Source organism: Actinospongiicola halichondriae (assembly GCF_049103745.1).
In the GTDB taxonomy this organism is placed as follows: Bacteria; Actinomycetota; Acidimicrobiia; order Acidimicrobiales; family Salinilacustritrichaceae; genus Salinilacustrithrix; species Salinilacustrithrix halichondriae.
On sequence record NZ_CP171622.1, the window covers coordinates 164,761 to 388,928 of the forward strand.

227 protein-coding genes, 1 tRNA gene and 7 pseudogenes (2 of these 235 only partly in view) are annotated in these 224,168 nt (G+C 67.9%); 142 read left to right on the forward strand and 93 right to left on the reverse strand.

The features are described 5' to 3' along the window. Positions 1-962, forward strand: partial view of an amidase gene (locus AB8619_RS00940; protein ID WP_436794591.1) — the 3' portion only. The gene continues 469 nt to the left of window position 1, outside the view; 962 of the gene's 1,431 nt are visible here — the last part of the coding sequence; its start codon lies beyond the left edge, outside the window; it ends in the stop codon at positions 960-962. Positions 963-1,034: 72 nt separating this feature from the next. Here AB8619_RS00940 and AB8619_RS00945 read toward each other — a convergent pair whose 3' ends face one another. Beyond that, positions 1,035-1,268 carry a hypothetical protein gene (locus AB8619_RS00945; protein WP_436794592.1) on the reverse strand — a complete coding sequence of 78 codons (234 nt, stop codon included), beginning with the start codon at positions 1,266-1,268 and terminating at the stop codon, positions 1,035-1,037. Positions 1,269-1,569: 301 nt separating this feature from the next. Here AB8619_RS00945 and AB8619_RS00950 point away from each other — a divergent pair, with 301 nt between their 5' ends. From AB8619_RS00950 to AB8619_RS00965, 4 genes are read left to right on the forward strand one after another with little or no spacing between them, the layout of a single operon-like run. Continuing rightward, entirely contained in the window at positions 1,570-2,241 is a 672-nt protein-coding gene (locus tag AB8619_RS00950) for an alpha/beta hydrolase family protein (RefSeq protein ID WP_436794593.1), read from the forward strand. 49 nt (positions 2,242-2,290) lie between these two features. Then, the gene (locus AB8619_RS00955; RefSeq protein ID WP_436794594.1) at positions 2,291-3,793 is read left to right on the forward strand and encodes an ABC transporter substrate-binding protein; all 1,503 of its coding nucleotides are present in this window, start codon (positions 2,291-2,293) and stop codon (positions 3,791-3,793) included. Next, positions 3,793-6,057, forward strand: coding sequence for an ATP-binding protein (locus AB8619_RS00960; RefSeq protein WP_436794595.1), 2,265 nt, complete (start codon positions 3,793-3,795; stop codon positions 6,055-6,057). The genes AB8619_RS00955 and AB8619_RS00960 overlap by 1 nt, the downstream gene beginning before the upstream one ends. Before the next feature lie 7 nt (positions 6,058-6,064). Continuing rightward, a complete protein-coding gene (locus AB8619_RS00965; RefSeq protein ID WP_436794596.1) occupies positions 6,065-8,914 on the forward strand; it encodes an ABC transporter permease subunit in 2,850 nt (949 codons plus the stop codon). A 335-nt stretch (positions 8,915-9,249) separates the two neighbouring features. Here AB8619_RS00965 and AB8619_RS00970 read toward each other — a convergent pair whose 3' ends face one another. The 3 genes from AB8619_RS00970 to AB8619_RS00980 form a co-directional block, all read right to left on the reverse strand. Next, a complete protein-coding gene (locus tag AB8619_RS00970) occupies positions 9,250-10,587 on the reverse strand; it encodes a diguanylate cyclase domain-containing protein (protein WP_436794597.1) in 1,338 nt (445 codons plus the stop codon). 230 nt (positions 10,588-10,817) lie between these two features. Continuing rightward, positions 10,818-12,305 (reverse strand): CoA-acylating methylmalonate-semialdehyde dehydrogenase, encoded by a 1,488-nt coding sequence (locus AB8619_RS00975; RefSeq protein WP_436794598.1) that lies wholly within the window; start codon positions 12,303-12,305, stop codon positions 10,818-10,820. A 40-nt stretch (positions 12,306-12,345) separates the two neighbouring features. Beyond that, positions 12,346-13,791 (reverse strand): NAD-dependent succinate-semialdehyde dehydrogenase, encoded by a 1,446-nt coding sequence (locus AB8619_RS00980; RefSeq protein ID WP_436794599.1) that lies wholly within the window; start codon positions 13,789-13,791, stop codon positions 12,346-12,348. Positions 13,792-14,076: 285 nt separating this feature from the next. On the opposite strand from AB8619_RS00980, the gene AB8619_RS00985 reads away from it, so the two are divergent. Genes AB8619_RS00985 through AB8619_RS01005 form a run of 5 tightly spaced genes read left to right on the forward strand, consistent with a single transcriptional unit; the run spans position 14,077 to position 21,323 of the window. Beyond that, positions 14,077-14,829 carry an SDR family NAD(P)-dependent oxidoreductase gene (locus AB8619_RS00985; protein ID WP_436794600.1) on the forward strand — a complete coding sequence of 251 codons (753 nt, stop codon included), beginning with the start codon at positions 14,077-14,079 and terminating at the stop codon, positions 14,827-14,829. Positions 14,830-14,870: 41 nt separating this feature from the next. Beyond that, a complete protein-coding gene (locus AB8619_RS00990; RefSeq protein ID WP_436796327.1) occupies positions 14,871-16,091 on the forward strand; it encodes an aminotransferase class V-fold PLP-dependent enzyme in 1,221 nt (406 codons plus the stop codon). A gap of 2 nt (positions 16,092-16,093) precedes the next feature. Beyond that, positions 16,094-18,181: a hydantoinase/oxoprolinase family protein gene (locus tag AB8619_RS00995; RefSeq protein WP_436794601.1), complete on the forward strand. Its 2,088-nt coding sequence runs from the start codon at positions 16,094-16,096 to the stop codon at positions 18,179-18,181. Then, complete coding sequence (locus AB8619_RS01000) at positions 18,178-19,956, forward strand: hydantoinase B/oxoprolinase family protein (protein WP_436794602.1); 1,779 nt, start codon at positions 18,178-18,180, stop codon at positions 19,954-19,956. The genes AB8619_RS00995 and AB8619_RS01000 overlap by 4 nt, the downstream gene beginning before the upstream one ends. Then, positions 19,953-21,323: a transaminase gene (locus AB8619_RS01005; protein WP_436794603.1), complete on the forward strand. Its 1,371-nt coding sequence runs from the start codon at positions 19,953-19,955 to the stop codon at positions 21,321-21,323. Before AB8619_RS01000 ends, AB8619_RS01005 begins: the two co-directional genes overlap by 4 nt. Positions 21,324-21,338: 15 nt before the next feature. Here AB8619_RS01005 and AB8619_RS01010 read toward each other — a convergent pair whose 3' ends face one another. Next, positions 21,339-22,574, reverse strand: a complete 1,236-nt coding sequence (locus tag AB8619_RS01010; protein ID WP_436794604.1) for an aspartate aminotransferase family protein — start codon at positions 22,572-22,574, stop codon at positions 21,339-21,341. 266 nt (positions 22,575-22,840) lie between these two features. On the opposite strand from AB8619_RS01010, the gene AB8619_RS01015 reads away from it, so the two are divergent. From AB8619_RS01015 to AB8619_RS01030, 4 genes are all read left to right on the forward strand, one after another. Further along, positions 22,841-23,299 (forward strand): Lrp/AsnC family transcriptional regulator, encoded by a 459-nt coding sequence (locus tag AB8619_RS01015; protein WP_436794605.1) that lies wholly within the window; start codon positions 22,841-22,843, stop codon positions 23,297-23,299. 419 nt (positions 23,300-23,718) lie between these two features. Continuing rightward, a complete protein-coding gene (locus AB8619_RS01020; protein ID WP_436796328.1) occupies positions 23,719-24,774 on the forward strand; it encodes an LLM class F420-dependent oxidoreductase in 1,056 nt (351 codons plus the stop codon). A 47-nt stretch (positions 24,775-24,821) separates the two neighbouring features. Beyond that, on the forward strand, positions 24,822-26,369 hold the full coding sequence (locus AB8619_RS01025; protein WP_436794606.1) for an acyl-CoA synthetase: 1,548 nt from the start codon (positions 24,822-24,824) through the stop codon (positions 26,367-26,369). Then, positions 26,369-27,244: an acyl-CoA thioesterase gene (locus tag AB8619_RS01030; protein WP_436794607.1), complete on the forward strand. Its 876-nt coding sequence runs from the start codon at positions 26,369-26,371 to the stop codon at positions 27,242-27,244. The genes AB8619_RS01025 and AB8619_RS01030 overlap by 1 nt, the downstream gene beginning before the upstream one ends. A 54-nt stretch (positions 27,245-27,298) precedes the next feature. Here the strand turns inward: AB8619_RS01030 and AB8619_RS01035 are convergent, their stop codons facing one another. Continuing rightward, entirely contained in the window at positions 27,299-28,735 is a 1,437-nt protein-coding gene (locus AB8619_RS01035; RefSeq protein WP_436794608.1) for an aminobutyraldehyde dehydrogenase, read from the reverse strand. 171 nt (positions 28,736-28,906) lie between these two features. Here AB8619_RS01035 and AB8619_RS01040 point away from each other — a divergent pair, with 171 nt between their 5' ends. Continuing rightward, positions 28,907-30,274, forward strand: a complete 1,368-nt coding sequence (locus AB8619_RS01040) for an aspartate aminotransferase family protein (protein ID WP_436794609.1) — start codon at positions 28,907-28,909, stop codon at positions 30,272-30,274. A gap of 175 nt (positions 30,275-30,449) precedes the next feature. On the opposite strand, the gene ald is transcribed toward AB8619_RS01040, so the two are convergent. Next, positions 30,450-31,574 (reverse strand): alanine dehydrogenase, encoded by a 1,125-nt coding sequence (ald, locus tag AB8619_RS01045; RefSeq protein WP_436794610.1) that lies wholly within the window; start codon positions 31,572-31,574, stop codon positions 30,450-30,452. Between the two features lie 127 nt (positions 31,575-31,701). Between ald and AB8619_RS01050 the strand changes: the two genes are divergently transcribed. The 6 genes from AB8619_RS01050 (at position 31,702) to AB8619_RS01075 (ending at position 36,716) form a co-directional block, all read left to right on the forward strand. Next, entirely contained in the window at positions 31,702-32,169 is a 468-nt protein-coding gene (locus tag AB8619_RS01050; protein WP_436794611.1) for an Lrp/AsnC family transcriptional regulator, read from the forward strand. 1,288 nt (positions 32,170-33,457) lie between these two features. Further along, complete coding sequence (locus tag AB8619_RS01055; RefSeq protein WP_436794612.1) at positions 33,458-34,252, forward strand: class I SAM-dependent methyltransferase; 795 nt, start codon at positions 33,458-33,460, stop codon at positions 34,250-34,252. Positions 34,253-34,317: 65 nt separating this feature from the next. Then, complete coding sequence (locus tag AB8619_RS01060; protein ID WP_436794613.1) at positions 34,318-34,941, forward strand: N-acetyltransferase family protein; 624 nt, start codon at positions 34,318-34,320, stop codon at positions 34,939-34,941. Between the two features lie 220 nt (positions 34,942-35,161). Then, complete coding sequence (locus tag AB8619_RS01065) at positions 35,162-35,932, forward strand: metallophosphoesterase family protein (RefSeq protein WP_436794614.1); 771 nt, start codon at positions 35,162-35,164, stop codon at positions 35,930-35,932. Between the two features lie 161 nt (positions 35,933-36,093). Beyond that, positions 36,094-36,312, forward strand: a complete 219-nt coding sequence (gene vapB, locus AB8619_RS01070; protein ID WP_436794615.1) for a type II toxin-antitoxin system VapB family antitoxin — start codon at positions 36,094-36,096, stop codon at positions 36,310-36,312. Beyond that, positions 36,309-36,716: a PIN domain nuclease gene (locus tag AB8619_RS01075; RefSeq protein WP_436794616.1), complete on the forward strand. Its 408-nt coding sequence runs from the start codon at positions 36,309-36,311 to the stop codon at positions 36,714-36,716. The genes vapB and AB8619_RS01075 overlap by 4 nt, the downstream gene beginning before the upstream one ends. Here AB8619_RS01075 and AB8619_RS01080 read toward each other — a convergent pair. Continuing rightward, positions 36,667-37,083: pseudogene (locus tag AB8619_RS01080) on the reverse strand (HAD family hydrolase); the annotation flags it as partial. The gene AB8619_RS01075 and the pseudogene AB8619_RS01080 sit on opposite strands and share 50 nt — an antisense overlap. Positions 37,084-37,412: 329 nt before the next feature. On the opposite strand from AB8619_RS01080, the gene AB8619_RS01085 reads away from it, so the two are divergent. Continuing rightward, positions 37,413-37,664, forward strand: coding sequence for a type II toxin-antitoxin system ParD family antitoxin (locus tag AB8619_RS01085; protein WP_436794617.1), 252 nt, complete (start codon positions 37,413-37,415; stop codon positions 37,662-37,664). A 20-nt stretch (positions 37,665-37,684) separates the two neighbouring features. Next, complete coding sequence (locus AB8619_RS01090) at positions 37,685-37,978, forward strand: type II toxin-antitoxin system RelE/ParE family toxin (protein ID WP_436794618.1); 294 nt, start codon at positions 37,685-37,687, stop codon at positions 37,976-37,978. Between the two features lie 261 nt (positions 37,979-38,239). Here AB8619_RS01090 and AB8619_RS01095 read toward each other — a convergent pair whose 3' ends face one another. Next, positions 38,240-38,782 carry a winged helix-turn-helix transcriptional regulator gene (locus tag AB8619_RS01095; protein ID WP_436794619.1) on the reverse strand — a complete coding sequence of 181 codons (543 nt, stop codon included), beginning with the start codon at positions 38,780-38,782 and terminating at the stop codon, positions 38,240-38,242. A 61-nt stretch (positions 38,783-38,843) separates the two neighbouring features. Between AB8619_RS01095 and AB8619_RS01100 the strand changes: the two genes are divergently transcribed. The 3 genes and pseudogenes from AB8619_RS01100 to AB8619_RS01110 form a co-directional block, all read left to right on the forward strand. Continuing rightward, positions 38,844-39,509, forward strand: a complete 666-nt coding sequence (locus tag AB8619_RS01100; protein ID WP_436794620.1) for a DUF899 family protein — start codon at positions 38,844-38,846, stop codon at positions 39,507-39,509. A gap of 58 nt (positions 39,510-39,567) precedes the next feature. After that, complete coding sequence (locus AB8619_RS01105) at positions 39,568-39,855, forward strand: putative quinol monooxygenase (protein WP_436794621.1); 288 nt, start codon at positions 39,568-39,570, stop codon at positions 39,853-39,855. Then, a pseudogene (locus AB8619_RS01110) lies at positions 39,852-40,037 on the forward strand (pyridoxamine 5'-phosphate oxidase family protein); the annotation flags it as partial. The gene AB8619_RS01105 and the pseudogene AB8619_RS01110, both read left to right, overlap by 4 nt. Positions 40,038-40,474: 437 nt before the next feature. Here AB8619_RS01110 and AB8619_RS01115 read toward each other — a convergent pair. Continuing rightward, entirely contained in the window at positions 40,475-41,962 is a 1,488-nt protein-coding gene (locus AB8619_RS01115) for an amidase (protein ID WP_436794622.1), read from the reverse strand. Between the two features lie 215 nt (positions 41,963-42,177). Between AB8619_RS01115 and AB8619_RS01120 the strand changes: the two genes are divergently transcribed. Beyond that, positions 42,178-43,575, forward strand: a complete 1,398-nt coding sequence (locus AB8619_RS01120; RefSeq protein WP_436794623.1) for a pyridoxal phosphate-dependent decarboxylase family protein — start codon at positions 42,178-42,180, stop codon at positions 43,573-43,575. A 6-nt stretch (positions 43,576-43,581) separates the two neighbouring features. Here the strand turns inward: AB8619_RS01120 and AB8619_RS01125 are convergent, their stop codons facing one another. Together AB8619_RS01125 and AB8619_RS01130 are read right to left on the reverse strand one after the other, a co-directional pair. After that, complete coding sequence (locus tag AB8619_RS01125; RefSeq protein WP_436794624.1) at positions 43,582-45,105, reverse strand: N,N-dimethylformamidase beta subunit family domain-containing protein; 1,524 nt, start codon at positions 45,103-45,105, stop codon at positions 43,582-43,584. Positions 45,106-45,192: 87 nt separating this feature from the next. After that, complete coding sequence (locus tag AB8619_RS01130) at positions 45,193-45,792, reverse strand: TetR/AcrR family transcriptional regulator (protein ID WP_436794625.1); 600 nt, start codon at positions 45,790-45,792, stop codon at positions 45,193-45,195. Positions 45,793-45,958: 166 nt separating this feature from the next. Between AB8619_RS01130 and AB8619_RS01135 the strand changes: the two genes are divergently transcribed. Further along, positions 45,959-46,138 (forward strand): hypothetical protein, encoded by a 180-nt coding sequence (locus AB8619_RS01135; RefSeq protein ID WP_436794626.1) that lies wholly within the window; start codon positions 45,959-45,961, stop codon positions 46,136-46,138. 678 nt (positions 46,139-46,816) lie between these two features. On the opposite strand, the gene AB8619_RS01140 is transcribed toward AB8619_RS01135, so the two are convergent. Next, entirely contained in the window at positions 46,817-47,584 is a 768-nt protein-coding gene (locus AB8619_RS01140; protein ID WP_436794627.1) for a DUF427 domain-containing protein, read from the reverse strand. An 18-nt stretch (positions 47,585-47,602) separates the two neighbouring features. Next, positions 47,603-48,349: a hypothetical protein gene (locus AB8619_RS01145; RefSeq protein ID WP_436794628.1), complete on the reverse strand. Its 747-nt coding sequence runs from the start codon at positions 48,347-48,349 to the stop codon at positions 47,603-47,605. 90 nt (positions 48,350-48,439) lie between these two features. Between AB8619_RS01145 and AB8619_RS01150 the strand changes: the two genes are divergently transcribed. From AB8619_RS01150 to AB8619_RS01165, 4 genes are all read left to right on the forward strand, one after another. Further along, positions 48,440-49,315 (forward strand): AraC family transcriptional regulator, encoded by an 876-nt coding sequence (locus AB8619_RS01150; RefSeq protein ID WP_436794629.1) that lies wholly within the window; start codon positions 48,440-48,442, stop codon positions 49,313-49,315. A gap of 156 nt (positions 49,316-49,471) precedes the next feature. Further along, on the forward strand, positions 49,472-50,371 hold the full coding sequence (locus AB8619_RS01155) for a hypothetical protein (RefSeq protein WP_436794630.1): 900 nt from the start codon (positions 49,472-49,474) through the stop codon (positions 50,369-50,371). Then, the gene (locus tag AB8619_RS01160) at positions 50,358-51,098 is read left to right on the forward strand and encodes a siderophore-interacting protein (protein WP_436794631.1); all 741 of its coding nucleotides are present in this window, start codon (positions 50,358-50,360) and stop codon (positions 51,096-51,098) included. Before AB8619_RS01155 ends, AB8619_RS01160 begins: the two co-directional genes overlap by 14 nt. 66 nt (positions 51,099-51,164) lie before the next feature. Next, positions 51,165-52,775, forward strand: a complete 1,611-nt coding sequence (locus AB8619_RS01165; RefSeq protein WP_436794632.1) for a glutamate synthase-related protein — start codon at positions 51,165-51,167, stop codon at positions 52,773-52,775. A 542-nt stretch (positions 52,776-53,317) separates the two neighbouring features. Here AB8619_RS01165 and AB8619_RS01170 read toward each other — a convergent pair. Beyond that, the gene (locus tag AB8619_RS01170) at positions 53,318-53,620 is read right to left on the reverse strand and encodes a hypothetical protein (RefSeq protein ID WP_436794633.1); all 303 of its coding nucleotides are present in this window, start codon (positions 53,618-53,620) and stop codon (positions 53,318-53,320) included. Next, a complete protein-coding gene (locus tag AB8619_RS01175; RefSeq protein ID WP_436794634.1) occupies positions 53,610-53,804 on the reverse strand; it encodes a hypothetical protein in 195 nt (64 codons plus the stop codon). Before AB8619_RS01175 ends, AB8619_RS01170 begins: the two co-directional genes overlap by 11 nt. A gap of 674 nt (positions 53,805-54,478) precedes the next feature. Here AB8619_RS01175 and AB8619_RS01180 point away from each other — a divergent pair. After that, on the forward strand, positions 54,479-55,063 hold the full coding sequence (locus tag AB8619_RS01180; protein ID WP_436794635.1) for a TetR/AcrR family transcriptional regulator: 585 nt from the start codon (positions 54,479-54,481) through the stop codon (positions 55,061-55,063). Between the two features lie 185 nt (positions 55,064-55,248). Here the strand turns inward: AB8619_RS01180 and AB8619_RS01185 are convergent, their stop codons facing one another. Together AB8619_RS01185 and AB8619_RS01190 are read right to left on the reverse strand one after the other, a co-directional pair. Then, the gene (locus AB8619_RS01185; protein WP_436794636.1) at positions 55,249-56,292 is read right to left on the reverse strand and encodes a zinc-dependent alcohol dehydrogenase; all 1,044 of its coding nucleotides are present in this window, start codon (positions 56,290-56,292) and stop codon (positions 55,249-55,251) included. 476 nt (positions 56,293-56,768) lie between these two features. Further along, positions 56,769-57,119, reverse strand: coding sequence for a VOC family protein (locus tag AB8619_RS01190; RefSeq protein WP_436794637.1), 351 nt, complete (start codon positions 57,117-57,119; stop codon positions 56,769-56,771). Between the two features lie 91 nt (positions 57,120-57,210). On the opposite strand from AB8619_RS01190, the gene AB8619_RS01195 reads away from it, so the two are divergent. Together AB8619_RS01195 and AB8619_RS01200 are read left to right on the forward strand one after the other, a co-directional pair. Then, a complete protein-coding gene (locus AB8619_RS01195) occupies positions 57,211-58,053 on the forward strand; it encodes a sigma-70 family RNA polymerase sigma factor (protein ID WP_436796329.1) in 843 nt (280 codons plus the stop codon). A gap of 1 nt (position 58,054) precedes the next feature. Next, positions 58,055-58,501: a YdeI/OmpD-associated family protein gene (locus AB8619_RS01200; RefSeq protein WP_436794638.1), complete on the forward strand. Its 447-nt coding sequence runs from the start codon at positions 58,055-58,057 to the stop codon at positions 58,499-58,501. A 285-nt stretch (positions 58,502-58,786) separates the two neighbouring features. On the opposite strand, the gene AB8619_RS01205 is transcribed toward AB8619_RS01200, so the two are convergent. Together AB8619_RS01205 and AB8619_RS01210 are read right to left on the reverse strand one after the other, a co-directional pair. Continuing rightward, entirely contained in the window at positions 58,787-59,413 is a 627-nt protein-coding gene (locus AB8619_RS01205; protein ID WP_436794639.1) for a glyoxalase, read from the reverse strand. A gap of 263 nt (positions 59,414-59,676) precedes the next feature. Further along, positions 59,677-60,612 carry an RNA polymerase sigma-70 factor gene (locus AB8619_RS01210; protein WP_436794640.1) on the reverse strand — a complete coding sequence of 312 codons (936 nt, stop codon included), beginning with the start codon at positions 60,610-60,612 and terminating at the stop codon, positions 59,677-59,679. Positions 60,613-60,740: 128 nt separating this feature from the next. Between AB8619_RS01210 and AB8619_RS01215 the strand changes: the two genes are divergently transcribed. Next, positions 60,741-61,172 carry a DoxX family protein gene (locus AB8619_RS01215; RefSeq protein ID WP_436794641.1) on the forward strand — a complete coding sequence of 144 codons (432 nt, stop codon included), beginning with the start codon at positions 60,741-60,743 and terminating at the stop codon, positions 61,170-61,172. Between the two features lie 43 nt (positions 61,173-61,215). Here the strand turns inward: AB8619_RS01215 and AB8619_RS01220 are convergent, their stop codons facing one another. Both AB8619_RS01220 and AB8619_RS01225 read right to left on the reverse strand, forming a co-directional pair. Continuing rightward, entirely contained in the window at positions 61,216-61,500 is a 285-nt protein-coding gene (locus AB8619_RS01220; protein ID WP_436794642.1) for a putative quinol monooxygenase, read from the reverse strand. A gap of 48 nt (positions 61,501-61,548) precedes the next feature. Beyond that, entirely contained in the window at positions 61,549-62,115 is a 567-nt protein-coding gene (locus tag AB8619_RS01225) for a dihydrofolate reductase family protein (RefSeq protein ID WP_436794643.1), read from the reverse strand. Between the two features lie 52 nt (positions 62,116-62,167). On the opposite strand from AB8619_RS01225, the gene AB8619_RS01230 reads away from it, so the two are divergent. The 7 genes from AB8619_RS01230 (at position 62,168) to AB8619_RS01260 (ending at position 66,138) form a co-directional block, all read left to right on the forward strand. Further along, complete coding sequence (locus AB8619_RS01230) at positions 62,168-62,668, forward strand: winged helix-turn-helix transcriptional regulator (RefSeq protein WP_436794644.1); 501 nt, start codon at positions 62,168-62,170, stop codon at positions 62,666-62,668. A gap of 125 nt (positions 62,669-62,793) precedes the next feature. Next, entirely contained in the window at positions 62,794-63,462 is a 669-nt protein-coding gene (locus AB8619_RS01235) for an alpha/beta fold hydrolase (RefSeq protein ID WP_436794645.1), read from the forward strand. A gap of 188 nt (positions 63,463-63,650) precedes the next feature. Further along, positions 63,651-64,115: an SRPBCC domain-containing protein gene (locus AB8619_RS01240; protein ID WP_436794646.1), complete on the forward strand. Its 465-nt coding sequence runs from the start codon at positions 63,651-63,653 to the stop codon at positions 64,113-64,115. Next, positions 64,112-64,498: an ArsR/SmtB family transcription factor gene (locus AB8619_RS01245; protein ID WP_436794647.1), complete on the forward strand. Its 387-nt coding sequence runs from the start codon at positions 64,112-64,114 to the stop codon at positions 64,496-64,498. The genes AB8619_RS01240 and AB8619_RS01245 overlap by 4 nt, the downstream gene beginning before the upstream one ends. Then, entirely contained in the window at positions 64,495-64,938 is a 444-nt protein-coding gene (locus AB8619_RS01250; protein ID WP_436794648.1) for an SRPBCC family protein, read from the forward strand. Before AB8619_RS01245 ends, AB8619_RS01250 begins: the two co-directional genes overlap by 4 nt. 90 nt (positions 64,939-65,028) lie before the next feature. Next, on the forward strand, positions 65,029-65,511 hold the full coding sequence (locus AB8619_RS01255) for a hypothetical protein (RefSeq protein WP_436794649.1): 483 nt from the start codon (positions 65,029-65,031) through the stop codon (positions 65,509-65,511). A 42-nt stretch (positions 65,512-65,553) separates the two neighbouring features. Next, positions 65,554-66,138, forward strand: a complete 585-nt coding sequence (locus AB8619_RS01260; protein WP_436794650.1) for a putative immunity protein — start codon at positions 65,554-65,556, stop codon at positions 66,136-66,138. Here AB8619_RS01260 and AB8619_RS01265 read toward each other — a convergent pair. The 4 genes from AB8619_RS01265 to AB8619_RS01280 form a co-directional block, all read right to left on the reverse strand. Beyond that, on the reverse strand, positions 66,111-67,121 hold the full coding sequence (locus tag AB8619_RS01265; protein ID WP_436794651.1) for a class I SAM-dependent methyltransferase: 1,011 nt from the start codon (positions 67,119-67,121) through the stop codon (positions 66,111-66,113). The genes AB8619_RS01260 and AB8619_RS01265 overlap by 28 nt on opposite strands. A 64-nt stretch (positions 67,122-67,185) precedes the next feature. Further along, a complete protein-coding gene (locus AB8619_RS01270; protein ID WP_436794652.1) occupies positions 67,186-67,629 on the reverse strand; it encodes a VOC family protein in 444 nt (147 codons plus the stop codon). Positions 67,630-67,639: 10 nt separating this feature from the next. Beyond that, positions 67,640-68,083: a helix-turn-helix transcriptional regulator gene (locus AB8619_RS01275; RefSeq protein WP_436794653.1), complete on the reverse strand. Its 444-nt coding sequence runs from the start codon at positions 68,081-68,083 to the stop codon at positions 67,640-67,642. Between the two features lie 28 nt (positions 68,084-68,111). After that, on the reverse strand, positions 68,112-68,912 hold the full coding sequence (locus AB8619_RS01280) for a helix-turn-helix transcriptional regulator (protein ID WP_436794654.1): 801 nt from the start codon (positions 68,910-68,912) through the stop codon (positions 68,112-68,114). Between the two features lie 101 nt (positions 68,913-69,013). Between AB8619_RS01280 and ilvD the strand changes: the two genes are divergently transcribed. Then, positions 69,014-70,915 (forward strand): dihydroxy-acid dehydratase, encoded by a 1,902-nt coding sequence (ilvD, locus tag AB8619_RS01285; RefSeq protein ID WP_436794655.1) that lies wholly within the window; start codon positions 69,014-69,016, stop codon positions 70,913-70,915. Positions 70,916-71,806: 891 nt separating this feature from the next. Here ilvD and AB8619_RS01290 read toward each other — a convergent pair. The 3 genes from AB8619_RS01290 to AB8619_RS01300 all read right to left on the reverse strand — a co-directional run bounded on the left by AB8619_RS01290 (position 71,807) and on the right by AB8619_RS01300 (position 73,172). Then, positions 71,807-72,109, reverse strand: a complete 303-nt coding sequence (locus AB8619_RS01290) for a hypothetical protein (protein ID WP_436794656.1) — start codon at positions 72,107-72,109, stop codon at positions 71,807-71,809. Beyond that, positions 72,099-72,293 (reverse strand): hypothetical protein, encoded by a 195-nt coding sequence (locus tag AB8619_RS01295; protein ID WP_436794634.1) that lies wholly within the window; start codon positions 72,291-72,293, stop codon positions 72,099-72,101. Before AB8619_RS01295 ends, AB8619_RS01290 begins: the two co-directional genes overlap by 11 nt. A 210-nt stretch (positions 72,294-72,503) precedes the next feature. Next, positions 72,504-73,172, reverse strand: a complete 669-nt coding sequence (locus tag AB8619_RS01300; RefSeq protein ID WP_436794657.1) for an SgcJ/EcaC family oxidoreductase — start codon at positions 73,170-73,172, stop codon at positions 72,504-72,506. On the opposite strand from AB8619_RS01300, the gene AB8619_RS01305 reads away from it, so the two are divergent. The 5 genes from AB8619_RS01305 (at position 73,089) to AB8619_RS01325 (ending at position 76,736) form a co-directional block, all read left to right on the forward strand. Next, positions 73,089-73,664: a TetR/AcrR family transcriptional regulator gene (locus AB8619_RS01305; RefSeq protein WP_436794658.1), complete on the forward strand. Its 576-nt coding sequence runs from the start codon at positions 73,089-73,091 to the stop codon at positions 73,662-73,664. The genes AB8619_RS01300 and AB8619_RS01305 overlap by 84 nt on opposite strands. A 422-nt stretch (positions 73,665-74,086) precedes the next feature. Then, positions 74,087-75,142: an ice-binding family protein gene (locus tag AB8619_RS01310; RefSeq protein WP_436794659.1), complete on the forward strand. Its 1,056-nt coding sequence runs from the start codon at positions 74,087-74,089 to the stop codon at positions 75,140-75,142. Positions 75,143-75,212: 70 nt separating this feature from the next. Continuing rightward, complete coding sequence (locus AB8619_RS01315) at positions 75,213-75,737, forward strand: helix-turn-helix transcriptional regulator (protein ID WP_436794660.1); 525 nt, start codon at positions 75,213-75,215, stop codon at positions 75,735-75,737. Then, entirely contained in the window at positions 75,734-76,372 is a 639-nt protein-coding gene (locus AB8619_RS01320) for a nucleotidyl transferase AbiEii/AbiGii toxin family protein (RefSeq protein WP_436794661.1), read from the forward strand. Before AB8619_RS01315 ends, AB8619_RS01320 begins: the two co-directional genes overlap by 4 nt. Before the next feature lie 82 nt (positions 76,373-76,454). Then, positions 76,455-76,736: a VOC family protein gene (locus AB8619_RS01325; protein WP_436794662.1), complete on the forward strand. Its 282-nt coding sequence runs from the start codon at positions 76,455-76,457 to the stop codon at positions 76,734-76,736. A gap of 73 nt (positions 76,737-76,809) precedes the next feature. Here AB8619_RS01325 and AB8619_RS01330 read toward each other — a convergent pair whose 3' ends face one another. Continuing rightward, positions 76,810-78,978, reverse strand: a complete 2,169-nt coding sequence (locus AB8619_RS01330) for a LuxR C-terminal-related transcriptional regulator (protein ID WP_436794663.1) — start codon at positions 78,976-78,978, stop codon at positions 76,810-76,812. Between the two features lie 117 nt (positions 78,979-79,095). Between AB8619_RS01330 and AB8619_RS01335 the strand changes: the two genes are divergently transcribed. Together AB8619_RS01335 and AB8619_RS01340 are read left to right on the forward strand one after the other, a co-directional pair. Beyond that, positions 79,096-79,371, forward strand: a complete 276-nt coding sequence (locus AB8619_RS01335; protein WP_436794664.1) for a hypothetical protein — start codon at positions 79,096-79,098, stop codon at positions 79,369-79,371. Beyond that, positions 79,368-80,072, forward strand: a complete 705-nt coding sequence (locus tag AB8619_RS01340; protein WP_436794665.1) for a DUF4386 family protein — start codon at positions 79,368-79,370, stop codon at positions 80,070-80,072. Before AB8619_RS01335 ends, AB8619_RS01340 begins: the two co-directional genes overlap by 4 nt. A gap of 162 nt (positions 80,073-80,234) precedes the next feature. Here the strand turns inward: AB8619_RS01340 and AB8619_RS01345 are convergent, their stop codons facing one another. Continuing rightward, the gene (locus AB8619_RS01345) at positions 80,235-80,882 is read right to left on the reverse strand and encodes a dihydrofolate reductase family protein (RefSeq protein ID WP_436794666.1); all 648 of its coding nucleotides are present in this window, start codon (positions 80,880-80,882) and stop codon (positions 80,235-80,237) included. Positions 80,883-81,004: 122 nt separating this feature from the next. Then, positions 81,005-83,407, reverse strand: a complete 2,403-nt coding sequence (locus AB8619_RS01350) for an MMPL family transporter (RefSeq protein WP_436794667.1) — start codon at positions 83,405-83,407, stop codon at positions 81,005-81,007. A 133-nt stretch (positions 83,408-83,540) separates the two neighbouring features. Between AB8619_RS01350 and AB8619_RS01355 the strand changes: the two genes are divergently transcribed. Genes AB8619_RS01355 through AB8619_RS01365 form a run of 3 tightly spaced genes read left to right on the forward strand, consistent with a single transcriptional unit; the run spans position 83,541 to position 86,437 of the window. Then, a complete protein-coding gene (locus tag AB8619_RS01355) occupies positions 83,541-84,701 on the forward strand; it encodes a sensor histidine kinase (protein ID WP_436796330.1) in 1,161 nt (386 codons plus the stop codon). Then, a complete protein-coding gene (locus AB8619_RS01360) occupies positions 84,698-85,354 on the forward strand; it encodes a response regulator (RefSeq protein ID WP_436794668.1) in 657 nt (218 codons plus the stop codon). Before AB8619_RS01355 ends, AB8619_RS01360 begins: the two co-directional genes overlap by 4 nt. Before the next feature lie 48 nt (positions 85,355-85,402). After that, on the forward strand, positions 85,403-86,437 hold the full coding sequence (locus AB8619_RS01365) for a DUF2804 domain-containing protein (RefSeq protein ID WP_436794669.1): 1,035 nt from the start codon (positions 85,403-85,405) through the stop codon (positions 86,435-86,437). Position 86,438: 1 nt separating this feature from the next. Here AB8619_RS01365 and AB8619_RS01370 read toward each other — a convergent pair whose 3' ends face one another. Beyond that, complete coding sequence (locus AB8619_RS01370; protein ID WP_436794670.1) at positions 86,439-88,046, reverse strand: carbohydrate-binding domain-containing protein; 1,608 nt, start codon at positions 88,044-88,046, stop codon at positions 86,439-86,441. A 220-nt stretch (positions 88,047-88,266) separates the two neighbouring features. Here AB8619_RS01370 and AB8619_RS01375 point away from each other — a divergent pair, with 220 nt between their 5' ends. Both AB8619_RS01375 and AB8619_RS01380 read left to right on the forward strand, forming a co-directional pair. Then, positions 88,267-88,863: a DUF4956 domain-containing protein gene (locus AB8619_RS01375; RefSeq protein ID WP_436794671.1), complete on the forward strand. Its 597-nt coding sequence runs from the start codon at positions 88,267-88,269 to the stop codon at positions 88,861-88,863. Continuing rightward, positions 88,860-89,795, forward strand: a complete 936-nt coding sequence (locus AB8619_RS01380; protein WP_436794672.1) for a polyphosphate polymerase domain-containing protein — start codon at positions 88,860-88,862, stop codon at positions 89,793-89,795. Before AB8619_RS01375 ends, AB8619_RS01380 begins: the two co-directional genes overlap by 4 nt. Here the strand turns inward: AB8619_RS01380 and AB8619_RS01385 are convergent. Then, positions 89,707-89,946, reverse strand: a pseudogene (locus AB8619_RS01385) (cyclic nucleotide-binding domain-containing protein); the annotation flags it as partial. The gene AB8619_RS01380 and the pseudogene AB8619_RS01385 sit on opposite strands and share 89 nt — an antisense overlap. A gap of 249 nt (positions 89,947-90,195) precedes the next feature. On the opposite strand from AB8619_RS01385, the gene AB8619_RS01390 reads away from it, so the two are divergent. The 4 genes and pseudogenes from AB8619_RS01390 to AB8619_RS01405 form a co-directional block, all read left to right on the forward strand. Then, a complete protein-coding gene (locus AB8619_RS01390; protein WP_436794673.1) occupies positions 90,196-92,862 on the forward strand; it encodes a LuxR C-terminal-related transcriptional regulator in 2,667 nt (888 codons plus the stop codon). Between the two features lie 67 nt (positions 92,863-92,929). Next, positions 92,930-93,187, forward strand: coding sequence for a hypothetical protein (locus AB8619_RS01395; protein WP_436794674.1), 258 nt, complete (start codon positions 92,930-92,932; stop codon positions 93,185-93,187). A 7-nt stretch (positions 93,188-93,194) separates the two neighbouring features. Then, on the forward strand, positions 93,195-93,917 hold the full coding sequence (locus AB8619_RS01400; protein ID WP_436794675.1) for a DUF4386 domain-containing protein: 723 nt from the start codon (positions 93,195-93,197) through the stop codon (positions 93,915-93,917). Between the two features lie 4 nt (positions 93,918-93,921). Further along, positions 93,922-95,142: pseudogene (locus AB8619_RS01405) on the forward strand (MFS transporter); the annotation flags it as partial. A 14-nt stretch (positions 95,143-95,156) separates the two neighbouring features. Here the strand turns inward: AB8619_RS01405 and AB8619_RS01410 are convergent. The 4 genes from AB8619_RS01410 to AB8619_RS01425 all read right to left on the reverse strand — a co-directional run bounded on the left by AB8619_RS01410 (position 95,157) and on the right by AB8619_RS01425 (position 97,508). Next, complete coding sequence (locus AB8619_RS01410) at positions 95,157-95,933, reverse strand: DUF4386 domain-containing protein (protein WP_436794676.1); 777 nt, start codon at positions 95,931-95,933, stop codon at positions 95,157-95,159. 25 nt (positions 95,934-95,958) lie between these two features. Then, positions 95,959-96,132 (reverse strand): hypothetical protein, encoded by a 174-nt coding sequence (locus AB8619_RS01415; RefSeq protein WP_436794677.1) that lies wholly within the window; start codon positions 96,130-96,132, stop codon positions 95,959-95,961. After that, positions 96,129-96,683, reverse strand: coding sequence for a luciferase domain-containing protein (locus AB8619_RS01420; protein WP_436794678.1), 555 nt, complete (start codon positions 96,681-96,683; stop codon positions 96,129-96,131). The genes AB8619_RS01415 and AB8619_RS01420 overlap by 4 nt, the downstream gene beginning before the upstream one ends. 129 nt (positions 96,684-96,812) lie before the next feature. Continuing rightward, positions 96,813-97,508: a Coq4 family protein gene (locus AB8619_RS01425; RefSeq protein WP_436794679.1), complete on the reverse strand. Its 696-nt coding sequence runs from the start codon at positions 97,506-97,508 to the stop codon at positions 96,813-96,815. Between the two features lie 102 nt (positions 97,509-97,610). On the opposite strand from AB8619_RS01425, the gene AB8619_RS01430 reads away from it, so the two are divergent. From AB8619_RS01430 to AB8619_RS01485, 12 genes are all read left to right on the forward strand, one after another. Then, the gene (locus tag AB8619_RS01430) at positions 97,611-98,201 is read left to right on the forward strand and encodes a TetR/AcrR family transcriptional regulator (protein ID WP_436794680.1); all 591 of its coding nucleotides are present in this window, start codon (positions 97,611-97,613) and stop codon (positions 98,199-98,201) included. A gap of 61 nt (positions 98,202-98,262) precedes the next feature. Continuing rightward, entirely contained in the window at positions 98,263-98,709 is a 447-nt protein-coding gene (locus AB8619_RS01435) for a nitroreductase family deazaflavin-dependent oxidoreductase (RefSeq protein ID WP_436794681.1), read from the forward strand. A 180-nt stretch (positions 98,710-98,889) separates the two neighbouring features. Next, positions 98,890-99,543: an urease subunit gamma gene (locus AB8619_RS01440; protein WP_436794682.1), complete on the forward strand. Its 654-nt coding sequence runs from the start codon at positions 98,890-98,892 to the stop codon at positions 99,541-99,543. Then, positions 99,540-101,267, forward strand: a complete 1,728-nt coding sequence (locus AB8619_RS01445; RefSeq protein ID WP_436794683.1) for an urease subunit alpha — start codon at positions 99,540-99,542, stop codon at positions 101,265-101,267. The genes AB8619_RS01440 and AB8619_RS01445 overlap by 4 nt, the downstream gene beginning before the upstream one ends. Before the next feature lie 12 nt (positions 101,268-101,279). After that, positions 101,280-101,927, forward strand: a complete 648-nt coding sequence (locus tag AB8619_RS01450; RefSeq protein WP_436794684.1) for an urease accessory protein UreF — start codon at positions 101,280-101,282, stop codon at positions 101,925-101,927. A gap of 31 nt (positions 101,928-101,958) precedes the next feature. Beyond that, entirely contained in the window at positions 101,959-102,654 is a 696-nt protein-coding gene (ureG, locus tag AB8619_RS01455) for an urease accessory protein UreG (protein ID WP_436794685.1), read from the forward strand. 10 nt (positions 102,655-102,664) lie between these two features. Next, positions 102,665-103,432, forward strand: coding sequence for an urease accessory protein UreD (locus AB8619_RS01460; protein ID WP_436794686.1), 768 nt, complete (start codon positions 102,665-102,667; stop codon positions 103,430-103,432). Between the two features lie 154 nt (positions 103,433-103,586). Beyond that, positions 103,587-104,846 carry an urea ABC transporter substrate-binding protein gene (gene urtA, locus AB8619_RS01465; RefSeq protein ID WP_436794687.1) on the forward strand — a complete coding sequence of 420 codons (1,260 nt, stop codon included), beginning with the start codon at positions 103,587-103,589 and terminating at the stop codon, positions 104,844-104,846. A 120-nt stretch (positions 104,847-104,966) separates the two neighbouring features. Further along, positions 104,967-105,851 (forward strand): urea ABC transporter permease subunit UrtB, encoded by an 885-nt coding sequence (gene urtB, locus AB8619_RS01470; RefSeq protein ID WP_436794688.1) that lies wholly within the window; start codon positions 104,967-104,969, stop codon positions 105,849-105,851. Continuing rightward, positions 105,848-107,014, forward strand: a complete 1,167-nt coding sequence (gene urtC / locus AB8619_RS01475; RefSeq protein WP_436794689.1) for an urea ABC transporter permease subunit UrtC — start codon at positions 105,848-105,850, stop codon at positions 107,012-107,014. The genes urtB and urtC overlap by 4 nt, the downstream gene beginning before the upstream one ends. After that, positions 107,011-107,778 carry an urea ABC transporter ATP-binding protein UrtD gene (gene urtD, locus AB8619_RS01480; RefSeq protein ID WP_436794690.1) on the forward strand — a complete coding sequence of 256 codons (768 nt, stop codon included), beginning with the start codon at positions 107,011-107,013 and terminating at the stop codon, positions 107,776-107,778. Before urtC ends, urtD begins: the two co-directional genes overlap by 4 nt. Positions 107,779-107,782: 4 nt before the next feature. Next, positions 107,783-108,463, forward strand: a complete 681-nt coding sequence (locus tag AB8619_RS01485; RefSeq protein WP_436796331.1) for an ATP-binding cassette domain-containing protein — start codon at positions 107,783-107,785, stop codon at positions 108,461-108,463. Positions 108,464-108,485: 22 nt separating this feature from the next. Here AB8619_RS01485 and AB8619_RS01490 read toward each other — a convergent pair whose 3' ends face one another. From AB8619_RS01490 to AB8619_RS01510, 5 genes are all read right to left on the reverse strand, one after another. Further along, entirely contained in the window at positions 108,486-111,743 is a 3,258-nt protein-coding gene (locus AB8619_RS01490; protein ID WP_436794691.1) for a BTAD domain-containing putative transcriptional regulator, read from the reverse strand. A gap of 109 nt (positions 111,744-111,852) precedes the next feature. After that, positions 111,853-112,494 carry a helix-turn-helix transcriptional regulator gene (locus AB8619_RS01495; RefSeq protein WP_436794692.1) on the reverse strand — a complete coding sequence of 214 codons (642 nt, stop codon included), beginning with the start codon at positions 112,492-112,494 and terminating at the stop codon, positions 111,853-111,855. Positions 112,495-112,557: 63 nt separating this feature from the next. Continuing rightward, positions 112,558-113,001 (reverse strand): group III truncated hemoglobin, encoded by a 444-nt coding sequence (locus tag AB8619_RS01500; RefSeq protein WP_436794693.1) that lies wholly within the window; start codon positions 112,999-113,001, stop codon positions 112,558-112,560. Positions 113,002-113,003: 2 nt separating this feature from the next. Further along, a complete protein-coding gene (locus AB8619_RS01505) occupies positions 113,004-113,441 on the reverse strand; it encodes a DUF4149 domain-containing protein (protein WP_436794694.1) in 438 nt (145 codons plus the stop codon). A gap of 52 nt (positions 113,442-113,493) precedes the next feature. Continuing rightward, positions 113,494-113,985 (reverse strand): MarR family winged helix-turn-helix transcriptional regulator, encoded by a 492-nt coding sequence (locus AB8619_RS01510; protein WP_436794695.1) that lies wholly within the window; start codon positions 113,983-113,985, stop codon positions 113,494-113,496. A 131-nt stretch (positions 113,986-114,116) separates the two neighbouring features. Here AB8619_RS01510 and AB8619_RS01515 point away from each other — a divergent pair. Further along, positions 114,117-114,914: pseudogene (locus tag AB8619_RS01515) on the forward strand (EamA family transporter); the annotation flags it as partial. 84 nt (positions 114,915-114,998) lie between these two features. On the opposite strand, the gene AB8619_RS01520 reads toward AB8619_RS01515, so the two are convergent. The 3 genes from AB8619_RS01520 to AB8619_RS01530 are packed head-to-tail and all read right to left on the reverse strand — an operon-like array spanning position 114,999 to position 117,190. Beyond that, a complete protein-coding gene (locus AB8619_RS01520) occupies positions 114,999-115,421 on the reverse strand; it encodes a VOC family protein (protein WP_436796332.1) in 423 nt (140 codons plus the stop codon). Between the two features lie 22 nt (positions 115,422-115,443). Further along, the gene (locus AB8619_RS01525; RefSeq protein ID WP_436794696.1) at positions 115,444-115,887 is read right to left on the reverse strand and encodes a pyridoxamine 5'-phosphate oxidase family protein; all 444 of its coding nucleotides are present in this window, start codon (positions 115,885-115,887) and stop codon (positions 115,444-115,446) included. 55 nt (positions 115,888-115,942) lie between these two features. Next, positions 115,943-117,190, reverse strand: coding sequence for a cytochrome P450 (locus tag AB8619_RS01530; RefSeq protein WP_436794697.1), 1,248 nt, complete (start codon positions 117,188-117,190; stop codon positions 115,943-115,945). Between the two features lie 59 nt (positions 117,191-117,249). Between AB8619_RS01530 and AB8619_RS01535 the strand changes: the two genes are divergently transcribed. Beyond that, complete coding sequence (locus tag AB8619_RS01535) at positions 117,250-117,903, forward strand: TetR/AcrR family transcriptional regulator (protein ID WP_436794698.1); 654 nt, start codon at positions 117,250-117,252, stop codon at positions 117,901-117,903. A gap of 17 nt (positions 117,904-117,920) precedes the next feature. Here the strand turns inward: AB8619_RS01535 and AB8619_RS01540 are convergent, their stop codons facing one another. The 6 genes from AB8619_RS01540 to AB8619_RS01565 all read right to left on the reverse strand — a co-directional run bounded on the left by AB8619_RS01540 (position 117,921) and on the right by AB8619_RS01565 (position 124,845). Next, the gene (locus tag AB8619_RS01540) at positions 117,921-119,483 is read right to left on the reverse strand and encodes an acyl-CoA synthetase (RefSeq protein WP_436794699.1); all 1,563 of its coding nucleotides are present in this window, start codon (positions 119,481-119,483) and stop codon (positions 117,921-117,923) included. A gap of 17 nt (positions 119,484-119,500) precedes the next feature. Next, entirely contained in the window at positions 119,501-120,697 is a 1,197-nt protein-coding gene (locus AB8619_RS01545) for an amidohydrolase family protein (protein ID WP_436794700.1), read from the reverse strand. Positions 120,698-120,776: 79 nt separating this feature from the next. Further along, on the reverse strand, positions 120,777-121,778 hold the full coding sequence (locus AB8619_RS01550; RefSeq protein WP_436794701.1) for an enoyl-CoA hydratase-related protein: 1,002 nt from the start codon (positions 121,776-121,778) through the stop codon (positions 120,777-120,779). A 25-nt stretch (positions 121,779-121,803) separates the two neighbouring features. After that, entirely contained in the window at positions 121,804-122,823 is a 1,020-nt protein-coding gene (locus tag AB8619_RS01555) for a TIGR03617 family F420-dependent LLM class oxidoreductase (protein ID WP_436794702.1), read from the reverse strand. Beyond that, entirely contained in the window at positions 122,820-123,587 is a 768-nt protein-coding gene (locus AB8619_RS01560) for an enoyl-CoA hydratase/isomerase family protein (protein ID WP_436794703.1), read from the reverse strand. The genes AB8619_RS01555 and AB8619_RS01560 overlap by 4 nt, the downstream gene beginning before the upstream one ends. A gap of 1 nt (position 123,588) precedes the next feature. Continuing rightward, positions 123,589-124,845 carry a cytochrome P450 gene (locus tag AB8619_RS01565; RefSeq protein WP_436794704.1) on the reverse strand — a complete coding sequence of 419 codons (1,257 nt, stop codon included), beginning with the start codon at positions 124,843-124,845 and terminating at the stop codon, positions 123,589-123,591. An 84-nt stretch (positions 124,846-124,929) separates the two neighbouring features. On the opposite strand from AB8619_RS01565, the gene AB8619_RS01570 reads away from it, so the two are divergent. The 16 genes from AB8619_RS01570 to AB8619_RS01645 all read left to right on the forward strand — a co-directional run bounded on the left by AB8619_RS01570 (position 124,930) and on the right by AB8619_RS01645 (position 140,501). After that, a complete protein-coding gene (locus AB8619_RS01570; RefSeq protein ID WP_436794705.1) occupies positions 124,930-126,099 on the forward strand; it encodes an acyl-CoA dehydrogenase family protein in 1,170 nt (389 codons plus the stop codon). 16 nt (positions 126,100-126,115) lie between these two features. Then, positions 126,116-127,330 (forward strand): DUF445 domain-containing protein, encoded by a 1,215-nt coding sequence (locus AB8619_RS01575; protein ID WP_436794706.1) that lies wholly within the window; start codon positions 126,116-126,118, stop codon positions 127,328-127,330. A 152-nt stretch (positions 127,331-127,482) separates the two neighbouring features. Next, the gene (locus AB8619_RS01580) at positions 127,483-128,211 is read left to right on the forward strand and encodes an MlaE family ABC transporter permease (protein WP_436796333.1); all 729 of its coding nucleotides are present in this window, start codon (positions 127,483-127,485) and stop codon (positions 128,209-128,211) included. Then, positions 128,211-129,086, forward strand: coding sequence for an MlaE family ABC transporter permease (locus AB8619_RS01585; RefSeq protein WP_436794707.1), 876 nt, complete (start codon positions 128,211-128,213; stop codon positions 129,084-129,086). Before AB8619_RS01580 ends, AB8619_RS01585 begins: the two co-directional genes overlap by 1 nt. Before the next feature lie 4 nt (positions 129,087-129,090). Beyond that, entirely contained in the window at positions 129,091-130,119 is a 1,029-nt protein-coding gene (locus AB8619_RS01590; RefSeq protein ID WP_436794708.1) for an MlaD family protein, read from the forward strand. Continuing rightward, the gene (locus AB8619_RS01595; RefSeq protein ID WP_436794709.1) at positions 130,119-131,141 is read left to right on the forward strand and encodes an MCE family protein; all 1,023 of its coding nucleotides are present in this window, start codon (positions 130,119-130,121) and stop codon (positions 131,139-131,141) included. Before AB8619_RS01590 ends, AB8619_RS01595 begins: the two co-directional genes overlap by 1 nt. After that, a complete protein-coding gene (locus tag AB8619_RS01600; protein ID WP_436794710.1) occupies positions 131,138-132,154 on the forward strand; it encodes an MCE family protein in 1,017 nt (338 codons plus the stop codon). Before AB8619_RS01595 ends, AB8619_RS01600 begins: the two co-directional genes overlap by 4 nt. After that, a complete protein-coding gene (locus tag AB8619_RS01605) occupies positions 132,151-133,155 on the forward strand; it encodes an MCE family protein (RefSeq protein WP_436794711.1) in 1,005 nt (334 codons plus the stop codon). Before AB8619_RS01600 ends, AB8619_RS01605 begins: the two co-directional genes overlap by 4 nt. Beyond that, positions 133,152-134,159, forward strand: coding sequence for an MCE family protein (locus tag AB8619_RS01610; RefSeq protein WP_436794712.1), 1,008 nt, complete (start codon positions 133,152-133,154; stop codon positions 134,157-134,159). The genes AB8619_RS01605 and AB8619_RS01610 overlap by 4 nt, the downstream gene beginning before the upstream one ends. Beyond that, a complete protein-coding gene (locus AB8619_RS01615; protein ID WP_436794713.1) occupies positions 134,156-135,460 on the forward strand; it encodes an MCE family protein in 1,305 nt (434 codons plus the stop codon). The genes AB8619_RS01610 and AB8619_RS01615 overlap by 4 nt, the downstream gene beginning before the upstream one ends. Beyond that, positions 135,457-136,059: a hypothetical protein gene (locus tag AB8619_RS01620; protein WP_436794714.1), complete on the forward strand. Its 603-nt coding sequence runs from the start codon at positions 135,457-135,459 to the stop codon at positions 136,057-136,059. The genes AB8619_RS01615 and AB8619_RS01620 overlap by 4 nt, the downstream gene beginning before the upstream one ends. Then, positions 136,052-136,735: a TetR/AcrR family transcriptional regulator gene (locus tag AB8619_RS01625; RefSeq protein ID WP_436794715.1), complete on the forward strand. Its 684-nt coding sequence runs from the start codon at positions 136,052-136,054 to the stop codon at positions 136,733-136,735. Before AB8619_RS01620 ends, AB8619_RS01625 begins: the two co-directional genes overlap by 8 nt. Positions 136,736-136,772: 37 nt before the next feature. Then, positions 136,773-138,170, forward strand: coding sequence for an MBL fold metallo-hydrolase (locus tag AB8619_RS01630; protein ID WP_436794716.1), 1,398 nt, complete (start codon positions 136,773-136,775; stop codon positions 138,168-138,170). A gap of 53 nt (positions 138,171-138,223) precedes the next feature. Then, positions 138,224-139,159 carry a GNAT family N-acetyltransferase gene (locus AB8619_RS01635; RefSeq protein ID WP_436794717.1) on the forward strand — a complete coding sequence of 312 codons (936 nt, stop codon included), beginning with the start codon at positions 138,224-138,226 and terminating at the stop codon, positions 139,157-139,159. A gap of 26 nt (positions 139,160-139,185) precedes the next feature. Further along, positions 139,186-139,584 carry a hypothetical protein gene (locus tag AB8619_RS01640; RefSeq protein WP_436794718.1) on the forward strand — a complete coding sequence of 133 codons (399 nt, stop codon included), beginning with the start codon at positions 139,186-139,188 and terminating at the stop codon, positions 139,582-139,584. 41 nt (positions 139,585-139,625) lie between these two features. After that, the gene (locus AB8619_RS01645; protein WP_436794719.1) at positions 139,626-140,501 is read left to right on the forward strand and encodes an RDD family protein; all 876 of its coding nucleotides are present in this window, start codon (positions 139,626-139,628) and stop codon (positions 140,499-140,501) included. A 17-nt stretch (positions 140,502-140,518) separates the two neighbouring features. Here AB8619_RS01645 and AB8619_RS01650 read toward each other — a convergent pair whose 3' ends face one another. After that, the gene (locus AB8619_RS01650) at positions 140,519-143,692 is read right to left on the reverse strand and encodes a thrombospondin type 3 repeat-containing protein (protein ID WP_436794720.1); all 3,174 of its coding nucleotides are present in this window, start codon (positions 143,690-143,692) and stop codon (positions 140,519-140,521) included. Positions 143,693-143,979: 287 nt separating this feature from the next. Between AB8619_RS01650 and AB8619_RS01655 the strand changes: the two genes are divergently transcribed. Beyond that, complete coding sequence (locus tag AB8619_RS01655; protein WP_436794721.1) at positions 143,980-145,053, forward strand: lysylphosphatidylglycerol synthase transmembrane domain-containing protein; 1,074 nt, start codon at positions 143,980-143,982, stop codon at positions 145,051-145,053. 19 nt (positions 145,054-145,072) lie between these two features. On the opposite strand, the gene AB8619_RS01660 is transcribed toward AB8619_RS01655, so the two are convergent. Further along, positions 145,073-147,202, reverse strand: coding sequence for a beta-glucosidase family protein (locus AB8619_RS01660; protein WP_436794722.1), 2,130 nt, complete (start codon positions 147,200-147,202; stop codon positions 145,073-145,075). 188 nt (positions 147,203-147,390) lie between these two features. Here AB8619_RS01660 and AB8619_RS01665 point away from each other — a divergent pair, with 188 nt between their 5' ends. Next, positions 147,391-149,577 carry a glutamine synthetase III family protein gene (locus AB8619_RS01665; RefSeq protein WP_436794723.1) on the forward strand — a complete coding sequence of 729 codons (2,187 nt, stop codon included), beginning with the start codon at positions 147,391-147,393 and terminating at the stop codon, positions 149,575-149,577. 27 nt (positions 149,578-149,604) lie between these two features. On the opposite strand, the gene AB8619_RS01670 is transcribed toward AB8619_RS01665, so the two are convergent. Beyond that, the gene (locus AB8619_RS01670) at positions 149,605-150,249 is read right to left on the reverse strand and encodes a Crp/Fnr family transcriptional regulator (protein ID WP_436794724.1); all 645 of its coding nucleotides are present in this window, start codon (positions 150,247-150,249) and stop codon (positions 149,605-149,607) included. A gap of 115 nt (positions 150,250-150,364) precedes the next feature. Here AB8619_RS01670 and AB8619_RS01675 point away from each other — a divergent pair, with 115 nt between their 5' ends. Then, positions 150,365-151,624 carry a cytochrome P450 gene (locus AB8619_RS01675; RefSeq protein WP_436794725.1) on the forward strand — a complete coding sequence of 420 codons (1,260 nt, stop codon included), beginning with the start codon at positions 150,365-150,367 and terminating at the stop codon, positions 151,622-151,624. Here AB8619_RS01675 and AB8619_RS01680 read toward each other — a convergent pair. After that, entirely contained in the window at positions 151,621-152,082 is a 462-nt protein-coding gene (locus AB8619_RS01680) for an SRPBCC family protein (RefSeq protein WP_436794726.1), read from the reverse strand. The two genes, AB8619_RS01675 and AB8619_RS01680, sit on opposite strands and share 4 nt — an antisense overlap. Positions 152,083-152,169: 87 nt before the next feature. Here AB8619_RS01680 and AB8619_RS01685 point away from each other — a divergent pair, with 87 nt between their 5' ends. Beyond that, the gene (locus AB8619_RS01685) at positions 152,170-152,991 is read left to right on the forward strand and encodes a hypothetical protein (RefSeq protein WP_436794727.1); all 822 of its coding nucleotides are present in this window, start codon (positions 152,170-152,172) and stop codon (positions 152,989-152,991) included. Between the two features lie 7 nt (positions 152,992-152,998). Here AB8619_RS01685 and AB8619_RS01690 read toward each other — a convergent pair whose 3' ends face one another. Further along, positions 152,999-153,751 carry a metal ABC transporter ATP-binding protein gene (locus AB8619_RS01690; RefSeq protein WP_436794728.1) on the reverse strand — a complete coding sequence of 251 codons (753 nt, stop codon included), beginning with the start codon at positions 153,749-153,751 and terminating at the stop codon, positions 152,999-153,001. Continuing rightward, positions 153,748-154,188 carry a Fur family transcriptional regulator gene (locus AB8619_RS01695; RefSeq protein WP_436794729.1) on the reverse strand — a complete coding sequence of 147 codons (441 nt, stop codon included), beginning with the start codon at positions 154,186-154,188 and terminating at the stop codon, positions 153,748-153,750. The genes AB8619_RS01690 and AB8619_RS01695 overlap by 4 nt, the downstream gene beginning before the upstream one ends. A gap of 107 nt (positions 154,189-154,295) precedes the next feature. On the opposite strand from AB8619_RS01695, the gene AB8619_RS01700 reads away from it, so the two are divergent. The 3 genes and pseudogenes from AB8619_RS01700 (at position 154,296) to AB8619_RS01710 (ending at position 156,059) form a co-directional block, all read left to right on the forward strand. Continuing rightward, positions 154,296-155,216 carry a metal ABC transporter solute-binding protein, Zn/Mn family gene (locus tag AB8619_RS01700; protein ID WP_436794730.1) on the forward strand — a complete coding sequence of 307 codons (921 nt, stop codon included), beginning with the start codon at positions 154,296-154,298 and terminating at the stop codon, positions 155,214-155,216. Positions 155,217-155,251: 35 nt separating this feature from the next. Next, positions 155,252-155,404 (forward strand): annotated as a pseudogene (locus AB8619_RS01705) (metal ABC transporter permease); the annotation flags it as partial. A gap of 100 nt (positions 155,405-155,504) precedes the next feature. After that, on the forward strand, positions 155,505-156,059 hold the full coding sequence (locus AB8619_RS01710) for a metal ABC transporter permease (protein WP_436794731.1): 555 nt from the start codon (positions 155,505-155,507) through the stop codon (positions 156,057-156,059). Between the two features lie 13 nt (positions 156,060-156,072). Here AB8619_RS01710 and AB8619_RS01715 read toward each other — a convergent pair whose 3' ends face one another. Further along, on the reverse strand, positions 156,073-156,963 hold the full coding sequence (locus AB8619_RS01715) for a pirin family protein (protein WP_436794732.1): 891 nt from the start codon (positions 156,961-156,963) through the stop codon (positions 156,073-156,075). A gap of 65 nt (positions 156,964-157,028) precedes the next feature. Here AB8619_RS01715 and AB8619_RS01720 point away from each other — a divergent pair, with 65 nt between their 5' ends. The 3 genes from AB8619_RS01720 to AB8619_RS01730 are packed head-to-tail and all read left to right on the forward strand — an operon-like array spanning position 157,029 to position 158,772. Continuing rightward, the gene (locus AB8619_RS01720; RefSeq protein WP_436794733.1) at positions 157,029-157,331 is read left to right on the forward strand and encodes an ArsR/SmtB family transcription factor; all 303 of its coding nucleotides are present in this window, start codon (positions 157,029-157,031) and stop codon (positions 157,329-157,331) included. Further along, a complete protein-coding gene (locus tag AB8619_RS01725) occupies positions 157,331-158,266 on the forward strand; it encodes a cation diffusion facilitator family transporter (RefSeq protein WP_436794734.1) in 936 nt (311 codons plus the stop codon). Before AB8619_RS01720 ends, AB8619_RS01725 begins: the two co-directional genes overlap by 1 nt. A gap of 14 nt (positions 158,267-158,280) precedes the next feature. Next, the gene (locus AB8619_RS01730) at positions 158,281-158,772 is read left to right on the forward strand and encodes a beta-class carbonic anhydrase (protein ID WP_436794735.1); all 492 of its coding nucleotides are present in this window, start codon (positions 158,281-158,283) and stop codon (positions 158,770-158,772) included. Here AB8619_RS01730 and AB8619_RS01735 read toward each other — a convergent pair. Next, entirely contained in the window at positions 158,762-160,063 is a 1,302-nt protein-coding gene (locus AB8619_RS01735; RefSeq protein WP_436794736.1) for a cation:proton antiporter, read from the reverse strand. The two genes, AB8619_RS01730 and AB8619_RS01735, sit on opposite strands and share 11 nt — an antisense overlap. Before the next feature lie 50 nt (positions 160,064-160,113). On the opposite strand from AB8619_RS01735, the gene AB8619_RS01740 reads away from it, so the two are divergent. Then, positions 160,114-160,530 (forward strand): PPOX class F420-dependent oxidoreductase, encoded by a 417-nt coding sequence (locus AB8619_RS01740; protein WP_436794737.1) that lies wholly within the window; start codon positions 160,114-160,116, stop codon positions 160,528-160,530. On the opposite strand, the gene AB8619_RS01745 is transcribed toward AB8619_RS01740, so the two are convergent. Next, positions 160,515-161,348, reverse strand: a complete 834-nt coding sequence (locus tag AB8619_RS01745; protein ID WP_436794738.1) for a hypothetical protein — start codon at positions 161,346-161,348, stop codon at positions 160,515-160,517. The two genes, AB8619_RS01740 and AB8619_RS01745, sit on opposite strands and share 16 nt — an antisense overlap. A gap of 45 nt (positions 161,349-161,393) precedes the next feature. Here AB8619_RS01745 and AB8619_RS01750 point away from each other — a divergent pair, with 45 nt between their 5' ends. Then, complete coding sequence (locus AB8619_RS01750; RefSeq protein WP_436794739.1) at positions 161,394-161,672, forward strand: MazG nucleotide pyrophosphohydrolase domain-containing protein; 279 nt, start codon at positions 161,394-161,396, stop codon at positions 161,670-161,672. A 9-nt stretch (positions 161,673-161,681) separates the two neighbouring features. Here AB8619_RS01750 and AB8619_RS01755 read toward each other — a convergent pair whose 3' ends face one another. The 3 genes from AB8619_RS01755 to AB8619_RS01765 are packed head-to-tail and all read right to left on the reverse strand — an operon-like array spanning position 161,682 to position 164,470. Further along, on the reverse strand, positions 161,682-162,707 hold the full coding sequence (locus tag AB8619_RS01755) for an aspartate-semialdehyde dehydrogenase (protein WP_436794740.1): 1,026 nt from the start codon (positions 162,705-162,707) through the stop codon (positions 161,682-161,684). Between the two features lie 46 nt (positions 162,708-162,753). Continuing rightward, complete coding sequence (locus AB8619_RS01760) at positions 162,754-163,959, reverse strand: aspartate kinase (protein ID WP_436796334.1); 1,206 nt, start codon at positions 163,957-163,959, stop codon at positions 162,754-162,756. Positions 163,960-163,981: 22 nt separating this feature from the next. Next, positions 163,982-164,470 (reverse strand): transcriptional regulator, encoded by a 489-nt coding sequence (locus tag AB8619_RS01765; protein ID WP_436794741.1) that lies wholly within the window; start codon positions 164,468-164,470, stop codon positions 163,982-163,984. Positions 164,471-164,664: 194 nt separating this feature from the next. Here AB8619_RS01765 and AB8619_RS01770 point away from each other — a divergent pair, with 194 nt between their 5' ends. Further along, positions 164,665-165,501: a peptidylprolyl isomerase gene (locus AB8619_RS01770; protein WP_436794742.1), complete on the forward strand. Its 837-nt coding sequence runs from the start codon at positions 164,665-164,667 to the stop codon at positions 165,499-165,501. Between the two features lie 37 nt (positions 165,502-165,538). Here the strand turns inward: AB8619_RS01770 and AB8619_RS01775 are convergent, their stop codons facing one another. Then, positions 165,539-167,182, reverse strand: a complete 1,644-nt coding sequence (locus AB8619_RS01775; protein ID WP_436794743.1) for an ATP-binding protein — start codon at positions 167,180-167,182, stop codon at positions 165,539-165,541. A gap of 92 nt (positions 167,183-167,274) precedes the next feature. Further along, on the reverse strand, positions 167,275-167,754 hold the full coding sequence (locus AB8619_RS01780; RefSeq protein ID WP_436794744.1) for a hypothetical protein: 480 nt from the start codon (positions 167,752-167,754) through the stop codon (positions 167,275-167,277). A gap of 142 nt (positions 167,755-167,896) precedes the next feature. Here AB8619_RS01780 and AB8619_RS01785 point away from each other — a divergent pair, with 142 nt between their 5' ends. Both AB8619_RS01785 and aat read left to right on the forward strand, forming a co-directional pair. Beyond that, on the forward strand, positions 167,897-168,745 hold the full coding sequence (locus AB8619_RS01785) for a 3-hydroxyacyl-CoA dehydrogenase family protein (RefSeq protein WP_436794745.1): 849 nt from the start codon (positions 167,897-167,899) through the stop codon (positions 168,743-168,745). A gap of 302 nt (positions 168,746-169,047) precedes the next feature. Further along, entirely contained in the window at positions 169,048-169,713 is a 666-nt protein-coding gene (gene aat, locus AB8619_RS01790; RefSeq protein ID WP_436794746.1) for a leucyl/phenylalanyl-tRNA--protein transferase, read from the forward strand. On the opposite strand, the gene AB8619_RS01795 is transcribed toward aat, so the two are convergent. Further along, complete coding sequence (locus tag AB8619_RS01795; RefSeq protein ID WP_436794747.1) at positions 169,656-169,820, reverse strand: hypothetical protein; 165 nt, start codon at positions 169,818-169,820, stop codon at positions 169,656-169,658. The genes aat and AB8619_RS01795 overlap by 58 nt on opposite strands. Before the next feature lie 56 nt (positions 169,821-169,876). Beyond that, on the reverse strand, positions 169,877-170,542 hold the full coding sequence (locus tag AB8619_RS01800) for a hypothetical protein (RefSeq protein ID WP_436794748.1): 666 nt from the start codon (positions 170,540-170,542) through the stop codon (positions 169,877-169,879). Positions 170,543-170,660: 118 nt separating this feature from the next. Here AB8619_RS01800 and AB8619_RS01805 point away from each other — a divergent pair, with 118 nt between their 5' ends. The 3 genes from AB8619_RS01805 (at position 170,661) to AB8619_RS01815 (ending at position 174,457) form a co-directional block, all read left to right on the forward strand. Continuing rightward, positions 170,661-171,632: an NADPH:quinone oxidoreductase family protein gene (locus tag AB8619_RS01805; RefSeq protein ID WP_436794749.1), complete on the forward strand. Its 972-nt coding sequence runs from the start codon at positions 170,661-170,663 to the stop codon at positions 171,630-171,632. Between the two features lie 147 nt (positions 171,633-171,779). Continuing rightward, positions 171,780-173,738 (forward strand): protein meaA, encoded by a 1,959-nt coding sequence (locus AB8619_RS01810; RefSeq protein WP_436794750.1) that lies wholly within the window; start codon positions 171,780-171,782, stop codon positions 173,736-173,738. 5 nt (positions 173,739-173,743) lie between these two features. Beyond that, on the forward strand, positions 173,744-174,457 hold the full coding sequence (locus AB8619_RS01815) for a hypothetical protein (protein ID WP_436794751.1): 714 nt from the start codon (positions 173,744-173,746) through the stop codon (positions 174,455-174,457). Between the two features lie 215 nt (positions 174,458-174,672). Here AB8619_RS01815 and AB8619_RS01820 read toward each other — a convergent pair whose 3' ends face one another. The 5 genes from AB8619_RS01820 to AB8619_RS01840 are packed head-to-tail and all read right to left on the reverse strand — an operon-like array spanning position 174,673 to position 179,037. After that, the gene (locus AB8619_RS01820) at positions 174,673-175,803 is read right to left on the reverse strand and encodes a CaiB/BaiF CoA transferase family protein (RefSeq protein WP_436794752.1); all 1,131 of its coding nucleotides are present in this window, start codon (positions 175,801-175,803) and stop codon (positions 174,673-174,675) included. Next, positions 175,800-176,834: a metallophosphoesterase family protein gene (locus AB8619_RS01825; protein ID WP_436794753.1), complete on the reverse strand. Its 1,035-nt coding sequence runs from the start codon at positions 176,832-176,834 to the stop codon at positions 175,800-175,802. The genes AB8619_RS01820 and AB8619_RS01825 overlap by 4 nt, the downstream gene beginning before the upstream one ends. A 10-nt stretch (positions 176,835-176,844) precedes the next feature. Continuing rightward, positions 176,845-177,018, reverse strand: coding sequence for a hypothetical protein (locus AB8619_RS01830; protein ID WP_436794754.1), 174 nt, complete (start codon positions 177,016-177,018; stop codon positions 176,845-176,847). 16 nt (positions 177,019-177,034) lie between these two features. Next, the gene (locus tag AB8619_RS01835; protein WP_436794755.1) at positions 177,035-178,588 is read right to left on the reverse strand and encodes an acyl-CoA carboxylase subunit beta; all 1,554 of its coding nucleotides are present in this window, start codon (positions 178,586-178,588) and stop codon (positions 177,035-177,037) included. A 59-nt stretch (positions 178,589-178,647) separates the two neighbouring features. Next, complete coding sequence (locus AB8619_RS01840; RefSeq protein WP_436794756.1) at positions 178,648-179,037, reverse strand: DUF4870 domain-containing protein; 390 nt, start codon at positions 179,035-179,037, stop codon at positions 178,648-178,650. 21 nt (positions 179,038-179,058) lie between these two features. On the opposite strand from AB8619_RS01840, the gene AB8619_RS01845 reads away from it, so the two are divergent. Together AB8619_RS01845 and AB8619_RS01850 are read left to right on the forward strand one after the other, a co-directional pair. After that, positions 179,059-179,502, forward strand: a complete 444-nt coding sequence (locus AB8619_RS01845; protein ID WP_436794757.1) for a gamma-glutamylcyclotransferase family protein — start codon at positions 179,059-179,061, stop codon at positions 179,500-179,502. A 10-nt stretch (positions 179,503-179,512) separates the two neighbouring features. After that, the gene (locus AB8619_RS01850; RefSeq protein ID WP_436794758.1) at positions 179,513-180,595 is read left to right on the forward strand and encodes an ATP-dependent DNA ligase; all 1,083 of its coding nucleotides are present in this window, start codon (positions 179,513-179,515) and stop codon (positions 180,593-180,595) included. A 299-nt stretch (positions 180,596-180,894) separates the two neighbouring features. On the opposite strand, the gene AB8619_RS01855 is transcribed toward AB8619_RS01850, so the two are convergent. Continuing rightward, complete coding sequence (locus tag AB8619_RS01855) at positions 180,895-181,752, reverse strand: 5'-3' exonuclease (RefSeq protein ID WP_436794759.1); 858 nt, start codon at positions 181,750-181,752, stop codon at positions 180,895-180,897. Positions 181,753-181,847: 95 nt separating this feature from the next. Between AB8619_RS01855 and AB8619_RS01860 the strand changes: the two genes are divergently transcribed. Genes AB8619_RS01860 through AB8619_RS01870 form a run of 3 tightly spaced genes read left to right on the forward strand, consistent with a single transcriptional unit; the run spans position 181,848 to position 183,873 of the window. Then, positions 181,848-182,528 carry a helix-turn-helix domain-containing protein gene (locus tag AB8619_RS01860; protein ID WP_436794760.1) on the forward strand — a complete coding sequence of 227 codons (681 nt, stop codon included), beginning with the start codon at positions 181,848-181,850 and terminating at the stop codon, positions 182,526-182,528. Further along, positions 182,525-183,154, forward strand: a complete 630-nt coding sequence (locus AB8619_RS01865; RefSeq protein ID WP_436794761.1) for an arsenate reductase ArsC — start codon at positions 182,525-182,527, stop codon at positions 183,152-183,154. Before AB8619_RS01860 ends, AB8619_RS01865 begins: the two co-directional genes overlap by 4 nt. Then, positions 183,151-183,873 (forward strand): aquaporin, encoded by a 723-nt coding sequence (locus AB8619_RS01870; protein ID WP_436794762.1) that lies wholly within the window; start codon positions 183,151-183,153, stop codon positions 183,871-183,873. The genes AB8619_RS01865 and AB8619_RS01870 overlap by 4 nt, the downstream gene beginning before the upstream one ends. On the opposite strand, the gene AB8619_RS01875 is transcribed toward AB8619_RS01870, so the two are convergent. Together AB8619_RS01875 and AB8619_RS01880 are read right to left on the reverse strand one after the other, a co-directional pair. Next, positions 183,855-183,995 carry a hypothetical protein gene (locus tag AB8619_RS01875; RefSeq protein WP_436794763.1) on the reverse strand — a complete coding sequence of 47 codons (141 nt, stop codon included), beginning with the start codon at positions 183,993-183,995 and terminating at the stop codon, positions 183,855-183,857. The two genes, AB8619_RS01870 and AB8619_RS01875, sit on opposite strands and share 19 nt — an antisense overlap. Before the next feature lie 9 nt (positions 183,996-184,004). Then, positions 184,005-184,883: a PhzF family phenazine biosynthesis protein gene (locus tag AB8619_RS01880; protein ID WP_436794764.1), complete on the reverse strand. Its 879-nt coding sequence runs from the start codon at positions 184,881-184,883 to the stop codon at positions 184,005-184,007. 114 nt (positions 184,884-184,997) lie between these two features. Here AB8619_RS01880 and AB8619_RS01885 point away from each other — a divergent pair, with 114 nt between their 5' ends. Continuing rightward, positions 184,998-186,443, forward strand: a complete 1,446-nt coding sequence (locus AB8619_RS01885) for an aldehyde dehydrogenase (RefSeq protein WP_436794765.1) — start codon at positions 184,998-185,000, stop codon at positions 186,441-186,443. Here AB8619_RS01885 and AB8619_RS01890 read toward each other — a convergent pair. Continuing rightward, positions 186,427-186,684: a hypothetical protein gene (locus tag AB8619_RS01890; protein WP_436794766.1), complete on the reverse strand. Its 258-nt coding sequence runs from the start codon at positions 186,682-186,684 to the stop codon at positions 186,427-186,429. The genes AB8619_RS01885 and AB8619_RS01890 overlap by 17 nt on opposite strands. A 314-nt stretch (positions 186,685-186,998) precedes the next feature. On the opposite strand from AB8619_RS01890, the gene AB8619_RS01895 reads away from it, so the two are divergent. The 3 genes from AB8619_RS01895 (at position 186,999) to AB8619_RS01905 (ending at position 190,019) form a co-directional block, all read left to right on the forward strand. After that, on the forward strand, positions 186,999-188,165 hold the full coding sequence (locus AB8619_RS01895; RefSeq protein ID WP_436794767.1) for an alcohol dehydrogenase catalytic domain-containing protein: 1,167 nt from the start codon (positions 186,999-187,001) through the stop codon (positions 188,163-188,165). Between the two features lie 52 nt (positions 188,166-188,217). Continuing rightward, positions 188,218-188,751, forward strand: a complete 534-nt coding sequence (locus AB8619_RS01900) for a hypothetical protein (RefSeq protein ID WP_436794768.1) — start codon at positions 188,218-188,220, stop codon at positions 188,749-188,751. Between the two features lie 86 nt (positions 188,752-188,837). Further along, positions 188,838-190,019: an acetyl-CoA C-acetyltransferase gene (locus AB8619_RS01905; RefSeq protein WP_436794769.1), complete on the forward strand. Its 1,182-nt coding sequence runs from the start codon at positions 188,838-188,840 to the stop codon at positions 190,017-190,019. A gap of 115 nt (positions 190,020-190,134) precedes the next feature. Here AB8619_RS01905 and AB8619_RS01910 read toward each other — a convergent pair whose 3' ends face one another. After that, complete coding sequence (locus AB8619_RS01910) at positions 190,135-190,413, reverse strand: hypothetical protein (RefSeq protein ID WP_436794770.1); 279 nt, start codon at positions 190,411-190,413, stop codon at positions 190,135-190,137. Positions 190,414-190,493: 80 nt separating this feature from the next. On the opposite strand from AB8619_RS01910, the gene topA reads away from it, so the two are divergent. The 5 genes from topA (at position 190,494) to AB8619_RS01935 (ending at position 196,585) form a co-directional block, all read left to right on the forward strand. After that, positions 190,494-193,187: a type I DNA topoisomerase gene (gene topA, locus AB8619_RS01915; RefSeq protein WP_436794771.1), complete on the forward strand. Its 2,694-nt coding sequence runs from the start codon at positions 190,494-190,496 to the stop codon at positions 193,185-193,187. 62 nt (positions 193,188-193,249) lie between these two features. After that, positions 193,250-194,716 (forward strand): MFS transporter, encoded by a 1,467-nt coding sequence (locus tag AB8619_RS01920; RefSeq protein WP_436794772.1) that lies wholly within the window; start codon positions 193,250-193,252, stop codon positions 194,714-194,716. Beyond that, positions 194,713-195,336 (forward strand): dTMP kinase, encoded by a 624-nt coding sequence (tmk, locus tag AB8619_RS01925; protein ID WP_436794773.1) that lies wholly within the window; start codon positions 194,713-194,715, stop codon positions 195,334-195,336. Before AB8619_RS01920 ends, tmk begins: the two co-directional genes overlap by 4 nt. 31 nt (positions 195,337-195,367) lie before the next feature. Beyond that, entirely contained in the window at positions 195,368-196,456 is a 1,089-nt protein-coding gene (locus AB8619_RS01930) for a hypothetical protein (RefSeq protein WP_436794774.1), read from the forward strand. Positions 196,457-196,509: 53 nt separating this feature from the next. Then, positions 196,510-196,585: transfer RNA gene (locus AB8619_RS01935), tRNA-Thr, on the forward strand. 25 nt (positions 196,586-196,610) lie between these two features. Here the strand turns inward: AB8619_RS01935 and AB8619_RS01940 are convergent. Together AB8619_RS01940 and AB8619_RS01945 are read right to left on the reverse strand one after the other, a co-directional pair. After that, the gene (locus AB8619_RS01940; RefSeq protein ID WP_436794775.1) at positions 196,611-197,783 is read right to left on the reverse strand and encodes a GAF domain-containing sensor histidine kinase; all 1,173 of its coding nucleotides are present in this window, start codon (positions 197,781-197,783) and stop codon (positions 196,611-196,613) included. Between the two features lie 10 nt (positions 197,784-197,793). Continuing rightward, a complete protein-coding gene (locus tag AB8619_RS01945; protein ID WP_436794776.1) occupies positions 197,794-198,183 on the reverse strand; it encodes a response regulator transcription factor in 390 nt (129 codons plus the stop codon). Positions 198,184-198,308: 125 nt separating this feature from the next. On the opposite strand from AB8619_RS01945, the gene AB8619_RS01950 reads away from it, so the two are divergent. From AB8619_RS01950 to folE, 12 genes are all read left to right on the forward strand, one after another. After that, a complete protein-coding gene (locus tag AB8619_RS01950) occupies positions 198,309-200,459 on the forward strand; it encodes a beta-propeller domain-containing protein (protein WP_436794777.1) in 2,151 nt (716 codons plus the stop codon). 72 nt (positions 200,460-200,531) lie between these two features. Next, positions 200,532-201,365, forward strand: a complete 834-nt coding sequence (locus AB8619_RS01955; protein ID WP_436794778.1) for a DUF4397 domain-containing protein — start codon at positions 200,532-200,534, stop codon at positions 201,363-201,365. A 1-nt stretch (position 201,366) separates the two neighbouring features. After that, positions 201,367-202,029 (forward strand): class F sortase, encoded by a 663-nt coding sequence (locus tag AB8619_RS01960; RefSeq protein ID WP_436794779.1) that lies wholly within the window; start codon positions 201,367-201,369, stop codon positions 202,027-202,029. An 11-nt stretch (positions 202,030-202,040) separates the two neighbouring features. After that, positions 202,041-202,628, forward strand: coding sequence for a sigma-70 family RNA polymerase sigma factor (locus AB8619_RS01965; protein WP_436794780.1), 588 nt, complete (start codon positions 202,041-202,043; stop codon positions 202,626-202,628). A 5-nt stretch (positions 202,629-202,633) separates the two neighbouring features. Further along, entirely contained in the window at positions 202,634-202,879 is a 246-nt protein-coding gene (rsrA, locus tag AB8619_RS01970; protein ID WP_436794781.1) for a mycothiol system anti-sigma-R factor, read from the forward strand. A gap of 9 nt (positions 202,880-202,888) precedes the next feature. Continuing rightward, positions 202,889-203,035, forward strand: coding sequence for a hypothetical protein (locus AB8619_RS01975; RefSeq protein ID WP_436794782.1), 147 nt, complete (start codon positions 202,889-202,891; stop codon positions 203,033-203,035). Then, on the forward strand, positions 203,028-204,110 hold the full coding sequence (locus tag AB8619_RS01980) for a zinc-dependent metalloprotease (RefSeq protein ID WP_436794783.1): 1,083 nt from the start codon (positions 203,028-203,030) through the stop codon (positions 204,108-204,110). Before AB8619_RS01975 ends, AB8619_RS01980 begins: the two co-directional genes overlap by 8 nt. After that, positions 204,110-204,862 (forward strand): response regulator transcription factor, encoded by a 753-nt coding sequence (locus AB8619_RS01985; protein ID WP_436794784.1) that lies wholly within the window; start codon positions 204,110-204,112, stop codon positions 204,860-204,862. The genes AB8619_RS01980 and AB8619_RS01985 overlap by 1 nt, the downstream gene beginning before the upstream one ends. Positions 204,863-204,879: 17 nt before the next feature. Beyond that, positions 204,880-205,773 (forward strand): tRNA lysidine(34) synthetase TilS, encoded by an 894-nt coding sequence (gene tilS / locus AB8619_RS01990; RefSeq protein WP_436794785.1) that lies wholly within the window; start codon positions 204,880-204,882, stop codon positions 205,771-205,773. Positions 205,774-205,784: 11 nt separating this feature from the next. Further along, positions 205,785-206,327, forward strand: a complete 543-nt coding sequence (gene hpt, locus AB8619_RS01995; protein WP_436794786.1) for a hypoxanthine phosphoribosyltransferase — start codon at positions 205,785-205,787, stop codon at positions 206,325-206,327. 67 nt (positions 206,328-206,394) lie between these two features. Further along, positions 206,395-208,395 (forward strand): ATP-dependent zinc metalloprotease FtsH, encoded by a 2,001-nt coding sequence (ftsH, locus tag AB8619_RS02000; RefSeq protein ID WP_436794787.1) that lies wholly within the window; start codon positions 206,395-206,397, stop codon positions 208,393-208,395. After that, positions 208,392-208,997, forward strand: a complete 606-nt coding sequence (folE, locus tag AB8619_RS02005) for a GTP cyclohydrolase I FolE (RefSeq protein ID WP_436794788.1) — start codon at positions 208,392-208,394, stop codon at positions 208,995-208,997. Before ftsH ends, folE begins: the two co-directional genes overlap by 4 nt. Here folE and AB8619_RS02010 read toward each other — a convergent pair. The 12 genes and pseudogenes from AB8619_RS02010 to AB8619_RS02065 all read right to left on the reverse strand — a co-directional run bounded on the left by AB8619_RS02010 (position 208,994) and on the right by AB8619_RS02065 (position 218,821). After that, positions 208,994-209,395 carry a nicotinate-nucleotide--dimethylbenzimidazole phosphoribosyltransferase gene (locus AB8619_RS02010; protein WP_436794789.1) on the reverse strand — a complete coding sequence of 134 codons (402 nt, stop codon included), beginning with the start codon at positions 209,393-209,395 and terminating at the stop codon, positions 208,994-208,996. The genes folE and AB8619_RS02010 overlap by 4 nt on opposite strands. A gap of 100 nt (positions 209,396-209,495) precedes the next feature. After that, a pseudogene (locus AB8619_RS02015) lies at positions 209,496-210,068 on the reverse strand (nicotinate-nucleotide--dimethylbenzimidazole phosphoribosyltransferase); the annotation flags it as partial. A gap of 9 nt (positions 210,069-210,077) precedes the next feature. Further along, entirely contained in the window at positions 210,078-210,998 is a 921-nt protein-coding gene (locus AB8619_RS02020; RefSeq protein ID WP_436794790.1) for an aminotransferase class I/II-fold pyridoxal phosphate-dependent enzyme, read from the reverse strand. After that, complete coding sequence (locus AB8619_RS02025) at positions 210,995-211,903, reverse strand: CobD/CbiB family cobalamin biosynthesis protein (protein WP_436794791.1); 909 nt, start codon at positions 211,901-211,903, stop codon at positions 210,995-210,997. Before AB8619_RS02025 ends, AB8619_RS02020 begins: the two co-directional genes overlap by 4 nt. Continuing rightward, positions 211,900-212,595 (reverse strand): adenosylcobinamide-GDP ribazoletransferase, encoded by a 696-nt coding sequence (locus AB8619_RS02030; protein ID WP_436794792.1) that lies wholly within the window; start codon positions 212,593-212,595, stop codon positions 211,900-211,902. Before AB8619_RS02030 ends, AB8619_RS02025 begins: the two co-directional genes overlap by 4 nt. Next, a complete protein-coding gene (locus AB8619_RS02035; RefSeq protein WP_436794793.1) occupies positions 212,589-213,095 on the reverse strand; it encodes a bifunctional adenosylcobinamide kinase/adenosylcobinamide-phosphate guanylyltransferase in 507 nt (168 codons plus the stop codon). The genes AB8619_RS02030 and AB8619_RS02035 overlap by 7 nt, the downstream gene beginning before the upstream one ends. Beyond that, the gene (locus tag AB8619_RS02040; RefSeq protein WP_436794794.1) at positions 213,092-213,760 is read right to left on the reverse strand and encodes an adenosylcobinamide amidohydrolase; all 669 of its coding nucleotides are present in this window, start codon (positions 213,758-213,760) and stop codon (positions 213,092-213,094) included. The genes AB8619_RS02035 and AB8619_RS02040 overlap by 4 nt, the downstream gene beginning before the upstream one ends. Further along, on the reverse strand, positions 213,754-215,247 hold the full coding sequence (locus tag AB8619_RS02045) for a cobyric acid synthase (protein WP_436796335.1): 1,494 nt from the start codon (positions 215,245-215,247) through the stop codon (positions 213,754-213,756). The genes AB8619_RS02040 and AB8619_RS02045 overlap by 7 nt, the downstream gene beginning before the upstream one ends. After that, a complete protein-coding gene (gene cobO, locus AB8619_RS02050) occupies positions 215,244-215,846 on the reverse strand; it encodes a cob(I)yrinic acid a,c-diamide adenosyltransferase (RefSeq protein WP_436794795.1) in 603 nt (200 codons plus the stop codon). Before cobO ends, AB8619_RS02045 begins: the two co-directional genes overlap by 4 nt. Beyond that, positions 215,843-216,679: an ABC transporter ATP-binding protein gene (locus AB8619_RS02055; protein ID WP_436794796.1), complete on the reverse strand. Its 837-nt coding sequence runs from the start codon at positions 216,677-216,679 to the stop codon at positions 215,843-215,845. Before AB8619_RS02055 ends, cobO begins: the two co-directional genes overlap by 4 nt. Continuing rightward, positions 216,676-217,710 carry a FecCD family ABC transporter permease gene (locus tag AB8619_RS02060; RefSeq protein WP_436796336.1) on the reverse strand — a complete coding sequence of 345 codons (1,035 nt, stop codon included), beginning with the start codon at positions 217,708-217,710 and terminating at the stop codon, positions 216,676-216,678. Before AB8619_RS02060 ends, AB8619_RS02055 begins: the two co-directional genes overlap by 4 nt. Before the next feature lie 118 nt (positions 217,711-217,828). Further along, positions 217,829-218,821, reverse strand: a complete 993-nt coding sequence (locus AB8619_RS02065) for an ABC transporter substrate-binding protein (RefSeq protein WP_436794797.1) — start codon at positions 218,819-218,821, stop codon at positions 217,829-217,831. 310 nt (positions 218,822-219,131) lie between these two features. Between AB8619_RS02065 and folP the strand changes: the two genes are divergently transcribed. The 7 genes from folP to panD are packed head-to-tail and all read left to right on the forward strand — an operon-like array spanning position 219,132 to position 223,453. Next, positions 219,132-219,947 carry a dihydropteroate synthase gene (gene folP / locus AB8619_RS02070; RefSeq protein WP_436794798.1) on the forward strand — a complete coding sequence of 272 codons (816 nt, stop codon included), beginning with the start codon at positions 219,132-219,134 and terminating at the stop codon, positions 219,945-219,947. Between the two features lie 5 nt (positions 219,948-219,952). Beyond that, the gene (locus AB8619_RS02075; RefSeq protein ID WP_436794799.1) at positions 219,953-220,543 is read left to right on the forward strand and encodes a hypothetical protein; all 591 of its coding nucleotides are present in this window, start codon (positions 219,953-219,955) and stop codon (positions 220,541-220,543) included. Then, positions 220,540-220,905 carry a dihydroneopterin aldolase gene (folB, locus tag AB8619_RS02080; RefSeq protein WP_436794800.1) on the forward strand — a complete coding sequence of 122 codons (366 nt, stop codon included), beginning with the start codon at positions 220,540-220,542 and terminating at the stop codon, positions 220,903-220,905. Before AB8619_RS02075 ends, folB begins: the two co-directional genes overlap by 4 nt. Beyond that, positions 220,902-221,354, forward strand: coding sequence for a 2-amino-4-hydroxy-6-hydroxymethyldihydropteridine diphosphokinase (folK, locus tag AB8619_RS02085; protein ID WP_436794801.1), 453 nt, complete (start codon positions 220,902-220,904; stop codon positions 221,352-221,354). The genes folB and folK overlap by 4 nt, the downstream gene beginning before the upstream one ends. Before the next feature lie 46 nt (positions 221,355-221,400). Continuing rightward, positions 221,401-222,123, forward strand: coding sequence for a DUF2520 domain-containing protein (locus AB8619_RS02090; protein WP_436794802.1), 723 nt, complete (start codon positions 221,401-221,403; stop codon positions 222,121-222,123). Continuing rightward, positions 222,120-223,007 (forward strand): pantoate--beta-alanine ligase, encoded by an 888-nt coding sequence (panC, locus tag AB8619_RS02095; RefSeq protein WP_436794803.1) that lies wholly within the window; start codon positions 222,120-222,122, stop codon positions 223,005-223,007. Before AB8619_RS02090 ends, panC begins: the two co-directional genes overlap by 4 nt. Before the next feature lie 5 nt (positions 223,008-223,012). Continuing rightward, on the forward strand, positions 223,013-223,453 hold the full coding sequence (panD, locus tag AB8619_RS02100) for an aspartate 1-decarboxylase (RefSeq protein ID WP_436794804.1): 441 nt from the start codon (positions 223,013-223,015) through the stop codon (positions 223,451-223,453). Here panD and AB8619_RS02105 read toward each other — a convergent pair. Beyond that, entirely contained in the window at positions 223,414-224,001 is a 588-nt protein-coding gene (locus AB8619_RS02105; RefSeq protein ID WP_436794805.1) for a class I SAM-dependent DNA methyltransferase, read from the reverse strand. The two genes, panD and AB8619_RS02105, sit on opposite strands and share 40 nt — an antisense overlap. A gap of 63 nt (positions 224,002-224,064) precedes the next feature. Here AB8619_RS02105 and AB8619_RS02110 point away from each other — a divergent pair, with 63 nt between their 5' ends. Then, positions 224,065-224,168 carry the start of a diguanylate cyclase domain-containing protein gene (locus tag AB8619_RS02110; RefSeq protein ID WP_436796337.1) on the forward strand. 847 nt of this gene lie beyond the right edge of the window, so 104 of the gene's 951 nt are visible here — the first part of the coding sequence; it begins with the start codon at positions 224,065-224,067; its stop codon lies beyond the right edge, outside the window.

Consider the following 224,168-nt stretch of genomic DNA (forward strand, 5'->3'; position numbering starts at 1 on the left):
TTCCGATGGCGAACGGTAGCGATGTCGGTGGGTCGATCAGGGTGCCTGCAGCATGTTGCGGCGTCTTCGGCCTCAAGCCCACCCGGATGCGGATCTCCTCACCCCGGCGCGACTTGGGCGTTTCCCTGCGAATGGCGATGCTCAGCGAACACGCGCTGACCGTCAGCGTGCGGGATTCGGCTGCGCTGCTCGACGCGACCGCAGGACCTGAGCAGGGAGACCCGTTCGTCGCTCCGGCACCATCTCGGCCGTACCTGGACGAGGTGGGCGCCGACCCCGGCCGTCTCCGCATTGCGTTCAGCACCGTCACGCCCTCAGGCTCTCCTCTTCATCCGGACTGCGTCGCAGCCGTCGAGGACGCCGCGGCTCTGTGCGAGGAGCTTGGCCATCATGTCGAGCAGGACTCGCCCCGCCTCGACATTGGATCGCTAGCCGAGTCTTTCGGCCTGATTGCGACCGTCGGAACGGCCTGGGACATCCGCAACTGGGAGCGAAAGCTGGGCAAAGTCGCTCGGCCAGAGGATTTTGAGCCAGCGACCTGGGCGACCATCGAGCGCGGCCGCTCGGCGGGAGCGACCGCCGAGGATCTGATGGACGCAGAGATGGCACTCCAAGGGCTGTGCGATCAGCTGGCTGCGTGGTCAGCCCCATTCGACGTGTGGCTCACTCCGACGACGGGCTCGCCAGCGCTTCCACTCGGATCGTTCTCTCCGACCGACGATGAGCCGATGCGATCGATGCGGACGAGCATGCAGTTCCTTCCGTTCACCATGCTGCAGAACCTCTCGGGCCAACCTGCAATGTCCGTACCCCTCTACTGGAACGACGATGGCCTCCCCGTCGGAGTCCAGTTCGCTGGCGGGTACGGAAACGAAGGACTGCTGTTTCGCCTGGCGGCACAGCTCGAGGCCGCACGCCCCTGGACCGACCGCGTGCCTCCCATCAGCGCCGTCGGGCTGTAGCGCCTTGTTCCGTCGAGTCACCACCCGAAAGAAGGACAACTAGCGATGTCAGTGCCGAGTGATGCGATCGCACTACCAGACACCGACACCTGGACGGCGATCACCTTCATCGATGATCCCGCCATGGATGATCAGTTCAAGCACGCCCTCGCCCAGATGTACTTCGGGATGGCTGACCTTGGCGAGTGCCTCGAGGTCGTACGGCACATCAAGCCGGGCGACGAAGAGAGTTGGATCCAGGCGTGGACACCGATGGCCGAGAAGCTTGAGCAACGCGCCGTTGATGCTGACGCGCGCGGCAAGCACGCTTCGGCAGCGTCGGCGTACCTCCGAGCAGCTACGTACTGGCGAACGTCGCTGATGCACTTCGGCCCCCCGGATGATCCGCGGGAGGAGTCGCATGCTCGGGCCAGCTACCGGTGCTACGACCGCTACCTGGAGCTGTCAGGCTACCCAGGGGAGTACCTGACGATCCCCTACGAGGGCAGACGCGCTACCTGCCTACCTCTACCGGTCTCCGAACGCTTCCGCAAAGGCGCCCCTCCTGATCCTGCACCAGGGCCGCGATGCCTGGCCAGACGATACGCGGTGGGTCTACGACGGCGCGATGCAACGAGGGATCCACTGCCTCGGCGTGCACGGCCCCGGCCAGGGACTGGCAATCCGGCTGAACGGGCTGACGTTCCGTCATGACTGGGAGAAGGTCATCACGCCCACGGTCGATCGCGTGCTCGATATCGATGGCGTCGACCCAGACCGCATCGCACTAATGGGGCTCAGCTTCGGGGGCTACCTCGCGCCGCGCGCTGTCGCGTTTGAGAAGCGCATCAAGATCTGCGTCGCCAACCCTGGAGTCCTCAACTGGGGTGCCTCGATCAAGTCAGCCTTCCCGTCCGAGATGATCGATGCGCTCGATGCTGGTCCTGAGCCGTTCAACGCTGCCATGGACATCGCGATGGCGGCTGACCCTACGACGAGTTGGTTTGTGCGCGATTCGTTGTGGAAGCACGGAGTCGCCACGCCATACGAGCTCTTGCGGGAGCTTGAGGCGTGCGACCTCACCCCGCACGCCGCCAGCATTGAGTGCGAGACCCTCGTGATGGACGGCACGCAGGAGGCGTTCTCGGTCGGGCAGGCGCAGGAGCTCTACGACGCGCTGACGTGCCCAAAGGAACTCATGCTCTTCGACGAGTCCACGACGGCACAGCTGCACTGCCAAAACGGCGCCACCGCGACGGCCGCCGAGTTCATGTTCGACTGGCTCGACGACCGCCTCTGAGCGGGCGCCCCGCCACTACGCAACTCATCCATCGACAGGGGAGCACCACGTGCGAAACGGAAGCAGAAGTGCGAAGAAGCTACGACTCCTGGCCATCCTGGCCGTCGGAGCGTCGCTCGTCGCAGCATGCGCTGCCGGCGACGAGGAGGAGGGCGCGCCGAACCCTACTGAGTCACCGGGCGACGCACTCCCGACGATCACCGACAGCCGCTTCACCAGCACCGAACAGTTCTGCACTCCCGCAGTGGAGGACCCCGAGGGGACGCCCGAGGCGTCGGCGCCCGGAATCACCGAGGACGCCGTTGTGATCACCAACCTCCGCCTCATGACCGAGCAACTCGAGGAGATCGGGTACGCCTACGACAGTGGCGACACAATCGATCAGATCGAGACCTTCGTCCGAATCGTCAACGAAGAGTGCGGCGGCATCAACGGGCGCCAGCTCCAGCTAGAGAACCTCGAGCAGTCGGTGCCAGGGTTTGGAGATGTCGATCCTGCCCTGGAAGCTCAGGCGGGGTGCACGACGGTCGCTGAAGACCATCAGTCAGCGATCGCCTTCTCCCACACTGGCGTTGCCCTGCCGCTCGCGGCATGCCTCACGGAGCAGCACGATGTCGTCTACCTCTCGGTCTACGACCTGGCCGCGAGTGACTTCGCCTCTGCGGACGGGCGCCTCTTCTCCGTGGTTCACTCCCCGGCCGATGTCCTTTCGTTCGCTGCACACGAGTTCGCGGACGAGATCGAGGGGAAGCGCGTTGGCGTGGTCCATGGTGACGACGTACCGGTGCCGGAGACCGTCCAAGTGGGGCTTCTCGACACCCTTGCCGACCTCGGGATCGAGGTGACGCGCCACGACGTACTGAGCTGCGGCGATGATCCGTTCTGCAGCGACGGTGTGATCGACTCGGCCCGTGCGATGGTGAACGACGACATCGAGGTGATCTTCCCGCTCATCAATCCGGGCGCAATGCCTGGCTACATCTCAGAACTGGTCACCCAGGGAGCAGAACCGGGAGACATCGAGTTCTTCACCTCGAGCTTCCAGACTGGCGACAGCGAGCTGTCCGCCGGGTACATCGTGTCCATGGGAAGCGAGGATGCTGGCCGACTCTACGACGGCGCGCAGATCATCTCGCACAGCCGGGCCGGTGAGCATCGTCTCGAAGACTTCGAGGTGAGGCCTTTCGTGGAGATGTGCCACCAGCAGTACATCGAGCACAGCTCGGTCGTCACGGAGCCGTACGACATCCTCGACGACGAGCAGAACAGAATCTTGAGCAACGTGTCCTACGCATGCATGATGGTTCGACTGGTGGCTCGCACGGTCGAGGCCGCAGGAGTCAACCCGACCCGGGCTGACCTCGCAGCTGCGATGGGCAATCTGGGTGAGATCGATCACCCCGAGGGTCCCGCGAGCTTCACCCCAGGGAAGTTCACCGCTCCTGATGCGATCGTTCGCAGTTCCTTCCGCTACCCGTGTCCGGTTGACGTGAACAATGAGGTCGGGCACTGCATCCTGCCCGACTCAGACTTCCTGCCGCTCCCTGGGTGATGGGCGGTCGCGGAGAAGCAGAACCACTGCACCAAGTAGCCGCCACGAACTCGAGCGAGCCGAGCACTCCAACGACCGCCTCCCTCACCGCTGCGGTGCTTTCGGAGGAGGCGAAGCGCCAAGCAGTGCAGGCTGAGCGTGCGGCCGAGGTAGTTCTCCCGGACGATCTGCTCCCGGGCGTGGGCCTGGAACCGCAACCGCTCCGCGAGACCATTCGTCAAGGGGGTTGGGCGACTGTCGCCGTGGTCGTGTTCGCGACCATCATCGAGCAGTTCGGTCGCCAGGGTCTCGGCGTCCTCGCCCCCAACCTGCAGGAGACCTTCGGCGTCTCGGACACCCAGCTCATCGGAATCGCCTCGTTCGGCGGCGTTGCCCTCGTCCTTGGGGCCGTGCCCGTAGCCTGGCTGGCCGATCGGATGTCACGTCGAAAGATCGTGAGCGTCTCCGCTATCGCTGGGGCTGTGGCCCTCGCCGCCACCGGTCTTGCCGCCAACCCGTTCCAGCTCTTCTGCGCATTCACCCTCATCGGGTTCGCGACCGCGTACTCAAACCCTGTGTTCGGATCGCTGATCTCCGATCAGTACCCGATCGAGGGCCGTTCAAGGATCTTCGCCCTCTACGCGACAGCGACCCCCCTCGGGTTGGCCATCGGGCCCTTCCTCGCCGGCGGGTTGGCCGACCTCGCAGGAGGAACCGAGGGATGGCGATGGGTCTACCTCGCCACAGCCGTACCTGCAGCGTTGATCGGGGTAGTTGCATGGTTCGCTCTCCCGGACCCGCCGCGGGGCCAGCACGAGCGAGCGCTCGTCCTCGGCGAGCACGTTCGAGGAGATCAGGGCAAGGACGAGCTGCCGATCACGATCTCGACGGCATACCAGCGCCTGAAGAAGGTGAAGACCTTTTACTACGTCTGTCTAGGTATCGGTGTGCTTGGCCTGGCTCTGGTCGCCGTGCCGATTCAGCTGTCGCTGCTACTCGAGGAGGAGTACGGCTACGGAGCATTCACGCGGGGGTGGGTGCTCTCCGCTGCGCAGCTTCCCGCGATCCTCGCAATGGTCATCGCCGGCTACGTCTACGACCGGACCTTTCGCCGGAATCCCGAAGGTGTTGTGCGGTTGTCGGGATGGTTGCTCGTTGCCTTCGGTGCCTTCGTCCTCGTGGCGATGCGATTCCACAGCATCGTCGCGATGATGACCTTCTATGCCCTTGCTGCTGCGTGCACCGGGGCAGCGTTGGTGGGGATCAACCCGATCGTGGCGTCTGTGGCCCCGTTCCGCTTGCGATCGCAGGCCTTCGCCATCATCCCCTTCTTCACGTTCCTGATAGGTGGCTTTCTCGGGGGACTGGTGGCCGGTGCACTGTCCGATGCCCACGGCGAGCGAACTGCGCTGACGGTGGCCGTCCCCGTCTCGGCTGTCGTCGGAGGAGGTCTGTTCGTGTCAGGGTCTCGCCACCTCAAGCGGGACATCTCCGTCTCGGTCGAGGAGCTCCTTGAGGAGCAGCGGCAGGAAGAGCGAATGGCCGCAGCTGGCGGTCAAGCGTCGGTGCTGCAGGTTCGGAACCTGGACTTCAGCTATGGCTCGGTTCAGGTCCTCTTCGATGTCAACCTCGACCTCGAGCGTGGTGAGACGCTGGCCGTGCTCGGCACCAACGGTGCGGGCAAGTCCACCCTGCTGCGCGCTGTGAGCGGTCTTGGGATTCCCGACCGCGGTGTCGTTCGCCTCAACGGACAGACGATCACGTACGTGGAGGCGGAGGCCCGCTTCCTCCTGGGCATCGTGCAGCTTCGCGGCGGCGCAGGCGTGTTCCCGAACATGACTGTCGCCGACAACCTTCGGACAGCCCTACTTGCGAGACACGTCGCGACCGCCGACGAATCCCGGAGCCTTGATCGTGTCTTGCCCCTCTTTCCCAGTCTGGGTGCCGCCATGGACACCGCCGCAGGGGACCTGTCCGGGGGACAGCAGCAGATGTTGGCGCTTGCGATGGTCCTGGTCCACGAACCGGAGCTGCTGATCATCGACGAGCTCTCGCTCGGTCTGGCCCCCGTCGTCGTCGAGCAGCTGCTCGCGGTCATTGGGCACCTGAAGGCCAACGGGACCAGCATGATCATCGTTGAACAGTCGCTGAACGTCGCGATCGAGATCGCTGACCGGGCTGTTTTCATGGAGAAGGGGCGGGTTCAGTTCACGGGGCCACCTCGGGATCTGCTCGAGCGGGGCGACCTAGCCAAGGCTGTGTTCCTCGGCGGACAGAGGGACTGACGGGACCATGGTTTTCGGCATCGAGCTGACAATGCAGGCTGCCTTCTCCGGTCTGGTGACGGGCCTGATCTACGCGGTGTTCGCGGCAGGCTTCGTTCTGGTCTACCGATCGACAGGAGTGCTCAACTTCGCCCAAGGAGAGACGGGAGCGTTCGGCGTGGCGATCTTCACGCTGCTCGCCGCCGGCTACGGGGTGCCGTATTGGCTGGCCTTCGGTGCTGGCGTATTGGTGGCGGCGCTCGTCGGCATGACGATCGACCTCACGGTCATCAGACGCCTCTCGAACTCGTCCCGACTCGTTGTGCTGATCGCCACAGTGGGGATCTCCCAGATCCTCTTCTTCGCGCGCCTCAACCTGCCCAATACGGCTGCCTCGGCGACCTTTCCACTTCCGTTCGACCTTCGTTGGCGGCCGACCGACTCGATTCTCGTGGTGTCCCGCGAGATTCTCGTCCTGGTCGTCGCTCCGCTCACCGTGGGAGCTCTTGCGTTCTTCATGACGAGAACCAGGTTCGGGCTCATGGTGCGGGCGTCGGCATCGAACCCCGACACCGCAAGGATCTTCGGCATCAGCGTGAAGCGAACCTCCACCATCGTGTGGACCATCGCTGGAGCGTTTGCCGCACTGACTGCCATCATGCTTGCGCCCATGCGCGGCATCACGCCCGGAAACATTGTCAGCGCAGGGGCCGTCGCGCTCGGGCCCGGTCTTCTCGTGCGAGCGCTCGTGGTGGGGCTCATTGCCCGCATGCACTCCCTCCCCATGACGCTTGTCGGCGGCATCGGACTCGGCCTCGCTGAGTCAGTGACCCGACTCAATGTCGGTGCGGACAACCAGGCAATCGTGGAGGTGTGGATCTTTCTGGCCGCGCTCGTGTTGGTGCTGCGCTGGAAGCCGGATGGGGAGAGCGCCTCCACCTGGTCGCTCGGCGCGCGTGTTCCGCCGATTCCTGAGCGGCTACGCCACCTCTGGTACGTGCGACACCTGTCCACGCTGGCGTTTGGTCTGCTCTTCGGACTGCTTGCAGTCGTCCCGCTGTTCCTCGATCAGCGCTCGCAAGAGCTCCTATGGACCGATGTGTTGATCTTCGCAATGATGGCGCTTCCGCTCTCGATGTTGATCGGCTGGGCGGGTCAGTTCTCGCTCGGTCAGGCGACCTTTGCCGGTATCGGAGCTGGGACCATGGTGATCCTCACCCATGGGCTCGACATCCCCGTTCCCTTCGACCTCTTCGATGTCAGCGTCACCCTGCCCTGGGGTGTGTCACTGGCAGTTGCCAGCGCTGTGGGAGCGGCCACATCGCTCGTCATCGGAATCCCGGCTCTACGCGCACGCGGACTCTTCCTTGCCGTGGTGACCTTGGCGATGGCCGTAGCTGCATCGGAGTGGCTCTTCCGGCAGGCCACCTTCACCGGCTCGCCGTTCGAGCGCACAACTCCGTTCATGTCGCCGCCGAAGTTCGCGGGCATCGACTTCGCCAACCGCCGAGCCTTCTACTACCTCTGCCTGTTGTGCCTGATCGCGATGACCGTGATCATGATCAGAGTCCGCCGGACCGGCCTCGGAAGGGCTATGCAGGCAGTCAACAACAACGAGGACACGGCGGCCGCCGCAACGATCTCGCCGAAACGCATCAAGCTCGTCGCATTCGTCTTGGCAGGCGCCATGGCGGCGTTCACAGGTGCTCTGTTCGTCACGCTCCGCGTCCAGGTGGATCCCGCAGCGGCCTTCACGCCTGCCGCGTCCATCGAGCTGGTGGCGACAGCGATCATCGGTGGTATCGGTTCAGTGGCCGGGCCCATCCTGGGCGCGCTCCTCATGCGCGGGCTCCCGGCGATCGTGGGTGACGTGGAGGAGGTGCGGCTGGTCACGAGCGGGGTAGGCGTCCTGATCCTCCTCATGTACTTCCCCGGTGGAATCATGCAGCTGGTGGTGGGGGTCAGAAACGGATTGGTGTCGTGGGCCGATAGCCGCCACGTCGTGTCGTCGGCTGTGCCGCCGGGGATCGCGCGGTCGGTTCAAACTCGTCGGCGAAGCGTGGTCGAGCACCACGGTGGACCGTCTCTGAGGTTGAGCGGTGTCACCGTGCGCTTCGGGGGGAACGCAGCTGTGAACGATGTGAGCATCGAGGTGAGACCAGAGGAGGTTGTCGGCCTCATCGGCACCAATGGTGCGGGCAAGTCGACCCTGATGAACGCTGTCGGCGGCTTCGTGCCGTCAACCGGACGCATCGAGATACTGGGCCACGACGTGGCCGACTTCCCGCCAAACCGACGGCACCTGCTCGGGATGGGCCGCGGATTTCAGGCTGCGAGACTGTTTCCAGATCTCACCGTGCGCGAGACGCTCATGGTTGCGCTGGAAGCGCGTGAGAGGACGCTGGTCCTACCGTCGCTGGTCGGCGTCCCTCCGTCCCCCGCGTCGGAACGGCGAAAGCGATGCGAGTCACTCGAGCTCATCGACCTGCTCGGTCTAGGCGCCTATGCAGACCAGTTCATCGCGAACCTCTCGACCGGCACGAGACGAATCGTCGAGCTCGGCTGTCTGCTCGCCGCAGATGCCAAGCTGCTGATGCTCGACGAGCCCACGGGTGGAGTCGCACAACGCGAAGCGGAGGCGTTCGGACCGCTCATTACCCGTATCCGGCGGGACCTCGGGGCCGCCATGGTCGTGATCGAGCACGACATGCCCCTCATCATGAGCATCTCCGATCGCGTGTACTGCCTCGAGTCCGGCAAGGTCATCGCTGACGGAGCGCCAGAGGCGGTGAGGAACGACCCGCTCGTCGTCGCGTCCTACCTCGGCACCGACGATCGGGCCATTCAGCGGTCAGGGAGCACGCAAGCTGCGCGGTAGGTAGGGCGTCGGCCACGATCCCCCGGTCGACGCCCTACCTACCGCGCAGCACGTGTGGATGCCCAAACGCTGCGGCCTGGCCACTTCAACCTTCGATCCCGGCACCCCGACTCGGGGATCCTCGTCCAAGCTGGTGTTGGCCAACGTTCCCCAGACATTCCGCTTAGCCGACCCGGTACGAAGTCCCCAACGACAGCAGTCCTGCCTGACGACTCACCACCCAACGTGGAAACCAGGACGTAGGGCAGGTCAAGGATGTCAACTTGAACCCTGCAGTCCCTGCCGTCACCCACAGGCTTGACGGCCGGACCCGCACGACCCCCACCCGCCGAGATCTAAGCTGACCTCGGTGCGCTGGCCCTCTGAACGCGCCTGTCCGATTCGACATCTGATGATGCTATTGATGGGGTAAATACCTCGATGCGGCTCTTGCCGTGGCCCTTTGCGAGGTACATGGCGGCGTCGGCGTTGCGGATGACCTCGTCAGCTGCGGCCGCCACATCCATCGCACCGACGCCGGTTGTCCCGGCTGCCCCGATGCTGCACCCCATGTTGATTGTCTTGTCTCCGAGGAGAACGGGCTCGTGGATCGCCACCAGCGTGCGTTCGGCGATGGACGGGAGAGTGCCTGCGTCGTACACCTGTGGTATCGCGATGGCGAACTCGTCGCCCCCGATCCGCGCCACGAGTTCATCGTGACGCGTGGCAGCTCGTAGGCGACGCCCGAGGACTTGGATTAACTCGTCGCCTGCCGCATGACCGAGGGTGTCGTTGATGACCTTGAAATCGTCCAAGTCGACGAGTAGTACGCCGATCGGACCTTCACGGTCCCGCACCAGCATGCAATGGAGCGCTTCAACGAAGGCTCTTCGGTTGGGAAGACCCGAGAGCGCATCGGTCCTCGCTTCCTGGTGGAGCCGGTGGTGGCTGGAGCGCAGGGCAATGGAGGTCTCATTGAGCGAGTTCGCTAGATCCCGGATCTCAGCACTCGCTTCGGGTACCTGGATGTAGAGCTCGATGTCAGATGCCCGCATGGCGACGGCTGCTGCACGCAGTTCGACCAGGGGCCGTATGACCCGGCGCTGCATTCGACGACTCACGAACCATCCAAGCGCGATCGCGCCGACGGTGGCGCCGGCGATGAGCGGCCCCAGTAGCAGTTGCATCCGTTTGGCTTCGGCAACCTGATGGTCGAGTACCTCGACGGACTCCGCCCCGAGGTCAGTGAGTGAAGCGGTCAGAGCGAACACTTGCGGCCAGAGGTCGGCGAAGGGGTCGTTGCCTGCCTGTTGGGTGGCCATCGCCGTGCCCTCGGTCCATCTGGCTGCTGAGTTTTCTACCTCGACATTCACCGCCCGCCAAAGGTCTTGAGTCTGACGGAGCTGGGGCATCATTGCCGTGTCTGCGAACTCCTGCTCGGCAACACCGAGCGCTGAGATTATCTCGTCTCGGACCACCAAGTATTCGCTCATTCCCGCAGCACGCACTTCAGGCGTTGCACCGTAGAGGGGACTCATCACCCGCTGGTTGAGCCGCACCAGGGCGCGTTCCAGTTCGTCGACGGCCGCCGTGCGTTGGCGAAGATCTGAGGTAGTCCGGTCGAAAACGGTGCGTTGGTATTGAGTCGATGCGAAGGAGACCACCCCGAAGCCGACGACAATGACGATAAGCATGGCGACGGTGCCGATCCAGAGGCGCCGCAGACTGACCCCCCTCGTTTGGTCACGGCAAGACATGTACGCACCATCGGCATCCATCCTGTGGCTGTTCCGTAGTGTGGAGACAAGTCCCTATGTTGTTCAACGAAGTCCGCGACGATGAGTCTCGCGGTCCGGCGGCGCTCGGGACCGCTTGCCAAGTCGGGACCGGGCCGGCAAGTGGTAGGGGGCGACGTCGGGGCGCTCTACCGGGTCTGCGGGAACCCAAGGTCGATCTGGCTGGCTGAGGGTTCCGGCCACCGAGAGGTGACCACCTTGGACCGGGTGTAGAAGTGGATCCCCTCAGGCCCGTACATGTGTGTGTCGCCGAACAGGGAGGCCTTCCACCCGCCGAACGAGTAATACGACACCGGCACTGGCACGGGAACGTTGATGCCGACCATTCCGGCCTCGACCTCGACCTGGAACAAACGTGCCGATCCCCCGTCACGGGTGAAGATCGCCACGCCATTCCCATACGGGTTCTCGTTGACTAGTGACAGCGCGTCGTCCAACGAGTCGGCGCGTACGACGGCCAGTACCGGACCGAAGACCTCCTCGCGGTAGATCGCCATGTCCGGAGTCACGTGGTCGACGAGGCTGAGACCGAGGAAGAAGCCACTGCCGTCGAACGTCTGGTTCCGGCCGTCGACGACGAGCGATGCGCCCTCCAGCGCTGCGTTCGCGACGTGGGCGGCGACCGAGTCGCGATGGGTCGAAGTGATGAGCGGACCGACGTCCGATCGCGGGTCGTCGCCGGCACCAACGACGATGCCCGGGATGCGGGCCGCGATTGCGTCGACGAGCGGGTCGGCCGCGGCGCCGACAGCGACCACGACGGAGATGGCCATGCAGCGTTCGCCGGCGGACCCGTAGGCAGCGGAGACGGCTGCGTCCGCTGCAGTGTCGATGTCCGCATCTGGCAGAACGACCATGTGGTTCTTCGCCCCGCCGAGAGCCTGCACGCGCTTGCCCGAGTTGGTGCCCTCCCTGTAGACGTGCCGAGCGACTGGCGTGGATCCTACAAAGCTCACTGCGGCAATTTCAGGGTGCGTCAGGATCCGGTCCACCGCCTCGGCGTCGCCGTGAACGACGTTGCACACCCCGTCGGGCAGCCCCGCCTCTGTGAGCAGTTGCGCCAACATGACCGACGCTGACGGATCGCGCTCCGATGGCTTGAGCACGAACGTATTGCCGCAGGCGATTGCCGTCGCCAGCATCCACAACGGCACCATGACGGGGAAGTTGAAGGGTGTGATGCCGGCGACCACCCCAAGCGGCTGCAACGCAGAATGAACATCGATGCCCCGAGACGCCTGCTCAGAGAAGCTCCCCTTCAGCAGGTGAGGGATGCCGCAGGCGAACTCGACGTTCTCGAGCCCGCGGGCGACCTCGCCCATTGCATCCGAGCGCACTTTGCCGTGCTCACGTGTGACGATCGCCGCGAGATCTTCGCGGTGGTCATCGATGAGGGCACGGAACCGGAACAGGATCTCACTGCGCTGGCTCAGAGACGAGCGACGCCACGTCGTGAAGGCCGTCGACGCGCTTGCCACCGCCTCGTCGACCTGGGCCGCCGTGGCGAGGTCCACTGCGGCGATCACTGCGCCGGTTGCCGGTTCGAAGACCGGTGCAGTGCGGCTCGAGGTTCTCGGGACCTGGGTTCCGTCGATGAAGTGGCTGATGCTGCTCACAACTATCTCCTTGGGGTTGGTGGGGTCCGCCCAGTGGCTCTCACCAGTCGACGGAGATGTACTTCGTCTCGCAGTAGGCGAGCAGCCCCTCGTGGCCGCCCTCGCGGCCGAGGCCCGACTGTTTGGCACCTCCGAAGGGCGCGGCAGGATCCGAGACGGTGCCCCTGTTGATCCCGACCATGCCGACCTCGGAGCGAGAGGCGAAGTCCATGGCCCGACCGAGGTCCGCCGTGTAGACGTAGGAGACGAGTCCCTGATCGACGTCGTTAGCCCAGCCGATGACATCGTCCTCGGGGTCGAACGAGATCACCGGTGCGATCGGACCGAAGATCTCGGACGAGCCAAGCACATCTCCATGCCGGACGCCGGTCACGACCGTGGGCTCGAAGAAGTACCCGGTGTCGAGGTGAGGCGGTCGCCGGCCCCCTGTGAGCACGCTTGCTCCCGCATCCACCGCGATCTGCGTGAGGCGCTCTGATCGATCGCGCGCCTCTGCGTCAATCAACGGCCCCAGTGTGGTGGTCGGGTCCAAACCCCTTCCGAGGGCGAGCCCTGCCATCGCCAGGGACAGCCGCCGGGCGAACTCCTTGGCCACTGGGGATTCGACGTAGAACCGGTTGGCGGCCGTGCAAGCCTGGGCATTGTGTCGCATCTTGGCCACCATCGCTCCAGCAACGGCAGCGTCGAGGTCCGCATCAGCGAACACGACAAATGGAGCGTTGCCGCCTAGCTCCATCGAGCAATCGAGCACCCGATCGGCTGCCTGCTGCAGGAGCATTCGACCGACTTCCGTCGATCCGGTGAAGCTGAGCTTCCTGACTCGAGAGTCCGCGAGGACCTGTCCTACCGCAGAGCCGGGATCGTCGGTGACGATGAGCTCGACCACGCCCTCAGGCAGGCCCACGTCACGCAGTACCTCGACAAGACGTAGCGCAGTGAGCGGTGTGGCCTCCGCTGGCTTGGCCACCACCGTGCACCCAGCGGCCAGTGCGGGCGCGATCTTGCGGGCCAGCATCGCGAGCGGAAAGTTCCACGGCGTGATGAGCAGGGCGACACCAATCGGCTCCGGGAGTGTGAGGATGCGCCCCGACCCCGACGGAGCCCGCAAGTTCCCGCCCTCCATGCGAACTGCCTCCTCGGCGAACCACCGCAGGAACTCCGCGGCGTAGTCGACCTCGCCTCGGGCTTCCGCGATCGGCTTGCCGTTCTCTCGGACGATGGTCTCGGCGAGATCGTCGCGCCGGCTCCGCACCGCTTGGAACGCCCGATGAAGGAGCTCGGCCCGTGCGCGGGGGGCCGTCGTCGACCATGAGCTGAAGGCGGCCGCCGCTCGATCCACCGAGGTAGCGATCTCGTGGGGAGTCGCCGCCTCGACGGTGGCCACTACCGTCTCGGTCGCTGGGTCGACGACATCGTATGCATTCATGGAATGTTGGTTCTCCCCTTTGCGAGGGCCGCAACAGGCAACCGAAATGGTATTCGACACCGGCTAGTGCGATTGATTATGTTGTACTATGTCACATTGTCGACCGGATCACTCGCATGAGGGACGTGAGCATGCATAGTCTGGGCTACACAGGTGAGCACTCGTGAACGGGTCGGTCGAGCGTTCTGCTGCGTGGTCGCCACCGCATGCTCCGACGCCAGCTCCTCAGAGTTGGCGTCGGACAGCGACGGCGAGGCCGACGATGGCCGGTGCTGCGCTTCGAAGTCCAGCACCGAGCCCGCAACGTCATGATCAGCCATCGACGAGGAACGAGGTCTAGGCCACATGGGCAAAGGACACAGGGTCGACGGCAAGGTCGCCGTCGTGACGGGTGCGAGCTCAGGAATCGGCGCGGAGATCGCGCGGGCGCTCGGTGCCGCCGGGGCGAACGTCGCGCTTGTCGGCCGTTCGGCCGATCGGTTGGAGGTGGCAGCGGCTGCTGTCACCGACTCGGGGGCTGAGGCTCTGCCTGTGTCGGTGGACCTGGTCGCCGATGACGCCCCGACCACGATCGTCGACGAGGTCATCGAGCGCTTCGGTCGTCTCGACATCGTGGTGCACTCAGCCGGCGTGTATGAGATGGCATCTCTCGCCGATACCACCGATGAGATGCTCGACGCGCACTGGGCGGTCAACGTTCGAGCTCCCTTTCGGCTTTCGCGAGCAGCTCTGCCGCACCTCGCCCCGGGCAGCGCGATCGTCTTCATCTCCTCGATGTCCGGTCACGTCGGCTCGCCCGACGACTCCGCCTACTGCCTCTCCAAGGGCGCGATCGAGATGCTCGTGAAGGCATTGGCCTCGGAGCTTGCGCCCCAAGGAGTTCGAGTGAACGCCGTGGCGCCCGGATGGGTGCGCACGCCCATGAACGAGCATCTGCTGACGCCCGAGGACGGGCCGGAGATTCTTGCGACGATCCCTGCGAGGCGCGTTGGCGAAGTGGGCGACATCAGCCCCGCCGTCGTGTATCTCGCTTCCGACGCTGCGGACTACGTCCACGGCATGAGCCTTCGTATCGACGGTGGATTCGCCGCGCAATAGCGGCAGAGGAGCAGAGCTTGATGGACTACTTCCCCAGCGGCATGGACCGGTACGACTTCCTTGACGAGCTCTCGCGCTTGGAGCGAGCTTCTCGGTTCCCCGAAACGCAGAAGAACCTCTTCGACGAGGGCCCGCACCTCATCTCGAGTCCCGAGCTGCCGTGGGGGGACGAGGTGCGCCACCTATCGGTCGAGGCCTACCAGCGGTTCATCCACGGTGAGACCTGGATCACCGGCGGTGGCGCACGCGAGATGGAGGCCGACATCGTCGCCTTCATGGGGAACATGCTCGGAGCACCGAACGCAGCTGGTTTCGTGACCTCTGGTGGCTCCGAATCGAACATGTGCGCCGTCCTCGCCGCCAAGCAACGCGCCGGTCGCGGAGGGAGCGTCGTGTACCCAGCGAACGGGCACTACTCGATCCCGAAGCTCTGTCGGATGTTCGACCTCGAGCCGATCGTGGTCCCAGCAAGGGAGGGCTCGCTGTACGCCCCCGATCCAGCTGCCATCGAGGACGCGATTCGTCCCGACACGATCGCCATCATCGCCACGGCAGGCACATGGGCATACGGGAGCATCGATCCGATCGAGGAGATCGGAGCGATCGCAACCGCCCGAGATCTGTACCTGCACGTCGACGGTGCGTTCGGCGGGTACATCCTGCCGTTCCTCGAGTCGAGCGGGTACGACGCCGCGATGCCGCCGTGGGACTTTCGCGTCGACGGCGTGTGCTCGATCAGCGCCGACCTTCACAAGAACGGGATGGCGCCACCGCCGGCAAGCACGCTGTTCTTTCGCGACGAGGGCCTCCTCGACCATGCCAAGGAGATCTGTCCACCCAACGGGACCATCTCGGGCACACGGGGAACGGGGCCGATCGCGGGTGCCTGGGCCATGGTCCGGCTGCTCGGTCAGGCTGGGTTCGAGGCGGTCTCAAGAAAGTCGATGGCGCTTCGCGACGAGCTCATTGCCGGCGTTGAGTCGATCGACGGGCTCGCTGTCCACGAGGGCTCCCGGATCAACATGGCTCTCATCCACGCGAGCGAGCTTGACTTCCGCCCAGTGGTTGCCGCCCTACGTGACCGCGGCTGGATGTTCTCCGCCCGCCCGGTCCCTCAGCCGATCGGCGTCGTCGCCGTGACGATGCCTCACAACGATGGGCAGATCGAGCAGCTGCTGGACCAGCTTTCCGGACTGATGAAGCTGGCCGTGCCGCTTGATCCCGCCACCATCGACGAGCCCATGTCCACCTACGGGTTCTGACCGTGCGGATCTCGGTCGACATCGGTGGCACGTTCACTGACATGGTGGTCGAGTACGACGGTCGGCTGGCGCTGTACAAGAGCCCGACCGTCCCGGAGGACCCTGCCCGGGGGATCCTCGATGTTCTCGACCTGGCCGCAGCGGATCTCGACATGCCGTCGCACGAGCTACTGGATGGCACCGATCTCTTCATGCACGCGACCACCCGGGGTCTCAATGCGGTCCTGACCGGGACTGCGGCGCGCACCGCCTTCTTGACGACAGCAGGGCATCCCGACGTACTTCTTCTCCGTGAGGGCGGTCGCACTGACCCCTTCGACCACACTGTTGAGTACCCAAGCCCCTATGTCCCTCGGTCGCTCACCTTCGAGGTCGTCGGCCGCCTTTCTTCGAGCGGCGAGGAACTGGTGCCGGTCGACCCAACGGGCCTTCGCTCCACCTGCCGTGAGATCGCAACGGCGGGCGTCGAAGCCATCGGCGTATGCCTACTGTGGTCAACCGTCAACCCGAGCCACGAACTGGCCGTCGGTGACGTACTCGCTCAAGAGCTGCCGGGTCTTCCTGTGACGCTCTCCCACCAGCTCAACCCCTCGCTGCGGGAGTTCCGCCGGGCGTCATCCGCTTGCATTGACGCCTCGCTCAAGCCACTCATGACTGAGTACATCGACGGCCTCTCGCGACGCCTCACTGATGGGGGGTTCGCTGGACGATTCCTCATGGTGACGTCGATCGGGGGAGTCCTAGATGCCGAGGAGGTGGCTGCGGCGCCCATCCACTCGATCAACTCGGGGCCATCCATGGCCCCCGTCGCGGGGCGACGATATGCGCAAGCAGAAGCGCCCGCCGAGGCAGTGATCGTCGCCGATGCGGGAGGAACAACCTACGACGTGACGTTGGTCCGCCGAGGCCACATTCCTTGGACGCGCTCCGCCTGGATCGGGGGAAAGCAGAAGGGGCACATGTCTGGACTTCCGTCGATCGACGTCAAGAGCGTGGGCGCCGGCGGCGGCAGCATCGCATGGATCGACGATGGGGGTCTCCTGCACGTCGGGCCACAGAGCGCCGGTGCCAACCCCGGCCCAGCCTGCTACGGCAATGGTGGGACGGAGGCCACGGTCACAGACGCCGCACTCGTGCTCGGATACCTGGACCCCGAGGCCTTCTCGGCCGGGCACCTACGGTTGGACCCCGGGGCCGCCGCGGCAGCGATCGAGCGGTCAGTGGCCGGCCCCCTCGCGCTCGATCTGTTCGCGGGTGCCGAAGCCATCATGGCCCTGACCACGGAGCAGATGGTCCGTGCAATTGAGGAGATTGCGCTGGAGCAGGGCATCGACCCCCGCTCCGCCGTCCTGGTCGGCGGCGGGGGAGCTGCTGGTCTCAACGCTGTCTCGGTGGCCCAACGCTTGGGGAGTCCCCAACTGCTGATACCCGAGGTGGGCGCAGCGCTGTCGGCCGCCGGGGCGCTCATGTCGGACCTTCTCGGCTCCTACTCGTTGACGCTCCCGGCGACCTCCGATCGGTTCGACTTCGAAGCTGTCAACGATGCTCTGGCTGGGCTCGACAAGCAGGCCCGCGAGTTCGCCGCGCGAGCTCGTACACCAACAGAGGAAGTCCACATCGAGTTCTACGCCGAGGCCCACTATCCACAGCAGATCTGGGAGCTCGAGGTGGTCCTGCCCAAGCCACAGTTCGCGAGTCCTGCCGACGTCGATGGACTGGTGCAAGCATTTCACCGTATCCACGACGAGGTCCTCGGCATCACCGACCCCGACAGTGGAGTCGAGATCGTCGGGTGGGGAGTGCGTGTCCGCTGTCCGCTTCGGAACGATGCCGACCGCGCCTTCACCGGATCGGGCGTCACCAGCGCGCTGCGCTCCCAGCGTGAGGTCCACTTTCCAGGCCTCGGAGTAGTCGACACTCCGGTTCTCCCCCTCGGCTCCATCGGCGCCGGCGAATCGATCGAGGGGCCAGTCTTGGTGGAGTCCCCGTGTACGACCGTCGTCATCCCCTCCGGGGCGTCGTGCGGCCGGGGACCATCGGGCAGCTTGGTGGTCGTTCCTGAGGTCTCCGTGAAGGTCTCGGGTCGATGAGCGCCGAAGTGAGCCTCGACGGCGCTCAGCTGGCGGTCCTGAGCCACCGGCTCGACGCCATCGTGCGAACCATGCAGAACACCCTGGCCCGCTCGGGTCGGTCCGGGGTGCTCAATACCGCTCGTGACTTCTCCTGCTGTCTCGTCACCGCCGGCAACGAGATCCTCCTCACGGGCGAGAGCTTGCCCATCCATGTGATGGGGGGACCAGACCTGCAGTGCCAGTCACTTGGAGAACTGGCTCCAGGTCTGGAACGTGGAGACGCGTACCTGCACAACTCGCCGTACCACGGCAACACCCATGCGGCTGATCACACGATTCTCGTTCCCGTCTTCGACGATGATCGACGTCACCGCTTCACCGTCGTGGCCAAAGCCCATCAGGCTGACTGCGGGAACTCCGTGCCGACGACCTACATGGTGAGCGCTCGCGACGTCTATGAGGAGGGCGCCCTCATCTTCCCGGTGGTGAAGGTGCAGGAGCAGTTCCAGGACCGCGCTGATGTCCTTCGCATGTGCGAGATGCGGATCCGAGTCCCGAGCCAGTGGCGTGGCGACTACCTCGCGATGATCGGCTCAGCCCGCATTGGTGAGCGCGCGCTGACCCGACTGGCAGACGAGATCGGATGGGACGCTCTCGATGCCTTCGCCAGCCACTGGCTTGCCTACAGCGAGAACCGGATGACAACGGCTATTCGGTTGCTGCCGTCGGGGCGAGCCAGTGCCTCGACGAAGCACGACCCGTTCCCGGGCGTGCCCGATGGCATTCACATTCGTGTCTCTGTCGATGTCGACGCCGAAGCCGGATTCATCGAGATCGACCTGCGCGACAACCCGGACTGCGTCGCCTCCGGTCTCAACCTCTCGGAAGCGACGTCGCGCAGCGCTGCGCTCATCGGCGTCTTCAACAGCATCGATGCGTCGGTGCCGCCCAACCAGGGCAGCTTCCGCCGCGTCCGAGTCTTGCTCCGGGAGAACTGCGTCGTCGGGATCGCTCGTCACCCAGCGAGCTGCTCTGCTGCCACGACGAACCTCGCCAATCGGGTCGGCAACATCGTGCAGCGAGCGATGGCGGAGATTGGCGACGGAATCGGGTTGGCCGAGGTGGGAAGCGGCATGTCGCCGTCTGAGGCTGTGGTTTCCGGGTTCGACCCTCGCCACGGAAATGCTGCGTTCGTGAACCAGATCTTCACCGGCACGAATGGCGGAGCGGGAGGACCTCAAGCTGATGGCTGGCTCACGATGTCGGACCTGGGGAGCGGAGGTTCTCTGTTCCTCGACAGTGTCGAGATCGATGAGCTCAAGCAACCGATCGTGATCCATCGGAGAGCACTCTCCCCAGACACCGAAGGTGCCGGGCGCCAGCGGGGTGCTCCCGGCCTCGAGGTGGAGTACGGCCCGCACCACTGCGAGATTGAGGCGATCTACGCCAACGACGGGGCCATCAACCCGATGGCTGGTGCACGAGGTGGCGGGGCCGGAGCACCCTCGGCTCAGCAACTGCGCCGCGAGGACGGGGAGCTCGTCGAGGTCGACGCCTGTGGGCCCGTGCGGGTACAGCCTGGCGAACGGCTCGTTGCCCGCACCAGCGGCGGGGGCGGGTACGGTTCGCCGCTCGAGCGAACACCCGCTGATGTTGTTCGCGATGTGGTCGAGGGGTGGATCTCGGTCGAGCGCGCCGCCAGCACCTACGGCGTTGTCGTGCGCAACGGCGTCGTGGACGAGAAGGAGACGACCCGTCGACGGACGTCGGTTCCCGAGCGCGAGACGTCATGAGTGAGGCCGTCGACGCTTTTGGCCGAGGCCGGCTCGCTGAGCTGATCAACGCCGAGCGAGTCCGCTATAGAGACCGCAACCCGTCGTCACATGCCGCGAGCATTCGCTCGAGGCACCTCTTCGGTCGAGTGCCGATGACGTGGATGGGCAAGACGGCTGGTGGCTTCCCGCTGTACCTCGATCGTGCCCGCGGTGCGCGGGTGACGGATGTCGACGGTCACGAGCTCGTCGACTTCTGCCTTGGGGACACCGGAGCAATGGCCGGGCACTCGCCCGCCGCCACAGTCGAAGCCGTGCAGAACCGGTTCGCTCGATCCGGAGGGGCAACGGCGATGCTGCCGACGGAGGATGCCGCCGTGGTGGGGGCCGAGCTTGCTGCCCGCTTCGGGGTGAGCGAATGGAGCTTCTCGCTCACCGCCACTGACGCCAATCGGTGGGCGATCCGGCTCGCGCGCGCAGTCACGGGTCGGCCAAAGATCCTGGTGAACAGCTACTGCTATCACGGCACAGTCGATGAATCGTTGATCGTGGCGGGGGGCGTACACGGTCGCCCGAGGCCAGGAAACGTAGGCGCCCCCTGCGACGTCACGCTCACCTCGCGCGTGGCTGAGTTCAACGACCTTGGAGCCCTCGAGGTCCAGCTGGCCCACGGCGATGTGGCAGCGGTCCTCATGGAGCCTGCCTTGACGAACATGGGCATTGTGCTGCCCGAGCACGGCTACCTGGATGCGGTGCGGAGGCTCACCCGTGCGGCAGGCACCCTCTTGATCAACGACGAGACGCACACCATCTCAGCCGGACCGGGCGGATGCACGCTTGCGTGGAGCCTCGAACCCGACGTCGTCACCGTGGGCAAAGCCATCGGCGGTGGGATACCGGCCGGGGCCTACGGCCTGAGCACCGAGCTCGTTGACCGCTTGGCATCACACAACGAGCTCGACCTCGTGGACACCGGAGGCGTAGGAGGGACGCTGGCTGGCAACGCTCTGTCGCTGGCCGCCGTTCGGGCGACGCTCTGCGAGGTGCTGACGGAGGACGCGTTCGTCGGCATGATCGATTTGGCGACGCGCTACACCGAGGGCGTCGACCGCATGATCGACCGCTATCGACTCCCGTGGACGGTGACGCAACTGGGCGCTCGAGCTGAGTATCGGTTCATGCGACCTGGTCCCCGAAACGGCACTGAATCGCAGGCTGCGACCGACGTGGAGCTGGAGGATTACTTGCACCTTCACCTCATGAACCGGGGCATCTTGCTCACGCCGTTTCACAACATGGCGCTGATGTGCCCGGACACCACGAGGGCGGACGTTGACCTACACCTCGAGCTGCTCGACGATGCCGTGAAAACGCTGCTCGACGGCTGAACGCGATCGGCGGGACTAGGCCGATAGCGCCTCGGCGAATGCCTTCAGTCCTCGGTCGACCTCGTCCGCTGTCACCACGAGCGGCGGCATCCACCGAACGACCGTCCCGTCGGTGCCCGCAGTCATCAGCAGAACCCGCCCGTCCTCTCGACACCGAGCAACCACTTCCGCCGCGACGGTGCCATCGGTGAACTCGACGCCGACCATCAGGCCTGGGCCACGGACGTCTCGAACTCGGTCGTCGCGTTCGGCCAGCGTGCGAAGCCCGGATCGCAGCTGGTCACCGCGCATCCGGACTGCGTCGAGGAAGCCAGGCTCGGTGAGGATGTCGATTGTGGCCAATGCAGCTGCGCAACCCATCGGATTACCGCCGTAGGTCCCTCCGTGGGAACCGACCGGCCAGCGGGCCATGAGGTCGCGACGGGCCCCGATCGCTGCGAGCGGAAAGCCGGACGCAATGCCCTTGGCCATGACGATGACGTCGGGACTCAGATCGAACGGATCGATCGCAAACATGGTCCCCGTGCGGCCGAACCCCGACTGAACCTCGTCGACCACGAAGAGCATTCCGTGGTCCCGGCAACGCTTCTGAAGCCCGTGAAGGAACTCGGTAGGTGCGGGAAGGTACCCGCCCTCGCCGAGGACCGGTTCGATGACCACAGCGGCGATCTCCTCAGGCGAGGTCTGAGTCCGCAGCAGGCGATCGAAGTCCTCCAGCGCGCGTTCGACCGCCTCATCGGTGGAGCACGACCAGCGGAGTGCGGCCGGGAACGATGACACGAAGACTCCCGATGGGAGAGGGGCATGACCCGCCCGGTACACCTGCTTGGAGGTTGTCATGGCCATGGTCTGCGCCGTTCGCCCGTGAAACGAACCCTCGAAGACGACGACGTTGGGTCGACCAGTGGTCTGCCGCGCAAGCTTTACCGCTGCCTCGGTGGCCTCTGCGCCCGAGTTTGTGAAGAAGAACGTGTCGATACCAGGGGGGGTCACGGAGTCCAGGCGCTGGGCGAGGGGCTCGAGCAGTGGGTGCCGGTAGCAGTTCACCTGCGCGTGGATGAACCGGCCGGCCTGCTCGGAGATGGCGGCGACGACGGCTGGATGGCAGTGCCCGGTGGATGCGACCGCAATCCCGGCGGTGAAGTCGAGGTACTCCTTGCCGTCGGTCGCAACCACCGTGGAGCCGAAGCCGGAGACGACATCGAGGTGAGTGGCGCGGAACCAGACGTCCGCAAGGTGGTGATCTGACACTGCACTCCGTTCGACGATGATCTTGTGAGATAGGGCTCAGTATGGCAGGCCGATCAGTTGCAAATGCTAGCCTTGACAAGTGGAACGGTTGTCACCTTCCGGAACGCCGGCGACAGGAGGATCATGACGGGAAGCACGACGGACACGACGGTCGAGGACCCGGTGACGTCGCCGCACGCTCTACCGCTGGAGCAGCGGGCTCAGTCAGATCTGTGAGATCATCGGGCCGCGTTCGACGAGGCGTGGAAGGAGGTCGCGTGACCGAGATGAGTTCAGTCGACGAGCTCGACGAGATCGACAAGGCGATCATTGAGGTGCTCCAGATCGACGGTCGGGTGTCGTATGCCGACCTCGGGCCACAGGTGGGCCTGTCGCAGGCGGCGGCCCGACAACGGGTTCGCCGTCTCCTCGACGACAGAGTCATCCAGGTGGTGGCGGTCACCGACCCTGCGCAGGTGGGGTTCGGGCTCCAGGTGATGGTCGGTCTGTCGGTCGAAGGCGACATTCGCAAGATCGCGTCAGCCTTGGCAGAGATCGATGAGGTCCCCTACGTCATCGTGACGACCGGCCGCTTCGACTTGATCATCGAGGTCGTCTGTGAGGACACGGACGCGCTGCTCGAGCTCATGAACCACCGGGTTCGAGGTGTCGACGGTGTTCGCTCGACGGAGATCTTCACCTATCTCGACCTGGTGAAGCAGACCTACGCCTGGGGCACCCGCTGATCAGGTGAAGGCGTTCGGTAGAGCCGGGCCGCGTTCGAGAACGCACCCCTGCGTGTCCGCACGACCGTCAAAGCTTGCCAACTGGTACTCGTCGTCTAGGTCCGCCGAGATGTTCTTGTGCGGTCCGTCGCCGCTTGGGGCGAACGCGCGTGGCACTGCAGTGGACCGGTCCCTGGACTGGTAGCGCGGAGGCCAGCGTTCCGAAGCGACGACGATCAATTCTTCCTTCCGAGCACCCTTGACAAGCAAAACGGTTTTCATGCACGATGCTGACGACGGAATCCATCGCATGGAGAACCAATGACAAACGTGAACGCCCTCGACTGCCGCATCAGAGTGAACGCGCACCGCTGCAGCGTGGGCACTGGATGTCGGCGTCAACCAGTCGTTGGTCAGCGCGCCGACGGGCGGCGCCACCGATGAAGCTCTCGATGACGCTCAACTACGGGGGAGCGTTCCGCGATTCGGCTGAGAGGGTGGTGGCGCTGGAGGCTGCCGGCATCGACCAGGTGTGGGTGGCAGAGCTCTACAGCTTCGATGCGATCAGTCAGGTGGGATACCTGGCCGCGAAGACGAAGACGATCGAGATCGGCACAAGCATCCTCAACGTCTACTCGCGCTCTGCGGCGTTGATGGCCATGACAGCTGCCGGCTGTGACCATGTGAGCGACGGCCGCTTCGCACTGGGCCTCGGTGCCAGCGGCCCGCAGGTCATCGAGGGGTTCCATGGCATCCCCTTCGAGAAGCCGATGCAACGGATCAAGGAGTACATCGAGGCTTGCCGAATCGTGTGGCGGCGCGAGACGGGGTTCACCTATCGAGGGGAGACCGTCCAGGTCCCCTTGCCCGACGGGTTGGGGACCGGTCTGGGGAAGCCGCTGAAGATCATCAACCACCCACAGAGGGCAGACATCCCGATCTGGTGGGCAAGCCTCAAGCCGCGCAGCGTGGCGGCAACGGCAGAGATGGCGGATGGGTGGCTGCCGATCATGTTCGTCCCCGAGCGATACGAGCAGGTGTGGGGGAAGGACCTGAAGGCTGGCCTGGCTAGGCGCGACCCCGGCCTCGGAGCGCTCGAAATCGCCGCAGGCGGGATGGTGGCGATCGGCGAGGACCTCGTAGGCGACGTGCGCGACGCAGTGCTCGACCAAGGCCGGGCCACCGCTGCGCTCTACATCGGCGGCATGGGTGCGCGCGGCAAGAACTTCTACAACGACGTCGCTCGTGCCTACGGATACGAGCAGGAAGCCATCGCCATCCAGGATCTCTATCTCGACGGCAGGAAGACCGAGGCCGCCGCCGCGGTCCCTTCTGAGCTGCTGGCGCTCTCGCACCTCGTAGGCCCGATCGGCCACATCAAGGACCGCGTCGCCGCGTACAAGGAGGCCGGAGTCACCGTGCTCTCGGTCAACCCCGTTGGCCCCGACGCGGTGCGGACGGTCGAAGCACTGCGCGGCATCGTCGACGACGCCTGATTTCGCAGCGCTCACGTTCGATCGACACCCCAACAAGGAGTCTCCCCGTGCACCCAGGCACGCATGCTCGCAAGCACCCTCGAAAACCCGCGCAGATCATGGCCGCCACTGGAGAGGTGCTCACCTACGGGGAGCTCGACGGACGGTCGAACAGGTTTGCGCAGCTCCTCTGGAATGCCGGACTGCGGCGCGGCGATGGCCTTGCGGTGTTCATGGAGAACCACCCGAGGTTCCTCGAGCTCTACTGGGCCGCAATGCGTTCGGGGCTGTACTTCACCCCGATCAATCGATTCCTGACGGCCGAAGAGGCTGCGTACATCGTCAACGACAGCGCCGCCAAGGTCCTCGTCTCCTCGGCCCACCTCGGCGACGTGACGGACGAGCTCGCCGGGCTGACATCAGGCACCCGCCTCCAGCTGATGGTGGACGGGATCCGGGACGGCTACGAGTCCTACGAGGCTGCCGTCGCCGACCAATCTCCAGAGCCGCTGGACCTCCAGCCGATGGGGGGGCTACTGCTCTACAGCTCGGGGACCACCGGCCGACCGAAGGGAGTTTGGCGGCCTCTTCCGGAGAAGACCATCGATGAGAACCCGCAACGCCTTCCCCCAAGTGGGCCCCTGGCGATCGACGACTCAGCGGTGTACCTCTCCTCTGCGCCGCTCTACCACACCGCCCCGCTTGGCTTCGCGGCGGGCGTCCAGCGGTCGGGTGCGACGGTCGTCGTCATGGAGAAGTTCGAACCGCTACAGGCGCTGAGGGCCATCGAGGCTCACCGAGTGACCCACAGCCAGTGGGTACCCACCATGTTCGTCCGCATGCTCCGGTTGCCGGAGGAAGATCGGACGGGTCATGACCTCTCCAGCCACGCTGTAGCCATCCACGGCGCGGGGCCGTGCGCTCCGGCCGTCAAGCGCCAGATGATCGAGTGGTGGGGTCCGATCCTCGTAGAGCACTACGGCTCTACGGAGGGGACCGGTCTCACGGTCATCGACTCGCACGAGTGGTTGGAGCACGAGGGCTCCGTGGGTCGTCCGGTCCTCGGGACAGTGCACATCTGCGATCGTTCCGGTCGCGAGCTCGGCCACGGGGAAGATGGGCTCGTCTACTTCGAGCACGACAAGTTGCCGTTCAAGTACCTCAACGACGATGCCAAGACGGATGCGGCACGCCATCCGTTGCACCGGAACTGGACGACGCTCGGAGACATCGGCCACGTCGACGGAGACGGGTACCTGTACCTAACGGACCGAGAGGACTTCGTCATCATCTCGGGCGGGGTGAACATCTACCCAGCCGAATCCGAGAACGTGCTGCTCGCCCACCCATCCGTCATGGACGTTGCCGTCGTCGGCGTTCCGAACGAGGAGTTCGGCGAGGAGGTCAAGGCCTTCGTGCAGCCCACTGATCCCATCGGCGACCCCGCAGCCCTTGAAGGCGAGCTCATTGCGTTCTGCCGTGATCGGCTTGCCCACTACAAGTGTCCTCGGACGGTCGAGTTCGTCGCCGCCCTCCCTCGACTCCCTACGGGCAAGCTCTCCAAGAATCGCCTAGGCCTGCCGCAGCCGGGGGGTAGGGGCGAAGAGTCCCCGTGATGGGGCCCGAACCTTGGCCTGGGCTGCAACGTGATCCTGACGGCTCATTCGTGCTGGTCGTTGACGAGTCGCTCGTCCGAGGGGATGGTCGACTCTTCGGCGGGGCTGGGGCCGCCGCTTCCGTCGTAGCTGTGGAAGCGGCGACCGACGGCAGGCTCGTGTGGCTGACCGTCCAGTTCATCAGCAGTGCGGAGGTTGGGGACCAGATCAACCTTCGGGTGGACCCGCTCGCGTCAGGAAGGCGGACCAATCAGGTCCGCTTGACTGCGCTCGCAGGAGACCAGGTCGTTCTCTCAGCAGTGGGAGCAACTGTGCGATCGGGTTCTCCCTCGCGAGCGACCACTGTGGGTGCAGCGATGCCATTGGTAGCGCGCCCCGAAGAAGGTCGGCCTTGGAAACCTCGCTTTCGGCTCGGCTCGCGCAGCAGCAATCTTGGGCCGTTCGCCTCTGCGGACTTCCGAGAGGCTCACGGTCCCGGCGGTCGCGTCGGCGTGTGGGCGAGAATGCGGCACGCGGCGCCCTCCGCCGCGACTGCCGCCTATCTCGCCGATGTTCTCCCTGGTGTCATCATCGATGGCGCGGGGCGAGTGGTGGCCGGGAGCAGCCTGGACAACACCATCCGGTGCGGAATCGCATTGGGGACCGAATGGGTCCTTCTGGAGCCCGACCCGCCCCTCATCGAGGGGGGCTACCTGCACTGCTCCGCCCGACTGTGGTCGTCCTCAGGAGCACTGTTCGCCCTCGTGCAACAGACGGCTGCGCTGCATGCCCCCAGTGAGAGGCGAACTTCTGGGCCGACCGGAAGGCGCATCGAGCAGTCGGCTGGGCTCCTCTCGGGCGAGTTGGTGTGGGGGAGCGACGTCAGCCCGCGGTGACGACGGTCAGCAGGACTGCTGCGAGTGTGGGGAGGTGGACCACCCGGGAGGCACTCAGTGCTTGATCATGACGTGCTTGACCTCGGTGTAGTGCTCCACGGCGTACATCGACATGTCCTTGCCGTAGCCGGACTGTTTGAAGCCGCCGTGGGGCATCTCCGACATGATCGGAATGTGGTCGTTAACCCAAACGGTGCCGAAGCGAAGCGCCTTGCTCATCCGCATGGCGCGACCTACGTCTGAGGTCCAGACGCTGGCCGCTAGCCCGTAGTCGATGTCGTTCGCCCACTGCAACGCCATGACCTCGTCGGCTGCCGACTGCACCGTGATCACCGGACCGAAGATCTCCTGCTGCACGATCTCCGAGGCTTGATCGACACCGACGACCACCGAAGGCTCGTAGAAGAACCCAGAGCCCGACCGCACCTCGCCGCCCACCGCAACCTCAGCGCCGGCCTCGCGCGCTCGGTCTACGAAACCCGCCACGCGATCGCGCTGGGCGGCGGACACCAGGGGCCCCATCTCGGTGGCGGTGTCGGCGGGATCACCCACGGTGATCGAACCGACGGCGGCGGCCAGATCCGTGACGAGGTCGTCATGGATTCGAGAGCCGGCGATGATCCGGCAAGGCGCAGTGCAATCTTGACCCGAGTTGTAGAACGCACCCTCCGTAAGGTTGGCCACCACCGCTGCGACGTCGGCGTCGTCGAACACGATCACCGGGGCCTTGCCGCCCAGCTCAAGATGGACACGCTTGAGCGTCTGGCTGGCGGCGGCTGCGACAGCTCGACCCGCAGTCACGCTCCCCGTGAGTGACACCATGGCCACATCGGCGTGCTCCACCAGGGCAACACCCGCCGTACCGCCCTGGCCGCACACCACGTTCAGCACGCCAGCGGGCAGGATGTCGGCGGTGATCTCGGCCAGCCGCAAGGCGGTGAGCGGGGTGAGCTCCGAGGGCTTCAGCACGACGGTGTTGCCGGCCGCCAGAGCTGGCCCCAACTTCCAGGTGGCCATGTTGAGCGGGTAGTTCCACGGAGCAATGCCGGCGACGACGCCAAGAGGCTCGCGTCGCACCATCGACGTGTAGCCCTGCATGTACTCGCCAGCAGCTTTGCCTTCGAGAAACCGCCCAGCAGAGGCGAAGAAGCGCCAATTGTCGAGGGTGAGGTCCATCTCGAACTCCACGATCGACACGGGCTTGCCTACGTTCTCGCTCTCAAGCCGCGACAGCTCGGGCATGTCGGACTCAACTGCATCGGCGACGGCGTGGAGCACCTCGCTGCGCTCCCGGGGAGTCTTGCCCGACCACTCGTCGAAGGCGCCGGCGGCGGCCCGCACGGCTGCGTCGACGTCGACGGCGTCGCTGGACGGGACCGAGGTGATGGCCTCGCCAGTTGCCGGGTTCAGGACCACGTCGACTTCACCCCCGATGGCACTCTGCCAGCGTCCACCGATGAAGTTCTGCTGCGTCATGGTCTCCCCGTTCATCCTCGACTCCTGCACATTCCACGCTCCGTTGCCGACTGGACCATCGCGCGCCCCACCGCAACGATTTCTATCGACTATTGGGTCGGTACGCCAAGGATATCTTGCGTGGAGCGCGTTTGTAAGATTGAATCGGTTGCAATCCTTCCCTCAGCAGATGTTGGAGCCCGGAGCATGAACGAGGACCTGTCAGCGCTAGCGGAGCGCCACCTGTGGGGCCACTTCACCACCATGCAGTCGGGTTTGGATGAGACGCGGATCATCGAGCGTGGCGAGGGTTGCTACGTGTGGGACCACCACGGGAAGCGCTACCTCGACGGCCTGGCCGGGCTGTTCGTTAGTCAGGTGGGCCACGGTCGGATGGAGCTGGTCAACGCGGCTGCTGAGCAGGCGGCCAAGCTCGCCTACTTCCCGATCTGGACCTACGCGCACCCCACTGCAGCCCGCCTTGCGGCGCGCCTGGCCGCGCTGGCACCTGGCGACATCAACCGGGTGTTCTTCACGACGGGTGGGTCCGAGGCCGTGGAGTCAGCGTGGAAATTGGCCCGGCAGTACTTCCGGGCCACCGGCGAGCCAGGTCGCCACAAGGTGATCAGCCGGCACCTGTCGTACCACGGGACGTCCATGGGTGCCCTCTCCATCACTGGCCTGCCCGAGATCCGCATGCCCTTCGAACCGCTTGTGCCCGGCGCCCGCAAGGTGGCGAACACCAATCGCTACCGTTGCTCGTTGTGCGCCCATGCCGATGCGTGCACCTTGGGCTGCGCCGCCGACATCGAGGCGATGATCATCCGGGAGGGCCCAGAGTCGGTGGCAGCGGTGTTCCTGGAGCCGGTGCAGAACTCCGGCGGCTGCTTCGTCCCGCCGGAGGGCTACTTCGCTGAGGTGCGGGCCATCTGCGATCGCTATGGGGTGCTGCTCGTGTCCGACGAGGTGATCTGCGCCTACGGACGGCTGGGGTATTGGTTCGCATCGGAGCGCTACGACTATCAGCCAGACATCATCACCACGGCCAAGGGCATCACTTCGGGCTACGCGCCGCTCGGTGCCATGCTCGTGAGCGATCGCCTGGCCGAGCCCTTCATCGGCACGGGCAACTCGTTTCTGCACGGGTTCACCTTCGCCGGCCATCCGGTGAGCTGCGCCGTGGCCTTGGCCAACCTCGACGTGTTCGAAGCCGAGGGCTTGCTCGAGCACGTTCGTGCCAACGAACCGCTGTTTCGCGCAGCGCTCGACGACCTTGCCGACTTGCCCATCGTGGGCGAGGTGCGGGGTGCGGGCTTCTTCTACGGCATCGAGCTCGTCAAGGATCGCGACGGGCGCGAGACCTTCAGTTCCGATGAGAGCGATCACCTCCTGCGCAACTTTCTGTCGAACCGGTTGCTCGAGCTCGGTCTCATCTGCCGGGCCGACGATCGCGGCGAGCCCGTGGTGCAGCTATCACCTCCGCTGATCGCAGGTCCCGCACAGTTCGAGGAGATCAATGGCATCCTGCGTCAGGTGCTCACTGAGGCGATGGCCGAGATGACGGTGGCGAGGTGATGGCTGACTGCGTTTGCGACGGCGGTCGCACATGACATCTACCTGAACGCAGGTCCTGCGATTGGCTGCCACAACAGTTGTCGGGGACGGGTTCCGGCCCCTCGGCTCCCGCCGCAAGCAACTCAGGCGTAGCGGTCCATCGATGTGGTCCGTTCTACGTCATCGATGTCAACCCTCAGGCAGCAACCTTCAGCACCTCTTCGGCGGGCGTGTGGTTGCGACCCAACGCCTCGGCGACCACAGCATCGGTGATGTGTCCACTGCACACGTTAAGGCCGCGGCGCAGGTGGGGGTCGACGGCCAGCGCCCCCTCCAACCCGCGTTCCGCCAGGGCGAGTACGAAGGGGAGGGTGGCGTTGCTGAGAGCGTAGGTGGCGGTTCGGGCCACTGCGCCGGGCATGTTGGCCACGCAGTAGTGCACGACCCCATCGACGACGAAGGTTGGCTCGTCGTGGGTGGTGGCGTGCGCAGTCTCGATGCAACCACCCTGATCGATGGCCACATCGACCACGACGGAGCCGACCCGCATGCGCCGGATCATCTCGGCCGTCACCAGGTGGGGGGCTCGGGCGCCGCGAACGAGCACTGCCCCGATCACTAGGTCGGCGGCGGTCACCAGCTCGTCCACGACCGAACGAGTGGAGTACGCCGTGCGCAGACCCGGTCCGAAGCGGGCAGACAACCGGTCGAGTACATGCACGTCGCGGTCGACGACGGTGACCGCAGCGGCCAGCCCCAGCGCCATCTGGATGGCGTTCTCGCCCACGACCCCCCCACCCAGCACGACTACTTCCGCCGGCGACACTCCAGGAACGCCGCCGAGAAGCAGGCCCGCCCCGCCCTGCGGACTCTCGAGGCAGTGGGCGCCGGCCTGGATCGACATGCGTCCTGCCACCTTCGACATGGGCGCCAGTAGGGGGAGGTGACCAGCGTCGTCGGTCACGGTCTCGTAGGCGATGCAGCTCGCCCCCGATGCCACGAGGTCCTCGGCCTGCGCGGGATCGGGCGCCAAGTGTAGATAGGTGAACAGCACGTGGCGAGGCTCGAGCAGAGCCCGCTCAGCCGCCTGTGGCTCCTTGACCTTGACGATCAGCTCCGCCGCCTCGAACACCGCCTGAGCTGTTTGGACCAGACGGGCACCGGCACTCTCGTAGTCGTCGTCGGACGCTCCGATGCCTATGCCCGCGCCGGCCTGCACCACCACCTCGTGCCCGTGTGCGACTAGCTCGCGGGCTCCTGCTGGCGTCAGCCCCACGCGCCTCTCCGCAGCCTTCACCTCGATGACGGTCCCGACTCGCATATCAGCCTCCTACTAGGTGTGCCTGACGATACGACGGGCCGTGCGGCAGGTGTGTGCGTAATGCTGTGTCGAAATGCAATATCACGCAAGATTTCGTGGTCTATGGGCAGTAGAGTGCATGATCAGCATGTCGGCCTCCCTTGACGCAACCGATCGTGCAATCCTCAACCTTCTACAGGTGGACGGTCGCATCACCAACGCGGCCCTGGCCGAGGCAGTTCACCTGTCGGCGTCGGCCTGTCTACGCCGGGTGCGTCGGCTGGAGGTGGCGGGCGTGATCGACCGGTATGTCGCCGTGCTCGATCCGGCGGTGATTGGGCGAGGCACCCATGTGTTCGTGGAGCTGTCGCTGCAGAGTCAGGCGGAGCAGTTGCTTGACGCCTTCGAGGCAGTGGTGGCTCACGCTCCGGAGGTGATGAGCTGCCACCTCATGGCCGGCGACGCCGACTACCTGCTGCACGTGGTCGTGGCGGACGTAGCCGACTACGAGCGCCTACACCGCACTCACCTAGCGCTGCTCCCCGGCGTGGCCAAGATCCATTCCAGCTTCGCCATCCGGGCGGTCCACTCCGGCACCGCACACCGACTGCTCTGACCGCGGGCTCCAGACGCGAGCGGAAATCTCGACGCGCCAAGCGGGTTGTCGGCGCGCGGCTATGCGCGGGGGCGCCAGAGGTGCCCGCGATCCAGCGTGTCCGGGCACCCGCTCCGGTGGGAGATGCGGGTCGGGGGCTGCGACGGAGGGCATGAGCGCCCTCGTCTCGCTAACCGAGTCGTGCGAACTCATCGCGGAGTTTGTGGGTGTCCAACAAAGGCCGTGACCTCGCGGCCCGCGGCCTCCCGTAACACTCGAGCCCTCTGCAGTTCGATGACATTGCCATGATTCGGGAGGAGTGCCGCCGCGGCTTCGAGCGTGCTGGCGACGACTTTCGATGGACGATGCCAGAGCTGAACGTGGTCGTCGAGGGCGACCTCGCGGTGACCTGGGGACTCAATCGGGTGGCGGACCGGCTACCCGACGGGTCGGAGGACGTCACGTGGTCACGAGGCACGCCCCGACCACCTCGATGTGGTCCGGCTCCTGGCCGACAAGCAGGAGCTCGATGATCTCCTGGGCGGCGAGGCCTGATCGGGTTCAGGACCTCGGGCCGTGCCGGCCCGTTTCTCGGCGTTTCGTCCTGTCCCACCACGCGACGAGTTCGCGCTCTCCGTCCCATTCCGTACAGACCACAAATAGACCACATTCAGACCACGCGAGGATGGGATCTGAAAGTACGGGTTGTCACGGCGAGCCGGCCCAAAACCGCCGCTGACCTGCGAAAGTGCAGGTCACGGCACATGTGGAAAACTCCGGCGCGCGTGGTTCGGGACGCAGAGGTCGGGAGTTCAAATCTCCCCCACCCGACCAAGGTAAAAGTCCAGTTCAGCGACGGTTTTCTGGTCGTATCCACAGACCCGGTCTGAGGGTGCCAGACCACAGAAAGACCACATTCGCCAGAGTTCGAGATGCGATCTCGTCGGTCCTGTCGGCTGCCCGAGCACATCACCATTCGACCGCAGAGGCGCTGACCAGCGGAAACGCGACGAGGTTGAGTTGCCGAGCGGCTGATCGTCCCCGCAGAAATTCGTGACGTCTGCGTACCCGTACTAGTGGTCATCGGGTGATCCAGGCACAGCGTCGTCCGTAGCGGAAGACGTCCGCGCGAACGCCGGTTAGGAGAGACCCGCGCGTGTCGTGCGTGCCGTCGTTATGTGCGCCGCTCGGCCGTGCCAGATTGCCGATTCGGTACCTCCGTTCCGACGGTGGGAGACGGGTAGGTCCGCTGCCGAGCGGTCGGTGCCGACGTCTCATACGCTTGGTCATCCCGGCTATGGAGGTCCCAGTGGACGAGGTTCACGGTGCGCGCACATTCGCTGTCGAAGGTAAGACCTACGACTCGTTCATGGGGCGCTATTCGCTCGGCCTGGCCCCAGAGTTCTGTGATGCAGCTGGTGTGGCTGCGGGCGACACGGCGCTGGATGTCGGCTGTGGGCCTGGTGCGCTCACCGGTGTCTTGGTCGCGCGGCTCGGAGCGAACTCCGTCTACGCCTGCGACCCGTCGCCGTCGTTCCGCGACGATTGTTCCGCGCGGCACCCCGGTGTCGATGTGAGGCCGGGCTCTGCCGAGGCGATTCCTTTCGAGACCGGCACTGTTGATCACGTGATGGCGCAGTTGGTGCTTCACTTCGTCACAGAGCCTGAACAAGCTGCGCGAGAGATGGCGCGAGTCGTTCGACCTGGGGGAAGCGTCTCGGCCTGCGTGTGGGACTTCGACGACGGGATGGAGATGCTGCGCGCCTTCTGGGATGCCGCGTTGAGCATCGATCCTGACGCTCCCGATGAGGCTCGGACTCTGAGGTTCGGAAGGCCGGGAGAGATCCGAGAGGTCTTCGCGTCCGCTGGAATCGAGCACATCGAGGAGTCCACGCTGGCCACGTCGTCGACCTATTCGTCGTTCGACGACCTGTGGGGTGGCCTCCTCGCAGGCGTTGGCCCCGCCGGGGCGTACTGCGTCTCGTTGAGCGACGCCGATCGCGATCGTCTACGCAAGGCTCTCTTCGCCAGGGTCGGTTCACCCGTTGGCGGGTTCACACTCGGTGCCGTTGCACGCTGCGCTGTCGGCCGTGTTCCCCAGTGAGTTGAGGCTCGTCGCATTTGATCTCGTTGCCCATCCTCCGGAAGACCCCCTATGAGCCTTGTCCTGTGAGCGATCATCTCGGCGAGCTCATCGATGCGGCGTGCGCGGGTCGGTTCCCCGCTGCCAATGGCGGCATGACCGTGGTGGCGCGGTCGCACCCAACACTCGAGACCGTCGTCGCGTTCACTGGCCACGCAGTGATCGCCACTGCCCTGTCCTTCGACGTCGTTGCCGCACAGCAACCCGACGGCTTCGGCGGTGCAGTCACTCCCCGGTTCCTGCTCTGGCTGGCGGGAGAGCGCGGCGAGGTCGGGAGCCACGACGTCCTGCTCGCGGCCAAGGGCCTCGGCGAGCCAGTGCTTCCAGCCCGCGACGATCTGGAAGATCACCCCCGAGTGGAACATGCTCGGACCCTGCGGCGAGGCGTGCGTGTCTTCGGCGATGATCGCGGCCTCGTGACCCGCGGGATCGGCATCGGCGGACATATCGAAGTCAGCGTCGAGGTGGCACCGGAGAGGCGAAACCAAGGCATTGGTCGCCAACTCGTGCGAAGTGCCCTTGGTCTGGTCGCCGAGGGCCAGATTGTTGTCGCCGAGGTAGCGCCCGGCAACGCACAGTCGCTACGGGCGTTCCTCGCTGCCGGGTTCAAACCGATCGGTTCAGCCGTCCACGTGCGACCCTGCCGGTGACCCGCTCGGGCGACTCTTGAGGCGACCTCGCCACCTGCCCTCACGTCACGCTCCGCCGCTGAGCGGTCGCCCAGAATGACGACTCTGGCGCCCGACCAAAACGCACAGAACGCGCGCATCAGAACGCGCCGGTCCTCACACCGCGAGCGCGCCGATCGGCGCTTCGCGGGTGCCCTTGGCCCGGCGGTAGGAGAAGCAGCTAGGTCAGTACGGTGTCGTCGTGCGACTCGGAGTCATCTCGGACATTCACGGCGTTGGCAATGCGCTGCGAGCCGTCCTCGACGACGGTGCGCGTCTTGGCGTCGACCGTTGGTGGGCGCTTGGGGACCTGGTCTTGTTCGGGCCTCATCCCGTCGAGGTGCTCGAGATGCTTGCTGCTCTCGAGGATGTCTCGTTCGTCGCTGGCAACACCGACAGATACGTCTTGAACGACGATCAACCCCATCCACACGCGACGCCTGAGGCTGCGTCTGGCGATACCGACCTCGTTCGGAGATACGGCCTCATGGCGGCCGGGGCTGCATGGACCCGCGGCGTACTCGACCAGGCGGGTGTGCTCCGCCTCCTCGATGAGCTTCCGGACCACCAGCGAACGGTGCTTCTCGACGGTACGAGACTGTTAGGGGTCCACGCGTCGCCTGGCTCAGATGACGGTCCCGGATTCGACATGTCCTCCTCCGATGAGGAGATCGCTCGTCTCCTGCTCGGCGTTGACACCGACTGGGTGGTGGGCGGTCATACGCACGATCCCACCGACCGGGAAGTCGTAGGAGTGCGGGTGTTGAACCCCGGAAGCGTGGGGCTGCCGCGAAGGCTCGGCTCGGCCAGCTGGATGCTCATCGATGGCAAGGCTGATGACGTGCAGGTCGAACATCGCTCCGTTGAATTCGACGTTGCAGATGTCATCGAGGCACTCAACCGGCGCCGTCACCCGAATCGCGAGTTCATCGCCGCCGTGCTTTCACGGGGCACGTTCGTCGAAGCCGGGTAACCATCCTCGAAGTGCGGCCTGGGACACCAGATATTGCGTCGACCGATCACCACATCGCGAGCGGCAAGCACCACGAGCTATCGGCGCGTATTGAGCCACCGTCCACCGGCAGAGCGGTTCGGAACGTGAGTGATAGCATCTGATATCAGATCGGAGGCAACATGACCGACATCCTCATCAGAGACGTGCCAGAGGAGTTGCTGAAGGTGATCGATGCGAAGGCGAAGCGGGTCGGGCTCTCACGAACGGAGTACCTCCGTCGCGCCCTCGAGCGTGAACGAGTCCCTACCGCCGCGCTCTCGGTCGAAGACCTCGCCCAGGCCGCGTCGCTCGCGCAGGACCTCGACGACCCGGACGTGATGTCGGGTGCTTGGTCGTGACTGACTGGCTCATCGACAAGTCCGCAATCTCGAGACTCCACCGAGCGCCTGATGCCGTGGAGTGGGCGAGCCGAATCGAGCGAGGGCTCGTCCGCATCTCGACGGTGACGCGTCTCGAGGTCGGGTACTCAGCCCGCTCCGCGGCCGATCACCACACGTTGCTCTCTGACCCGCCCATCGCGTCGATGCCAGTCGAGTACCTCACACCCCGGATCGAAGACCGAGCAGTCGAGCTCCAGACGATGCTCGCCGCGCGCGGGCAACACCGAGCCCCGTCAGTCCCGGACCTGTTGATCGCCGCAACCGCGGAATTGTCCGAGCTCACCGTCCTCCACGTGGACAAGGACTTCGACCTCATCGCCGAGGTTGCCGGCGTGGCCCTCGAACGCCTCGCGATCGAGTGACTCGGCCGCACAGATCAATCGAACCGATCGTCCAATCTCGAAGTCGCTGGGGTGCTGGAGATCGGCGCGTCGTGCGTGCATACACGAGGTTCAGCAGGCCAGTCAGATCCGTCACGAAGTTCACGCCGGCAGGGATGTCCTCCTCAGCGCGTGCCACGACGACCCCGGGGTAGCCGAGGTCGAGCGCTGCCTCTACGAGGTCGGTCCGGTCGTCGGCGAACAGGCACTGCTCCGGTTCGAGGCCCAGTGACTCGGACGCGTGGCGGTACATGCGTGGGTCGGGCTTGGTGCAGCCGAGCACGGCCGAAATCGCATACGCCTGGAAGTAGCCACCAAGCCCGACACCGTCGTGGAGCGTGGGAAGTTCGGCGAGGCGTCGGAGACCACGCCGAGTTGTAGGCCCTTGGCTCGCAGCTCGTCCAAGACCCTCAGCACTTCGGGGTACGGCTCGACCACTGTGGTCGGGTCGAGTGGTTGGTTGAGCTCGGCCAGAAGAGCGTCGTTCGGGGTGACGCTGAGTTCTTTGAGCATGACGCGGTGGTAGTCATCACGCGGAGCGTCGTCGCTGCTGCTGCGCCGTCCGCCGGGCCGGGGCCACGTGCCCGCCGAAGATCGGCGCCTCGGTGTCGGTCCGGCTCCCGTGGGGCCCACATTCGCCTGTTGACAACAGTTGATAGTTGAGTCAAGGTGGCGGGCGTGAGTAGGAACACGATGAGCTTCGCCATCCCGGAGGAACTGCGCGGCTATGTCGATGAGCGTGTGCAGTCGGGGGAGTACGGGAACACGAGCGAGTACTTGCGTGATCTGATCCGCCAAGATCGCCGCGAGCAGGCTTCACTCCGTCTCAGATCTCTGATCGCAGACGGGCTCGAGTCTGGTGAGGGCCGGCCGTTCGACGACCAGCGTGTCGGCGAACTGCGAGATCTCGCCGTCGGTCCGGGGGAGTGAAGCCGGCCAGGACCCGGCCGTTGGCCGAACAAGATCTTGTCGAGCGGGCCCGCTACTACGCCGCCGCCGAGGGCGTTGGCCTCGCGGAGCGGTTCTTCACCGCGACGATCGAAGCAGTCCGCTCAGTCGAAGACATGCCGGGCATCGGGTCGCCGCTCGTCGGCGAACGCATCGGCATCCCGGGGCTGCGCCGCGTGGGGGTCGAGGGCTTCCCGTGCGGATGGTTCTTCTTCGAGCGATCCGACCATCTCGATGTGGTCCGGCTCCTTGCCGACAAGCAGGACCTCGACGACCTGCTGGGCAGCGAGATCTGACCACGGCCCGGGCCGCGCCGCTGTGCCGGCACGTACCTCGATGCTGGCTCATGGATGACTTGTGTGCGCCTGGTTCGGGACGCAGAGGTCGGGAGTTCAAATCTCCCCCACCCGACTAAGGGACATGTCCTGGTTCCGCCGCCACGACCAGTACGAGGACGAGTCGTGACGATAGCCCACGTCGCTGGCCTACCGATGAGGAGCTTCTCCCTGCGCTTCTCGCGGTGGGCGCAGGCGTGTCCACCGTGGTCCATCATCGGCTCAGCCGGTGGTGGCCTCGCCGCCAGAATCGCTGGTGACGGAAGCGAAGGCGGCGTCGAGTTCGTCGAGGACGCCGTCGACCGGCCGTGGTCGCTGTTCGAGGTGGATGGTCCGGAGCTCGTCCATGAAGCGCTCGCGAATGTCGTCGCCACCTTCGGCGAGCAGGTGCGCTCGCACCGCCAGCTCGGTTGTGGTGGGTAGCCAAGCGGCTCCCCAGGCTCCGAGCTCGACGATGACCGGGACGAGGGAGATGGCGGCTTCGGTGAGTCGGTAGTCAATCCGCTGGCGGTGATCGGGGTTCGGGTGGCGGGTGAGGAGGCCGGCGGCGACGAGCTTGGAGAGCCGGGCGGCCAGGACGTTGCTGGCGATGCCTTCCAGCGAGTGGTGCAGCAGATCGCGGAACCCGGTGCGGTCGCTGAACATGAGATCGCGCAGGACGACCAGGCTCCAACGATCGCCCAACAGCTCCATCGTCATGTTGATGGGGCACCCCGACCGACCGCCGTCGACCGGAAGCATGGCCTGATCTACCGGTTGCGACATGCAAGCAGTCTAGCTACCATCAAACCGATTGCGTATTGCAACCGGTATGGAGTAGAGGATCATGGCGAAGCCGATACAGACGGCACCGGCACCACCCACCGTTGACCGTGACGAGTACGAACGATTGCTGGCCCAGCAGTTGGAGGTGGAGAAGGAGCTCACCTGGTTAGGTGATAGCGTGTCCGCGCGGCGTCGGCAGCTGCCGATGACGCCGATCGAGGATTACGTGTTCGTCGGCCGGGACGGCCCGGTCCGGCTGAGTGAGCTGTTCGACGATCAGCCACAGCTGGTCGTGCAGAGCTTCATGTTCCACCCGGACTGGGACGATGGCTGTCCGAGCTGCACGTGGGCGGTCGACAACCTCCCGACGAAACTCGTCGACCTGCTGGCTCCGAAGGGCGTCGCGTTCGCGGTCGTGTCCCGCGCTCCCTTCGACAAGCTGCAGCGCTGGCAGGAGCGGCTGGGCTGGGACCACATCACCTGGGTGTCATCGTCGGACAACACCTTCAACACCGACTGGGGTTGGACCGTCGACGGCCAGGACCAGCCCGGCTACTCGTATCTCCTCCGCACCGACGACGGCATCTTCCTCACCTACCGCACCGAGCGACGCGGTACGGAGGCGATCCTGCCGGTCCCGGCCATCTGGGACCGCACCGTCTACGGACGCCAGCAGGACTACGAGGACAGCCCCGACGGGTGGCCTCAGCAGCCCACGTACGGGTGAGCGAACAACCAACGCGCAACGCGCCCGTACCCGTCATCTACACAGAAGGCTCCCCGCCATGATCATCGTCGCCGGTCACCTCACCGTCGAACCCGACAACCGCCACGCCCTACTCGAGAGCCATTGGGAAGTGATGGTCGCTGCGCGCTCGGCTCCGGGCTGTCTCGCGTTTCACCTCTCGGCCGACGCCATCGAGATGGATCGCGTCAACATCTTCGAGCAGTGGGAAAGCGTCAAGGCGGTCGAGCGATTCCGAGGGTCCGGGCCAAGCGACGAGCAACGCGGTGGCATCGTCGACGCCGACGTGCGGCAATACGACGTCACGAACACGACTGCGCTCACATGACGGCCCCAACCGTCGAACAGGACCTCAGGTTCAGCGAACCCGGCGCGGGCCCGACACCGTGGGCGGAGGCCCTTCGTGTCATAGAGACGGCGGAGCTCTTCTGGATCTCCTCCGTACGTTCCGACGGTCGCCCGCACGTGACGCCTCTGCCGGCCGTATGGCACGAGAACCGGCTCCATTTCTGCACCGGCCCGACCGAGCAGAAAGCGGTGAACATCGATCGGAACCCGCGCATCGCGCTCGACGACGGGATGCAACAAGTGGAACAAAGGTCTCGACCTGGTCGTCGAGGGAACCGCCGCACGTATCGAGTCCGACACGGAACTAGGCATCCTTGCCGACCTCTGGCGATCGAAGTACCACGGCGACTGGGATTTCACCGTCGCCGACGGAATGTTCCACGACCGTGCCGGCTCGGCGATCGTCTTCGAAGTCGTCCCCGTGAAGGTGCTGGCGTTCGCCAAGGGGCCATTCGCCCAGACGCGGTACCGGTTCTGACGAGGCTCGAGGAATCAGGTCCCGCAGCGATTCTCGATCGTCTCGAGCACGAAGCGCGCCGTCACGTGCGCCGTGACGGTGGGTTGAGCCAGCAGGTGGTCGTGGCCGAAAGCATTCGTCGTCAGGTCGTGTCGTTCGAGCGAGGCGCGTGAGGTCCTGCGCGCACGTCGCGCCTGGGTGATCCGACGCTCCGAAATGGGCTGGCCTCTTCGAGTTGGAGGCCCAGTTCGAGCAGCGTGCGCTCCTGACCCCAACGGGCGGAGAAGTGCATGCCGATTGGCGTGTTGGTGGGCTCGTCATGGCCGAGCGGTAGCGAGATCGAGGGATGGCCCGAGGCGTTGTAGAGGGCGGTGAAGGTCGCCCACGTGAGCATCCGCGGCATGACCGTGTCGAAGTCGAGACCGGTGTGGATCCAACCGAGCTCGGGCGTCACGGAGCCCACGGTCGGATGGAGGATGACGTCGTGGTTGCCGAGCGCGGCGTCGACCTGTTGCGTGCTGGCCTTCAGTCGGCGAATCGCGCCCGGCATCTTGTGAAGGTTCCGGCGAGCGTGGCGGGCGAGGGTGCGGGTGAACGGGGTGAGTAGTTCCCGGTCGAAGTCGAGTTCGAGGAGGCGTTGGCCGAAGCGCTCCACGGTGAGGGCGGCCAGCGCCCAGTAGAGGACGAAGTCGTCGGCGAAGTCGGGGCCGACCGAAGGCTCGACCTCGGTGACCTCGTGACCGAGGGATGCGAGGAGTTGGGCCGTCTTCGTCGCCGCATCAGACACGGCGGCGTCGACAGGACTCACGGGGGAGTCGCGGTGGAACGCGATGCGGAGTGGGCGGTCCAACGGTCGGTCGACGAGCCCGATCGGCGGGAGTGGCGGGTGGTGGTACTCGCGTTCTGCGGCCTCGAAGAAGGCGCACTGATCGCGGACCGATCGGGTGAGGACGCCCTCGTAGCCGATGTCGACCGGCATCCGATCCTGCACCTTGGCGTTGGACTGGACAACGCGCTTCCGGGTGCCCATCATCCCGACGAGGCCGTTGGCCGCGGCCGGGATGCGGATCGATCCGCCGCCGTCGTTGGCGTGTGCCATCGGCAGGACGCCGGCGGCGACCAGCGCCCCCGCGCCACCGGACGACGCGCCGGCGCTGCGCCCGGTGTTCCACGGGTTGCGCACGGGCGGAGCGTCGGGGAACTCGGTGGAACAGATCAGCCCGAACTCGGGGAGCCTTGTGGTCCCCATCACGATCGTGCCCAGCTTGCGGAACAGCTCGGTCGGCGCCCCGTCGGCGGTGGAAGGAGCGGCAGCGGCGACGGTCTCGCTGCCGTGGCCGGTGCGGAGGCCGGCGACGGCGGTGTTGTCCTTGATGAACGTCGGCACACCACCGAACGCTCCGATGGGTCGGCGTTCGGCGATGGCGCGGGCCCGTTCGTAGTCGGTGACCGAGATCGCGTCGAGGCAAGCGGCAGCCTCCGCCCGGGCGATCATGGCATCGACGAGCTCGACCGGTGCCGCGTCGCCCGAGCGAACCAGTTCGGCAAGGGCAACGGCGTCGTGGTCGGCGAGGACGTCGTTCGCAAACGAACTGACCGTCGGCGGGAGTTCTTCGTCGATTCTCGGCATGAGGGCTCCTGCGATGGCGGCGGGCGATTGACCAACAATCAAGTGCTTGTTACTTTAGACGGGTCGACGATAGGAGTACCGAATCGTGGGACGATGCCCCGGCATCACGGCCGACCAGACACGCCAAGAACTCGTCGACGCCGCCGCCCGCGTATCAGCCGCCGTTCGCCCAACATCGGACGACAACTCGCCGACCCCGTGACCAGGAGCCCCCAATGGCTGACCGCAACTTTCCCTACGCCGAGACCTTCGAGGTCAATCGGACCTTCCCGGAGAAGGGACGCTCGACCGACGACGTGCTCGCCGAGATCCGGCACATGGCCGACGCGGAGCGCGTGAACTGGAACACCGGCCAGGCGTCGGGGACCCTGTATTCGGGCGACGAGGAGCACTACGACTTCATGGCCGAAGCGTTCGGCATGTTCGGCCACATGAACTCGTTGCAGCGAGACCTGTGCCCGAGCGCGACGAAGTTCGAGGGCGAGATCATCGCCATGACTCTCGACATGTTGGGCGCCGGCACAGTGACCGACGCCGAGCCGGCGGGCCTCGTGACCACCGGCGGCACCGGCAGCATCTGCCACGCCATGCTCGCCTACCGCATCGCGGGCGCGGAGCGTGGAGTCACCCAGCCGAACGTGGTCAAGGCCGCGACCGGACACCCCGCGTTCGACAAGGCGTGCTTTCTGTTCGGAATCGAGATGCGCGTCGCACCGATCGATCCGGACACGACCCAGGTCGACGTCGCGGCGATGGCCGACATGGTCGACGATCAGACGATCGCCATCATCGGCTCGGCCGGCAACTACCCCTACGGCACCATCGACGACATCGAGGCCATGTCGGATCTCGCACTCGAGCGGGGCATCGGTCTCCACGTCGACGGGTGCCTCGGCGGGTTCATCCTGCCCTGGGGGCGCGACCTCGGCTACGACATCCCGCCGTTCGACTTCAGCCTCCCCGGCGTCACGACGATCTCGGCCGACACCCACAAGTACGGGTACGGGTTCAAAGGCACCTCGGTTGCCGCGTTTCGGGACAAGGAGATGCGCAACAGCGTCTTCTACTGCCTGCCCGAGTGGACCGGTGGCAAGTACAACTCGCCCGGCATCGACGGTTCACGCTCGGGCGGCCTGCTAGCGGCGACGTGGGCGGCACTCGTCGGCCTGGGCAAGGAGGGCTATCGCGAGTACGCCGATCAGATCTTCAAGACGTCGTACGCGATGCAGGACGCGGTCACGTCGCATCCGGAGCTGCGCCTGATGGGTTCGCCGACGTTCTGCTTCTCGTTCACCAGCGACGACCTCGACATCTATCACGTCAACGATCACCTCCAGTCGCTTGGCTGGCGCCTCAACGGTCAGCAGTACCCCGACGCCGTCCACATGTCGGTGACCCGACCGCAGACGGCGCCCGGCGTCCTCGATCGTTGGGAGACGGACCTCGCTGCGGCCATCGCCTACGCCAAGGAACAGCCCGCCGACGCCAAGCCGCTGACCGGCGCGATCTACGGCGGCGTGGAGGGCGGCCTCACCGACGAGGCCGACGACTTCATCCGCGAGCAGCTGACCAAGTACATCGAACGCACGCTGGCACTGCCCCGGGTGGGCTGACGCGCTTCAGCGTCTCGAGCCGCCGAGGCGGTCGAGCAGGTTGCGGGTGATCTGTTCGATCTGTGGATCGCGCTCGGCGAGGCCGTGCGCCCATTCGGTCGATCCTGACGTCACGACAGTGCCTCCACCCGGCGACGTGTAGGTGCCGAACACGGCATGGCCGTTCGCAATCCGCGCCGTCGCAGCGTCGTCCCGCTCGGCGAAGAGGCGAGAGGCGATGAACTCGAGCTCGGACGGCTGGTCGGTGGGTACCCCCGCCATCGAGGTGGTGCGGGTGAAGTGTGCGGCGGGCGCGGTGGCGAGGATGGTGAAGTCCGAAGGTGTGCCGTCGCTGCCGGTGGGATGAGGAAGTCCGTCGACGTAGGTGAAGTCGCAGCCGTCGCACTCGTAGCCGACCACGGTCGCCTCGGCGCCCAGCACGTCGCCGTAGCCGATCTCGGTGCCGTCGAAGAGCCAGTGGTCGGCACGATGGACGGTGTAGGCGCCGGCCCCGTTGGTGACCCGCTTTCCGATCCGGTGATAGCCGCCGCGAGAGAAGCTGACACCCGTCATGTGGTTCTCGGGGCGCTCGACGAGATGGTCGGACCACATACTCGTGAGCTCGGCCTGGCGTTCAGTGCCGTACACCGGGTCTTTCTTCAGTTGCGACTTGTATCCGACCATGGTTGTGGCCGGACCCTGGTCGTCGACTCGATCCTCGAGTCGGACCTGCCAGAACGCAGTGTTGCCGGAGAGGAAGGCCACGTTGCCCCCGCGGGCGATGAAGTCCTCGACCGTATCGCGCATCGGCGCCGACCAGTACTCGTCGTGGCCGACGCTCAACAGCAGGTCGTACCGTTCGACGATGTCGGCGTGGTCTTCGAGGTCGGTGTTGCAGACCACGTCGATCCCGTACCCCTCACGCTCCGCCCAGCAGAGGAACGGCAGTTCCCAGTTCGGCCAACCGGCGAAACCGACCCAGAACGACAGCCGGTTCATCAGGAGGTAGCCGTTGTAGGTGGCCATGTCGGGGTCGGGCTCTGTAGTGGACACGACCCGCCGTCCGGCGCCCGGTGGTTTCTCGAGCAGTCCCCGGGTCATCGGCCGAAGCAGTGACGCCTGGGTGGCTCCGAGATAGAGATTGGTGCCGCCGACGTCGTTGTACGCGTGCCAGGTGTTGGTGGCGAGCTGGAGCAGGATGCGGTTCGCTGATCGCCCGGTCGGCCGCACCACGAAGAACGCGTGGTCTCGGCGCGTCCTGCCGTCGACCTCGATCGTCATCGTCATCTCGTAGTAGCCCGATGCCCAGTTTTCGCCGACCGGGATCGTCTTCGCTGCCGGCCAATCGCAGCCGTTGGTCGCCGCGTCGGCGGGGAGGTCGTGGAACTCGGCGGCGACCTCGCCACGCCAGACCAGCGCGCGTTCCGCGCCGACGCGGGCGATCTCGACATCGACGACGCGGTCGCCGGCGGAGGACAGATGGAGCGCGACCGACTGGCCCGGGTCCACCGACTGCGGCCAGCAGTACCCCGTCACGGTCTCGTACGGCATCGCTCTATGCGCCCGCGAGGGCATCGTCGGACACGGTGGAGTAGCTGGTCATGCAGTTCTCGTCTCGCGGTAGGAGGTTGCGTCGGACTATCGGGGTGTGCGAAGTGCGCCGATCAGCTGCTCGACGAGGCTCGACCACTCGTCTTGGTCCGGTTGGTCGAGTCCGAGCGCATTGGTCATGTGCGCACCCAACGAGATGATCGTCGCCATGCGGGTCATGGTCGCGGGGTCGATCTCACCGAGGAGTTCGCCGGCGGCCTGTGCGGTCTCGATCTCCGCGGCGAGCTGTTGCTCGTCACGTTCGAGCCAGGACCGGACGACCGAGCCGATCGACTCGTCCCGGCCGCTCATGGCGATGGCCTCGATGACGAGCTTGGACAATTCGGTGGGCTGGCGCTCGATCGAGCGGCCGGCGGATTCGATCACGTCGGCGATGCTCGGTTGCGAGTCGTCGTCCGACGACATCACCCGACGGAACTCGTCCTGGCCGTAGTGGGCGAGCACGGCGTTGAACAGACCGTGCTTCGACTCGAAGTGCCGGTACACGGGGCCCGTGCTCATCTTCGCCTCGGCGCAGATGTCGGCGACCGACGCCGCCTCGAACCCGCTCCGGGCGAAGACGCGCGCCGCAGCGATGAGGAGGTCGTCCTTCATGTCGTCGGAGGTGACCCCTGCCCGACGGCCCATCTGTGCTCCTCGGTTGCCTGCGGACAGGCTACTGGGCCTTCATGATTTCAAACAAGGGATCGTTAGTTTCACGTCGGAGCCGGGCCCGGCTGCTCCCGTCGACGTGTCGGCATCGCGGAACGATTTCTTCACCGCGGCGACCGAAGCTGTCCGGTCTGTCGAGGACATGCCGGGCATCGGCTCGCCGCTCGTCGGCGAACGCATCGGCCTCCCGGAGCTGCGCCGCGTCGGCGTCGAGGGCTACCCGTGCGGATGGTTCTACTTCGAGCGCTCCGACCATCTCGATGTGGTCCGGCTCTTGGCCGACAAGCAGGACCTCGACGACCTCTTGGGCAGCGAGATCTGACCTCGGCCCGGGCCGTTCCGCTGTGCCGGCACGTACCTCGGTGGTGGCAGTGGTCCATGCCAGGCCGAGTTCACACGCCCCGTCCCGTCCCGCCCCGCCCCGTACAGACCACAAACAGACCACATCTGGACCACCATTGGGCAGGATCTGGAGGTACGGGCTGTCACGATTCCCGTTGGGGAAATGACCGATGACCTGCAAAGACGCAGGTCAGGCGGCATGTGGACAACTCGTGGGCGCATGGTTCGGGACGCAGAGGTCGGGAGTTCAAATCTCCCCCACCCGACCAAGGTAAACATGCAGGTCAGAGGCAGTTTTATGGGCGTGTCCACAGATGCCGTCTGAGGGCGACAGACCACACACAGACCACATTCGTCGGCGCCCGAGTGGGTCTCTACGGCCGACCCGCTGGCCCCCGCACTGCGTTGACCTGCGAGTTCGCGTCCGTCGAGGTGCGCCGTGACGCTGAGAAACTGGTGACCGCTGCGTACGCACGCTTTCGTCATCTTCGGGGTGACCGCAGGTCGTGGACCCAGATCGGACGTCGCGGCTGCGGTCGCGTTCCTCGAGGGCGAAGTCCTGTGCGCAGCGGATCGCTTGGGACCCCAGGTCATCTGTCACCGAAGCCTGCGGCAGCCCCGTCTGCTCACGCTGGTTGGCTGCCGCCAGTCGGGCTTGTCAGTGGAAGTGCGTGCGTGGTCGTTGCTGGCGCTCGCCGTCGATGTCGATGTCGACCTTCTCGTCGTAGAAGCAGATGTGCCCGGCGATCGGGGTGACCTCCGGGCGCGGAAGCGTGTAGGTCCAGGCGATGTCCTCGATGCGCGAGTCGTTGACGTGCCCGACGAAGAACGTGGCGTCGCCCTTGTAGGGGCAGGAGCTGCGGCGGTCGTTCTCGGCGAGGAGTCGCAGGTTCACATCGGTCTTGGGGAGGTAGTACCGAGCGGGGACACCGGTCTCGAACAGCACGGTGGGCTTGTCGGAGTCGGCCAACACGACACCATGGAGTGAGACGACGACGTGGCGGGAGGACGCGAGCGCATCGACCCGCGTGTAGGGGCTCCGGGGGTGGACGAAGACCTCGATGTCCTCCTCGAACCAGTGGTCGAGGGCATCGAAGTCGACCGTCACCAGACCTGCGAGGTCGGGGTGGTCGGGATAGCCGCGGGCGGCGCCTTCGAGCGCCTTGCCGGCACATCGGAGGTCGTAGCGGACGGCGCCATCGGGGAGCTGGCTCGGCGCGTGTTGGTCGGCTGATGCGACGAGGTCTCCGTTGATGTGGTCGCGGGGGAAGAACCACCACGGCCAATACGGGACCTCCCACACGAACTGGTAGCTGCGGGAGTCGACGACGGTCTCGCCGTCGAGGAGCCCGCGGATCCATTTGTCGCCGGGGACCATCTGCGGGTCACCGCCGAGCGGAGTGGTCGAGGTCTCGTCGAGTTCCATGATCGCTCGATCCTCGCGCTACTCGAACAGTTCGGCTGGGGGAGCGACGTCGTCGTAGATCCGTACGGCCTCGAGGAGGCCTGCGGGCGATCGCACGTACACCGCCGAGCCGGCTTGCGGAGTGAGGTCGGCCGGGCCCCAGCGGTCGCAGACGTACTCGAAGGCCAACGCGGCACCGTCATCGACGATGGTGCACAACCGCAGACGGACCGGACCGCCCGAGAACGCCGGACGGTAGAAGGCCATCCTGGCGGCGCCCTGGTGTCTGAACGACGGGCCGGCGGGCTCGCGGACGTAGCCGTCGGACTCGAACAAGGCGTCGAGGGCTGCCGGGTCGCCGGCTCGCATCGCTGCCTCGTACGCGTCGACCGGTGGGGCTGGTTCGAGACCTGCGTCGGGCGTGAGCACGGGCGGGCGGATCAGGTGCGCGCCAGTGAGCGGGTAGGTGGAGTGGTACGCCCGAAGCGCAGCGATCCGGTCGCCGTCGAGATCCGCCACCAGGTGGACAGGCAGGTCGATGCGAGTCCCTTCATGGGTGATGGCCAGGTTGTACTCGGAGGAGACCTGGGTGTCGGTCACGATGTGATTGATCACCTGTACGGCGGCCTGATGGTCGGCCAGCCATGCCATCTCGTCTCCTGCCCAATCGGTCGAGGACTGGCTGCCCCGCAGCGGAGTGTCGGTGGCCGCGCCGGTGGTGAACCGGGGCGCGACATCGGTGCGGGCCAACAGGTCCTCGTACAGTCCGGCGACTGGGTTTCGCATCAGATCGGTTCCTTGCCGTTGGGCGCGTGTCGTTCGCTGTCCAGCGTGGACGACGAGTCGACGCTCGTCGTGGTCTTAGGGTGACAGGCGATGGTCGAATCGCGACACCTCGCGGATCGAGACCCGGTCGCAATCGAGTACTCCCCGCATCGCAGGCACCCCAAGCTGCCCGTCGAGGTCGTCGACCGGTCGTCGATCCTCGAACGAACTCGTGACCGCGAACTCGGCTATCGCCAGCGCGTCGGCTTTCACCTGCTCATCGTGTGCACCGCCGGCCAGGGCAGCCACGTCGTCGACTTCGAGCCGGTGCAGGTCTCGGAAGGAACGTGCCTCCGCGTGCGCCCAGGACAGGTGCAGCGCTTCGTTCCCGACCCGGCCTTCGACGCACGCATGGTGGTCTGGCCGACCGATTCGCACCCGACGGACCCGGAGGCTCCCGTGTGGTTCCCGGGCTGCGACGCCACATCGAAGTGGCAACTCGAGGGCGAATCGCTCGACAAGGCGCTGCACTCGGTTCGTGAACTCGAATACGAACAGGACCGATTCGACGGCTCGCCACGCAACATCGCACTCATGAGCGCCCTCCTCTCGGCACTGTTGCTCCGCCTCGCCCTCGAGATCCCCGAGTCGGTCCCCGAAAGCAGCCGCCTGCCCCAGCCGTACCTGGACTTCCGGGCGGTCGTCGAGCGACGTCTGTACGAGCGGCCGACGGTCGTCGACCTCGCCCGAGAGCTCGGGTACAGCACACGCACCCTCGACCGAGCGTGCCGTCAGGCCGCTGGCCAGACCGCCAAGGAGGTGTTCGACGACCGAGTCGCCCTCGAGATCCGCAGACTGCTGACCCACACCGATCGTTCCATTGCGAGCGTGGGCGCCGAGTTCGGATTCCACGACCCATCGAACTTCTCGAAGTTCGTCAAGCGCCACCTCGGCGGGCTCCCCGGCGACATCCGCGACCGCCGATAGCTCTCCTCGCGCCGTTCGGGAGCTGGTAGCCCACGGTCCGAACACGACAGATGTCGCATGCTGACCATGATCTGTCCAGCGCGCACCGTGTGCCCGCGGAATCGTTCGGCGACGATCGTCCAGAACCGATCTCCACCGTTCGAAAGAGGATCTCTCATGTTGCGACTCCGCCCGTTGGCTGTGTCATTCGCCGTCGTCCTGATCGCCGTTCTGATCCCGTCCGCCGCCGGCGCCGCGGGCGGACAAGGCGGTTCTCGAACCTCCGAAGTCGATTTCGGGGCGTGTACCGAGCTCTCGACCGGCACCACCGTCGCGCTGTCGGAACTCCAAGCTCGGGTTCCCGAGACCGTGCCGGTCCTCAGCCTCACCGACCAGGGCTTCGTCTTCCCCGGCTCCGATGCGCTCGGCATCCTCATCACCCGCACCCTCGAGTGCGACTCGATCACCGTGACCAGCAACGGGAACACCCGGACACAGGTCGACCGTCACATCGCACACGTCGGCACCCCCGTCGACGCCTCGGTCCTACCGGCGACGCCGTTCAACAACGACGGAGTCAACGGAGCCGACTTCAACAACTACGTCTTCGCCTACTACTCCGACTCGCCGATCTACCGCAACGCCATGCGCCAGGCCGGTGTCCAAAACGTCGCCCCCGCACGGATCGACATGCACGATGAGACCGTCGACGAGTGTGTCCTCGACCGAACCGTCACGGTCCAGCCCGACAACGGACAGGACAACTACGGCTTCACCGCCACCGGCATCGTCCCCGACGCCGCGTGCGAACCAGCGGTCGTACCGTTCATCGCCAACTGGTGGAGCGTCGATGACGGCGACGCGGCGGTGCTCTCCAACAACATCCCCGGCCAGTCCGCCCTCTTCGTCGACACAAGCGAGACGATCATCACACTCGACGCCACCGGCCGCTCCCAGCTCGCCGACGTCTTCGGTGCCGACACCGCAACCGCCGACGCCTTCGGCCTGACCGGACACATCCCGGCAACCGACGGCCTCGACATGGTCATCCTGAGCGCCGGCAATGTCCACTCCTGAGCGTAAGGGCCGCACGCCCCATCACCTGAGCGTGACCCGGATCCACCGGCCGGCTCCCCGCGTGGTGGCGGTCACCCTCCGAGGGGACTCGCTCGCCGAGTTCACGCCACCGAGCCCGGGAGGTCACATCAAGATCGCCTTCGACACAGGCGGCGACCGGCCCACGATGCGCACCTACACCCCGCGGCGGTTCGATCCCGACACGCTCGAGCTCGACATCGAGTTCGTCCTCCACGGCGACGGGGTGGCGGCGACGTGGGCAGCATCGGCCGACACCGGTGACCAACTGACGGTCTTGGGTCCCGGCGGCCGCTACCGGCCAGCAGCCCCGTCCGGCGTGTTCGTGATCGCAGTCGACGACACTGCCATCCCCGCAGCGGGAACCGTCATCGAAGCCCTACCTCACGGCACCGAGATCATCGCCCTGTGCGAAGTCAACGACGGCAGCGACGAGCGGTCCCTCAGCACGATCGGCGACCTCGATGTCAGATGGCTCCACCGATCGGCCACCCAGGACCCGCCCGGCGCGCTCCTCCGAGCGGCCGTCGAAGACCTGCCCGCCGGCCTCGACGCGGACTGGTTCGTGGCCTGTGAAGCGGCAGCGATGCGCGGCATCCGAAACCACCTCCGCACCACACGCGGCGTCGACCCGAAACGCCTCCAGACCCGCGGCTACTGGCGGCAAGGTGAGACCGACTACCCCGACCACGACTACGGCGAAGACTGAGCCCATGCCCCGTCCAAGTGGCCCGGGCCTACCGTGTGGTCCCGCCCGACCGAAGGGGACCGACCGATGAACCCGTACCCGATCGCAACCTGGAGCGAGATCCCCGACCGCGAGCCCGTCGGCGCGCTCGTCGGGAACATCGACCTCGTGATCGTCCGCTACGACGACAACCACTCGGTCCTCTACGGGCGGTGCCTGCATCGGGGGGCGTTGATGGCGGACGGTCATGTGTCCGGCAACAACCTGATCTGCGGTGTGCACGGCTGGGACTATGTGTTCCACACCGGCGTCTCCAGCTACGACAACAACGAGCGGCTCGCCAAGTTCTCGTCGTGGATCGATGGTGACGAGCTCGTCATCGACCTGGACGAGTTGCAGGCGTGGGAGAAGGAGCACCCGCAACCCTTCGACCGCGATGCATATCAGGGAGCGTTCCAGGATCCGCACGGCGTCGTCGAGGAACCCCACGTCGGCTTGATTCGCCGGTTGGCCAACGAGGGTCTCGAGTATCTCGGGCATCACGGTCCGGTGACGTCTATGGGCGTCTCTCGCGAGGAACTCCCGAAGTGGGACGACATCCAGTTCGTCACCGCGCAACTCGCGCGCACGCCTCAGCTCGACGACGTCCCCGTCGACACCGCCGTCGTGATCGGCGCCAACGCCGACAAGCCGCTCCGCCTCGACATTCCGGTGATGGTGAGCGACATGAGCTTCGGTGCGCTCTCCGAGGAGGCCAAGGTCGCGCTTGCTCGCGGCGCCGAGCTCGCCGGTACGGGGATCTGCTCGGGAGAGGGCGGGATGCTGCCCGAGGAGCACGCCGAGAACTCGAAGTACTTCTACGAGCTGGCCTCGGGTCGGTTCGGTTGGTCGCTCGACAAGGTCGCCGATGTCCAGGCCTTTCACTTCAAGCTCGGACAAGGCGCCAAGACGGGCACCGGCGGCCACCTCCCGGGGATCAAGGTTCGAGGAAAGATCGCCGAGGTGCGCGGCCTCGAGCCGGGGACCGACGCCATCTCCCCGTCGACCTTCACCGACCTGAACAGTGACGACGACTTCCGCCGTCTCGCCGACGAGGTGCGCGAAGCCAGCGGCGGCATCCCGATCGGGGTCAAGCTGTCCGCCCAACACATCGAGGACGACATCGACGCCGCCCTGCGCATCGGCGTCGACTACATCATCCTCGACGGCCGGGGCGGCGGCACCGGCGCTGCGCCGGTCGTGTTCCGAGACCACATCTCGGTCCCCACGATCCCGGCGTTGGCGCGGGCACGACGTCACCTCGGCGCACGCGGCCGAGGCGACGTGACCTTGGTGATCACCGGTGGGCTCCGAACACACACCGACTTCGCGAAGGCGCTTGCCCTGGGTGCCGATGCCGTTGCCGTGTCGAACTCGGCGATGCAGGCAATCGGCTGTCTCGGTATGCGGGCCTGCTCCTCGAACAACTGCCCAGTCGGGATCGCAACCCAAAAGCCCGAGCTCCGGGCCCGACTCCCCGTCGACGAGGCCGCCCACCGGCTACACAACTTCCTGTGCGCCTCGGTCGAGCTCATGTCGGTGCTCGCCCGAGCGTGCGGCCATACGCACCTCAACCAGTTCCGACCCGACGACCTCACCACGTTCGACCGAGACATGGCCCACCTCACCGGCATCGCCTACGGAGGGATCACTGCCTGAGCCCCATCCCGCGTGTATCCCGCGGCCGCTCACGTTCGCCGGTGTCCGCAGAGGTCCGGAACCCGGGTGATTCCGGCCGTGGGCGTCCGCTGGCGTCCGTCGAGATCCGGCCGAAAAGAGTTCGGGACGCAGAGGTCGGGAGTTCAAATCTCCCCCACCCGACCAAGGTAAACATGCAGGTCAGAGGTGGTTTTCCGCTTCCGGTCCCGGGTGTGGTCTGAGGCCGTCAGACCACAGATAGACCACATTCGGTGGCGGCGTGAGGCCGAGTCCGCTCGCTGCGTCGTTCCCGGGCCTCGAAGAATCGCTATGGCGCGGTCGGCCTGTTGGCGGACACGACAGAGATGAGCCACTCGACGTTCGAGGGCAGGCACGTTCTCAGTCACGCCTCGAGGGTGGACCGCAGTCTGGTTGGGTCGCTCGGTGGTGCTCGGGTCGGGAGCGTCGAGTTCATCTCCTGGCAGCGACCGCGGGAGACGTGCTGTTACTCAGCACTGGCGGGTGCTGCAGATCAACCGTTCGCGAGCGGTCGATCTGAGCTGTCATCGGTCGATGCTGATGCCGACGACCTCGATCGTGTCGTCATCCAGGAGCACGCCGTATACGACAGAGGCGCGGACCAGAAGGCCCGGAGCGATCAGCATCCGACCTCCGGATGTCCCTTCGATGATCTCGGGCAGATGATCGAAGCCCGAAGCGAAGCGTTCGACGACAGCCGGAAGTTCGAGAACGATGAAGTCGCCAACGGACGCCTCGCCGAGCGGACCTCGGTCTTGCGGAAGGTGCGTGTCGAGTTGGTCGAAGGCCGCTGGGGAGACTCGGACGGTGCGGCGTTCAGCCGCCATCTGAGGCTCGGGAGGTGGTGCCGCGGTGCTCCATGAGGGTGCGGCCCTCCCGGCGGATTCTGTCGACGAACTCGTCGGGGAGCGTCGACAGGTCAGTGACGACCCGCTCGTCGAGTAGGCGCTGACGCTCGGCGGGCGTCAGCTTCTCGAGTTCCTCGGCGCTCCAAATGCGATCATCGCTCACATCCCCAGACTACAGGTCGGGTCCGACAGGCTTGCCGGAGTCCGCCCCCTATCGCACACGCCGATCATCCGATCTCCGGAGACTCGGCGTGCGGCAGATCGGCGCATCTTCGGAGACGTCCACCGGCGAGGTTCGGGGGCACCTGGTCCGCCGGGAGCCCGTCGCGAATCCGGCGGTCGGTGGGCGCCGAGTGTCGCGTCGACTTCGGGTCGACTGGTGTCGTGCGCGAGTGCGGTGGTGACGCCTTGAGAAGGGTCGACAGTGAAATGCAGTCGCACCTTCGGTAGATCCTGGTGCGCATGATCGACGAGACGGCGCGTCCCGCCGGTCACCTCGCGTTCCTCCGGGACTGCGTCGGGCAACGAGCCTCCCCATGACCTTCGGTGCAACCCGATCGCCAGTCCTGTCCGCTGAAGCGTCTCTCGCTGCTGCGGGAGTCGGCTGGATGAATGCGTGCGTGCGGCTGCGCCCCGTGGCGCTCCAACCACGCGCAGACGCTCCGCCAGCTCCGCCCGAGGATCTGAACGAGCTCGGACCCGCAAGCGCAAACAGACCTTCCCGTCAGATGGTCGTCCTTCGAGCGTCCGGACGCCGATGCTCCGGCTCGAAGAGCGACTGTGTACGCGTCCCATACGGGTAGTACGGTCGTACTGGCAGCGACAGCAGGGGCGATCATGGCCACCGAGACCAGAGAACGGATGATCGAGGTGGCGATGTCGCTCTTCCAGCGGCATGGCTACCGCGCAACGTCGTGGCGGGTGCTGACGCAGGAGGGCGCGACGCCGTGGGGTTCTGTGCAACACCACTTTCCCGGCGGTAAGGAGGAGCTCGGCGTTGCCGCAGTCAAGCTGGCCGAGCAGTCGGTGAACGCGTTGATCGTCGAGTGTTTCGCACAGGCAGAACAGCCATCCGACGGAATCCGCCGATGGTTCAGCGCGAGCGCAGATCTGTTGTCGGCCAGTTCGTTCGACGGAGGCTGCCCTGTTGCTCCCGTGGTGCTGGAGATGTCGGCCGAGTCCGCCGTGCTGCGCGCGGCCTGTTCCGAGGCGTTCTTGGCGTGGACCGAGACGGTCGCCCGGGCCTTGCGCGACCAACTCGGTGAGATTCGGGCCGAACAGCTTGCGTCAACGGTGGTTGCCTGTTTCGAAGGAGCCTTGATCCTCGCACGCTCCCACGCAGAGACGGCTCCGCTGGTTCGTGCCGCGGACACCGTGGCCACGATGATCGACGCTGAAATCGCACGGCGACTCCACCCGTGAGGCGGGGGGTGCCGGGTGATGCGAATACCTCCCGACGGCAAGCAGCACCCGCCAGGCGTAGATCAGCCAGAGCAGGCCAACGGACCCGGCGATGAATGAAACCGCGGCGAGTAGCCGACGTGGCGTGAACGCGCCGATTCGAGCGATCCGGTCCGTCGTGATCCGGCGCCGAATTCGGGGCGTGGTCATCGGAGAACCCCGCCACGATTCGGTGCCCTGGCGACGATCCGCTTTCCCTTCCCGGCGCTGAACGCTCGAGGAGCGTGCTCCCAGTCGACGACCTCGGTCACGAGCGGCATCGGCGAGTAGGTGCGCGAGGCGATCAGATCCAAGACGGGCTCGATCGCCGCTCGAGCGTGGGGCTGGCCAGTGTGGAGCGTGAGGCATCGTTCGAACATCGTCATCAAGGGCAGCGGCGTCGTCGCCTCGACGTACATCGTGCTGACCGTGCACTCGCCACCGGCCTCCGTCGCCGCGAGCGCTCGGTGGAGCAGGTCCTCGTTCATGCTCGCGTCGACCGTGATCGGGTAGGCGCCGGCTTCGATGTCGTCGACATCGTCGATCAGGGTCGCCCCCATCCGTGCCGCGCGGGCGGCGATCTCGGCATCCGGGTCGAAGAAGTCCACGCGGCTCGCGCCGAGTGCGAGGGCGAGCCCGGTTGCGTAAAGCGCGATGTTTGCGAACGCGCCGCTCACGATCAGCACGGGACTCGCCGGGCGACCTTCGAGCTGCGGGGCGACACAGCGATACGCATCGACAATGTTGCACCCGACGGGCGCTGCGACCTCCGGTGCGATGCCGTCGGGGAGCGGCACCAGCATGGCGTCGGCGTAGGGGATGGCCACAAGGTCTGCGACCGCCCCGCCCCACGACCCGGAGAGGTCACCCAGCCCGAAGCACGACAGCCACGGCACCGCGCGGCAGCTGCTCGTCTTCCCCAGCCGGCAGAGATCGCACGTCCCGCAGCTGATCTGGAACGACGACAAGACGAGGTCGCCGACGGCGACGGAAGCGACGTCGTCGCCGACCTGCACCACCTCGCCGACGAACTCGTGGCCGAGTGGGCACGGGGCGCTCGTGGGAACCAATCCAGCGACGATCAGGTGATCGAAGTCGCAGGTGGCGACCGCGACCGGTCGGACCAAGGCGCTCATTCCGGTTGCCGGCGACGGGTCGGGAGCGGTGCACCATTCGGCGACGCCCGGCGCTCGGTAGACGAGGGTCCTCATCGCTCGGTCCTCTGGCAAGGCAAATATGACGGTCGTACTATCATGCCGACAGCTTGCACTAGTACGACTGTCTTAGTCAATGGTTGCAATCGTCCGGATGATCGAGGTGTGTTCCACGGAACCCGCGCGGCGCCCTACCGCCCGGCCATAACCCCTGGGGCATGGCCGCAAGGTGCCGGTGGCGGCGAGCGCCTCAAATTGTCCTAGAACTTGATCCCCGACCGGAGTGATATCCGCTCGCTGAGTTCGCTCTCCCGCTCGTCGACGAAGGGGCCGAGAGCGTCACGGATCGTCGAGCCTCCTCGGGTTCGGCGGCCCCTGATGGCCGCGCTCACCCTGTCCACGAGCGGAATCCCTCCGATCGACAGAAGATCTCGAGAGATTCCGGGGCTGGCGGCATCGAGGTTTTCGGGCCCGTTCGCGAGCGGGGGCCGACCACCGGCCGCGGCTGTCGCGACGACCGGTGATCGGATCGATCAGGAACCGTCGTTGGTGCGCTCGATGAGCCCGAGGGTGATGCCGTCGGGGTCGGTGACCGTGGCGATGTGGGCGCCGGGGGCAACCTCCGTGGGTTCGCTGGCGAGCGTTGCACCCGCATTCAGAACCTCGGCGAGCGCCGTTTCGAGGTTGTCGACCCGGACGTGCGCGACGCCACCGATGGGCCGTTCCGGTGACTTCGGTGTGAGGCCGATCTCGACGCCGCCGACGTTGAACCCCACGTAGTAGGGCTGGTCGGTGTGGGGTTCAGCACCGAGGAGTGCAGTGTGGATCGCCTTCGCAGCGCTGATGTCGTTGACGGTGTACACGATGTTCTCGAGGTTGTTCATACTCTGTAGACGTGCGCCGGTCGACAGATGTGACGCGCGAGCCTGGATGTCACGATTCGGGCGTGGCGGACGTCATCAGGGTGTGACCACGATGGATGTATCCCAGCTCGAGGCCGAACGTCCCCGCCTGATGGCCATCGCCGCCCGGATCCTGGGTTCGAACGCGGAGGCGGACGATGTCGTCCAGGAGGCGTGGCTACGCCTCTCCTTCGCCGAAGGGGTCGACGACCCGCCGGCGTGGCTGACCACGGTCGTCACCCGACTGTGCCTGGACCTGCTGCGCAAGGCAGGAACCCGTTCGACGGCCGAGGCTGAGGCGCCGCTGGCCCGCGAACCAGTTGACCCGGAGGCGGACGCGCTGGTCGCTGACCGTGTGGGGACGGCGATGCAGGTCGTGCTGGACACGCTGGTGCCGGCCGAGCGGGCGGCGTTTGTCCTCCACGACGTCTTCGGCTATCCCTTCGACGAGATCAGCGCCGTGCTGGGCCGCTCGGGCACTGCCGTGCGGCAGCTAGCGAGCCGGGCGCGACGCAAGGTGCAGGGTGCCCCGGAACCCGCTGCCGAGCGGGCGGCGCGCGCCGAGAGCCAGCGGGTGGTCGATGCGTTCCTCACCGCTGCCCGTGGCGGCGAGCTGACGACGTTGTTGTCGCTGCTCGCGCCCGACGCGGTGATGCACGCCGATCGGGTCGGACAGCGATTGGGTGCCCCTCCGGTGTTTGAAGGAGCGGCAGCAGTCGCCGCGCGTTTCGATGGTGCCCAGGGTGCGGCTCCGGTCGCTGTCGACGGCGAGCTCGGCGCGGCATGGGTGGTCGGCGGCGCGGTCAAGGTCGTCTTCGTGTTTCACGTCGAGGACGGTTCGGTGCGCGAGATCGAGCTGATCGCCGACCCTGACGTGCTTGCGACCATGAATGTCGTCGACGGCGGAGCTCCCTGAGGTGAGGTTCCGTAGCGAGGTCGAGCCACCGGAGCCGATGAAGGGGCTGCTCGTTCCCGTGGATGTTGTCGAGGCGCTCGGCGGCGGCAAGCGACCGCGGGTGACGGTCACGCTCAACGGGCACTCCTGGCGCACGAGGATCGCGATCCTGCGCGGCCGCCATCTGATCGGCCTCAGCAAGGCCCACCGTTCTGCTGCCGGTGTCTCCGTCGGCGACCAGGTGGACGTGGAGGTCGAGATCGACACAGAACCCGTGACTGTCGCCGAGCCCGAGGACGTCGTCCGCGCGCTGGACACCGACCCCGTGGTCCGTGCCGCCTACGACCGGCTGACCCTGAGCCAGCGCAAGCAACACATCCGAGTGATCGAGAGTGCAAAGCGACCGGACACACGCCTTCGGCGGATCGACAAGCTGCTCGCAACACTGCGGGGCGACGAAGCGGACTGACAGTCGAAGCTCGAGTGGCGGTCGCCGTCGGCTCAGCGCGTCTCGACAATGCGCACCACGGTTCCGGCAGGATCCAAGAACATGCAATCCCGCATACCGAGCGATCGTTCGATCGGCTCTTGGAGAACCTCGGCCCCCCTGCCCCGACGGCGAGCCAATGCATCGAGCCGACCTCGCCGTGGTCGAGCACGTCGAAGCCGAGGCCGTCGCGATAGAACGCCAACGAATCGTCCGGATCAAGGCACGGCAGGAACACGCGAAGGATCTCGATGGACATGGCCGTCCTCAGTCCTCATGCACGAAGGTCCGTTCCCACGTGAAGCCGTCGGGGTCGGTGAATGGTTGGGCGTCGCATCCGATCGCGAGGCGGCGCGCACCGGTCCCGTCGGGCGAGACTCCGAACTCCTTCGCCAGACCGCGGCGCCTGTACAGCCCGAGCGTCACTGGTCCCGACCCTGGATTGAACTCGACGTACTTGCTGCCGAAGCTCTTGGCCACTGCGAGACCACGGTCCGTATAGAACTTCTTGCTCAGCGCAACGTCGGCGACGCCAAGCAGCAGAACGATTCGCTCGATCGCCGGGGTGGCCGGTCCGCCGCCCTTCTTGATGTTCGTGCCGACTTTCCAGATCGAGCCGTCCGGGACCTGGATCACTCCCGAGTAGCCACCCCAGATCTGCTTCTTGGGCGGCTTCACCGGCACGGCACCTGCATGCAGGGCCGTCCCGATGAACGCGTCGACGCTGGCCGGGCCGGAGACGTCCGCGCTCAGGGTGAAGCCGCGGAAGCCCGTCGTCGGAGCGTCCGAGCCACGCACGTGCAGTTCGCGCCCGAACCCGAACACCGAGGTGTAGAACTCGTTCGCTTCCCTGGCGTCGGATGCTTCGAGCGTCACATGGCGGATGGCGGTCATCGGTGATCCCTTCGGTCGAATCGGTGCTCGCTCTGTTGACGTGTGAGGCCTCGCCTTTGTGACTGATGCCGTGTCGACTGCGATCTCACCAGCGGGGGAGCGCTGGCAGGTGCCGGGTTCGACCTTTCTCCTCTTGCTCCTCGAGAGCGAGATCGGTGGCGTGCGTGCACGCCTCTGACGGTCGGTCTTGGATCCGGTCAGGCGCTCGGATGGCAGGAGGAGTCGCGGCGCGCAACGGGCGCTCTGTTGCGTGGGCGCGTCGATCAGCTCGGTGGCGGTCCTGCTGCGCCGCGCTGGCGCATGGTTGCGCGAAGGTCGCCGACCGGTCCGAGATGCCGGAGCTTGTCTGGGCTGGTGACGGAGTGGATGGTCTGGATCTTTCCGTCGAGGATTTCCAGTGTCCAGGTACCGATGACGTGGCCGTCTCGGTCACGCAGGACGGCTCCGGGATTGCCGTTGAGTTCGCGGCGCTCGATGACCGCGCCGGCGGCGAGCAGCGGGGGCACTGTGGCGACCAGGATCCGTGCCGCCTTGGCGGCGCCGAACGTGCCGCCTTGTCCGCCGGCCGTGCCGCCACCGTCGTTGACGGCGACGACGTCGGCAATCAGCAGCTCTCGGAGTCGGTCGAGGTCTCCGTCGCAGAGGGCGTCGAAGAACCGGTCGGCGATCTCCATGCGCTTTTGCCGGTCGACCTCGAAGCGCGGTCGCCCCTGTTGCATGTGTCGGCGGGCCCGGTTGGCGAGCTGGCGGCAAGCGGACTCGGACCGCCCCACGGCTCCGGCGATCTCGTCGTAGCCGAATCCGAACACCTCGCGGAGCACGAAGACTGCACGTTCGAGCGGGCTGAGCCGTTCCAACAAGAGCAATGCCGCCATCGACATGGAGTCGGCCAGCTCGTTGGCGCGCTCGGGATCCTCGTACGGGTCGGTGGGAAGGGTGTCGGTGGGCAGCGGCTCGGGGAACCACGGTCCAACGTAGGTCTCTCGACGGACCCGGGCCGAGCGCAGCACGTCGATCGCGATCCGGGTGACCACGGTGGACAGGTAGGACTTCGGCGACTCGGGTTGGACCGTGCCGGACATGTAGCGCAGCCAAGTCTCCTGCACTGCGTCCTCCGCTTCGGTCACGCTGCCCAAGATCCGGTAGGCGATCGAGAAGAGCAGCGGGCGAAGCGCCTCGAACTCGCCGGTTCGCGTCATGTCTCGAGTCTCCTGCTGCCGGGGGTCTGTGTGAAGTGCTCGTACACGAGACGACACGAGCAGCCGGTTTGTGACATGCGCCGGCCGTCCCCTGGTTGATGTCACACGCCGAACCGTTGCCTCGTCTCATGGGCACACGCCACCACCAGGGTGGCTTTGCCAAGGGAGATGCGATGAACGTTGCCTTGTGGATCGTGGCCGGTTTGTTGGCCGTCGGCTTCGGGGCTGGCGGTGTCGCCATGCTGGCGATGTCCAAGGAGCGGTTCCGTGCCATCAGCTCGGCCCAGCACTATGTCGATGACTTCGATCCCCGGTTCATCAAGGCACTCGGGGCCCTCAAGGTGCTGGCCGCGGCGGGCCTGATCCTGCCTGCGATCTTCGACATCGCAACGGTCCTGGTGCCATTGGCTGCGCTCGGCCTCGTGCTGGTCATGACCGGGGCATCCACAGTCCGGATCGTGCGGCGCGAGTGGGGCAGTCTGCTGGGCGACCTCGGCTGGTTCGCTCTGGCCGCGTTCGTCGCGTGGGGACGGTTCGGGCCGGAGTCCTTCGTGGGCTGAGGTGGTTGCCCGGCCACCTTGCGGGCCGGGGCTCAATCGAGGATCAGGGGTCTTCGACGGAGGCGATGATGTAGCGATGAACGGCGGCATCGATGATCGCGGTCTGCTGGTCGTCGCTCGGTCCCGAGCCTCGGAACGCGAGCAACTGTTCCTCGCTCTCCCATCGCTCATACACGCGGACGCGACTCGCGTCGATGGTGTCGGCGGTGATCGAGAAGTCGAGGCATCCCTCGGTTGCCAGCGCGGCCCGGACGACCGGGGCACACGCCGCGACGTACGAGTCGCGTTCGGTGGGGTCGACGGTGAGGTGTCCGGCGATGATGAGCATGTGGTGTCGACGGCCTCCGGCCGTTGGGTCATCGGTGGCTGGCGGCGTTCACGTGGTCGTTGAGCGGGGCTGGTAGCGGACGTCGAGTTCGACGAAGGCGCCGTCGTCAGCTTGTTCGAGCAGGAGCGGCTCGCCACCGGGATGGTCGTAGAGGCGGATGCCGTCGCCGAGGAGGACCGGCGCGATGTGCAGGTCGAGTTCGTCGACGAGGCCGAGTTGGAGCAGTTGGCCACCGATGGTGGGGGAGAGCACTTCGACGTTCTTGCCGCCGGCGGCGTCGAGCGCGATCGCCACGGCCTCGGCGACGTCGCAGTCGAGGAAGGTGACGCCGTCGGCGGGGGTGGCGTCGTCTGGGTGGTGGGTGAGCACGAAGATCGGGCCACTCCACGCTCCGCCGTACACGGCGGTCGGATCGGGGAAGGCGTCCCAACCGCGACGGCCACCGAGCACCGCACCGGTCGTGGCCACGTACTCCTCGATCACTCCCGGGCGTCCGGTGAAGCCCGCACCCAACCAGTTCATGTCGTGGTCGGGCCCGGCGACGAACCCGTCGAGCGACATCGAGAAGTGCAGGAGGACCTTGCCGCCCGTGGTTTGTGGGGTCGGGCTGTTCATGCGGTCACCGTAGGACGACCACTTGTGAGGTGCAAGTGGTATGTTCCTGGTCGTGTCTCGCCGTCTCGAACGCTCCGGTTGCCCGATCAACCTGACCACCGAACTCCTCGGTGACTCGTGGAGCCTCGTGGTGCTGCGTGACGTGATGTTCGGCGGCCCCCGGCATTTCAGTGGGCTCCATCGCGACTCGCTCGAGGGCATTGCCACCAACATCCTCGCCAGCCGTTTGGAGCACCTCCTCGACGCCGGGCTGCTGTCCAAGCACCCGGACCCGGGTCATCGTCAGCGCTCCATCTACCGCCTCACCGAGTCGGCAATCGACCTGGTCCCGGTGATGGCGACACTGGGCGCATGGGGGAGTCGATGGCTTCCCGTCACCGACGAGCTCGCGGCCCGGGCCTTGGTCCTCGCCGAAGGCGGACCCGCGATGTGGAGTCAGTTCATGGACGAGCTCCGCACCGTCCACCTCGGGGCGCCGGCCCACGATCCTGGCGGGGCCTCCGTTCACGAACGCCTCGCCGAAGCGTTCGAGCGTGCGCGAGCCGAGACATAGTCCCCCGGCAACGACCCGGACGCATTCGCCGCCACGCTCCGCGAGGTGCTCCGCGAGCGCCGAAGATCTCTCCAAGATCTCGAGCGTCACCGATGAGTCGGCGCCATCGCTACCGTCCAACCTGTATGGCCACCTTTGTCCTCGTTCCAGGTGCGGGCGGAGAAGCTTGGTATTGGCACCTGGTCGCGCCGTTGCTCGAGGCGGCCGGGCACCGTGCTGTCCCGGTCGAACTGCCTGCGAGCGACCCCGAGGCTGGGCTCGACGCCTACGTTGAAGTAGCGCTCGATGCCGTCGACTCGCCCGAGGGGCATGTGGTCGTCGTCGGGCAGTCCCTCGGGGGATTCACCGCGCCCGTGGTCGCCGAGCGCCTCGGCGCCGCCATGCTCGTCTTCGTCGCAGCCATGATCCCGAAGCCAGGTGAGACCGCCGGCGAGTGGTGGACCGACAGCGGCTTTGTCGAACTGTGGGGGGACCAGGAGATCGACGACATGGAGCACTTTCTCCACGACCTTCCACCGGACGTGCTTCAGAAAGCCTTGCAGCGAGGCGAGGTCGATCAGACGAGCCGCGTCATGACGGACCCGTTCCCGCTGTCATCTCTGCCGGCGATCCCGATTCGGGGGATTGCAGCGACGAACGATCGCTTCTTCCCGGTCGCCTTCATGGACCGTCTCATTCGTGACCGCCTCGGCGTGGAGCCGGAGCACATTGCCGCCGGCCACCTTCCGGCGCTGGCCAACCCGACGGGGCTCGTCGAGATGCTCTTGGCCGAACACCCATCCTCGAGCCGGTAGTCATTCCCCGTCTCGCAGCAGATCGCGAGATCTCGCTCACCCGTCAAGCGGTCGACGGCCAGGACGTCGCCGCTGCGCATCAGCAGGCCCGCCCGGTTCATCGCCACCCCACTGCGCAACCATTGGTTGCATCTCTGCTGCTCCTGTGCCACGATGACGCAACCAACGGTTGCACATAGGAGCGCAGGATGGAACACGAGACGATCGAGCGGTTCGTCGAGATCGACGCCACACCGGAGACGGTGTTCGAGGTCATCACCAAACCCGAGCATGTTCGCCAGTGGTGGCCCGACGACGCGGACTTCGATCCGACGCCGGGCGCCACCGGCCACCTCGTGTTCGGCGACCCGTCGTCGCCGGACGCCCAGGTGCCGCAGATCACGATCGTCGCCGCCGAAGCGCCGCGGTTGTTCTCGTTCCGCTGGGTGTATCCCGAGGGCGAGGTGGCGGGTCCCGACAACTCGCTGCTCGTCACATTCGAGCTGACGCCCCGGGGGTCGGGCACGGTCCTGCGCATGTACGAGACCGGTTTCGCGGACAAGGGCTGGGAGCAGGACGTGGTCGAGGCCGAGTACCGCGACCACTGCTCGGGCTGGGACCACTTCCTCCCGCAGCTCGTGGACTACGCCCCCACGGTCGGGGCGAGCGCATGACCACGGACATCGACGACGACCTGTGGTCGGCCGTGGGCGAACCGACGCGTCGGCGGATGCTCGATCTCCTCCTCGCCGACGGATCTGCGACGGCGACGAGTCTCGCCGAACGACTCCCGGTCACCCGCCAAGCGGTCGCCAAGCACCTGGGCGTGCTCGACCGTGCCGGCATCGTGCGCAGCACGACCGAAGGTCGGGAGCGCCGGTTCCGCATCGACGACCGCGAGCTCGCGCGAGCAGTCGAGCAACTCACGACGGTCGGACATGCCTGGGATGGACGACTCCGACGCATCGCCCGGATCGCCGAAGAGATCGAGCGTGAACAGCGGCACCGCAACGACCAGACCGATCACGAACAGACCAACCAAGGAGACACCCCATGACCACCATCCATCACCGCGTCGGTGCACGCACCGAGAGCACCGCCCCGGTCTACGAGGCCTTGACCACCATCGACGGTCTCGCGGCCTGGTGGACCGTCGACACCACCGGAGACGCCTCGATGGGTGGGAAGATCGAGTTCCGGTTCCCGCCCGGCGGCTTCGACATGGAGGTGGTCGAGCTCGAACCGGGTGCCTTCGTCCGGTGGCGGGTGGTCGACGGACCGCCGGAGTGGATCGGCACCCACATCGAGTTCCGACTGTCCCGCAGCGACGGATACACCATCGTGAACTTCGCCCACACCGGGTGGGCCGAGCCCGTGGAGTTCCTCTCCCACTGCAGCACGAAGTGGGCGACGTACCTGCTCAGCCTCAAGCAGTACGTCGAGACCGGCACCGGCTCACCCTCGCCGGACGACATCCAGATCAGCGACTGGCACTGAGTGCTCGACGTTCGGGGCCTCGTCGTCGAACTCGAGGTGCGACGTCGAGCTGTCCGGGAACCCAGGACCGACGCGCATCGTCGAACCAGCATGCGTGTGATCCGGCTTCTGCTCCTCGTCACGGCTCTGGTCCTGGTCGCTGCCTGCAGCGACGATGCGGGCGAGGTCGCGTCCGGACCGGCGAGCGAGGTCCCGAACCGAACGGCCGAGTTCGTGGGCGAGGTCACGTCGGTGACGCCCTTCGAGCCGATCATCGAGGACTGCATCGACCCCGCCGACGCCGACCCCGACGGCACCGTCTCCGACGCGGACCCGCTGTTCTGCACTGACGCCGACAACACCTCGCTCGGACATGTCCTCGTCGAGGAGGTGCCCGGGGTGCAGGAGGGCGACAAGATCTCGCTCCACGTGGACGGCTCAACTGCGATCTTCCTCGAAGGCGACGATGGCCCCACCCCAGCGACGTTCGCCGACCTCACCGAGCGTGCCGTCGTCGAGGCCTGGGTCGACGGACCCGTGGCCGAGTCCTACCCGATGCAGGCCAAGGCGTCTGTGCTACTCGTGAAGGCATGAGGACACCGCGATGATCGAACGCCCCCGGAAACGCCCGTCACGATGAGTCGCTCGCCGCAGACACTCAGCGTCGAGGATCGGCGAGTGCTCGCCGCCTGGGCGGCCGACTGTGCCGAGCACGTCCTGCCGATCTTCGAGCGCACCGCACCGGATGACCCGAGGGTCCGATCCGCGATCGACCAGGCACGTCGCTTCGCCGAGGGAGACCTGGATCCGGCCGAGGCGGTGCGTCGTCGGGGCGGCGATGCCGGTGCATCGGCCCGGGACGCGTCGACGCCGGCGGCCAAGGCTGCTGCCTACGCCGCCGAACAGGCCGCCGCCGTCGCGCACATGGGTGCGCACGCCCTCGGAGCGGCCGGCTACGCCGCGAAGGCGGTGGTGCTCGAGAGCGACAGCGACACCGACGACAACTTGGTCGTGCGGTCGACCGCACGACATCTCGTGGCCGTAGCGCCCGTGAGCGCGATCCGCGCCCTGTCCTCGCTTCCGGCGCTGGGGGTGAACGGCAGCGGTCCCCTCGGTCCCGGTCGTCTGGCCATGGGACACGTCGGTGACACCATCCGAGAGATCCAGCGACTCGTGGACAGCGACGCTGCTCGTCAGGATCGCGGCGAGCTGTCCGGATGAGGTGGCTCGGGATCAACGACGACGTCGAGACCCGACTCGAAGACGACCTCGCCGTGATCGCCGAACCGTTGCATAGCACGGTGCAACTGTTCGCCAGCGACTTCCGTCTCCTCCAACTCGCCGCGCACTGACGGCGCATCGCTGGCGCCGTGGATGAGCACTGCGTTTGCCCACCAGTACGTCGCCACGTGAGTTGTGGTCACGGACGTGAACCCGGCTCGGCGGAGTTCGTCGACCCATGCCCGTGCTGGGCGTTCATGGGTGTGGCGTTGCCGTTCGGGGGCGAACTGCCCGACCAGCACGGGAAGAAGGAAGCCGTCGATCACGAGCTGGTCGTGTTCGTACTCGGCCACCCCGGCCTCATACGCCGCAGCGGCGTAGTCGGCATGACCGGGCGAACGATCGTTGAAGGCGGGGACGTCGAACTCGACGACCGCCAACGAGCGAGTGCGTCGCGCCAGCTTCCGCAGCGAATCGATGCACTCCTGTGGCGGCAGTGTGTGGAGCGCGAACGTCGACTGGACGGCGTCCCAGACATCGTGCGGACGATCGGTGAACAGGTCCTCGAAGCCCGCGCGGGTGGTTCGAACGTCGTCGACGACGCGAGCGACGCGGGCGACCGCCTTCTCCAGCATCGCAGTCGACGGTTCGAGGAGGTGGATCCGCTCGCATGAGGTCGGGAGCACCGCGGCGGTGATCCGACCGTCCCCGCAGCCGATGTCCAACAGCGAGGCCGGACGACGACGTTCGTTCAACTCGGCCAACACCTGGATCGTCTGCGCGTACAGGTCGACATTGGATCCGCCGGAGATGAATCGCTCGAATGCGGCAGGGTCGACGTAGACCGCAGTGCTGGCCGGTCCGACGAGATGGCGAGCGAGATGTGCGGCCAGCGGCGACGACCGCTCCACACGGCCGCATTCCACGACCGCGGCGTTGGTGTCACCCGCAGCGAGGTGGAGGAGCGCGTCAGCGACGCTCACGAACCGGTGCCTCTTCCAGGTGTCGGTCTTGGCTTTCGTCGTTGGGTGACATCGTCGGCGTCGATCAGTTGGGGTCGAAGCCGACGAAATCGGACTCAGAGAATGACTTCGCTTCGACGAGCACGATCCAGTTGCCGGAGTTGTCGCGGATGAGTGCCTCGACGCCGTACGGTCGATCCTCGGGCTCTTGGATGAACTCGACGCCCTTTGCGACGAGCTCTTTGTGCGTCTTGTGGCAGTCGTCGACGTTGAGGCCGACGCCGGGCATGTTGCCCTCGGCTTGCGCCCGTTGCATCGCAGCGATGAGGTCGTCGGACAGTGGCTTGCTCGGCGTCGTCAAGTGCAGGTCGAGTTCGGGTTGGGATGGATGCCCGACGGTCACCCATCGAAAGTCCTCGCCGAGTGTGATGTCGTCGCGGGCCTCGAAGTCCAAGATGTCGGTGTAGAAGGCGAGCGATTCGTCGAGGTCGGTGACCCAGACAGTGGCAAGGGAAACGTTGGTGATCATGAAGCGCACGCTAGGTGTCGTCGTCGGGGGCCTGCTTCTCCTCAGTTGCGGACTTTCGCTCCACCAGACCCCACATGAGCACGTAGCAACCTGGGATCCTGGGAGCATTGCCGCCGTAGCGCCGCTGGAACTCGCTCGGTGACTCACCGACGATCTGTGTGAAGCGGCTGCTGAACGATCCGAGGCTCGCGAACCCGACAGCGAAGCAGACCTCGGTCACACTCAGGTTGGTCGACCGCAGCAGATCTTGCGCCCGCTCGATCCGCCGTTCAGAGAGATACGCAGCCGGCGTCACTCCGTACGTGTCAGCGAAGAGCCGATGAAAATGCCACTTGCTGAGCGTCGCGATCGACGCGAGCTGCTCGACATCGAGGTGTCCGGCGAAGCGGCGGTCTGCGTGATCGCGCGCTCGACGCAACTGCACCAAGACCTCTGTACTCGGACGGGCCGCCACCGAAACGAGGGTAGACAACACGAACTGGTCAGAGTCGCAGCCGGTTCTCGAGGTCCGCTTGGTCGGCGGCGGTGTAGACGACGAGTTGCATCCCTGGTTGGTCGAGGACTGCGAGCCGGTGGTGGTCGAGTTCGAGGCGTCCGGCCACGGGATGGTCGAAGAGTCGGCGTGTGGTGGTGAATGACGCGACGTCGCCGGCCGTCCACAGCTGAGTGAACCGGCTGGAGGTCTCGGTGAGCCTGTCGACGACGGCTTCGATGGCCGGGTCGTTCGGCCAGGCGGCGCGATGGAGTCGGAACTGGGCGACGAGGCGGACGAGTTCTTCGTCGTGGTCGGCCATGAGCTGGGCGAGGTCGTCGTCGCAGAACACCAGGTCGAGCAGGTGCGGCGGCTCGTCCCTGTGGCGGTGCAGGCTCGGGAACAGGGCGGCTTCTGCTTCGTTCCAGGCGACCATGTTCCAGGCGCGGTCGAGAAGATAGGCCGGGCTCGGATGCAGCCGCTCGACGAGTGCTCGCAGTTCTGCGGTGACGGCGACCGGGCCGGCGTCGACGTCAGCGGGCTGGAATCCGGCGAGGCCGAAGAGGTGGCCCCGCTCCGTGTCGTCGAGGCGGAGTGCCCGACCGATGGCGTCGAGGACATCGGCGGAGACGGCCTGCGCGCGGCCTTGCTCGAGTTTGGCGAGCCAGGAGACGGTCACGCCCGCAAGCGAGGCGAGTTCCTCGCGTCGTAGGCCGACGCCTCGCCGTCGCCCGGTGGGGAAACCGAAGTCGGTCGGCTCGAGCCGGGCCCGCCTCGAGCGCAGGAACGCCCCCAATTCGCCTGTGCGCACGGGCCCGAGGGTAGTACTCGCAGTGCCACCTCCAGCCGGGGCTTCCTGCACGGCGGGCGGGCTGCGATGGTCGACGTCGGAACCCCGACCCGGAGGCAACCTTGCCCGAGCTCCGCTCACGCACATCGACCGCTGGACGCAACATGGCTGGCGCACGCGCCTTGTGGCGTGCGACCGGTATGACCGACGACGACTTCCACAAGCCGATCGTCGCCATTGCGAATTCCTTCACCCAGTTCGTGCCTGGGCATGTGCACCTCCGTGATGTGGGCCGGATCGTGGCCGAGTCGATCGAGTCCGGTGGCGGTGTGGCGAAGGAGTTCAACACCATCGCCGTCGACGACGGCATCGCGATGGGGCACGACGGAATGCTCTACAGCCTTCCGAGCCGGGATCTCATCGCCGACTCCATCGAGTACGTCGTCAACGCGCACTGTGCCGATGCGCTGGTGTGCATCTCGAACTGCGACAAGATCACGCCCGGGATGCTCATGGCGGCCATGCGGCTCGACATCCCCACGGTCTTCGTGTCCGGCGGTCCCATGGAGGCGGGCCGGACCAGCCTCGGGGGGAGCGAGGTCCGGGTGGATCTGATCTCGGCCATGGCGATCGCCGCGCAGCCCGACGCCACCGATGAGGACGTGGACGCGGTCGAGCGATCGGCGTGCCCCACGTGCGGGTCGTGCTCCGGCATGTTCACGGCGAACTCGATGAACTGCCTGACCGAGGCGCTCGGACTGGCGCTACCCGGAAACGGCACGGTCCTGGCGACCCACGCCGATCGTCAACAGCTCTTCGTCGACGCGGGGCGGGCAGTGATCGAACTCGCGCATCGGTGGTACCGGGACGGTGACGACACTGCGCTTCCGCACCGGATTGCCGGACGCGCGTCGTTCATGAACGCCATGGCGATGGACATCGCCATGGGCGGGAGCACGAACACCGTGCTTCATCTCCTCGCCGCAGCGCGGGAAGGTGCAGTGGACTTCGACCTCGACGACATCGACGACCTGAGCCGACGCGTGCCCCAACTGTGCAAGGTGGCACCGGCGACAGATCGCTACTACGTCGAGGACGTGCACCGCGCCGGCGGGGTGATCGCACTTCTGGCCGAACTGCGACGCGCCGGGCTGCTGGATCCGACGACCCCCACCGTTCACGCTCCGACCCTCGGCCACGCGATCGACCGGTGGGACGTGACCGCCGATCACTGCAGCGAAGACGTCGAGCGCTTCTACCGTGCGGGCCCTGCTGGGCGGCGCACCCAAGAACCGTTCAGTCAGGACTGTCGGTGGGACGAACTGGACACCGACCGCGAGTCCGGCTGCGTCCGTGACGTCGAACACGCGTACAGCGACGACGGCGGTCTCGCCGTGTTGCACGGAAACCTGGCCCCGGATGGCTGCATCGTGAAGACCGCCAGCGTCGATCCTGGGATGCTCGTCTTCAGCGGGCCCGCTCGGGTCTACGAGAGCCAGGACGATGCCGTCGAAGGCATCCTCGGCGGGAGCGTCGAACCTGGCGACGTGGTCGTGGTCCGCTACGAGGGACCTCGGGGAGGGCCAGGTATGCAGGAGATGCTGTATCCGACCACCTACCTCAAGAGCCTCGACCTGGCGACGTCGTGCGCACTCATCACCGACGGCCGCTTCTCCGGAGGATCCTCAGGACTGTCGATCGGACACGTCTCCCCGGAAGCCGCCGGTCGCGGCCCCATCGGCCTGGTGCGCGATGGCGACCGGATCGACATCGACATACCCGAACGTTCGATACACCTCGCTGTCGACCAGCGCGTGCTCGACCGGCGCGTGCTCGAAGAGGCCGAACGCGGCGGTGACGCGTGGACGCCGAAAGCTCGTCGCCGCAGCGTCAGCACCGCCCTACGTGCCTACGGGGCGCTCGCGAGCTCAGCATCGACGGGGGCAGCACGCGATCTGTCGGTCCTCACCCGCACGCCCTCCACGGGAGCAGACATCACGAGCGCCGAACGCTCACGCCGTTGACCCGTCCGAGAGTGACCTGACGGCGCGGATTCGGCGCCTCCGTCTGCCTTGGGGGCGAACACGATCTCGTCGAGCGGACCCGTGACGACGCCGACGCGGAGGGCGCCGACCTCGCCGGGCGATTCTTCATCGCGGCGATCGAAGCAGTCCGGTCCGTCGAGGAGATGCCGGGCATCGGGTGGCCGATCGTCGGTGAGCGCATCGGCGGTCCGGCTCCTCGCTGACAAGCAAGACCTGGACGAACTCTTGGGCGGCGAGATCTGACCGGGTCCGAGCGCGTTCGGCCGTGCCGACCCGTCCCTTGACGCTTTCTCCCGTCCCATCCCGTACAGACCACAAACAGACCACATTCAGGCCACGTGTGGACGGGATCCGGGGGTACGGGCTGTCACGGCCAGTGGACCGAAAACCTGCGCTGACCTGCAAAGATGCAGGTCAGGCGGCATGTGGAAAACTCCGGCGCGCGTGGTTCGGGACGCAGAGGTCGGGAGTTCAAATCTCCCCCACCCGACCAAGGTAAACATGCAGGTCAGAGGTGGTTTTCCGCTTCCGGTCCCGAGTGTGGTCTGAGGCCGTCAGACCACAGATAGACCACATTCGGTGGCGGCGTGAGGCCGAGTCCGCTCGCTGCGTCGTTCCCGGGCCTCGAAGAATCGCTATGGCGCGGTCGGCCTGTTGGCGGACACGACAGAGATGAGCCACTCGACGTTCGAGGGCAGGCACGTTCTCAGTCACGCCTCGAGGGTGGACCGCAGTCTGGTTGGGTCGCTCGGTGGTGCTCGGGTCGGGAGCGTCGAGTTCATCTCCTGGCAGCGACCGCGGGAGACGTGCTGTTACTCAGCACTGGCGGGTGCTGCAGATCAACCGTTCGCGAGCGGTCGATCTGAGCTGTCATCGGTCGATGCTGATGCCGACGACCTCGATCGTGTCGTCATCCAGGAGCACGCCGTATACGACAGAGGCGCGGACCAGAAGGCCCGGAGCGATCAGCATCCGACCTCCGGATGTCCCTTCGATGATCTCGGGCAGATGATCGAAGCCCGAAGCGAGGCGTTCGACGACAGCCGGAAGTTCGAGAACGATGAAGTCGCCAACGGACGCCTCGCCGAGCGGACCTCGGTCTTGCGGAAGGTGCGTGTCGAGTTGGTCGAAGGCCGCTGGGGAGACTCGGACGGTGCGGCGTTCAGCCGCCATCTGAGGCTCGGGAGGTGGTGCCGCGGTGCTCCATGAGGGTGCGGCCCTCCCGGCGGATTCTGTCGACGAACTCGTCGGGGAGCGTCGACAGGTCAGTGACGACCCGCTCGTCGAGTAGGCGCTGACGCTCGGCGGGCGTCAGCTTCTCGAGTTCCTCGGCGCTCCAAATGCGATCATCGCTCACATCCCCAGACTACAGGTCGGGTCCGACAGGCTTGCCGGAGTCCGCCCCCTATCGCACACGCCGATCATCCGATCTCCGGAGACTCGGCGTGCGGCAGATCGGCGCATCTTCGGAGACGTCCACCGGCGAGGTTCGGGGGCACCTGGTCCGCCGGGAGCCCGTCGCGAATCCGGCGTTCGTGGGCGATGCGGATGGCGTCATTGGAGTGGGTTATCCGGTGGCGACCGGCGTGGTCTGGGCCAGGGCGATCCGCCACCTGCGGTCATCACGAACGGCGACGTAACTCAGGGCGCCCCGAGAGGCGAGGTCACCACCATCGGATCGAGCATCGTTCACGTGCTTGCTGCAGCTGATCAGAGCGACGTCGGGGCGCAGGTAGCGGATGTCGTGGACCTCGACCGATGTTGTGACGTCGGCGAGCGGGGACGCTAGGGCCGCCTCCATCGCGGAGCGGAGCTCCCGGATCCCGAGTACGCGCCTGCCGCCGAAGTTGACGATCACCGTTTCGCTCGTGTGCAGCGCCAGGAACGGCTCGACATCGGACTGGCTCGCCTGAGCCAAGTTGACGAGCTCTACGAGCTCTTGATCGGTGTCGTTCATGTCGATGCCCTCCAGTATTGCGGAGCGATCTGCTCCGCGATACTGAGAATAATGCGGAGTGGATCGCTCCGCAATACCCTGGTCGGGGTGGGTCAACGACATCGGCAGGCGCGACGAAGCGAAGTCGAACGCAACGACGAGGCGCTCTTGAGCGCCGCTCGCGCCGTATTCGCCGAGGCCGGCGTGCGTGCGACGGTGGCGTCGATCGCAGCCCGTGCGGGTGTCGGGGTCGGCAGCCTGTACCGCCGGTACCCCACCAAACAGGCGCTGCTCCAGCATCTGTGCCTGCTCTCATTGAAGGAGTACCTCGCAGCGGCGGAGTCTGGGCTTGCCGCATCGGACCCATGGGACGGTTTGGCGCAGTACGTCACGGCTGCCGTGCGCATTGGCACCGGCTCGCTCGGTCCGATCGCCGGGACGATCGAGGTCACCACGGAGATGTCGACAATCAGCGCCCAAGGTGACGCCGCTGCAAGCGAGGTGATCCAACGGGCGCGAACGGCGCAGGTGCTGAGACCGGACGTCAACGACGTCGACATCGCACTCCTCATCGAACAGTTGGGCCGCTCACCACTCGTCGAACAGATCGCGAGGCAAGGTCGAACGGACTTGCTCGATGCTGCCGAGGGCGCACGTGAGCGCCTCATCCGGCTCGCGCTCGACGGCCTACGAGCGGCCCCAGCCGACCCGCTGCCCGGCCCCGCCCCCCAATGGGAGCTCTTCACGGAACGGTGGGCACGGCCGGACCACGCCGGCCGCTCCGCGACCTGACGGAACCGGGCCGACCACGATCTTGGAACCTCGTGCCCCGAATGTGCCGGTGGTGGGCGCTCCTATCAGCTGTCCCCTAATCGCGTCTCCGAACGCGTCGAGGGCACGACAGATCGGCGCTTCTGGGAGGGGTCGCTTGTGGAGTTCAGCCTCTGAGATATCTCGAGGCCTCAGATGCACCTACAGGTCTGGTCGTGACATGCCGATGATCCACGTAGCCCTGAGGGGCACGCCTGGTCGGGACGAACGGCGCCACAAGCGCCGTGCCCCGGAAGGCTCGACGCGACCTCTCCCCCAAAGCAACAGAAGAGAGAACCGTCATGTCCCCCCGAATCGCCCCACCGTCCCTGTCGCGCCCGCACCCACGACGTCGACGTGCGCTCGGCACCACTCTGGCCCTGCTACTGACAGCCGCCTCGGCGATGGCCGTGTCGCCCGCCGGGGCGGCCACACCATCGGTCGATCTCGGGGCAGCGGACAACTTCGCCGTTCTCGCCGGATCGGGCATCACGAACGCCGGCCCCACCACCATCTCCGGCGACGTCGGGACCTTCCCCACCCCGACCGAGACCGGTTTCGGGTCATTGACCCTGACCGGCACCGACCACGCGGGAGACGCCGTCACCCAACAGGCGAAGGACGACCTCGTCACCGCATACGACGACGTCGCCGGCCGCGGACCCACGACCGAGATCGCCACTGATCTCGCCGGACAGACCCTCGTCCCCGGCATCTACGACGCGGCCGACGGCACGTTCGGGAACACCGGGGTGCTCACCCTCGACGGCCAAGGTGAGACCGACCCCGTCTTCGTGTTCCAGACGGCCACCACGCTGATCACCGGGTCGGGCAGCTCGGTCGTCCTCGTCAACGGCGCAGATGCGTGCAACGTCTACTGGAAGGTCGGGAGCTCGGCCACGCTGGGCACCGCGTCCGAACTCACCGGCAACGTGCTCCCCCTGGCATCGATCACCCTCACCACCGCAGCCACGCTCGAAGGACGCGCACTCGCCCGCAACGGTGCCGTCACGATGGACACCAACACCATCACCCGCTCCGCCTGTGCAGCGCCCACGGACACCACCTCGACCGTGGAGTCGAGCGACACCACCACGGCCTCGGAAAGTCCGGTGACGTTCACTGCGACAGTCGAGGGCGGCGACGGCTCGACACCCACGGGCATCGTGGAGTTCTTCGACGACGCCACCTCGATCGGTACCGCTCCCCTCGGCGCTGACGGGACGGCCGAATTCACGACGACCGCCCTCAGCGAAGGCAGCCACACGATCACGGTCGTCTACCTCGGCGCCCCCGGATACGGATCCAGCACGTCCACCGACCTCACCCAGATCGTGCAGACACCGTCCAGCCCACCGGGGCCGGCCGTGCCAGGAATCCCGACGACATCGTCCGCACCGGCCACGCCGACGGCAACACGAGCACCCGCCACCCCCGCCACCCCCGCCTTCACCGGCTGACCTCCAACCGGTCTTTTGCTCTCGATCCGGGATGTATCGTTTGCGATACACTTCGCGATATGGTGATGCGATGGAGTTCGCCGTGTTGCTGCGCCGGTCGCGGTCGGCTGCTGGTCTGACCCAGACAGATCTGGCCGATCGGTCGGGGATCGCTCGCCCGAACGTGGCCGCGTACGAGGCGGGGCGGCGTGAGCCGAAGTGGTCGACGGCGCAGCGGTTGCTCGCCGCAGCCGGTCGGCCACTCGTCGTCGACGAGCCGGTGGAGTGGCGGTGGACGGCGACGAGGCGTCCCTATGCCGTCGCTTCGAGGTTGTGGCGTCTGGATCCGAGCGAAGCGCTGCGACGGGTCGATCTCCCCGCGCACCTGTGGTGGAGCAGCTCGGGCAGGACGGTCGATCTCGCCGTTCGAGCGGATCGGCTGCGCGCCTACGAGATCGTGCTGCGTGAGGGGACGCCGGCTGACATCGTCGGCGTGGTCGACGGAGTCCTGCTCTGTGAGGCGTGGCCCGAGTTGGTGCTGCCGGCGGCGGCACGAGACGCGTGGGAACGCTCGATCGACGACCTCGGGCACCCGGCTGGCGCGATCGCCTCGTGACCGCCCTCGATCCGAACCAACTCGCAGTCGCTCGCTTGATCTTCTCCCTGCCCTCGGCACGTGGCTACGCGCTCGCGGGAGGAGCAGCGTTGTTGGCGGTCGGCGTGATCGATCGCCCGACCCGCGACGTCGACGCCTTCGTCGCCGCTCGACCCGGTGCATCGCCCGGAGACGTGCGACCACTCGTCAGCGAGGCAGCGCCCGCGCTCGAAGCGACGGGATGGACTGTCGAGACGATGCGTCTGCACCAGACGTTCGCTCGGTTGGGCGCGAAGCGCGAGTCCGGTGTCGTCGAGATCGACCTCGCGGTGGACTCGCCGCCGCTGTTTCCCGTCGGCGATGTCGACGGGATCCCGGTCCTGGCCTTGGAGGACCTTGCGGCGCGCAAGATCCTCGCCATCCTCGACCGCGCCGAGGGGCGAGACTTCACCGACCTGCTCGTGCTCGCGGAGCGCTTCTCGCCAGCGGAGTGCATCGAGTGGGCGCGACGCCTCGACGAAGGGATCACTCCAGCGACGATCGCCGCATCCTTCGAGAAGCTCGACCGGCTCGGAGATCACGAACTCCCCACGGATGACCCGGACCGACTCCGGGCATCGTTTGTCGCATGGAGCCACGACCTTCGCCCGACCTGAGGTGCGACGCGCTCCATCGCTCAGGTCGCGCGCGGCGTGGTCGTCCGGTGCTGTCCGTCCACGTCCGGCAGTCCGCTCCTCCTTGCCGTGTTCGGTCGCCAGCGTCCCCTCGCCGATCTTCGGGCGGGGTCGCCTCGACCACTTCGCCTTCCGCGCCGCCTCGCTCGACGACTTCGACCAGCTACGTGACCGACTCGTCGAGCGGGGGTGCAGCGATGGATTCGTGACGGATTTCGGTCACGTCCTCAGCGTGTTCTTCCGAGACCCCGAAGGACTCGAGGCCGAGGTGTGCGTTGCGAACCCCGACGGCGTGCCCGGTCAGGTGAACCCGCCTGGCACGCCCGCCGCCCGCTATCACGGCTGAACGCTGAGCCAGCCAGTTGCCCGAGCACGCGGGAGCGGGTGAAGTCGGTGGACTCGCGTCGGCAGTCGGTTGCCTACAGCAGGTCGTGGTCCCGCGCCGCTTGCACTGCGGGTTTGCGCCCGTCGACGCCGAGCTTGCGGTAGATGGCTCTGCAGTGGGTCTTGACGGTGTTGAGCGACACGTAGAGCTCGCCGGCGATCTCTCGCTGCGTCAGCTTCGACGGGAGGTAGCGCAGCACCGCCAGCTCGCGGTCGGTGAGTTGTTCGACGAGTCCGTCGGCTGGTGCTCGGTCGGCGTGCCCGTGGCGGGCCTCGACCCTCGCGAGGTATTGGCCGGCGATGCCGGGGTCGACGCACCGGTTGACGATCGAGCGGGCCTCGTCCAGGAGCGAGTCGGCGTTGCTGTGGTCGTGTTCGAGGGCCACGTCGGCGGCACTGGCCAGTGCGTACACGAGCATGACGTTCTCGGGGGATCGGCGTGCGAGTTGCACGCCGCGGAGAGCCGATCGAATCGCGGGTTCGGGTTCGGTCGTCGTCTTGGCGACGACGCTGTGTGCGAGCGCCATCTGGGGGGCTTCGCCGATCCGGTGTCCGTCGGCGAACGCGATCGACGCCTCGGCCAGATGGCGAGCGGCGTCGGGATGCCCGTCCTCGAGTTCGGCGACGGCCTCGAAGGTCGGTGTGACGGCGGCGACGAAGTAGTCGGGATGGCTCGCGGCCATCTCGTTCGCTTGGGCGAGGTAGGGGCGGGCCTCGTCGAATCTGCCGCCCATCACCCGAACGCCTCCCAGAACCATCGGATGGGTGGGTTCGGTGATCGGTGCCTGCACTTCGACCGCCGCGAGTCCGGATGCGACGTCGCCCCGTGCGAGGTGGATCATGGCGGCCAGCGCCTGGATGAGCCCGGCGTCGACACCGTCGGTGTCGAGTCGGCTCGCAATGGTGAGCGCTCGTTCGGCCTCAGCGAATCGACCCGTGACGAAGGAGACCCAGCCGTGGACGATCGCCAGTCCCTCATGCTCGTCGACGAGGTCGGAGAGCCGTTCGATGTAGCGGGTGACCGTGTAGGTGCGGCCGACGTTGAGGAGCGTGGTGGCGTTCTCGGCGACGAGGTCGGCAGCCTCCACGTGTCGCTCGCCCTGCAGGTAGTGGTCGATGGCCGCCATGAGGTCGCCTGACTCGGCGTGCCAGCGGCCGGCGGCGGCGTGGAGCTCCACACCGCGCTCCGGGGCGGTCCGCTCGAGTTCGGCACGCAGCAGATCCTGGAGGAGATGGTGGAAGCGGAACCACGTCCCGGTTCGATCGAGCGCGATCACCAACTGGTTCGACGAGGCCAGGTCGCTGAGCCACGCAGCGCCGTCATCGACGCCGCAGACCTGCTCGATCTGTGGTCCCGACACCCGGTCGAGGATCGACACCTCGAGGAGGCGGCGGCGTTCTTCCTCGTCGATCGAGTCGAGGAACTCATCGGTCAGGTAGTCCGCCACGAGTTGGTCGTCGCCCTGGAACGAGTCGACGAAGCCGTCGATGTCGTCCTCGCCACGCAGTGAGAGCCCGGCGAGCACGAGACCGGCGGCCCAGCCCTCGGTCCGTCGGTGAAGGCGATCGACGGCCTCCGGTCGCATCCCGGTGGACGCGGCGTCGAGCAGCCAGCTCGCCTCGTCGGTGTCGAACCGGAGGTCGTCGGCGCGGATCTCGGTGAGCTGGTCGCGGACTCGGAGTCGGCCGAGACGGAACGGCGGATCGACACGCGTGGACACCACGAGGAGCAGGTTCGGCGGTCGGAGTGTGATGAGTCGTTCGACGCTGTGGTGGACGTCGGGGTTGGTGATGAGGTGGTAGTCGTCGATCACGAGCACGACCTCGTCTCCGGCTGCACTGGCCTCGTTCACGACCGCGCCGACCACGGTGTCGAACCCGTCACCCTGAGCAGAGCGCACCGCGTCGGGAAGCGCCGGCACCGACTCGTGCAGCGCTGCAGCGACGTAGGTCCAGAAGCCGGCCGGGTCGTTGTCGCTCTCGTCGATCTGCAACCAGCCGGCCCGTGTCGAGCGTGCGTCGAGCCACCCGTCGATCAACGTCGACTTTCCTGACCCTGCCGGTGCGCTCACCAACACGACACCCCGGCCTGCGTCGACGGAGCTGTCGAGGAGATCGATCAGCCGGGCGCGCCGGAGGTACCGGCCTGGCGGCCGAGGCGGGGTGATCTTGGTGGCGGTGACGCCCGCATCCGGACCGGCCATGAACGCAGGCTAGGGCAGCCCGAACACGGCCTGGTCCCGCGCGCTCGGGCGGGTCACCCGGGTGAGATCACCCGCGGGATGATGTCTGCTCACCCCGGCCGGGTGGAGCATCGAGTCATGCCCCGACCGGCCCGCTACGAGATAGAGATCCGTGGCCGAGCGACCCAGCGGATCCTCCACCCCGTCATCGACGACTTCGAGATCTCACCGACCGAGCACGGCACCCGCCTCGTCGGTGAGGTCCGCGACCCATCTCACCTCAACGGCCTGCTCGCACACTTCACCTCGATGAACGTCGACGTCGTCGCACTCCGAAGCCTCGACCACCCCGGTCCCACCCCGCCCGAATCTCCACACCGATCCAACACACCGACGAAAGGCATCACGTCATGACCATCACCGAATCCACCGCACCACCGACCGCCGACTCGGGGCGATTGCAGCGCATCGGCGGCGCCGCCGCCCTGCTTGCCGCCGGCACGTTCGGCTACGGCATCGTCATGTTCGCGACCACCTTCGCCGACTACACCGATCCCGACGCCACCCCGGCCGACTCGGTGGAGTTCCTCGTCGACCACCAAGGAGCGCTCCTCGCCTGGTACATCGGCATCTTCATCGTCTTCGGCGCGGCGCTCGTCCCTCTCGGTCTGGCCCTGCGCGAACGCTTTGCTGACCGAACATCCACATTGGCGAACACGGCGATGGTGTTCGCAGCCATCTGGGCTGCGCTGATGTTCGCCACCGGCATGATCTCCAACATCGGGATCGAGTCGGTCGCCGACCTCGCCGAATCGGACCCCGACGGCGCCGTGACGGTCTGGTCGACGATCGACGCCGTCACGAACGGCCTCGGTGGCGGCAACGAGCTCGTCGGCGGCATTTGGATCCTGCTCGTGTCCATCGCCGGACTGATCACCGCTGGTCTGCCGCGCTGGCTCAACTGGGTCGGTGTCGTCACCGCCGTCGCCGGAGTCGTCACCGTGGTTCCCGACTTCGAGGCCGTGGAAATGGTCTTCGGTCTCGGCTCGATCATCTGGTTCGTCGGCGTGGGCATCATGCTGCGCCACACTGCGAGCTCGCCGGTGGCGTCATGACCGCCGCGGGTCGCATCCAGGGGACCGAGCCCGCCGCCGGCATCTGCGTTCGGTCCGTTGACGGGTGAGGGCGCCGTGGGCCGACGGGTTGGCCCACAACCGACCCGTACCTGGCCGACCTTGTCGAACGTGTGGGTGAGATCGGGGGCCGGCGTGGGCGAGTCAGCGCCGCCAGAAGAGGTGATGGGTGATCCCGCTTGGGCTCGGGATCGTCTCGTGATGGAAGCGATCGCGTAGCTCGTCGGGTGAGTCCCAGAGCTTGCCACCGCGACCGATCTCGACGGGGGCGACGGCGACGTGCATGGTGTCGACGAGGTCTGCGTCGAGGAACGAACGAACGGTGGACACGCCGCCGCCGAGGCGAACGTCTTTGCCGTCGGCGGCGGTCTTCGCCAACTGCAGCGCTTCAGCTGGTGGGGCGTCGACGAAGTGGAAGGTCGTGTCCGACAGCGAGAAGGTCGGCCGGGTGTGGTGGGTCAGCACGAAGACCGGTGTGTGGAACGGTGGCGTGTCGCCCCACCAGCCGTTCCACTCGAGGTCCTCCCACGGCCCCTTCTGTGGCCCGAACTTGCCGCGTCCCATGATCTCCGCACCGATGTTGTTGGTGAAGTCGCGGGTGAAGTAGTCGTCGAGGCCGCGTGTGCCACCCGGGTCGGTGCGGTTGGGCCAATGGGCCGTCGCCCCGGCCCACGAGGACAGGGCCGCCGGATCCGCGTGGCCAAAGGGTCGCTCGATGCTCTGGCCCTCGCCGGTGCCGTATCCATCGGTGGAGAGCATGAAGTTCTGCACTCGGAGTAGTTGTTCGGTCATCGGGATCGCTCCTTCGGGGACGCTGTCGCCCTGTCTCTACGGCTTGGCCGTCACGGCACACTCTGCACGTTGATGGTTGGACGAGGAAGGAACCCGGAATTCATCGCGGCTCGGCTCCACGGTCAGGCCTTCGAGGCGACGGGCTGTAGCGGACGGTGTGTCGGCTGCTCGTCCCCTGTGGCGACGGTCGGCTGAGTGGGCTCGACCTCCAGGTGCGGCAGGAGCCGGTCGAGCCACTTCGGGATCCACCAGTTGCGGTCGCCGAGGAGCTCCATCGTGGCGGGGACGACCACCATGCGGACGAGGGTCGCATCGAGGAAGACAGCGACGGCGAGACCGAGACCGAAGATCTTGAGCTCTCGCATGTCCTCGAGCGTGAACGACGCGAAGACGACGACCATGATGGCGGCAGCTGCGGTGATCACCCGGGCGGTCGAGGCGACGCCGTCGGCGACGGACGTATTGGCGTCGCCGGTCCGCAGGTACTCCTCGCGGATGCGCGAGAGCAGCAGGACCTCGTAGTCCATCGAGAGTCCGAAGACGATCGCGAAGAGCATCATCGGGATGAACGGGTTGATCGGCCCGCCCTCGATGCCGATGAGCCCACTGGCCCAGCCCCACTGGAAGACGGCGACGACGATGCCGTAGGCGGCGCCGATGGTGAGGACGTTCATGAGGACGGCCTTCAGCGGAACCAGCAGCGACCGGAAGACGATCAGCAGCAGCACGAACGACAGGGCCAGGACAGCGCCGAAGAAGACGAGCATCCGCTTGGCGAGGTAGTCGGTGATGTCGATGGCGATCGCGGCGCCTCCGGTGACCTCGACGTCGAGGCCGGTGCCGGCCGTCGCGGAGGGGATGACGTCGGCGCGGAGATGACGGACGAGCGCGGTGGTGGCCTCGTCCTGGGGAGCGGACGTGGCGACCAGGCTCATGAGGTAGGCGCCTGGCTGGGCCGGGTCGTCTGCGATCGGAGCGGTGACGGCGGCGACGCCGTCGGTGCGCACCAGGGCGGCGTGGAGGGCGGCGACCGAGTCGGCGGACTCGCCGATGATGGTGATGAGGAACGGGCCGTTGAACCCGTCGCCGAACCCCTCGGCGAGGAGGTCGTAGGCCTGTCGGGTGTCGGTGCCCTCGGGGAAGTTCCCTTCGTCGGCCCAGCCGAGGCGAAGGCTGGCGATCGGTGCAGCGAGGAGGAACAGCACGGCGCTCGCGCCGATCAGCCAGCGGAGCGGGTTGCGTTGGATGGTGCGGCTCCACCGGTAGGCGAGGGTGGCCTCGGTCGGCTTCGCGGCCCGTCGAGGAACGGCGCGCCGCAGCGGCCGGACCGCCAGGCTGGCGAGCAGAGTGACGACGGCCAAGGCGCCACCGAAGGCGGCGAGCGGCGCCGACCCGATGCCGAGCCCGAACAGGGCGACGGACGTGAAGCCGGCGGCGATGAGGCCGCGCCAACGGGTGAGCTCGACCCGCTCGCGGGCGAAGCCGAGCAGCGCCGGGAGCAGCGTGGTGGACGTGAACATGGTGGCGAGCACCGTGGCGGAGACGCCGATGCCCATGCCGCCGACCGATCCGACGCCGACGAGGAGCAGGCCGAGCATCGAGATCATCACGGTGGTGCCGGCGAGGATCACGGCTCGCCCGGCGGACTCCATGGCGATCACGGTCGACGTACGGGCCGAGTGTCCGGCGTGGAGGCCGTCCCGGTAGCGGGACACGATGAAGAGGGCGTAGTCGATGCCGACGCCGAGGCCGATCATGATGCCGAGGACGGTGGCGTCGGTGGGGATGGTGAAGACGTTGCTCAGGAGCAGGGTCAACCCCATGCCGGCGGCGACGCCGCCGAGCGCGACGGCGATCGGGAGGCCCATGGCGAGCACCGACCCGAACGCCAGGATCAGGACGATCATGGCGAAGGCGAGGCCGAGGAGCTCGGTCTGCGGGGGCTCGATCACCGCCAGGTACTGGCCGCCCGCGAAGACCTCGAGGCCGTCGATCTCCGGAGCGTGTTCGCTGATCGCCTTGCCGAGCAGGCCGGACTCGGAGTCGTCGACGTCAGCGGCCAGGTTGACCTGGGCGAAGGCCACCCGGCCGGCCAGGGGACCATCGCGGGCGATCTGGCTCTGGCCGCGCTCGGCATAGGGCGACACCACCGTCGCGCCCGGGTGCTGCGGTTCACCGGCGTCGTCGGGGAACCCGGCGTCGACGGTTGCGAACAGTGCTTCCATGGCGGCCCGGACCTCGGGGTCGTCGACGCCCTGGGTCGCCTGGAACACGATCGTGCCGGTCTGCCCGCCGGTGCCGAGCTCGGGGAAGTGCTCCGCCAGTACGTCGAACCCGGCGGCGCTGCCGGAGCCGGGCACCTGGGCGTTGGCGCTGAACTGTGAGCCGAGCGCGCCAGCGGTGCCGAAGATGACGACGAAGGCGACGAGCCAGAGCCCGATGGCCTTGCGCCGGTGGTCGAAGCACCAGCCGCCGACGCGGCCGAGGAGTGACGTTTGACGTTGGGTTGCTGCTGTCGTTGGCATGCACCCATGGTCGTGATGTCCGACGCACGCCACATCGGGTCTCCGGCCATTCGACACCCGTCGATGGGACGGTCGTGATCTCGTCCTTTCGGCCGATCCGCTGGCGCGTGCACTTCCGTAGGGTGGAACCGTGATCCGGGAAGCGGCTCGTTCGTTGTGGGCCGAGCCCCGTGTCCCCGATGCGCCACGGCGGGTCTGGCGGGACTGGGTCCTCGTCGCGGCTCTTGCACCGATCGCGGTGCTGGAGGCACTGCTGCGGGAGGACCTGGTGTGGCCGGTCGTTTCCGTCGCCCTCGCGCTGGTCCTGCTCCCGACGTTGCTGTGGCGACGGACGCACCCGCTCCAGTCCGTTGCCGCCGCCTTCGGCCTCGTCGCCATCGTGCAGGCCGTCTCGCTCATCGTCGGCGACGAGTGGGAGGGGCTGGGTGCCATGGTCTTCGTGATCTTGCTGGTGTACGCGCTGTTCCGATGGGGCTCGGGTCGCGACGCCGTGCTCGGGCTCGCGATCGTGTCGATCCCGGTAGTCCTCGACGCCTCCGATGCCATGATGCACCCGGACGTGACCCCGCCAGGCGAGGTGGCACAAGGGGCCTTGTTCGTGCTGCTCGTCGCGGCCGTCGGTGCCTCGGTCCGCTATTCGGACAACGCTCGCCGCCGGGGAATGGATCAGGTGAAGCTCCTCGAGCGAGAGCAGTTGGCGCGCGAACTCCACGACACCGTCGCCCACCATGTCTCGGCCATCGCCATCCGGGCGCAGGCCGGCCGCGTCGTGGCCTCCACGGATCCGGCCGCCGCGATGGAGGCGCTGGCCGTCATCGAGCAGGAGGCCTCTCGGACGCTCGCGGAGATGCGCACGATGGTCGGCGCCCTCCGGCAGGGCGAGGAACCGGACCTCGCACCGCAACGCGGCATCGCCCAGGTCGAAGACCTCGCCACCAGCGCCGGCGAAGGGCCGCGGGTCGACGTCGAGCTGTCCGGGGACCTCGACGGGCTACCGCCTTCTGTCGGTGCCGCCGTCTTCCGACTCGCTCAGGAGTCGATCACCAATGCCGTGCGCCACGCCCGCCACGCCACACGCGTCGAGGTGGTGGTGCGGGGCGAGTCCGACTGTGTCCGGATGACGGTGCACGACGACGGCGACCCGGGACCGTTCGATCCCAGGACGGCGACCGGGTTCGGGCTGGTGGGGATGGCCGAACGAGCGAAGCTGCTGGGCGGCACCCTCGAAGCGGGCCCGACCCGGAACAAGGGATGGGCCGTCACCGCCGTGCTCCCGCGAGGCACTCGCTCATGAGCATCCGCGTCCTGCTCGCCGATGACCAGGAGATCATCCGGACCGGGCTCCGGATGATCTTGAACGCCCAGCCGGACATCGTGGTCGTCGGCGAGGCCGCCGACGGCGGCGAAGCCGTCACGCTGGCCCAGCAACTCCGCCCCGACGTCTGCCTGTTCGACATCCGGATGCCCGGCCTCGACGGAATCGAGGCAACCCGTCAGCTGGCCGGACCCGACGTCGCCGAGCCGCTGGCCGTGGTCGTCATCACCACCTTCGATCTCGACGAGTACGTCCATGGCGCCCTCAAGGCGGGAGCGCGGGGGTTCCTGTTGAAGGACGCCGGTCCCGAGTTGCTCGTACAGGCCATCGAGGCCGCGGCCAACGGCGACGCGCTCATCGCACCGAGCGTCACCGCGCGCTTGCTCGCCACGTTCGCCCACCGTGACGAGGACATACCGCCGGCGCAGCCCGTCGCTCCACTGACCGACCGGGAGGAAGAGGTGCTGCTGTCGGTTGCACGGGGCCGCACCAACGCCGAGATCGCCACCGACCTGTTCATCAGCGTCAGCACGGTCAAGACCCACCTCAGCAGCTTGATGAACAAGCTCGGCGCCCGGAACCGGGTCGAGATCGCCATGTGGGCGTACGAGACCGGCCGCCTCGGTGCCTGACAGCCAACCCGATCACACGGACAGGACGTTGGAGGAACATCGGTGGACATGACACACGAACACGAGATCACCGAACCGGTCGACCTCTGCACGCCCGACGGGCGCCGCCTCTCGCCGACAGCGAGAGGGTGGTCACGCACGCCGTTGCACACGGGGAACCTCCGGGGGTCCTGGGGTCGCAACAAACGGTGGGACTACTGGGCCGTGCTGGCCGGCGACCTCGTCCTCGCCGTCACCTATGCCGACGTCGACTACCTGGGGATGGCCACCATCTGGTGGCACGACCTCTCGACGGGCGCAACCGGCGGCAAGCCGATCGATCTCCCGCTGGCACGCGGTGTCGCGCTGCCCGACCGTCCGGCGTCCGCTCCGCTGACGTACCGGGGGAAGGGTGCGCGCGTCGACATCGTCGACGATCCCGGCGGGACCACGCTCGACGCTGCGTGGACCGAAAAGGACGGTCGCCCCGGCCGACTCCACGTCCGAGTCGAACTGCCGGCCGGGCACGAGTCGGTCAACGTCGTCATCCCGTGGTCCGATCGCCGCTTCCAGTACACGTCCAAGCACCAGGCGCGCCCTGCGCATGGCTCGCTCGAGGTGGGAGGCGACCGGTGGGGGATCGGCGTCGACGAGGGCGGCAGCGAGGCGTGGGGCGTGCTCGACGTCGGCCGCGGACGTTGGCCGTACGCGACGCGATGGAACTGGGGCGGGGGCGCCGGCCACAGCACCGCCGGCGCGGTGATCGGCGTGCAGTTCGGTGCGAAGTGGACCGAGGGAACCGGGTTCACGGAGAACGGTGTCATCGTCGATGGCCGGGTCACCAAGATCGGTCAGGAACTCCTCTGGGACTACGACTGGGACCGGCCGCTCGAGCCGTGGCGGGTCCACCACCCCGACGGCAGCCTCGACCTCACGCTCACCGGACGTCACGACCGGCACTCCAAGGTCAACGCAGTGGTCCTGGCCACCGAGGTCCACCAGGTGTTCGGCACCTGGGCGGGCCACGTCACCGACGAGAGCGGCACGGTCCACGAGGTCGAGGCGCTGCAGGGCTTTGGCGAGGAGTCGCGGTCGCGCTGGTGAGTCACGCCGCGGTGATCGTGCCGGCCGAGGTGCCGGGGGTGTAGGTGTCGTAGAGCCCGGACACCGAGAGGTCGCCGCCGGTACCTCCCACGTAGACCTCGTACTCCTCGCCTGCGACGAGGTCGGGCGAGGTGAAGACCAGGACGTCGAACTCGTTCGTCGGTGCGAACGTGACGAGCGACTCGCCATCGACCGACTGGAGGTTGACCAGGGTGCCGGCTTCGATGGTCGACCCGAACGTCACGTAGACCGACGCCTGGCTCGAGCCGATGCCGACACCTTCGGAGTTCCGTCCGTCGATGTTGGTGCCGACGAGGGTTCCGCCGCTGACCTCGAACGAACCGCCGCTGTAGTCGATCGCGCTGTTGCGCGTGTCGGTGGGTCCGCTCACGACCACGAGACCGCCGGTCATCTCGACGTGACCGTTGGCGTCGATGCCGTCACCTTGCTCCGCCAGTTCGTCGGTGACGATGATCGTCGTCGTCCCGCCGTTGATGAAGATGTAGTGGTCGCCGACGCCCTCGTCGCCACCGGGACCTCCGGGCCCGCCGCCTCCCGGGCCGGGGGCCGCGAAGGTGGTCTCGGTCGTGGCTTCGGCGCTGGCGACGTTGAGGCCGTCGTCGTTCGAGGTGATGTCGATCGAGCCGTCGTTGATGGTGATGACCTCGGCTTCGATCCCTTCGAACGATTCGGTGATCGCGATCGATCCGCCATCGACGGTGACGGAGAGGTCGGCGTGGATCCCGTCGTCGGTGGCGGCGACGGTGAGATCGCCGTCGCTGACGAGCGCGTCGGTCGTGGCCTGGATGCCGTCGTCGCCGGCGACCACGCCGATCGTCCCGCCGGTGATGCGGACGAAGCCACGATCCGCGTCCTCGTCGTTGTCGGCCTTGATGCCGTCGCCGCCGGCGGTGATCGCGAGGTCCCCGCCGTCGACGGCGACGTAGTCACGGCCGCGTATGCCGTCGTCGACGGCGTCGATGGTGATCGTGCCGTCCTCGATGACGAGTCCGTCCTTGCTGGCGATGCCGTCGTTCGCGTTTGCGACGACCGCGAGTGTTCCGGTTCCGGCCAGCGTGAGGTCGGTCTTGCTGAACAGCGTGGCGTTGGGTTCGTCCTCCCCGTCGGGCAGGTCGTAGACCGCTCCGTCCGCGAGGGTGTTCGAACTGCCGTCGGCCAGGATCACCACGGCGGTGTCCGCGGTCATCACCGCGATGGCGGCACCGTCGTCGTTGGTGATGTCGGCGTCGTCCAGGATCAGTCGGACGACGGCGTCGTCGCCGGCGTCCACCACGACCTGGCCGTCGGAGACGGTGCCGGTGATCTCGTAGACGCCCGCCGACTCGATGGTCGCGGTCGTGCCGTCGACCGACACGCCGTCGGAGGTCGTCTCGATCGTGGAACCGAGTGAGATGCGCTCGACCTCGCTCTCGGCGAAGTCGAACGGGTCGATGGTGTGCGGTTCGACGTTGTCGTCCGTGACTGCGGCGAGGTCGCCCTCGGCCGTCTCGGCAACCGCTGATGCGGTGTCGCCCTCCGTGCCGCATGCGGTGACCAGCATGGTCAGGGCGGTGAGTGCGGCGGCCGCCTGCATCCTGCGCTTGTTCATCGGTGTGCCTCGTTCGTCGTGTCGGGGACCCGGGGTACCGGGACACGTCGGAAGGTAGGAAGCGAGTCCGTGAGTCCTCCCGGTACTGGCTGGGAAGTGGCTGTGAACCCGGGATCGCCCGAATCCGGCGAGAAGCAGGGGAGTTCGGAGGCGACTCCCGGCGGGCTCCCAGGTTCCGTCCGTAGAACCGCTCTCACACCACGAGTTCAGGAGAACCACCATGTCGAGCGCCGCGCTCTTCGCCATCGATCTCATCGCCGTCTCGGTGATGGTCTTCGGCCTCTATTTCCCCCGCCACCGCCGCAAGGACCTCGTCGTCGCGTATCTGGGGGTGAACGTCGGCGTCCTCGCCGTGGCCAATGCGTTGAACCAGACCGGGATCGAGGCCGGTCTCGGCCTCGGGCTCTTCGGTGTGTTGTCGATCATCCGGCTGCGATCGACCGAGCTGGACCAGGACGAGGTCGCCTACTACTTCGCCGCCCTCGCCCTCGGACTCCTCGGCGGTCTGAGCGTCAGTCCCGAGTGGCTCACCCCCACGCTGATGGTCGTCATCCTGGTCGTGCTCTTCGTGGGAGACCACCCCCGCCTGTTCTCGAACTACCGCACCCAGACGATGAACCTCGACCGGGCCTTCACCGACGAGACGGTGCTGCGTGCCCACCTCGAACGGTTGCTCGGTGCACGGGTGCATCGCTTGACCGTCCGGAAGGTCGATCTGGTCAACGATTCGACCAACGTCGAGGTCCGCTATGAACTGCCTCGGGCCACGTCGTCGGACAGCCCGTCACTCCGCGAGACGGCAGCGGTCGCCCGATGACGGCGACCGTCGACGCAGCGGTTCGCCGGTTCTCCGCGATCGACCTCGCCGAACTCGATCAGTGCGCGCAGCTGCTGACGCGCAAGGACCGGAAGTACATCGTCGATGCGGGCATCCTCGCCGCGCTGTTGGAGGCACTGCCCACCGATGTGCGAGCGCTGGAGACCGAACACGGGCGGTGGTCGCGGTACGAGTCGGTCTACTTCGACACCCCGAGATTCGACTCGTTCCGTCTCGCTGCGACACGACGCCGGAACCGGTTCAAGGTGCGTACGCGTCGCTACGTCGATCCCGGGACATCCATGATCGAGGTGAAGACGAAGGACCGTCGCGGCCGCACCGTCAAGCGCCGCGACCCCCTCGACGACGGGACGGCGGACGTCCTCGGGACCGTCCGCCGTTTCGCCGAGGACTTTTCGCAGGTTCGGGCCCATTCCGACGATCTCGCCCCGACCGTGACCACCAGCTACCGGCGCGCGACGTTGGTCCTGCCGCAACCGCACGCACGGGTCACGCTCGACGCCGACTTCCGAGCGGTCGACGTCGAAGGCGCCACCGTGACGTTGGGAGACGAACTCGTCGTCGAGACCAAGACCAACGGGGCTCCCTGCCTCGTGGACCATCTCCTGTGGCGCGCAGGCCACCGGCCGATCACATTCTCGAAGTACGCGACGGCGCTCGCCGCCCTGCACCCGGACCTGCCGCACAATCGCTGGAATCGTGTCCTCATCCGGCACTTCGAGGCGATGACGCCTACGTCGTCGCCGCCTGCGCTCGACCGCGATCGCGGAACTCCTGCACGCTCATCGACGTCAGGGTGGTCGGACCGACGGCCCTCGCCGTCGCCGTGCGGGGCTGGGCCATCATCGGCGCGAGCTCACCGAAGTACGCGCCCGTCGAGACGAGGTGGACTCGCTGGCCGTCTCGGATGATCTCGATGGCGCCGGACTCGACGACGTACACGAGTGACCCGCGTTCACCCTGCTCCCCCGGACCGACGATCCGGGCGTTGCTCACGGCCGACATCGATGACCAGCGAGTCGCGACGGGCGACGACCGTCGCCGAGCGGGTCTCGGCCTCATCCACGTCGTCCTGCGCGGGGCTCGGGGTGGCGCGGAGCGGGGTGCGTCGCTGTGCCCGTGTCGCGCGTTCGCTGCTCGAACGTCGCGTGCTCTTCGATGGCCGTGTCGGCCCGGTTCTCGCCGTTGCCCATACGCCGGAAAACTCCCGATTCCCACCAAGTGTCGAGATGTGTTCGATACTACGCACGAACGACATCGGGCCGCCGTGGCTGTTGCCGTCGCTGCCAGCCGAGGAGTTAGCTGGACACGGTGGCTGGTGACGGTCTGCTCCTCCTGACCAAGGTGACCGCACCCCGACGGCGGCGTGGTGTCGTATCTCGATCGCGCCTCGACGACCTGATCCGGCGTGACGAACTGCCCGCCGTCGTGCTCGTGTCGGCGCCCGCAGGCTTCGGGAAGACGACGCTGCTGGTCGAGTGGACGGCAGCGGTGGCCGATGCCGGCCTGCCGACGGCGTGGGTCTCGCTCGAGGGACGCGACAGCGACCCGGCAGTGTTCTGGTCGTATGTGACCCGTGCGTTCCGCAGCGTCGCGCCCACGGTCGGCGCTGGCGTCGACGTTGCACCGCAGTCATCGCCGGCCGCGCTGGAGACGGTGGTCGGGGCGCTGGTCAACGACCTGGCATCGCTCGACGAGCACGTGGTCCTCGTGCTCGACGACTACCACGTGATCGACTCGCTCGAGGTCCACGAGTCCATGCAGTTCCTGATCGAGCACCTCCCGGAACGCACCCATCTCGTCGTGGCCAGCCGGGTTGATCCGCCCTGGCCGCTGGCCGGCCTGCGCGCCCGGCGAGAGCTCCTCGAGGTACGGGCATCAGACCTCCGATTCACATCAGAAGAAGTGACGGAGTACCTCAACGGTCTCTCGGGACTCGACCTCACGGCCGCGGACGTCGACGCCCTCGGCGCTCGGACGGAGGGGTGGGCGGCGGCGCTCCAGCTGGCGGCGCTCTCGCTCCAGGGGCGAGATGACCCGTCGGACTTCGTCGCCCAGTTCGCCGGCGACGACCGGTTCGTCGTGGACTACCTCGTCGACGAGGTCCTCGACCGGCAGAGCGAGGACGTTCGATCGTTCCTCCTCGAGACGTCGATCCTGAGCCGGCTGACGGGTTCGCTCTGTGCCGCGGTGACGGGGCGCAGCGACGCCAGGGCGATGCTGGAACTGGTCGACCGGTCGAACTTGTTCCTCGTCGCCCTCGACGACCGTCGTGGATGGTTCCGGTATCACCACCTCTTCGCCGACGTGCTCCGCGCCCGGCTGGCGGACGAGCAGCCCGAGCGCGAAGCGCAGCTCCACCGACGAGCGTGCGAGTGGCTCGAGGCGTCTGGTGATCGAACCGAGGCCATCCGCCATGCGTTCGCCGCGGAGGACTTCGCCCGAGCGGCGGAACTGGTCGAACGCTCGGTCCCGTCGCTGCGCCGGTTCCGTCAAGAGGCGACGTTGCGGGCGTGGTTCGACGAGATCCCCGACGAGATCTTCGTCCACCGGCCGGTGCTCGCCCTCGGGCGCGTCGGCGCTCGCATGTCCACCGGTGACACCGACGGCGTCGAGGCCCAGCTCGACGACATCCGGTCGTGGATCGACCCCGGGTACATCGGCGGCGAGGTGATCGTCCACGACGTCGACGAGTTCCGCCGTGCCCGCGCGCAGGTGGCCATGTACCGGGCGGGCCTCGCGCTCTTGCGCGGTGATCTCTCTGCCGTCGTCCTCCACGGCGAACATGCCGCCGAACGGTGTGCTGTCGACGACCACCTCGGCCGTGGTGCGGCGGCGGCGCTGGTGGGACTCGCTCGATGGACAGAAGGCGATCTCGAGCAGGCTGCTGCGCAGTACGCCGCAGCGATCGGCGAGTTCGAGATCGCGGGACACGTCTCCGATGTCCTGGGTTGTCGTCTCGGCCTGTCCGACATCCAGGTCGGTCATGGCCGCCTCGCCGATGCGGAGCAGACCTTGCGTGCGGGGCTCGAGATCGCTGTCGTCCACGGCCCGCTCCGCGGTGTTGCCGACATGCACGTCGGTCTCGCCGAGATCCACCTGGAACGGAACGAGCTGGCGTCGGCGGCCGACCATCTCCGGCAGAGCATGGAGGTCGGCGAACGGTTCGCCCTCGGCCAGCACCCCCATCGATGGCGGGTGGTCGACGCCCGTCTCTGCTCGGTCCGGGGTGATCACGAGGCTGCGCTCGACCTGCTCACCGAGGCCGAGCGTCGCTACGACCCCGACTACTCACCGAAGGTCAGACCAGTGGGGGCCACGCGTGCCAGAGCGCGGTTGCTCGCCGGCGACGTCGCGGCAGCGCAGCGTTGGGCCGTGAGCGCAGGCATCGCTGCCGACGACGAGTTGACCTACCTTCGGGAGTACGAGCACCTCACGCTTGCTCGCGTGCTGTTGGCGGGCGGCGACATCGCCGGGGCGATCTCGCTGGCGGAGCGGCTGCGCGTTGCGGCCGAGTCCGGCGGTCGAACGTCGGCCGAGGTCGAAGCCGGATCGCTGCTCGCGCTCGCGCACGAGGCCGGCGGCGACACGGCGAAGGCGGTCGCGACCATCGAGAAGGCGCTCGTCCGCGCCGAGGCCGAGCGACTCGTCCGGGTCTTCCTCGACGCCGGCGAGACGATGACGGCGCTCCTCAGGACTGCAGTGCGTCACGGGAGGGCCGTCGACCAGTGCAACGCCATCCTCGGTCTCACGGACGTTCCTCCCTCGCCGCGTGTGCCGGAGCTGGTCGATCCGCTCAGCAACCGGGAGCTCGACGTCCTGCGTCTGCTGCGAAGTGAGCTGACCGGACCGGAGATCGCGACGGAACTGATCGTGTCGCTGAACACCGTCCGCACCCACACCAAGAACATCTTCTGCAAGCTCGGGGTGAGCAACCGGCGAGCGGCGGTCCGCCGCGCCGACGAGCTCGGCCTGTAGCGATCACCACGTCGGTTCACCACATGTGGTGAGGACCACTCACCACATCGGTTCGTACGGTCGACGGGTGCAGTACGAGATCAGGGTCGAAGGACACCTCGGAGATCGTTGGGCAGCCTGGTTCGACGGGTTGACCATCTCCAGTGAGGACGGCGGTATCACCGTCCTCCGCGGGGCCGTCGTCGACCAGGCCGCACTGCACGGCCTCCTCCAACGGCTGCGCGACATCGGCATCCCGCTGATCTCGATCACGCCGGCGGAGGGTTCGACCACCGCGGGCACCTGCCCGGAAACGAAGGGAACTGACCATGACCCCAACCTCTAGGCCACCGATGGACGCCGACCGGAAGGCCACCTTGGCCGCCGGCCTCTTCTACCTCGGCACGTTCGTCTTCTCGATCCCCGCCCTGGGCCTCTACGACGGCTCTGTCAACGTCCCCGACTACGTGCTCGGTGCCGGTACCGACCACGGCGTCCAATGGGGCGGACTCATCGAGATCCTCACTGGGCTCACGGGCATCGGCACCGCCGTCGCCCTGTATCCGGTCCTGAAGCGCCACGCCCCGGGACGGGCGGTCGGGTTCGTCGCCAGCCGCACCCTCGAAGCCGCGATGATCTTCACCGGTGTGATCGCCGTGCTCTCGGTCTTCACGCTGCGGGAGAACGTCGGCGGCACCGACCCGGCGACCCTCACTGCGACCGCCGACGCACTGACGGCGGTGAAGGACTGGACCTTCCTGCTCGGCCCGGGTCTCATGGCGTCGGTCAACGCCGTGTGCTTCGCCACGATCGTGCGTCAGGCGCGGCTGCTTCCGCGCTGGATCCCCACGCTCGGGATCATCGGCGCTCCGCTCCTGCTCGCCTCCTCGACGGCGACGTTGTTCGGTGCATGGGACCAGGTGTCGACGATCGGCATGCTCAGCGCTCTTCCCATCGCCACCTGGGAACTCTCGGCCGGCCTGTACATGACCGTCAAGGGCTTCAAGAACCCGATGCTCGGCCATCGCGGTGTCGTCACCACGCCCCGCACCGACCGGGTCCTGACGGAAGCCTGATCCGATGGCCCGACTCACCGGTCGGCCCGCGAGGCGGTCGGACGCATCTGCTGCGTCCGGCCGCTTCTCGGCGTTCGGCAATGACAACTTCCGTCGCTACTTCGTCGGCCAGACCATCTCGAACATCGGGTCGTGGACCCAGAGCCTCGCCGTGACATGGCTGGTCCTCGAGATCGCCGATCGCAGCGACCAACTCGGCGTGGCAATGGCGTTGCAGTTCCTGCCGATGCTGCTGTTGGGCGCTCCCGCCGGCGTCCTGGCCGACAAAGTCGACAACCGGCGCCTCCTCGTCATCACGTCGGCGACCTCGGGAACGCTCGCGCTGGCGTTCGCGCTCGCCGTGGCGATGGACCAGGTCTCCATCTGGTCCATCTATGCACTGACGACCGCGTTGGGCATCGTCCTCGCGTTCGAGCGGCCGACGATGCAGGCGATCGTCTACCAACTCGTCGGTCCGGAGCTCCTCCCCAGCGCGGTGGCCGCCAACAGCAACATCAACGCCGCCTCACGACTGATCGGCCCGGCACTGGCCGGCGCGCTGATCGCAACCGTCGGAGTCGAGATGTGCTTCGTACTCAACGGTGCGTCGTACCTCGTCGTGATCGCAGCGCTCGTGACGTTGCGGTCTCGCGAGTTCGCTCCACGGCCCCTCCAGACGCAGGCAAAGGGCCGGCTTCGCGAAGGGTTCGCCTACGTCCGCAGGAGCCCCGAGGTCGGCCGACCGCTCCTGGTCATGGCCGTCGTCGGCACGGTCGCCCTCAACTTCCCGACCACGTTCCCGTCGATGGTCCACTTCGGCTTCGACCTCGGCGCTGGCGCCGTCGGCACAGCGATGAGTGTCAGCGCCATCGGATCGATCCTCGGGGGCATCTACATCGCCGGGGTGAAACTGCATCCTCGACGGAGTCTTGCGATCGCGCTGGTCGGCTTCGGCCTGGCGTGCACTGCGCTCGCTCTTGCACCGAACTTCTGGACCTTCGTCGCCACGAGCATCCCGCTCGGCTTCGCGTCGGCGTCGTTCCAGTCGGTGAACACGGTGGTCCTGCAACAAGCCACCGACCCGTCGATGCAGGGACGGGTGATGGCCCTCCACCAGATGGCGTTGTTCGGCAGCACGCCGATCGGTGCGGTGCTCATGGGTTGGATCATCCAGCTCTCGTCTCCGCGCGTGCCGTTCGTCCTCGCGGGGCTGTCGGCGGCTGGTTCCGCGGCGGTCGTCGCTGCGGCCCATGTGCGTGATCACCGTCGGGCCGTGGCGTCCCACCGCTCGACGTCGATCCCGCGAACGAGGAGCCACAGGATCAGCGAGAGCTCGGCGACGATGGCCGGGGCGAGCACGACCGGCGAGAACGCCCCGTCGTAGCTGGGCGACACGAAGAACCAGGCGCTGTCGAGCAGATAGCCGGCGGCCGCCGCTCCGAGGAACCAGCCGAGCCAACGGGGCAGGTAGCCGGACCGGTGCACGAGCCAGGCGAGCAGGGCGAGGTGCACGGCGAAGAACACCAGCGCGATGAAGTAGCCGTATCGGTGGGTCTCGAGTTGCTGGAGCACGAGGCTGTCGCGCTGCTCGGTGGTGCGACCACCGAGCAGGCCGTCACCCTCGAGCAACTGGATGGCCATCAGGTGGTTGACCAGGTTGGCGCCGAGGATCGCCGACTGGACGATCCGGAACGCTGCGGCGGTGAGCGCGACGGCTCTGCTCACCGGTGCCAGGAGCAGGTAGATGAGGACGCCCGTGGCGACGTCGGCGGCCACCATGCCCAGATCGGTCAGGAAGCCGAATCGGAACAGGCCGGGGGCGTCGAGCAGGTTCTGCACCGTGGCGGCGGCGTCTCCTCGCTCGATGAAGCTCGATCGCACGACGACCTCGCTGAAGATCCCCAGAACGAAGATGGCGAGATAGAGCGCCCCTGCCGTCCTGGCGAGTCTGTGGGCGGTCGGGGCGTCGGGATGCGTGGTCGACGTGGCCACGGCCGATGGGACGTGGGTGACGGCGGGATGCGCGGCGGTGGTCATGGTGGTCTCCGATCAGTCAGGTCGTTCAGGTGTTCGCCCGGATGCGGGCGGTGGCGAGCGTCAGCGAGGGCGTGCGCACCGGGCACGTCACGAGTCGGTGTGTGGCCGTGGCGCCGTGCGTACGGGTTGCCGGCATGGCGCTGGTGTGTGCGGGCGCGAGTCGCGCGGCGATGCCCCGGACAAGTCGTCGGGCCGTCATGTCGAGGCGTCCTCGACCTCGACCTCGGCCCCGGGGTCGACCGCATCGGCCACGTACCCGATGGCGTAGCGGTAGCTGGTGACGACGAGTTGCCACACGATCTCGAGCTCGCGCTGGTCGCGAGGCCCGAACACGAGCATGGTCCCGCTGATCGGGTGGGGCTCACCCCAGCCCTTCGCGATCACGTCGTCGTACACGAGCGGGGGGAGGGTCATGTGGAGGCTCCCGTCGCCCGCGGGATGCACGTGCGCGAACTCGGTCCGGCACTGGAACGCTTCCTGTGGCCCGGCGGCGAGGTCGGCGGCGACGTGGAACGCTCGAGCACCGGGCACCGAGACGCAGCTGTCGTGGACCTCGACTCCGGGGAGCAGCGAGCCCCGTGCGACGAGCACGTCGCCGAACTCGGTGGGGCCGGTCTGGGTCAGCTGCTGATGGGGGAACGCCAGCGCCGGGCTCGGCCGGGTGGTCAACGGCGCCGGACCGGACCGGGCGGCGAGCTGTGGGTTCGTGACGTCGATGTAGACGGGTGGGCGGTCGGTGGTCGTGTCCACGACAGATCATCTCCTTGGAATCGAGTAGCTTGATTCCAAGGTAAATAGGAGAAACGCAGATGTCAAGAAGCTTTGTAGCAAGTAATCGTCGGGCTTCGCCCGAGCGGGTGGCTGCCGGTCGTCGGTGGCTCAGGCGGCGGCCTGCGCCGGGCCGTACTCCATCCGGATGTCGGCGATCGGTCGGTCGAGCTGCTCTTCCCACTTGGTGAAGTGGAGGTTCTTCCACGCCCGACCCATCGCCCAGCCGTTGGACAGCGCGTCCATGGCCGCCTTGATGGCCTGCGGCTGCACCATGGCGATGTGGGTCGTGGTGACCGCCGTGCGCATGGAGTGGTACAGCGAGTTGATCTGGGCGTAGTGGAAGCCCGCCATGCCCAGTTCACCGGGGATGTCCGGAGCGTGGCCCGTGATCGTGTGAAGGAAGTCGTGGAGCATGAAGCCTCGGACGAGCGAGTACTTGATGTCGTCCGGCATGCGGTCGAGCTTGCCTTCGGCGCTGAGGCCGGCGTGGTACTCGTGGTAGTTGCGAGCGAGGTTGACCTCGAGGCCGTTGTCGACGATGAAGTGCTTGTAGGCGTCGCCGAGCGTGCCGGGGCCACAGGGCTCGAGGTCGTCGAGCGTCAGGGGAGTGGGCAGGTAGCGCTCGGCCAGGAACTCCGTCGCTCCGGGCAGCCGGTGCAGGAGCGTCACGTACTGGTCGATGGCCGACTGCGGGGCGGTGGCCCACCACTCGTGCACGAGGCTCATGACGTGGGTCTTGATGGGGTCGTCGGCGTTCTTCATGAACAACTCGGCGATGTCGCGGTCGATGACGGGCTCGTACACGGGGTCTCCTCGACGGGTTGGTGAGAGCGTCTGGTCATTCTGTTCATGTTCTCTGAACATGCACAAGCGGTTGTTCAAGATTCTTGCGCTAGCTTCTGGGCCGTGCCCGACGCCTCGCCCAGACGCATGAGTCGCGAGGACCGGCGGGAGATGCTCATCGTGGCCGCGGGTCGGGTCCTGGGGGAGCGCGACAAGCTCCCGCTCACGTTCGAGGACGTGGCCGAGGAGGCCGGCGTGTCGGCGACGCTGCCGTACAAGTACTTCGCGTCGCCCGACGAGATCGCCTCCGAGCTCTACGACCGCATCGTGGTCGACGTCGACGTCCGATCGAAGGTCGTGCTCGACGACGACGTGTCGTTCGACGCCAAGGTCGAGGCGACGTTCCGGCTGTGGGCCGAGACGATCAAGCGGGAGGGGAACCTGCTCCTCGCGCTCGTCGACGGTCGCTCGATACCGGCGCTCCGCCACCGCATGGACGAACGTCGCGAGGCTGTCGTGCAGCTGTGGGCTGATGTGATCGTCGCCGACTTCGGTCTCGACCGTCGCACGGCTCTGCTCCCTGCGGCGTCGATCACGGCGGCGTCATCAGCGTTGCACGTGCGTTGGCTCCGCGACCGCCGCGATCTCGACGAGCTGGTCGCCGATGTGGTGACGATGGCCCGAGCGCAGTGTGAGGCGCTTCGCACCGGCTGAGGTGGCCTTCGGCGACCGGGGACCTGTGCCCCGTGGTCGCCGACACGGCAGACTCCGGGTCATGGCGAACAAGGACCTCGTTCCGACCGTTGGTGCATGGATGCTCGAGAACGGGCATCGGGCGCTGCTCGCGCTCACCGGTGGACGGTGGCCCAACCGACTCGCGGGCATGCCGACCCTCGAACTCCACGTCACCGGACGGTCGAGCGGCGAGCGTCGCTCGACGCTGCTCACCGCGCCCATCATCGACGGCGAGACCGTCGTCCTCGTGGCGTCGAAGGGCGGTCACTCGCAGCATCCTCAGTGGTACAAGAACCTCGTTGCCGAACCCGAGGTCGAGATCACGATCGACGGCGTCACCAAGCGCTTCGTCGCGCGCACCGCCACCGGCGACGAGCGTGACGCGCTCTGGCAGCGCATCACCGAGGACTACAAGAACTACGCCGGATACCAGTCGAACACCGATCGCGAGATCCCGGTCGTGGTCTGCGAGCCAGCCGCTTCCTGAGCGAACCGGCACCGGACCTGAGAACGTCAGGAATCGTAAAGGTTTCGACGATGCGCGACCCTGCCGGCGAGTTGGTCAGAGGGGTCCTCGCGGCGCGTTAGGTTCTGCCGGCTATCGGCCGCAGGCGGAGAGCAAGACCGGACTGTCGGAGCCGATCACGACGCTCATCACGGAGGCCGGATGCTGCTCACCCCGCACGAACAGGAACGGCTGATGATGGCCGGTGCCGCCGAGGTGGCCCAGCGTCGAAGATCCCGCGGCCTGTTGCTCAATCACCCGGAAGCGGTGGCGGTCCTCGCGGCGTGGGTGCTCGAGGCGGCCCGTGACGGCCTCTCGGTCGCGCAGATCATGTCCGACGGCCGCAACGTCCTCGACACGTCCGACGTGATGGAGGGCGTGGAGACGCTGATCGACGAACTCCAGGTCGAGGCGACGTTCCCCGACGGCACCAAGCTCGTGACCCTTCACGGTCCGATCCAACCGGCGGCGCTCGATGGCAACCCCGCCGACGACGCCACTCGCCTCGTGCCCGGCCAGGTCTTGCTCGGCGACGGCGACATCACGCTCCTCGCGGGCCGTGACCTCCGGTCGCTCCGAGTGCTCAACACCGGCGACCGGCCTGTGCAGGTCGGGTCGCACTTCCACTTCGCCGAGGCCAACGAGGCGCTGGAGTTCGACCGAGAACTCGCCGTGGGATGCCGGTTGGCGGTGCCTGCCGGCACCAGCGTTCGCTTCGAACCGGGGATCTCGATGGAGGTCGAACTGGTCGCCTATGCCGGTGAGCGCATCACCGCTGGATTCCGCGGGCTCCACTCCACCGGCGGTGAATCATGAGCGGGCCGATCCTCACCCGGTCTCGCTACGCAGCGCTCTACGGCCCCACCACCGGCGACCGCATCCGACTGGCCGACACCGATCTGCTGATCGAGATCGAGGACGATCTCGCCGGGGGGCCGGGCATCGCCGGCGACGAGGCCGTGTTCGGTGGAGGGAAGGTCATCCGCGAGTCCATGGGCCAGTCGTTGCGTACTGCGGCCCAAGGGGCTCCCGACATGGTCATCACCGGCGCGGTCGTGCTCGACCACTGGGGCGTGATCAAGGCGGACGTCGGCATCAAGGACGGCCGGATCACCGCACTCGGCAAGGCCGGCAACCCCGACACGATGGACGGCGTCCACCCGGACCTCGTGATCGGACCGTCGACCGAGGTCCTCGCTGGCAACGGCAAGATCCTCACTGCAGGGGCGATCGACTGTCACGTCCACCTCGTCTGCCCACAGATCCTCGACACTGCGCTCGCGACCGGGATCACCACGATCATCGGCGGTGGCACCGGCCCAGCGGAGGGGACCAAGGCGACCACGGTCACGGCCTCGCCATTCCATCTGTCGTCGATGCTCACGTCGATGGACGGTTGGCCGATCAACGTGGCGTTGCTCGGCAAGGGCAACACCGTCTCGATCGCCGCGATGCGGGAGCAGGTTCTCGCCGGTGTCAGCGGATTCAAACTCCACGAGGACTGGGGATCCACGCCAGCGGCGATCGACGCTTGTCTTCGAGTGTGCGAGGAGGCGGGGATCCAGGCGTCATTGCACACCGACACACTGAACGAGGCGGGATTCGTCGAGACGACGCTCGCCGCCATCGGTGGCCGGTCGATCCACTCGTACCACACCGAGGGTGCGGGAGGAGGCCACGCGCCGGACATCATCACGGTCGCGGGCGAGCCCAACATCCTCCCCAGTTCCACCAACCCGACGCGGCCGCACACCGTGAACACCGCCGACGAGCACCTCGACATGCTCATCGTCTGTCATCACCTGAATCCGTCGGTGCCCGAGGATCTGGCGTTCGCGGAGAGCCGCATCCGTCCGTCGACGATCGCGGCCGAGGACGTGCTCCACGACATCGGCGCGATCTCGATGATCGGCTCGGACTCGCAGGCGATGGGGCGGGTCGGCGAGGTGGTCATTCGCACCTGGCAGACCGCACATGCCATGAAGCGTCGGCGTGGGTCCCTGCCGGGCGACGCTCGGGCCGACAACGAGCGGGCCAAGCGCTACGTGGCGAAGTACACGATCTGTCCCGCCGTCGCCCACGGACTGAGCAGCGAGGTCGGCTCGGTCGAGCCCGGGAAGTTGGCCGACCTGGTGCTCTACGACCCTCGGTTCTTCGGGGTCCGTCCCCATGTCGTGGTCAAGGGCGGCGTGATCGCCTGGGGTGCGATGGGCGACGCGAACGCCTCGATCCCCACCCCGCAGCCGGTGTTGCCCCGACCCATGTTCGGTGCGTTCGGGCGAACGGCCGGCCACACATCGATCGCGTTCGTGTCGCCGGGTGCCATCGAGGCCGGGCTGGCCGAGGAGATCGGACTGTCGCACCAGATGGTGGCTGTCGACGACTGTCGCGGGGTCGGAAAGGCCGACATGGTCAACAACGACGCGCTACCGGAGATCACCGTCGACGCCGACACCTTCATGGTCACGGTGGACGGCGACACCATCGAGCAGGACCCCGCGCACGATCTCCCCATGGCTCAGCGTTACTTCCTGTTCTGAACCCGGTTCGTCGTGTCGCTCACATCACTCCTCCTGCTCGCCGACGGGCGATTCCCCGACGGCACCTATGCGCACAGTCACGGCCTGGAGACCGCGGTGGACGCCGGGCGCGTCCACGACGCGGCGTCGCTCGCCGAGTACGTGACCTGTCGGTTGTGGACCTCGGGCCGTACCGATGCGGCGGCGGCGCGGCTCGCCGCCGCAGGAGTCGACCCCGACGAGCTCGACGCTGCATGGGGAGTGCGAACCCCGAGCGCGAAGGTTCGGGCGACCTCGCGGTCACTCGGCCGATCGCTGGCCCGTACGGCGGCCGTGATGGTTCCGGACGGGCGGATCGTCCTCGCCGACGGGCGTCCGCCGGTGCAGCCGGTGGCGTTCGGACTGCTGGCCTCCGCCATCGGCTGCGATCCCGACGAGACCGCGCTCGCCAGCGCGCACGGCACCGCGGCGACCCTGAGCGCTGCGGGACTGCGACTCTTGTCGCTCGACCCGTTCGACGTGACCGCGACGTTGTACGACCTGCGTCCCGAGGTCGACGGGGTGGCGGCGTCGACCATCGGGCTCGTCGGCGCCGACGACCTCCCGCATGCATCGACCCCGTTCGCAGAGATCGACGTCGAGCTCCAGTCCGCCTTGCCCACCCGACTCTTCCGTAGCTGACCGACCCGAGAACGACGAGAGCAGCGTCACCGTGCACGACATCGACAGCACTCACTCCCACTCCCACTCGCACAGCCACTCCCACGACCATGCGCCCCGAGAGCGCGGCGACAGCGCGTTCCGCGTGGGCATCGGGGGCCCGGTGGGTACCGGCAAGACAGCGCTGGTCGCCGCGCTCTGCGCCCTGATGGCCGACGAACTGCGCATCGGTGTCGTGACCAACGACATCTACACCACCGAGGACGCAGACACCCTGAAGCGTCGGGGGGTCCTCGATGCCAACCGCATCGTTGCCGTCGAGACCGGCTGCTGTCCCCACACCGCGATCCGGGAGGACATCACGGCCAACCTCGACGCCATCGAGGACCTCGAGGAGCGGGAGGGTCCTCTCGACCTGGTGCTCGTCGAGAGCGGCGGGGACAATCTCACGCTCACGTTCTCCAAGGGTCTCGTCGACGTGCAGATGTTCGTGCTCGACGTCGCCGGCGGCGACAAGGTGCCGCGCAAGGGCGGACCCGGTGTCACCCGCTCCGACCTCCTGGTGATCAACAAGATCGACATCGCGCACCTGGTACACGCCGACCTCGGCGTGATGGAGCGCGATGCCGCGTTGCAACGCGGCGAGCTCCCGACGGTGTTCGTGTCACTGAACTCGCCCGAGGGCGCGGCGGACATCGCGACGTGGATCCAGGCACAGATGCGTGGTCCCGTCGCCGCGACGGCCTGAGGCTCCGCTGGTGACGGATCCCTCGACCCCCCTCGGTCTCGCTGCTGCGCGTGGTGCCGTCGCCGTCGCGAGCGGGTGGACCGACACCCAGGTGTCGATCCGCCTGCGGCGTGGCACCGGGGGAACCGTCCGGGTCGAGGGGGTGCTGTGCAGCGCACCCGTGTGGTTCCGCTGGGACGGTTCCACGCTGTGGTTGGTCGGCTCGGGGGCCTCGCCTGTCGGCGAGGACCACATCAGGGTCGCCGTGGACGTCGGACCCGGGGTGACGATCGCGATGCGCTCGGTCGCCGCGTCCGTGGTCTATGCCGCCCGCGGCATCGGCACCCGCTGGGACACGGACATCCGCGTCGCAGCCGGAGCGCGCCTCGACTGGCGTCCGGAGCCGGTGATCCTCACCGCGCACGCCCGCCACACGACCACCACCACCGTGCATGCGCAGCGCGGCGCTCACGTCGTCGTCGACGAGGTCGTGGTCCTCGGCCGAACCGGCGAGACCACGGGGGCGTTCCGCTCGACCCTCGACGTTCGGCTGGACGATGCCCCGGTGCTGCTCACCTCGGTCGACTCGGCGATCCCGGGGTGGTCGGGTCCTGCGGGAGCGGGTGGTAAGGACGTCGTCGCCAGCCGGCTCCACATCGGCGACGCCCCGGCGTGCCCCACGGGTGGGCGACGCGACGTCGCGGTGCTCGAGCCGTCTGACGAGTGTCGACTGGCCGTCGCCACCGCGACCGACGTGGCCGACGTGCGACGGTCGATGGACGAAGTCCTGCCCGGCTGACGAGGCTGGATCGGCCTCGCTGATCGATTCACGGGCCGGAAACGTTCGGGCAATTCGTCCGACACGTTCCGCTCTTAGCTTCCGTCCACATCGGTTCGACCCCCCGGCCCGGTACAGACGATCACGTCGACGACGTGGAGAGGAAGTTGTTTTGATGAGACGCGGCAGGACCCCAGGCGGGGCCATAGCGACACTCGCCGCCCTTGCGCTCTTGGTCAGCGCATGTGGTGACGACGACACGTCCGACGCGTCCGGTGGAGGCGGATCCGAGGAGGCCTCGTCCGGTATCTGCGTGGACGGCGACACCGTCGAACTCGGATTCCTGAACTCCACGTCGGGCGTGATGGCGATCAGCGAGCAGACGGTTCGTGACTCACTCATGCTCGCAACCGAGGAGATCAACGCCGCCGGCGGCATCCTCGGCAAGCAGATCGAGTTCATCGAGGAAGACGGTCAGAGCGAGCCCACGGTCTTCGCCGAGAAGATCAACAAGCTGTTGACCGAGGACGAGGTCGCCGCCGTGTTCGGCGGTTGGACGTCGGCATCCCGCAAGGCGATGCTCCCCGTAGTCGAGGGCGCCAACGGCCTGCTCTTCTACCCGGTGCAGTACGAGGGTCTGGAGGCGTCGGAGAACATCTATTACACGGGTGCGACGACCAACCAGCAGATCATCCCCGCGATGGACTTCCTGGCATCGGAGGGCGTCGAGACGCTGTTCCTCGCCGGGTCCGACTACGTCTTCCCCCGGACGGCGAACAAGATCATCAAGCAGTACGCGGCCGAACTCGGCATCGAGATCGTCGGCGAGGAATACGTCCCGCTCGACAGCGACGACTGGACGACGCAGGTCGCCAAGATCGCCGCCGCCAAGCCGGACTTCGTGTTCAACACGATCAACGGCTCGTCCAACGTCGGGTTCATCAAGGCGTACTACGAAGCGGGACTCGGTGCGGACAACTCGCCGATCATCTCCGTCTCGATCGCCGAGGAGGAAGCGCCCGCCATGGGCGAGGACCTCACCGGACAGTTCGCGGCGTGGAACTACTTCCAGAGCATCGACAGCCCGACGAACACGACCTTCATCGAAGCCTTCCAGGGCGAGTACGGAGCGGATCGGCCGACCTCGGATCCGATGGAGGCCGCCTACACCTCGCTGTACCTGTACAAGGGAATGGTCGAGAAGGCGGAGTCGTTCTGTGTGGACGCGGTCAACGCTGCGTCCGACGGTGTGTCGTTCGATGCGCCCGAAGGCACGGTCACGGTGGACGGCGACAACCACCACATCGCGAAGGTCGGCCTCATCGGTCAGATCAACGAGGACAACCAGTTCGACATCGTCTGGAGCTCGGAAGAGCCGATCGAACCGGATCCGTTCCTCGAGGGTTACGACTGGTGGGACCCGAACTCGGAGTGATGCCGACCGAGCTCGGCTCGGTCTGAAGTGTCACCTGTCGCCGATGGGGTGCCGTGCACGAGCACGGCACCCCATCCAGCGCCAGAGCCCAGATGCTCTGACAACTCTGAAAGCGAAGGCATGGACGCACTGACAACCCCCTTCCTGACCGGCACTGCGGGCGCCGCCATCTTGTTGATGGCCGCACTCGGGTTGACCCTCACGTTCGGCCAGATGGGCGTGATCAACATGGCCAACGGCGAGTTCCTCATGGCCGGCGCGTACGCGACGTACGTCACCCAACAAGTGGTCACCAGCACCGGGATCTCTATCGTCATCGCGATTCCGGTCGCGTTCCTCGCCGCAGGACTCCTCGGGTTGCTCCTCGAGGTCACCGTCATCCAGTGGATGTACGAGCGACCACTCGACACCCTTCTCGTGACGGTGGGTGTCGCCATGGTCCTCCAACAGCTCGCCAAGGACGTGTTCGGTGCGCAGGGCGACCCGGTGAGCGCACCGACCTGGTTGCGCGGCAGCATCCCGGTCTTCGGCTACGACTGGCCACATCGACAACTCCTCACGATCGTGTTGGCCTTGGCGGTGTTGGGCGGCCTGCACAGCCTTCTCAAGTACAGCTCGTTCGGCCGTCAGATCCGGGCGACGGTGCAGAACCGGGAGCTCGCCGAGACGATGGGCGTCTCGACCCGAAACGTGGATCGCATCACGTTCTTCCTGGGGTCGGGTCTCGCCGGGATCGGCGGGGTCGCCGTCGCCCTCATCTCGGGTACCAACCCCACGCTCGGCACCACGTACATCATTCCGGCGTTCCTGGTCGTGGTGGCCGGCGGCGTCGGCCAGCTCAAGGGCACGGTGATCGCCGCATGGGTCGTCGGCGTGGCGACCGCGTTCCTCACCGACTGGACCAGCGGGAGCATGGCGCAGGTCATCACCTTCGCACTGGTCGTGGTCTTCCTCCAGGTCCGACCGCAGGGCCTCTTCACGGTCCGGACGAGGGCACTGGCATGACCACGACCGCTTTCGAAGCATCCGACGCGCCGGGCGAACCCGAGCGGTCGGCCCCGGTGCGATCGAGGTTCGCGCTGGCAGCGTTCGTGCGGACCTACGGGTCCCTGTTCGCCATCGGCGTGCTGGCGGTGATCTTGTTGGTGTGGGCGCCGAGCGGGCTGTCGGCGTTCCGCCTCGGGAACCTCGGCAAGTACTGCTCGTGGGCGCTGGTCGCAGTCGGCATCGGGCTCGCGTGGGGCCGCGGCGGCATGCTCGTCATGGGTCAGGGCGTGTTCTTCGGACTCGGTGCCTACGTCACGGCCATGCACATGAAGCTCGAGGCCGCTGGGCCGGGCGAGGTCCCGGACTTCATGGTGTTGTACGGAGACGCCACGATGCCCGTGTGGTGGGAGCCGTTCCGCAGCGGTGCCTTCACGATCTTCGCCATCGTCGCGGTGCCGGCAGCCGTGTCCTACGTCCTCGGCTACGCCGTCTTGAAGCGTGGGGTCAAGGGCGCCTACTTCGCCATCTTGACGCAGGCGATGGCGGTGGCCTTCGCGACCCTGTTGGTCGCGACGATCAAACAGACGGGTGGATTCAACGGTCTGAACACCTTCACCACCTTCTTCGGTCAGAACCTCTATGACCCGACGGTCCGCAAGAACCTCTACCTGCTGGCGGCCGGTCTGTTGATCGTCTGCCTCGTGATCGTGTGGCAACTCAACCGGAGCCGGTACGGCGAGCTCCTCGTCGCCACCCGCGATGCGGAGGAGCGAGTCCGCTTCCTCGGATACGACCCGGCGAACACCAAGTTGTTCGCGTTCGTGGTGGCAGCGGTCATGGCCAGTCTCGGCGGAGCAATGTTCGCGCCCCTCGTAGGGATCATCTCGCCCACCGACGTCAACGCAACGGCCTCGATCATGATGATCGCCGGTGTCGCACTGGGCGGTCGGGCGTCGTTGCTGGGTCCAGCGCTCGGCGCGCTCGCCGTCGGCTTCGGTCAGTCGACCCTGTCCGAGCGGTTCCCGACCAACTGGATCTACTTCCAGGGCGCGCTGTTCATCGTCGTCATCCTCTTCCTTCCGGGAGGAATTGCTTCGCTGGGAGCGAAGCTCGCCGGTCGCTGGCCACGCCGGTCGGCGCGCGGTGTGGCCGCGACCATCGGAAGCGAGGTGGCGGCATGACCGCATCCTTCCGTGGCGAGGACTACCTGGAGGTCCGCGACCTGACCGTCGACTTCGACGGATTCAAGGCGATCGACGGTGTCGACATCACGATGCTGCAGGGCCGGCTGCACTTCCTCATCGGTCCGAACGGCGCCGGCAAGACCACGCTGGTCGACGCGCTGACCGGGCTGGTGCAGGGAACGGGCACGGTGACCTTCCGCGGCCACGATCTGCTGGGCATGAAGTCGCATGAGATCGTGCGCCTCGGGGTCGGGCGCACCTTCCAGACCGCCACCGTCTTCGAGAAACTGAGCGTGCTGCAGAACCTCGACATCGCTGCGGGCATCCACCGAGGAGCCCTGGGGCGATTGCGAGCCCGCCGCAAGGTGCCAGAAGCGGTCGAGGAGGCGCTGGAGACCATCGGGCTGACGCAGCTCGCCGATCGCCCGGCGGGGATCCTCGCCCACGGGCAGAAGCAATGGCTCGAGGTCGGCATGCTGCTCGTCCAGGACGCCCAGGTGATGTTCCTCGACGAGACGGTTGCCGGGATGAGTGGCAGCGAGCGCGAGGCCACCGGCGAGTTGCTGCAACGGATCGTGAGCGATCGCACGATCGTGGTCATCGAGCACGACATGGAGTTCATGCGCACCTACGCCGACACCGTGACGGTGATGCACGGCGGGAAGGTGCTGGCAGAAGGGTCGGTCACCGAGATCCAGGCCGATGCGCGAGTGCAAGAGGTCTATCTCGGAACCGTGACGGAGGTGTCGTTGGATGGCTGAGCTCATGCTCGAGATGGTCGGTGTGACGGCGGGATACGGGCGTTCGATGGTCTTGTTCGACGTCGGGTTGTCGATTCCCGCCGGCGGAGCCGTCGCCCTCATGGGGCACAACGGTGCAGGCAAGACCACCCTCTTGCGGGTGGCGGTGGGCCTGATCCCGGTGAAGTCGGGCACCGTGCTCGTCGATGGCGAGGACATCACCAAGCTGTTGCCCAACCAGCGTGTCAAGCGGGGCATCGGCTACGTCCCCCAGGGGCAGCTCTGCTTCCCGCAGATGACCACCCTGGAGAACCTGCAACTGATCACCAAGGTGCGGTCCGAGATCGACGAGGTGCTCGACACCTTCCCGGTGCTGACCGATCTGTTGAACCGGCCGGCCGGGCTCCTCTCGGGAGGGCAACGCCAACAGCTCTCCATCGCCCGGACGTTGCTGACCAAGCCGCGACTGTTGATCCTCGACGAACCGACCGAGGGGATCCAACCCAATGTCGTCGCCGAGATCGAGGGAGTCATCACCGACCTCACGCAACGCGGTGACCTCACCGTCTTGTTGGTCGAACAGCACGTCGGATTCGCGCTCCGCTCGACGAGCACCTACTACGTGCTGGAGTCGGGTCACATCACGGGCCGTGGCGATGGTGGCGTCGATGCGCTCGACGAGGTCCGAGCAGCGATGGCGGTCTAGCGGTCTCCCGACGCTTGCCTTCTCAGATCGCGCCACCGGCGAGGATGGCGGCATGCAGCGTCGAGGTGGCCTCGCTCGGTTGCACGTCGAGGTCGTCCAGCAGCATGCGGCGGCAGACGAGGTACTGCCGGAGGGCCTGGCCACGTCGTCCGGCTCGGGCGAGCGCTGCCATGAGCAGCCGATGTGAACGCTCGTCGTAGGGGTCGAGGTCGACCAACTCCCGCGCGACTCGGATCGCACTCGCGTCGTCGCCCGCTCGTTCGTGGGCATGGACGAGTGCGACGAGCACGTCGACGCAGCGGTCGACGAGCCGGGCCCGCCATCCCGCGGCCCAGTCTTCGTATCGCTCCTCCGGGAGCGGCTCGCCTCCCCAGAGCGATCGGGCGCGCTCGAGGAGCGGGAGTGATGGCGCGTCGCCCTCGAGCGCGACGTCGGCCGCTCGCTCGAACTCCTGCCAGTCGAGGACGTCGCCGCCCGTCAACCGGAGTCGGCAGGTCCCGTGGCCCGTCTCGACGATGCTCGCGGACGAACCCGGATCGTCGAGGAGTTGGCGGATACGCGACGTCGCGACCTGCAGACTGCGGCGCGCTCGATCGACGTCGAGTTCGGGCCAGATGGCTTCGAAGACGAGGTCCACGGGCACGGGGCCTTCGCCGTGGACGAGCAGGAAGCGGAGGAGGCGAGCGTCGACGGGCCGGCCCCACGACCGCTCATCGGTCGTCCACCCACCACGACGGACGCGGAAACCCCCGAGGGACATGAACTGGCGTGGGGGAGGCGAGTCGGCGACGCGGGCAATGGCATCTCGTGCCGCAGCAGCGACGGCAGGGTCGTCGGTGTCGACGGCCTGGGCGACGATCGAGCGGGCGGCAGGATGTCCCGAAGCCAACGCCGGCCGGAACGCCGCGCTGCTGACGACGGAGTCGGGGTGGTCGGCCAGGGAGACGAGCGCGCGCCCGTCGGGGAAGGCGGTCCAGAGCGCCTCGATCGTCGGCGCTGGAGCCAGTGCGCCTCGCTGCAGCGCTGCGGAGACCACCGGCTCGATCCGAGACCACTCCAGACGGAGGATCTCGGGGGCAGTGCCGTTGGCCGTGGCGAGACCCGACGCGACGAGGGAGCACGCACGGTCGAGTTCGCCACGCTCGTCGGCTACGTAGGCCTGCAAAAACGAGGTGCGCGCCCGCAGGTGGCGTCCCGCAGGCCCGGGGTACGTCTCGTCGACGAGGGTGGCCGCATCGTCCAGCACCGCCTCGGCGCGGTCGAGTGCGCCGACGGTGGCGAGGGCCGGAACGACATCGACCGATGTCCACCACTGGTACAGCGGCGGAGCGCCGATCGCGGACACGGCCATCTGCGCTGCCGAGAGGGCGGTCGTCCGATCGCCGCGTCCGGCGGCGACGAGCGATCGGGCGACGTGGGCGGACTGGTCCGCCCACGTGCCGGTCGTGGCGTGGACGGCGAGGTGGTCCTCCGCGTCGGCGAACTGGCCCATCTGGGCGTGGAGCATGGCCTGCAACCCGCAGATCGTGTTGACCCGGGCCACCATCAGGGCTCGATCGGCCTCCGCTCGCTGTCGCTCCCACCACTCGAGGGCCTCGCCCCGACGTCCCTGTTCGCTCAAGACCGTGGCGTGGGCCGCCATGAGGTTGAGCCGCATGCCGAGAGGGTCGTGGGCCTCGACCCGCCGGTAGGCACGAAGCGTTCTGTCCTCGGCCTGAGCGAGATCGCCGGCCGGAACATCGATGTATGCCCGGAGCAGCGCGTCGATCGGGTCGACCGCCTCTGCATCCGGTAGCTCGCGGACTCTGGCCGCCAACGCGAGGGCGGTCGACGACTGTCCTGCGGACGCGAGGCCGTGTGCCGCGTACAACGCCGCGGCGGCTGCCGCCGGCCCGGCCGCTCGCGCTTCGGGTTCGTCGAAACCCTCGGCGATCGCGATCCCTTCCTCCGGCCTGCCCAGGAGCCCGAGGCAGTCGATCAACAGGAACCGGCCCCACCACTCGCTGCTCCCGTCGATCCGATCTTCGCCGAGCCCAGCCCGCAGATGGCCGACCGCCACGTCGTAGTGACCGGTCGCCCGTGCCAGATGACCGGCGAGCAGCTGGACCCTCGCGTCGTCGCGCAACCCGTCGGGGAGTCGATCGAGCCACGACTGGACGAGGGCGGGGGACATCGGCGCCACGGACCGGACGGCTGTCGCGATGGCATCGATCGCCGGGTCCCACTCCTCGGCGGCGATCCAGTGTTCGATCCCCTCGACGGGGTCGTCGACGGCGACGACGGGTGCCACTCGTCGGTGGATGTCCCGGATCTCGTCGGTCGTGAGATCGGCGGTGAGTTGGTCGAGGAGGACCTCGCGGAAGAGCGGGTGATAGGCGAACGCGTCGGCGTCCGACGTGAGCCGGTGGAGGAAGAGGCCGCGTGTACCCGCACCTGCGAGGTGGTCGTCCGGGAGGTCGAGCGCATCGGCGACGGTGGGCGTCAGTCGTCGGGGAACGGTCGACGCAAGGAGCCGTTTCCGCTGGGCGTCGTCGAGCGGTGCGAGCACCTCCTCGCGAAGGAACTCGCGCAACGCCTGGGTCGAGCGGAACGAGGTATCGGCCCGTTGGCTACGGCGATGGGCGGCACCGGTCTCCGCGAGCGTGGCGATGCCCAGCGGCCATCCCTCGGTGGCGGTCATCAGGCCGTCCACATCGTCGGCCGACGGAGCCCGACCGAGCGACTCGAGGAGGTCGCCGCACTCCGTGGCGTCGAAGGCGAGGTCGCCCGTGCCCAGTTCGAGCAGTCGGCCGTCCGCTCGGGGAGTCCCGAGTCGAAGAGGGAGGGAACGGCGCGAGAGCACCACGACGCCGACCTTGTCGCCCGCTCCCCGGATCAGCTCCGCGACGACCGAACACGACGTCTCCGCACCCGTCAGGACTTCGGCGTCATCGACGACCACGACGATCGGATCGACCAGCAGTTGGCTGCACTCGGCAAGGAGCGCGCGAGCTCCGGTCACTGGATCCGGTGCTGCATTGCCGCCCTCGACCGCGTCCGCCACGACTTCCGTGGTCCCGGGCGCGACGCCGTTCACCGCATCAGCGAGGGACGCGAGCAGCCGTCCTGCATGACGGTCGGCTGGAGCGCAGCGGACCCAGGCGCCACGGATCTTCGACGCGCTCAGCGCATCCTCGATCAGCGTCGTCTTGCCGTAGCCCGCCGGGGCGACCACGACGATCGACCGGTCGATGAGGGCCTCGGTCGTCCGCGCGGCGAGCGCACGGCGCGGGATCCTCACGACCGGCACGGGTCCCGCTCCGTCCCGCTGGCATGCATGTGTCTCGTCCCGAATCTCTGGTCTGCCCGTGTCCCTGTCCGATTCGCACCGTACCGCTCCCCGGCGTCGGTCAGGTGGTCTCGCTTCGGAGACGAATCCGGCAGCCGGCGCGTCGAGGGTCCTTGATCGCCAGATCGGACACCGCGAGCCCGGTGCCGTCGACCAGTCCCTCCGCGATGCCCAGGTGCAGGCCGCACACCGTGTCGCGATCCTGCACCGCTGCGGCCTCGAACGGACACGTGCCGAGCACGATGTCGGCCCCATCCCGGCGTGCGACGACCTCGGGTTCGAAGCCTTGACGGTCGAGCGCTTCGGAGACGTTGGCCACGTCGTCGGCGTCGGTGGTGATGCGGAGACGACGTCCGGCACGGCGGCCGACGTCGACCGGCGTGTCGCCGCTGCTGATGATCTCCGTGAGCAACAGGCTCAGACGTTGATACGGCCCGATGCCGCCCCACCGACTGTCCGCGCTCGGCGATGCCGTGTACTCCAGCCGCGGCCGACCGGGCCGGCCGCTCGCTGCCGTGGACTGCACGACGAGGCCGGCGTTCGACAGTTTGTTCAGATGCTGGCGGATCGCGTTGTGGTTGAGCCCGAGGTGGTCGGTCAACTCGGCGATGCCGACCGGTCGGGCTGCGTCGACGACGAACCGGAAGATCCGGTGACGCGTGGGATCTCCCAGCGCCCGAGCTTCTTCCTGGAGGGAGGTCATGGGAGGTCTTTCCTCGGCGGGCGAACGCGGTTGCCGTCCCCCGAGTGTACGTCTCGCGTTCTTCTACCGAAGGGGAGAAAAGCCCGGACCGCGGAGGGGCGGATCCGTCGGTGAGTCGACGAGCTGATCATGGTGGACCCGGGCGACGTCATGGGCGAGCTTGCGCGCTCGATCGACGTTCGGTCCGGTCCAGCCGAGCTCGAGTGTCTCGTGGAAGAGGTCGAGCCACCGCTGGAAGCGTGCGGTCGTGAATTGTCGCTTCGCGTGGACGTCGGCGTGGGCCCGGAACGGGTTGCCCGCGTAGCCGTCGTGTCCGAGCAGGGCACGACACCAGAATGCCGTCAGCTTCGGGAGGTGCTCGGACCAGTCGACCTGGGCCACGTCGTTGAACATCGGGCCGAGCAGGTCGTCCATGGCGACGTCGGCATAGAACCGACGCACCATCTCGGCGATCTCGTCGGGCGAGTCGAGGTCCCGACTCGGCGGTGGGCGGGGAGAGTCACGCATGGTCACGGCACCAAGGCGGTCGCGAAGACCACGATCGCCACCGACGAGACGAGTCCGGCGATCGCCATCGGGCGCGCGCTGGAGGGGCGGCGACTGGCCAGGACGCCGTGCCCCGCGGCGAGTGCGATGGAGGCCACGACGAACACGAGCTTGATCGCCAGAAGTCGGCCGTACCCGGGATCGCCGAGGCTTGCGAAGGTGACGCCTCGGTGCCAGGCGATGGCCACGCCGGAGACGACGAGGAGCGGCAGGAGCGCCGTGTTCGCCATCGACGCGAATCGCCGCGCGGTCTCGTGGATGAGCGTTCCTCGCTCGTCAGGAGGGAGTCGTCGGCGGAGCACCGGAAGCAGGACCGCGCTCAGGAAGAGTTGCCCGCCGACCCAGCCCATCGCCGACAACACATGGACGAAGCGGATCAGGCTCCAGCCGTTCACGCTCATCGGGCATCTCGCGTGCGGCGGTCGGGCATGTCGCCAGTCTCGCCTATTTCGATCAGGGACTAGAAATATCGGTCCCCATTGCCAGGGTGAGCTTGCGGAGCAGTTCGACGAGCTTGCGCTGGTCGGTCTTGGTCAGACCCGCGACGCACTCGTGCTCGGTGGCAGCGTGCACCTCCATCGCCTCGTCGATCCGGGACAGTCCATCCGGGGTGAGCGCGACCAGCCGCGAGCGGCGGTCGTCCGGGTTGGCCCGCCGTGCGACGAGGCCGGCCCGCTCGAGGGCGTCGATCACCGGAGTCATCCCGCCCGACGTCATCATCTGGTTCCGGGCGAGTTCGGTGGGGTTCAACTCGTACGGTTCGCCGGCCCGGCGCAGGGCGGACAGCACGCCGTACTGCGCGCCGGTCAGTCCGAGGGGACCGAGGACATCGGCGTTCCGATGCCCGATCGCGTCCGCCAACCGGATCAATCGTCCGGTGACCTCCTTGGCCGAAGGATCGAGGTCCGGTCGCTCCCGTCGCCACTGGGCGACGATGCGGTCCACGACATCACCTTGGTCAAAAGATACTTGACTCATTGGTTCCTCTCGGTAAAGCTTGTCGTCAAGATACTTTCTGTCGACAATGAAGGCAAGGGGATGGATCGATGGCCAACGGATCACGTGAGGCGGCCAAGATGCCATGGCTCACCGTCTTGGTCCCGATGGTGTGGGGGACCACCTACGCCGTCACCAGCGAGTTCCTCCCTCCGGGCCGGCCGCTGCTGGCGGCGACGCTCCGGGCACTCCCCGCCGGACTGGCGCTGGTCGCCGCCACCGGGACCCTGCCTCGCGGACATTGGTGGTGGCGCTCGGCCGTCCTCGGCGTCCTGAACTTCACGGTCTTCTTCGCCATGCTGTTCACCGCCGCCTACCGGCTCCCCGGCGGCGTGGCGGCCACTGCCGGCGCCGTCCAGCCCCTGCTCGTCATGTTCCTCGCCACGGTCGTACTGAACGAGAAGCTCGTCGGGGGAAAGGTGCTCGCGGGGTTCCTCGGCATCGTCGGCGTCGGGCTGTTGGTGCTCGATGGAGGAGCGAGCCTCGACGGCGTCGGCGTGATCGCGGCGCTCGTCGGTGCGTCCTCCATGGCGATGGGTTCGACGTTGGTGCAGCGTTGGGGTCGCCCGACGAGCGGCCTCGCCTTCGCGGGATGGCAGCTCACCGCCGGCGGACTGTTCCTCGCGCCGTTGGCCTTGGCCAGCGAAGGGCTGCCTCGCTCGCTCACCGCCGTCAACATCGGTGGCTACCTGTATCTGGCGACCATCGGTGGTGCGGTCGCCTACGCCATCTGGTTCCGCGGCATCGCGCTCCTGGGTGCCCAGCGGGCGACGTTCCTCTCACTCCTCAGCCCGGTGGTCGCGACGAGCATCGGCTTCGCGCTCGGCGACGACCTGAGCCTGCGCCAGTTGCTGGGCGGGGCTGTGGTCATCGCCAGTGTCTCGCTCGTGCAGTTCATCCGCACACCGCTGCCGGTCGTGCCGCCAGCGCCATCGCCACGGTCGACGAACTCGTCGCCTCGGTCAGAAGAACTGGTCGATGAGTATGGGATTGCCGTCCGGGTCGACGATGGTCACGTGCCCGGCGCCAGCTTCGGACTCGACGACCTCGATCAGCTCGATGCCGGCGGACTGCAGCCGACGCTGGATCTCGCGGACGTCGGTGAACTCGTCGAGCTGGTCCATCTGCGGCGTGAGGCCGGGGTTGAAGGTGAGGATGTTGCTCTCGAACATCCCATGGAAGAGGCCGAGCGTCGTCTGACCGTTCTTGAGGATCAGGTAGTCGTCGTCGCGGCTCCCGCCCACCTCGACGAATCCCAGCTTCTGGTAGAACGCGGCCGAGACCTCGAGATCGGCGACCGCGAGTGAGAGCGAGAACACCCCGAGGTCGAGTGGTCCGGGGCGCGGGTCGAGCGGTGTGGTCATCGACGACCGACTCTTCCACATCGTCCGCGTTCGGAGCGTCGTCTCAGCGGTCGGTGCGGATCCGGGCGTTGTCCCAGCTGATGACGTCTCCCGCCGGATCGAGGCGGATGACCGTCTGACGCGAGTAGTGGTCCCTCGTGGCGGCGGCCATCCCAGTCGGCGCGGGGACGTGCGCCGCGTACTTCTCCGTGAAGCGCGCGCTGGCGCGCTCGGACTCGGCGCCGGGCTCGAGGATCGTCGCCCGGACGGGGAGTTCGACGGCGGCGAGGTCGACCCATGCATCGCCCCGCTCGACGAGCAGACAGGCCCGGTCGTCGTTGCGGATGCGCAGCACCTTCTTGCTCCGTCCGGGCGTGGCCACGTGGATCGTGCGGTCCGAGACGACGTACCAGAGGGGCAGCGACACCGGCCAACCGTCGCGTCGCAGTGTCGTGAGGACCGCGGTGTGTCCGGATTCGAGGAAGGCCCACGCCTCGTCGTCGGTCATGCGGACGCCCATCGGACCTCCCGTGTCGTTCCTGCGTCGTCCATCGTGTCCTCGCTCAGACCGTGCAGCGGATCGGCACGTGCTTGGCGCCCCCGACGAAGTGCGACTTGGTGAACGTCGTCGGACCGGTTCGCTCGATGGAGGTGAACTCCCTGGCCAGGCCTCCGAGCACTGCGGCGACCTCCATCTGTGCCAGGCGTGAGCCGAGACAGAAGTGAGGGCCGTGGCCCCAGCCGATCTGGCGGTTGGCGTTGGAGCGGGCGACGTCGAGGCGGTGGGGGTCGTCGAAGAGCTGCGGGTCCCGGTTGGCGCCCGGGTACGACAGGAGGATGCGGTCGCCGGCCGCGAAGGTGTGGCCTGCGACCTCGGCATCGGTCTGGGCGTGGCGGACGAAGTGGCGGACGGGGGACGTCAGCCGGACGACCTCGTGCGCGGCGTTGTCGACCAGTGACGGGTCGGCGCGGAGGCGGGCGAACTCGTCGGGGAACCGACACAGCGCATCGACACCACCAGCCATGGCAAACGAGGTCGTGTCGTGCCCGGCGGTCGCGATGATGACGTAGAGGCCGATCGCGGTCATGGCCTCGAGCGGAGCGCCCTCGACCATGCCGTTGGCAATTGCCGACGACAGGTCGTCGGTGGGGTTGGCCTGCCGATCCTGCATCAGCTCGGTGAAGTAGCCGGCGACCTCCATCATCGCCGTGAACGGGTCGCCCTCGCCGAGCTCGTCGTCCTCGGCGCTGAACATCTGCTGGGTGAGCTTGAGCAGCACCGGCTCGTCCTCGCGGGGGACGCCCAGCATCGACATGATCACGCGGAGCGGGAGCGGCAGGGCCACCTCGGTCGAGAAGTCGCACTCGCCACCGAGTTCGCGGAGACGCTCCATCGACTCGGCGACCAGCGTGTCGACCGCCGGCTTCAAGACCCGCAGGGTCGAGTTCTTGAACCACTCGACGACGAGCTTGCGATGGACGAGGTGATCGTGGCCGTCCTGGTTGATCAACATCTTCAACTGCGCCCCGACCTCGCTGATGTCGGGGGCGTCGCCGGCCAGCTTGGGCGGGAGCAGGGGAGCGGTCGTGCTGGCGAACACGTCGGCACGCCGGGACACCTCGAGGAGGACCTCGAGGTCGACGGTGGCCCACAGGGTGCCGTGCACGTCGTCGTCGAAGCGCAGGAACGGGCCGGTGTCGCGCAGTTGGTCCACGGCGCGGTGCCACCCCTCGAGGTCGATGAAGGTGGCGCCGTCGGTGAAGAGGGTGCCGGGATCGACGTGCGTCGCGGGATCGGTGGTGGTGCTCATGAAAGACTCCTGGTCGAGGTGGGGCGCACGCTGGACGCCGGGTGAGGTAAACTGTACGAATGTCCAATAAATCGGAAGGGCGACGGATCGGGCGACCGCCCGGAGCCGACGCCGACAAGACGAAGGCGGCGCTGCTCGACGCTGCGCTCAGTGCGTTCGCCGAGCGTGGATTCGAGGGCGCGTCGATCCGTGAGATCACGGGCGACGTCGGCGTCGGTCACAACCTCGTCCGGCACTACTTCGGGTCGAAGGAGGATCTCTGGCGTGCGGCGATCCGGCACGGCCTGGAGCCGGCGGCCCAGAACATCGTCGAGATGTTCGACGTCGGTTCGGCCCCGCCGCTGCGCCCGACCCTGCGCGCGGGTCTCGAGTTGCTCATGGTCGAGGCGGCGGCCAACCCCGACGCCTTCCGTCTGTTCCTGGCCGAGGCACTGCGCGGCGGCCCGCGGTTCGAACAGCTCTACGACGACATCCTCGAACCGATCTCGCAGGCGATCTTCAGCTACGCAGCCGGCACCGACGAGATCCCGCCGTCGGTCGATCTCCGCGTGCTCGGCATCTTCGTGTTCGGCGCGGCGTTCAGTCCGTTCACGTTCGAAGGCATGGCCTCGCGTCTCGGCTTCGCTCCACCCAAGGCCGGCGAGCCGCTCGATGCACAGGTCGACCAGTTGATCGAGATGATCGTCGCCGGGATGACCCAGATCGAGAGCTGACACCTTCAGTAGGCGAGTCATCCGCCGATGCCCTCGACTTCGTCGAGCAGGCGCCGCTTCAGCAGCTTGCCGCTCTCGAGGCGCGGGAGTTCGTCCACGAAGACCAACTCGCGCGGGCACTTGTAGTGCGCGATCTCGCCGCGGCAGTGGTTGATCAGCTCGACGGCGAGCTTGTCCGGATCCGCCGGCGGGTCCACGGCGACGACGAAGGCCTTCACCCGTTCGCCCATCTCGACATCGGGCACGCCGAGCACCGCGACGTCGTACACGGCAGGGTGCACGGTCAGGACGTTCTCGGCTTCCTGCGGATAGATGTTGACCCCGCCCGAGATGATCATGTTCGTCGCCCGGTCGGTCAGGTAGAGGTAGCCGTCGCCATCGACGTGGCCGATGTCACCGTACGTGGCCCAGCCGCGAGCGTCCGTGGCTCGCTCCGTCTTCTCCGGATCGTTGTGGTACTCGAACCGGCCGGCGGCGGAGAACCAGATCTGGCCGGTCTCGTCCGGTCCGAGCTCCGCGCCGCTCTCGTCGACGATGTGCACCTCGTTGAAGACCGAACGTCCGACCGAGCCGGGATGGTCGAGCCACTCCTGGGCGCCGATGGCGCAGAGCCCGAACCCCTCGGAGCCGCCGTAGTACTCGTCGACGATCGGGCCGACCCAGTCGATCATCTGATGCTTGATCGGGACGGGGCACGGCGCCGCGGCGTGGATGACCCGACGCAGCGACGAGAGGTCGGCACTGGTGCGCACGGCTTCGGGGAGCCGCAGCATGCGGACGAAGTGGGTCGGCACGAACTGCGCGTGGGTGACGCGGTGGCGCTCGATCGCCTCGAGGGTCCCCGCGGCGTCGAACCGCTCCATCACCACGACGGTCGCGCCGAGTCGGTGTCCCGCCAGCGTCCAGCCCAGCGGGGCTGCGTGATAGAGCGGCGCCGGGCTGAGGTAGACGGCGGAATCGTCGACGTCGTAGAACTGCTTGGCGATCGTGGCGATGCCGCCCCGTGCGGTCCCGAACGACGACGTGGAGACCGGAGGGAGGATGCCCTTCGGCCGTCCCGTCGTACCCGACGAGTAGAGCATCAACATGCCCTCGCGTTCGTCGTCGCGTGGGATTCCGGAAGCGTGGGCGAGCACGTCGTCGAAGTCGTCGTACCCGTCGATCCCGCCGCCGACGGACAGGCGGAGCTCGAGGTGCTTCGCACGCGGTCCGAGCCCGGAGACCAGTTCGGCCATCGCCGAGGTCGTCACGAGGGCCCGGGCGCCGCAGTCCTCGATGATGTAGCCGGCCTCGTCGGACCCGAGGTGCCAGCTGATCGGCGTGAGATAGAGCCCGGCCCGAAGGGCGGCCCATGCGGCGTCGAAGTACTCGAGCTGGTTCGCCAACAGCACCGCGATGTGATCGCCCGGAACGAGTCCGGCCTCGTCGAAGACGCGGGCGAGGCGGGTCGAACGGTCGTCGAGTTCGGCGTAGGTCCGCGTCTCGCCCGACCCCGCCATGATGACGGCGGGTGCGTCGCCGCGCCGGCGCAACATGTCGCCGGCGTGTTCGCTTCTCGACTCGGTCTTCGACTCGGTCATCGTGGGTCCGACGCTGCTCAGGCCGGCGTGAGCCGGCTCACGCCGGTGAGCTCCGCTGCGTTGTCGTGGACGATTCGCCGTTGATCGTCTTCGCTCAGGTGGCCGATCTCGTCGAAGATCTGGGCCGGGTACTCGAGGCCCTCCATGTGGGGAAAGTCCGAGCCGAACAGCACGCGGTCGGCGCCCATGAACTCCACGACGTCGTCGATGTCGTCTTCCCAGAACGGGTTGATCCAGACGTGCCGCTTGAAGGTCTCGACCGGATCGTCCTGGAACCAGTTCTGGTACTTCTCGCGGACCGCCGCCAGCTGACGGAAGATGTCGTGCAGGTACACGGCGCCGTTCTCGACGGAGGCGACCCGCACGCCAGGGAACCGTTCGAAGACCCGGTCGAACACGAGCGCGGACAGCCAGTCACAGATGGCTCGCTCCATCTTCCAGACGGCGTTGGTGGGCTTTCGTCCCCCGCCGAGCGTTGCCTCGGCGCCACCGGGCGCGGGATACCCGTTCGCTCCGTACCCGGAGTTCCCGACGTGGGCCACGACGACGATCCCTGCGTCGCTCACTCGTTGCCAGAATCCATCGAACATCTCGTCGCCGGGCGAGCGCTGCCCATCGGCGGTGGTGACCGGTGCCGGTCGCATCACGACGACGCGCGCTCCGTGATCGGAGACGTAGTCGAGCTCGGCACACGCCTCGTCGGGGTCCGCGAGCGTGATGTACGGAGCGCCGAAGATCCGGTTCTGGTTCGCGAATCCCCAGTCGTCCTGCAACCAGCGGTTGAAGGCACGGTGGACGGCCACGTTGGCGGCGACGTCGTTCTTGAGCACTTCCTCGTAGTGCACGCCGGTCGTCGGGAAGATCCAGCAGGCGTCCACTCCCTGCTCGTCCATGACGGCGAGTCGTGCAGCGCTGTCCTGATAGGCGGCGGGGAGCGGTTCGAGGTTCGACCGGATCAGTTCTGCGAAGGTCTTGTTGTTCGGATTTCCCTTGTAGTACTCCCGCAGTACGCCGGGCTTGGAGATGGGGTCGTAGGTCGGGTTGGGGACCTGCCAGTCGACCTTGCCCCGGATCATCTGGCGCTGGTGGCCGTTCTCGAGGGTGACCCACACCGGGCCGCGGTTCTTGAACTCACGGGGCAGGTGGCGGGTGAACGCGTCCTTGGCCTCGTAGTAGTGGTTGTCCGCATCGAACATCGGGATCTGGGGGCTCATCGATCTCTCCAATCGGGGAACTGCTTCGTCGCGCTCGGTCGACCGTACCATGAGAACTGGACAGTCGTACAGTAGATGGTCAGTTCGTCTCGTCCTCGGGGCGGTACTTGTTGCCGAAGGTCTCCTCGCGCCACGCCATGGCCGCCTTCAGCCCGTCGCGCTCGGAACGCTTCAGGAACTCGTCGCCGGCCTCGCCCGTCTCCTCGTCGCGCTTGGCGTAGAGGCCCTGCTCCCGGAAGCTGGCCACGGCGAGCAGGTCGACGCTGGCGGCGATGCCGGTGCGGAAGCCCATCACCTCGAACTGTCGGTTGATGCTGCGCTTGGTCAACATGATGAGGTCGGTGGGGGTGAGCGCGATCTGTTGCGCCAACTCCTCGGTGCGCGCCTCGAGTTCCTCCGGCGGGACCGACTCCGATGCCCACTGGCATTCGGCGGCTTCCTTCCCGCTCATCGGTTCGCAGGTGAACATGTAGTACTTGGCCTTGGTCATGCCGACGAGCCACGGCATGTACTGCAGGTTTCCGGGCGACCAGTTTCGGCCGACCGGCCAGCCGATCTTGGCGTCGTCGGCGACGACCCGCAGGTCGCAGAACCCGGCCAGCTCGCTGCCGCCGGCGAGGCAGTGACCGTGGATCTGCGCGATGACCGGCTTCTGGAGGTCGAACAGCGTGAAGTACACGCGAGCGTGTTCGAGGTCGTAGGACTGCCAGAGCCGATCGCGCTCGGGGGCGATGTAGCCACCCGGCGGCATGTTGCGCTGGCGCTCGCCCTTCTTGACCGGCGTCATGTCGTAGCCGGCGGAGAACGACGGGCCGTCGCCCTTGATGATGATGACGCGGATGTCGTCGTCGAGTTCGAGGAGTTTGGCGGCCATCTCGATCTGCATGAGCCGCTCGTACCCGAGTGGGTTCCGCTTCTCCGGGCTGTTGAGGATGATCCGTCCGATCGGACCGTCGCGCTCGATGTCGACGAGGTCGAACTCGGGGAGCTCGACGTTCTCCTTGCGGTAGGGCGGCGACCACTTCACCATGCGGTGCGATGCGCCCGGGCGCGTGGTCTTCATCTCGTTGTCGTCGGTCATCGTCGGTGCTCTCTTCGGGTCGGGGTCAACGGGGATGGCGGAGCGTGTGGGCCACGGAGGTCCACGCGTTCGCCGCAGGGTCAGGGCGGGGTCGTTCGTAGCTGGTCACGCGATCGGCGATGTCGCCGTAGCGGCGCTGGAGCTCGCGGCCGACGTGTTCGGGGTCGCCCACCACGGCGAAGGTCTCGAGGATCTCGTCGGTGATGAGCGAACCCATTTCGGCCCACTCCCCACGCTTGGACATGGCGTGCAGTTCGGGCTGGAGATCGCCCCAGCCATGGAGGTCGAGCACTGGGCGGTAGGCCGACGTCGAGCCATAGAACGCCAACTGACGTCGCGTCGCAGCAGCGGCCGCATCGATCGCTGCGGCGTCCGTTCCGGTCACCACGAATCCGGGAGCCACGATCTCGATGTCGGTGAGTTGCCTCCCGGCGCGCTCGCAGCCGCGTTCGAGTGCGGGCACGGTGCGTTCCCGGAGGAAGCGCTCGGACGAGAACCCGTGGCAGATGAACCCGTCGGCGACCTCGCCCGCGACCTCGGTCATCATCGGACCCACGCCGGCAAGGAACACCTTCGGTGCTCCGTGCCCATGGGGGCGCGGCGCGAACATCGGCGTCATGAGCGTGTGGCGGTAGAACTCGCCGTCGAACTCGAGTGGCGCGCCGTCCTCCCACGTGTTCCAGATCGCGTGCAGCGCACGGACGAACTCGTGCATCCGCCGGGCCGGGTGTGACCACGGCATCGAGTAGCGGTTCTCGATGTGGGGTCGGATCTGGCTGCCGAGACCGAGGACGAAGCGGCCGCCGCTGAGCGACTGCAGGTCGTGGGCAGTGTTGGCCAGCGTCATGGGCGTGCGTGCGAACGCAACGGCGATCGACGTGCCGATCTCGATCTGCTCGGTGGCAGCAGCCGCGAGGGCGCACGACAGGAACGGATCGTGGTTGGTCTCTGCCGCCCACAGCGCGTCGAAGCCGGCGGCCTCGGCAGCGCTCGCGAGCGTCGATGCCTTCTGTGGGCGGATCGTGGCGCCGAGGTCGACCTTCACTTCTTGTCTCCGTACGAGTCGAGTCGAGCGTTGAAGGCGGGGTCGGAGCGCATCACCTCGACCTGGATGTCGAGTTCCATGCGGATCACCTCCGCCAGATCGTCGAGTGCGAGTGCCCTGTTCAGCATCTCCTTGGTGCGCCGCAGGCCGAGCGGCGACTTCGACAGCAGTCCGTCGGCCACACGTTGGCCCGCCGCGTCGAGGTCGGAGTCGGTGACGACCTCGGACACCAGGCCGAGTCGCTCGGCGCGGTGGGCGTCGACCGTCCGGCCCGTGAGCATGAGTTCGGACGCGACCGAGAGGCCGACCATGCGGGGGAGGAACCACGAGATCCCGACGTCGCAGCCGCTGAGTCCGATGTCGATGAACGTGTCGTCCATCCGAGCGGACTCGCCCGCCACCCGCACGTCGCAGGCGAGCGCCATCACGAAGCCGCCTCCCTTGGCCGCTCCGTGCACGAGCGACACGACGGGCTGTGGACAGGCGCGGATCAGGGGCATGAGGTCGATGATCCGACGGGTGTCCGCACCGGTGAGTTGGGCGCGCAGGTCGAGGCCGGCGCAGAACGACGGCCCGGATCCTCGCAGCACGATGACCCGGACGTCGTCGTCGTCGGCGACCGCCGCGAAGTAGTCGCACAACGCATCGATGAGCGTCGGGTCGAGCGCGTTGTGTTTGCGCGGGCGGTTGAGGGTCAACCAGTCGACGGCACCCTTGCGCTCGATCAGGAGCACCGGGGCGTTCGGGTGGTCGGTCTCGGTCATGTCATGCCCTGCCTGTCGTGCAGCGGATCGGGACGTGCTTGGCGCCACCGACGAAGTGGGCCTTGGTCCACTCGGTCGGGCCGGTGGTCTCGATCGACACGAACTCGCGCCGCAGGCCGTCGAGCACGGCCGCGACCTCCATGTGTGCGAGGCGGGCCCCGAGGCAGAAGTGCGGCCCGTGTCCCCAACCCACCTGGCGGTTGGCGTTCGCCCGTCCGACGTCGAGTCGGTGTGGCTCGTCGAACATCGCAGGGTCGCGGTTGGCTGCCGGATACGAGAGGAAGATGCGGTCGCCGGGCGAGAACCGCCGGCCGGCGGCCTCGGCGTCGACCTGCACGTGCCGGATGAAGTGGCGAACCGGCGCGGTGATGCGCACCACCTCGTGGGCGGCGTTGTCGACCAGCGAGGGATCGTCGCGGAGGCGCTGGAACTCGTCGGGGAACCGGCAGAGCGCGTCGATGCCCCCGGACATCGCGAACGACGTGGTGTCGTGCCCCGCCGTCGAGATGATCACGTGCAGGCCGAGGGCGGCCATGGTCTCGATCGGCGTGCCGTCGACCGTGCCGTGGACGATGGCCGAACAGAGGTCGTCGGTGGGCGACGACTTGCGGGCCTCCATCAGGTTCATGAGGTAGGTCGCGACCTCGTGGATGGCAGCGAGAGGATCGCTGGTCCCCAGTTCCTCGTCCTCGGAGCTGAACATCTCCTGGGTGAGCTTCAGCATCACCGGTTCGTCTTCGCGGGGGACGCCGAGCATGGACATGATCACTCGCAGCGGCAGGGGGAGCGCGATCTCCGACGCGAAGTCGCACTCGCCGTTGAGTTCGCGGAGTCGGCTCATGGATTCGCTCACGAGCTCGTCGACCGCGGGCTTCAGGACACGCAGCGTCGAGTTCTTGAACCAGTCGACGACCACCTTGCGATGGGCGAGATGATCGGGCCCGTCCTGGTTGACGAGCATCTTGAGCTGACCCCAGACGTCGTCCTTCCCCTCGCCCGTCAACCCGGGGGTGGCGAGCAACGCTGGCTCGTCGGTGTTGGCGAACTCGTCGGGTCTCCGCGACACCTCGAGCAGGACTTCGAGATCGGTCACGACAGAGAGCGCCCCGAAGATGTGATCGTCGACATCGAGGAAGGGGCCCGGACCGCGGACGCCATCGACCCGCCGGTGCCATGACTCGGGGTCGAGGAACGACGAGCCCCGGAGGAACAGTCGAGCTGCGTCCGCCTGGGCATCAGGAGTCTCGGTGACGGTCATGCGCCGACGGTAGCAAATGAATTGGACAGTCGTACACTTCCTTGCGTACGCTGCGTCCGTGCTGGATCAGCGAGAGCGGCTCACGTGAACTTCAACGACACGCCGGAACAGGCTGGCTGGAGGGCCGAGTGTCGAGCGTGGATCGCCGCGACGCTGGACGGTCTCGTCGAGGGCGACCTGATCGGTCGGGCCCGGGCGTGGCAGGCGGCCAAGTTCGACGCAGGGCTCGCCAAGATCACCTGGGAGCCCGAGTTCGGTGGTCGCAGCGGATCTGCCGAACAGCAGATCATCTTCAACCAGGAGGAGGCGGCGCAGAAGACCCCTCCGGACCTGTTCACGGTCGGCCTGAACTTCGTCGGCCCCACACTGCGCGCCCACGGCACGTCGGGGCAGCGGGAGCAGCACCTGCAGCCGCTCCTCCGCGGCGACAAGATCTGGTGTCAGATGTTCTCGGAGCCGAACGCCGGCTCCGACTCGGCCGGCCTGGCGACCAAGGCGGTGCGCGACGGCGACGAGTGGGTCATCGACGGACAGAAGGTCTGGACCTCCGGCGCGCACATGGCCGACTTCGGCGAGGTGCTCTGTCGCACGAACCCCGACCTGCCCAAGCACCAGGGAATCACGGCCTTCATCATCGACCTGAAGTCACCAGGCGTCACCGTGCGGCCACTCCGCCAGATGACCGGCACGTCCGAGTTCAGCGAGATCTTCCTCGAGGGTGTGCGGGTCCCGCACGAGAACGTCATCGGTGAGGTCGACAACGGCTGGCACGTCGCGGTCACGACGCTCATGAACGAACGCAGCTCGATCGGCGGCGGTCGGGCCGGGCCCAGCACGCTCCCCGCGCGGCTCGCCGATCTCGGCCGTCGGCGCGGCACCCTCGACGCGAACACGCGCCAACGCATCGTCGACATCTGGATCCAGGGCGAGCTCGCCCGATACCTCGGCCTGCGAACGCTCACCGCAGCGCTCCAGGGTCGGCGCCCCGGGCCCGAGGGTTCCGTGGCCAAGCTCGGATCGACGAAGCTCAACGTCGAGGCCGCCCAACTCGGCATCGACCTGTTGGGTGCATCAGGAATGCTCACCGAGGGCGACGATGCCCGCTGGGTGCGCAAGTTCCTCTGGTCGCCTGCGCACCGCATCGGCGGTGGTACCGACGAGGTCAACCGCAACATCGTCGCCGAGCGGGCGCTGGGCCTGCCGGGCGAGCCGCGCACGGACGACTCGTTGCCGTGGAATCAGGTACCCCGCTGAGATCAGGACGGCTTCGATGAGTGGACAGATGTGGTTGTTCGTCACCGTGCCCACGGTGACGGCCTTCATCGGCTATGTGACGAACTGGGCGGCGGTGAAGATGATCTTCCACCCGGCCGTGCCACGCGGCATCGGCCCGCTGCGGTGGCAGGGGATCGTCTACCGGATGGCGCCGAAGTTCGCCCAGGAGATCGCCAAGACCACCGGCGAGGTGCTGTCCCCTGCGGACATCGTCGAACGAGTCGACATCGGGGGGCTCGTCGAACGGCTCTTCGCCGAGCACGAGGTCGTCCTCGACCGTGCGGTGGGGGCCAGCTTCGACGTCCTCGCGCCTGCGGTCTGGGACTCGATGGATCCTGCGGCGCGGGAGCAGCTGCGGAACATGCTGCTGGCCCAGGCCACCGGATCCGTCGACGGGCTCGTCGAGGCACTCGGTGACCGACTGCCCGACGTCCTCGACCTGAACGCGCTGCTCGTCCGCGAGTTGACCGGTGAGAACGCCGGCCGCCTCGCTCGCGTGACCGGCGAGATCGCGGCGCGCGAGCTCCGCTTCATCGAGCTCTACGGCGCCGTGTTCGGCTTCGGCGTCGGCGTGGTGCAGGCCGTCCTGTTCGGCGTGTTCGGCATCTGGTGGACGATGCCCATCGTCGGAGGCATCGTCGGCTTCGGCACCAACTGGCTCGCCATCCAGATGATCTTCCGGCCTCTCGAGCCGCGGCGCTTCCTCGGGCTGGTCACCTACCAGGGGATGTTCCCGAAGCGGCAGCGCGAGATCGCCGCCGACTACGGATCGATCACCGCTCGCGAGATCTTCACCCCGGCGAAGCTGTTGTCGGCCGTGGCCGAGAGCTCGTCGCCCGGGGCCTCGAGCGCAGAACTGCGATCGTTGGCCGTGGAACGACTCGCCGAGTTCCGGCCGATGCTCGCCATGGTGGCGGGCGGGTCCGAGCCGTCCGACGCAGTCCTCGGCGAGGTCGTCGATGTGTTGTTGGCGAATGTCCTCGCGCTCGAGGGCGCCCTGCGACCCACGGTCGAGGCGCATCTCGCCGACAGCCTCCGCCTCGACGAGTTGATCGAGGACCGACTCGGATCGCTCGACAAGGAGCAGTTCGAGCGGATGCTGCGTGGAATCTTCGAGGAGGACGAGTGGATCCTGGTGGCGATCGGCGGGGCGCTGGGGGCGCTCATCGGCGTGGCCCAGGGCCTCCTCGTGCGCTCCTTCGACCTCTGATCGGAGAGTTTGCCGAGATGTGCAATCTTGCACATCCCTCGCAAAAGTGACACAGTTCACAAAACGCAGACGAACGTCAGGGGGTGTTCGAGTTGGCCGTGCAGTCACGCGTGTTGCAGTTGCCCGGGGCATTCCTGGACGCGCTCGGCGGCATGGCGGCACTCGCACTCGAGGGGACGCGCCGGACCTGGGACATCCGCCGATGGTGGCGTGAGTTCCTCGACCAGTGCGACTTCCTGGCCAGCGTGACGATCCTGCCGGTGATGCTCGTCGCCGTCCCGTTCGGCGCCGTCATCTCGCTCCAGCTCGGGCAACTGGTCGCGCAGCTCGGGGCACAGTCGCTCACCGGCGCTGCCGCCGTCACCGGGATGATCCAGCAGATCGCCCCCATCGTGACCGCGCTCCTCATCGCCGGCGCCGGTGGTTCGGCGATGGCTGCAGACATGGGCGCTCGGAACGTGCGCGACGAACTCGCAGCGATGGAGGTGATGGCCGTCAACCCCACGCACCGACTCGTGACGCCGCGCCTCTGGGCCGCCACCGTCGTCGGCGTCTTCCTGATCTCGCTCGTGGTGGTCGCCGGCACTGCGGGTGCCTTCTTCTTCAACGTGTTGTTGCAGGGCGTCTCTCCCGGGGCGTTCTTCAACGGCGCGACCACGCTGGTGAGCCTCCCGGACCTGGTCGTGGGCCTGCTCAAGGCGGGCATCTTCGGGTTCGTCGCTGCCTCGGTCGCCTGCTATCGGGGCATGACCTGCGACATGGGTCCGGTGGGTGTCGGCAAGGCGGTCACCGAGTCGGTGGTGCAGACCTTCATCGCCGTGTTCGTCCTCAACTACGTGATCACCGCCCTGTACCTGACGATGTTCCCTCCCTCGATCTGATGACCGCCGCAGCGCACTCCTACCGGTTCTCCCGAACGGCGAAGCGTCTCCGCGGCATGCCGACCTCGCTCACCACGTCGATCGGTCAGGTCGGCGACTTCGTCCTCTTCTCGGGGAAGGCCCTCGCCGCCGTCTTCACCGAGATCCTCGTGCGCCGACGATTCTTCAAGGAGGTCGCCCGCCAGATCTCCGACGTCGTGTCCGGCGCGGGAGCCTTCGTCGTCGGTGGGGGCATGGTCTTCGTCGTCGGTGCGATGTCGCTGGCCACCGGTGGCACCCTCGGGATCCAGGCCTACGAGGGCCTGCGGACGATCGGTGCAGAATCGCTGACCGGCATCGTCACGAGCCTGGGCAATGTCCGTGAGATCACCCCGATGATCGCCGGCATCGCACTCGCAGCCCAGGTGGGCTCGAGCTTCACGGCCGAGTTGGGCGCCAAGCGGATCAGCGAGGAGATCGACGCCCTCTCCGTGATGAGCATCCCGCCCATCGCCTACCTGGTCTCCACCCGGATCCTCGCAGCGCTGATCGCGATCGTCCCGCTCTACCTGGTCTCGCTCTTCGCCTCGTTCTTCGCATCCGAGGTGGTCACGGTGCGGATCCTCGGTCTCTCGCCCGGCGTCTACGACTACTACTTCGGGCTCTTCCTCCCGCCGGTCGACCTGTTGTACAGCCTCATCAAGGCGATCGTCTTCGCCGTGCTCGTCGTCCTCATCCACTGCTGGTACGGGTTCAATGCTTCGGGCGGGCCGGCTGGCGTCGGCCAGGCCGTGGGTCGGGCCATCCGCACGTCGATGATGGCGATCGTGGTCGTCAACCTCCTCCTCTCGTTCCTCTTCTGGGGAACGACGACGACAGCGTCGCTCACCGGGTGAGCCGATGATCCTCGACGCCGCCCGTACCCGTCTCGCTGTCGGGTTGATCGCCATCGTCGCCGTCAGCGCGCTTGCGTCCCTGCTCGTGCTCGCAGCCACGGGCGCCTACGCGGACGACTATCGGCTGACCGCTCGCACCACGCGCGTCGGCTTCGGTCTGGACGACACCTCCGAGGTCAAGATCCGCGGCATCAAGGTCGGCACGGTCGAGCGCCTCGAACTGCTCGACGACGGAACCGTCGAGATGACGTTGAACATCGCGAAGGACATCGAGATCCCGGTCGATGCAACAGCGACCATCGAGCCACTGTCGGTGTTCGGCCCGAAGTTCGTGGACGTCCGACCCGGCCCCAACGAGGTCGACGGACCCTTCCATGGCCCCGGTGACGACATGGGCTCCGTCGTCGAACCGACCGAACTCGCCGACACCCTCGACGCGGTGGTCACGCTCCTCGACACCGTCGACGCCGACGAGGTCTCGACGATCGTGTCCGAACTGGCGCGGGGTGTCGACGGCTTGGGCGAGGAGATCGGATCGTCGGTCGACGCCGCCAACGATCTCGCCACGCGCATCGACGGCAAGCAGGCGGTGATCAACGCGTTGCTGGCCGACGCTCGCTCGCTGTCCTCGACCCTCGCCGAACGCATCGACAGCATCGACACACTGGCGCGCGACGGCAAGGACGTGCTCCGCACGATCGACGAGCAGGGTGACGCATTCGGCGAACTCCTGGTCGGCGTCAGCGAACTCGCCGTCCGAGGCGACGACCTCCTCACTGCGATCGGCGACGACCTCGACCCGACGCTCTGGGCGCTGGAACGAGGAGCCGGCGTGCTCCACGAACAACTCCGCTTCCTCCCCGACTTCGTCGACGGCCTCGATGCCGTGAGCGCACTGCTCGGCACGGGGCTGCTCCAGTGGGACCGCGGCAACGGTGTCTGGGGTGGCATCGGCCACGGCATCCTCGACTTCGAGCCGTGCGCGTTGATCGGCGATGCCAACTGCCCGGATCGAGAGGGTTACGAGGGCTGATGCTGCGTCACCCACGGCTCATCCTCTTCGTCCTGATCAGCGGGGCCCTCACGCTCTGGATCGCGAGCGAGATCACCGGCTTCGAGCGGTCGGTCGACCGTTATCAACTGAGTGCCACGTTCGACGACGCCACCAATCTCGGTGCCGGGGACCCGGTCAAGCTCGCCGGCGTCCGTGTGGGAACCGTGGCCGCGGTGGAGTTGGTCACCGGACGCGCGGTCGTTTCCTTCGGCGTGGACCGCGGGGTCGACCTCCCGGTCGACTCGCTGGTCTCGGTCCAGGCCCAGGACCTGCTCGGTCGCCGACTCCTCCGACTCGATCCGGGGTCCGACGATGCGATGCTCGACGACGGTGACGAGATGGAGAACACCGCATCGGCCGTGCATCTCGGCGACCTCATCAACGAGCTGGGGCCCCTGCTCGAAGCGGTACGACCGGAGCAGGTGAACTCGCTCGTGTCGGCCCTCAACGACGCCGTCACCGGAAACCGCGAGACCATCGCCGGCATCACCAACGATCTCGCCACCGTGCTCGACACCGCAGCGTCGCGCAGCGACACGATCGCATCGCTCGTGGACGACTACGGGGTCCTCGCCGGCGAGGTCGCGAACCGCGACCAGAGCATCCAACGGTTGCTCGACAACCTCGTCCGTCTGACCGAGACGTTCGAGGCGTCCGAGGACGTCCTCGTCGAAGCCCTCGACACGATCCCGGGCACCACGGACGCGCTCCGCTCGCTCCTCGTCGACAACGCCACCCAGGTCGATTCGATCCTCGCCGATCTCGCGGCGGTGACCGAGTCGCTCCAGCCTTCTCTCGACGACGTCGACCTCGTCCTCGCGGGCCTGCCGACCGTGCTCGAGAAGGTGTGGTCGGTGATCGACGACGGGCGGTACATCAAGATCAACTTCTCGTGCGTGGCTGCCTCGCCGCCGCCGTGCCCACACCCCGTGGTCGGGCAGACCGACACGCCGGAAGACGCCAGTCTGGGCGAGACCCTGTTGGGCGTGCTCGGGCTGTGAGGTCGCTCCAATTCTCTTTCCGCGACCTGCCGGTGCGCCTGGTCGGCATCGCCACGGTCATCGCCGCGGTGGCTGCGACGATCGGCGCCTATGCCGTCGGCTCCACCGGTCTCTTCGCAGACACCTACGAGGTGAGTGCCGTCCTCGAGGAGACCGCTGGCCTGCGCAGCGGTGATCCCGTCCGCGTGGCCGGCATCGAGGTCGGCCGTGTGAGCTCGGTCGAGCCGGACTTCGACCAAGGCGTCGTCGTCGTGACGTTCGATCTCGACTCCGGCGTCGAACTCGGCCCGGAGACGACACTCGAGGTCGCACTCGCCACCCTGCTCGGCGGCCGCTACGTCCGGTTGGCCGGCCCGGTGGTCGAGCCATTCCTCGAAGACCTCCCGCCCGAGCAGCGTCGGATCCCGGTCGAGCGCACACGCCTTCCCCTCGGTGTGATCGACGCGCTCGGACAGCTCACCACCACGGCGGAGGAGCTCGACGCCGACGCCATCGACGAGTTGCTCGGCCGTGCGGCGGAGCTCGCGCGAGACAACGCGGGGGAGACCGGAGACATCCTCGACGACGTGGTGACGCTCGCCGAGGTCCTCAACGCTCGCCGTCAACAGATCGAGGATCTGGTCGACGACACCGTGCAGGTCACCGACGCCCTCGCTGGCCGCGACGAGACCATCGCCCGCCTCATCGACACCTCGCAGGCGCTGCTCGCCGAGATCGCCACCCGCCAGGACCAGGTCCGTCTACTCCTCGGATCCGGCAGCGAGGCGGCCACCACCCTGGCCGATCTGATCGAGCGCAATCGCGACGAGCTGGACACCATCCTCGCCGGGCTCGACGCGACGACCGACGTGCTCGACGGACGTGTCGCCGAGGTGGACGAGACGTTGGCCGCGGCCGGACCGACCGTCGGAGCGCTGGCCGACATCGGCAAGACGGGCTCGTGGGTCGACGTCGTGCTCACCGGCCTCTCGTTCGTCCAGCTGCGGAACATCATGCTGGAGGCGCTGGGATGAGGCGTCTGGTGCGTGTCGTCGCCGCAGTCCTCGTCGTGGTCCTGTTCCTGGGCAGCTGCTCGACGTCGGGATCGGACACCTACGAGATCGTGGCGCGGTTCAGCCGCGCGGTCGCCGTCTACGAGCAGAGCGACGTGAAGGTCATGGGTGTCACGGTCGGCCAGGTCCGGGATATCGAGATCGACGGCGACGAGATCGTGGTCACCCTCTCCATCCGCGACGACGTCCCGCTTCCGGCCGATGCCACTGTCGCCATCGCTCCGGTGTCGCTGATCGGCGAACGCGACATCGTCCTCCCGGCATGGACCCCCGGGCAGGAGCGAATGGAACCCGGCACGGTGATCGGCGTGGATCGGACGATCATCCCGGTCGAACCGGACGAGGCGCTCCAGGCGATCACCGACCTGGTCGAGGCCCTCGACCCTGCGTCGGTGAACGAGCTGCTGACCGCGACGTCCGGCGCGCTGGCGGGCAAGGGTGCCACCATCAACGAGGCGCTGCTCCAGCTCTCCCGACTGATTCCCGCCATGGCCGACCAGGACGAGGACCTGTTGTCGATCGCCGACGACGTCGATCGTCTCGCTGCGGTCGCGCGTGCTCGCGAGGCGGAGATCGGCCGACTGCTCGACGACTTCGCCACCGTCGCCGGCGTGCTCGACGAGGAGCGCCAGCAGATCGTCGACTTCGTCGACGCGATGGTCCGGTTGGCGCGTGAGGGCAAGGCGCTGCTGACGGCGTACGAGGTGACCCTCCCGGAGGACCTCGACGCCGTCGCCACCCTCGCGCTGACCATCAAGGTCAACGCCGGCGCGGTGCAGCAGTTGGTCGACGAGCTTTTCTCCCTCAACGTCGAGATCGTCGATGCCTACGACGGACAACACATGGCGATCCGTGGTCGCGGCCCGATCGATCGCACGATCCTCGAGCAGTTGCTCCCCATCCTCGATGAGCTCGGCGCCGATGTGCCCTGTCTCCCGACGTACTCGTCGACGTGCGGATGAGACGCTTCGCTCGTCTCCTCGTCCCGATCGTGATCGGGGTGCTCGCCCTGTCGTCGTGCACGCTCGAGACCACCGGTGCGATCAAGGGTGATGCTCGCTACTTCGCTCGCTTCGACGACGTGCAGGAACTGGTGATCGGGCACACGGTCCGCATCTCCGACATCAACGTCGGCACCGTGCTGGGCATCGAGCTCGACGGATACGAGGCCGTGGTCGAGTTCACCGTCGAGAACGGACGCTCGCTCGCGGAGGGCACGACGGCATCGATCGCCGTCACCTCCCTCCTGGGCGAGAACTACATCGCTCTCCAGCTGCCCGACCACCCCGAGGACCAGCCGGTGTTGTCGACGGGATCAACGCTGCCCACGGGTGGATCGACCGCGACCGTGGAGGAGTTGGCGATCGAGCTGCTCGGTCTCACGCGGGCTGTCCAGGGTCGAGACGTCGCAGCCATCGTCGAGGCGGGCGCGCTCGGCATCGGCCCCCGGGGGGCAGAACTCAACGAGCTCATCGGAACTGTGGGCTCGGTCACCGACAACCTGGCGGCACAGTCGGCGGTCTTCGACGCGCTCCTCACCGACCTCGACGTCGTCCTCGCCACGTTGGCGACCGACGCGGGAGACATCGGCGAGACCATCGAGCTTGCCGCCGATGCCACGGGCTCATTGGCTCGCCAGCGCGAACGTGTCGTGACCGTGGTCGAGGATCTCACCGCTCTGGCGGTGACCCTCGACGCCGAGGTGCTCGCTCCCCACCGAGAACGGCTCACCAGGATCATCCACGACCTGGCGCCGGTGGTGTCTGTCGTCGCTGACGAGCGAGACCGGTTGATCCGCACCATCGAACAGCTGGTCGTCGTCACCGAGCGGATCCCCACGGCGATCCATGAAGGCGGTGTCGTGGCGTACGCCTGGCTCGACGACTTCAGCTTCGGCGACGCGACGCTCCAGACGACCGAGCTCGGTCGGGCATTGGGCGAGTTGCTGCTCGGAGTGACGCCATGAGGCGGATCTACCTCAACATCGCGGCGTTCCTGGTCCTCACCGCGGCGACGATCGCCTGGTCGGCCGTGAACTTCCTGCATCTCGACTTCGTCGAACGGCCCTACGTCGTGACTGCGGAGTTCGAACAGTCGCCGGGTCTGCGGTCCGGCTACGAGGTGACCTACCTCGGTCACGCCGTCGGTCGGATCCGACAGGTCGAACTGGTGCCCGGAAGGAGCGAGGTGCAGCTGGCCATCGACCGCGGTGTCGAACTTCCGGCCGACGTGGTCGCCGCGGCACGGCGACGCTCGGCCATCGGCGAGCCCTACGTCGACCTCGCGCCGGCGCCCGGGACCGACCCCGACGCAGGCGCACGGCTGGCCGACGGCGACCGTGTCGAACTTCCCGACACCTCCAGCCCGCTCCAGTACGGCGACCTCTTCCGATCTCTCGACACGCTCGTCGAGACCATCGACGCCGACGCGCTCGGCACCGTCGTCGAGGAGTTGGCCGCTGCGCTCGACGGGCGAGGCGACGACATCCGTCGTATCGTCGACAGCACCGAGGAGCTGACGACGACCCTGTCGGAGAACGGCGACGACATCGAGCGTCTCGTCGACGGGGTCGCCGAGATCACCGATGTGCTCGCCACGCACCGAGACGCTCTCGGGTCCGGAATCGACAGTCTCGCTGGCCTCACCGAGGCCATGGAGGAGGCTCGGCCGTCGATCGAGACACTCCTCGAAGAAGGCCCGTCGACCGTCGCGCTCATGAATGCCGTCATCGACGCCGCCGACGGAGCAGTCATCTGCACGATCGACGGGACCGCGACGCTCGACGCCGTCCTCGATGCCGACGCAATCCGCTCGCTCGAGGGTGTGCTGCAGCGCTCCGCAGCTTTCGCCGACGTCATCGGTCTCGTCCAGGATCCTCGCGACGGCATCTTCCGACTCATGATCTCGCCGAGCGGTGGGAACCCTCCCACCATCGAGTTCGCCGCTCCCAAGCCGTACCCCGGGGCGCCGGACATCCCGACCTGCCCGGCCCAAGACGTGGCCATCACCGAGGCCGCAGTGGCCGACGAGGCCGCGCCGGGAACCGGCGGAGAGCGACCGGGAGCCGATGGGTCGGACAGCGCATCCGAACGACCGGGCTCGACGCCGGTCGATCTCGCGAGTGGTGACGGCGACGGCGACAGCGGCCGGTCGCCGCTCGAGCGCCTTCTGCGCGCCGCAGTGTTCGCGCTGCCGATCTTCGCGGCACTCGGTGCCGCCGCGTGGCTGGTGATCCTGGTGAAACGACGACGAGGGCGGTCCGTGTGAACGACATCGAGGTGACCGTGGAAGCGGAGCGGGGTCCGTCATCGACGACGCGCCGGCGTTGGCCGACGACGGTCGTGGCAGTCCTGTTGGTGGCCGCCGCCGTCGGCGCGATCGTCTGGGGCTCGGCCCAGCGAGACGACGCCGCAGAGCGCCAGGCGATGATCGACCGGCAGCGAGATGCCGTTCTCGTCGCGAGCGGGTTCGTCGAAGCGCTCATGAGCTACGAGCACGAAGACCTCGACGCTCAGCAGTCCGCGGTCGAGAGCTTCGCGACCGAGCAGTTCCGCGCCGACTTCGTCGACGCGTTCACCACCGACGTACGGGATCAGATCGTGGCCGAGAAGGCCAGTTCGACCGTCACCGTTGACGACGTCTACGTGACGACCGACGACGGCGACGAGCTCGGCGTCATCGTCCACGCACTGTCGGAGGTGTCCAGCGAGGGTGGGGCCACCGCCGAGCTGGAGTCCTACCTGCGCGTCCGACTCGTGCGTCTCGACGATCGTTGGAAGGTGGACGATCTCACCTCCTTGGGGAGTCGCGATCTGAGCTCGCCGTTGGCGCCGCCGGACTCCGAGGAGGGCGAATCCGATGGGTGAACGGCCGATCCGAGCGGAGGGTCGTCACGCGACGGGCCTACGCGAACGGAACAAGTGGAAACGTCGTGAGGCGATCCTCGATGCGACGGTGGGCCTGCTCCGCGAGCGCGAGTTCAGCGACGTCACGATCGAGGAGGTCGCCGCGCTCGCGGAGGTCTCACCGCATACGGTCTACAACCTGATCGGCCCACGAGATCAGCTCGCCTACCAACTGATGGGGCGGGTGGTCTGGCGCATGGCCAAGACGGCTCCGCTGCCCGATGTGGTTCCCGAGGATCCATCGGAAGGTCTGCGAGCGGTCACCGACCACGGGGTCGATGCCCTGATTGCCGAACCGACGGCGTATCGCTGCATCGTCCGCGCGGTGTCGTCGTTGCCCGAGTGGCCGACCGATGGGCGCGAGTCGTTCGACGTCTACGACAAGGCGGCGCGAATGCTCGACGAGGCGGGAGCGCTGCGACCCGGGATCACCTATCGCGTGGTGTCGAGACACACCATCCTCGGAATGTTCGGGGCGATGATGGCCTGGGCTCGAGGGCAGTCCGACGAGCGCTTCCGGATCGACGCGCGGCTCAATCTCGCCCTCGTCCTCGCGTCGACCACGACCGGCGTCGCTCAGGTCCGGGCGATGGGCGATGTCCAGGAGCTCGGTCGAGGCGCACAACAACTCTCCTGACACATACTCCCGGGCGCGGTCGGGTATCTGGGCTGCCATGATCTTCGAACAGTTCCACCTCGAGGGCTTGGGCCACGCGTCGTATCTGGTCGGGTCCGAGAAGACGGGCCAGGCGCTCCTCTTCGACGTCCGGCGCGATGTCGACGTCTACTTCGACCGAGCCCGCAGCCACGGCCTCCGCGTCACCCACGCCTGCGACTCCCATGGCCACAACGACTACCTGTCCGGACTGTCCGAGGTGGCGGGTCGGGCCGGACTCGAGGTGTGGGGTTCTGCGGTCGCCGACCTCGGCTACGAGCACCGACCGGTGGCCGACGGCGACCAGTTCGAGTTGGGCGAGGTCGGCATCGAGGTCCTCCACACGCCCGGCCACACGCCGGAACACATCTCGCTGCTGCTCTACGACCACGACCAGGGCGACGAGCCCGCCATCCTGTTGTCCGGGGGAGCGCTCCTGGTCGGCGACGTGGCCCGACCGGACCTGTTGGGCGACCCGGAGCAGACCGAGGCGAGTGCCCGGGAGTTCTGCCACACCATCCAGACGAAGCTGCTCGAACTCCCCGACCACGTGCAGGTGTTCCCCACCCACGTGGCTGGCTCGCTGTGTGGCGGCAACATCGGCAGCCGACTGTCGACCACGGTGGGCTACGAGCGCCGGACCAACGAGATCCTGGCCAAGGTGTCGTCGTCGGACGAGTTCGTGAAGCAGTGCCTCGACCTCGACGACCTCCCTGCCGTGCCGCCGTACTGGCGGCGCATGCGTCGACAGAACCTCGCCGGTGTCTCCAGACTCGGCACCCTCGCCGAGCCTCCGGCGCTGACACCGGAGCAGGTCGAGTCGGCCCGCGATGGCGGAGCCTGGATCCTCGACTGCCGGTCGCCGGAGTCGTTCGGCGGCGGTCACGTGCCTGGCGCGGTGAACGTTGGCCTCGGTTCGTCGTTCGCGACCTGGGCCGGGACGATCCTGCCGGAGGACGTCGATGTCGTCCTCGTCGTCGACGCACCCGGCGACCTGTGGGATGCGACGTGGCACCTCCTGCGGATCGGCTACCCGCCACCGAAGGGCTGGCTCGCCGGCGGCATGATGGCGTGGCGCACGACCGGCCGCGACATCGAGCAGCTCGAGCAGATCACCGTGCACCAGCTCCGCGACCGTGTGGATGCCGGCGAGGTCGATGTGCTCGACGTCCGGCAACCGGCCGAGTGGAGCGAGGGGCACATCGAGGGGGCGACGTTCATCACCGGCGCCGAACTCCCGGATCGTCTCGACGACGTCCCCCGCTCGGACAAGCCACTCGCCGTCGTGTGCGGGAGCGGCTTCCGGTCGTCGGTCTCGGCGAGCCTCATCGCCCATGCGGACCCCGGCCGGCAGATCGTCAACGTCCTGGGCGGCATGGGCGGCTGGAACGCAGCGGGCTACCCGACCACGAGCTGATCGGAGGCCGAGGCCGCACTCCACCGGTCCGCCGGAAAGGGAAGAATGACCCCATGGACGCGGAGGGGTCTCCAGATGTCGCACCGGGGTCGGCTCGTCGGCCGGCGTCCCGAGAACTCGATGCCGTGCTCGATCTGATCGTCGATCAGCAGTCGAGACCCGATCGCAACGCGCCATCGCTGGGGGTCTCGCGCCCCGGCGTGTTGTCGGAGCTGCAGGCGCTCGACCCCGCATGGGCCGACACCGTGCGGGTCGTCGACGGGAGCGACGGCGTCCTCGGCGCTGTCGTCGCGGAGTGGGACGTCGGATCGAGGTTCGGTCACGTCCACGGGCCATGGGTCGCGGTCGACGACGACGAGTGGGTCGGGTGGGCGCGCGTCCTGGTCGACGTGGCGTTGGCGCAGATCCCTTCCGAGGTCACCCGGCGGGTGCTGTCCGGAGTCGCGCAGCATCGATGCCTGGCAGCGCTGGCCGGCCAGATGGGTTGGCAAGCGAGCGAGCCGAACCACGTGCTGGTCGCGGCCGCCGAGGTCATCGGTTCCTGGCCGACCGAGGCTCGGGGTCACGCCCTGTGCCCGATGGCCTCGGACGACGTCGACGCGGTGGCGGAGCTCCACGACGTCGAGTTCCCCGCCACCTACTTCAGCGCGGAGCAACTGGCAGCCCGCTCGACGAGCGGCGACCAGGTGGTGTTGGTCGCGCACGGTGTCGGGGGATCGATCCTCGGCTACGTCGCCGGTCAGATCCAACCGGACGGCGACGCCTACATCGACTTCGTCGCGGTGGCGCCGACCGCTCGTCGTGCAGGTCTCGGACGCCAACTCGTGGCCGCCCTGTGCCGTGCGCTCGTGCCGGCGTCGACGACCGGCCGAGTGTGTCTCACGGTGCAGGACCGACGGGAGCCGGCAATCGCCCTCTACGAGGCGATGGGTTTCGAGTCCGAGATGGTGATGGTCGGCTACGAGGCCCCGCGAACTTCCGACATGTAGGACCGACGTGGATCTACGATTCGCCGATGTCACTCTTCCGTCGTCGTCCGAAGTCCGATCCGTACGGTGATTCGCTGGCTCGGGCGGTCCCCGCCTCGGCGACGGTCGTCTCGGGAAAGCAGGTCACCGAGACCTCCCCGGACGTCATGAGCAGTTCCGAGGTCTTCGAGGTCGAGCTCGACGTCGTGCGGGCCGACGGGACCGGGCAGGGTCGCCAGACCGTGCGGTGGACCGTCTTCGACGTCGCCGTTCCCGACATCCAGCCGGGGACGGTCCTGTCCGTGACCGTGGACCCGGAGCGGCCAGCCGTCGTGTACCCGCCCGGCTACCCGCCGCCGGGACACAAGCCCGGGATGATCTCGTTGGGCGACGCTCGGATCCTCCCGACGTCGAAGTGGCTCGAGGAGCTCCTCACCGGGCCCTGAATCCGTCTGCGGTCACCGAGGGGAGTCCCTACCCTGTCGCTGTGGGGACAGCGACATTCCGGCACTGCCCGCGGTGCGGTGGCGAGTACCAAGCGTGGGTCGAGCACTGCTTCGACTGCGAGGTCGCCCTCGGTGCTCCGGTGTCCAGCGACCTTGCTCCACCGACCATCGAGGCGACGGCCGAGTCCGATCGGCGAACGATCGGAGTCGAGATCAGTGACCTGTCGCCGGCGCAGCACGAGCGCCTGCGGCTGCTGCTGAACGGCCTGGGCGCACGGTTCGAGCTCACGGCGGAGTGCGTCTGGACGGCTGTGCAACACGCGGACGACGTGACGGCGCTCGTCGAGGACGTTCGCGGAGCCCCTTCGGAAGACGAGAGAACCTCGCACCGCCGTCCCCGCGGTGCGTCCAATGTGCGGGAAGATCGACGGACCGTCACCCCGCCCGTCGATCCGGCAGCGGTCGATCTGTCCGAGTACGCCAGCGCCTGGCCACGCGGACTCGCGAGGGTGATCGACTTCTGGATCCTCGGGGCCGTCATCGCGCTCCACAACCTCGTACTCGAGCCGATTCCCTATGCCACCGGGATCTTCATGATCGCGATGTTCGCATCGTTCGAGTCGCTGTTCGGGCGCACGCCGGGGAAGGCGATCGTCGGTGTCCGTGTCGAGAACCTGAGGGGAGCGCCGCCCTCGATTCCCGCTGCGATGCTTCGCAACTCCTGGCAACTGCTCGCGTTCATCCCGGTCATCGGGGCGTGGGCGACCCTGGTAACCCAGGTCGCCATCGGTTCGGTCATCCGCAGGGATCCGATGCATCGAGGTCCGCACGATCTGCACGCCCACACGTATGTCGTTCGTACCCGTGACCCGATCAGGCGCCGTCTGGTCACGAACGAGCGCTCGCTGATGCGCTGACCGTCGACAGGCGCCGATCAGCCGCCCAACCGGGTCGTCGAGGTGACCCGGGGGCGGGTCGTCGTCGTGGTGCTCAACGGTGGACGGGTCGACGACGTCACCTGCGGACGGGTGGTGGTCGTCGTCTCGAACTGCGGCTTCGTCGTGGCCACGACCGGGGGCCGCGTCGTCGACGATGACGTCGTCGACAGGCACGGCTTGGTGGTCGACGTGATCCTCGGAGCGGTCGTCGACGTGGTGCGATCCGACGCCGTCGTGGTCGTCGTCGTGCAGTCGACCGTCGTCGTCCGGGTCGTGTCGCTCGAACTCGTCGGCGAGTCGACCCCGCTCGTCGTGGTCTCGCCGTTGCTCGGGTCGGGCCCGCCGACCGAGGTCGATGTGGCAGGGCCCTCAGCCGACCCACCGCGGTGGTGCTCCCGGGGGATGAGTTCCGAGAATCCGCCGTACGCCCCGGGGACGATGCCGATCGTCGCCTCTTCGCCCGCACAGGGGACGAAGTCGTAGTCGGCCCGGAGTCCCGCTCGGAGGGGGCCTTCGCCGTCGTCGAGTCGCAGATGCAGTCCGGTGGCCGGCCGGACCTCGAAGGGCACGGAACCAGCACCGTCGGCGAGTGGCGCCTGTCCGGCGACCCTGCCGGTCTCGTCGACCAGCGAGGCGAGAGCACCGACGGGAGCCCCGGCGATCGACACGTTGCCGACGATGGAATCCACCACCTCGCCGTCGTCGGGGTCGGTCGATGGGCACGGATCGGGCAGGTCGAACGTGCCCCCCGGCGGTTGTTCGCCGGGGACCGTGACGCTCCCGGTCCCCGGGATCCTCGGCAGGTCGCGCCGTAGTCCCGAGAGCCCGAGGTCGAGGAACACCGCCTCGTCGTCGCAGCCGTCGGGGATGCCGTCTCCGTCCTGGTCGGAGACGATCGTCCCGGGGATGAAGTCATCGCCGAGCCCACCGGGGAGACCGCCGGGGAGTTCGCCACCGGTCCCGAACGGATTGGCCGTGAACCCGGTGACGATGTCGGCGCCGGCCGGGCACGGGTCGCACACGTCGCCCATGCCGTCACCGTCGGCGTCTGCCTGGTCGGGATTCGGGTACCACTGGCAGTTGTCCGTCGTGCCGTCGGTGTCGAGCGAGTCGTCGACGCCGTCGCCGTCGGCATCGGACTCACATGCATCGCCGAGGTTGTCGCCGTCGATGTTCGACTGGCCCGCGTTCCAGTCGTACGGGCAGTTGTCGTCCGAGTCGATCACGCCGTCGCCGTCGATGTCGTCGCACGCGTCGCCTTGGCCGTCGCGGTCGCTGTCCAACTGGTCGTTGTTCTTCGCCAGCGGACAGTTGTCGACGCTGTCGAGGTGGTTGTCGCCGTCGTCGTTGGTGTCGCACGGGTCGCCCTTGCCGTCGCCGTCGTTGTCGGCGTTGGTCGGGTCCCAGTGGTGGGGGCACTTGTCGTCCTCGTCGAGGAGGCCGTCGTTGTCGTCGTCGTCGTCACACACGCTCGGGATCCCGTCGCCGTCGGGATCGACGCCGTTGGTGTTGTCGCAGTCGTCCCTGGCGTTGGGGATCCCGTCACCATCGTCGTCCTGGTGGTCGGAGAAGTAGGTGCAGTACCCCGGGCCTCCCATGATCAGGGCCACGGACTTCGTCACGGTGCACACGTCGTCGAACGTGAACCCGTGCCGTCCCAGCGCCGCCCAGTAGAGGGTCGTGTTCTCGACGACGTACGTGAGCTCCGAGATCGTGACGTCTGACGGGATCGCGAACATGGACCCGAACGCGAGCCGCGCCATCTTCGCCTGACCAGCCGGCCGGATGGCTCCGCCGCCGTCGCCGAGGGCGATCGCGCGGAAGAAGTGCTCGACGATCGCGTCGTTGGTGTGGACGCCGCCGTGGTCGGGACAATCCTCGATGGCGACACCGGGCGAGCACCCGTCGTCGTAGTCAGTGAAGTCCATCGCAGAGTCGAGGTCCTCGACGGTCCCGGCGAACGAGTGTCCCAGGACGTTCGCGAGCCCCTCGGCGACTGCGCCGCTCTCGCCCTCGTAGTCGAGGGAGCCCACGTGATCCTGGACCCCGTGGGTGTACTCGTGGGCGAGCACCCGCTTGTCGGCATGGAAGCCGACACCGATCACGATGTCCTCGCAGTGATTGATGTACCGCGCTGCCGCGACGATGGAGTTCTCGGCCGGGTCCATGACCACGTCGGCGTGCACCTCCACCTGCGGCGAGTCGTCGTCGTCGAACCCGAGCCAGCCGAAGCTGGCGTCGAACCACTTGATCACGCCGATGGTGTTGGTCCAGACCGTGTGGGCGTTCGGGGTCGCCGCAACCGAGAGGTGGTATCGCTCCTCGTCTCCCGCAGTCGGGCCGTTCCCGACACAGCTCAGGTCGTCGGCGATCTCGTTGGACCTCGTCCCCCGGTCGTCGAAGACCTCCAGGTCCTTGTCGACGAGGTCGTCGAGCGATCCGTCCGTCCGTCCGAGCAGTTCGCCCGACCGGGCATCGACCCGCGCGGCGAGCACGCCGCCGGGCGACGCGAGGTCGACGAGCCACACGAGACGGAACGCATCCTGAGCGTCCTTCGTGATCGACAGCCGGGGGACGCCGAGCACGCCTGCGCCCGGGATGTCCTCGGCGGCGACTGCAGTGGCATCCGCCGCGCCGATCGCAGGGATGACCTCGAGGGCGATGGGTGCGAGCCCGCCGCCCGACACCGACTCGACGTCGTCACCGACGATCGTCACGACCAGGCCTCCGGGATCCACGTCGACACCGCGATAGGTCTGGCGGAGTCGGACGACGATCGATTCGTCGTGATCCCGGATCGAGGTGACCTCGACGTCGATGCCTGGCCGATCGAGCCCGAACACGGAGGCGTGACGGGCGAGGAACTCGATCGCCGCGTCGGCAGGCGTGCCTCCCGCCGTCGGGAACGAGCCGGACACCGACCGGACGCGACCGCTGTCGTCGGCCGACGCCCGGAAGTCCGACTCGCTCGAGTCGCGCAGCGCCACGAGCGCTGCCAGCGGGCCGTTCGCATCGACCTCCGTTGCCTCTGGATCAGCTGCCGGACCGCCCGGTGCTGAGGAGTCGCCGCCCCCTCCAGAACAGGCGACCGCGCCGCCCATCACGAGGATCGCGACGATGATCGCGGTCCACGATCGAGCGCGAGATGCGCTCAGCCCCTGCTGCTCCATGGCACACCTTCCGTCCGCATCAGCGGAGTCGCTCCAGCGTTCGGAACCTACGGTCGGTCCGCCCGGGGGTCTGCCCTCGATGTGCAGATTGAGACCAGATCGAGACCGACCTGCGAGACCGGAGAAGTGGCCCGGAGACGTGAGGCCTGGCGAAACCACAGCAGGAGTACGGTGCTTTCGATGCCTGGCCAGGGCGGCGTCCCGGGCGCTGCACCGCTGATCCGTCGCCTGTTGTGTCAGCTCCTCGCCGACCACGTGGCGCTCGCCGACCTCGATCGTCCCACCGCGTGAGCCCGGACGAGCCCGACGGCGAGGACCAGTCGTCTCCGCCCCATGGCCGTCGTGCGCTCGGCCTGGTGGCCCGGGCGCTCCTCTTCGCCGGGGTCTTCCACTTCCTGGTCCTGCCCCAGATCGGTGGCACGCGGAAGGCGCTCGGCCTCCTCGGTGGACTCGACCCACGGTTCCTCGTCGGTGCGGTCGTACTCGAGGGGTTGGCGCTCGTGGCCTATGCACAACTGACGCGTTCGCTGTTGCCGCCCGATCAGCGACCGACGCTGTGGCGGATGTTCCGCATCGTGTTGTCGTCGCTCGCGGTGAACCACGTCGTGCCGGGTGGTGCTGCGGCCGGGGGAGTGCTCCAGTACCGACTCCTCACCCGGTCCGGCGTCGACACCGCCCGAGCGAGCTTCGCGATGGCGACCCAGTCGTTGGGGTCGGCGCTGATGCTCAACGTCTTGCTGTGGGTGGGGCTCGTGGTCTCGATCCCCACGTCGGGATTTCAACCGCTGTACGCAACCGCAGCGGGTGTCGGCGCCGCCCTCCTCGCGATCGTCGCCTTCGCGGTCGTCGCGCTCACCAAGGGTCGGACGCGGACGATGAGCGTGATCGCGAACCTCGCCGACCGCACGCCACACGTCGACGCCGACCGGATCACCCACGCCCTCGGTCGGGCGGCGGACCAGCTGGCGGCACTCGGGCGCGAGCCGCGCCTCGCAGCGAAGGCGGTCGGTTGGGCGGCAGCGAACTGGCTGCTCGACGCAGCGGTCCTCTGGCTGTTCATCGCGGCCTTCGGGCACCAGACGTCGATCCCGGGGCTCCTCGTGGCGTACGGGTTGGCCAACGTCCTGGCCGCCATCCCGCTCTCGCCGGGCGGTCTCGGCGTGATCGAGACCACGCTCATCGTCACACTGGTGGGGTTCGGCACGTCGCGCGCCGAGGCGAGCCTCGGCGTCGCCGCCTACCGGATCGTGCAGTTCTGGCTCCCGATCCCGGCCGGTGCCGCCGCCTGGGTCACGCTCGTCGGAGGACGCCAGCGCGATGCGCTGTCGACGATGGTCGACGACAGCAAGGGCGACCCGTGACCTCCGTCGTCCGCTGGGGTCAGAGCCGCAGTTCGTGCACCGGCGACGCCGTGTCGGCAGCGTCCCGAGCGACGCGGAGCCGATGGATGCCCGACGCTGCGTTCCACTGATTCCGATCGGGGTCCCGGGTGGCGAGCCGATCGCGCGCGACCTCGATGCGGAACGGCGAGCGCCCGCCGGCCTCGACCTCGACCCGGGCGAAACCGACCAGACGGTCGGGGGCATCGACGTCGGGGAGGTCGGCATAGACCTGGACGACGTCTGCGCCTGATCGACCGCCGGTGTTCTCGACCGAACCGGTGATGACGATCGGCCCGTCGTCGACGACCTCGATCGCAGTGTCGGCGATCGCGAAGGTCGTGTAGGAGAGTCCGAAGCCGAACGGGAACGCTGCCGGGCGACCGGTGCGGCGGAGGTGCCACCAGCCATGCCAGCGGTCGTAGCGGAAGGTCGTGGCGTCGCGGTCGAAGTCGGGGAGGTCGGCCTCGTCGGCCGGGACGCTGAACGGGAGTCGGGCCGAGGGGTTCACCACGCCGGTCAGGACGTCGGCGAGACCCGGTCCGGCCTGGCTGCCGCCGTACCAGGACTGCACCACGGCGGCGACGTCGTCGACCCACTCGCTCATCACGATCGCACTGCCCGCCTGGATGACGACGATGGTCCGGTCGTTGACCGCGGCGACCTGACGGATCGTCTCGACGTCCTCATCGCTCAGACGCAGTGACGTCCGGTCGCCGCCCGTGCCGAACCCGCGAGGGCGATCGTCGAGACGCCCCGGCTTGACGGTCGTGGGCAGGTCGGCGATCGACTCCTCGAAGCGGGCGACCACCTCGGGTTCGTCCTGGGCGGGGAACATGGCGGGGAGCGAGGCGTCGGTCTCCCCGATGTACTCACCCTCGTCGAGGTAGGTGCACCCGACCACGACGACCGCGGCGTCCGCGCCTGCGGGGTCGTCGGTGACGTCGAACACGTCGGCGAGTCCGGCGCGGACGGTCACGCAGTCGAGATCCCAGACATCGCTCGAACCGCCGTCACCGAGGTTGACGACGTCGGCCAGTCGTCCGACGACCGCGACACGACTGCCGGGTGCCAAGGGGAGCGCCGGGGAGTCGCCGACCATCTCGTTGCGCAGGAGGAGGGCTGACCGCCCGGCGACTTCGCGGGCCAGGTCACGGTGCTCCGGAGCGCACAACACGTTGGGGGACGGGGCGGGCGCGGTGAGGACGGGGTCGAAACGGAGCAGGGTCGCGACGATCCGGCGCGCCGCAGCGTCGACGTCGTCCCACGAAGCGTCGCCGCGCTCGAGAGCGTCGGCGAGGTGCTGTTGCCGGACCATCCGGTACGGCATCTCGATGTCGAGTCCCGCGTGGATCGACGTGGCCGCGTCGCGGAGGCCGAAGATCCAGTCACTGATGACGAAGCCCAGGAATCCCCACTCGTCGCGCAGGACGTCGGTGAGCAGTGCGTGGCTCTGGCCCGCCCACTCGCCGTTGACCGAGTTGTAGGCGGACATCACCGAGGCGACGCCCTCGTCGACGATCCGTTTGAAGTGCGGTAGGTAGATCTCGTGGAGGGCGACGTCGTCGACCTCGATGTCGACCGAGAAGCGGGCGTTCTCCATCGAGTTGCAGGCGAAGTGCTTGACGCATGCCATCACGTGCCGCTGGAGTCCGCGGGTCAGTGCGGCGCCGAGTTCGCCCACGTGGAACGGGTCCTCGCCGTAGGTCTCCTGCGCTCGCCCCCAGGCCGGGTGCCGGAGCAGGTTCACGCACACCGCCCCGGTCAGGTCGGCGCCGGCGATCCGGAGTTCGCGGCCGATGGCCTCTCCGACGCGCTCCTCGAGATCAGGGTCCCAGGTCGCTCCGCGCGCCATCGTCACGGGGAACGCGGTCGCGTTCCCCACCACCGCGCCTCGTGGGCCGTCGCTGAATGCGATGCCCGGGATGCCGACCCGCTCGACACGGGCGGCGGGGAAGGGCGCGAGGTGGTAGCCGTCCTCGCCGAGGAACCGCAGCCCAGCCCACGTCGGGGCATCCCCGTCGAGGAGCCACAGGCGCTCGTCCGACGTCAGTTCGGCGACGAGTTCCCGGGCTGCGTCCTCGGGCGTTGCTCCCGCGGCAACCGCACGTCGGGCGTCTTCGTAGTCCATGGGGGCGCTCCTCGGTCGTCCGGCGCCGGCCGAAACTACCGGGGCACGGGTGCGCGCACAGTGAGTCCGCAGCGTTACCAGCGTGCGAAGACTGATGTCCGGAGTTCGTCCACGGCGCTGGACCGGCTTGGATGGGGGGTCCCGAGATGAACGGATCCACCGTTCGATCCCGAGCAGTGGAGGCCCGGATGTCCGCCAGTACGGCAAGGTTCGAAGCAACGAGCAAGGTCACCGACCGCACGGTCCCCGAGACGGGACAGGCCGGGCAGCCCCTGTCGGAGATCTGGGCCACGGACGTGTTCGACCTCGCGACGATGGAGGAACGGCTGTCCAAGTCGGCCTTCAAGGCGATGAAGGCGACCGTCAAGGACGGGACGCCGCTCGACGCCGCCACTGCCGACGTGGTCGCAGCGGCGATGAAGGACTGGGCGCTCTCCAAGGGTGTGAAGTTCTTCTCCCACGTCTTCTACCCGCTCACGAACATCACCGCGGAGAAGCACGACGGGTTCATCGTCATCAACGGCGACGGGAACGCGATCACCGAGTTCTCCGGGAGCCTGCTGATCAAGGGCGAGCCCGACGGCTCGTCATTCCCCAACGGCAGCCTGCGCATGACGAACGCGGCGCGCGGCTACACGGCCTGGGACCCGACCAGCCCGGCCTACGTGATGCAGACCGCCAACGGCGCCACGCTCATGATCCCGAGCGTGTTCATGTCGTGGACCGGTGAGTCCCTCGACAAGAAGATCCCGCTGCTCCGCTCGAACGCGGCCATGGACGATGCGGCCCAGCGCCTGCTGCGGATCATGGGCGAGACCGACATCGCTCCCCTCACCTCGAGTTGTGGCGCCGAGCAGGAGTACTTCCTCGTCGACGCCCACTTCGCCACCAGCCGACCCGACCTCCTCCTGGCCGGTCGCACCCTCTTCGGTGCGCCGTCGCCCAAGGGCCAGGAGTTCGACGACCACTACTTCGGTGCGATTCCCGAGCGGGTCCAGGTCTTCATGCAGGAGTTCGAGGACAAGCTCTTCCGCCTCGGCATTCCGGCCAAGACCCACCACAACGAGGTCGCGCCGGGGCAGTTCGAGATCGCCCCGTACTTCGAGTCCGCCAACGTCGCTGCCGATCATCAGCAGCTGATGATGACGGTGATGAAGTCGACCGCGAAGGCGCACGGGTTCCTGTGCCTGTTGCACGAGAAGCCCTTCGCCGGCATCAACGGCTCGGGCAAGCACGTCAACTGGTCGGTCGGGAACGCCACCCAGGGCAACCTGCTCGATCCGGGTTCGACACCGAGCGACAACCTCCACTTCCTGGTGTTCTGCGGCGCGGTGATCCGCGGTGTCCACAAGTTCGGTCCGCTGCTCCGCGCGGTCATCGCGTCGGCGGGCAACGACCATCGTCTCGGTGCCAACGAGGCGCCGCCCGCCATCTTGTCCGTCTACCTCGGCGACCAGCTCGAGCAGGTCTTCGACGACATCAAGGAGGGGCGCGTCGCCGGAGACTCCGACGGCGGGTCGATGGACCTCGGCCTGTCGCAGATCCTCCCGTTCCAGCGCGACCCGGGCGACCGCAACCGGACGTCGCCGTTCGCCTTCACCGGCAACCGTTTCGAGTTCCGGGCCGTCGGCTCCAACCACTCGGTGTCCGGCCCGCTCGTCGCGATGAACACGATGCTCGCCGACTCGCTGCACTGGATCGCCGACAAGCTCGAGGCGATCCTCCCCGAGGATGCGACCGAGGCGCAGCTCAGCGCAGCGGTGGCCGAGGTGCTGAAGGAGCTGATGGACGAGCACTCGGCCGTCATCTTCGGTGGTGACGGCTACTCGCCCGAATGGCACCGCGCTGCCGTCGAGGAGCGCGGCCTGCGGAACATCCCGACGACGGCCGATGCCCTCCCGGTGCTGATGGAGCCCGACGTCATCGAGCTGTTCCAGTCGATGAACGTCCTCAGCCCGGCCGAGCTCGAGAGCCGCTACGAGGTGTACGCCGAGCAGTACATCCTGGCGATCGCCGTCGAGGCCAACCTGATGGTCGAGATGGCGAAGACGTCGATCCTCCCGGCAGCGATGACGTCGCTGTCCTCGCTGGCCGCGACCTGCGAGCAGGCGAACCAGTTCGGCGTCGACCTCGACCCGGCGCCGATCAAGAAGATCGCGACGCTCGTCAATGCGCTGCGTGCCGCGGTCGAGGCGTTGTCGAACGCGATGGACGAGGACGACTTCGAGACCACCGAGGCGCACATGAAGTTCTGCGCCCACACGGTGCGTGGGCTCATGGTCGACGTGCGGGCGCAGGCCGATGCGCTCGAGGGCGAGATCGCCGACTCCGACTGGCCCCTGCCCAAGTACCGGGAGATGCTCTTCCTCCGCTGACCGGCTGCGGCCGGTCAGCGGCCGGGCTCACTCGGCCAGACAGAAGGCTTCCAGCGCAGGGCGGTCGGGCACCCGGATCCACCCGCGCCCGAAGTCGAGCAGCCCGCGGTCGCGGAGCGCGCCCATCGCCCGTGTGGTGACGGCGCGGGTCGCGCCGACCCACGCTGCGAGGTCCTCGTGCGTCAGCGACGTCTCGAGCTCGATCTGGCTGCTCTGGGTCGGGGGAGCGAACCGGTCGACGAGGAACAGGATGCGGTCGGCCACGCGGGTGTCGACGCGCAGTCGTGCGGCGATGCCGAATCGGGTCGTCTCCGCGAGGCGGACGGCCAACAGCGTCGCCAGCTTGCGGCCCGCCCCGGGGGCCTCGTCGAGCCATCGGTCGAACTCCGCGCCGTTGACCAGGACGGCTTCGACAGGGGAGAGCGCGATGACCGAACTCGAGCGAGGTGAGCCGGTCAGCGCGGCGATCTCACCCAGGACCTCGCCGGGGCCACGGACGGTCGCCAGCGCCTCGCGGCCCTCGGATGTCGTGTTCACGACCTTGCAGACGCCGGTGACGATCGCCACCACACCGCGCTCGTCGGCCCCCCACATCGTCATGTGCGCGCCGGCCGCGAAGGAACGCTCTCGGCCCAGCCGACACAGTTCTTCCCAGACCTCCCCACCCTGCACGGAGGCAACGGTAACCGGCAGGGCATGACCGATGTCACACCCCCGGGCGCGATCCGGACTCGGGGGAGGCTCGTCGCTAGCGTGCGGCCACGTCCGAGACCCGCCGAGGAGCACCGTGCAGACCGAGAACCGCCTGATCGACCCCGAGTTCTGGCGTCAGCCGCTCGAAACCCGCATGGCCGAGTTCATCGCCATCCGCGAGGCCGGGCCGTTCGCTCCCGCATCGTTCGAGAACATCATGACCGGGGAGACCGAGTCGTTCCACGCCGCGACGCGCTACGCCGAGGTGGTCGAGATCAGCAAGCGGCCCAAGGAGTTCTGCTCCGGCAAGGGTGCCGTCGCGATCCCCGACCTGCCCGAGGAAGCACTCGACTTCTTCGGTTCGTTCATCAACATGGACGACCCCCGGCATGCCCGCCAGCGCGGGATCGTGGCCCGTTCGTTCACCCCCCGCCAACTCCAGAACGTCCTCGACTCGGTCGACACGATCTGCACCGAGGTCATCGACGGATTCTGCGAGGCCGGCGAGGTCGATCTCGTCGACGTGATGTCGCAGCCGTTCCCGCTCCTGGTGATCTGCGACATGATGGGCATCCCCCGCAGTGAGTTCGACACGGTCCTGAAGGCGACCAACGTCATCCTCGGCGGCGGCGACCCCGAGTTCATGGGCGACGGCGATCCGATGATGGCCATGTTCGAAGCGGGCATGAGCCTCACGAACCTCATGAACGAACTGGCCGAAGAACGGCGGGCGAACCCCACCGACGACCTCACGTCGAAGCTCGTCCACAACGACGTCGGCGAGGACATGCTGGCGCCGAACGAGATCGCGCCGTTCTTCATCCTCCTCGCCGTCGCGGGCAACGACACCACGCGCACGGCCATCAGCCACGGCGTGAACCTGCTGTCGCAGAACCCCGAGCAGCGCAAGATCTGGCAGGACGATCTCGAAACCGTCACACCGACCGCGGTCGAGGAGATCGTGCGCGTCGCTTCGCCCGTGACCTTCATGCGTCGCACCGCGACGACCGATGTCACCGTCGGCGGCCACGACTTCGCCGAGGGCGACAAGGTCGTGCTGCTCTACGGAGCGGCGAACCGCGATCCGCGGGTGTTCGACGAACCCGAGCAGTTCCTGGTCCGACGTGACCCCAACCCGCACCTCGGCTTCGGTGGCCCCGGCCCGCACTTCTGCCTCGGCGCTCACCTCGCACGGCGCGAGCTGTCGGTGGCGTTCCGTCAGCTGCTCACCCGCCTCCCCGACCTCGAGTTGGCCGGTGACCCGGTCCCGCTCGAGGCGATGGGGATGCCGCTGGTCGGCGGGATCAAGCGCCTGCCGGTCCGCTTCACCCCCACCGCGCCCGTGGGGCGCTAGCCCTGCTCGACCGCGGCGGCGAGCCGTTCGAGCGTCTTCTCCATGCCGGCACGGTTGTGTGAGGCGCGGTCGTCGACGCCCGAGATCGACTTGGTCATCTCGATGACCTCGGGCGGGCGACCCTCTTCCCAGGTCTCGGTGACGATGCAGCCGTCGTCGGTGGCTTCGAGGAGGTAGCCCCACTTCGCGAAGTGGAGATCGCCGAAGACCCCGTCGAACCGGAAGACCTCGTTGGGGACGCACTCGATGATCTCGGCCTCGGTCGTCCACTCGAACTCGCCGTTGCGGTTCTGGCCGACGAACCAGGCGCCGACGGCGGGGCCGGTCGCGCCGTCCTTCCACTCGCACGTGTGACACTCCGGCGACCATTCGCCCATGCGGGTGACGTCGGTGATGGCGTTCCACACGGCTTCAGGCGATGCGGCGATGTGGCGGGAGACTTCGACATGTTCGGACATGGGCGCAGACTAGGACGGACAGGACCTGCGATTCGGACACGCAGAATCTATTGACAGTCCGACTCGCATCTGGGCGCAATGGGGCGCATGGAGACGGCGGAGCCCACCTACGGACGAGTCGATCGTGACTACGCGTTGCGCCTGGCGGCGACGTCGCCGGAGGACGACGGACCGATCTGGATGGTCAACCTCATGCACTACCGCGACGTGGCCGACTACGGCGACGGCATCGCTGGCACCGTCTCCGGCCGCGAAGCCGACGACCGGTACGCGCCGATCGAGGTGCTCGAGGACATCGGGGCCGAACCGGTCTTCATCGCCGACGTCGACACGCAACTCCTCGGTGACGCTCCGCAGTGGGACCGAGTCGGCATCGTCAAGTACCCGACCCGCCGGTCGTTCATCGAGATGCAGTCGCGTCCCGACTTCCAGGCGAAGCACGTCCACAAGCAGGCGGGCATGGCCACCACCATCGTGGCGGGTTGCCAGCCGATCCCGGACCCGTCGGCGGGCGAGGACCCGTCGAGCTTCCCCGACTGGTCCGACGTCCCACATCCGCCGACGGACGACGACGGCCCGGTCACGCTGTTGCACCTGATCCGCTTCCACCCCGGTGGCGCCGACTCGGACATGGTCGAGTACCAGAAGCACGCCGGCGACGTCGCGGTCCCACACGGCGTCCGGATCTCTGCGTGGTTCGGTGTCGAAGGCACGATCGTGGGCGATGGGCGTGAGTGGCACCAGGCGCGCTTCAACGCCTTCCCGAGCAAGGCCGCCTTCATGGCGGTCGCGCTCGACCCTGATCGACTCCGGGCGCAGCAGGAACACCGTGAGACGGCCATCGCCGACACCTACACGATGATCCTCCGGCCCACGATCGACCGGCTCGCCCAGAGCCTCGAACGCTGACGCAGGTTCAGTGATCGTGGTGCGGATCGTCCATCAGGAACCCGCCGTCGCGTAGCTGGAGCACCCGTCCGCCGAACGCTTCGCGGAGGTGGTCCTCCTGGAACACCTCGTCGGGCGTCCCGAAGGCGATCGGGCGCGTGGCCAGGAGGAGCACGCGATCGCATCTCCGGGCGTCGTCGAGGTTGTGGGTCGTCATCACGACGGAGCGCCCTGCGTCTCGCTCACCGTCGATCACGTCGAGGATGACGTCGCGTGAGACAGGGTCGAGGCCGGTGACCGGTTCGTCGAGCAGGAGGAGGTCTGCTTCCTGGGCGAGCCCCTGGGCGACGAGCACACGCTGTCGCTGGCCACCGGAGAGATCGTGGAGCTGACGGCCCACGAGGTCGCCCACGTCGACCCGGGCGAGGGCCTCCTGGACTGCCGTCCGGTCGTCGGGGCCGAAGCGAGCGAGGAGCCCGCGGTCGGCGTAGCGGGCCATCCGTACGGTCTCGGCAACGGTGATCGGGAGGCTTGCATCGACCGCGGTCGACTGCAGGACGATCGCGCTCTTCCGCCCGCCGAGGTCGATCGAGCCGGCGTCGGGGGTGACGAGGCCCATGATCGCTGACAGCAGCGTCGACTTCCCCGACCCGTTCGGTCCGATCACGGCCAGCGTCGACCCGTGGTCGAGGATGAAGTCGACGTCCTCGAGCGCCACGCGGCTGCCGTAGCGGACCCGGAGCCCGCGGACGGCGAGCGGGGCGATGCCGACGGACGTCACGATCGACAGCCCGCGCACTGCCCGACGAGGTCGAGACGGTGATGGCGGATGTCGAAGCCCGCCTTGCGCGCTGCGGCGTGCAGGGCCCGGTCGAGCTCGGTCTCGACCGACTCGCGGAGCGAGAAGTCGGCGACGTCGCCGCAGTCGGCGCAGATGAGGTGGTGATGGTGCTCGGTGAGTTCCTCGGTGAGCTCGTAGTGGGCGAAGTCGTCCGACGTGACGATGCGCACGACCACCCCGGCGTCCTCGAGCACGCCGAGATTGCGGTAGATGCTCGACTGGGCGAGCGCCGGCGCGGCCTCGAGGATCTGGGGGATCGTCATCGGGCCACCGTCGGCGATGAGGATGTCGACGAGTTGACGACGCCGGGTCGTGTACCGCTGGTCGTTGTGGCGGAGCCTCGTCTGTACGACCTCGTGGGTGTCGGTGGTGGCCATCGAGTCGAGCGTATCGCCAAAGATCGTTATGAGTCTCGTTCTTGTTTTGGTCACTCGGGCGATAGCGTTCCGAGAGCAAGTCTCATTCTTGGTAGGAGCGGTCGATCGTGCGAACTCGGATCTTGGTGGTCATCGCTGCCGCTGTCGCGGTCTTCGTCGCTGCCTGCGGTGCGGACGAAGGCGCCGACAGCGCCGCCGGTCCGAGCATCGTGGTGACCACGACCGTGCTCGGCGACGTGGTCGAGCAGCTCGTCGGTGACGACGCCACGGTCACGGTGATCATGCCCAGAGGAACGGACCCTCATGGCTTCCAGCCCTCGGCCCAGCAGGTCGCGGCGATGACCGGTGCCGATGCGCTGATCGCGAACGGCGCCGGCTTCGAGGAGGGGCTGGTCGACGCGGTCCGCGCCGCCGAGTCCGACGGCGTGCCGACGTTCGAGGCGATCCGAGCAGTGTCGAGCCTCACGCTCCCCGACGGCGAGACCGTCGATCCCCACTTCTTCACCGACCCCGACCGCATGGCCGACGCTGCCGAAGGCATCGTCGACTTCCTCTCGACCGAGGTGCCGGCGTTCGTCGACCTCGAGCTGGCGTCGGCACCCGCGTACGTCGACCGACTCCGCGAGCTCGACCTCGAGGTCGAGGACATCGTGGCCGTCGTCCCGGCCGATGCCCGGCTCCTGGTCACCAACCACGAGGTCCTCGACTACTTCGCCGACCGCTACGAATTCGAGGTCGTCGGCACTGTCGTACCGGGGGCCTCGACCAACGATGCCGTGAGCGCTCGCGATCTCGACTCGCTCGCGACCACGATCCGGTCGTCCGGCGTACGCGCCATCTTCGTGGAGACGTCGTCGCCGTCGCAGTTGGCCGACACGCTGGCCGCGGAGGCCGGAGTCGAGGTCGCCGTGGTCGAGCTCTTCACCGAGTCGCTGGGCGCCGACGGGAGCGGTGGCGCCACCTACGTCGACATGGTCCGGACCAATGCCACCCGCATCGCCGAGGCCCTCGGAGGTGGAGCGTCGTGATCACCTGGTTCACCGAGGCCTTCGAGCCGGCGTTCATGCAGCGGGCGCTGATCGGCGGTCTCGTCGCCGTCGTGGCCACGTCGCTGGTCGGTACCTGGGTGGTGCTCCGCGGCCTCGCCTTCCTCGGTGATGCGCTCGCACACGGGGTCATCCCCGGGATCGCACTGGCGGTCCTGTGGGGGTTCAGCCCGGTCTTGGGGGCACTCCTCGCGGCGCTCGTGATGAGCGGGCTCATCTCTGTCGTGTTCGAGTCGAACGGTCGTCCGCGAGGACACCGGGATCGGTCTGTTGTTCGTCGGCATGTTGTCGTTGGGGATCGTGATCGTGTCGCGGTCGGACTCGTTCGCCACCGACGTCACCTCGTTGCTGTTCGGCGACGTCCTGGGCGTCACCGCCGGCGACATCCGGACGCAGACGATCGCCGCCGCGCTGGTCCTCGTCGCGACGATCGTCCTCTACCGGCCGTTCCTCGCGCTCGCCTTCAACCGCGACAAGGCGTTCACGCTGGGGATGCACCCCGCGCTCGCCCACGCTGCGCTGTTGACGTTGCTGGCCGTCAGCATCGTGGCCAGCTTCCAGGCGATCGGCACGTTGTTGGTCTTCGGCCTGCTCGTGGGGCCGCCGGCGACCGCGAGTCTCTTCGTGCGGCGGGTCCCGGCCATCATGATCGGCGCCGTCCTGGTCGGCTCGGCGAGCGTGGTGGTCGGCCTGCTCCTCAGCTTCCATCACGGCACGGCAGGCGGTGCGACCATCGCCGGCGTGTCGGTCCTCGCCTTCTTCGTCGGGCTGGTGGGTCGCGACGTCTCGACTCGCCTGTTCGTCCGGCCGTCCCCGGCGCTCTGACGGGGCGGTCGGCTCAGCGCGTCCCGGTGGACGAGCTCCACGGCGGCGTCGGCGCCGGGATCCGGGTCCATGACGAGCCGGTGTCGCCGTAGCGGTCGTGTCCGGATGCCCAGTCGAGGTTGGCCTGGTCGATCTCGTCCCGATCGCGGGCCACGTAGTTCCACCACATGGTGATCCTCGACTCGAACGGCTCGCCGCCGAGGAGCATGAGCCTGGTCGGCTCGACGGCGACCATCGGCAGCTCGCTGCGACCGACGGGGACGTAGCCGAGCAGGCCCGGTCGGATCGGCTGGGCGTCGAGTTCGATCGCACCCGACAGGACCACGAGCGCGTGCTCGTGCCGGTCGTCGACCGGGACCACCGTGGTCCCGTTGCGGAGCAGGATCTCGGCGCCGAAGTGGTCGGTGTCGCGGCGCGCCGGCGACGTGACGTCGCCCATCGACCCGACGAGCACGGTGGCCGAGGCGTTGGGGAGTTCGAGTCGGGGAAGCTCCGCGTGATGCTCGAACGCAGCGTCGCCGTGGCGGGTCCGCTCCGGCTGGGCGACCCACAGTTGGATGCCGTGGAGGTCGCCACGCGGATGGATCCCCTCCTCGGCGTGGGACACGCCGCGACCTGCAGTCATCAGGTTGAGTTGGCCGGGTGCGATGGTCTGCTCGGTGCCGAGGTTGTCGCGGTGGAGCATCTCGCCGGCGACGAGCCAGGTGACGGTCTGGAGTCCGATGTGCGGATGTGGTCCGATCCCGATCGGGTCGTCCTCGCCGTAGGCGGACGGGCCCATGTGGTCGGCGAAACACCACGCGCCGACCGTCCGTCGCTCCCGCCGAGGCAGTGCGCGCCGGACCGGATGGTTGCCGACCGAGCTCTCTCGGCTCGGGGTGATCTCGAGCGCAGCGCCGTCCATCGACGCGACGGTATGCGGCCGGCCGGTCTTGTGCCCGCCAACGCTGATCGAATACCTTCACAGATGTGCAGATATCAACTGACGAGGCCGCAGAGCTGGCCGACAGCTTCAAGCTCTTGGGCGACCCGACACGGGTCCGCATCCTCTACACCCTCCTCGAAGCCGGTGAGATGAACGTGGGCGACATCGCCGAAGCGGTCGAGACATCCGAGACGACGGTGTCGCATGCCATGCGTCTGCTGCGGTCGGCGGGGATCGTGCGCAACCGGCGAGACGGTCGTTCGATCTTCTACCGACTCGACGACGACCACGTCCGCCAACTCCTCGACCTGTCGAGAGAACACCTCGCCCACCGGGGAGACGGCTGATGGGGCACGACCACTCCCACGGCGGCCACAACCACGGCGCCGGTGCGCTCCGCGCCGGAGCACGTCACCAGAGCCGGCTCGCGATCTCGTTCGTGCTCATCGCCGTCTTCTTCGTCGTCGAGGCCGTGGGCGGGGTGCTCACCAACTCGCTCGCCCTCATCTCCGACGCCGGACACATGCTCACCGACGTCATCGGCCTGGGCATGGCGCTGGCCGCGATCCAGTTGGCCAGCCGGCACTCCCGGCGCGACGACGTGGGTCACCACACCTTCGGTCTGTACCGGCTCGAGATCCTGGCGGCGTTCGTCAACGCGCTCCTGCTTTTCGGGGTGGCGATCTACGTTCTGGTCGAGGCGATCCGACGCATCACCAGCGAACCGGAAGTCCTCGGCATCCCGATGCTCGTCGTCGCCACCATCGGCCTCGTCGTGAACCTCATCGCCTTCCTCCTGCTCCGCGAAGGGGCAAAGGAGAGCATCAACGTGGAGGGCGCCTACCTCGAGGTCCTCGCCGACACGCTCGGCTCGGTCGGCGTGATCATCGCAGCTGTCCTGCTCGAGGTGTTCGGGTGGGCCTGGGTCGACCCGGTCGTGGGCGCGGCGATCGGTCTGTGGATCCTGCCGCGGACCTACCGCCTCGGTGCGCAGGCCGTACGAGTCCTCCTCCAGTCGGCACCTCCGGACACGGATCTCCTCGGAATCACCGCCGATCTGCGTGCTCTGGACGGCGTGATCGACGTGCACGATCTCCACGTGTGGACCCTGACCTCGGAGATGGAGAACGCCTCGGTCCACCTCGTGATCGACGACCAGACCGACAGTCATCAGGTGCTCGACCAGGCGCGCGACCTCCTCCAGGGGCGGTACGCCATCGCCCACGCCACGCTCCAGGTCGAACCCGCCGACCACCGGGGTTGCGACGAGCTCGAGTGGTGAAGGATTCTCATGTCATGAGCACCATCGACGACTTCGTTGCAGCCAACGCCGATTACGCCGAGAACTTCCATGAAGCGGGGCTCGCGACCGCTCCGCAACGCAAGCTCACCGTGGTGACGTGCATGGACTCACGGCTCGACGTGTTCGCCATGCTCGGCCTCGAGCTCGGTGAGGCGCACATCATCCGCAACGCCGGCGGCGTGGTCACCGACGACGTCATCCGGTCCTTGATCATCTCGCAGCGCAAGCTGGCGACCGAGGAGATCGCGCTGGTCCATCACACCCGCTGTGGCGGGCTGACGTTCCGTGACGACGACCTCAAGGACGAGATCGAGTCCGAGACCGGCATCCGCCCGTCGTTCGCGATGGAGGCCTTCACCGACCTCGACCAGAGCGTCCGCCAGTCGATGGGCCGGATCGAGGCCAGCCCGTTCCTCGCCCACAAGCGGGTCCGCGGCTTCGTCTACGACGTCGACACCGGCCTGCTGCGCGAGATCAGTCGCTGACGTCGGGCGACGGCCGCGGTGTCCACCGCGGCCGCAGGACGGGTGACTCCCCGTCGGGGTCGTCCTCCATGATCGCGTCCTGGTCGTGGGTCGCCGCCCGGTGCGCGGCGAACCAGGCGCCATAGTGACGTGCCCCCCAACTGGCAGTGGCGCCGTGGATCACGACGGACGAGAGCACTGCCCAGGCGACGACGACGAAGAGGGTGTCGTCGACCTCGCGGTCCGATCCCTCGATGACCGTGAGTGCGAACAGGATCGACGCCAGTCCTCGAGGCCCGAACCAGCCGAGGAACACCACGGTGGGAGCCCGTAGGCCGGTCCCGACGAGCGACACGGCGATCGGGATCATCCGACCGATCGTGAGCGTCGCGACCACGCACACCGCGATGGGGATCGTCAGGGCTCCGAGCGCCGGGCCCAGGAGCGCATTGCCGAACACGACGAACGTGATGCTCGCGAAGAGCTGGCCGCCGTCCTCGGTGAACTCGCACAGGTACTCCGCGTCGTCGCGGCCGATGAAGCGGAACGCCAGGCCGGCCACGAAGGCGGCGATGAAGGTGTTGCCGCCGATCTCGTGGGCCAGCACGAACGCCAGGCCGACCTGGGCGAGCGCGGCCAACTGCCCGTCGACGCCGTCGACCCAACTGGCGCGGCGGGCCCGGACCAGCAACCAGCCGGCAGCGATGCCCACGACGGCGCCAGCGGCGATGCCGAAGCCGATCTGTTCGGCGACGAACCGGATCCAGTACGAGGGCGGACGGGCCCCGGACTCGGCGGCGGTGATCGCCGTGAACAGGGTCACGGCAGGGAGGGCGAGTCCGTCGTTCAGTCCGGACTCGACGTTCAGCGAACTCCGGATCCGGCCAGGCACGCTGTCGTCGGTGAGGACCGCCTGCCCCAGGGCGGCGTCGGTCGCTCCGAGGATCGACGCGAGGAGCGCGGCCTCGGCCCACTCGAGGCCGAGCGCGACGCGGGCGATCACGGTGCCGAAGCCGATCACCATCGGCAGCCCCAGTCCCAGCATCCGGGCGGGGATCCCGACGAAGCTCCGCGCCATGCGAGGATCGACACGGACCGCGTCGGAGAACAGGACGATCGACAGCGTCAGCTCGGCGAGGACGATGACCTCCTCGGAGCCGAGGTCGATCCGGGCGAGATCGAGTGCCTGTGGACCCGTGAGGAGACCGACGGCGACGAAGATCATCGGCGCCGAAACGACCGTGGAGCGCAGTCGTTGTGACACCAGCGCGTGCGCCAGCACGGCGAGTGCGAGCACGGTCAGGGCGGCCACGAGGGGGACGGTACGGGAATCGTCCCGTGCGAGTGGGTGTTGTCGCAGGCATGGCTCCCGACGCGCTCCGCACCCTCCTCGACGACCGGCACCACGGAGTGCTGGTCACGCTCAAGAAGGACGGGCGTCCGCAACTGTCGAACGTCGCCTACGTCGTCGGCGACGACGACGTGATCCGGATCTCGGTGACCGACGGACGAGCGAAGACGGCGAACCTGCGACGCGACGCCCGCGCCAGCCTCCACGTGACCCGTGACGACTTCTACGCCTACACGGTGGTCGAGGGCACGGCCTCGCTCATGCCGGTGGCGGCATCACCCGACGACGAGACCGTCGAGGCGCTCGTGTCGTACTACCGCGAGGTCGCGGGCGAGCACGACGACTGGGACGAGTACCGCGCCGCCATGGTCGCCGACCGGCGGCTGATCATCGAGTTGCCGATCGAACGTCTCTATGGGATGAGCTGACCCCAGTCGGCGAGGGTCGCGTGCCCCGCCGCCCACGCCTCGGTCTCGTCGTCGAACGGCCCGGTGTCGGGACTGGTGCAGTCGACCGTGGGCGTCGGCTCGTCGATCTCGGCGGCATCGACCTGCACCGGGCCGCGCACCGATCCTGCCTCGCACGCCGGAACGGTGAGGACGTGGACCGTCGGTTCGGCGACGAGCAGGTCGAGTTCGTAGTCGGTGATCGTCGACAGCAGCATCGCCGCCCCGGCCAGGTCGGGGTCGTCGCCGCCGACCACGACGATCAGGACGGGGATGCCCCGTTCGACGGCCAACGTCGCTCCAGCGGCGGCAGCAGACCCCGTGGCGGCGTCATCGGTCAGCCCGATCACCACGAGATCGGGACGCGCCGCTCCCGGTGCGGTGACCGTCTCGACGGCGTCGAGCATGCCCCCGTTGACCGCCGCTGCCACGTGGCCGGTCATGGTCTCCGTCTCGACCGGTGCCAACGCGGTCGTGGCTCGGGCGTCCGCCGTGTCGCGCACGTCGGCGGCCGGCGCCGTGACGACCAGGTTGGTGTCCGGTCGACCAGCGAGCACGGACACCGCGGCGTCGAGTCCCGGGGAGGCGATGCCTTCGGGGCTCGTCACGGCGATCGTGAACGAACCGGTGCTCGTGGCGACGACGTCGTTCGGCGTGCTGATCTTCGAGGCCGACGCCAGCGCGGTGTCGACGACGGGACGGGCCGCAGCGGTCGCAGGGGCGGCGGAGCCGTTGTCGGTGCCACACGCGGACATCAGCAGTACGAGCGTGGCCAGCACTCCCCGAGCGAGCTGACGCATCAGCGCCCAGTGTGGCCACCGGGTCGGCCGTTACGGTGGATACCCATGGACATCGCTGACTTCCAGGAGAGCATCGCCGCGACCTACGGCGACCGTGATGTCGACCGCGGGATCGCGCCTTCGGTGGCGTGGTTGTGCGAGGAGGTCGGTGAGCTCGCGCAGGCGGCCCGCAAGGGCACGCCGGCTCAACAGCTCCACGAACTCGGCGACGTGATCGCCTGGGTGGCGTCGCTCGCGCACCAGCTCGGACTCAGCCTCGACGAGGCAGCCCAGCGCTATGCCACCGGTTGCCCCGGCTGCGGTACGCAGCCCTGCACCTGCTGACCGTCTCGGTCAGCCGCGTCGGCGGAGGAGTTCTTCGGCGATCTGGATGGTGTTGAGCGCGGCGCCCTTGCGAAGGTTGTCGCCGGCGAGGAACAGCGCGAGGCCGTTCTCGACGGTCTCGTCGACCCGGATGCGTCCGACCAGCGTGTCGTCGATGCCCGCAGCGTCGAGCGGTGTGGGCACGTCGGCCAACTGCACGCCGGGGGCCGAGGCGAGGATCTCGCGAGCCCGATCGGGTGAGATCGGCCGAGCGAACCGGGCGTTGATGCTGAGCGAGTGACCGGTGAACACGGGTACCCGGACGCAGGTGCCCGAGACCGGGAGGTCGGGGAGGCCGAGGATCTTGCGCGACTCGTTGCGCAGCTTCTGGTCCTCGTTGGTCTCCTCGCTCCCGTCGTCCACCATGGCGCCGGCGAGTGGCAGCACGTTGTAGGCGATCGGCTTGACGAAGTTGTCCGGCTCGCCGAACTCGGCGGCGCGACCGTCGTGGGTCAGGCCGGGGGCCTTGTCGCCGACCTTGCGGATCTGGGCGTCCAACTCGTCGACACCCGACAGGCCGGCGCCGGAGACGGCCTGGTACGTCGAGACCACGAGGGCCTCGAGTCCGGCTTCGCGGTGCAACGGGGCGAGCACCGGGATGGCGACCATCGTGGTGCAGTTGGGGTTGGCGACGATGCCGATCGGGATGTCGTCGAGGGCGTCGGCGTTGGCCTCGGGGACGACGAGCGGGACCCGGTCGTCCATCCGGAAGGCCGACGAGTTGTCGATGACGATCGGCCCGGAGGCGGCGATCTTCTCGGCGAGGGCTCGCGACGCGGTGGCGCCGGCAGAGGCGAGGACGACGTCGAGGTCGGAGTAGTCGGCCTCGGTCGAGTCCTCGACGGTGATCTCGCGGTCACCCCACGGGAGGGTGCGGCCCGCCGAGCGTGACGAGGCGAAGTAGCGCATCTCGTCGACGGGGAAGTTGCGTTCGGCGAGGAGGCGTCGCATGACGCCGCCGACCTGGCCGGTTGATCCGAGGATTCCTACCTTCATGCGTTCCAGGCTACGAGCGATGGCCCGGATCACACAGCCAGTTGGTTCAGACGTCGAGGTCGAAGGCGGTGTGCAGCAACTCGACGGCGTCCTCGACCTGGGACTGCTGGACGACGCAGGAGATCCGGATCGCCGACGTCGAGATCATCTCGATGTTGATGTCGTTGTCGGCGAGGACCTGGAACATCTTGGCGGCGACGCCGGGGTTCGACTTCATGCCCGCACCGACCACGGAGACGCGCCCGATGTCGTGGTCATAGCCACAAGCGGCGGCGCCGACCTCACCGGAGAGGCTGTTGATCAGCTCGGTGGCGGCCTCGGCCTCGTCGTGGGGGACCGTGAACGAGATGTCGGTGCGGCCGTGCTCCGACGTGTTCTGCACGATCATGTCGACGTTGATGCCCGACTCGGCCAACACGGTGAACATGCGCGCCGCGATGCCGGGCTGGTCGGACACACCCGACACCGTGACCTTGGCCTCGCTGGTGTCGTGGGTGACGGCGTTGACGACGGCCTGTTCCATGTCGGTGTGCTCCTTGACGATCGTGCCCGGTTCCCAGGTGAATGCGGACCGGATGTGCAGCTTGACCTCGTGGCGGCGGGCGAACTCGACCGATCGCATGGCCGGCTTCGGACACCCGGTCGCGGTCATCTCCAGCAGTTCGTCGAAGCTGATCTCGGGCATGCGCCCGGCCTTCGCGACGATTCGGGGATCGGCGGAGTAGACGCCGGCGACGTCGGTGTAGAGCTCGCAGATCTCGGCACCGAGTGCATGTGCGATCGCGACGGCGGTGGTGTCGGAGCCGCCGCGGCCGAGGAACGTGACGTTCTTGTCGGTCGACACGCCCTGGCTGCCGCCGATCACCGGGATGCACCCCGCGGCGATCGCCTCGGCGATGCGCTCGGGCCGGAGCTCGATGATCTTGGCGTCGGTGTGGGTCGTGTCGGTGATGAACCCGGCCTGGGAGCCCGTGAACGACTGGGCCGGGACGCCGAGGTCGGAGATGGCCATCGCGACCAGGGCCATGGCCTTGCGCTCGCCGGCGGTGATGAGCATGTCCATCTCACGCGACGGCTTGGTGCGGCTCACGTCCTCGGCGAGGCGGAGCAGGTGATCGGTCTCCTTGCCCATCGCCGACACGACGAGGACGACGTCGGTCCCGCGCTTGCGGGTGCGGACGGCGTGGTCGGCGACCTCGCGGATCCGATCGGGGTCGGCGACGGACGTCCCGCCGAATTTCTGGACTGTCAGCACGAACGTCGACGCTACGGGTTCAGCTGACTTCCACCAACGCCTCCCAGTCGCGCAATTGCTGCAACGTCTGGGTCTCGGTGGCGTGGAGGAGCGAGCAGATGGCCCGCAGGTCGTCCCTGCGGATCGACAGCACACGGCCGTTGAAGTCGCCACGCTCGAGGATGATTGACCGGGCGTAGCGATGGATCGCCTCCGCCTCGGGGATGCCCGACAGCGCGACCAGATCGAGGATGACCTTCGACGGGCGGTCCGTGTCGTCGTCGTCGTCGGACTCACCGAGCAGGACCGACATCGGTACGTCGTAGAACTCGGCGAGCTCGCGCAGGCGGGGCAGGCTCAGGTTGCGGAACCCGCGCTCGTAGGCGCCGATGGCCGACGCGCTCCACTGGCCGCCGCTCTCGCGCTCGACGTCGTCGAGGGACAGTTTGCGGAGACGTCGCACCGCACGGAGACGCTGGCCGACCTCGACGGAGAAGGTCGACTCGCCGCCCGCTTCTTCGGTCGCCATCGTGGTGGAACCCCTCCCGCACGTCTTCTCGCAGCTCGAAATAGCTTGACGTACCATAGAACAGGCCCAGAAGTGGCCTGACTGCTACGCACAGTAGCGGCACCGGTTGCGAGAGTCCACGTCCCCAACGCGGCGCGGGCCGTACGGAGCGTGACTCCGTCGGAGGCGGGAGGACCGAGTACGGTCACCCGACCGTGGGTACTGAAAAGCGTGAACGGCAGAAGCAGGCTCGTCAGGCGAAGATCGAAGAGCTTCGCAAGACCGAGCAACGGGAGAACGTCCGCCGTCGGGGAGTGATGATCGGCGCAGCCGTCGTCGCGTTCCTGGCCTTCGCCATCGGGTTCTCCGTCCTGACCAAGGACGACGACGAGCCGGTGGCCGCGACGACCGACACGAGTGCGGTCGACGACACCACGGACCCGAGCGACTCGACGCCCGACGACTCGACCCCCGAGGCCGATCCGCTGCCGTGCCCGCCGACCGATGGTTCGGCCGAGCAGACACAGAGCTTCCCGGCGGCGCCGGACATGTGCATCGACACCGAGAAGACCTACACGGCCACGATGGTGACCGACGCCGGCACCATCGTGATCGAGCTCGCCGACGACACCGCTCCCGTGACGGCGAACAACTTCGTGTACCTCGCCCGGTACAAGTACTTCGACGGTCTGACGTTCCACCGGGTCATCCCCGACTTCGTCCTCCAGGGCGGCGACCCGCAGGGCACCGGCGCCGGCGGCCCCGGCTACCAGATCGCCGACGAGCTTCCCGACCCCGACGACTACCAGGCCGGTTCGCTGGCCATGGCCAACTCGGGCCCGGACACCAACGGCAGCCAGTTCTTCATCGTCACCTCGGAGAACGGTGCCAAGACGCTGGTCGAGGCGGTCGGTGGCGAGGCTCGCTACTCGCTGTTCGGTCAGGTCATCGAGGGCATGGACGTCGTCCAGGCCATCGAGGCCGACGGCGACCCGACGGGCACGCCGACCACCACGCACATCATCGAGTCGGTCACCATCACCGAGTCCTGAGGACCCACGCGGGTCTGGGGTCAGTGCGAACGTCGCGTCATCGCGCGACGGGGGCCTCGACCGGTGGTTCGACGCGGGCAGCCACCATCGGGAGCGTGAACCGGAAGCTGGAACCGCCACCGTCGGTCTGGTCGACCCACAGGCGTCCGTCGAGCTTCTCGGCCGATCGTCGAGCGATGTAGAGCCCGAGCCCGACACCCTGCTGCGGGCGAGTCAGGTGGTCGCCCAGCCGGGTGAACTTGTCGAAGATCCGATCCTGGTCCGAGCGTGGGATCCCCGGCCCGTGGTCGACCACGCTGGTCACCAGGTCGTCGCCGCCGGGTGCGTTGGTCGCGGTCTCGACGGTGACCTCGATGGAGGTGCCTGGATCGGCGTACTTGAGGGCGTTGGACAGCAGATTGGTGAGGATCCCGGTGGCCACGTCGGCGTCGGTGGTGACGGTGCGGGCGTCGTCGGAGACGCGGAGTTCGATGGTGCGGCTCGGGTCCTGGCGCCGGAAGTTGCCGACCTGCTCGGTGACGATGGCCACCCAGTCGACCGGCGCGACGTCGGCCACGAGTCCGTCCTGGTCGAGCTGCGTCGAACGCAGGAGCGAGTTGACCAGACTCTCGAGACGCTGCTCTTCCCGGAGCATGATCTCGTAGATCTTCTGGCGGTCGTCGGTGCCCAGTTGCGCATCGCGCCGGATCAAGGTGTGGATGAAACCCTTGATGGGCGTCAGCGGCGTGCGCAGTTCGTGCGACACCTGGGCGATCCATCCGTCCTTGTCGTCCTGGAGCTTCTTGCGCTCGGTGTCGTCACGAGCGATCACCACGTAGCCGCCGTCGGACAGGGGCGCGTACGAGCACGTGAGCCAGCGCTGCTCGTCGCCGACGTCGATCGAGAGCAGGATCGATTCGACCATCGCTCCCGACCGGCCCGGGTCGGCGGAGCCGTGCCGGGGGCGACCGTCGACGTCGGCGGGCCGGAACGACTGGGTGACGTGTTGCTCCATGGCGACGACGGCCGAGACCCCGGTGATGCGCTCCATGGCCGGGTTCCACGACCGGACGCGCAGGTCGGAGCCGACCGAGAAGATGCCGTCGGACGACGAACCGAACAGGTCGGCCAGCTTCTTGCGTTCGGCCCGCACCTCGGTGAGCAGCGACAGTTGATGCAGTGTGGTGGACACCCGCTCGGCCAGCGCGTCGAGGATTCGTTCGTGACGTGGGGTGTAGGGCCGACCGTCGGCACGGGCGGACACCGCGATCGACCCGCAGGGCACGCCGGCATCGTCGAGCAGCCGCATCTTCGAGCCCGAGCCGTAGACGTCCTCGACCGCGGTGGGGCCGGCCGACACTCGGACGGTGTCACCGATGCCTTCGACGAGGACGACGGCGGACCGGGCCCCGAGCAACTGAATCGCGTGCTCGGCCAGTTCTCGCGCTGCATCGTGTGGATCGGTCACTGCGCCGAGTGCGAGTTCGGCCTGGCGGAGTCGGTCGAGTTCGCCGTCGGTGAGCATGATGCGGCCCGATCGACGGATGACCAGCCAGATCGACACGGTCACCAGCGCAGCGAGGAGGGCGGTCAGCAGTTCGCCGCTGAGGATCGACAAGAGCGTGGCGATGCCGGCGAGCACTGCGGTTGCCCGCAGCACGAGCGCGTCGCGCCGATCTCGGTCGATCTTGAGGGATGCCACCGTCCGCATTGTCCCGGGACGAGCCGTTCGGGACCATGGCCCGATCGGGTCATTCCGGTCTTGACACCCGGCAGCGGGCGGGGACGCAGCGGTCAGTCGTTGCGAGCAAGGGGGAGGGCCCGATGGGCGGTGCCCTCCACGAGCAGACGGTGCCACCACTGTGTCGTGCCGTTGCGATGCCGCTGTAGCGACGTCACCGACAAGCCGTTGGTGCGCAGTTGGTGCGGGATGTCGCGGTCGAGGCGGAATCCGGTGCTGATGGTGACCATCGGCGCCGCGAGCCGCTGGGCCCGGCCGGTTACGCCCGTGAGGCGGCCGGGTTCCAGGAAGTGGAGCTGTCCGTCGGGCCCGAGGAGGCGGCTGAGGCGGGAGATCGTGCCGGCGAGATCGGCCACCGTCGCGAGTTGCATCACCGAGACGATCACGTCGAAGCGCTCCGACCGGTCGACGAGCGACAACAGGGTGGGATCGGCCACCCCGTCGAGGATCGTCGCATCGGCGTTCGACCAGAGCGACCGGTGGGCTTCGGCGCCGCCGAGGTCGAGGATCCGGCCCTCCAGGCCGCGCGTCATCGAACGCCGCCGTGAACGCACGGTCATCTGGACGCCGGGCGGCAGGAGCCGCTCGTAGCCGGTGGGGATCAGGTGGAGATCTGCGATGCGGACAGTTTCGCGGTTACGAGCGTCCGAAGGTCAGTCGGTACGGTGTCCGGCCATGACGATCAAGACTGTGGGCATCATCGGTTCGGGAATCATGGGTTCGGGTATCGCACAGGTTGCGGCCACCTCGGGCTTCACCGTGGTGCTCCGGTCACGGAAGCAGGAGTCGGCCGACGCCACCGTCGCCGCCATGCAGAAGTCACTCGAGAAGCTGGTCTCGAAGGGCCGCATGGAAGAAGCCGACGCCACGGCTGCCGTCGCCCGGGTCTCGGCCACCTCGAACCTGTCCGACCTCTCCGACTGCGACCTGGTGATCGAGTCGGTCGTCGAAGACCTCGACACCAAGCTCGAACTGTTCGACGAACTCGACCGTGTCTGCAAGGACGGGGCCATCCTCGCCACCAACACGTCGACGCTCCCGGTCATCGAGATGGCGGTCAAGACCTCCCGCCCCGAGCGCGTGTGCGGCGTCCACTTCTTCAACCCGGCACCGATGATGAGCCTGGTCGAGATCATCAAGACCCTCATCAGCTCGGACGAGACCATCGCCGAGGTGCGCGAGTTCGCCGAGGCATGCGGCAAGGGCCCGGTGCTCGTCGAGGACCGCGCCGGCTTCATCGTCAACGCCCTCCTCTTCCCGTACCTCAACAACGCGGTGCGGATGCTCGAGAACGGCACCGCGAACCGCGATGACATCGACGCCGCCATGAAGGGCGGCTGCAACTTCCCGATGGGCCCGTTGGCGCTGCTCGACCTCGTCGGCCTCGACACCTCGCTCTCGATCCTCGACGCCCTCTACGACGAGTTCCGCGACCCCAACTACGCCGCGGTCCCGCTGCTGCGTCGCATGGTCGTCGCCGGGCACCTCGGCCGGAAGTCCGGCGCCGGCTTCTACGACTACTGATCCCTGCGCGGCCATCGCCGCTGACAGGACGCGAACGAGGCCGGGCCCAGTGGGCCCGGCCTCGTTCGCGTGGTGGGGACGGATCTAGAGCACGGCCAGCAGGAGGACGACCAGGAGGATGACGACGACGATGCCCGGGATGTAGACGCCACGGGCGTAGCCGCGCTCGCCGGTCGCTGCGCTGTTCTGGGTCTTGTTGTCCATGGGATCTCCTCGTGTGTGACGGTGGCGGTGACGTTGCCTCCCATACATCCCCGTTCGTGGTTCGTTCAGAACCACCGCTGTCGGGGACAATCGCCGCTGTGCGCATCGAGCCACCTCCGTGCCAATGGCACCTGCCGGGACCCGGCGACGCCGACGAGCACGGCGTCGCGGGCATCGGTGGCGACCTCGAGCCGGGCACGGTGCTCCACGCCTACCGCACCGGTCTGTTCCCGATGCACGTCGATGGCGGGCAGACGCTCGGTTGGTGGTCGCCCGACCCCCGCGGTGTCCTGCCGCTCGAGTCCCTGAAGGTCTCTCGTTCCCTGCGTGCGTCGTGCCGTCGCTACGAGGTCCGTGTCGACACGGCGTTCGACGAGGTGGTGGCGGCGTGCGCCGACCCCGGCCGGCCGAGCGGTTGGATCACCGACGACATCCGTTCGGCGTACCGTCGGCTCCACGAGATGGGCTGGGCCCACAGCGTCGAGACCTACGACGGTGATCGCCTCGTGGGCGGGCTCTACGGGGTGAGCATCGGCGGTCTCTTCGCCGGTGAGTCGATGTTCCACCAGGCACGGGACGCCTCGAAGGTCGCCTTGGTCGCGCTGGTCGAGATCCTGCGTGAGGACGATGTCGGTCGCCTGCTCGACGTCCAGTGGACCACCGACCACCTGGTGTCGCTCGGGGCGATCGACGTTCCCCGAGCGGACTACGTGGCCCGGTTGGGGCCGGCGTTGAGGCTGCCCGTTCCGACGGCGTTCGCCTGAGTCGGGAACTGCACCACGCCGCTGGCGTCGCCACCCGAGAGGACGGCGAGCGTCGACAGCGTTGCCGCTGCGGCGAGGCGGACGGCCCGGGAGATGGATGTGGTCATGGTCGAATGATCGTCGTGGCGTCGAGAGACCTTGATGGGTCGATCGACCCTCGTCGTCAGCCCTTGTGGCCCTTGCCCTTGGACGCCCCGTTGCCCTTGGCGGCCTTGGCCGGCTTCTCGGTCCGGGTGGATTCGGTCGATTCGGTCGAGTCGTCGATGTCGTCGTCGTCGCTCTCGTCGTCGACCTCGTCGTCGCCGTCTTCGGACCCGTGCTTGCCGGCGTTCGACCGAGCGACCTCGGAGACGCATGCACCGTGGCCGGGGCCGGGTTCGCAGTCCTCGCGGGCGGCCTTGCTCACGGCCTCGCCGTGGTTGCGGAACTCGTCGTCACCGTCGGTCTCGTCAGCGATTTCCTCGCCGGTGTCGTCGGTGACGTCGTCTGCCTCGTCTTCCTCGTCGGTCTCCTCCGACTCCCCGTCGTCTCCCTCGTCGCCATCGTCCTCGTCGGACTCCGGGTCGTCGGCAACCGTGGTCGACGTCGGCTCACACTCGTCATCGGTCTCGACGTCGGTCTCGACATCGGATTCCGCAGCGGCATCGTCCTCGACTGCGGTGGTCGTCGTGTCGCCCGTCTCGGGACACGTGGTCGCAGGCTCCTCCGTCCCGTCGCCGTCGGCAGCGAGCGCCATGCTCGCTCCGGCCACGAGGGCCAGTGCGGCGATGACTCCCAACAGGGTCTGCTTCGCGATCGATCGGCTGTGGTGGGTGACGGCGTTCGACATGACCCTCCATCGGCACGCGAGCAACGAACCTTGACGACAAAGTGGCGAATGGTGTGCCACAAGGTCGATGGCGTGTCGAGGTGTCCACGCCTCGACCCGCGACTGCGAGACTCGGGGCATGCGCGCGGTCGTCTGCAACGAACTTGGTCCACCGTCGAGCCTCGTCGTCGAGGAGCGACCGGACCTCGAACCATCGGCCGGACAGGTGATCGTCGACGTCGAGGCCGCCGGCGTGAACTACGTCGACGGACTGTTCGTCGCCGGGGAGTACCAGATCAAGCCGCCCCTGCCCTTCGTGCCGGGAAACGAGGTCGCCGGGACGATCAGTGCTGTCGCCGACGACGTCACCCGGTGGAAGGTCGGCGACCGCGTGCTGGCCAGCGTCGGGCTCGGCGGCTTCGCCTCGGCGGTCGCCACCACCCCGGACGCGCTGGCTCACGTCCCCGATCAGATGTCGTCTGCCGCAGCCGCCGCCTTCACCCAGAGTTACTGCACCGTGGCGTTCGCGTTGGGTCGTCGTTCGGCGTTGTCGTCGGGCGAGTCACTCCTCGTGCTCGGTGCTGCTGGCGGCGTCGGCATCGCCGCGATCCAGTACGGGAAGGCGCTGGGCGCGACCGTCATCGCTGCTGCGTCGTCCGACGAGCGACTCGAGCGATGCACCGTGGCCGGCGCCGACGAGACGATCAACTACTCCGAGGTCGACCTCAAGACCGCAGCCCGCGAACTGTCCGGCGGCGGTGTCGACGTCGTGTTCGACCCCGTCGGCCACGACCTCACCGAACCGGCGCTCCGCGCGATGGGGGAGTTCGGCCGGCTCTGCGTCATCGGGTTCGCCCGCGGCGACATCCCGAAGCTGCCCACCAACCAGGTGCTGCTGCGCAACCGCTCGGTCGTCGGCGTCGACTGGGGTGCCTGGGCGATGGGCCACGGTCGCGAACAGCGGGTCCTGCTGTCCGACACGCTGGCCATGGTCGAGACCGGACGCCTGACGCCGCCGGAGCCGACGAGCTACCCGCTCGACCGGGTCGGCGACGCCCTCTCGGACCTGCTCGAGCACCGACTCGTGGGCAAGGCGGTCCTCGTCCCCTGACCCGAGCCCGACCGTCCCCACACACCCGTTCTGGTGGTCACACGACACCGTCAGATGACGCGACGGTTCACCAGAACGAGGTCGTGGGGGTGCGGGGAGGCCAGGCGCAGGTGGCGTGCGACCTCGCCCGTGGCGGACAATGGGGGTATGAGCGCAGCGAGTGAGCCCCGCCCCAAGGACCGCCCGTGGATGATGCGGACGTATTCCGGTCACTCGACCGCCAAGGCGTCGAACGAGCTGTACCGGGGCAACCTGGCCAAGGGGCAGACCGGGCTCTCGATCGCGTTCGATCTCCCGACGCAGACGGGCTACGACCCCGACCACGTCCTCGCACGCGGTGAGGTCGGCAAGGTCGGCGTGCCGGTCGTCCATCTCGGCCACATGGAGACACTGCTCGACGGCATCCCGCAGGGCGAGATGAACACGTCGATGACCATCAACGCGCCGGCGGCGTGGATGCTCGGTCTCTACGTCGCCAATGCGGAGAAGCACGGTGTCGAGTCGAAGCAGCTGCGCGGCACAACGCAGAACGACATCGTCAAGGAGTACCTGAGCCGCGGGACCTACATCTTCCCGCCGCTCCCCAGCCGTCGTCTGATCGTCGACATGATCGCCTTCTGTGCCGAGTGGATCCCGAAGTGGAACCCCATGAACGTGTGCAGCTACCACCTGCAGGAAGCCGGGGCGACGCCGGTCCAGGAGATCGCCTACAGCCTCGCCAACGCCATCGGTGTGCTCGACGCCGTGAAGGAGTCGGGCCAGGTCGCCGACGACCGCTTCTCGCAGGTCTTCGGCTCGATCAGCTTCTTCGTCAACGCCGGCATCCGCTTCGTCGAGGAGACCGCCAAGATGCGGGCCTTCGGTGAACTGTGGGAGCGCATCGGCCGTGAGCGCTACGGCGTCACCGACGAGAAGGCGCTGCGGTTCCGCTACGGCGTGCAGGTCAACAGCCTCGGCCTCACCGAACAACAGGCCGAGAACAACGTGCAGCGCATCGTCCTCGAGGCGCTCGGCGTCACCCTCTCGAAGAACGCTCGGGCGCGGTCGATCCAGCTGCCGGCGTGGAACGAGGCGCTCGGTCTCCCTCGCCCCTGGGACCAGCAGTGGTCGCTGCGGGTGCAGCAGGTCCTGGCCGAGGAGACCGATCTGCTCGAGTACGGCGACATCTTCGACGGATCGCACGTCATGGAGAAGATGACGTCCGATCTGGTCGAGGCCTCGTGGGCTGAGATGACCGAGATCATGGACCTCGGGGGAGCGTTCGAGGCCATCGACGAGATGAAGGGCCGTCTGGTCCGTAGCCATGCCGAGCGCATCCGTCGCATCGAGTCGGGCGATCAGGTCGTCGTCGGCGTCAACAAGTACACCGAGACCGCTGATTCGCCCCTCGGAGGCGAGGACTCGATCATGAAGGTCGACCCGGCCGTGCAGGACGAGCTCATCGCCGACGTCCAGCAGTGGCGTTCCAACCGCGACAGCGACGCGGTGAAGCGTTCGCTCGACGAGGTCCGTCGTGTCGCCGAGTCGGGCGAGAACATCATGCCGGCGACCATCGACCTCGCCCACGCCGGCGGCACCACCGGCGAGTGGTCGGGTCTCCTGCGTGAGGTCTTCGGTGAGTACCGGGCCCCGACCGGTGTCTCCGCCGCCAGCGGCTTCGGCCCCACGAGCGACGGCCTGCGTGCCGTGGCCGAGCGGGTCAAGGTCCGCCCGGGTGGCCCACCCCGCCTCCTCGTTGCCAAGCCCGGCCTCGACGGTCACTCCAACGGTGCCGAGCAGATCGCCGTCGCCGCCCGCGACGCCGGCTTCGAGGTCATCTACCAGGGCATCCGTCTCACGCCCGAGCAGATCGCCTCGGTCGCAGCCGATGAGGACGTCGACGCGATCGGCCTCTCAATCCTGTCGGGCAGCCACCTCCAGCTCATCCCCGAGACCGTGCGTCTCCTCCGCGAGAACGGTGTCGACGCACCGGTCATCGCCGGCGGGATCATCCCGGAGGACGACCGCAAGCCGCTCCTCGACGGTGGCGTCGCTGCCGTCTACACCCCCAAGGACTTCGACCTCACCAAGATCATGGGCGAGATCCTCGACCTGGTGAGCGACTGATCCGGGTGCCGGTGCGCGAGGGCGGGGTGCTCCGAGTCGTCGCTGCGGCGGCCGCGGCCTTCGGCATCTTCGCGGCCGTCACCAACCACTCCGCTGCTGCCCTGCTCGCCGGACTCTGCGCGGCCGTCGCGGCCGTCCTCGCGCTGTGGTCGCCGGAGACGCCCGCCGAGCGAGAGACGGCCGCGGCCATCGACCTGCGCATGCCGCCCGCCCCGGAACGTCAACCCGAGGTCGCTGCTGCACCGGTGCGGGACTCGGCGCACGACCCAGACGCTGAGGAGGACCTGTCGGCGCAGTTGCTCGAAGGCGAGTTCCTCGAGACGACGCTCCGGGGTCGGATCGCCATCGCTCGTCGAGCCCTCCGTCCCTTGTCGGTCGTGCACATCCTCATCGTCGGATCGGCCGACGGTCCGGTCCCCGCGGGGCTGGTCGCCGCCGCCGCCGAGGCGACGCTCCGCGAGTCCGATGTCGTGGTCCGACGTGACGACGGCGTCTATGTCGCGGTGCTCGAGGACACCGGCGAGGACGGCGCCGTGTGGACGACCGAACGGCTTCGCCGCCACATCGCAGGGACCATCGGTCCTCGCCGTTTCCAGGCCGGCGTGGCGTCGTATCCCAGCCACGGCCTCGACGCCGAGTCGGTCCAGGCCAGCGCCGCGGCGGCACTCGTCGCCGCCCAGGAGTGGGATCGCGATCGCATCGAGGTCGCGGTTCACTGATCGCACCGCAAACTCGACGTCACAGCCGTCGGCCCCCGATGCCGGAGGCGTTGAGTTCGGGCATCGTGCGGCGCCGGCCGTCGTAGCCGTCGTCCGTCGACCCCGAACGTGCCGACTCGAACGTGCCGACTCGAACGTGCCGATCGGTACGTACCGGTCCGTTTCCGTACTGCAACGTGCCGATCGGCACGTTGCGAACATGCGGTCCGTCGGCCTCAGTCGTCGTCGAGCTCGGCGAGGACCTCGTCGGTGTCGGCCCCCTGGGGGCGCCCCGCCCAGCGGATGCGCCCGGGCGTGGCCGACAGTGTGGCGACGAGGCCCTGCATGGGAGTGCCGTCGACGTCGACGACCGAACCGCGCGCCCGGACGTGGGGATCGGCGAGGACGTCGTTCATCGAATAGACGGGCGCGGCGGCAGCCTCGGCTTCGTCGAACGCCGCAAGCACGTCGTCTCGGGTGCGGGCGCCGATCCAGTCGGCCATCCGGGCGTCGATCCGGTCGCGAGCCGCGACCCGACCCTCGAAGCTGTGCAGCGACTCGTCGTCGTCGAGGCCGATCAGGGCCAGCACCCGCCGAGCGACCGATTCGGCCGACGTCGACACGGCGACCCACTCGCCGTCGCTGCACTGCCAGGTGCCACGCGGGACGGTGTAGGGGACGCCCGAGCCCAGGCGGGGCTGTTCGTAGCCCTCGACCGCGGCCGCCGACACGAGTGGACCCATGATCTGCAACAGCGACTCGAGCAGGTTCACGTCGACCACCTGACCCACGCCGGAGTGGAGCGCGACCATGGTTGCGAAGGCCGCGGTGAGGCCGGTGATCTCGTCGGTCAGTGCGATCGGGGGCAACAGTGGTGCCCCGTCGGGTTCGCCCGACAACGACGCGAACCCCGACATCGCCTCGGCCAACGTGGCGAACCCGGCTCGGCCGGCGTAGGGGCCGGTCTGTCCGAACCCGCTGACCCGGGTGATCACCAGGTCGGGGTTCCGGGCGAGCAGGACATCGGGTCCCAGCCCCAGTCGCTCGAGCGTGCCGGGCCGGAAGTTCTCGACCAGGACGTCGGCGGTCGCGCACAGGCGCAGCAGGGTGTCGCGGCCCTCGTCCGACTTCAGGTCGAGCTCGATCGTTCGCTTCCCACGCCCGAGGAGCTTCCAGAAGTAGGTGACGTCGTCGTCGGGGTGGCGGCGGAACATGTTGCGGGTCCCGTCGCCGACGCCGGGGCGTTCGACCTTGATGACGTCGGCGCCGAAGTCGGCCAGGTAGCGGGCGCACGCCGGCGCCGCGAGGACCGTCGAGATGTCGATGACGCGGAGGCCGTCGAGCGCCGGCTTCGGGATTCCGGTCATGTCTCGATGGCGAAGCAGCGGTCGGTCAGCTTCCCGAACGAGTACTGGGGGTAGGCGCCGAAGAACATCGACCGGGTCCGCTGGGTCCACTCGAGTGCCTCGGGCGTCGAGATCCGATGCATGATCTGGAGGATCCCACCTTCGAAGACCTGGTACTCGGCCCAGGCTCCGGGGAAGTCCTTGACGCAGGCGACCTCGACGTAGGCAACGTCGCCGGTCGCAGCGAAGGTCCGCCGCCGGTTCCGGTGGGTGTGGCCGGCGAAGTAGCCACGGATCGAGTCGTGGGCGGCGATCACCGAGACCAGTGCCTCGGAGGCATCCGGATGGATGCCGAAGTAGCCGTCGGGACGCTCGGCCGACGCGGGGTCCCACGGATGGTGGTGGCCGAGGACCAGGACCGGACGGTCGGCTGCGGCGGCGACGTCGCCGAGCCACTCGAGCTGTTCGTCGGTGACCGTGCCGGTCGCGGCTCTCGGGATCGTCGTGTCGATGAGCGCGATCGTCACGCCGGGGAGGTCGATCTGTTGTGTCGGCGTCGCCGCGAAGGTGGCGCCGTGGTAGCCGTCGTGGTTCCCGCGTACGTGGTGGAGGCGATCGCCGAAGGCCGCTGCGTAGCAGTCGAGGAACTGCTGGTACTCCTCGATCGTGCCGTTGGTGGTGAGGTCGCCCTTGACCACGACCGCGGCCGGGTCGATGGCGGCGATCTCGCTCACCGCACCCTCGTTCATCGTCGTGGGGTACGGCCGCTCGCCCGGTCCGACCGACATCGGTGGCCCGGTGTCGATGCCGTCGAGGTGACCACACTCGGTCTCACCGAAGTGGACGTCGTTGGTCGTCGCGAACCGGCACAGGAGCTCGCCATCGGGGCGCGGCAGCGTTCGGAAGGTGATCCCGTCGACCTCGTGCTCGGTGTCCGGAGCGAGGTCGTGGAGACGCCGCACCGTCGTGCCTTCGTGCACGACCGCCATGTCATGACCGACGGTCGTGACTTCGGCGTTGCCGGCCTCAGCGGACGCGATCTCGGCGGTCACGGTGACGTGGTCACCAGGGTCGGCGACGCCGCAGCGGGATCGGCTTGCCCCACCAGCGCCCGGAGAAGCGCCACCGCGGCACCTCGGTACCACCGTCGTCGGCCGCTGGACGCGGCCAGCCGGCTTCGATCGCTGCTGCGATCGCGGCGGCTTCCTCGTCGGTGGGAACGGGGCGGATGTCCATCAGCGTCGGCGTCCGACTACAGCGGCACGTTGCCGTGCTTGCGGGCGGGGAGCTCTTCGCGCTTCGAGGCGAGCATGTCGAGGGCGGCGTTGATCTTGCGCCGCGTGTCGGCGGGGTCGATCACGTCGTCGACGTAGCCACGATCTGCGGCGGCGTACGGGTTGAGGAACTTCTCGGAGTACTCCTCGACCAGCTCGGCCTTCTTGGCATCGGGGTCGTCGGCCTCGGCGATCTCGCGCCGTCCCACGATCTCGACGGCGCCGGCAGCGCCCATGACGGCGAGCTCGGCCGACGGCCACGCGATGGCGTAGTCGGCACCGATCGACTTCGAGTTCATGACCACGTAGGCGCCGCCGTAGGCCTTGCGGGTGATGACCTGGATCCGCGGGACGGTCGACTCGCAGTAGGCGTAGAGCAGCTTGGCGCCGTGGCGGATGATGCCGTTGTGCTCCTGGTCGACGCCGGGCATGAAGCCGGGGACGTCGACGAAGGTCAGCAGCGGGATGTTGAACGCGTCGCAGGTGCGCACGAACCGGGCGGCCTTCTCGGACGACTCGATGTCGAGGACGCCGGCCATGGCCATGGGCTGGTTGCCGACGATGCCGACGGGGCGTCCGGCCATGCGAGCGAAGCCACAGGTGATCTGCGGTGCCCACTTGGCGGCGTACTCGAAGTACTCGCCGTCGTCGACGATCTCGCCGATGACCGCCTTCATGTCGTAGGGCTGGTTCGGGTTCGTCGGGACGATCTCGCTCAGCGCCGGGCACTGCCGGTCCGGGTCGTCGCCGGTGTCGAGGACCGGTGGCTCCTCGAGGTTGTTCGACGGCAGGAACGAGAGCAGGAACTTGACGTCGTCGAGCACGGCCTTGTCGTCGGAGGCCTCGAACTGGGCGACGCCGGACTTGGCGGCGTGGGCGTCCGAGCCGCCGAGTTCCTGCTGTGTCACGTCCTCGCCGGTCACGGTCTTCACGACGTCGGGTCCGGTGATGAACATGTACGAGGTGTCCTCGACCATGAACACGAAGTCGGTCATCGCGGGGGAGTAGACGGCGCCGCCGGCGCACGGGCCCATGATCACGCTGATCTGGGGGGTGACGCCGCTGGCCTTCACGTTGCGGAAGAAGATGCCGCCGTACTGGTCGAGCGAGACGACGCCCTCCTGGATGCGGGCGCCGGCGCCGTCGTTGAGTCCGATCAACGGTGCGCCGACCTTGAGCGCCATGTCCATCAGCTTGTGGATCTTCTTGGCGAACGTCTCGCCGAGGGCGCCGCCGTAGACGGTGAAGTCCTGGCTGAAGACGAAGATCTTCTTGCCGTCGACCGTGCCCCAACCGGTGATGACGCCGTCGGTGTAGGGGCGGTCGTCGAAGCTCGACTCCATCGGGCGTCGCGACAGCAGGTCGATCTCGTGGAAGCTGCCCTCGTCGAGGAGGTACTCGATGCGCTCGCGGGCGAGCATCTTGCCCCGCTCGTGCTGGCGTGCGATCGAGCGTTCGGAGCCGGGTTGACGCGCCTCAGCCTTCTTCGCCTCGAGGTCTGCGATCCGTTCCGACATGGAGTGCTCGGCCATGGCGCCGGAGGTTACCGGGCACGTTTCTCGCGACAGGAATGCCGTGGGTGCCCGGTGGTTCAGGTCACCAGCCGGATGCAGATCGGATAGCGGTAGTACTCACCACGGTTGGCCGCGACGGCGCCGAGGATCGGGAAGATGATCGTGCCGGCCATCACGACGAAGAACAGGAGGAAGCCGATCAGGACGAGCATCAACAGGAACGACACGAACATCGCGAGCACCACGGTGATCGAGAAGTTGAGGGCCTCTCGAGCCTGGTCGGCGACGAAGGGGGACTCGTCCTTCTTGATGAGGTAGATGATGAGCGGAACGACGAAACCGCCGACGATCTGGCCGGCATGGGCGAGTGTGGCCAGGGTGCGGTCGTCGGTGCCACCCGTCGGCGCCGGAGGCGGACCCCACGACGGCGGTGGCGGTGGCGGCGGGGGTAGCTCGTCGTCGGCCATGACGAGCCAGAGTGTACGGCGATGGGAACGACGCATCGGCTCTTCGTCTACGGCACGCTCCGACATCCACCGCTGCTGGCCGGCCTCGTCGGCCGACCGGTCCCGGCCACCCCGGCGACGCTCCGCGGACACCGAGCGGCGGTGCTCCGCGGTGCGGCATACCCCGGCCTCGTGGTCGACGCAGCGTCGACCACAGTCGGATCGCTCATCGAGGTCGACGACGACGGACTCGACGTGCTCGACCGCTTCGAAGGACCGGAGTACACGCGCACCAGCGTCACCGTGCAGATCGCCGACGGCACCGTCGACGCCGACGCCTACCTCCTCACCGGACCGACGCGCTCGCTCGTCGAGCCGGGCACCTGGAGTCTCGACGACTTCGTGGCGGGCGATGCTGCCGACTGGGTCCACGGCGCCGTCCCCGGGACCCACCACCCGCGGCGAGACCCGGACGGCACCGCGTAACGTCGACCCCGTGGATCTCCCGGTGCCGTTCCCGCTGAAGCCGATGCTGGCGAAGCCGAACGACGGGATCCCGAGGGGGGACTGGCTCTTCGAGCCGAAGTGGGATGGCTTCCGTTGCATCGTCTTCCGCGACGGCGACGAGATCGAGCTGGGCAGCCGGAACCAGAAGCCGCTGACCCGCTACTTCCCCGAGATGATCGAGCCGCTGCTCGCCGCGCTGCCCGACCGGTGCGTGGTCGACGGCGAGATCGTCGTCGCCGTGGACGACCACCTCGACTTCGACGCGCTCGGCCAACGCATCCATCCGGCCGAGTCGCGGGTGAACATGTTGGCCGAGAAGACGCCGGCGACCTTCGTGGCGTTCGACCTCGTGGCCCTCGGCGACCGCTCGCTGATGGCGACGCCGTTCGCCGAGCGCCGTGCGCTCCTCGAGGAGGCGGTCACGCCCGGCAGACAGGTCCACGTCACGCCGGTCACCTCTGATCACGAGCTCGCAGCCGAGTGGTTCCGCAGCGTCGAGGGTGCCGGTCTGGACGGGCTGATCGCCAAGGACCCGGCCGGCGTCTACGAACCCGACAAGCGCGTGCTCAAGAAGGTGAAGCACCAACGGACCGCCGACTGCGTGGCGACCGGGTTCCGCTGGCACAAGGACGGCAAGGGTGTGGGCTCGATCCTCCTCGGCATCAACACCGCGGACGGCGAGCTGCGACACGTCGGCGTGTCGGCAAGCTTCAAGGCGACGTTCCGCGAAGAACTCGCCGAGGAGTTGGCACCGCTGGTCGAGGACGACTTCTCACGACATCCGTGGAGCAAGTGGTACGACGCCGAAGCACATGCCGCGGCCGAGGCGGGCCCGGGGAGTGCGATGCCGGGCGCACCCAACCGATGGAACGCGACGCGCGACCAGTCGTGGGTGCCGCTGCGCATCGAGCGAGTCGTCGAGGTCGGCTACACGATCATGACCAGTGGTCGGTTCCGTGGCACCACGCGCTTCGTGCGGTGGCGGCCGGACAAGTCACCCGGGGAGTGCACGTACGACCAACTCGACGTCGTGCCGCCGATGGGATTCGGAGACCTGGTCGCCGGGAACTGAGGCTCGGTCGGAGGCGTCAGGATATCCTGATGCAATGGGTCGGATTGCCCATGGCGTCACCGTCTGATCTGGACGAAACTCAGGGCACAGAGCGGGAACCCACTGGGAATCCCCAGTGAGCCGTGGTTCCGGGCGCCCGGGCGGGGCGTCCGGGACACCTCGGTGCCGACCCGCTCCCGTTCCGTTCCGTTTCCCGTTCCCGTTCTGGTGAACAGCCGTGCCATCTGGTGGTCGCATCCGTTCACCAGAACAGGTTGGTTTGGTGGGTGGGTGGGGTTGGTTCGGTGCGTGGGGTTGGTTCAGCGGGTGGCGAGGCGTTGTGCCCGTTCTGCCAGGCGCTCTGCGCCGATCGTTGCCGCGAAGGTGACGACGTCGTCGCTCGGACCCGTCCACGCCATGGCGTCGACGTCGGGGCTCACCGGTGCATCGGGTTGGAGGGTGGCGAGCGTCCGGAAGAGCAGCGCGTCCTCGAGATTGTCCTGCAACGTCACGGCGAGCTTCGCTCCGCCGCGCACCGTGATGTCCCATTGACCGGCCGCCGGCGGGATGTCCTCGATGTGGACGTAGCGAGCGAGCACGGCACCGGCCGACTTGGCACCCCAGCCGGGGAGGCCGGGGAAGCCGTCGGCCGAGTCGCCGACCAGGCCCAGGTAGTCGGGGATCGACTCGGGGAGGACGCCGAACTTCTCCTGGACCCCTTCGACGTCGTACCACTTGTCCTGGCGACGGTCCCACTGGACGACCTTGCCGCCCACGAGTTGAGCCATGTCCTTGTCGGGGGTGCAGATGATGACCCGCTCGACCCGGTCGTCGGAGCGCCCGAGCGCGGCGCCGGCGGCGAGCCCGTCGTCGGCCTCGTGGGTGACCTGGGGCCACACGGCGAAGCCGAACGCCTCGAGGGCCTCCTCGACCAGCGGGAACTGCGACTTCAGCTGCGGGTCGATGCCCGAGCCGTCCTTGTAGTCGTCCCACATGTCGTTGCGGAAGCTCTCGATCACCTGGTCGGTCGCGACGCCGATGTGGGTCGCCCCGTCGTCCACCAACTGCAGCATCGAGTTCACGACGCCCCGCGTCGCGCCCTGGTCGAGATCCCGGTTGTTGGGCGAGTAGTGGTACCGGAACAGCTCGTAGGTCCCGTCGACCAGGTGGATCTCCATGGGCCCGATGTTGCCAGGTCGTCGGTGATGACGTTCATCCCCTATTCACTCAGCCAATATTGAATCACTTCTGGATGAGTGGTTATGGTGCGTGTGTGCCCACCACCGAGACCGCCGCCGACGTCGCCCGCCGGTCACGCGTCTTCGCGGCCCTCGGCGACCCACTCCGCCTCGCGGTGGTCGACGAACTGCGTCGCACCGACCGGTCTCCCAAGGAGTTGGCGGCCCATCTCGGCGTGCCCGGCAATCTCCTGGCGCACCACCTCGACGTGCTCGAGGAGGTCGGGCTGATCGAACGGTTCGTGTCCTCGGGCGATCGCCGACGTCGCTACGTTCGGCTGATCTCGCCGGTGGTCGACGCAACGACCGGCGGCGGAGATCTGCCAGCGTCGGTCCTGTTCGTCTGCACGCACAACTCAGCTCGGTCGCAGCTCGCCGCTGCCGCGTGGAACCGTTCCGTCGGGGCCGCGGCCTCGTCGGCCGGGACGCACCCCGCCGACCGGGTCCATCCCGGGGCCGTCGACGCCGCTCGACGTGCCGGCCTCGACCTCGCCGACGCTCGACCACGGCACCTCGATGATGTCGAGTCGGCCGATCTGGTCGTGACGGTGTGCGATCGGGCCCACGAAGAGCTCGAGCCCGACCCGACGTGGCTGCACTGGTCCGTCCCCGATCCCGTCGACGTCGGCACCGCCGAGGCGTTCGACGGCGCACTCGCCGACATCGACACCCGTATCCGCAGCCTCGTCCGAGGCGAGCAAGGAGCATCCCGATGACCGACTCACCCACCAAGCCCGCCGACGCGCTCGTCGACGAGGCCGCCGCACGCCTCCGGGAGGAGTTCGCGGGAACGTTCAATGCCGAGACCGTCGACCGCTACGTCGCCGACTCGCTCACCAAGATGGACGAGCGGGCGCGGTTCTCGACCTGGCTCCCGATCCTGGTCGAGCGGTTCACCCGCGACCGTCTCCGGGCACTGGCACGGCTCGACGTCGGCGAACTCGACAAGCCGGCCGTCCTCTTCCTGTGCGTGCACAACGCCGGGCGGTCGCAGATGGCCGCCGGGTGGCTCCGGCACCTCGCCGGCGACCGGATCGAGGTGTTCTCCGGGGGCTCCGAGCCCGGCATCGAGACCAACGCTGCTGCGGTCGAAGCCATGGCGGAGGTCGGCGTCGACATCTCGGCCGAGGTCCCGCAGCCGTGGAGCGACGAGATCGCCCGGGCCGCCGACGCCGTCATCACGATGGGATGCGGCGACGTCTGCCCGATCTTCCCCGGCAAGCGTTACGAGGACTGGGAACTCGCCGATCCCGCGGGCCAGGGCATCGAGATGGTGCGCGAGGTCCGCGACGACATCCGCGCTCGGGTCGAGGCCCTCATCGCCAGCTTGGACGTCGCATGACCCGCAAGCTCGTCGCCGAGTTCGTCGGCACGGCCTTCCTCCTCGCGGGGGTCGTGGGCTCCGGGATCATGGCCCAGAACCTCACCGACGACGTCGGCCTCCAACTCCTCCAGAACGCGTTCGCCACCGCCGGCGTCCTGGTCGCGCTCATCCTCGCTCTCGGGCCAGCGTCCGGCGCGCACTTCAACCCCGCGGTCACGATCGCCGACCGCGCCTTCGGCGGGATCGACACGCCGACGGCCGTCGGGTACGTCGTCGCCCAGGTCAGCGGCGGCATCGTCGGGGTGATGGCGGCCAACGTGATGTTCGACCTGTCGGTCGTCGACTGGTCGACCAAGGATCGCAGCGCCGGTCACCTGGTCTTCGCCGACGGGGTGGCGACGCTCGGGCTGCTGCTGGTGATCTTCGGCGTCGTCCGCTCTGGCCGTGCCGGCATGGCGGCGTTCTCGGTCGGCGGCTACATCGCCGGCGCCTACTACTTCACGTCGTCGACCAGCTTCGCCAACCCCGCGGTCACCGTGGCGCGCATGTTCTCCGACACCTTCGCCGGCATCGAGCCGTCGTCGGCGCCCGGATTCATCGCCGCCCAACTCGCGGCGACCGCCGTGGCGATCGGTCTGATCCGAGTCCTGTACCCCGACATCGAAGAGGTCGCCGACCGGGTCGTCGTACCCCACGGAGCCACGACGACCGGCGTCGGTCAGGCCGACTCGCCGTAGGCCTCGCAGTCGGCGTTGTCGCAGACGAAGCCGTCGTCACCGTCGGGCAGCATCGTCACGCCGCAGCCGCAGATGGGTGCGCCCTCGTCGCGCTCGAGCAGTTCGTCGTCATCGTCGTACACGGCCCCTTCCTACAGGTCCATCGACCCGGCCCCGACCCGAACGGCGCGGCCGCCGACGGTGGCGGCCACCAACTCGGGCCCCCGGAGCACGGCGCCGACGTGGATCTCGCTCGGGCGACCCATCTCCACGCCCTGCTCGATGACCCACCCCTCGGCGAGTCGCTCCGGCGACGCGTGCCCAGCGAGGTAGCCGCACGTCGCGGCCGCGGCGGAACCGGTGGCGGGGTCCTCGCCGATCCCGAGTGCCGGCGCGAACATCCGCGCTCGCCACGCTCGGGCATCGACACGCTGGCCGGGGTCGACCGGCGCGAGGACGTAGATGTCCGGGGCGGCGGTGTGCGCCATCGTGTCGCGCCACCACGACAGGTCGACCTGGCATCGACCGAGGGTCTCGACATCTCGGACCGTGAGGACGGTGAAGGGGCCACCGACGCTCCAACCGCGGACCCCGAGCGACGAGTGGAGGTCGGACAACTCGAGTCCGAGGGAACGGATCACGTCCTCGGGGTCGGCGACGTCGACCGAGGTCGGTGGGCCTGCGGTGGTCAGCGACGCGAACCCGTCGTCGACCGCGACCTCGATCGGCCCGACCTGCTCGAGCAGTGTCACGGGTCCCGAGGTGAGCCCGAGGTCGGCCAGTGCGAGCGCGGCGCCGATCGTCGGGTGACCGGCGAACGGCAACTCGACCGCCGGCGTGAAGATGCGGGTCACGACACCGTCGGCGCCGCCGGTCGTGAGGAAGACGGTCTCGGAGAGGTTGAGCTCCTTGGCCATCGTCTGCATCTGCGCGTCGGACAACGCCGGCGGGTCGACGGCGATCGCGAGGGGGTTGCCGGTGAAGGGCGTGTCGGTGAAGACGTCGTAGAGCAGGTGGTCGACGGTCGGCATCCCCCGATCCTTGCGGAACGATCGGCGCGATGGCACCCGTATATGGGTCGAACGCGCCGACCGGCGCGTTCGGGTCGGCGCGTTCGGACCGGCTGATCTGACACAGTGTCAGATATGAGCGATCTCCTCACCCACGACACGTTCTTCATCGGCAACGAGTTCGTCGCCCCGGCCGGCACCGATCGGATCGAGGTCATCAACCCCGCGACCGAGCAGGTGCTGGGCTCGTGCCCGTCGGGCATCGAGGCCGACATGGATCGTGCCGTCGCCGCAGCTCGCGAGGCGTTCGACCACGGGCCGTGGCCCCGCATGAGTCCGAGCGAGCGCGCCGACGCCATCGCCCGTCTCTCGGCTGCGCTCCAGGCACGCGGCGCAGACATCGCCGACATCATCACCAAGGAGAACGGGTCGCCGTCGGCCTGGTCGATCATGGGGCAGGTCTTCTCGTCGACGATGGTGCTCGACGCCTACGTCGACATCGCCAAGAACCACGACTGGGTGACCCAACGCCAGGGCGCGCTGAGCCCCGTCACGGTGCGCAAGGTCCCCGTGGGTGTGTGTGCCGGCATCATCCCGTGGAATGTCCCGCTGTTCATCAGCGTCCTCAAGCTCGGCCCGGCGTTGTCGGCCGGCTGTTGCATCGTCCTCAAGCCGGCCCCCGACACGCCCCTCGACAGCTACCTGCTCGCCGAGGCCGTCGTCGAAGCCCAGATCCCGCCGGGTGTCGTCAACATCGTCGCCGCGGACCGCGGCCCGTCGGAGTACCTGGTCCGGCATCCCGACGTCGACAAGGTGAGCTTCACCGGCTCGGTCGCCGCAGGCCGCAAGATCGGCGCGATCTGTGGGGAGCAGCTCAAGCGGATGACGCTCGAGCTCGGCGGCAAGTCGGCGGCGATCATCCTCGACGACGTCGACCTCGACGCGGTCATGGGCGACCTCCTCGGATCCGGTCTCATGAACAACGGCCAGGTGTGCGGTGCGCAGAGTCGACTCCTGATCAGCCGCACGAGGTATGACGAGGTCGTCGACGCCATCGGCCAAGCCATGGCGGCCATGCCTGTCGGCGACCCGCTCGACCCGACGACGGCCATCGGGCCCCTGGTCAACGCCAGCCAGCGCGACCGGGTGAAGGGCTACCAGCAGCTCGGTGTCGAGGAGGGAGCGACCGTCGTGACCGGCGGTGGCCAGCCCGACGGACCCGGCTACTTCATCGAGCCGACCCTCTTCGCCAACGCCACCAACGACATGCGGATCGCCCGCGAGGAGATCTTCGGTCCGGTCCTGACCGCCATCCCGTACGACGACGAGGCCGATGCCGTCCGCATCGCCAACGACTCGGACATGGGGCTCTGCGGTTCGGTCTGGTCGGCCGACGTCGACCACGCGGCCGAGCTCGCCACGCAGGTGCGCACCGGTGTCGTCACCATCAACAGCCAGATGATCCTCGACATGAAGGCACCCTTCGGCGGCTTCAAGTCGTCGGGTGTCGGACGCGAGCTCGGCCCCGAGGGCATCGAGCCCTACACCGAACTGCAGACGATCATCACTCCGGCGGGCTGACCGCCACTCGATCCGACAGGTCGATCAGGGTCGTCCGCGCAGCGGCCGGGAGGCCACGAGCCATCGCCTCGAGCGACTCCTGCATCTGGGCGCTGACCTCGCGCGAGAGGTCGAGGAGTTCGAGCCGTCGTTGCGTGGTGAGTCCGTCCGCGGTCGCGAGATGCGAGATCGTGGCCTGCAGCACGCTCAGGCGTCCCAGCAGCCAGTGCGCAGCGAGCGCGGCGAGTTCGTCATCAGGCATTGCTGCATGATTCGACGCGCAGCGGCCGGATGCGTGCCTGCTCGCCGAATTTCTCGCACCGAAACCGCCCACGCGGGCCGCATCGGTGACAGACGTCGCTGTTGACCGGCGAATGGCCACGGATCGTGGCCGCGCCGCCGCTCCGGGGAGCTGCCTGGGGTGCACGAACGCGCAACCGGCCGGCCGATCTGTCGAAACGCGTTGCCCGGCTGGCGAGCCGATGCACGCTGCATTCCGTTCTGCGGGTCCGTATCCGGCAGGATCTTGTCGCTGATCGCCGGTCCGAATGCGACCCCCGATGAATTGGAGCCCCGATGACCACGATGACCCGTGCCTACTCGATCACCGCAGAGCGTCTCGCGGCAGAGACCGCGGCCAGCGGCGGTGACCCGAGCGCTGTCGACGTCTCGAAGGTCGTTGCCGTCGACGATCTCGAACTCCGCGACCTCGGCCCGACCGACGTGCAGATGAAGATCCTCGCGGTCTCCGCCGAGCACAACATCGACCACGCGGCCACGGCCGACACCATCAACATCGCCGAAGCCCGTGGCGGAAAGATCTACCCCGGGAACTCGGCGCTGGGCGAGGTCACCGCCGTCGGCCGCGACGTCACCAAGTTCGTCGCCGGCGACATCGTCGTGACCCACTGCAACGGCGAGCCCGACGAGAACGGCTTCCCGCTGCGCATCTGGGCCTACGACCAGCCCGAGTCGATCGGCTGGTACGCCAAGGACGCCGTCGTCGAGGAGTGGCAGCTCATCAAGGCGCCGCTCGACTGTGGTCTGAACCTCTGGGAGATGGCCGCACTGCCGCTCCGGGCCCCCACCGCCTACCACCTGTGGCGCCGGGCCATCGGGATCTACCGCGTGAAGGTCCCGTACGAGCGCAAGGCCCGTCTCAACGTGCTGAGCTTCGGTGGCGGCGTGGGCGAACTGTTCCTCATGCTCGCCAAGGCCGAGGGGCACAACGCCTACTTCTGCGCCGGAAGCAAGGAGCGCCGCGACGCGCTCGAGAAGCAGGGCATCGTCGGGATCGACCAGAAGCAGTTCAACCGCTTCGCCACCCGCGACGACATCAAGGCCTTCTCCAAGGAGGTCAAGGGGCTGACCGACGGCGAGGGCATGCACCTCGTCTGCGACATGCTCCGCGGCCCGGTCTTCGAGGCCGGCCTCGCCGTGGCCGGGCGCTGCGGTGTCAACGTGAGCGCCGGCTGGCAGTTGAGCCAGGTCGTCTCCTACAACTCGACGGTGCAGTCGGTGAAGCAGGTCACCATCGACCACACCCACTACGAGACGCCGATCGGTTGCGAGGCAGCCACCGAGCTCTACGGGTCGGTCTTCAAGCCGACGATCCACGACGAGGTGTACTCCTTCGACGACATGCCCCGGTGCTTCCAGGAGATGCACGAGAACACCCAGACGGGCATCCCGATCATCCGGGTCGCCGACGAACTGCCGGACTCGGTCGCGCACCTGGTCTGACCTCCGCCCTGTCCACGACTGGCCGGCGAGTCGCCGGTAGCGTCGCGCGACGGTGCATGAACTCGGTGGACGTCGAAACGGGTACCGCAACCCGGAGGTCGTGTTGGCCGAGGCGCGCCGCATGGCCGACGGCATCCGCCGTCAGGCCGAACGCGACGCGGCCGCCATCCGGCGCGATGCCGCGTCGTGGGCGGCCGCGACGCGCGCCGAGGCGTCGGACCTCCGCGACCGGGTGTTGGCCGAGATCTCGTCGCAGCGCGCCCTCCCGTCCGCCGCGTCGCCGCACCGCCCACCGACCGCCGGACGGACGGCACAGCCGACACCGGCCAGTGCCGGCCCGCCGCCGCCACCACCTCCACCGCCGCCTCCTCCTCCGCCACCGCCCCCACCGCCGCGGCACGTCGACATCCCTGCGAGCCAGGACGACAGCGTCCTCGTCGGGGAGGTCATCGACCTGCGGGCCGAGGCTGCAGCCCGTCGCGGGCACGCCGTCGGCGAGGTGATCGAGGTCAACCTCGAGTCGAAGTTGTACGACGTCGTGGTCCTCGCCCTCCGCCGGACCTTCGAGGAGCCAGCCTCCCGCTGAGTCGGCGATCGCCGACTGCATTACCGCGGGTAGCGCGGCCTCCCTACGATTGCTGGCGAACATTCATCGACGGGGGAGTTGTCCTCATGCCTGGTTCCGTGATCCTCACTGGCGCTCGTACGCCGATCGGGAAGCTGTCGGGTGCATTCGCATCCATGGCTGCCACCGATCTGGGTGGTGTCGCCATCAAGGGTGCGCTCGACAAGGCCGGCCTCTCCGGTGAGGACGTCGACTACGTCATCATGGGCCAGGTCATCCAGGCCGGTGCCGGTCAGATCGCCGCCCGCCAGGCCGCCAGCAACGCCGGCATCCCGATGAGCGTCCCTGCGACGACCATCAACAAGGTGTGCCTGTCGGGCCTCAACGCCATCTACCTCGCCGACCTCATGATCCAGTCGGGCGACGCCGATGTCGTCGTCGCCGGCGGCATGGAGTCGATGACCAACGCTCCGTACCTGCTCCCCGGCGCTCGTGCCGGCTACCGCATCGGTGACCAGAAGGTCGTCGACTCGATGATGTACGACGGTCTCTTCTGCGCCTTCGACCAGGTCGCCATGGGCGCCGGTACCGAGAAGTACGCGGCCTCGGCCGGTCTCGAGCGGGCCCCGCAGGACGAGTTCTCGGCTCTGAGCCACCAGCGTGCCGCCGACGCCATCAAGAACGGCCTCTTCGACGACGAGATCGTCCCGGTCCCCGTGCCCCAGCGCAAGGGTGACCCGGTCCTCGTCAGCGTCGACGAGGGTGTCCGCGGCGACACCACGGCCGAGAGCCTCGGCGGACTCCGCCCCGCATTCGACAAGGCGGGCAACATCACCGCCGGCAACGCGTCGCAGATCTCCGACGGTGCGTCGGCCACGATCGTCGTCTCGGCCGCCAAGGCCGCCGAGCTCGGCATCACCGGCCTCGGCGAGGTCGTCGGGTACGGCCAGGTCGCCGGCCCGGACCCGTCCCTGCTCACGCAGCCCAGCCGCGCGATCCTCAACGCCCTCGAGGGCGCCCCGATCACGCAGGACCAGATCGGCCTCTACGAGCTCAACGAGGCGTTCGCCGCGGTCGGCCTCGCCTCGATGGACCAGCTCGGCATCACGCCGGACATCACCAACGTCAACGGTGGCGCCATCGCTCTCGGGCACCCGGTCGGCATGTCGGGCAACCGCCTCGCCCTCACCATGCTCCACGAGATGAAGCGTCGCGGCGTCGAGTTCGGTGCGGCCGCCCTCTGTGGCGGCGGTGGCCAGGGCGACGCCATCCTGCTCAAGGCGCTCTGATCAGGCCCTGACCAGCGGGCGCTCCGGCGCCCACCAGACATCCGCTGTTCGGGTGCACGATCCGCCGCTTCGGTGGCCGCTCGTGCACCCGGACGCCGTTTTGCGGTGCCCGTGGTCAGGTCAGTGCGTCGGCGGCGTCGCAGAGCGCGAGCAGCCCTCGAACGGCGACCGCACGGGGAGACTCGTCGTTGCCGGCGCGGAGGTCGAGGACCGCGGCGAGCACGGCCTCCCGAGCAGGATCGACCTGGACGCGAGCGAGGTCAGCAACCGCCGTGACGTCCTCCCCGGTGAGGTCGTCGACGTCGGCCACCGATGCCTCCGGATCCTCGCGGAACTCGTTGCGGGCACGGGGATCGTCGACGAGCGCGACCACGAGATGGAGCAGGTTCGTCATCGTCGGCGGAACCTAACGCGACTCGCTCGCGACGACCGGCGGCTTGACACGGTCTCGGGGGTCGTTCATACCCTGCTGCCGTGCCGACACCCTCTCCGTCGCGACCTCTGGTCATCGTCGAGTCTCCTGCAAAGGCCAAGACGATCAGCCAGTTCCTCGGTGACGACTACATCGTCGAAGCCTCCGTGGGACACATCCGCGACCTGCCCTCGAAGGGCCTGTCGATCGACGTCGACTCCGACTTCAAGACCGATTACGAGATCAACCCCGACAAGCGGGACGTCATCAAGCGGCTCAAAGCGCTGCTGAAGGATGCCGACGAGCTCTATCTCGCGACCGATGAGGACCGCGAGGGCGAGGCCATCGCGTGGCACCTCCAAGAGGTGCTCAAGCCCAAGGTCCCGGTCAAGCGGATGGTGTTCCACGAGATCACCCGCGGCGCCATCGAGCACGCCGTCGAGAACAGTCGCGACATCGACTACAAGCGGGTCGACGCCCAGGAGACCCGACGCATCGTCGATCGTCTGTACGGGTACCCCGTCAGCCAGATCATGTGGCGCAAGGTGAACCGTGGCCTCTCGGCGGGTCGTGTGCAGTCGCCGGCCGTCCGTCTCGTGGTCGAGCGTGAGCGTGAGCGCATCGCGTTCGTCAGCGCCGACTACTGGGACCTGACCGCGGCGTTCCCCACCGACCCCGAGTTCACGGCCAAGCTGGTCGCGCTCGACGGTGCCCGTGTCGCCAGCGGACGTGACTTCGGTCAGGACGGGCAGGTCACCCGGGCCGACGTCGCCGTGGTCGACGAGGCCCGTGCCACCGACCTGAAGGCTGGTCTCGAGGGGCAGCCCTACGAGGTCGCCTCGGTCGAGGAGAAGCCCTGGCGCAGTCGCCCCAAGCCGCCGTTCATGACGTCGACCCTCCAGCAGGAGGGCGGTCGCAAGCTCCGGATGTCGGCCAGCCAGATCATGCGCATCGCGCAGGGCCTGTACGAGAAGGGCTACATCACCTACATGCGTACCGACAGCACGACGCTGTCGGACACCGCGGTCCATGCGGCTCGCACCCAGGTCCGCGAGCTCTACGGCGACGACTACGTCCCGGCCGAGCCCCGTACCTACAAGGGCAAGTCGAAGAACGCCCAGGAGGCGCACGAGGCCATCCGTCCGTCGGGTGAGGCGTTCAAGACCCCCGACGAGCTCAAGGCCGAGCTGCGCAAGGACGAGCTCGCTCTCTACGACCTCATCTGGAAGCGCACGGTCGCCTCGCAGATGGAGGACGCGGTCGGCCGCACGATCTCGATGCGGATCAACGCCGACACCGTGTCCCGGGAAGACGCGACCAACGGATCGCCGTCGGTGCGGTGCACCTTCGGTGCCAGCGGCCGCGTCATCACCTTCCCCGGCTATCTCAAGGCCTACGTCGAGGACACCGACGAGGAGGACGAGCGCGACGACGAGGAACGGGTGCTCCCGAACCTCTCCGAGGGCGACGCCCTCCCGGACCCCGCGCTGACCGCCGACGGCCACTCGACAAGCCCGCCCGCACGCTTCACCGAGGCATCGCTCGTGAAGCGCATGGAGGAACTCGGGATCGGTCGTCCCTCGACGTACGCGTCGATCATGGGCACGATCCAAGACCGCGGCTACGTCTTCAAGAAGGGCTCGGCGCTCGTTCCGACGTGGACCGCCTTCGCCGTAGTCAACGTGCTGGAGCGCCAGTTCGGCGAGTACGTCGACTATGCCTTCACCGCCAAGATGGAGGACGACCTCGACCGCATCGCCACCGGCGACGAGGAACGCGTGCCCTGGTTGCACCGCTTCTGGTTCGGCGACGAGGCGACCGGTCGCGACGGCCTCGGCATCACCGTGGACGAGGCGCTCGAGAAGGTCGACGCCGCCGAGGTCAACACCTTCCCCCTGGGCATGGACGACAACGGCCAGATGGTCGTCGCCAAGCCCGGCCGCTACGGCCCCTACGTGAAGCGTGGCGACGACGACACCGCGTCGATTCCCGAAGGGCTCCCGCCCGACGAGCTCACCCTCGAGAAGGCGATCGAACTGCTGGCCGCACCCAAGGGCGACGTGCCGATCGGCGAGCACCCCGACTCGGGGCTGCCCGTCTACGTCAAGACCGGTCGCTTCGGTCCCTACGTGCAGCTCGGCGACTTCGACACCCTCGGTGACGACGTCAAGCCGAAGATGGAGTCGCTGTTCAAGGACCAGAAGCCCGAGGACGTCACGCTCGAGGACGCCCTCAAGCTGTTGTCGCTGCCCCGCGAGGTGGGCATCGACGAGGAGACCGGTCTCCCGGTCCTGGCCCGCAACGGTCGCTACGGCGCCTATGTCTCCAAGGGCGACGAGAAGGGCGCCGACTCGCGCTCGCTCGAGTCGGAGGAGCAGATCTTCACGGTCACGATGGAACGCGCGAAGGCGTTGTTCGCCGAACCGAAGCGCCGTCGCGGTCAGGCAGCCCCCAAGCCGCCGCTGCGCGAGCTGGGCAAGGACCTCGTCACTGAGCAGCCCGTCGTCGTCAAGGACGGCCGCTTCGGGCCCTACGTGACCGATGGCGAGACCAACGCCAGCCTCAAGAAGGGTGATCTCGTCGAGGAGATCACGATCGAGCGTGCATCGGAGCTGCTCCAGATCCGGCGCGAGACCGCCCCGAAGAAGAAGACGGCGGCCAAGCGCAAGCCGGCCAAGAAGAAGGCCTCGAAGAAGAAGTCGGCCGCCAAGAAGACTGCGGCCAAGAAGAAGTCGGCGACCAAGAAGACGACGTGAGGCCACGTGGATCGGATCGGATCGACCGCTCCCGCTCCCGCAGTCTCTAACGTCGTGATGTGATGGCGGACCCCCGCGACCCCAGTGCCGAGGGAGACCTCCCCACGTTGTCGATGCCTGCCGTCGACGACCCCCAGGAACCGACGCGCATGCACGTCCGTCTCTTCGGCTCGACGGCGTTCTTCCGTCTGTGGCTCACCCAGGTGGTGTCGGCCACCGGCGACTGGCTCGGGTTCCTCGCGATCGCCGCACTGGCCACCCGACTGAGCCCGGAGCGTCCCGAGGCTGCCATCGGCTTGGTCATGTCGGCCCGGATCGTCCCCGGGTTCTTCCTCGGGCCCGCCGCCGGGGTGTTCGCCGACCGCTTCGACCGCAAGCGCCTCATGGTGCTGTGCGACATCGGCCGGGCGCTGGTCCTGGCCACACTGCCCTTCGTCGACACCGTGCCCGGGTTGATCGTCGCGTCGTTGGTGCTCGAGGTCTTCACCCTCCTCTGGGCACCGGCGAAGGAGGCCTCGGTCCCGCACATCGTCCCGTCGGACCACCTGACCACGGCCAACTCGCTCTCGCTGGTGGCGGCGTACGGCACCATCCCCCTCGCCGCCGGCATCTTCTCGTTGCTGGCCAAGGCGTCGGAGTGGTTGGGCGACTTCGAACTCCTGACCGTCCTGCGGGGAACCCCGGAGGGGCTCGCGTTCTACTTCGATGCCGCGACGTTCGGGTTGTCGGCGCTGATGATCTACTCCCTCCCGCTGCCGCGTCGTCGCAAGGAGGAGCGCGCCCGGACCTCTGGTCGGCGCATCGAGTTCGGCTCGGCGTGGCGAGAGCTGCGCGAGGGCTGGGAGTTCGTGTTCATCAACCCGGTCGTCCGGTCGGTGAACCTCGGCCTCGCCACCGGTCTCATCGGCGGCGGCATGCTCGTCCCGCTCGGTCCGGTGTTCGCCGAAGACGTCCTCGGTTCCGGGCAGGCCGGCTTCGGCGTGTTGATCTTCGCACTCGGTCTGGGTGTCGCCGGCGGTGTCGTGACGATCTCCGTCTTCCAGAAGCGTGTCCCCAAGGAGTGGGCGTTCGTGACCGCGGTCTTCGTGGCCGGCGCCTCGCTGCTGGCCGCTGCGTCGATGTCCGCCATCGTCCTGGCATCGGTGTTCGTCTTCGTGCTCGGGGTGTGCGCCGGCACGGTCTACGTCCTCGGGTTCACGATGCTCCACGAGCACGTCGAGGACGACCTGCGCGGGCGCATCTTCTCGGCGCTCTACACGCTGGTACGGCTCTGCGTCCTGATCTCGTTCGCCGTCGGACCGTTCCTGTCCGAGCTCTTCGGTGAGCTCTCCGACGCCGTGTTCGACGACAACCACCTCAGTGTCTTCGGAGCGTCGATCGCGGTCCCCGGCGTCGTACTGACGTTGTGGACCGCCGGGCTGATCATCGTGGCCGCGGGATTCATCGCGGCATCGTCGATGCGTGACGCGGCCCGCAAGGAGATGGTCGACATGCCCAAGGGGACCGGCAGCAACGGCACCGACGCGTGACGACCACCGGCGTGCGGGGACGGTTCGTCGCGTTCGAGGGTGGAGAAGCGGTCGGCAAGTCGACGCAGGCCCGCCGCCTCGCCGAACGACTCGACGCCGTGCGGACCTTCGAGCCCGGCGCCACGACCGCCGGCGCGACCATCCGCTCGATCTTCCTCGATCCGGCGACCGGTGACCTCGACCCACGGACCGAGGCGCTGCTGATGGCGGCCGATCGTGCCGAACACGTGGCCTCGGAGATCGAACCGGCGCTCGCCGGCGGCCGGCACGTGGTGACCGATCGCTACCTGTACTCCTCGGTGGCCTATCAGGCCCACGGGCGAGGGTTGGACCCGACCGAGGTGCGCGACCTGTCGCTGTGGGCCACGGGAGGTCTGCAGCCCGACCTCGTCGTCTTCCTCGACCTCCCGGTCGAGGTCGCTCGGGCGAGGGTGCACGACGTGGCACCCGACCGACTCGAGGCCGAGGAGGTCGAGTTCCACGAACGGGTGCGGGCCGGGTTCCGGATCCAGGCCGACGCCGATCCGGATCGTTGGTTGGTGATCGACGCGTCGTTGTCGGCCGACGAGATCGAGGCGCAGATCTGGAAGGCCGTCGCCCCGCTGGTCGCGGGCGGGTGAACCGCCGCCGGCATCAGGCAGGATGGACGCCGTGACCGGAACGGCGATCGACCAAGACCCCGCTGCGACGTCTGCGGTCGACATCTGGTCCGGGGTGGTCGGCCAGGACCATGCGGTCGCCCAACTACAGGCCGCCGCCGTGCAACCGGTGCACGCCTACCTGCTCGTCGGGCCCATGGGTTCCGGGAAGCGGGCGTTGGCCGCGGCCTTCGCCGCGGCGTTGCTCGGCAACGACGCAGCGACGCGTGGCGCCGACGTCGCCCGCGCCCAACGCCTCGCGCTCGACGAGAGCCATCCCGACCTCCACGTGTTCGCTCCCGAGGGGCTCGCCATCCTCGTCAAGGACGCCGAGGCCATCATCAAGGCCGCGTCCCGCAGCCCGGTCGAGGGCGCCCGCAAGGTGCTGGTGCTGACCGAGTTCGAGAAGGTCGACCAGGCCGGGCCGGTGCTCCTCAAGACAATCGAGGAACCGTCGGGCTCGACGGTGTTCGTGATCCTCGCCGAGGAGGTGCCCCCGGAGTTGGTGCCCATCGCCAGTCGTGCGGTGCGCATCGACGTCGGCGCCGTTCCCCTGGACGCCATCATCGACGCCCTCGTGGCGTCGGGTGCGACCCCCGACACGGCGGCGGCCGCGGCGGCTGCGTCCACGGGCGATCTGCTCCGTGCCCGGCTGCTGGTCGAGGACCCGTCGCTCGACGTGCGTCGCGATGCGTGGTCGACGATCCCGCTGCGGGTCGATGGCACGGGGTACACCGCAGCCCAACTCGTCGACGAGGTCATCGCTCACATCGACGCCGCGCAGGAGCCGGTCGACGCCCGCCAGCGTGTCGAGGCGGTCGAACTCGCCGGACAGATCGAGGACCTCGGTCTCCCTCGCGGCGCGTTGAAGGACCTGGAGACCCGCCACAAGCGTCAGGTCCGTCGCCACCGGCGCATCGAACTCCGCTTCGGTCTGGCGATGATGGCGGCCACGTATCGCGACCGCCTCGCGATCGTCGACGACCCCGTTCCGCTGCTCGACGCCATCGACCGGCTGGGCGATGTCGCCGAGGCGATCGACCGCAATCCGAACGAACTGCTGCTGTTGCAGGCCCTCGTCGCCGGGCTTCCGCCGCTCTGACCGCAGATCGGCTTCCGGCGCGGCGCCCACCTCGCGCTAGCGTGCACGGCTCCGCCCGAATAGCTCAGTTGGCAGAGCGACGCTCTCGTAAAGCGTAGGTCGCGAGTTCAATTCTCGCTTCGGGCTCCAAGTCGTTGCCGGTGACGGTGAGGCCTCAGTCGTGGGGAAGGTCGACGCGGAACACGACGCTGAGGGGGTCGTCCACCAGTCGGACGCTGCCCCCGTGGGCGGTCACGAGACGCCACACGATGTGGAGCCCCAGGCCGGTGCGAGAACCCGAGCCGGTGCCGGGCCGGTAGCGGCCGAAGAGCAGCGCGGCAGCTTCGGCATCGATCTGTGGGCCGGCGTTGGCGACCGAGATCGACGCCCCCGCAGGTGTCTGCGTGACCTCGATCTCGAACGGGGCCTCGCCATGGCGAAGGGCGTTGTCGAGGAGGTTCTGCACCACCCGCTCCATCGCGCGTTGATCGACGAGGGCGTGGACCGGGGTCTTGGCGGTCACGGTGACCCTGACGCCGTGCGTCGCGGTCTTCTGGGCGGCGAGGCGTTCGCAGAGTTGGTGCAGGTCGAGGTGTTCGCGCTTCAGCGGGATGTCGAGGTTGTGGGGGCGGGTCGCGATGAGGAGGTCGTCGACGAGGCCGTCGAGTTGGGCGGCCGACCGGTCGATGACGGCGCGGAGGCTCTCACGGTCGGCGGCGTCACTCCCACTGAACAGACGGGCGGCGCCGACGAGCGTGGCCACGGGGCTGCGCAGGTCGTGGGCCACGAGCGCCACCCGGTCGGCCACGACGTCGGCGTCGGGTCCGGCCTCGGCGGCGACGAAGCCGTTGACGACGTCGGCGATCGTGGAGAGCACCAGGCGCTCGGTGTCGGTCCAGGCGCGAGGCGTCGACGAGATGGCGCAGGTCGCGCCGAGGACCTCGCCGCCGGCACCACGCAGCGGCATTCCCAGGTACGACGCCACACCGAGTTCGCCGGCGAGCGTGCCCTCGAGCAACGTCGACTCCTCGATGTCGAAGAACGCCATCGGTTGGTCCTCGGTGACGACGAACTGGCAGAGCGACCGAGGGAGGTCGCTCTGGCGACGGCTCGACCACGGCTCGGGGAGACCCGTGGATGCGACGAAGAACTGACGGTCGAGATCGACGAGGCTCACGAGCGCAGCGTCGGCACCCATGAGCAACGGGATGAGACTGACCATCTTCGCCACCGCGGGCGGTGTGGGTGCGTCGAGGAGCCCGGTGGCTCGGACCGCAGCGAGGCGCGCAGGGTCGTCCAGTCGCCGCTCGATGCGTCGGTCGTTGCGGGGCTCGGTCCCGTCGGGCACCGCGCGGACGCTACCGCCGTGTTGCCGCGTCCAGCTTGTCGAGCAACGAAGTCGTGAGGTTGCGCTTCTCGAGCACCGCGTCGGCTCCCGCCGCGGTGGCTTCGGCATGCAGCACCGGATCGCTCGAGCCGGTGACGGCCACGAGGCGAGCGCCGGGTAGGTCACGTCGAAGTCGTCGGAGGAGCCAGAGGCCGTCCTCACCGATCAGGAACAGGTCGACCATCACGGCATCGGGGCGGGCCCGCAGTGCCAGCTCGAGTCCGGCACGTGCGGTGTCGGCCTCACCGACCACGGTGAAGCGCTCGTCGGCCTCGAGCGCGCAGCCGAGGAGATAGCGAACCTCGTGGCTGTCGTCGACGATCAGGAGACTGCAGGTCTCCGTCATGGTCTGGGTCCGCATCGTGTCCGCCTCTCGAAGGGTGTGGAAGAGTTGTCGGCAGGTCGGGGGCAGACCTTGACAGACTCGTCGAAGGGGAAAACACGGCGGGCGGGAACCGGACGACGGTTTCGCGACGTCACAGGACCATGCGAACTCCACGAACGGGTACGGGTGTGCGGGCGGCAGCGATGGCGCTGGCCGTGGTGTTGACGGCGGCAGCGTGCTCGTCGGGGGACGGCGATCCCCGGGCGGCGGGAGGCGGGAGTCCGTTCTTCCTCGGCGTCCGGTCGAACGCCCCGACACTCCTGCGCGAGGGGCAGAGTTGCGACCAGGTCCTCGAGGACTTCCAGACGTTTGCCCCCGCGGTCCTGCGTGGATCCATGGGCTTCGGCATGGAGGGCGAATCGTTCACTCCGGTCGGCGGGGTGCTCGAGGACTCGGCGCCGACCGGCGTGGCGGTCGACGAGGCGTCCGGTGACGGCTTCTCGGCGGCGCCGGCATCGCCCGAGAGCGGTCGCGCCGCGGACGGCGGCTCGTCCGACACCAACACCCAGGAAGCCGGCATCGACGAACCCGACACGGTCGAGAACGACGGTGACTTCGTCTATGTGGTCGATCAACAAGAACTCGTCATCCTCGACGGCGCCACCGCCGAGGTGCTGAGCCGCCTCGCCCTCGCCTCCTACGGGGCGCAGATCCTCCTCTCCGGCGACCGGCTGCTCGCGATCTCCGGTGGTGGCGGCTTCTACGGCGGTCCGATGCCCGTCGATGACATCGCCATCTCGAGCCCGCCGCCGGCGACCGACGAGGCCCGCACGGAACCCGTCGAACCGGGCGTCGCCCCCGACGACGAGCCGGAACCACTCCCGGAACCGCTTCCGCTCCCGGTCGAGCCCGAGCCGATGCCGATCGATCCGCCGTCGTTCGCCGCCGGGATGTCGATCCAACTGATCGACGTGTCCGACCGCACGGCTCCGGCCGTGATCGAGACGACCGAGATCGAGGGCAACCACGTCGACACCCGTGTCGTCGACGGCGTCGCTCGCATCGTCGTGACGTCGTACCCACAGCCGCCGCAGTTCGCCCGTGCCTTCGACGACATGGTCGACATGTCCGACATCGAGGCTGCGCTCGACGACACGATCGACGAGACCACCATCGACGACTGGCTGCCGGCGTTCCGGACGACGACCGCGGCCGAGGACGGCGCAGCTCCCTCGTCACTGGAAGGGGCCATCGTCGAATGTGATGACGTCCTCGTGCCCGAGGTCAATGCCGGCATCAGCGAGACGTCGATCCTCCGGGTCGACTTCGACAGCGGGTTCGACCCGTCGAACACGACGACGATCGTGGCCGACGCCGGGACCGTCTACGCCTCGGCGTCGACGCTCTACGTGGCGGCCACCCAGTGGGTCAGCGCCGGCGACCAGGGCGGCATCTCGTCCGAGGACTGGTCGACGGCGGTCCACGCCTTCGACCTGGGCGGAGACGGAGCGGCCTCGCACGTCGCCGCCGGCGAGGTCCCCGGGAGCACGCTCAACCAGTACTCGCTGTCGGAGTTCGACGGCCACCTCCGTGTCGCCACGACCGAGGGGACGCCGTGGGACGGCCGCGACGAGAGCGAGTCCGGCGTGCACGTCTTCGAGGTCCAGGGCGGCGAGTTGGTCGAGGTCGGCTCGGTCGGTGGCCTGGGCAGGACCGAGACCATCCAGTCGGTCCGTTTCATGGGCCCGGTCGGCTACGTGGTGACGTTCCGCCAGACCGACCCGCTCTACGTGATCGACCTGTCCGACCCGCGGTCGCCGCAGGCCGTGGGGGAGCTCAAGATCCCCGGCTTCTCGTCGTACCTCCACCCCGTGGGCGAAGGGCGCCTCCTGGGCATCGGTCGTGACGCCGACCTCGAGGGCCGGGACCAGGGGTTCCTGATCTCGCTGTTCGACGTCTCCGACCCGACGAACCCGAAGCAGATCCAGACCCACACCGAGCGCGAGGCCTACTCGCAGGCCGGCAACGACCCGCAGGCCTTCCTGTGGTGGGCGCCCGAGTCGGCGGCGATCCTCCCGATGGAACGGTTCCAGGAGCCGACCCCCAACCAGCCCGAGGGATTCGGCGCCGGCATGACCGTCTTCGACGTCGCCGACTCGGGCATCACCGAGCGGGGAACGGTGATCGCCGGCGGCAGGTACCCGTCCCGTGCGGTCGTCGTCCAGGACCAGTTGTGGTCGCTCTTCGACGGTGGCGTGGTGGTGTCGACCTTCGACGACGTGGCAAACGGGACATACCACGGATTTCGCTAGACCTCTCATCCAGAGGATCGCCGAACCCGTACTCCATGTGATTCACCACCACTGACCCAGATGGAGAAACCCATGAAGTACCTCGTTCGAATCGTTGCGCTCGCCACCGCGGCGGTCGCACTCCTGGCCCTCCCGGCCAGCGCCCAAGAAGATGTCCGCATCCACCTGATCCACGGCATCCCGGACACTCCCGTCGACGTGATCGTCGACGGCGACGTCGTGTTCGCCGACTTCCAGCCCGGTGACACCGAGGACCTCTCGTCCCTGGCCGGCGAGACCCTCGTCGGACTGATGGTGAACCTCGCAGGCACCGACACCACTGCGATCCCCGCCGGCGACACGGCGTTGCCGGCCACGGGCAACTACACGATCATCGCCCACCTGGACGCCGACGGGAACCCGACCCTCGCCGTGTTCGAGAACGACACCTCGCCGATCGAGGCGGGCCAGGGTCGCCTGACCGTGCGTCACACGGCAGCCGCTCCGGCCGTCGACGTCCTCGCCAACGGCGACGCTGCGTTCGAGGGTCTCACCAACCCGAACGAGGTCTCCGCGGACCTCCCGACCGGCACCATCAGCGCCTCGGTCGTGCCTGCCGGCGAGACCGCCCCCGTCGTGATCGGCCCGGCCGACCTCGCCATCGAGGACGGCACCAGCCTCATCGTCTACGCCGTCGGCTCGCTCGAGGGTGAGACGCTGACCGTCCTCACCGAGTCGATCACGGGCCTCGGTGCTGCGCCGGCCGAGGAAGCCGCTGCCGAGACGCCCGTGCCCAGCGCGGTGAACACCGGCAACAGCCCGGTCAGCGAGACCAGCACCGGCTTCCCGGTCGCCCTCGCGGCCTTCGCTGCCCTGCTCGTGGCTGCGGTCCCGGTCCGTCGCATGGCGATGGCCCGCACCCGCTGACGTGCGCAGTCGTCGCCATGCCCTCCTGGTGGCGTCGGCTGCCGTCCTGCTGGCCGTGGGCGCATGCAGCGCCCCGGCCGGCGAAGGCGCCGAACTCCCGACACCCGATCAGGGCGACGTGCCCTCGGAGGGTCTCGGGAGTTCGGCGCTCTCCGGTCGTACGGAGCGCCTCGACTCCGCGCTCTACGACCCGTCCGAGCACCGGGCGCCACGACGGCCGACCGGTCTCTCGATCAGCGCCCTCGGCGTCGAGGGCGCACCGGTCCTCCCGGTGGGACTCGAACCCAACGGCGAGATGGAGATCCCCGGCGTCGACGACGTCGGTTGGTACGAACTCGGTGTCGCCCCGGGCGAGGTCGGGTCGGCCGTCCTCGCTGCACACATCGCGTACGACGGTGTCGACGGGGTCTTCCGCCATCTCGAGCGTCTCTCGGACGGCGACGACGTCTCGGTGGCGTTCGACGACGGTTCGAGCCGGCGCTACCGGATCACCGCCGTGACCGAATACGGCAAGGACGAGCTGCCGGCGGAGTTGTTCTCCCGGACGCTTCCAGAGCGCCTCGTCCTCATCACGTGCGGAGGGGAGTTCAACGCCTCGATCCGCAGCTACGAGAGCAACGTCGTCGCCTTCGCCGAGCCCGTCGATCCAGCGGACGCCGGATAGGGTCGTCGGCCATGGCCGACCAAGCGACGTTCTCCGAACAGGCCATGCCGTTCATGGACTCGCTCTACGGCGCCGCCATGCGGATGACCCGCAACAAGGCCGACGCCGAGGACCTGGTGCAGGAGACCTACCTGAAGGCGTACCGCGGTTTCGGCGGCTTCACCGAGGGGACCAACCTCAAGGCCTGGCTCTACCGGATCCTGACGAACACCTACATCAACATCTACCGCAAGAAGCAGCGTCGGCCCGACGAGACCGACCTGGCCGAGGTCGAGGACCTGTACCTCTATCGCCGCCTCGGTGGGCTCGAGGCAGCGACCGCCGGTCGTTCGGCCGAGGAGGAGCTCCTCGACCTGTTCGCCGAGTCCGAGGTCAAGGACGCGATGGAGTCGCTTCCGGAGAACTTCCGCATCGCCGTCCTGCTGGCCGATGTCGAGGGGTTCGCCTACAAGGAGATCGCCGAGATCCTCGACATCCCCATCGGCACGGTGATGTCTCGGCTGCATCGGGGAAGAAAAGCGCTCCAGAAGCAGTTGTACGAGTTCGCCGTCGCCCGTGGACTCGCCGAGCCCACGAATCTGAGCGATGTCGGGAGTTGACGAGAATGGCTGCTGAAAAACACGACTGCTCCGAGACGCTGCACGAGCTGTACCACTTCCTCGACGGTGAGTGCACCGACGCGAAGCGGGCTGCGATCCAACAGCACCTCGAGGACTGTCCGCCGTGCTTCGAGGCGTTCGATTTCGAGGCCGAGATCAAGGCCTACGTCTCGAGCAAGTGTCGGGAGAAGGCGACCGACGACCTCCGTGCGCGGATCGCGGATGCCATCGGCCACGAGCCGTCGACCTAGGATCGAGTCATGTTCGCAGCTCCCATCTGGCACTTCTGGATCGCTGTCGTCCTGATGGCATTCGCCGTCGTCCCGGTGACCGCGATGGTCGTGATCGGGTACCTGAACAAGGTCGTCAAGCCGAAGTACCCGGGGGCCGACCAAGAGCGTGGCTGACCTGGTCGACTGGGACCTGGCTGAACGCATCGCCGTTCGGGCCGCTGGTCGAGAGCCGCTCGCGGACTCCTACCTGGCCGACTCGCTCGAAGCCGACTTCGAAGAACTGACCGCCCTCGCCGAAGAACTGGTCGAGGCCGAGACCGGACTGCGCTCGTTGTCCGGTGCTGCCCGTGGGCAGGTCACCGACCGCGCCGGTTGGGTGCGAGCCAACATCGCCTCGTTCCAACGGCTGTTGTCGCCGGTGACCGACCGGATGTCGTCCCGCGTGCGGGGCCCGGGCGCCGTGGTGATGCGGACCGCCGCCGCCGCCGAGGTCGGCATGTTGCTCGGATGGATGTCGGGTCGCGTGCTCGGCCAGTACGACCTGTTGATGGCGGCCGGCGACGACGACCGGCCCGACGACGTGGGCGACACCGTCTACTACGTGGGCCCCAACGTCTTGTCGCTCGAGAAGCGCTTCGGGTTCCCGCCACGCGAGTTCCGCTTGTGGCTGGCGATTCACGAGGTCACCCACCGCGCGCAGTTCACCGGTGTGCCGTGGATGCGGTCGCACTACCTCGGCCTGATCGACTCGATGCTGTCGTCCGCCTCTGTCGACCCGATGGTGCTGGTGCGGGCGCTCAAGCGGGCCGTCGACGAGATCCGCGCCGGGCGCAGCCCCATGTCCGAGGGCGGGCTCGCCCACGTCCTGGCCTCGCCGGAGCAGCGCGTGGTGCTCGACCAGATCGGCGGGCTGATGAGCCTGCTCGAAGGACACGGCGATGTCACGATGAACCGCGCCGGCATCGACCACGTCCCGTCGGCCGACCGGTTCGCTCGGGTGCTCCAGCAGCGCCGGGCCTCGGCCAACGCGGTCAATCGCACCGTGCAACGGGTGCTCGGGCTCGAGGCCAAGTTGAACCAGTACCAGCAGGGCGAGGACTTCATCGCCGAGGTCGAGCGGCTCGCCGGCGGCAAGACCGGCCTCGAACCGGCATGGCGAGGCCCGAGCTGGCTCCCCACCCTCGCCGAGATCCGCGACCCGCAGGAGTGGGTCGACCGGGTCCGACTGTCCGAGGAGCTCGTGACCTGATGGCGTCGATCCTCGTCGTCGACGACGAACCCGACATCCGCTACCTCGCCCAGATGGCGCTCGAATCGGACGGCCACCTGGTCATGACGGCGTCCGACGGCGACGACGCCCTCGCCGCCATCGAGGTCGAGGTGCCCGACGTCGTGCTGCTCGACGTGATGATGCCGGAGGTCGACGGATGGACCGTCCTCGACCGGCTCAAGTCCCACTTCGACGATCGCATCTCGACCGTGCGGGTGATCATGGTCACCTCGTTGGGCGCCGACATGGAGAAGGCCCGTGGAGGGGTCGGTGGCGCGATCCGTTATCTGGTCAAGCCCGTGGACGCCGACGACCTCCTGGCCACGGTGCGCGAGGTGCTCGCCGGTGCCCCGGAGCCCGAACAGCGGCGACAGGCCCAGACGGGTGCGCTCACCGCCATCGCCCGGATCGAGAAGGGCATGTCACCGGACACGGTCGACACCGAACCGCGGCCTCGCTTCGCCGGGCTCGAACGGATGTCCCGGACCGCCGCTGGCGACGGAGGCGACACGCCGCGCCGCCTGGTGACCGGCGAACTGACCGACACCCAACTCGAGATCCTCCGTGTGGTGTCGGAGACCGATTCGGTGGTCAACGCGGCGGCGACGCTCGGAGTCAGTCGCGCCAACATCTACGCGAGCCTCCGGCGCAGCGCTCGCACTCTCGGCATCGACAGCGTGCCCGATGCGCTCGACATGCTGCGCAGCGGCACGCTCGTCGTCGCCGACTGAGGCAGTCGACGCTCGCCGTGGCTGATCTCGGCAGCGCTGTCGCATCGGTGCGCGACCGGTGCACCTTCCCCGTGGCGGGAACCACCGTCACCTGTGCGGTGTCCGGAGGAGCCGACTCGCTGGCGTTGTTGGCTCTGGCGGTCGATGCCGGGTTGCGGGTGACGGCGGTGCACGTCGACCACGGGCTGCGTCCTGACAGCGCCGGTGAAGCGCGTGTCGTCGCCGATGCCGCCGACCGGTTCGGCGCCGGATTCCGAGCCGAACGGGTCACGGTCGACCCGGGCGGCGACCTCGAAGCACGGGCCCGGCGCGCCCGCCACCACGTCCTTCCCGACGACGCGCTGTTCGGACACACCCTCGACGATCAGGCCGAGACGGTCATCCTGGCGCTCCTGCGGGGAACCGGGCTCGACGGCCTTCGCGGGATGTCGCCCGCTCGACACCCGATCCTCGCCGTTCGACGCGCCGAGACCGAGGCCATCTGCGCTGCGCTCAGCCTCGATCCGGTACGGGATCCGACGAACACCGATGCCCGGTTCCGTCGGAACCGGATCCGACACGAGGTCCTGCCGCTGCTCGACGACGTCGCCGAGCGAGACGTGCGCCCGATCCTGGCCCGATCGGCCGACGTCGTCGCAGCCGACGTCGAGCACCTGGAGCGCCTGGCCGCAGCCATCGATCCGACTGATGCTCGAGCGTTGGCCGACGCACCGGTGGCGCTCGGGCGTCGTGCGGTGCGGGCGTGGCTCCGTGCACACGACCCCGACGGCCACCCGCCCGACCTGGCCTCGGTCGATCGCGTGCTCGGCGTCGCCCGCGGTGACGCCGTCGCAGCCCAGGTGGGTGGTGGTCTGGAGATCCGTCGGTCGAACCAGCAGCTCGAAGCGAGACGGCTTCCGGTGCGCGGCTAGGTTCGGCGCGCGTGGCTGAACAGCAGGACGAACTCATCGGCGACGTGCTCGTCACGGCAGAGGACCTGCGCACTCGGATCGCAGAACTCGGCAAGGAGATCGCCGAGGACTACGAGGGCAAGACGCCCTTGCTCATCGCCGTCCTCAAGGGTGCGTTCATCTTCATGGCCGATCTGGCTCGGGCGATCGATGCGCCGGTCGAAGTCGACTTCATGGCCGTCTCGTCCTACGGGGCGAGCACGCGGTCGTCGGGCGTCGTCCGGATCGTCAAGGACCTGGACATCGATCTCGCCGACCGCCACGTCATCATCGTCGAGGACATCATCGACTCGGGCTTGACGCTCCGGTACCTGCGCAAGACCCTGCGGGCACGCCAACCGGCCTCGCTCGAGGTGTGCGCGCTCTTCGTCCGTGAGGGCAACCAGGAAGCCGACGTCGATCTCCGCTACATCGGCTTCCGGATCCCACCGGCATTCGTCATCGGCTACGGCCTCGACGTCGCCGAGCGGTACCGCAATCTCCCCGACATCAGGAACTACCTGGGCTCCGAGTGAGCACCGGCGGGTGAGCCACCGCCGCGGGGCCATTCGGGAACGGTCCCGGTAACATCTCCGGATTCCCATGAAACGCTTCCGCCGCTCCACATTCCTCTGGATCGCCCTCATCGTCGCCGCCGTTCTCGTCGGCGGGTCGTTCCTGCGCCAGGGTCCCGACGTCGAGGATCTCGACCTGAACGCATTCCGCGAGGCGGTGGCCGACGGTGAAGTCGAGACCGCCACCATCAAGGACCGCAGTCACGAGGTCACCGGCGAGCTCGAGGACGGCACGAAGTACAAGATCTCGTACCCGGCCGAGTTCGCCGACGAGCTCACGACCGAGCTCTCCGAGGCCCGTCCGTCCATCGACATCGAGACCGACCAGCAGCAGGAGTCGATCTGGGTCTCGCTGCTGTTCAGCCTCCTCCCGCTCCTGATCCTCTTCGGCCTGTTCCTGTTCGTGATCAACGCCATGCAGGGTGGCGGCAGCCGCGTCATGCAGTTCGGCAAGGCCAAGGCGAAGCAGTTCAACAAGGACCAGCCCCAGGTCACCTTCGACGACGTCGCCGGCGCCGACGAGGCGGTCGAGGAACTCCGCGAGATCAAGGACTTCCTCAAGGACCCGGCCAAGTTCCACGCCATCGGCGCCAAGATCCCGCGCGGTGTCCTGTTGGTCGGCCCTCCGGGTACCGGCAAGACCCTCCTCGCCCGTGCGGTCGCCGGTGAAGCCGGTGCGCCCTTCTTCTCGATCTCCGGCTCGGACTTCGTCGAGATGTTCGTCGGCGTCGGCGCCTCCCGCGTCCGCGACCTGTTCGAACAGGCCAAGGCCCAGGCGCCCGCCATCATCTTCATCGACGAGATCGACGCCGTCGGCCGTCATCGCGGTGCCGGCATGGGCGGCGGCCACGACGAGCGGGAGCAGACGCTCAACCAGATGCTCGTCGAGATGGATGGCTTCGAGGCCCAGACCGGCGTCATCCTGATCGCGGCCACCAACCGCCCCGACATCCTCGACCCGGCGCTCCTGCGGCCGGGCCGTTTCGACCGTCAGATCGTGGTCGACCGTCCCGATCTCGAGGGCCGCAAGGCGATCCTCGACGTGCACTCGAAGGGCAAGCCGCTCGACGACGACGTCGACAACTCGGTCATCGCCCGCCGGACGCCTGGCTTCACCGGCGCCGACCTCGCCAACCTCATGAACGAGGCAGCGCTCCTCGCTGCCCGCAACTCGGTGCAGACCATCGACATGGCGATCGTCGAGTCGTCGATCGACCGTGTCCTCGCAGGACCCGAACGCAAGACCCGGGTCATGTCCGAGAAGGAACGCAAGGTCACGGCGTACCACGAGGGCGGACACGCGCTCGTCGGCCACGTGCTCGAGCACTGCGACCCGATCCACAAGGTCTCGATCGTCGCCCGGGGCCGAGCCCTCGGTTGGACGCTGGCCCTGCCGATCGAGGACCGATACACCCACACCAAGTCCGAACTCGTCGACCGCCTCGCCATGCTGCTCGGCGGCCGTACGGCCGAAGAGGTCGTGTTCGGTGAGATCACGACCGGCGCCGCCGACGACATCGAGAAGGCCACCGAGATCGCTCGGGCCATGGTCACCGCGTACGGCATGAGCGACAACGTCGGCCCGCTCGCTCTGGGAGCGAAGCAGGGCGAGGTGTTCCTCGGCAAGGACTACGGCCACGAGGCCAACTACTCCGAGACGGTGGCCGCGACCATCGATCACGAGATCCGCACCCTCATCAGCAACGCCCACGACCGGGCCGAGGCGATCCTGACGGCCTACCGGTCGACGCTCGACAAGCTGGCGACCGAGATGCTCGACAAGGAGACGCTCGACGACACCGAACTCGATCGCATCTTCGGCGACATCGAGACGTGGGTCGACCCCGACCCGTCGGCGCTCGACGCCGAAGAAGCTCCTGACCTCCCGGCACCGGCCGTCGAGTCCGACGTCCCCGCCGTCGTTGCGTCAGAGCGGACCGAACCCGAACCCCGGCCTGCTCCCGAGCCGGCAAAGCAACCGCGCTCGCGTCGCTGGTCACGCCTGCGTCCGGGAACGTCCGGCACATGACCGCTCCCGAAGACGAGCGCCCGACGCTCGCGCCCGAGATCGACCAGCCGCGCATCGAAGCCGCCGTACGCGAGATCCTCGCTGCCGTCGGCGAGGACCCCGCGCGTGACGGCCTCCTCGACACCCCGGCCCGAGTCGCCCGCATGTACGCCGAGATCTTCGCCGGTCTCCACGACACGCCCGACCGGCACCTCAAGACGACGTTCGAGGCCGACCACGACGAGATGGTCATGGTCCGAGACATCCCGATCTACTCGGCGTGCGAACACCACCTGATCCCGTTCATCGGCTCCGCGCACATCGCGTACATCCCGAACGACAACGGTCGCATCACCGGGCTCTCCAAGCTCGCCCGCCTGGCCGATGTCTACGCCAAGCGTCCGCAGGTGCAGGAGCGCCTCACGGTGCAGATCGCCGATGCGCTCGACCGGGTCCTCGAACCCAAGGGCGTGTTGGTCGTCGTCGAGGCCGAGCACCTCTGCATGTCGATGCGCGGCGTCCGCAAGCCGGGTTCGAGCACCATCACGTCGGCGGTCCGCGGACTCTTCCGCACCAACGCCGCCACCCGCTACGAGGCGATGCGCTTCATCGGCGTCAGCTAGCCCGGCAGGTCGGCCATGTCGCGCAGTGCGCGGCACGCCGCCTGCACCATGGGGACGGCGAGGCAGGCGCCGGTGCCCTCGCCCAGACGGAGATCGAGGTCGAGCACCGGGTCGAGGCCCAGGTGGTCGAGGGCTACGGAGGCGGCGGGTTCGGTCGACCGGTGGCCGGCGATGACCCGCGATGACGTGCCCGGAGCGAGTGCGTCGGCCACGCAGAGCGCAGCGCAGGCGATGACTCCGTCGACGATCACGGGGATCCGGGCGGCCGCGGCGCCGAGGTAGAACCCGACGAGGGCAGCGATCTCGAGTCCGCCGACCGCGGCGAGGACGTCGATCGGGTCGGCGTCGGCGGAGATCCGTGCGAGGGCACCCTCGATGATCGCCTGCTTGCGTGCCATCCCCGACTCGTCGCTGCCTGCTCCTGGACCGACGAGTGACTCGAACGGGTTGCCCGGTGAAGTGGGCGATGAGCGCGGCGGACGGCGTGGTGTTGCCGATGCCCATGTCGCCACCGACCAGCAGGTCGCCGCCGTCCTCGATCGTCACCCGGGCTGCCGCGGCACCGACACCGATGGCCGTCAACGCTTCGTCCCGCGACATCGCCGGCCCGGAGGCGAAGCTCGCCGTTCCCGCCCGCACCTTGGCGTCGACCACGACGTCGAGGTGCGACAGGTCGGTCGCGACGCCGACGTCGACGAGGCTGACGCTCGCTCCCACCGTGGCGGCGAACGCGTTGATCGCCGCTGCGCCACCGGCCATGGCCTCGACCATGAGGCCCGTGACCTCGCTCGGCCAGGCACTCGCTCCGTCGGCGACCACGCCATGATCGCCGGCGAAGACCACCACACCAGGCTCCTGGGGCACCGCCGGCGGGCAGGTGCCCGTGATCGCTGCGACCCGCGTCGCGAGTGCCTCGAGTCGACCCAGCGAACCGGGAGGCTTGGCGCGGGTGTCCCATCGCGCTGCCGCTTCGTCCATCGCGGTGACGTACGCGGGATCGTCGGCGCCAGGGGTGACGCGTGCGATGAGGTCGTCGAGTGACGTCTCGGGGATCTCGGGGATCTCGGGCATGGAGGCTCCTCAGGTGATGGGCGGAACGCGGTCGAGGGCGCGGGCGAGGCGTTCGAGTCCGTCGGCATCGGGAACGGCGATGCGTACGGCGTCGGGATGGCCGAAGCTCGCACCGTCACGCAGGACGATGCGCTCGGTGAGCAGGCGTTCTCGGAGGCCGGGGGCGTGCGGAACCCAGACGTAGTTCACGTCCGAGGGCTCCGGTTCGATGTCGTGGCCACGCAGGACTTCGACGAGTTGGTCTCGCAGGGTCGCGATCCCGTCGCGCCACCGGATCGGCTCTGCCGATTCGAGCAGTGCGGGCAGCGCGGCGCAGACGAGCCCGTTGACCGACCACCGGGGCCGTAGTCGCCGTATGGCTGTGGCCTCGTCCTCGTCGACGGCGAGGACGTAGCCGATCCGGAGGCCCGGAAGGGCCCACGCCTTGGTGAGCGAGCCGACCACTGTCGTTTCGTCGTCACCGCGGGTCCACTCGCCGGTGGCCAGTAGGAAGAAGGCCTCGTCGCGGACCGACGCGTCGCGGTCGCTGTCGTCGAGCAGTCGGCCGGTCGGGTTGTGGGGGTCCGACCGCCAACGGGGCCCGTCGGGGTCGAGCGTCGCGAGGTGGCGGCGGTAGAGACCGAACTCCATCTCGTCGGCCCAACCGGCGGGCTGGCGTCGGGCGACGAGGGCGATGGCTTCGGCCCCGCCGTTGGTCAGTACGAGGCGTTCGGGATCGACACCCATGGCCTGCGCGAGTGATCGGGTGGCGACGGTGTCGTCGGGATAGCGGTCGAGTTCGTCGAGCGCATCGGTGAGGACGGACGTGGAGTCGGGAGCGACAGGGTTCAACGACGCCGACAGGTCGAGGATGTCGCGAGGATCCCGACCGAGGAGGTGGGCCAGACGGTGGGCGTCGCCGCCGTGTGCTCCCGGAGGGAGGAGGCTCATCGTCGTCTCCGGACGAACGAGACGACCGCGATGCCGGCCAGGAGCGCGATCAGCAGGTCTTCGGTGCGTCGTGCGATGTCGATGGCGCGTCGGACGTCGAGCGCTGTCGGTCGTGGCCCGATCCCGAGTGTCGGTCGGTCCTCGACGTCGTCGCCGTAGCGCAGCGGGCCACCGAGCTCGACTCCGAGAGCGCCGGCCATCGCGGCCTCGGCCACCCCGGCGTTTGGTGACGGATGTGCACCGGCATCACGACGAACCGCCGCGAGCACCTGGTCGCGTCGATGCGGGACGGTGGCAGCGACGGCGAGCGCGAAGACCCTCGCCGGCACCAGGTTCGAGATGTCGTCGGCTCGCGCCGCGGCCCAACCGAAGTTCTCGTAGCGGAGGTTGCGGCGGCCCACCATCGAATCCATGGTGTCGAGCGCACGATGCACGGCCGCGCCAGGAGCGCCGGCGACGAGTCCCCAGAAGGCCGGCCCGAACACCGCGTCGACGCTGTTCTCGGCCAACGACTCGATCACCGCTGCGGCAATCCCCGAATCGTCGAGTGTCGACGGATCACGGCCGACGAGTGCCGGGAGTGCGGCCCGGGCACCGGACGTGTCGTGCTCCTCGAGCAACCGCGCGATCTCGGCGCCGGTCGAGCGGAGCTGGGCGCCGCTGGCGCAGATCGCGACCGTCGCCGTTGTCGAGTGGCTGGCCCGGCCCGTGGCCGCCGCGATCGCCGCACCGGCGAGGGCGTACACAACGCCGGCGCCCCGATCGTCGCGCCAGAGTTGCGACTCGATCGTCGTCATCGTGGATCCGAAGCGGGCGACGGGATGGACCTCGTCGCTGAGGCGGGGGATCTGTCGCGACGCCACGAGGCCCAGCGCGGTCGCGGCGGCACGCGTGGTCAGGCTCATCGTGCGGTGAGGACGAGCAGCATCGCCGTCTCCATGATCACTGCGGCGGCGCCGAGCACGTCGCCGGTGAACCCACCGAGGCGACGTCGCGCGCTCACGACCACCATGACGACCGAGGCGATGCCGACCGCCAAGGCGATGAGACCCGTGGTCTGGTGGCAGATAACGAGCAGGACTCCCACAGGAACGAGCCACAGGGCGTGCCAGTGACGAGCCCCGGCCAGGAACGGCGATGCAAGGCCGGCGGGTCGGGCGTAGGGCACGAGCACCGGGATCACGGCCATGGACGTCCGACTTGCCGCCCACACGGCGATGAGCGCTTCGGGGTCGATCAAGTCGCCGGCCAGCGCCACCCATCGGGCCAGCATCACGACCGGGACGATGGCGAGGGCGAACGCTCCCACGTCGGGCGTCCGCATCACCTCGAGGCGGCGTTCGCGTTCGAGGTGGGGGAGCAGTCCGTCGGCGCTGTCGGCCAATCCGTCCACGTGGAGCATGCCCGTCAGCACGAGGTCGGCGGCGATGACGAGGATCGCGGCGACGGCGGGCGAGAAGACGGCGGACGCGCCGATCCAGACGGCGGCCAGGATGGCGCCGAGCAAGGCTCCGACGACGGGGAACCAGCGCAACGTCCGCTCGTCCGGCCGGTGCGTTCCGGGGACGACGGTGAGGAAGCCGAGCGCGCTCAACATGTCGGCGGGGGGAGTTCGAGGGCGCGGCCGGCGACGACGAGCACCGCACGTTCGGCCACCGCCGAGATCGCCTGGTTGACGATGCCGACGGTGTCGGTGAAGCGCCGACCGGCCTCGGTCGGGGCGTGGAGGGCGAGGCCGACCTCCTCGGACACCACGATGGTGTCGCCACGTCGAGCGACCAGGGCGTCGACGAGTTCGGTGGGGTCGGCATCGAGGTCGGGGTGGCCGCTGACCCAGGTGCCGATCGAGTCCAGGAGGACGGTTCCCGCGACGTCGCGCAGGACCTGGGGGAGGGTGCCGGCGTCGGGGCACTCGATGGTGTGCCAGTCGACGGGACGGCGGACGCGGTGTGCCTCGACGCGGGCGGCGTGGGCAGGGTCGTCGGGAGCGACGCGAGCGGTCGCCACGTAGGTGACCGTCGCCTCGGCCGCCGATGCGAGTCGCTCGGCGAAGGCCGACTTCCCGGACCGAGTGCCGCCGAGCACGAGGGTGATCATGGATGCACCCGCAGTCCCTCGACCATGGCGGCGTGCGTCGCTCGGGCGATGCGTGCTCCCCAGGGCGACCGCGGTCCACCGAACTCCTGGACCGGCAGCGTCGGCGGCCAACAGATCAGCACCGCGTCGGATGCGGTGCCCGTCCCGGGGACGCCGGCCTCGATCAGCGCCTGCGACTTGGCTTCGGTCGCGGTCATGACGGCGTTGACTGCAGCGGCAGGTGACAGGGCCACCGGCACCTGCACGAGGATGTTGATGGTGCCGGGAACCCACCGGTCGCCGTCTCGTCGAGCGTGGGTGCCGTCGGCGTCGGCCGCCCACGTCGGCTTGGTGACGCCGACCGTGGCGTCGACGACGACGCCCTCGTCCGTGCCACGAACGACCCGACGGACGTCGGCGGCGGTGAGCATCGCCGCGCCTGTCCCGTCGAGGCCGAGGTGGGAGGAGACTTCGCGTACGTGGGCGCCGAGGTCGGTTCGTGCGTAGCCCTCGGTCACCCCGACGTTGAGCGCCCAGTCGATGGCTGCCGTCCCGCCTCCGACCGGTGCCGAGGAGATGGCCATGACCGTCTCGGGGAACGACCACACCAGCGCGTGGCGGGTGTCCTCGGCTGTCGACTCGACCACCGCGGCGGTTGTCGGCTCCCACGGGGCGTCGATCACCATCCTGGCCCCCGTCCGGCCGGCGCAGCGGTCCGGGCCATGGCGGTGATCGCCCCGACGTCGACGAACTCGTCGATCCAGTCGGCGAGACGGTCGTGCTGCCGGGTCATCTCCTCGGCGAATGGGCGGGGCGCGGGGTCGTAGGTGCGCCCGTACCGACGGGCGACGTCGGTGAGGAAGGCCGTTCGGAAGTCGTCGTCGTCGAAGATCCCGTGCAGCGAGGTCGTCCGGACGCGCCCGTCGGGGTGGACGAAGCCATCGGCCTCGTCCCCGTGCTCGTCACCGAAGTGGACCCACGGCGTGCCGACGCTCGGGGTGCGTCCGGCGTGGATCTGGTACCCGTGGACCGTTCGGCCGTCGCTGGTGCCGCTGCGCCGTCGGACCACCTTGTCGGCGCCGAACTCGGTGACGAGCGGCGTGACGCCGAAACCGATCGCCGTCCCGAGACGCGACTCGTGGTGGTCGACGATGGTGTCACCCAGCATCTGCTGGCCTGCACAGATCCCGACGAGGTCGCCGACGGGAGCGAGGATGCGGTCCTCGAACCCGCGGTCGAACATCCAGTCGAGATCGCGCACGGTGGCCCGGCTCCCGGGAAGGATGACCACGTCGGCACCGTTGAGGTCCGAGCCGCGGTCCGCCCACCAGAAGTCGACGTCGGCCTCGACGATCAGGGGGTCGAAGTCTGACGGGTTGGCGAGGTGGGGGAAGCGGACGGCGGCGATGCGGATCGGGTCGAGGGACCGGGTGGCCGTCACCGCTCCGGAGACGTCGAGGGAGTCCTCGACACCGAGCAGCGGTCGGTCACCCAGGTGGGGGAGCACGCCGAGCACGGGAACGCCGGTCCTCGCCTCGAGATCGCGGATGCCGGGGTCGAGGAGCGAGGGGTCGCCCCGGAAGCGGTTGAACACGATGCCGCCGATCGTGGCACGCAGGTGGTCGGGAACGAGATCGATCGTCCCGTGCGCCGCGGCGAAGGCGCCGCCGCGGTCGATGTCGACGACCAGGAGCACCGGCGTGCCGGTCGCGGCGGCGAGGGGTAGGTTCACGAGATCGCGGTCGAGGAGGTTGATCTCGGCGGCGCCGCCGGCGCCCTCGGCGACCACCACGTCGAACCGTTCCCGCAGTGAGTCGAACGCCTCGACGACGACCGATCGGAGTGCCGTCGTCCGGTCGCCCCATCCCTCGGCGTCGGTGGTGTCGATCTCGCGGCCGTTCACGACGACGTGGCTCGTCCGCTCGCCGGAGGGCTTGAGGAGGATCGGGTTCATCGCCGTCTCGACGTCGACCCCGGCGGCCAGTGCTTGCATCGCCTGGGCCCGGCCGACCTCGCCGCCGTCGGCCGTGACCGCCGCGTGGTTCGACATGTTCTGGGCCTTGAAGGGCGCGACCGACGCACCGCCACGGCGGTAGAGGCGGCAGAGCCCGGCGACGACGGTCGACTTGCCGACGCCGCTTGCCGAACCGCAGACGAGAACGGCGCCGCTCAGTAGTCGAGGCCCTTCATCGCTCGGATACCCGACTGGTACGCGTGCTTGATGACCCGCATCTCGGTCGCCGTGTCGGCGATGTCGAGCAGGGCATCAGGTGCGTCGCGACCGGTGCACATCACGTTGACCTTCGGCGATCGCTCGGTGATGGCCCGAACGACCTCGGCCTCGTCGATCCAACCCCAGTTGATCGGGTAGGTGATCTCGTCGAGCACGACGAGTCGCGAGGCGCCGCTCTCGAGCAACGATGCAGCGTGGCGCCATGCCTCCTGGGCGACGGCCTGGTCGCGGGTGAGGTCCTCGCTGAGCCACGTGAACCCTTCGCCCAGGGCGAACCACTCGACACCCAGCTCGCGGGCGACCTTCTCCTCGCCGACGTTCCACTTGCCCGACTTGATGAACTGCACGACGGTGACCGGCCAGCCGCGGGCGACGGCGCGGATCATCGTGCCGAAGGCCGCAGTCGACTTGCCCTTGCCGTTGCCGGTGTTGACGAGCACCAACGAGTCGGCGCGGCGGAGCTCCGGCGGGTCCTGGTGCTCGGTCGGGGGAGCGTCGGTGGGAGTGTCGCGAGACGTGGACGGGCCGATGGGGCTCATGAGCTGCGCTGTTCCGTTCGGGATCGGGCCTCGGGAGTGAGGCGGGGTTCGCGGCGACGGCGGACGGTGACGGTGACGGTGCCGTCGTCGGCGACGGCGGTGCTGGCATCGACGCCCCAGTGGGCACCGATGGTCTCCGGGGTGAGGACGTCGGCCGGGGCGCCACTGGCGACGAGTCGTCCGTCGGCCATCACCGCGACCACGTCGGCGAACTGTCCGGCGACGCTCAGGTCGTGGACGGTGGTGACGACCGTCAGCTCTCGTTCGGTCCGCAGGTCGGCCACGAGTTCGAGGACGTCGAGTTGGTGCCCGACGTCGAGCGCCGCGGTGGGTTCGTCGAGGACGAGGAGCGGCGTGTCCTGGACGATGGCCCGTGCCAAGACCACTCGCTGACGCTCGCCGCCCGAGAGGGTGTCGACCCTGCGGTCGCGGAACGACTCGAGATCGAGGCGCTGCAGCACGGCGACGGTGCGTCGGCGGTCGAGAATCGACGGGGAGCAACGGAGCCCCTGGTGCGCCGCGCGTCCGAGGACGACGTAGTCGAACACCCGCATACCGGGCGGGATGACTGGATGCTGGGGGACCACGGCGACGGAACGCGCCCGGTCGCGGATGCTGAGGTCGTGCACGTCGCGCCGGCCGAGACGGATCGTGCCCCGATGGGCGACCGCTCCGGACAGCGTCCGGACCAGGGTGGTCTTGCCGGCGCCGTTGGGGCCGATGAGCGACATCCACGTGCCGGTGGGGACGTCGAGGGTGAGGCCGTGCACGACGTCGTTGCCGCCGAGCGCGACCGTCACGCCGTTCCACGAGATCGCCGTCGAGTCCGTCATGTCATGCTCTGCGATCGGAGGATGCCGAGGAAGAACGGCGCCCCGACGAATGCGGTGACCACGCCGATCGGCAGTTCGGCCGGCGACTGGATGGTGCGGGCGGCGACGTCGGCGAGGGCGAGGAAGGCCGCGCCGAAGAGCAGCGACAACGGGATCACCCGGCGGTTGCTCACGCCGGCCAGCAGCCGGATCCCGTGGGGGACGATCAGGCCGACGAATCCGATGAGTCCGCTCACGGCGACGGCCGCGGCGGTGGCCAGCGACGCAGCCACCAGGACCGTGGCGCGGATGCGGCGAGGGCGGATTCCGAGGGACTCGGCCTCCTCGTCGCCGACGGCCAGCACGTCGAGCGCGCCGACCATGAACACGAGGACCCCACCGCACACGATGGCGTACGGGAGGACCACGAGTACCTCGTCCCAGCCCGACGTCGACAGGCGGCCGAGGATCCACGCGTAGACCTGGCGGAGGGTGTCGGCGTTCTTCTGTTGGACGTAGGTCTGCAGAGCGGTGAAGAACGCGGCCACGGCGACGCCGGCGAGGATCAGCGTCGCCGGCGACGTGGTGCCGTTGCGGCGGACACTGAGGGCGGCGGCGGCGCCGACGGCGAGCAGGGCTCCGGCGAATGCGGCAACCGGGATGGGGTCGAGGATGCCGACGCCATCGCCCAGTCCGGTCACGATGGCGAGGGTCGCTCCCAGCCCTGCGCCGGCGGCGATGCCGAGGAGGTAGGGATCGGCGAGCGGATTGCGGAACACGCCCTGGTAGCCGGCGCCGGATCCGGCCAGGAGGCCGCCGACCAGGAGGCCGAGCACGACACGGGGTGTGCGGATGTCCCACACGATCGCCCGCTCGGTCGGCGAGAGGCCGGAGTCGACGTCGATCAGCGGGAGATGGTCGAGCAGTTCGAGGACCGATCGGTGGAGCGGGACGCTGACGGGCCCGACCGAGATCCCCACGACCAGCGCGATGACGATCGCCCCCACGCCGGCGGCGAGCCAACCGACGGTGAGGCGGGTGGCGTCGGGGATGTCGATGACGTCGGACGCCGGATCGGGATGTGGGCGCGCGACCGACGGGCCGGGGTGTGTCTCCGGGCCGTCGGTCGCGGTGCTCACGGAATCGATCCTGCTCTCGTCAGCGGACGAGTCAGCCGGCGTTCGCCGGCACCTCGACCTCGGCCGTGGCCTCGACGATGGTACGGAGGAAGTCGACGATGCGCGGGCCCCAGCGGGAGGCGATGTCGTCATCGAGTTCCACGACGTTGCCGTTCTGGACCGCAGACAGGCCGTCGAACCCACCACGTGCGGCGACCGTCTCTGCCGTCTGGCCGCAGCACTTGGTGTCGGCGAGGAAGAAGAGGTCGGGGTCGGCGTCGACGAGGAACTCGGCCGAGACCTGCGGGTAGCCGCCGTTCTCGCCGTCGGGATCCGCAGCGTCGGCGACGTTCTCGAGACCGGCGAGGGCGTACACCTCGCCGATGAAGGTCTGCGAGGTCACCGAGAAGAGCGTGTCGTCGAGCTCGTGGAAGTAGGTGAGCGGGGCGTCGCGGTCGGGCACCTGGGCCACGAGTTCGTCGATCTCGGTCTGCATCGAGGACACCAGTTCTGCGGCATCGCCGACGTGGCCGGTGGCCGCGCCGAGGACCTCGATCTGGGTGTAGGTGTCGTCGAAGGTCAGCGCCGACGGAAGGACCAGGACCGGCACGCCCACGTCGGCGAGTGCCGCGCTGACGTCATTGCGATCGCCGGAGAGGACGACGAGGTCGGGCTCGTAGGAGATGATCGCCTCGACGTTGGGCTCGTAGGCCGACATGTCGGTCGTGGGTGCTTCGGCGGGGTAGTCGGAGTAGTCGTCGGCGGCGACGACCTGGTCGCCTGCGCCGATGGCGAAGAGCATCTCGGTGCCGGTGGGCGACAGCGAGACGATGGCGCTGGGCTCGGCCTCGATCGTCGTCTCGACGTCGGCGACGCTGACGGTCACGGGGAAGGTGGACTCGTCTTCGCTGTCGGCACCGTCGTTGCCGGCGGCGGCGGGTCCGCCGCTCGACGCGACCTCGCCCTTGTCGTTGCCGCACGCGGCTGCGAGCAGTGCGAGCACGGCGACGAACGTCAGCAGTGCGATTCGGGTGGTGGACTTCATGTTCGGTCGGGACCTCCTGTCGTCGAGACGGCTGCTCGATCGACGGGATGCCGGCCGAACCAACCCCTGCCTCGAGGGTTTGTGTGGTTCGTTCGGTGTCGACTTCGACCGGACTCACCTCTGGGCCGAAGCCCTCGGGAATCACCGTTGCGGGACAGTGCCGGGATCTCACCGGACTTCGTGTCGCCACCGAGCGCCCGGGACGATACTCACGCGGCCTCTCGCAATGCCAAGCCGCGTACGGAGACAGCATCAGATGGAGTGAGAGAGTCGGAAAGTCGCAACGGCCGAAAGACTACGATGGCACCCGATGTCTCCCCTGGTCATGGGCGTTCTGAACGTCACGCCCGACTCCTTCTCCGATGGCGGGGAATGGTTCGACGCCGCATCGGCAGTGCAACGCGGCGACGAGATGCTGGCCGACGGAGCCGATGTGATCGACGTCGGCGGCGAGTCGACGCGACCGGGAGCCGCTCCCGTGCCCGTGTACGAGGAACTGTCCCGCGTCCTCCCCGTGATCGAGGGGCTCGCGGACTCCGTGCGTGCCGCTGGACGGCGGATCTCGATCGACACCCGACACGCCGACGTCGCTCGCGCCGCCGTGGATGCCGGCGCCTCGATCATCAACGACGTCACCGCGTCGCTCGACGAGGTGGCGGCCGAGACCGGAGCCGGATGGGTGGCCATGCACATGCAGGGCGTGCCGGGAACGATGCAGGACGCCCCTCACTACGGCGACGTGGTCGAGGAGGTCCGGGCATCGCTCGTCGCGGCCGAGGCTCGCGCCCGTTCGCTCGGGGTCGAGGAGTGTTGGATCGACCCGGGCATCGGGTTCGGCAAGACGTTCGACCACAACTGGTCGCTCCTCGCCCATCTCGACCGCCTGGTCGCGACGGGGATCCCCGTGGCCGTCGGGACGAGCCGGAAGGGCTTCCTCGGTGCCGCCATGGCCGACGCTGACGGGGCCGCCGACCCGGCGCCGCCGGGCGACCGGCTCGAGGGTTCTGTCACCACGGCCCTGTGGGCTGCCACGATGGGAGCCGACATGATCCGGGTTCACGACGTCGCCGCCACCGTCCGTGCCCTGGCCACACCCGTCGGTGGGTCCACGAGGAGTTCGAGCTGATGGCGATGCGAGGCAAATGGGCGGCAGGGATCACCCCGCGGCATTTCACCTGGATCATCCAGGACCGTCTCGCGGTGTGCGAGCGGCCGGGCGGCTACGGGACCAACCACCGCAAGGTCCGTCGCCAGGAGGAGATCATCTGGCTGCGTGAGCAGGGGTTCACGAGCGTCATCTCGCTCGTCGAGTCGAGCCACAATCTCCACAACTACGACGAACTGGGCGTGCCCTGGCGCCACCGACCGTTCTCCCGGAGCGACGACCAGGAGGCATTCCTGGTCCGCCTGTTCCCCGAGCTGCGGCAACTGTTGGTCGACGGCGGCAAGGTCGTGCTCCATCAGGACGAGCTCAGCGATCGGGTCTGTGGCCTGATGGCGGCGTACATCCTGTGGAACGAACTGGTGCCCGGGCCGCCGCAGGCGATCTCGATCATCGAGCAGCTGCTGCACCGTCAGCTCGGCTCGCCGGCCCGCAGCCTCGTGGCGCTCGTCGCCAAGATTCCCGGCCCCGACGTGCTCCGGCCGCCGGTGGCCCCCGAGCCCACCGACGATGACGACGGCGCGGCGTCCGACGACGCGGCCGACACCGCCGACGGATGACCGACCACATCGAGATCTGCGGTCTGCGTCTGGTGTGCCACGTCGGCGTCGGTGACGACGAGCGGGCATCGGCGCAGCCACTCGAGTTGGACCTGGACATCGAGGCCGATCTGGCAGCTGCGGCCGCGTCCGACGACGTCGCCGACACCATCGACTACGGCGAGGTCTCGCTGGCCGTCGCCACAGCCGTGCTGTCGGTCGAACACGCCTTGCTCGAACGGGTCGCCGCCGTGGCCGCCGACGCCGCCCTCGGCGTCGATCCCGCGGCGACCGCGGTGACGGTCACGGTCCGGAAACTCCGACCGCCGATCCCACTCGACGTGGCATCGACCGCCGTGCGGCTCCGCCGCTCCCGGTCGTGACGAGGGCGTTCCTCGGCCTCGGCTCCAACCTGGGTGACCGCCGAGCGCACCTCCGCGCCGCGATCGCCTCGCTGCCGCGTGTCGTCGCGGTGTCGGACGTCTACGAGACCGACCCGGTGGGGGGTCCCGAACAGGGTCGCTACCTCAACCTGGTGGTCGAGATCGACACCGACCTCGACCCGCACGAGTTGCTGGGGATCTGCCACCGCATCGAGTCGGCAGCCGGCCGGGTCCGTGACGTCCGGTGGGGTCCGCGCACCCTCGACGTCGACATCCTGTGGATCGACGGGGTCACCGTCGACGAGCCGGATCTCCAGGTGCCCCACCCGCGGATGGGTGAGCGGCGGTTCGTGCTCGAACCGCTCTCGGAACTCGATCCGACGCTCGCGCCACCGCGCTGGCGCCAGGACCTCGACGGGAGTGTCGACCACCTGGGCCCGCTATCCTGACGCCTGGACCGGCACCATCTGGGCCGGATCTGGAAAGGACTTCCTCGTGCAATCTCTCGACGCGCGCGTCATCGGCGCAGGCCGTGCCGGCGGTGCGTTCACCGCTGCGCTCACGGCCGCTGGCTGGTCGGTCGACGGACCGCTCGGTCGCACCGATGACGTGTCGGGAGCCGCTGCCGGAGTCGACGTCCTGCTTCTCGCGGTACCGGACGACGTCGTTGCGTCGCTGGCTGCCGAGGTCGCTCCCGGCGACGCGGCGGTGATGCACGTGGCCGGCTCGCTCGGCCTCGACGTCCTCGCCCCACATGACCGGGTCGCGTCGGTCCACCCGTTGGTGTCGCTCGCCGACGCAGCGCTCGGAGCCGAACGACTCCGGGGTGCCTGGTTCGCGACCGCAGGCGACGAGGCGACGACTGCCGCCGTTGTCGACGCGCTCGACGGCCGCAGGGTCGAGGTGGCCGATGCCGACCGCGTCGCCTATCACGCAGCGGCGGCGATCGCCGCGAACCACCTGGTCGCGCTCCTCGGGCAGGCCGAGCGCGTGGCTGCAGCCGTCGGTGTGCCCCTCGAGGCCTATCTCGATCTGGCTCGTGGTGCGCTCGACAACGTCGAAGCGGTCGGCCCCCAGGCTGCGCTCACGGGCCCGGTGGCGCGTGACGACTGGGCGACGGTCGCTCGGCACGTGGAAGCGCTCCCGATCGACGAGCGGGCGGCGTACTCGGTCCTGGCCGACGCTGCCCGACGGCTTCGGGACGGTGCGACGGCATGAAGCGCGTCCACACGATCGACGACCTGCGGTCACTCCTCGACGAACATCGATCGACGGGCGGATCGGTGGGCTTCGTCCCCACCATGGGCTACCTGCACGACGGCCACGTGTCCCTGATGCGCACCGCACGAGCGGAGTGCGGCCTGGTCGTGTCGTCCGTGTTCGTGAACCCCCTCCAGTTCGCCGCCGGCGAGGACCTCGACGACTACCCACGCGACCTGGAGGGCGACGCCGTCCAGGCCGAGAGCGCCGGCGTCGACGTGCTGTTCGTCCCGTCGGTCTCCGAGATGTACCCCGACGGCCACCCCATCGCGACGACCGTGTCGGTGTCGGGGGTCTCCGAGGGTTTCGAGGGTGCGAGTCGTCCGACGCACTTTGCCGGCGTGGCGACGGTGGTCGCCAAGTTGTTCTCGATCGTCGGGCCGTGCGCGGCCTACTTCGGCGAGAAGGACTTCCAGCAACTCGCCGTGGTGCGACGCATGGTCGCCGATCTGTCGATGCCGGTGACGGTGATCGGCTGCGAGACCGTCCGCGAGGCCGACGGTCTGGCGATGTCGAGCCGCAATGCGTACCTGGACGACGCCCAGCGAGCGGCGGCACCAGTGGTCAACCAGGCGCTCCGTACCGCCGCCGCGGCCATCGTCGCCGGCGAGACCGACCCGGCCGCCGTCCGGGACCTGATGGCGGCCGTCGTGGCCGAACAGACCGGCCCCGAGACCGTCAGCGAACTCGACTACTGCGCCGTCGTCGACGCCGCGACACTGACCGTCCCGGAAACCCTGCACGGCGATTTGCGTCTGCTCATCGCCGTGCGATTCGCTCATACCCGTCTCATCGACAACGTGGGGGTGACCGCAGCTGCGGCGCCCACCCAAGGGAGTTGATCAACGTGCGCCGTCGCATGATGAAGTCCAAGATCCACCGCGCCACCGTCACCGACGCGAACCTCCACTACGTGGGATCGGTCACGGTCGACGAGGACCTCCTCGACGCCTCCGACATCATGGAGTTCGAGCAGGTCGCCATCGTCGACGTCGACAACGGCGCGCGGCTCGAGACCTACACGATCGCCGGTCCGCGAGGCTCCGGTGTGATCTGTCTGAACGGCGCCGCCGCACGCCTGGTGAGTCCTGGCGACAAGGTGATCCTGATCAGCTACGCCGACTACGAGCAGGCCGAGCTGGCCAGCTACGAGCCGCGTGTCGTGCACGTCGACAACGACAACCGCGAGATCGACGAGGTCACGGCCGAGCTCCTGGCCGAAGCCCAGAACGGCCCGGCCCCCCACCGCTACATCGAGGTGGAATCCGGCGGCGTCGCCTCCAACTGATGGAGCGAGACAGCGTACGTGGACGATGAGGCCCACGGCGCGCGGTCCCAGGTCGAGAAGCGCTCGACGAGTCTGAGCCCGGCCGCGCCGCAGGCGTCGTCGTACTGGTCGACGTCGTAGGGCCGATCCGCCCAGTCGGTGGAGAATCCGGCGACCAGTGTCCCGCCGAGAGCAACGTGACGTGCCACCGACGCCACGAGGTCCGGTTGCGCCCCCGGAGGCGTGAACAGCGGGACGTTGCCCGCCATCACGACGACGTCGAAGTGCCGTCCCAGGTCGAACCGACACAGATCGGCCTCGATCCACGTGACGTCCGGGCCTCGTTCGTGTGCGGTCGCGAGCATTGACGGGTCGACGTCGACGCCGACGACCTCGATCCCGTGCTCCGCGAGTTCGATGCCGACCCGCCCGGTGCCGCACCCGGCATCGAGGACCGAGGTCGGCTCGAGGGCGCGGACGAACGTCGCCTCGCCGTGCACGTCGCCCCCAGAAGCCGCGATCCGGTCGAATCGTCGCTGATAGTCGTCGCCGTCCCAGGTTCCGGTCATGATCGGGTGTCTAGTTGCTGGCTCCGCGGTGTGTTCCGCATCTTCTGCGGACAGGATGAGCGCATCCAGAGACCGTCGATCCCCGCCAACGAACCCTGCCGCCTGGCAGAGGTCGTGTCGCTCTCGCTGCTCGATTCCGAGCACGAGGAGCGGTTCGATCGTGTGAC

What these genes read in the sequence shown, in the direction of transcription:
- AB8619_RS00950 (WP_436794593.1), top strand. Translation starts at nt 1,570, where the DNA reads ATGCAACGAGGGATCCACTGCCTCGGCGTGCACGGCCCCGGCCAGGGA.
- AB8619_RS00960 (WP_436794595.1), top strand. Translation starts at nt 3,793, where the DNA reads ATGGGCGGTCGCGGAGAAGCAGAACCACTGCACCAAGTAGCCGCCACG.
- AB8619_RS00965 (WP_436794596.1), top strand. Translation starts at nt 6,065, where the DNA reads ATGGTTTTCGGCATCGAGCTGACAATGCAGGCTGCCTTCTCCGGTCTG.
- AB8619_RS00970 (WP_436794597.1), bottom strand. Translation starts at nt 10,587, where the DNA reads ATGCTTATCGTCATTGTCGTCGGCTTCGGGGTGGTCTCCTTCGCATCG.
- AB8619_RS00985 (WP_436794600.1), top strand. Translation starts at nt 14,077, where the DNA reads ATGGGCAAAGGACACAGGGTCGACGGCAAGGTCGCCGTCGTGACGGGT.
- AB8619_RS00990 (WP_436796327.1), top strand. Translation starts at nt 14,871, where the DNA reads ATGGACCGGTACGACTTCCTTGACGAGCTCTCGCGCTTGGAGCGAGCT.
- AB8619_RS01000 (WP_436794602.1), top strand. Translation starts at nt 18,178, where the DNA reads ATGAGCGCCGAAGTGAGCCTCGACGGCGCTCAGCTGGCGGTCCTGAGC.
- AB8619_RS01005 (WP_436794603.1), top strand. Translation starts at nt 19,953, where the DNA reads ATGAGTGAGGCCGTCGACGCTTTTGGCCGAGGCCGGCTCGCTGAGCTG.
- AB8619_RS01015 (WP_436794605.1), top strand. Translation starts at nt 22,841, where the DNA reads ATGAGTTCAGTCGACGAGCTCGACGAGATCGACAAGGCGATCATTGAG.
- AB8619_RS01020 (WP_436796328.1), top strand. Translation starts at nt 23,719, where the DNA reads ATGAAGCTCTCGATGACGCTCAACTACGGGGGAGCGTTCCGCGATTCG.
- AB8619_RS01030 (WP_436794607.1), top strand. Translation starts at nt 26,369, where the DNA reads ATGGGGCCCGAACCTTGGCCTGGGCTGCAACGTGATCCTGACGGCTCA.
- AB8619_RS01035 (WP_436794608.1), bottom strand. Translation starts at nt 28,735, where the DNA reads ATGAACGGGGAGACCATGACGCAGCAGAACTTCATCGGTGGACGCTGG.
- AB8619_RS01040 (WP_436794609.1), top strand. Translation starts at nt 28,907, where the DNA reads ATGAACGAGGACCTGTCAGCGCTAGCGGAGCGCCACCTGTGGGGCCAC.
- ald (WP_436794610.1), bottom strand. Translation starts at nt 31,574, where the DNA reads ATGCGAGTCGGGACCGTCATCGAGGTGAAGGCTGCGGAGAGGCGCGTG.
- AB8619_RS01050 (WP_436794611.1), top strand. Translation starts at nt 31,702, where the DNA reads ATGTCGGCCTCCCTTGACGCAACCGATCGTGCAATCCTCAACCTTCTA.
- vapB (WP_436794615.1), top strand. Translation starts at nt 36,094, where the DNA reads ATGACCGACATCCTCATCAGAGACGTGCCAGAGGAGTTGCTGAAGGTG.
- AB8619_RS01095 (WP_436794619.1), bottom strand. Translation starts at nt 38,782, where the DNA reads ATGTCGCAACCGGTAGATCAGGCCATGCTTCCGGTCGACGGCGGTCGG.
- AB8619_RS01100 (WP_436794620.1), top strand. Translation starts at nt 38,844, where the DNA reads ATGGCGAAGCCGATACAGACGGCACCGGCACCACCCACCGTTGACCGT.
- AB8619_RS01105 (WP_436794621.1), top strand. Translation starts at nt 39,568, where the DNA reads ATGATCATCGTCGCCGGTCACCTCACCGTCGAACCCGACAACCGCCAC.
- AB8619_RS01115 (WP_436794622.1), bottom strand. Translation starts at nt 41,962, where the DNA reads ATGCCGAGAATCGACGAAGAACTCCCGCCGACGGTCAGTTCGTTTGCG.
- AB8619_RS01120 (WP_436794623.1), top strand. Translation starts at nt 42,178, where the DNA reads ATGGCTGACCGCAACTTTCCCTACGCCGAGACCTTCGAGGTCAATCGG.
- AB8619_RS01125 (WP_436794624.1), bottom strand. Translation starts at nt 45,105, where the DNA reads ATGCCGTACGAGACCGTGACGGGGTACTGCTGGCCGCAGTCGGTGGAC.
- AB8619_RS01130 (WP_436794625.1), bottom strand. Translation starts at nt 45,792, where the DNA reads ATGGGCCGTCGGGCAGGGGTCACCTCCGACGACATGAAGGACGACCTC.
- AB8619_RS01135 (WP_436794626.1), top strand. Translation starts at nt 45,959, where the DNA reads ATGCCGGGCATCGGCTCGCCGCTCGTCGGCGAACGCATCGGCCTCCCG.
- AB8619_RS01140 (WP_436794627.1), bottom strand. Translation starts at nt 47,584, where the DNA reads ATGGAACTCGACGAGACCTCGACCACTCCGCTCGGCGGTGACCCGCAG.
- AB8619_RS01145 (WP_436794628.1), bottom strand. Translation starts at nt 48,349, where the DNA reads ATGCGAAACCCAGTCGCCGGACTGTACGAGGACCTGTTGGCCCGCACC.
- AB8619_RS01150 (WP_436794629.1), top strand. Translation starts at nt 48,440, where the DNA reads ATGGTCGAATCGCGACACCTCGCGGATCGAGACCCGGTCGCAATCGAG.
- AB8619_RS01155 (WP_436794630.1), top strand. Translation starts at nt 49,472, where the DNA reads ATGTTGCGACTCCGCCCGTTGGCTGTGTCATTCGCCGTCGTCCTGATC.
- AB8619_RS01160 (WP_436794631.1), top strand. Translation starts at nt 50,358, where the DNA reads ATGTCCACTCCTGAGCGTAAGGGCCGCACGCCCCATCACCTGAGCGTG.
- AB8619_RS01165 (WP_436794632.1), top strand. Translation starts at nt 51,165, where the DNA reads ATGAACCCGTACCCGATCGCAACCTGGAGCGAGATCCCCGACCGCGAG.
- AB8619_RS01170 (WP_436794633.1), bottom strand. Translation starts at nt 53,620, where the DNA reads ATGGCGGCTGAACGCCGCACCGTCCGAGTCTCCCCAGCGGCCTTCGAC.
- AB8619_RS01180 (WP_436794635.1), top strand. Translation starts at nt 54,479, where the DNA reads ATGGCCACCGAGACCAGAGAACGGATGATCGAGGTGGCGATGTCGCTC.
- AB8619_RS01185 (WP_436794636.1), bottom strand. Translation starts at nt 56,292, where the DNA reads ATGAGGACCCTCGTCTACCGAGCGCCGGGCGTCGCCGAATGGTGCACC.
- AB8619_RS01190 (WP_436794637.1), bottom strand. Translation starts at nt 57,119, where the DNA reads ATGAACAACCTCGAGAACATCGTGTACACCGTCAACGACATCAGCGCT.
- AB8619_RS01195 (WP_436796329.1), top strand. Translation starts at nt 57,211, where the DNA reads ATGGATGTATCCCAGCTCGAGGCCGAACGTCCCCGCCTGATGGCCATC.
- AB8619_RS01205 (WP_436794639.1), bottom strand. Translation starts at nt 59,413, where the DNA reads ATGACCGCCATCCGCCATGTGACGCTCGAAGCATCCGACGCCAGGGAA.
- AB8619_RS01210 (WP_436794640.1), bottom strand. Translation starts at nt 60,612, where the DNA reads ATGACGCGAACCGGCGAGTTCGAGGCGCTTCGCCCGCTGCTCTTCTCG.
- AB8619_RS01215 (WP_436794641.1), top strand. Translation starts at nt 60,741, where the DNA reads ATGGGCACACGCCACCACCAGGGTGGCTTTGCCAAGGGAGATGCGATG.
- AB8619_RS01220 (WP_436794642.1), bottom strand. Translation starts at nt 61,500, where the DNA reads ATGCTCATCATCGCCGGACACCTCACCGTCGACCCCACCGAACGCGAC.
- AB8619_RS01225 (WP_436794643.1), bottom strand. Translation starts at nt 62,115, where the DNA reads ATGAACAGCCCGACCCCACAAACCACGGGCGGCAAGGTCCTCCTGCAC.
- AB8619_RS01235 (WP_436794645.1), top strand. Translation starts at nt 62,794, where the DNA reads ATGGCCACCTTTGTCCTCGTTCCAGGTGCGGGCGGAGAAGCTTGGTAT.
- AB8619_RS01240 (WP_436794646.1), top strand. Translation starts at nt 63,651, where the DNA reads ATGGAACACGAGACGATCGAGCGGTTCGTCGAGATCGACGCCACACCG.
- AB8619_RS01245 (WP_436794647.1), top strand. Translation starts at nt 64,112, where the DNA reads ATGACCACGGACATCGACGACGACCTGTGGTCGGCCGTGGGCGAACCG.
- AB8619_RS01250 (WP_436794648.1), top strand. Translation starts at nt 64,495, where the DNA reads ATGACCACCATCCATCACCGCGTCGGTGCACGCACCGAGAGCACCGCC.
- AB8619_RS01255 (WP_436794649.1), top strand. Translation starts at nt 65,029, where the DNA reads ATGCGTGTGATCCGGCTTCTGCTCCTCGTCACGGCTCTGGTCCTGGTC.
- AB8619_RS01260 (WP_436794650.1), top strand. Translation starts at nt 65,554, where the DNA reads ATGAGTCGCTCGCCGCAGACACTCAGCGTCGAGGATCGGCGAGTGCTC.
- AB8619_RS01270 (WP_436794652.1), bottom strand. Translation starts at nt 67,629, where the DNA reads ATGATCACCAACGTTTCCCTTGCCACTGTCTGGGTCACCGACCTCGAC.
- AB8619_RS01290 (WP_436794656.1), bottom strand. Translation starts at nt 72,109, where the DNA reads ATGGCGGCTGAACGCCGCACCGTCCGAGTCTCCCCAGCGGCCTTCGAC.
- AB8619_RS01300 (WP_436794657.1), bottom strand. Translation starts at nt 73,172, where the DNA reads ATGCTGGAGCAGCGCCTGTTTGGTGGGGTACCGGCGGTACAGGCTGCC.
- AB8619_RS01310 (WP_436794659.1), top strand. Translation starts at nt 74,087, where the DNA reads ATGGCCGTGTCGCCCGCCGGGGCGGCCACACCATCGGTCGATCTCGGG.
- AB8619_RS01315 (WP_436794660.1), top strand. Translation starts at nt 75,213, where the DNA reads ATGGAGTTCGCCGTGTTGCTGCGCCGGTCGCGGTCGGCTGCTGGTCTG.
- AB8619_RS01330 (WP_436794663.1), bottom strand. Translation starts at nt 78,978, where the DNA reads ATGGCCGGTCCGGATGCGGGCGTCACCGCCACCAAGATCACCCCGCCT.
- AB8619_RS01335 (WP_436794664.1), top strand. Translation starts at nt 79,096, where the DNA reads ATGCCCCGACCGGCCCGCTACGAGATAGAGATCCGTGGCCGAGCGACC.
- AB8619_RS01340 (WP_436794665.1), top strand. Translation starts at nt 79,368, where the DNA reads ATGACCATCACCGAATCCACCGCACCACCGACCGCCGACTCGGGGCGA.
- AB8619_RS01345 (WP_436794666.1), bottom strand. Translation starts at nt 80,882, where the DNA reads ATGACCGAACAACTACTCCGAGTGCAGAACTTCATGCTCTCCACCGAT.
- AB8619_RS01350 (WP_436794667.1), bottom strand. Translation starts at nt 83,407, where the DNA reads ATGCCAACGACAGCAGCAACCCAACGTCAAACGTCACTCCTCGGCCGC.
- AB8619_RS01360 (WP_436794668.1), top strand. Translation starts at nt 84,698, where the DNA reads ATGAGCATCCGCGTCCTGCTCGCCGATGACCAGGAGATCATCCGGACC.
- AB8619_RS01365 (WP_436794669.1), top strand. Translation starts at nt 85,403, where the DNA reads ATGACACACGAACACGAGATCACCGAACCGGTCGACCTCTGCACGCCC.
- AB8619_RS01370 (WP_436794670.1), bottom strand. Translation starts at nt 88,046, where the DNA reads ATGAACAAGCGCAGGATGCAGGCGGCCGCCGCACTCACCGCCCTGACC.
- AB8619_RS01375 (WP_436794671.1), top strand. Translation starts at nt 88,267, where the DNA reads ATGTCGAGCGCCGCGCTCTTCGCCATCGATCTCATCGCCGTCTCGGTG.
- AB8619_RS01380 (WP_436794672.1), top strand. Translation starts at nt 88,860, where the DNA reads ATGACGGCGACCGTCGACGCAGCGGTTCGCCGGTTCTCCGCGATCGAC.
- AB8619_RS01400 (WP_436794675.1), top strand. Translation starts at nt 93,195, where the DNA reads ATGGACGCCGACCGGAAGGCCACCTTGGCCGCCGGCCTCTTCTACCTC.
- AB8619_RS01410 (WP_436794676.1), bottom strand. Translation starts at nt 95,933, where the DNA reads ATGACCACCGCCGCGCATCCCGCCGTCACCCACGTCCCATCGGCCGTG.
- AB8619_RS01415 (WP_436794677.1), bottom strand. Translation starts at nt 96,132, where the DNA reads ATGACGGCCCGACGACTTGTCCGGGGCATCGCCGCGCGACTCGCGCCC.
- AB8619_RS01435 (WP_436794681.1), top strand. Translation starts at nt 98,263, where the DNA reads ATGGCGAACAAGGACCTCGTTCCGACCGTTGGTGCATGGATGCTCGAG.
- AB8619_RS01440 (WP_436794682.1), top strand. Translation starts at nt 98,890, where the DNA reads ATGCTGCTCACCCCGCACGAACAGGAACGGCTGATGATGGCCGGTGCC.
- AB8619_RS01445 (WP_436794683.1), top strand. Translation starts at nt 99,540, where the DNA reads ATGAGCGGGCCGATCCTCACCCGGTCTCGCTACGCAGCGCTCTACGGC.
- urtA (WP_436794687.1), top strand. Translation starts at nt 103,587, where the DNA reads ATGAGACGCGGCAGGACCCCAGGCGGGGCCATAGCGACACTCGCCGCC.
- urtB (WP_436794688.1), top strand. Translation starts at nt 104,967, where the DNA reads ATGGACGCACTGACAACCCCCTTCCTGACCGGCACTGCGGGCGCCGCC.
- urtC (WP_436794689.1), top strand. Translation starts at nt 105,848, where the DNA reads ATGACCACGACCGCTTTCGAAGCATCCGACGCGCCGGGCGAACCCGAG.
- urtD (WP_436794690.1), top strand. Translation starts at nt 107,011, where the DNA reads ATGACCGCATCCTTCCGTGGCGAGGACTACCTGGAGGTCCGCGACCTG.
- AB8619_RS01485 (WP_436796331.1), top strand. Translation starts at nt 107,783, where the DNA reads ATGCTCGAGATGGTCGGTGTGACGGCGGGATACGGGCGTTCGATGGTC.
- AB8619_RS01495 (WP_436794692.1), bottom strand. Translation starts at nt 112,494, where the DNA reads ATGACCTCCCTCCAGGAAGAAGCTCGGGCGCTGGGAGATCCCACGCGT.
- AB8619_RS01500 (WP_436794693.1), bottom strand. Translation starts at nt 113,001, where the DNA reads ATGCGTGACTCTCCCCGCCCACCGCCGAGTCGGGACCTCGACTCGCCC.
- AB8619_RS01505 (WP_436794694.1), bottom strand. Translation starts at nt 113,441, where the DNA reads ATGAGCGTGAACGGCTGGAGCCTGATCCGCTTCGTCCATGTGTTGTCG.
- AB8619_RS01520 (WP_436796332.1), bottom strand. Translation starts at nt 115,421, where the DNA reads ATGTGGAAGAGTCGGTCGTCGATGACCACACCGCTCGACCCGCGCCCC.
- AB8619_RS01525 (WP_436794696.1), bottom strand. Translation starts at nt 115,887, where the DNA reads ATGACCGACGACGAGGCGTGGGCCTTCCTCGAATCCGGACACACCGCG.
- AB8619_RS01530 (WP_436794697.1), bottom strand. Translation starts at nt 117,190, where the DNA reads ATGAGCACCACCACCGATCCCGCGACGCACGTCGATCCCGGCACCCTC.
- AB8619_RS01535 (WP_436794698.1), top strand. Translation starts at nt 117,250, where the DNA reads ATGTCCAATAAATCGGAAGGGCGACGGATCGGGCGACCGCCCGGAGCC.
- AB8619_RS01540 (WP_436794699.1), bottom strand. Translation starts at nt 119,483, where the DNA reads ATGACCGAGTCGAAGACCGAGTCGAGAAGCGAACACGCCGGCGACATG.
- AB8619_RS01545 (WP_436794700.1), bottom strand. Translation starts at nt 120,697, where the DNA reads ATGAGCCCCCAGATCCCGATGTTCGATGCGGACAACCACTACTACGAG.
- AB8619_RS01550 (WP_436794701.1), bottom strand. Translation starts at nt 121,778, where the DNA reads ATGACCGACGACAACGAGATGAAGACCACGCGCCCGGGCGCATCGCAC.
- AB8619_RS01560 (WP_436794703.1), bottom strand. Translation starts at nt 123,587, where the DNA reads ATGACCGAGACCGACCACCCGAACGCCCCGGTGCTCCTGATCGAGCGC.
- AB8619_RS01565 (WP_436794704.1), bottom strand. Translation starts at nt 124,845, where the DNA reads ATGACCGTCACCGAGACTCCTGATGCCCAGGCGGACGCAGCTCGACTG.
- AB8619_RS01575 (WP_436794706.1), top strand. Translation starts at nt 126,116, where the DNA reads ATGAGTGGACAGATGTGGTTGTTCGTCACCGTGCCCACGGTGACGGCC.
- AB8619_RS01580 (WP_436796333.1), top strand. Translation starts at nt 127,483, where the DNA reads ATGGCGGCACTCGCACTCGAGGGGACGCGCCGGACCTGGGACATCCGC.
- AB8619_RS01585 (WP_436794707.1), top strand. Translation starts at nt 128,211, where the DNA reads ATGACCGCCGCAGCGCACTCCTACCGGTTCTCCCGAACGGCGAAGCGT.
- AB8619_RS01590 (WP_436794708.1), top strand. Translation starts at nt 129,091, where the DNA reads ATGATCCTCGACGCCGCCCGTACCCGTCTCGCTGTCGGGTTGATCGCC.
- AB8619_RS01595 (WP_436794709.1), top strand. Translation starts at nt 130,119, where the DNA reads ATGCTGCGTCACCCACGGCTCATCCTCTTCGTCCTGATCAGCGGGGCC.
- AB8619_RS01605 (WP_436794711.1), top strand. Translation starts at nt 132,151, where the DNA reads ATGAGGCGTCTGGTGCGTGTCGTCGCCGCAGTCCTCGTCGTGGTCCTG.
- AB8619_RS01610 (WP_436794712.1), top strand. Translation starts at nt 133,152, where the DNA reads ATGAGACGCTTCGCTCGTCTCCTCGTCCCGATCGTGATCGGGGTGCTC.
- AB8619_RS01615 (WP_436794713.1), top strand. Translation starts at nt 134,156, where the DNA reads ATGAGGCGGATCTACCTCAACATCGCGGCGTTCCTGGTCCTCACCGCG.
- AB8619_RS01625 (WP_436794715.1), top strand. Translation starts at nt 136,052, where the DNA reads ATGGGTGAACGGCCGATCCGAGCGGAGGGTCGTCACGCGACGGGCCTA.
- AB8619_RS01630 (WP_436794716.1), top strand. Translation starts at nt 136,773, where the DNA reads ATGATCTTCGAACAGTTCCACCTCGAGGGCTTGGGCCACGCGTCGTAT.
- AB8619_RS01635 (WP_436794717.1), top strand. Translation starts at nt 138,224, where the DNA reads ATGGACGCGGAGGGGTCTCCAGATGTCGCACCGGGGTCGGCTCGTCGG.
- AB8619_RS01640 (WP_436794718.1), top strand. Translation starts at nt 139,186, where the DNA reads ATGTCACTCTTCCGTCGTCGTCCGAAGTCCGATCCGTACGGTGATTCG.
- AB8619_RS01650 (WP_436794720.1), bottom strand. Translation starts at nt 143,692, where the DNA reads ATGGAGCAGCAGGGGCTGAGCGCATCTCGCGCTCGATCGTGGACCGCG.
- AB8619_RS01660 (WP_436794722.1), bottom strand. Translation starts at nt 147,202, where the DNA reads ATGGACTACGAAGACGCCCGACGTGCGGTTGCCGCGGGAGCAACGCCC.
- AB8619_RS01665 (WP_436794723.1), top strand. Translation starts at nt 147,391, where the DNA reads ATGTCCGCCAGTACGGCAAGGTTCGAAGCAACGAGCAAGGTCACCGAC.
- AB8619_RS01680 (WP_436794726.1), bottom strand. Translation starts at nt 152,082, where the DNA reads ATGTCCGAACATGTCGAAGTCTCCCGCCACATCGCCGCATCGCCTGAA.
- AB8619_RS01685 (WP_436794727.1), top strand. Translation starts at nt 152,170, where the DNA reads ATGGAGACGGCGGAGCCCACCTACGGACGAGTCGATCGTGACTACGCG.
- AB8619_RS01695 (WP_436794729.1), bottom strand. Translation starts at nt 154,188, where the DNA reads ATGGCCACCACCGACACCCACGAGGTCGTACAGACGAGGCTCCGCCAC.
- AB8619_RS01715 (WP_436794732.1), bottom strand. Translation starts at nt 156,963, where the DNA reads ATGGACGGCGCTGCGCTCGAGATCACCCCGAGCCGAGAGAGCTCGGTC.
- AB8619_RS01725 (WP_436794734.1), top strand. Translation starts at nt 157,331, where the DNA reads ATGGGGCACGACCACTCCCACGGCGGCCACAACCACGGCGCCGGTGCG.
- AB8619_RS01730 (WP_436794735.1), top strand. Translation starts at nt 158,281, where the DNA reads ATGAGCACCATCGACGACTTCGTTGCAGCCAACGCCGATTACGCCGAG.
- AB8619_RS01740 (WP_436794737.1), top strand. Translation starts at nt 160,114, where the DNA reads ATGGCTCCCGACGCGCTCCGCACCCTCCTCGACGACCGGCACCACGGA.
- AB8619_RS01745 (WP_436794738.1), bottom strand. Translation starts at nt 161,348, where the DNA reads ATGCGTCAGCTCGCTCGGGGAGTGCTGGCCACGCTCGTACTGCTGATG.
- AB8619_RS01750 (WP_436794739.1), top strand. Translation starts at nt 161,394, where the DNA reads ATGGACATCGCTGACTTCCAGGAGAGCATCGCCGCGACCTACGGCGAC.
- AB8619_RS01755 (WP_436794740.1), bottom strand. Translation starts at nt 162,707, where the DNA reads ATGAAGGTAGGAATCCTCGGATCAACCGGCCAGGTCGGCGGCGTCATG.
- AB8619_RS01765 (WP_436794741.1), bottom strand. Translation starts at nt 164,470, where the DNA reads ATGGCGACCGAAGAAGCGGGCGGCGAGTCGACCTTCTCCGTCGAGGTC.
- AB8619_RS01780 (WP_436794744.1), bottom strand. Translation starts at nt 167,754, where the DNA reads ATGACGCGCGGCCTGGAGGGCCGGATCCTCGACCTCGGCGGCGCCGAA.
- AB8619_RS01785 (WP_436794745.1), top strand. Translation starts at nt 167,897, where the DNA reads ATGACGATCAAGACTGTGGGCATCATCGGTTCGGGAATCATGGGTTCG.
- AB8619_RS01795 (WP_436794747.1), bottom strand. Translation starts at nt 169,820, where the DNA reads ATGACCACATCCATCTCCCGGGCCGTCCGCCTCGCCGCAGCGGCAACG.
- AB8619_RS01800 (WP_436794748.1), bottom strand. Translation starts at nt 170,542, where the DNA reads ATGTCGAACGCCGTCACCCACCACAGCCGATCGATCGCGAAGCAGACC.
- AB8619_RS01805 (WP_436794749.1), top strand. Translation starts at nt 170,661, where the DNA reads ATGCGCGCGGTCGTCTGCAACGAACTTGGTCCACCGTCGAGCCTCGTC.
- AB8619_RS01810 (WP_436794750.1), top strand. Translation starts at nt 171,780, where the DNA reads ATGAGCGCAGCGAGTGAGCCCCGCCCCAAGGACCGCCCGTGGATGATG.
- AB8619_RS01820 (WP_436794752.1), bottom strand. Translation starts at nt 175,803, where the DNA reads ATGACCGGAATCCCGAAGCCGGCGCTCGACGGCCTCCGCGTCATCGAC.
- AB8619_RS01830 (WP_436794754.1), bottom strand. Translation starts at nt 177,018, where the DNA reads ATGGACATCCGCCCCGTTCCCACCGACGAGGAAGCCGCCGCGATCGCA.
- AB8619_RS01835 (WP_436794755.1), bottom strand. Translation starts at nt 178,588, where the DNA reads ATGGCCGAGCACTCCATGTCGGAACGGATCGCAGACCTCGAGGCGAAG.
- AB8619_RS01840 (WP_436794756.1), bottom strand. Translation starts at nt 179,037, where the DNA reads ATGGCCGACGACGAGCTACCCCCGCCGCCACCGCCACCGCCGTCGTGG.
- AB8619_RS01845 (WP_436794757.1), top strand. Translation starts at nt 179,059, where the DNA reads ATGGGAACGACGCATCGGCTCTTCGTCTACGGCACGCTCCGACATCCA.
- AB8619_RS01855 (WP_436794759.1), bottom strand. Translation starts at nt 181,752, where the DNA reads ATGGAGATCCACCTGGTCGACGGGACCTACGAGCTGTTCCGGTACCAC.
- AB8619_RS01865 (WP_436794761.1), top strand. Translation starts at nt 182,525, where the DNA reads ATGACCGACTCACCCACCAAGCCCGCCGACGCGCTCGTCGACGAGGCC.
- AB8619_RS01870 (WP_436794762.1), top strand. Translation starts at nt 183,151, where the DNA reads ATGACCCGCAAGCTCGTCGCCGAGTTCGTCGGCACGGCCTTCCTCCTC.
- AB8619_RS01880 (WP_436794764.1), bottom strand. Translation starts at nt 184,883, where the DNA reads ATGCCGACCGTCGACCACCTGCTCTACGACGTCTTCACCGACACGCCC.
- AB8619_RS01885 (WP_436794765.1), top strand. Translation starts at nt 184,998, where the DNA reads ATGAGCGATCTCCTCACCCACGACACGTTCTTCATCGGCAACGAGTTC.
- AB8619_RS01890 (WP_436794766.1), bottom strand. Translation starts at nt 186,684, where the DNA reads ATGCCTGATGACGAACTCGCCGCGCTCGCTGCGCACTGGCTGCTGGGA.
- AB8619_RS01895 (WP_436794767.1), top strand. Translation starts at nt 186,999, where the DNA reads ATGACCACGATGACCCGTGCCTACTCGATCACCGCAGAGCGTCTCGCG.
- AB8619_RS01905 (WP_436794769.1), top strand. Translation starts at nt 188,838, where the DNA reads ATGCCTGGTTCCGTGATCCTCACTGGCGCTCGTACGCCGATCGGGAAG.
- AB8619_RS01910 (WP_436794770.1), bottom strand. Translation starts at nt 190,413, where the DNA reads ATGACGAACCTGCTCCATCTCGTGGTCGCGCTCGTCGACGATCCCCGT.
- AB8619_RS01920 (WP_436794772.1), top strand. Translation starts at nt 193,250, where the DNA reads ATGGCGGACCCCCGCGACCCCAGTGCCGAGGGAGACCTCCCCACGTTG.
- AB8619_RS01945 (WP_436794776.1), bottom strand. Translation starts at nt 198,183, where the DNA reads ATGCGGACCCAGACCATGACGGAGACCTGCAGTCTCCTGATCGTCGAC.
- AB8619_RS01950 (WP_436794777.1), top strand. Translation starts at nt 198,309, where the DNA reads ATGCGAACTCCACGAACGGGTACGGGTGTGCGGGCGGCAGCGATGGCG.
- AB8619_RS01955 (WP_436794778.1), top strand. Translation starts at nt 200,532, where the DNA reads ATGAAGTACCTCGTTCGAATCGTTGCGCTCGCCACCGCGGCGGTCGCA.
- AB8619_RS01965 (WP_436794780.1), top strand. Translation starts at nt 202,041, where the DNA reads ATGGCCGACCAAGCGACGTTCTCCGAACAGGCCATGCCGTTCATGGAC.
- rsrA (WP_436794781.1), top strand. Translation starts at nt 202,634, where the DNA reads ATGGCTGCTGAAAAACACGACTGCTCCGAGACGCTGCACGAGCTGTAC.
- AB8619_RS01975 (WP_436794782.1), top strand. Translation starts at nt 202,889, where the DNA reads ATGTTCGCAGCTCCCATCTGGCACTTCTGGATCGCTGTCGTCCTGATG.
- AB8619_RS01985 (WP_436794784.1), top strand. Translation starts at nt 204,110, where the DNA reads ATGGCGTCGATCCTCGTCGTCGACGACGAACCCGACATCCGCTACCTC.
- ftsH (WP_436794787.1), top strand. Translation starts at nt 206,395, where the DNA reads ATGAAACGCTTCCGCCGCTCCACATTCCTCTGGATCGCCCTCATCGTC.
- folE (WP_436794788.1), top strand. Translation starts at nt 208,392, where the DNA reads ATGACCGCTCCCGAAGACGAGCGCCCGACGCTCGCGCCCGAGATCGAC.
- AB8619_RS02010 (WP_436794789.1), bottom strand. Translation starts at nt 209,395, where the DNA reads ATGGCACGCAAGCAGGCGATCATCGAGGGTGCCCTCGCACGGATCTCC.
- AB8619_RS02020 (WP_436794790.1), bottom strand. Translation starts at nt 210,998, where the DNA reads ATGAGCCTCCTCCCTCCGGGAGCACACGGCGGCGACGCCCACCGTCTG.
- AB8619_RS02025 (WP_436794791.1), bottom strand. Translation starts at nt 211,903, where the DNA reads ATGAGCCTGACCACGCGTGCCGCCGCGACCGCGCTGGGCCTCGTGGCG.
- AB8619_RS02030 (WP_436794792.1), bottom strand. Translation starts at nt 212,595, where the DNA reads ATGTTGAGCGCGCTCGGCTTCCTCACCGTCGTCCCCGGAACGCACCGG.
- AB8619_RS02035 (WP_436794793.1), bottom strand. Translation starts at nt 213,095, where the DNA reads ATGATCACCCTCGTGCTCGGCGGCACTCGGTCCGGGAAGTCGGCCTTC.
- AB8619_RS02040 (WP_436794794.1), bottom strand. Translation starts at nt 213,760, where the DNA reads ATGGTGATCGACGCCCCGTGGGAGCCGACAACCGCCGCGGTGGTCGAG.
- cobO (WP_436794795.1), bottom strand. Translation starts at nt 215,846, where the DNA reads ATGAGCCCCATCGGCCCGTCCACGTCTCGCGACACTCCCACCGACGCT.
- AB8619_RS02055 (WP_436794796.1), bottom strand. Translation starts at nt 216,679, where the DNA reads ATGACGGACTCGACGGCGATCTCGTGGAACGGCGTGACGGTCGCGCTC.
- AB8619_RS02065 (WP_436794797.1), bottom strand. Translation starts at nt 218,821, where the DNA reads ATGAAGTCCACCACCCGAATCGCACTGCTGACGTTCGTCGCCGTGCTC.
- folP (WP_436794798.1), top strand. Translation starts at nt 219,132, where the DNA reads ATGTCTCCCCTGGTCATGGGCGTTCTGAACGTCACGCCCGACTCCTTC.
- AB8619_RS02075 (WP_436794799.1), top strand. Translation starts at nt 219,953, where the DNA reads ATGCGAGGCAAATGGGCGGCAGGGATCACCCCGCGGCATTTCACCTGG.
- folB (WP_436794800.1), top strand. Translation starts at nt 220,540, where the DNA reads ATGACCGACCACATCGAGATCTGCGGTCTGCGTCTGGTGTGCCACGTC.
- panC (WP_436794803.1), top strand. Translation starts at nt 222,120, where the DNA reads ATGAAGCGCGTCCACACGATCGACGACCTGCGGTCACTCCTCGACGAA.
- AB8619_RS02105 (WP_436794805.1), bottom strand. Translation starts at nt 224,001, where the DNA reads ATGACCGGAACCTGGGACGGCGACGACTATCAGCGACGATTCGACCGG.